228 protein-coding genes, 2 tRNA genes and 1 other RNA gene (1 of these 231 running past the window's edge) are annotated in these 230,686 nt (G+C 45.7%); 111 read left to right on the top strand and 120 right to left on the bottom strand.

Translation table 11 applies throughout. The annotated features are described in order from the left end of the window. The first annotated feature begins 95 nt into the window (after positions 1 to 95). Positions 96 to 404: a DUF3579 domain-containing protein gene (locus ICN41_RS05385; protein WP_216291797.1), complete on the top strand. Its 309-nt coding sequence runs from the start codon at positions 96 to 98 to the stop codon at positions 402 to 404. 79 nt (positions 405 to 483) lie between these two features. On the opposite strand, the gene rpsT is transcribed toward ICN41_RS05385, so the two are convergent. Further along, positions 484 to 750: a 30S ribosomal protein S20 gene (gene rpsT, locus ICN41_RS05390; RefSeq protein WP_071466054.1), complete on the bottom strand. Its 267-nt coding sequence runs from the start codon at positions 748 to 750 to the stop codon at positions 484 to 486. Between the two features lie 152 nt (positions 751 to 902). On the opposite strand from rpsT, the gene murJ reads away from it, so the two are divergent. Beyond that, positions 903 to 2,456, top strand: coding sequence for a murein biosynthesis integral membrane protein MurJ (gene murJ, locus ICN41_RS05395; RefSeq protein WP_216291798.1), 1,554 nt, complete (start codon positions 903 to 905; stop codon positions 2,454 to 2,456). A 5-nt stretch (positions 2,457 to 2,461) separates the two neighbouring features. Next, the gene (locus ICN41_RS05400; protein ID WP_216291799.1) at positions 2,462 to 3,304 is read left to right on the top strand and encodes a SirB1 family protein; all 843 of its coding nucleotides are present in this window, start codon (positions 2,462 to 2,464) and stop codon (positions 3,302 to 3,304) included. 25 nt (positions 3,305 to 3,329) lie between these two features. On the opposite strand, the gene ICN41_RS05405 is transcribed toward ICN41_RS05400, so the two are convergent. Next, a complete protein-coding gene (locus tag ICN41_RS05405; RefSeq protein WP_216292215.1) occupies positions 3,330 to 3,962 on the bottom strand; it encodes a VTT domain-containing protein in 633 nt (210 codons plus the stop codon). A 70-nt stretch (positions 3,963 to 4,032) separates the two neighbouring features. Between ICN41_RS05405 and miaA the strand changes: the two genes are divergently transcribed. Then, on the top strand, positions 4,033 to 5,034 hold the full coding sequence (miaA, locus tag ICN41_RS05410) for a tRNA (adenosine(37)-N6)-dimethylallyltransferase MiaA (RefSeq protein WP_216291800.1): 1,002 nt from the start codon (positions 4,033 to 4,035) through the stop codon (positions 5,032 to 5,034). Positions 5,035 to 5,040: 6 nt separating this feature from the next. On the opposite strand, the gene purM is transcribed toward miaA, so the two are convergent. Next, the gene (gene purM, locus ICN41_RS05415; protein ID WP_216291801.1) at positions 5,041 to 6,093 is read right to left on the bottom strand and encodes a phosphoribosylformylglycinamidine cyclo-ligase; all 1,053 of its coding nucleotides are present in this window, start codon (positions 6,091 to 6,093) and stop codon (positions 5,041 to 5,043) included. A 72-nt stretch (positions 6,094 to 6,165) separates the two neighbouring features. On the opposite strand from purM, the gene ICN41_RS05420 reads away from it, so the two are divergent. From ICN41_RS05420 to panB, 6 genes are read left to right on the top strand one after another with little or no spacing between them, the layout of a single operon-like run. Continuing rightward, complete coding sequence (locus tag ICN41_RS05420; protein WP_216291802.1) at positions 6,166 to 7,155, top strand: AI-2E family transporter; 990 nt, start codon at positions 6,166 to 6,168, stop codon at positions 7,153 to 7,155. Positions 7,156 to 7,167: 12 nt separating this feature from the next. Continuing rightward, positions 7,168 to 7,923: a DnaA regulatory inactivator Hda gene (gene hda, locus ICN41_RS05425; protein WP_216291803.1), complete on the top strand. Its 756-nt coding sequence runs from the start codon at positions 7,168 to 7,170 to the stop codon at positions 7,921 to 7,923. An 18-nt stretch (positions 7,924 to 7,941) separates the two neighbouring features. Next, positions 7,942 to 8,622, top strand: coding sequence for an HAD-IB family hydrolase (locus ICN41_RS05430; protein ID WP_216291804.1), 681 nt, complete (start codon positions 7,942 to 7,944; stop codon positions 8,620 to 8,622). Beyond that, complete coding sequence (pcnB, locus tag ICN41_RS05435; protein WP_216291805.1) at positions 8,619 to 10,025, top strand: polynucleotide adenylyltransferase PcnB; 1,407 nt, start codon at positions 8,619 to 8,621, stop codon at positions 10,023 to 10,025. The genes ICN41_RS05430 and pcnB overlap by 4 nt, the downstream gene beginning before the upstream one ends. A gap of 52 nt (positions 10,026 to 10,077) precedes the next feature. After that, positions 10,078 to 10,605, top strand: a complete 528-nt coding sequence (gene folK, locus ICN41_RS05440; protein ID WP_216291806.1) for a 2-amino-4-hydroxy-6-hydroxymethyldihydropteridine diphosphokinase — start codon at positions 10,078 to 10,080, stop codon at positions 10,603 to 10,605. A 17-nt stretch (positions 10,606 to 10,622) separates the two neighbouring features. Then, positions 10,623 to 11,441, top strand: a complete 819-nt coding sequence (gene panB, locus ICN41_RS05445; protein WP_216291807.1) for a 3-methyl-2-oxobutanoate hydroxymethyltransferase — start codon at positions 10,623 to 10,625, stop codon at positions 11,439 to 11,441. Positions 11,442 to 11,447: 6 nt separating this feature from the next. Here the strand turns inward: panB and dnaJ are convergent, their stop codons facing one another. The 5 genes from dnaJ to hrcA form a co-directional block, all read right to left on the bottom strand. Continuing rightward, positions 11,448 to 12,581: a molecular chaperone DnaJ gene (dnaJ, locus tag ICN41_RS05450; RefSeq protein ID WP_216291808.1), complete on the bottom strand. Its 1,134-nt coding sequence runs from the start codon at positions 12,579 to 12,581 to the stop codon at positions 11,448 to 11,450. A gap of 100 nt (positions 12,582 to 12,681) precedes the next feature. Continuing rightward, positions 12,682 to 14,616: a molecular chaperone DnaK gene (gene dnaK / locus ICN41_RS05455; protein WP_216291809.1), complete on the bottom strand. Its 1,935-nt coding sequence runs from the start codon at positions 14,614 to 14,616 to the stop codon at positions 12,682 to 12,684. 188 nt (positions 14,617 to 14,804) lie between these two features. Further along, positions 14,805 to 15,350 (bottom strand): nucleotide exchange factor GrpE, encoded by a 546-nt coding sequence (gene grpE / locus ICN41_RS05460; protein WP_216291810.1) that lies wholly within the window; start codon positions 15,348 to 15,350, stop codon positions 14,805 to 14,807. A gap of 64 nt (positions 15,351 to 15,414) precedes the next feature. Then, positions 15,415 to 16,515 (bottom strand): ferrochelatase, encoded by a 1,101-nt coding sequence (gene hemH, locus ICN41_RS05465; protein WP_370629109.1) that lies wholly within the window; start codon positions 16,513 to 16,515, stop codon positions 15,415 to 15,417. A gap of 20 nt (positions 16,516 to 16,535) precedes the next feature. Next, a complete protein-coding gene (hrcA, locus tag ICN41_RS05470; protein ID WP_216291812.1) occupies positions 16,536 to 17,546 on the bottom strand; it encodes a heat-inducible transcriptional repressor HrcA in 1,011 nt (336 codons plus the stop codon). A gap of 37 nt (positions 17,547 to 17,583) precedes the next feature. Between hrcA and ICN41_RS05475 the strand changes: the two genes are divergently transcribed. Both ICN41_RS05475 and recN read left to right on the top strand, forming a co-directional pair. Then, positions 17,584 to 18,489 (top strand): NAD kinase, encoded by a 906-nt coding sequence (locus ICN41_RS05475; RefSeq protein ID WP_216291813.1) that lies wholly within the window; start codon positions 17,584 to 17,586, stop codon positions 18,487 to 18,489. A 26-nt stretch (positions 18,490 to 18,515) separates the two neighbouring features. Beyond that, the gene (gene recN, locus ICN41_RS05480; RefSeq protein ID WP_216291814.1) at positions 18,516 to 20,186 is read left to right on the top strand and encodes a DNA repair protein RecN; all 1,671 of its coding nucleotides are present in this window, start codon (positions 18,516 to 18,518) and stop codon (positions 20,184 to 20,186) included. A 14-nt stretch (positions 20,187 to 20,200) separates the two neighbouring features. Here the strand turns inward: recN and glnE are convergent, their stop codons facing one another. Beyond that, positions 20,201 to 23,020, bottom strand: a complete 2,820-nt coding sequence (gene glnE, locus ICN41_RS05485) for a bifunctional [glutamate--ammonia ligase]-adenylyl-L-tyrosine phosphorylase/[glutamate--ammonia-ligase] adenylyltransferase (RefSeq protein WP_216291815.1) — start codon at positions 23,018 to 23,020, stop codon at positions 20,201 to 20,203. A 79-nt stretch (positions 23,021 to 23,099) separates the two neighbouring features. On the opposite strand from glnE, the gene ICN41_RS05490 reads away from it, so the two are divergent. The 4 genes from ICN41_RS05490 to ICN41_RS05505 are packed head-to-tail and all read left to right on the top strand — an operon-like array spanning position 23,100 to position 30,715. Beyond that, positions 23,100 to 27,215 (top strand): YhdP family protein, encoded by a 4,116-nt coding sequence (locus ICN41_RS05490; protein WP_216291816.1) that lies wholly within the window; start codon positions 23,100 to 23,102, stop codon positions 27,213 to 27,215. An 8-nt stretch (positions 27,216 to 27,223) separates the two neighbouring features. Beyond that, complete coding sequence (locus tag ICN41_RS05495) at positions 27,224 to 28,045, top strand: carbon-nitrogen hydrolase family protein (RefSeq protein ID WP_216291817.1); 822 nt, start codon at positions 27,224 to 27,226, stop codon at positions 28,043 to 28,045. Between the two features lie 24 nt (positions 28,046 to 28,069). Further along, complete coding sequence (gene tldD / locus ICN41_RS05500; protein ID WP_255537911.1) at positions 28,070 to 29,560, top strand: metalloprotease TldD; 1,491 nt, start codon at positions 28,070 to 28,072, stop codon at positions 29,558 to 29,560. Between the two features lie 30 nt (positions 29,561 to 29,590). Next, the gene (locus ICN41_RS05505; RefSeq protein WP_216291818.1) at positions 29,591 to 30,715 is read left to right on the top strand and encodes a 3-deoxy-7-phosphoheptulonate synthase; all 1,125 of its coding nucleotides are present in this window, start codon (positions 29,591 to 29,593) and stop codon (positions 30,713 to 30,715) included. A gap of 40 nt (positions 30,716 to 30,755) precedes the next feature. On the opposite strand, the gene ICN41_RS05510 is transcribed toward ICN41_RS05505, so the two are convergent. Beyond that, complete coding sequence (locus ICN41_RS05510; protein ID WP_216291819.1) at positions 30,756 to 31,325, bottom strand: cob(I)yrinic acid a,c-diamide adenosyltransferase; 570 nt, start codon at positions 31,323 to 31,325, stop codon at positions 30,756 to 30,758. Positions 31,326 to 31,366: 41 nt separating this feature from the next. Here ICN41_RS05510 and ICN41_RS05515 point away from each other — a divergent pair, with 41 nt between their 5' ends. The 5 genes from ICN41_RS05515 to proC are packed head-to-tail and all read left to right on the top strand — an operon-like array spanning position 31,367 to position 36,867. Then, complete coding sequence (locus ICN41_RS05515; protein WP_216292217.1) at positions 31,367 to 32,857, top strand: FAD-linked oxidase C-terminal domain-containing protein; 1,491 nt, start codon at positions 31,367 to 31,369, stop codon at positions 32,855 to 32,857. After that, positions 32,857 to 34,008, top strand: a complete 1,152-nt coding sequence (gene glcE, locus ICN41_RS05520; protein WP_255537912.1) for a glycolate oxidase subunit GlcE — start codon at positions 32,857 to 32,859, stop codon at positions 34,006 to 34,008. Before ICN41_RS05515 ends, glcE begins: the two co-directional genes overlap by 1 nt. Before the next feature lie 8 nt (positions 34,009 to 34,016). Beyond that, a complete protein-coding gene (glcF, locus tag ICN41_RS05525; RefSeq protein ID WP_216291820.1) occupies positions 34,017 to 35,291 on the top strand; it encodes a glycolate oxidase subunit GlcF in 1,275 nt (424 codons plus the stop codon). After that, the gene (locus ICN41_RS05530) at positions 35,288 to 36,013 is read left to right on the top strand and encodes a YggS family pyridoxal phosphate-dependent enzyme (RefSeq protein WP_216291821.1); all 726 of its coding nucleotides are present in this window, start codon (positions 35,288 to 35,290) and stop codon (positions 36,011 to 36,013) included. Before glcF ends, ICN41_RS05530 begins: the two co-directional genes overlap by 4 nt. Beyond that, positions 36,010 to 36,867, top strand: a complete 858-nt coding sequence (gene proC, locus ICN41_RS05535) for a pyrroline-5-carboxylate reductase (RefSeq protein ID WP_216291822.1) — start codon at positions 36,010 to 36,012, stop codon at positions 36,865 to 36,867. The genes ICN41_RS05530 and proC overlap by 4 nt, the downstream gene beginning before the upstream one ends. A 17-nt stretch (positions 36,868 to 36,884) precedes the next feature. Here the strand turns inward: proC and ubiA are convergent, their stop codons facing one another. Both ubiA and recG read right to left on the bottom strand, forming a co-directional pair. Then, on the bottom strand, positions 36,885 to 37,748 hold the full coding sequence (ubiA, locus tag ICN41_RS05540) for a 4-hydroxybenzoate octaprenyltransferase (RefSeq protein WP_216291823.1): 864 nt from the start codon (positions 37,746 to 37,748) through the stop codon (positions 36,885 to 36,887). Positions 37,749 to 37,758: 10 nt separating this feature from the next. After that, positions 37,759 to 39,849 (bottom strand): ATP-dependent DNA helicase RecG, encoded by a 2,091-nt coding sequence (gene recG / locus ICN41_RS05545; RefSeq protein ID WP_370629110.1) that lies wholly within the window; start codon positions 39,847 to 39,849, stop codon positions 37,759 to 37,761. Positions 39,850 to 39,858: 9 nt separating this feature from the next. Between recG and queA the strand changes: the two genes are divergently transcribed. From queA to secF, 5 genes are all read left to right on the top strand, one after another. After that, complete coding sequence (gene queA / locus ICN41_RS05550; protein ID WP_216291827.1) at positions 39,859 to 40,905, top strand: tRNA preQ1(34) S-adenosylmethionine ribosyltransferase-isomerase QueA; 1,047 nt, start codon at positions 39,859 to 39,861, stop codon at positions 40,903 to 40,905. Beyond that, entirely contained in the window at positions 40,902 to 42,059 is a 1,158-nt protein-coding gene (gene tgt / locus ICN41_RS05555) for a tRNA guanosine(34) transglycosylase Tgt (protein WP_216291828.1), read from the top strand. The genes queA and tgt overlap by 4 nt, the downstream gene beginning before the upstream one ends. A 132-nt stretch (positions 42,060 to 42,191) precedes the next feature. Continuing rightward, positions 42,192 to 42,518: a preprotein translocase subunit YajC gene (gene yajC / locus ICN41_RS05560; protein WP_216291830.1), complete on the top strand. Its 327-nt coding sequence runs from the start codon at positions 42,192 to 42,194 to the stop codon at positions 42,516 to 42,518. 25 nt (positions 42,519 to 42,543) lie between these two features. Then, the gene (secD, locus tag ICN41_RS05565) at positions 42,544 to 44,403 is read left to right on the top strand and encodes a protein translocase subunit SecD (RefSeq protein WP_216291832.1); all 1,860 of its coding nucleotides are present in this window, start codon (positions 42,544 to 42,546) and stop codon (positions 44,401 to 44,403) included. A 3-nt stretch (positions 44,404 to 44,406) separates the two neighbouring features. After that, positions 44,407 to 45,381, top strand: a complete 975-nt coding sequence (secF, locus tag ICN41_RS05570) for a protein translocase subunit SecF (protein WP_216291833.1) — start codon at positions 44,407 to 44,409, stop codon at positions 45,379 to 45,381. On the opposite strand, the gene ICN41_RS05575 is transcribed toward secF, so the two are convergent. Next, positions 45,378 to 46,739 (bottom strand): 3-deoxy-D-manno-octulosonic acid transferase, encoded by a 1,362-nt coding sequence (locus ICN41_RS05575; protein WP_216291835.1) that lies wholly within the window; start codon positions 46,737 to 46,739, stop codon positions 45,378 to 45,380. The two genes, secF and ICN41_RS05575, sit on opposite strands and share 4 nt — an antisense overlap. After that, on the bottom strand, positions 46,736 to 48,115 hold the full coding sequence (gene purB / locus ICN41_RS05580) for an adenylosuccinate lyase (RefSeq protein WP_370629102.1): 1,380 nt from the start codon (positions 48,113 to 48,115) through the stop codon (positions 46,736 to 46,738). Before purB ends, ICN41_RS05575 begins: the two co-directional genes overlap by 4 nt. An 87-nt stretch (positions 48,116 to 48,202) precedes the next feature. Between purB and ICN41_RS05585 the strand changes: the two genes are divergently transcribed. Then, on the top strand, positions 48,203 to 48,817 hold the full coding sequence (locus tag ICN41_RS05585; RefSeq protein ID WP_216291838.1) for a glutathione S-transferase: 615 nt from the start codon (positions 48,203 to 48,205) through the stop codon (positions 48,815 to 48,817). Positions 48,818 to 48,855: 38 nt separating this feature from the next. Here the strand turns inward: ICN41_RS05585 and mnmA are convergent, their stop codons facing one another. Then, positions 48,856 to 49,971, bottom strand: coding sequence for a tRNA 2-thiouridine(34) synthase MnmA (gene mnmA, locus ICN41_RS05590; RefSeq protein WP_216291840.1), 1,116 nt, complete (start codon positions 49,969 to 49,971; stop codon positions 48,856 to 48,858). 181 nt (positions 49,972 to 50,152) lie between these two features. Between mnmA and ICN41_RS05595 the strand changes: the two genes are divergently transcribed. Genes ICN41_RS05595 through ICN41_RS05605 form a run of 3 tightly spaced genes read left to right on the top strand, consistent with a single transcriptional unit; the run spans position 50,153 to position 53,057 of the window. After that, a complete protein-coding gene (locus ICN41_RS05595) occupies positions 50,153 to 51,283 on the top strand; it encodes a Re/Si-specific NAD(P)(+) transhydrogenase subunit alpha (RefSeq protein WP_216291842.1) in 1,131 nt (376 codons plus the stop codon). 24 nt (positions 51,284 to 51,307) lie between these two features. After that, complete coding sequence (locus ICN41_RS05600) at positions 51,308 to 51,646, top strand: proton-translocating transhydrogenase family protein (RefSeq protein ID WP_216291844.1); 339 nt, start codon at positions 51,308 to 51,310, stop codon at positions 51,644 to 51,646. 43 nt (positions 51,647 to 51,689) lie between these two features. Beyond that, the gene (locus tag ICN41_RS05605) at positions 51,690 to 53,057 is read left to right on the top strand and encodes an NAD(P)(+) transhydrogenase (Re/Si-specific) subunit beta (protein WP_216291845.1); all 1,368 of its coding nucleotides are present in this window, start codon (positions 51,690 to 51,692) and stop codon (positions 53,055 to 53,057) included. 47 nt (positions 53,058 to 53,104) lie between these two features. On the opposite strand, the gene ICN41_RS05610 is transcribed toward ICN41_RS05605, so the two are convergent. Further along, a complete protein-coding gene (locus ICN41_RS05610; RefSeq protein ID WP_216291847.1) occupies positions 53,105 to 55,087 on the bottom strand; it encodes a tetratricopeptide repeat protein in 1,983 nt (660 codons plus the stop codon). Positions 55,088 to 55,140: 53 nt separating this feature from the next. Beyond that, positions 55,141 to 57,021: a tetratricopeptide repeat protein gene (locus tag ICN41_RS05615; RefSeq protein ID WP_216291849.1), complete on the bottom strand. Its 1,881-nt coding sequence runs from the start codon at positions 57,019 to 57,021 to the stop codon at positions 55,141 to 55,143. Between the two features lie 86 nt (positions 57,022 to 57,107). Between ICN41_RS05615 and ICN41_RS05620 the strand changes: the two genes are divergently transcribed. Continuing rightward, positions 57,108 to 58,076 (top strand): tripartite tricarboxylate transporter substrate binding protein, encoded by a 969-nt coding sequence (locus ICN41_RS05620; RefSeq protein ID WP_216291851.1) that lies wholly within the window; start codon positions 57,108 to 57,110, stop codon positions 58,074 to 58,076. A 7-nt stretch (positions 58,077 to 58,083) separates the two neighbouring features. Continuing rightward, positions 58,084 to 59,070 carry a tripartite tricarboxylate transporter substrate binding protein gene (locus ICN41_RS05625; protein ID WP_216291853.1) on the top strand — a complete coding sequence of 329 codons (987 nt, stop codon included), beginning with the start codon at positions 58,084 to 58,086 and terminating at the stop codon, positions 59,068 to 59,070. 11 nt (positions 59,071 to 59,081) lie between these two features. On the opposite strand, the gene ICN41_RS05630 is transcribed toward ICN41_RS05625, so the two are convergent. The 3 genes from ICN41_RS05630 to ICN41_RS05640 form a co-directional block, all read right to left on the bottom strand. Continuing rightward, complete coding sequence (locus ICN41_RS05630) at positions 59,082 to 59,804, bottom strand: hypothetical protein (RefSeq protein WP_216291855.1); 723 nt, start codon at positions 59,802 to 59,804, stop codon at positions 59,082 to 59,084. Between the two features lie 120 nt (positions 59,805 to 59,924). After that, positions 59,925 to 61,577, bottom strand: coding sequence for a chaperonin GroEL (gene groL / locus ICN41_RS05635; RefSeq protein WP_216291856.1), 1,653 nt, complete (start codon positions 61,575 to 61,577; stop codon positions 59,925 to 59,927). Positions 61,578 to 61,605: 28 nt separating this feature from the next. After that, entirely contained in the window at positions 61,606 to 61,896 is a 291-nt protein-coding gene (locus ICN41_RS05640; protein ID WP_087909492.1) for a co-chaperone GroES, read from the bottom strand. A gap of 316 nt (positions 61,897 to 62,212) precedes the next feature. Between ICN41_RS05640 and ICN41_RS05645 the strand changes: the two genes are divergently transcribed. The 4 genes from ICN41_RS05645 to ICN41_RS05660 all read left to right on the top strand — a co-directional run bounded on the left by ICN41_RS05645 (position 62,213) and on the right by ICN41_RS05660 (position 67,693). Beyond that, positions 62,213 to 63,049 carry a diguanylate phosphodiesterase gene (locus tag ICN41_RS05645; RefSeq protein ID WP_216291859.1) on the top strand — a complete coding sequence of 279 codons (837 nt, stop codon included), beginning with the start codon at positions 62,213 to 62,215 and terminating at the stop codon, positions 63,047 to 63,049. Next, positions 63,049 to 63,672, top strand: a complete 624-nt coding sequence (locus ICN41_RS05650) for a response regulator transcription factor (protein WP_216291861.1) — start codon at positions 63,049 to 63,051, stop codon at positions 63,670 to 63,672. Before ICN41_RS05645 ends, ICN41_RS05650 begins: the two co-directional genes overlap by 1 nt. Positions 63,673 to 63,752: 80 nt before the next feature. Continuing rightward, entirely contained in the window at positions 63,753 to 66,107 is a 2,355-nt protein-coding gene (locus ICN41_RS05655; protein ID WP_255537914.1) for an ATP-binding protein, read from the top strand. A gap of 125 nt (positions 66,108 to 66,232) precedes the next feature. Beyond that, the gene (locus ICN41_RS05660) at positions 66,233 to 67,693 is read left to right on the top strand and encodes a D-alanyl-D-alanine carboxypeptidase/D-alanyl-D-alanine-endopeptidase (protein ID WP_255537915.1); all 1,461 of its coding nucleotides are present in this window, start codon (positions 66,233 to 66,235) and stop codon (positions 67,691 to 67,693) included. Here the strand turns inward: ICN41_RS05660 and ICN41_RS05665 are convergent. The 7 genes from ICN41_RS05665 to ICN41_RS05695 form a co-directional block, all read right to left on the bottom strand. Then, positions 67,639 to 68,733: an L-threonylcarbamoyladenylate synthase gene (locus ICN41_RS05665; protein WP_216291866.1), complete on the bottom strand. Its 1,095-nt coding sequence runs from the start codon at positions 68,731 to 68,733 to the stop codon at positions 67,639 to 67,641. The two genes, ICN41_RS05660 and ICN41_RS05665, sit on opposite strands and share 55 nt — an antisense overlap. A 2-nt stretch (positions 68,734 to 68,735) precedes the next feature. After that, a complete protein-coding gene (locus tag ICN41_RS05670) occupies positions 68,736 to 69,920 on the bottom strand; it encodes a 5-(carboxyamino)imidazole ribonucleotide synthase (protein ID WP_216291868.1) in 1,185 nt (394 codons plus the stop codon). Between the two features lie 4 nt (positions 69,921 to 69,924). Beyond that, positions 69,925 to 70,419 carry a 5-(carboxyamino)imidazole ribonucleotide mutase gene (gene purE, locus ICN41_RS05675; RefSeq protein ID WP_216291870.1) on the bottom strand — a complete coding sequence of 165 codons (495 nt, stop codon included), beginning with the start codon at positions 70,417 to 70,419 and terminating at the stop codon, positions 69,925 to 69,927. A 68-nt stretch (positions 70,420 to 70,487) separates the two neighbouring features. Then, entirely contained in the window at positions 70,488 to 71,381 is an 894-nt protein-coding gene (locus ICN41_RS05680; RefSeq protein ID WP_216291871.1) for a phosphoribosylaminoimidazolesuccinocarboxamide synthase, read from the bottom strand. A 7-nt stretch (positions 71,382 to 71,388) separates the two neighbouring features. Continuing rightward, on the bottom strand, positions 71,389 to 72,453 hold the full coding sequence (gene fba / locus ICN41_RS05685; RefSeq protein WP_216291873.1) for a class II fructose-bisphosphate aldolase: 1,065 nt from the start codon (positions 72,451 to 72,453) through the stop codon (positions 71,389 to 71,391). A 67-nt stretch (positions 72,454 to 72,520) separates the two neighbouring features. Further along, positions 72,521 to 73,957, bottom strand: a complete 1,437-nt coding sequence (pyk, locus tag ICN41_RS05690) for a pyruvate kinase (protein ID WP_216291875.1) — start codon at positions 73,955 to 73,957, stop codon at positions 72,521 to 72,523. A gap of 3 nt (positions 73,958 to 73,960) precedes the next feature. Next, positions 73,961 to 75,172 (bottom strand): phosphoglycerate kinase, encoded by a 1,212-nt coding sequence (locus tag ICN41_RS05695; RefSeq protein WP_216291877.1) that lies wholly within the window; start codon positions 75,170 to 75,172, stop codon positions 73,961 to 73,963. Positions 75,173 to 75,393: 221 nt separating this feature from the next. Here ICN41_RS05695 and ICN41_RS05700 point away from each other — a divergent pair, with 221 nt between their 5' ends. The 5 genes from ICN41_RS05700 to ICN41_RS05720 are packed head-to-tail and all read left to right on the top strand — an operon-like array spanning position 75,394 to position 78,746. After that, positions 75,394 to 76,317, top strand: a complete 924-nt coding sequence (locus tag ICN41_RS05700; protein ID WP_216291878.1) for a branched-chain amino acid transaminase — start codon at positions 75,394 to 75,396, stop codon at positions 76,315 to 76,317. Positions 76,318 to 76,335: 18 nt separating this feature from the next. Beyond that, entirely contained in the window at positions 76,336 to 76,524 is a 189-nt protein-coding gene (locus ICN41_RS05705) for a zinc-finger domain-containing protein (protein WP_072582777.1), read from the top strand. Positions 76,525 to 76,576: 52 nt separating this feature from the next. Beyond that, positions 76,577 to 77,626, top strand: a complete 1,050-nt coding sequence (gene waaF, locus ICN41_RS05710; protein ID WP_216291880.1) for a lipopolysaccharide heptosyltransferase II — start codon at positions 76,577 to 76,579, stop codon at positions 77,624 to 77,626. A 20-nt stretch (positions 77,627 to 77,646) separates the two neighbouring features. Next, positions 77,647 to 78,081, top strand: a complete 435-nt coding sequence (locus tag ICN41_RS05715) for a nuclear transport factor 2 family protein (protein ID WP_216291882.1) — start codon at positions 77,647 to 77,649, stop codon at positions 78,079 to 78,081. A gap of 41 nt (positions 78,082 to 78,122) precedes the next feature. Then, a complete protein-coding gene (locus ICN41_RS05720) occupies positions 78,123 to 78,746 on the top strand; it encodes a DUF2946 family protein (RefSeq protein ID WP_216291883.1) in 624 nt (207 codons plus the stop codon). An 18-nt stretch (positions 78,747 to 78,764) separates the two neighbouring features. Here the strand turns inward: ICN41_RS05720 and ICN41_RS05725 are convergent, their stop codons facing one another. Then, on the bottom strand, positions 78,765 to 80,480 hold the full coding sequence (locus tag ICN41_RS05725; RefSeq protein WP_216291885.1) for a M48 family metalloprotease: 1,716 nt from the start codon (positions 80,478 to 80,480) through the stop codon (positions 78,765 to 78,767). A gap of 23 nt (positions 80,481 to 80,503) precedes the next feature. On the opposite strand from ICN41_RS05725, the gene moaC reads away from it, so the two are divergent. Then, positions 80,504 to 80,980, top strand: a complete 477-nt coding sequence (gene moaC / locus ICN41_RS05730) for a cyclic pyranopterin monophosphate synthase MoaC (protein ID WP_216291887.1) — start codon at positions 80,504 to 80,506, stop codon at positions 80,978 to 80,980. 7 nt (positions 80,981 to 80,987) lie between these two features. Here the strand turns inward: moaC and ICN41_RS05735 are convergent, their stop codons facing one another. Beyond that, positions 80,988 to 82,085: an SGNH/GDSL hydrolase family protein gene (locus ICN41_RS05735; protein ID WP_216291889.1), complete on the bottom strand. Its 1,098-nt coding sequence runs from the start codon at positions 82,083 to 82,085 to the stop codon at positions 80,988 to 80,990. Positions 82,086 to 82,194: 109 nt separating this feature from the next. Between ICN41_RS05735 and ICN41_RS05740 the strand changes: the two genes are divergently transcribed. Then, the gene (locus tag ICN41_RS05740; protein WP_216291890.1) at positions 82,195 to 82,878 is read left to right on the top strand and encodes a diphthine--ammonia ligase; all 684 of its coding nucleotides are present in this window, start codon (positions 82,195 to 82,197) and stop codon (positions 82,876 to 82,878) included. Here the strand turns inward: ICN41_RS05740 and ICN41_RS05745 are convergent. Then, the gene (locus ICN41_RS05745; RefSeq protein ID WP_216291892.1) at positions 82,861 to 83,925 is read right to left on the bottom strand and encodes an acyltransferase family protein; all 1,065 of its coding nucleotides are present in this window, start codon (positions 83,923 to 83,925) and stop codon (positions 82,861 to 82,863) included. The genes ICN41_RS05740 and ICN41_RS05745 overlap by 18 nt on opposite strands. A 70-nt stretch (positions 83,926 to 83,995) precedes the next feature. On the opposite strand from ICN41_RS05745, the gene ICN41_RS05750 reads away from it, so the two are divergent. Next, positions 83,996 to 84,898 (top strand): glycosyltransferase family A protein, encoded by a 903-nt coding sequence (locus ICN41_RS05750; protein WP_216291894.1) that lies wholly within the window; start codon positions 83,996 to 83,998, stop codon positions 84,896 to 84,898. 32 nt (positions 84,899 to 84,930) lie between these two features. Here ICN41_RS05750 and ICN41_RS05755 read toward each other — a convergent pair whose 3' ends face one another. From ICN41_RS05755 to ICN41_RS05795, 9 genes are all read right to left on the bottom strand, one after another. After that, on the bottom strand, positions 84,931 to 85,443 hold the full coding sequence (locus ICN41_RS05755) for a pilin (protein WP_216291895.1): 513 nt from the start codon (positions 85,441 to 85,443) through the stop codon (positions 84,931 to 84,933). Between the two features lie 117 nt (positions 85,444 to 85,560). Then, positions 85,561 to 86,259 (bottom strand): TerC family protein, encoded by a 699-nt coding sequence (locus ICN41_RS05760; RefSeq protein ID WP_216291897.1) that lies wholly within the window; start codon positions 86,257 to 86,259, stop codon positions 85,561 to 85,563. Between the two features lie 96 nt (positions 86,260 to 86,355). Next, positions 86,356 to 87,249 carry a succinate--CoA ligase subunit alpha gene (sucD, locus tag ICN41_RS05765; protein ID WP_216291899.1) on the bottom strand — a complete coding sequence of 298 codons (894 nt, stop codon included), beginning with the start codon at positions 87,247 to 87,249 and terminating at the stop codon, positions 86,356 to 86,358. Between the two features lie 15 nt (positions 87,250 to 87,264). Then, on the bottom strand, positions 87,265 to 88,434 hold the full coding sequence (gene sucC / locus ICN41_RS05770; RefSeq protein ID WP_216291901.1) for an ADP-forming succinate--CoA ligase subunit beta: 1,170 nt from the start codon (positions 88,432 to 88,434) through the stop codon (positions 87,265 to 87,267). 187 nt (positions 88,435 to 88,621) lie between these two features. After that, positions 88,622 to 89,173: a RecX family transcriptional regulator gene (locus ICN41_RS05775; RefSeq protein WP_216291904.1), complete on the bottom strand. Its 552-nt coding sequence runs from the start codon at positions 89,171 to 89,173 to the stop codon at positions 88,622 to 88,624. A gap of 4 nt (positions 89,174 to 89,177) precedes the next feature. Beyond that, on the bottom strand, positions 89,178 to 90,269 hold the full coding sequence (recA, locus tag ICN41_RS05780; RefSeq protein WP_216291906.1) for a recombinase RecA: 1,092 nt from the start codon (positions 90,267 to 90,269) through the stop codon (positions 89,178 to 89,180). 119 nt (positions 90,270 to 90,388) lie between these two features. Further along, a complete protein-coding gene (locus ICN41_RS05785; RefSeq protein ID WP_216291908.1) occupies positions 90,389 to 90,922 on the bottom strand; it encodes a DUF2878 domain-containing protein in 534 nt (177 codons plus the stop codon). Positions 90,923 to 90,979: 57 nt separating this feature from the next. After that, positions 90,980 to 91,056, bottom strand: a tRNA-Met gene (locus tag ICN41_RS05790). Between the two features lie 54 nt (positions 91,057 to 91,110). Beyond that, positions 91,111 to 91,518 (bottom strand): hypothetical protein, encoded by a 408-nt coding sequence (locus ICN41_RS05795; RefSeq protein ID WP_216291910.1) that lies wholly within the window; start codon positions 91,516 to 91,518, stop codon positions 91,111 to 91,113. An 81-nt stretch (positions 91,519 to 91,599) separates the two neighbouring features. Here ICN41_RS05795 and ICN41_RS05800 point away from each other — a divergent pair, with 81 nt between their 5' ends. Further along, a complete protein-coding gene (locus ICN41_RS05800) occupies positions 91,600 to 92,379 on the top strand; it encodes a transporter substrate-binding domain-containing protein (RefSeq protein WP_216291911.1) in 780 nt (259 codons plus the stop codon). Between the two features lie 34 nt (positions 92,380 to 92,413). Continuing rightward, the gene (locus ICN41_RS05805; RefSeq protein ID WP_216291913.1) at positions 92,414 to 93,025 is read left to right on the top strand and encodes an MOSC domain-containing protein; all 612 of its coding nucleotides are present in this window, start codon (positions 92,414 to 92,416) and stop codon (positions 93,023 to 93,025) included. Positions 93,026 to 93,078: 53 nt separating this feature from the next. Here ICN41_RS05805 and ICN41_RS05810 read toward each other — a convergent pair whose 3' ends face one another. Further along, entirely contained in the window at positions 93,079 to 94,749 is a 1,671-nt protein-coding gene (locus tag ICN41_RS05810) for an MFS transporter (protein WP_216291915.1), read from the bottom strand. Between the two features lie 362 nt (positions 94,750 to 95,111). Here ICN41_RS05810 and ICN41_RS05815 point away from each other — a divergent pair, with 362 nt between their 5' ends. After that, entirely contained in the window at positions 95,112 to 95,333 is a 222-nt protein-coding gene (locus tag ICN41_RS05815) for a gamma-glutamyltransferase (RefSeq protein ID WP_255537916.1), read from the top strand. Here ICN41_RS05815 and ICN41_RS05820 read toward each other — a convergent pair. Further along, positions 95,320 to 95,949, bottom strand: coding sequence for a trimeric intracellular cation channel family protein (locus ICN41_RS05820; RefSeq protein ID WP_216291917.1), 630 nt, complete (start codon positions 95,947 to 95,949; stop codon positions 95,320 to 95,322). The two genes, ICN41_RS05815 and ICN41_RS05820, sit on opposite strands and share 14 nt — an antisense overlap. Before the next feature lie 90 nt (positions 95,950 to 96,039). Here ICN41_RS05820 and maiA point away from each other — a divergent pair, with 90 nt between their 5' ends. Further along, positions 96,040 to 96,732 (top strand): maleylacetoacetate isomerase, encoded by a 693-nt coding sequence (gene maiA / locus ICN41_RS05825; RefSeq protein WP_216291918.1) that lies wholly within the window; start codon positions 96,040 to 96,042, stop codon positions 96,730 to 96,732. Here maiA and ICN41_RS05830 read toward each other — a convergent pair. Genes ICN41_RS05830 through ICN41_RS05840 form a run of 3 tightly spaced genes read right to left on the bottom strand, consistent with a single transcriptional unit; the run spans position 96,688 to position 99,391 of the window. Next, positions 96,688 to 97,617: an AEC family transporter gene (locus tag ICN41_RS05830; protein WP_216291920.1), complete on the bottom strand. Its 930-nt coding sequence runs from the start codon at positions 97,615 to 97,617 to the stop codon at positions 96,688 to 96,690. The two genes, maiA and ICN41_RS05830, sit on opposite strands and share 45 nt — an antisense overlap. Positions 97,618 to 97,620: 3 nt before the next feature. Beyond that, positions 97,621 to 98,145, bottom strand: a complete 525-nt coding sequence (locus ICN41_RS05835) for a gamma carbonic anhydrase family protein (RefSeq protein ID WP_216291921.1) — start codon at positions 98,143 to 98,145, stop codon at positions 97,621 to 97,623. Between the two features lie 43 nt (positions 98,146 to 98,188). Then, complete coding sequence (locus ICN41_RS05840; RefSeq protein ID WP_216291923.1) at positions 98,189 to 99,391, bottom strand: ammonium transporter; 1,203 nt, start codon at positions 99,389 to 99,391, stop codon at positions 98,189 to 98,191. 137 nt (positions 99,392 to 99,528) lie between these two features. On the opposite strand from ICN41_RS05840, the gene ICN41_RS05845 reads away from it, so the two are divergent. After that, entirely contained in the window at positions 99,529 to 99,897 is a 369-nt protein-coding gene (locus ICN41_RS05845) for a Rap1a/Tai family immunity protein (RefSeq protein WP_216291925.1), read from the top strand. 47 nt (positions 99,898 to 99,944) lie between these two features. Further along, entirely contained in the window at positions 99,945 to 100,232 is a 288-nt protein-coding gene (locus ICN41_RS05850; protein ID WP_216291926.1) for a glycine zipper domain-containing protein, read from the top strand. 43 nt (positions 100,233 to 100,275) lie between these two features. Here ICN41_RS05850 and ICN41_RS05855 read toward each other — a convergent pair whose 3' ends face one another. Then, complete coding sequence (locus ICN41_RS05855) at positions 100,276 to 100,665, bottom strand: OsmC family protein (protein ID WP_216291929.1); 390 nt, start codon at positions 100,663 to 100,665, stop codon at positions 100,276 to 100,278. A gap of 44 nt (positions 100,666 to 100,709) precedes the next feature. Further along, positions 100,710 to 101,129, bottom strand: a complete 420-nt coding sequence (locus tag ICN41_RS05860; protein ID WP_216291931.1) for a rhodanese-like domain-containing protein — start codon at positions 101,127 to 101,129, stop codon at positions 100,710 to 100,712. 58 nt (positions 101,130 to 101,187) lie between these two features. Between ICN41_RS05860 and ICN41_RS05865 the strand changes: the two genes are divergently transcribed. The 9 genes from ICN41_RS05865 to ICN41_RS05905 are packed head-to-tail and all read left to right on the top strand — an operon-like array spanning position 101,188 to position 111,161. Beyond that, the gene (locus tag ICN41_RS05865; protein WP_216291932.1) at positions 101,188 to 102,450 is read left to right on the top strand and encodes a putative Na+/H+ antiporter; all 1,263 of its coding nucleotides are present in this window, start codon (positions 101,188 to 101,190) and stop codon (positions 102,448 to 102,450) included. A gap of 56 nt (positions 102,451 to 102,506) precedes the next feature. Then, positions 102,507 to 103,859, top strand: a complete 1,353-nt coding sequence (gene miaB / locus ICN41_RS05870) for a tRNA (N6-isopentenyl adenosine(37)-C2)-methylthiotransferase MiaB (RefSeq protein ID WP_216291935.1) — start codon at positions 102,507 to 102,509, stop codon at positions 103,857 to 103,859. After that, positions 103,843 to 104,325 (top strand): rRNA maturation RNase YbeY, encoded by a 483-nt coding sequence (gene ybeY, locus ICN41_RS05875; protein WP_216291936.1) that lies wholly within the window; start codon positions 103,843 to 103,845, stop codon positions 104,323 to 104,325. Before miaB ends, ybeY begins: the two co-directional genes overlap by 17 nt. Before the next feature lie 56 nt (positions 104,326 to 104,381). Then, entirely contained in the window at positions 104,382 to 105,221 is an 840-nt protein-coding gene (locus tag ICN41_RS05880) for an HlyC/CorC family transporter (RefSeq protein ID WP_216291938.1), read from the top strand. 8 nt (positions 105,222 to 105,229) lie between these two features. Beyond that, positions 105,230 to 106,756 carry an apolipoprotein N-acyltransferase gene (gene lnt, locus ICN41_RS05885; RefSeq protein ID WP_255537917.1) on the top strand — a complete coding sequence of 509 codons (1,527 nt, stop codon included), beginning with the start codon at positions 105,230 to 105,232 and terminating at the stop codon, positions 106,754 to 106,756. A gap of 60 nt (positions 106,757 to 106,816) precedes the next feature. Then, positions 106,817 to 107,701, top strand: a complete 885-nt coding sequence (glyQ, locus tag ICN41_RS05890; protein WP_216291940.1) for a glycine--tRNA ligase subunit alpha — start codon at positions 106,817 to 106,819, stop codon at positions 107,699 to 107,701. Between the two features lie 13 nt (positions 107,702 to 107,714). Then, the gene (gene glyS, locus ICN41_RS05895; RefSeq protein WP_216291942.1) at positions 107,715 to 109,853 is read left to right on the top strand and encodes a glycine--tRNA ligase subunit beta; all 2,139 of its coding nucleotides are present in this window, start codon (positions 107,715 to 107,717) and stop codon (positions 109,851 to 109,853) included. Continuing rightward, positions 109,850 to 110,422 (top strand): D-glycero-beta-D-manno-heptose 1,7-bisphosphate 7-phosphatase, encoded by a 573-nt coding sequence (gmhB, locus tag ICN41_RS05900; RefSeq protein ID WP_216291943.1) that lies wholly within the window; start codon positions 109,850 to 109,852, stop codon positions 110,420 to 110,422. The genes glyS and gmhB overlap by 4 nt, the downstream gene beginning before the upstream one ends. Positions 110,423 to 110,426: 4 nt before the next feature. Beyond that, the gene (locus ICN41_RS05905; protein ID WP_216291945.1) at positions 110,427 to 111,161 is read left to right on the top strand and encodes a 1-acyl-sn-glycerol-3-phosphate acyltransferase; all 735 of its coding nucleotides are present in this window, start codon (positions 110,427 to 110,429) and stop codon (positions 111,159 to 111,161) included. Between the two features lie 19 nt (positions 111,162 to 111,180). Here the strand turns inward: ICN41_RS05905 and rsmA are convergent, their stop codons facing one another. From rsmA to ICN41_RS05925, 4 genes are read right to left on the bottom strand one after another with little or no spacing between them, the layout of a single operon-like run. After that, a complete protein-coding gene (rsmA, locus tag ICN41_RS05910; RefSeq protein ID WP_216291947.1) occupies positions 111,181 to 111,957 on the bottom strand; it encodes a 16S rRNA (adenine(1518)-N(6)/adenine(1519)-N(6))-dimethyltransferase RsmA in 777 nt (258 codons plus the stop codon). Between the two features lie 2 nt (positions 111,958 to 111,959). Further along, positions 111,960 to 112,964, bottom strand: coding sequence for a 4-hydroxythreonine-4-phosphate dehydrogenase PdxA (gene pdxA, locus ICN41_RS05915; protein WP_216291949.1), 1,005 nt, complete (start codon positions 112,962 to 112,964; stop codon positions 111,960 to 111,962). Then, a complete protein-coding gene (locus ICN41_RS05920) occupies positions 112,942 to 114,417 on the bottom strand; it encodes a peptidylprolyl isomerase (RefSeq protein ID WP_216291951.1) in 1,476 nt (491 codons plus the stop codon). The genes pdxA and ICN41_RS05920 overlap by 23 nt, the downstream gene beginning before the upstream one ends. Then, entirely contained in the window at positions 114,414 to 116,918 is a 2,505-nt protein-coding gene (locus tag ICN41_RS05925; RefSeq protein WP_216291953.1) for an LPS-assembly protein LptD, read from the bottom strand. The genes ICN41_RS05920 and ICN41_RS05925 overlap by 4 nt, the downstream gene beginning before the upstream one ends. A gap of 33 nt (positions 116,919 to 116,951) precedes the next feature. Between ICN41_RS05925 and ICN41_RS05930 the strand changes: the two genes are divergently transcribed. The 10 genes from ICN41_RS05930 to ruvB all read left to right on the top strand — a co-directional run bounded on the left by ICN41_RS05930 (position 116,952) and on the right by ruvB (position 126,549). After that, a complete protein-coding gene (locus ICN41_RS05930) occupies positions 116,952 to 117,956 on the top strand; it encodes an aminoglycoside phosphotransferase family protein (RefSeq protein ID WP_216291954.1) in 1,005 nt (334 codons plus the stop codon). After that, positions 117,949 to 118,671 carry an N-acetylmuramate alpha-1-phosphate uridylyltransferase MurU gene (gene murU / locus ICN41_RS05935; RefSeq protein WP_216291956.1) on the top strand — a complete coding sequence of 241 codons (723 nt, stop codon included), beginning with the start codon at positions 117,949 to 117,951 and terminating at the stop codon, positions 118,669 to 118,671. Before ICN41_RS05930 ends, murU begins: the two co-directional genes overlap by 8 nt. Next, positions 118,664 to 120,019, top strand: a complete 1,356-nt coding sequence (pepP, locus tag ICN41_RS05940) for a Xaa-Pro aminopeptidase (protein ID WP_370629103.1) — start codon at positions 118,664 to 118,666, stop codon at positions 120,017 to 120,019. The genes murU and pepP overlap by 8 nt, the downstream gene beginning before the upstream one ends. 1 nt (position 120,020) lies before the next feature. Next, positions 120,021 to 121,178: an FAD-dependent monooxygenase gene (locus tag ICN41_RS05945; protein WP_216291960.1), complete on the top strand. Its 1,158-nt coding sequence runs from the start codon at positions 120,021 to 120,023 to the stop codon at positions 121,176 to 121,178. Between the two features lie 153 nt (positions 121,179 to 121,331). Further along, positions 121,332 to 122,348 (top strand): tRNA dihydrouridine synthase DusB, encoded by a 1,017-nt coding sequence (gene dusB, locus ICN41_RS05950; protein WP_216291962.1) that lies wholly within the window; start codon positions 121,332 to 121,334, stop codon positions 122,346 to 122,348. Positions 122,349 to 122,424: 76 nt separating this feature from the next. Continuing rightward, on the top strand, positions 122,425 to 122,664 hold the full coding sequence (locus ICN41_RS05955; protein WP_216291964.1) for a helix-turn-helix domain-containing protein: 240 nt from the start codon (positions 122,425 to 122,427) through the stop codon (positions 122,662 to 122,664). 44 nt (positions 122,665 to 122,708) lie between these two features. After that, complete coding sequence (gene purH, locus ICN41_RS05960) at positions 122,709 to 124,289, top strand: bifunctional phosphoribosylaminoimidazolecarboxamide formyltransferase/IMP cyclohydrolase (RefSeq protein WP_216291966.1); 1,581 nt, start codon at positions 122,709 to 122,711, stop codon at positions 124,287 to 124,289. Between the two features lie 20 nt (positions 124,290 to 124,309). Further along, a complete protein-coding gene (ruvC, locus tag ICN41_RS05965) occupies positions 124,310 to 124,828 on the top strand; it encodes a crossover junction endodeoxyribonuclease RuvC (RefSeq protein ID WP_216291967.1) in 519 nt (172 codons plus the stop codon). 41 nt (positions 124,829 to 124,869) lie between these two features. After that, positions 124,870 to 125,451, top strand: a complete 582-nt coding sequence (ruvA, locus tag ICN41_RS05970; RefSeq protein WP_216291969.1) for a Holliday junction branch migration protein RuvA — start codon at positions 124,870 to 124,872, stop codon at positions 125,449 to 125,451. A 27-nt stretch (positions 125,452 to 125,478) separates the two neighbouring features. Beyond that, positions 125,479 to 126,549: a Holliday junction branch migration DNA helicase RuvB gene (gene ruvB / locus ICN41_RS05975; RefSeq protein WP_216291971.1), complete on the top strand. Its 1,071-nt coding sequence runs from the start codon at positions 125,479 to 125,481 to the stop codon at positions 126,547 to 126,549. Positions 126,550 to 126,554: 5 nt separating this feature from the next. On the opposite strand, the gene tyrS is transcribed toward ruvB, so the two are convergent. After that, the gene (gene tyrS / locus ICN41_RS05980) at positions 126,555 to 127,787 is read right to left on the bottom strand and encodes a tyrosine--tRNA ligase (protein ID WP_216291973.1); all 1,233 of its coding nucleotides are present in this window, start codon (positions 127,785 to 127,787) and stop codon (positions 126,555 to 126,557) included. Between the two features lie 86 nt (positions 127,788 to 127,873). Here tyrS and ICN41_RS05985 point away from each other — a divergent pair, with 86 nt between their 5' ends. Next, positions 127,874 to 129,004: an anhydro-N-acetylmuramic acid kinase gene (locus ICN41_RS05985; RefSeq protein ID WP_216291975.1), complete on the top strand. Its 1,131-nt coding sequence runs from the start codon at positions 127,874 to 127,876 to the stop codon at positions 129,002 to 129,004. 20 nt (positions 129,005 to 129,024) lie between these two features. Here ICN41_RS05985 and erpA read toward each other — a convergent pair whose 3' ends face one another. From erpA to rplM, 4 genes are all read right to left on the bottom strand, one after another. Next, the gene (gene erpA / locus ICN41_RS05990; protein WP_068319574.1) at positions 129,025 to 129,399 is read right to left on the bottom strand and encodes an iron-sulfur cluster insertion protein ErpA; all 375 of its coding nucleotides are present in this window, start codon (positions 129,397 to 129,399) and stop codon (positions 129,025 to 129,027) included. Positions 129,400 to 129,478: 79 nt separating this feature from the next. After that, complete coding sequence (gene argC, locus ICN41_RS05995) at positions 129,479 to 130,537, bottom strand: N-acetyl-gamma-glutamyl-phosphate reductase (protein WP_216292221.1); 1,059 nt, start codon at positions 130,535 to 130,537, stop codon at positions 129,479 to 129,481. Positions 130,538 to 130,657: 120 nt separating this feature from the next. After that, the gene (gene rpsI, locus ICN41_RS06000; RefSeq protein WP_071466175.1) at positions 130,658 to 131,059 is read right to left on the bottom strand and encodes a 30S ribosomal protein S9; all 402 of its coding nucleotides are present in this window, start codon (positions 131,057 to 131,059) and stop codon (positions 130,658 to 130,660) included. A 9-nt stretch (positions 131,060 to 131,068) separates the two neighbouring features. Then, the gene (rplM, locus tag ICN41_RS06005; RefSeq protein WP_011903721.1) at positions 131,069 to 131,497 is read right to left on the bottom strand and encodes a 50S ribosomal protein L13; all 429 of its coding nucleotides are present in this window, start codon (positions 131,495 to 131,497) and stop codon (positions 131,069 to 131,071) included. Between the two features lie 408 nt (positions 131,498 to 131,905). Between rplM and ICN41_RS06010 the strand changes: the two genes are divergently transcribed. Further along, positions 131,906 to 132,328 (top strand): OsmC family protein, encoded by a 423-nt coding sequence (locus ICN41_RS06010; protein ID WP_216291977.1) that lies wholly within the window; start codon positions 131,906 to 131,908, stop codon positions 132,326 to 132,328. Here the strand turns inward: ICN41_RS06010 and rnpB are convergent. The 13 genes from rnpB to ICN41_RS06075 form a co-directional block, all read right to left on the bottom strand. After that, positions 132,329 to 132,635: RNase P RNA component class A (gene rnpB / locus ICN41_RS06015), an RNA gene on the bottom strand. 64 nt (positions 132,636 to 132,699) lie between these two features. Then, positions 132,700 to 133,758 carry a dihydroorotase gene (gene pyrC / locus ICN41_RS06020; protein ID WP_216291979.1) on the bottom strand — a complete coding sequence of 353 codons (1,059 nt, stop codon included), beginning with the start codon at positions 133,756 to 133,758 and terminating at the stop codon, positions 132,700 to 132,702. 1 nt (position 133,759) lies between these two features. Beyond that, entirely contained in the window at positions 133,760 to 135,091 is a 1,332-nt protein-coding gene (locus tag ICN41_RS06025) for a glycerate kinase (RefSeq protein ID WP_216291980.1), read from the bottom strand. 9 nt (positions 135,092 to 135,100) lie between these two features. Continuing rightward, on the bottom strand, positions 135,101 to 136,924 hold the full coding sequence (locus ICN41_RS06030; protein ID WP_216291982.1) for an ABC transporter ATP-binding protein/permease: 1,824 nt from the start codon (positions 136,922 to 136,924) through the stop codon (positions 135,101 to 135,103). 31 nt (positions 136,925 to 136,955) lie between these two features. Beyond that, positions 136,956 to 137,399, bottom strand: coding sequence for a dihydroneopterin triphosphate diphosphatase (nudB, locus tag ICN41_RS06035; protein ID WP_216291984.1), 444 nt, complete (start codon positions 137,397 to 137,399; stop codon positions 136,956 to 136,958). A gap of 21 nt (positions 137,400 to 137,420) precedes the next feature. Next, positions 137,421 to 139,220, bottom strand: a complete 1,800-nt coding sequence (gene aspS, locus ICN41_RS06040; RefSeq protein WP_216291986.1) for an aspartate--tRNA ligase — start codon at positions 139,218 to 139,220, stop codon at positions 137,421 to 137,423. 15 nt (positions 139,221 to 139,235) lie between these two features. After that, the gene (locus ICN41_RS06045; protein WP_216291988.1) at positions 139,236 to 139,889 is read right to left on the bottom strand and encodes a DUF502 domain-containing protein; all 654 of its coding nucleotides are present in this window, start codon (positions 139,887 to 139,889) and stop codon (positions 139,236 to 139,238) included. Positions 139,890 to 139,941: 52 nt separating this feature from the next. Then, positions 139,942 to 141,528: a ubiquinone biosynthesis regulatory protein kinase UbiB gene (gene ubiB / locus ICN41_RS06050; RefSeq protein WP_370629104.1), complete on the bottom strand. Its 1,587-nt coding sequence runs from the start codon at positions 141,526 to 141,528 to the stop codon at positions 139,942 to 139,944. A gap of 3 nt (positions 141,529 to 141,531) precedes the next feature. Beyond that, complete coding sequence (locus ICN41_RS06055; protein ID WP_216291990.1) at positions 141,532 to 142,152, bottom strand: SCP2 domain-containing protein; 621 nt, start codon at positions 142,150 to 142,152, stop codon at positions 141,532 to 141,534. A gap of 53 nt (positions 142,153 to 142,205) precedes the next feature. Further along, on the bottom strand, positions 142,206 to 143,120 hold the full coding sequence (locus tag ICN41_RS06060) for a Tim44 domain-containing protein (RefSeq protein WP_216291992.1): 915 nt from the start codon (positions 143,118 to 143,120) through the stop codon (positions 142,206 to 142,208). Between the two features lie 66 nt (positions 143,121 to 143,186). Further along, complete coding sequence (ubiE, locus tag ICN41_RS06065) at positions 143,187 to 143,930, bottom strand: bifunctional demethylmenaquinone methyltransferase/2-methoxy-6-polyprenyl-1,4-benzoquinol methylase UbiE (protein WP_216291993.1); 744 nt, start codon at positions 143,928 to 143,930, stop codon at positions 143,187 to 143,189. Continuing rightward, positions 143,930 to 144,316, bottom strand: coding sequence for a gamma-butyrobetaine hydroxylase-like domain-containing protein (locus tag ICN41_RS06070; protein WP_216291995.1), 387 nt, complete (start codon positions 144,314 to 144,316; stop codon positions 143,930 to 143,932). The genes ubiE and ICN41_RS06070 overlap by 1 nt, the downstream gene beginning before the upstream one ends. Then, positions 144,317 to 148,156: a DUF3683 domain-containing protein gene (locus ICN41_RS06075; RefSeq protein ID WP_216291996.1), complete on the bottom strand. Its 3,840-nt coding sequence runs from the start codon at positions 148,154 to 148,156 to the stop codon at positions 144,317 to 144,319. Positions 148,157 to 148,290: 134 nt separating this feature from the next. On the opposite strand from ICN41_RS06075, the gene ilvA reads away from it, so the two are divergent. The 3 genes from ilvA to queF are packed head-to-tail and all read left to right on the top strand — an operon-like array spanning position 148,291 to position 151,585. Continuing rightward, a complete protein-coding gene (gene ilvA / locus ICN41_RS06080; protein WP_216291998.1) occupies positions 148,291 to 149,811 on the top strand; it encodes a threonine ammonia-lyase, biosynthetic in 1,521 nt (506 codons plus the stop codon). A 14-nt stretch (positions 149,812 to 149,825) separates the two neighbouring features. Continuing rightward, the gene (locus ICN41_RS06085; RefSeq protein WP_216291999.1) at positions 149,826 to 150,737 is read left to right on the top strand and encodes a 5'-nucleotidase; all 912 of its coding nucleotides are present in this window, start codon (positions 149,826 to 149,828) and stop codon (positions 150,735 to 150,737) included. Between the two features lie 20 nt (positions 150,738 to 150,757). Beyond that, on the top strand, positions 150,758 to 151,585 hold the full coding sequence (gene queF / locus ICN41_RS06090; protein ID WP_216292001.1) for an NADPH-dependent 7-cyano-7-deazaguanine reductase QueF: 828 nt from the start codon (positions 150,758 to 150,760) through the stop codon (positions 151,583 to 151,585). 76 nt (positions 151,586 to 151,661) lie between these two features. On the opposite strand, the gene ssb is transcribed toward queF, so the two are convergent. Next, positions 151,662 to 152,117, bottom strand: coding sequence for a single-stranded DNA-binding protein (gene ssb, locus ICN41_RS06095; protein ID WP_216218575.1), 456 nt, complete (start codon positions 152,115 to 152,117; stop codon positions 151,662 to 151,664). Between the two features lie 81 nt (positions 152,118 to 152,198). Then, positions 152,199 to 153,383, bottom strand: coding sequence for an MFS transporter (locus ICN41_RS06100; protein ID WP_216292002.1), 1,185 nt, complete (start codon positions 153,381 to 153,383; stop codon positions 152,199 to 152,201). A 37-nt stretch (positions 153,384 to 153,420) separates the two neighbouring features. Here ICN41_RS06100 and uvrA point away from each other — a divergent pair, with 37 nt between their 5' ends. Then, the gene (uvrA, locus tag ICN41_RS06105; protein WP_216292004.1) at positions 153,421 to 156,309 is read left to right on the top strand and encodes an excinuclease ABC subunit UvrA; all 2,889 of its coding nucleotides are present in this window, start codon (positions 153,421 to 153,423) and stop codon (positions 156,307 to 156,309) included. Between the two features lie 7 nt (positions 156,310 to 156,316). On the opposite strand, the gene ICN41_RS06110 is transcribed toward uvrA, so the two are convergent. After that, positions 156,317 to 158,299, bottom strand: a complete 1,983-nt coding sequence (locus ICN41_RS06110; protein ID WP_216292006.1) for a monovalent cation:proton antiporter family protein — start codon at positions 158,297 to 158,299, stop codon at positions 156,317 to 156,319. 11 nt (positions 158,300 to 158,310) lie between these two features. Here ICN41_RS06110 and ICN41_RS06115 point away from each other — a divergent pair, with 11 nt between their 5' ends. The 9 genes from ICN41_RS06115 to rapZ all read left to right on the top strand — a co-directional run bounded on the left by ICN41_RS06115 (position 158,311) and on the right by rapZ (position 164,752). After that, positions 158,311 to 159,303, top strand: a complete 993-nt coding sequence (locus ICN41_RS06115; RefSeq protein ID WP_216292008.1) for an SIS domain-containing protein — start codon at positions 158,311 to 158,313, stop codon at positions 159,301 to 159,303. Between the two features lie 16 nt (positions 159,304 to 159,319). Beyond that, on the top strand, positions 159,320 to 159,892 hold the full coding sequence (locus tag ICN41_RS06120) for an HAD family hydrolase (RefSeq protein ID WP_216292009.1): 573 nt from the start codon (positions 159,320 to 159,322) through the stop codon (positions 159,890 to 159,892). Between the two features lie 3 nt (positions 159,893 to 159,895). Next, on the top strand, positions 159,896 to 160,537 hold the full coding sequence (gene lptC / locus ICN41_RS06125; protein WP_216292010.1) for an LPS export ABC transporter periplasmic protein LptC: 642 nt from the start codon (positions 159,896 to 159,898) through the stop codon (positions 160,535 to 160,537). Position 160,538: 1 nt separating this feature from the next. Continuing rightward, on the top strand, positions 160,539 to 161,108 hold the full coding sequence (locus tag ICN41_RS06130) for an LptA/OstA family protein (protein WP_216292011.1): 570 nt from the start codon (positions 160,539 to 160,541) through the stop codon (positions 161,106 to 161,108). Beyond that, the gene (gene lptB, locus ICN41_RS06135) at positions 161,105 to 161,872 is read left to right on the top strand and encodes an LPS export ABC transporter ATP-binding protein (protein ID WP_216292012.1); all 768 of its coding nucleotides are present in this window, start codon (positions 161,105 to 161,107) and stop codon (positions 161,870 to 161,872) included. Before ICN41_RS06130 ends, lptB begins: the two co-directional genes overlap by 4 nt. A 184-nt stretch (positions 161,873 to 162,056) precedes the next feature. Next, positions 162,057 to 162,380, top strand: a complete 324-nt coding sequence (gene hpf, locus ICN41_RS06140) for a ribosome hibernation-promoting factor, HPF/YfiA family (protein WP_216292014.1) — start codon at positions 162,057 to 162,059, stop codon at positions 162,378 to 162,380. Positions 162,381 to 162,413: 33 nt separating this feature from the next. Continuing rightward, positions 162,414 to 162,875: a PTS sugar transporter subunit IIA gene (locus ICN41_RS06145; protein ID WP_216292016.1), complete on the top strand. Its 462-nt coding sequence runs from the start codon at positions 162,414 to 162,416 to the stop codon at positions 162,873 to 162,875. Then, complete coding sequence (gene hprK, locus ICN41_RS06150) at positions 162,872 to 163,858, top strand: HPr(Ser) kinase/phosphatase (RefSeq protein ID WP_216292017.1); 987 nt, start codon at positions 162,872 to 162,874, stop codon at positions 163,856 to 163,858. The genes ICN41_RS06145 and hprK overlap by 4 nt, the downstream gene beginning before the upstream one ends. Before the next feature lie 3 nt (positions 163,859 to 163,861). Further along, entirely contained in the window at positions 163,862 to 164,752 is an 891-nt protein-coding gene (gene rapZ / locus ICN41_RS06155) for an RNase adapter RapZ (protein ID WP_216292019.1), read from the top strand. Here the strand turns inward: rapZ and mutY are convergent. Next, positions 164,685 to 165,830 carry an A/G-specific adenine glycosylase gene (gene mutY, locus ICN41_RS06160; protein ID WP_216292021.1) on the bottom strand — a complete coding sequence of 382 codons (1,146 nt, stop codon included), beginning with the start codon at positions 165,828 to 165,830 and terminating at the stop codon, positions 164,685 to 164,687. The genes rapZ and mutY overlap by 68 nt on opposite strands. Then, positions 165,815 to 166,651, bottom strand: a complete 837-nt coding sequence (gene mutM / locus ICN41_RS06165; RefSeq protein ID WP_216292023.1) for a bifunctional DNA-formamidopyrimidine glycosylase/DNA-(apurinic or apyrimidinic site) lyase — start codon at positions 166,649 to 166,651, stop codon at positions 165,815 to 165,817. The genes mutY and mutM overlap by 16 nt, the downstream gene beginning before the upstream one ends. Positions 166,652 to 166,686: 35 nt before the next feature. On the opposite strand from mutM, the gene ICN41_RS06170 reads away from it, so the two are divergent. The 6 genes from ICN41_RS06170 (at position 166,687) to pth (ending at position 171,614) form a co-directional block, all read left to right on the top strand. Beyond that, positions 166,687 to 168,168 (top strand): lipoprotein insertase outer membrane protein LolB, encoded by a 1,482-nt coding sequence (locus ICN41_RS06170; RefSeq protein ID WP_216292025.1) that lies wholly within the window; start codon positions 166,687 to 166,689, stop codon positions 168,166 to 168,168. After that, positions 168,161 to 169,045, top strand: coding sequence for a 4-(cytidine 5'-diphospho)-2-C-methyl-D-erythritol kinase (gene ispE / locus ICN41_RS06175; protein WP_216292026.1), 885 nt, complete (start codon positions 168,161 to 168,163; stop codon positions 169,043 to 169,045). Before ICN41_RS06170 ends, ispE begins: the two co-directional genes overlap by 8 nt. Positions 169,046 to 169,050: 5 nt before the next feature. Then, a tRNA-Gln gene (locus tag ICN41_RS06180) sits at positions 169,051 to 169,127 on the top strand. A 60-nt stretch (positions 169,128 to 169,187) separates the two neighbouring features. After that, positions 169,188 to 170,144, top strand: coding sequence for a ribose-phosphate pyrophosphokinase (locus tag ICN41_RS06185; protein ID WP_216292223.1), 957 nt, complete (start codon positions 169,188 to 169,190; stop codon positions 170,142 to 170,144). Between the two features lie 134 nt (positions 170,145 to 170,278). Continuing rightward, positions 170,279 to 170,926: a 50S ribosomal protein L25/general stress protein Ctc gene (locus ICN41_RS06190; RefSeq protein ID WP_216292028.1), complete on the top strand. Its 648-nt coding sequence runs from the start codon at positions 170,279 to 170,281 to the stop codon at positions 170,924 to 170,926. 97 nt (positions 170,927 to 171,023) lie between these two features. Beyond that, the gene (pth, locus tag ICN41_RS06195) at positions 171,024 to 171,614 is read left to right on the top strand and encodes an aminoacyl-tRNA hydrolase (RefSeq protein WP_216292030.1); all 591 of its coding nucleotides are present in this window, start codon (positions 171,024 to 171,026) and stop codon (positions 171,612 to 171,614) included. Here the strand turns inward: pth and ICN41_RS06200 are convergent. Genes ICN41_RS06200 through ICN41_RS06220 form a run of 5 tightly spaced genes read right to left on the bottom strand, consistent with a single transcriptional unit; the run spans position 171,611 to position 175,771 of the window. Then, a complete protein-coding gene (locus ICN41_RS06200; RefSeq protein WP_216292031.1) occupies positions 171,611 to 171,877 on the bottom strand; it encodes a YfhL family 4Fe-4S dicluster ferredoxin in 267 nt (88 codons plus the stop codon). The two genes, pth and ICN41_RS06200, sit on opposite strands and share 4 nt — an antisense overlap. Positions 171,878 to 171,887: 10 nt before the next feature. Then, positions 171,888 to 172,391 (bottom strand): pantetheine-phosphate adenylyltransferase, encoded by a 504-nt coding sequence (gene coaD, locus ICN41_RS06205; RefSeq protein ID WP_216292034.1) that lies wholly within the window; start codon positions 172,389 to 172,391, stop codon positions 171,888 to 171,890. Positions 172,392 to 172,427: 36 nt separating this feature from the next. Next, the gene (gene rsmD / locus ICN41_RS06210; RefSeq protein WP_216292037.1) at positions 172,428 to 173,051 is read right to left on the bottom strand and encodes a 16S rRNA (guanine(966)-N(2))-methyltransferase RsmD; all 624 of its coding nucleotides are present in this window, start codon (positions 173,049 to 173,051) and stop codon (positions 172,428 to 172,430) included. 6 nt (positions 173,052 to 173,057) lie between these two features. Further along, the gene (locus ICN41_RS06215) at positions 173,058 to 174,404 is read right to left on the bottom strand and encodes a pitrilysin family protein (protein WP_216292039.1); all 1,347 of its coding nucleotides are present in this window, start codon (positions 174,402 to 174,404) and stop codon (positions 173,058 to 173,060) included. After that, positions 174,404 to 175,771, bottom strand: a complete 1,368-nt coding sequence (locus ICN41_RS06220; protein WP_216292041.1) for a pitrilysin family protein — start codon at positions 175,769 to 175,771, stop codon at positions 174,404 to 174,406. Before ICN41_RS06220 ends, ICN41_RS06215 begins: the two co-directional genes overlap by 1 nt. A gap of 63 nt (positions 175,772 to 175,834) precedes the next feature. Between ICN41_RS06220 and ftsY the strand changes: the two genes are divergently transcribed. Both ftsY and rpoH read left to right on the top strand, forming a co-directional pair. Next, entirely contained in the window at positions 175,835 to 176,725 is an 891-nt protein-coding gene (gene ftsY / locus ICN41_RS06225) for a signal recognition particle-docking protein FtsY (RefSeq protein ID WP_216292043.1), read from the top strand. A gap of 91 nt (positions 176,726 to 176,816) precedes the next feature. Beyond that, positions 176,817 to 177,740, top strand: coding sequence for an RNA polymerase sigma factor RpoH (gene rpoH, locus ICN41_RS06230; protein WP_216292045.1), 924 nt, complete (start codon positions 176,817 to 176,819; stop codon positions 177,738 to 177,740). A gap of 13 nt (positions 177,741 to 177,753) precedes the next feature. On the opposite strand, the gene ICN41_RS06235 is transcribed toward rpoH, so the two are convergent. Genes ICN41_RS06235 through ICN41_RS06255 form a run of 5 tightly spaced genes read right to left on the bottom strand, consistent with a single transcriptional unit; the run spans position 177,754 to position 181,806 of the window. Further along, entirely contained in the window at positions 177,754 to 178,344 is a 591-nt protein-coding gene (locus ICN41_RS06235) for an SCO family protein (RefSeq protein ID WP_216292047.1), read from the bottom strand. Position 178,345: 1 nt separating this feature from the next. Beyond that, complete coding sequence (gene cyoE, locus ICN41_RS06240; protein ID WP_216292049.1) at positions 178,346 to 179,239, bottom strand: heme o synthase; 894 nt, start codon at positions 179,237 to 179,239, stop codon at positions 178,346 to 178,348. Beyond that, positions 179,236 to 180,366 (bottom strand): heme A synthase, encoded by a 1,131-nt coding sequence (locus ICN41_RS06245; protein WP_216292051.1) that lies wholly within the window; start codon positions 180,364 to 180,366, stop codon positions 179,236 to 179,238. The genes cyoE and ICN41_RS06245 overlap by 4 nt, the downstream gene beginning before the upstream one ends. Then, complete coding sequence (locus tag ICN41_RS06250; RefSeq protein ID WP_216292054.1) at positions 180,366 to 181,019, bottom strand: hypothetical protein; 654 nt, start codon at positions 181,017 to 181,019, stop codon at positions 180,366 to 180,368. The genes ICN41_RS06245 and ICN41_RS06250 overlap by 1 nt, the downstream gene beginning before the upstream one ends. Next, the gene (locus tag ICN41_RS06255) at positions 181,009 to 181,806 is read right to left on the bottom strand and encodes an SURF1 family protein (protein WP_255537918.1); all 798 of its coding nucleotides are present in this window, start codon (positions 181,804 to 181,806) and stop codon (positions 181,009 to 181,011) included. The genes ICN41_RS06250 and ICN41_RS06255 overlap by 11 nt, the downstream gene beginning before the upstream one ends. 14 nt (positions 181,807 to 181,820) lie before the next feature. On the opposite strand from ICN41_RS06255, the gene ICN41_RS06260 reads away from it, so the two are divergent. Continuing rightward, positions 181,821 to 182,033, top strand: a complete 213-nt coding sequence (locus ICN41_RS06260; RefSeq protein WP_216292056.1) for a twin transmembrane helix small protein — start codon at positions 181,821 to 181,823, stop codon at positions 182,031 to 182,033. Between the two features lie 64 nt (positions 182,034 to 182,097). On the opposite strand, the gene ICN41_RS06265 is transcribed toward ICN41_RS06260, so the two are convergent. The 7 genes from ICN41_RS06265 to ICN41_RS06295 all read right to left on the bottom strand — a co-directional run bounded on the left by ICN41_RS06265 (position 182,098) and on the right by ICN41_RS06295 (position 187,688). Continuing rightward, positions 182,098 to 182,952, bottom strand: a complete 855-nt coding sequence (locus tag ICN41_RS06265; protein WP_216292058.1) for a cytochrome c oxidase subunit 3 — start codon at positions 182,950 to 182,952, stop codon at positions 182,098 to 182,100. Positions 182,953 to 182,981: 29 nt separating this feature from the next. Further along, positions 182,982 to 183,176, bottom strand: a complete 195-nt coding sequence (locus tag ICN41_RS06270) for a DUF2970 domain-containing protein (protein ID WP_216292059.1) — start codon at positions 183,174 to 183,176, stop codon at positions 182,982 to 182,984. Continuing rightward, positions 183,173 to 183,757, bottom strand: a complete 585-nt coding sequence (locus ICN41_RS06275) for a cytochrome c oxidase assembly protein (RefSeq protein ID WP_216292060.1) — start codon at positions 183,755 to 183,757, stop codon at positions 183,173 to 183,175. Before ICN41_RS06275 ends, ICN41_RS06270 begins: the two co-directional genes overlap by 4 nt. 15 nt (positions 183,758 to 183,772) lie before the next feature. Further along, complete coding sequence (locus ICN41_RS11365; RefSeq protein ID WP_216292061.1) at positions 183,773 to 183,904, bottom strand: cytochrome oxidase small assembly protein; 132 nt, start codon at positions 183,902 to 183,904, stop codon at positions 183,773 to 183,775. Beyond that, on the bottom strand, positions 183,888 to 185,507 hold the full coding sequence (gene ctaD, locus ICN41_RS06285; RefSeq protein ID WP_216292062.1) for a cytochrome c oxidase subunit I: 1,620 nt from the start codon (positions 185,505 to 185,507) through the stop codon (positions 183,888 to 183,890). The genes ICN41_RS11365 and ctaD overlap by 17 nt, the downstream gene beginning before the upstream one ends. Positions 185,508 to 185,548: 41 nt before the next feature. After that, positions 185,549 to 186,706, bottom strand: a complete 1,158-nt coding sequence (gene coxB / locus ICN41_RS06290) for a cytochrome c oxidase subunit II (RefSeq protein ID WP_216292063.1) — start codon at positions 186,704 to 186,706, stop codon at positions 185,549 to 185,551. A gap of 181 nt (positions 186,707 to 186,887) precedes the next feature. Next, entirely contained in the window at positions 186,888 to 187,688 is an 801-nt protein-coding gene (locus tag ICN41_RS06295; RefSeq protein WP_255537919.1) for a methyltransferase domain-containing protein, read from the bottom strand. 23 nt (positions 187,689 to 187,711) lie between these two features. Here ICN41_RS06295 and ICN41_RS06300 point away from each other — a divergent pair, with 23 nt between their 5' ends. Next, a complete protein-coding gene (locus ICN41_RS06300) occupies positions 187,712 to 188,455 on the top strand; it encodes a ComF family protein (RefSeq protein WP_216292064.1) in 744 nt (247 codons plus the stop codon). A 20-nt stretch (positions 188,456 to 188,475) separates the two neighbouring features. Beyond that, positions 188,476 to 188,946: a tRNA (uridine(34)/cytosine(34)/5-carboxymethylaminomethyluridine(34)-2'-O)-methyltransferase TrmL gene (trmL, locus tag ICN41_RS06305; protein ID WP_216292065.1), complete on the top strand. Its 471-nt coding sequence runs from the start codon at positions 188,476 to 188,478 to the stop codon at positions 188,944 to 188,946. Between the two features lie 2 nt (positions 188,947 to 188,948). Here the strand turns inward: trmL and ICN41_RS06310 are convergent, their stop codons facing one another. From ICN41_RS06310 to ICN41_RS06325, 4 genes are read right to left on the bottom strand one after another with little or no spacing between them, the layout of a single operon-like run. After that, the gene (locus tag ICN41_RS06310; RefSeq protein ID WP_216292066.1) at positions 188,949 to 189,971 is read right to left on the bottom strand and encodes an NAD(P)H-dependent glycerol-3-phosphate dehydrogenase; all 1,023 of its coding nucleotides are present in this window, start codon (positions 189,969 to 189,971) and stop codon (positions 188,949 to 188,951) included. 22 nt (positions 189,972 to 189,993) lie between these two features. Then, positions 189,994 to 190,497, bottom strand: a complete 504-nt coding sequence (gene secB, locus ICN41_RS06315) for a protein-export chaperone SecB (RefSeq protein WP_216292067.1) — start codon at positions 190,495 to 190,497, stop codon at positions 189,994 to 189,996. Between the two features lie 40 nt (positions 190,498 to 190,537). Beyond that, positions 190,538 to 190,792, bottom strand: coding sequence for a glutaredoxin 3 (gene grxC / locus ICN41_RS06320; RefSeq protein ID WP_216292068.1), 255 nt, complete (start codon positions 190,790 to 190,792; stop codon positions 190,538 to 190,540). An 8-nt stretch (positions 190,793 to 190,800) separates the two neighbouring features. Continuing rightward, positions 190,801 to 191,214, bottom strand: coding sequence for a rhodanese-like domain-containing protein (locus ICN41_RS06325; protein WP_216292069.1), 414 nt, complete (start codon positions 191,212 to 191,214; stop codon positions 190,801 to 190,803). Between the two features lie 22 nt (positions 191,215 to 191,236). Here ICN41_RS06325 and gpmA point away from each other — a divergent pair, with 22 nt between their 5' ends. From gpmA to ICN41_RS06340, 3 genes are read left to right on the top strand one after another with little or no spacing between them, the layout of a single operon-like run. Then, positions 191,237 to 191,926 (top strand): 2,3-diphosphoglycerate-dependent phosphoglycerate mutase, encoded by a 690-nt coding sequence (gene gpmA / locus ICN41_RS06330; protein ID WP_216292070.1) that lies wholly within the window; start codon positions 191,237 to 191,239, stop codon positions 191,924 to 191,926. A 14-nt stretch (positions 191,927 to 191,940) separates the two neighbouring features. Then, positions 191,941 to 193,374, top strand: a complete 1,434-nt coding sequence (locus ICN41_RS06335; protein ID WP_216292071.1) for a S41 family peptidase — start codon at positions 191,941 to 191,943, stop codon at positions 193,372 to 193,374. Positions 193,375 to 193,399: 25 nt separating this feature from the next. Then, on the top strand, positions 193,400 to 194,152 hold the full coding sequence (locus tag ICN41_RS06340) for a HesA/MoeB/ThiF family protein (RefSeq protein WP_216292072.1): 753 nt from the start codon (positions 193,400 to 193,402) through the stop codon (positions 194,150 to 194,152). Positions 194,153 to 194,156: 4 nt separating this feature from the next. On the opposite strand, the gene ptsP is transcribed toward ICN41_RS06340, so the two are convergent. The 8 genes from ptsP to ICN41_RS06380 form a co-directional block, all read right to left on the bottom strand. Further along, positions 194,157 to 195,908 (bottom strand): phosphoenolpyruvate--protein phosphotransferase, encoded by a 1,752-nt coding sequence (gene ptsP / locus ICN41_RS06345; protein WP_216292073.1) that lies wholly within the window; start codon positions 195,906 to 195,908, stop codon positions 194,157 to 194,159. 2 nt (positions 195,909 to 195,910) lie between these two features. Continuing rightward, a complete protein-coding gene (locus tag ICN41_RS06350; RefSeq protein WP_216292074.1) occupies positions 195,911 to 196,180 on the bottom strand; it encodes an HPr family phosphocarrier protein in 270 nt (89 codons plus the stop codon). 20 nt (positions 196,181 to 196,200) lie between these two features. Then, positions 196,201 to 196,617, bottom strand: a complete 417-nt coding sequence (locus tag ICN41_RS06355; protein WP_216292075.1) for a PTS sugar transporter subunit IIA — start codon at positions 196,615 to 196,617, stop codon at positions 196,201 to 196,203. Position 196,618: 1 nt separating this feature from the next. Then, positions 196,619 to 197,560: a glutathione synthase gene (gene gshB, locus ICN41_RS06360; protein WP_216292076.1), complete on the bottom strand. Its 942-nt coding sequence runs from the start codon at positions 197,558 to 197,560 to the stop codon at positions 196,619 to 196,621. Between the two features lie 28 nt (positions 197,561 to 197,588). Continuing rightward, on the bottom strand, positions 197,589 to 198,887 hold the full coding sequence (gshA, locus tag ICN41_RS06365; RefSeq protein WP_216292077.1) for a glutamate--cysteine ligase: 1,299 nt from the start codon (positions 198,885 to 198,887) through the stop codon (positions 197,589 to 197,591). Between the two features lie 104 nt (positions 198,888 to 198,991). Then, on the bottom strand, positions 198,992 to 200,470 hold the full coding sequence (locus ICN41_RS06370) for an ammonium transporter (protein WP_216292078.1): 1,479 nt from the start codon (positions 200,468 to 200,470) through the stop codon (positions 198,992 to 198,994). A 13-nt stretch (positions 200,471 to 200,483) separates the two neighbouring features. Continuing rightward, positions 200,484 to 200,822 (bottom strand): P-II family nitrogen regulator, encoded by a 339-nt coding sequence (locus tag ICN41_RS06375; RefSeq protein ID WP_011903792.1) that lies wholly within the window; start codon positions 200,820 to 200,822, stop codon positions 200,484 to 200,486. Between the two features lie 25 nt (positions 200,823 to 200,847). Further along, positions 200,848 to 201,690 (bottom strand): TorF family putative porin, encoded by an 843-nt coding sequence (locus ICN41_RS06380; protein ID WP_216292079.1) that lies wholly within the window; start codon positions 201,688 to 201,690, stop codon positions 200,848 to 200,850. Positions 201,691 to 201,952: 262 nt separating this feature from the next. Between ICN41_RS06380 and ICN41_RS06385 the strand changes: the two genes are divergently transcribed. Next, complete coding sequence (locus ICN41_RS06385; protein ID WP_216292080.1) at positions 201,953 to 202,210, top strand: accessory factor UbiK family protein; 258 nt, start codon at positions 201,953 to 201,955, stop codon at positions 202,208 to 202,210. A gap of 16 nt (positions 202,211 to 202,226) precedes the next feature. Here the strand turns inward: ICN41_RS06385 and ICN41_RS06390 are convergent, their stop codons facing one another. From ICN41_RS06390 to ICN41_RS06420, 7 genes are read right to left on the bottom strand one after another with little or no spacing between them, the layout of a single operon-like run. Beyond that, positions 202,227 to 202,814: a hypothetical protein gene (locus ICN41_RS06390; RefSeq protein WP_255537920.1), complete on the bottom strand. Its 588-nt coding sequence runs from the start codon at positions 202,812 to 202,814 to the stop codon at positions 202,227 to 202,229. After that, the gene (gene lipA, locus ICN41_RS06395; RefSeq protein ID WP_216292081.1) at positions 202,807 to 203,817 is read right to left on the bottom strand and encodes a lipoyl synthase; all 1,011 of its coding nucleotides are present in this window, start codon (positions 203,815 to 203,817) and stop codon (positions 202,807 to 202,809) included. The genes ICN41_RS06390 and lipA overlap by 8 nt, the downstream gene beginning before the upstream one ends. Beyond that, the gene (lipB, locus tag ICN41_RS06400; protein WP_216292082.1) at positions 203,814 to 204,458 is read right to left on the bottom strand and encodes a lipoyl(octanoyl) transferase LipB; all 645 of its coding nucleotides are present in this window, start codon (positions 204,456 to 204,458) and stop codon (positions 203,814 to 203,816) included. The genes lipA and lipB overlap by 4 nt, the downstream gene beginning before the upstream one ends. 10 nt (positions 204,459 to 204,468) lie before the next feature. After that, positions 204,469 to 204,735, bottom strand: a complete 267-nt coding sequence (locus tag ICN41_RS06405; protein WP_216292084.1) for a YbeD family protein — start codon at positions 204,733 to 204,735, stop codon at positions 204,469 to 204,471. Between the two features lie 20 nt (positions 204,736 to 204,755). Then, complete coding sequence (locus ICN41_RS06410) at positions 204,756 to 205,472, bottom strand: alpha/beta hydrolase (RefSeq protein WP_216292086.1); 717 nt, start codon at positions 205,470 to 205,472, stop codon at positions 204,756 to 204,758. Positions 205,473 to 205,492: 20 nt separating this feature from the next. Next, entirely contained in the window at positions 205,493 to 205,801 is a 309-nt protein-coding gene (locus ICN41_RS06415; protein WP_216292088.1) for a ferredoxin, read from the bottom strand. A gap of 13 nt (positions 205,802 to 205,814) precedes the next feature. Continuing rightward, positions 205,815 to 206,912 (bottom strand): VanZ family protein, encoded by a 1,098-nt coding sequence (locus ICN41_RS06420; RefSeq protein ID WP_216292089.1) that lies wholly within the window; start codon positions 206,910 to 206,912, stop codon positions 205,815 to 205,817. A gap of 37 nt (positions 206,913 to 206,949) precedes the next feature. Between ICN41_RS06420 and ICN41_RS06425 the strand changes: the two genes are divergently transcribed. Then, positions 206,950 to 207,750, top strand: coding sequence for a biotin--[acetyl-CoA-carboxylase] ligase (locus tag ICN41_RS06425; RefSeq protein ID WP_216292091.1), 801 nt, complete (start codon positions 206,950 to 206,952; stop codon positions 207,748 to 207,750). Further along, a complete protein-coding gene (locus ICN41_RS06430; RefSeq protein WP_216292093.1) occupies positions 207,747 to 208,559 on the top strand; it encodes a type III pantothenate kinase in 813 nt (270 codons plus the stop codon). The genes ICN41_RS06425 and ICN41_RS06430 overlap by 4 nt, the downstream gene beginning before the upstream one ends. On the opposite strand, the gene rfaE2 is transcribed toward ICN41_RS06430, so the two are convergent. Beyond that, on the bottom strand, positions 208,556 to 209,044 hold the full coding sequence (gene rfaE2, locus ICN41_RS06435) for a D-glycero-beta-D-manno-heptose 1-phosphate adenylyltransferase (protein WP_216292095.1): 489 nt from the start codon (positions 209,042 to 209,044) through the stop codon (positions 208,556 to 208,558). The genes ICN41_RS06430 and rfaE2 overlap by 4 nt on opposite strands. Before the next feature lie 94 nt (positions 209,045 to 209,138). Here rfaE2 and ICN41_RS06440 point away from each other — a divergent pair, with 94 nt between their 5' ends. The 5 genes from ICN41_RS06440 to ICN41_RS06460 are packed head-to-tail and all read left to right on the top strand — an operon-like array spanning position 209,139 to position 213,938. Next, positions 209,139 to 209,708, top strand: coding sequence for a glutathione peroxidase (locus ICN41_RS06440; RefSeq protein WP_216292097.1), 570 nt, complete (start codon positions 209,139 to 209,141; stop codon positions 209,706 to 209,708). Beyond that, positions 209,705 to 211,093: an FAD-dependent oxidoreductase gene (locus tag ICN41_RS06445; RefSeq protein ID WP_216292099.1), complete on the top strand. Its 1,389-nt coding sequence runs from the start codon at positions 209,705 to 209,707 to the stop codon at positions 211,091 to 211,093. The genes ICN41_RS06440 and ICN41_RS06445 overlap by 4 nt, the downstream gene beginning before the upstream one ends. Continuing rightward, positions 211,094 to 211,879 carry a DUF1365 domain-containing protein gene (locus ICN41_RS06450; RefSeq protein WP_216292101.1) on the top strand — a complete coding sequence of 262 codons (786 nt, stop codon included), beginning with the start codon at positions 211,094 to 211,096 and terminating at the stop codon, positions 211,877 to 211,879. Beyond that, entirely contained in the window at positions 211,876 to 213,165 is a 1,290-nt protein-coding gene (locus ICN41_RS06455; protein ID WP_216292103.1) for a cyclopropane-fatty-acyl-phospholipid synthase family protein, read from the top strand. The genes ICN41_RS06450 and ICN41_RS06455 overlap by 4 nt, the downstream gene beginning before the upstream one ends. Further along, the gene (locus ICN41_RS06460) at positions 213,162 to 213,938 is read left to right on the top strand and encodes an SDR family oxidoreductase (protein WP_216292105.1); all 777 of its coding nucleotides are present in this window, start codon (positions 213,162 to 213,164) and stop codon (positions 213,936 to 213,938) included. Before ICN41_RS06455 ends, ICN41_RS06460 begins: the two co-directional genes overlap by 4 nt. A gap of 19 nt (positions 213,939 to 213,957) precedes the next feature. On the opposite strand, the gene ICN41_RS06465 is transcribed toward ICN41_RS06460, so the two are convergent. The 3 genes from ICN41_RS06465 to argS are packed head-to-tail and all read right to left on the bottom strand — an operon-like array spanning position 213,958 to position 216,973. Next, complete coding sequence (locus ICN41_RS06465) at positions 213,958 to 214,602, bottom strand: thiol:disulfide interchange protein DsbA/DsbL (protein WP_216292107.1); 645 nt, start codon at positions 214,600 to 214,602, stop codon at positions 213,958 to 213,960. After that, a complete protein-coding gene (locus tag ICN41_RS06470) occupies positions 214,599 to 215,207 on the bottom strand; it encodes an SPOR domain-containing protein (RefSeq protein WP_216292109.1) in 609 nt (202 codons plus the stop codon). The genes ICN41_RS06465 and ICN41_RS06470 overlap by 4 nt, the downstream gene beginning before the upstream one ends. A gap of 38 nt (positions 215,208 to 215,245) precedes the next feature. After that, positions 215,246 to 216,973, bottom strand: a complete 1,728-nt coding sequence (argS, locus tag ICN41_RS06475) for an arginine--tRNA ligase (protein WP_216292111.1) — start codon at positions 216,971 to 216,973, stop codon at positions 215,246 to 215,248. 35 nt (positions 216,974 to 217,008) lie between these two features. Here argS and ICN41_RS06480 point away from each other — a divergent pair, with 35 nt between their 5' ends. Next, a complete protein-coding gene (locus ICN41_RS06480; protein ID WP_216292113.1) occupies positions 217,009 to 217,314 on the top strand; it encodes a DUF1840 domain-containing protein in 306 nt (101 codons plus the stop codon). Here ICN41_RS06480 and metH read toward each other — a convergent pair. After that, positions 217,311 to 220,064, bottom strand: a complete 2,754-nt coding sequence (gene metH, locus ICN41_RS06485) for a methionine synthase (protein ID WP_216292115.1) — start codon at positions 220,062 to 220,064, stop codon at positions 217,311 to 217,313. The genes ICN41_RS06480 and metH overlap by 4 nt on opposite strands. Continuing rightward, positions 220,061 to 221,125: a homocysteine S-methyltransferase family protein gene (locus ICN41_RS06490; RefSeq protein ID WP_216292117.1), complete on the bottom strand. Its 1,065-nt coding sequence runs from the start codon at positions 221,123 to 221,125 to the stop codon at positions 220,061 to 220,063. The genes metH and ICN41_RS06490 overlap by 4 nt, the downstream gene beginning before the upstream one ends. A gap of 75 nt (positions 221,126 to 221,200) precedes the next feature. Between ICN41_RS06490 and ICN41_RS06495 the strand changes: the two genes are divergently transcribed. Continuing rightward, positions 221,201 to 221,647 carry a PhaM family polyhydroxyalkanoate granule multifunctional regulatory protein gene (locus tag ICN41_RS06495; RefSeq protein ID WP_216292120.1) on the top strand — a complete coding sequence of 149 codons (447 nt, stop codon included), beginning with the start codon at positions 221,201 to 221,203 and terminating at the stop codon, positions 221,645 to 221,647. On the opposite strand, the gene ICN41_RS06500 is transcribed toward ICN41_RS06495, so the two are convergent. Further along, positions 221,559 to 222,641 carry an MBL fold metallo-hydrolase gene (locus tag ICN41_RS06500; protein WP_216292122.1) on the bottom strand — a complete coding sequence of 361 codons (1,083 nt, stop codon included), beginning with the start codon at positions 222,639 to 222,641 and terminating at the stop codon, positions 221,559 to 221,561. The two genes, ICN41_RS06495 and ICN41_RS06500, sit on opposite strands and share 89 nt — an antisense overlap. A 17-nt stretch (positions 222,642 to 222,658) precedes the next feature. Beyond that, the gene (locus tag ICN41_RS06505) at positions 222,659 to 223,642 is read right to left on the bottom strand and encodes an MDR family oxidoreductase (protein WP_216292124.1); all 984 of its coding nucleotides are present in this window, start codon (positions 223,640 to 223,642) and stop codon (positions 222,659 to 222,661) included. 87 nt (positions 223,643 to 223,729) lie between these two features. On the opposite strand from ICN41_RS06505, the gene ICN41_RS06510 reads away from it, so the two are divergent. The 3 genes from ICN41_RS06510 to ICN41_RS06520 are packed head-to-tail and all read left to right on the top strand — an operon-like array spanning position 223,730 to position 225,217. Beyond that, positions 223,730 to 224,017: a hypothetical protein gene (locus ICN41_RS06510; RefSeq protein ID WP_216292126.1), complete on the top strand. Its 288-nt coding sequence runs from the start codon at positions 223,730 to 223,732 to the stop codon at positions 224,015 to 224,017. Positions 224,018 to 224,024: 7 nt separating this feature from the next. After that, positions 224,025 to 224,525 (top strand): flavin reductase family protein, encoded by a 501-nt coding sequence (locus ICN41_RS06515; protein WP_216292128.1) that lies wholly within the window; start codon positions 224,025 to 224,027, stop codon positions 224,523 to 224,525. A gap of 29 nt (positions 224,526 to 224,554) precedes the next feature. Next, entirely contained in the window at positions 224,555 to 225,217 is a 663-nt protein-coding gene (locus tag ICN41_RS06520) for a glutathione S-transferase family protein (protein WP_216292130.1), read from the top strand. 8 nt (positions 225,218 to 225,225) lie between these two features. On the opposite strand, the gene ICN41_RS06525 is transcribed toward ICN41_RS06520, so the two are convergent. From ICN41_RS06525 to ICN41_RS06535, 3 genes are all read right to left on the bottom strand, one after another. After that, the gene (locus ICN41_RS06525) at positions 225,226 to 228,261 is read right to left on the bottom strand and encodes an efflux RND transporter permease subunit (RefSeq protein ID WP_216292132.1); all 3,036 of its coding nucleotides are present in this window, start codon (positions 228,259 to 228,261) and stop codon (positions 225,226 to 225,228) included. A 7-nt stretch (positions 228,262 to 228,268) separates the two neighbouring features. Then, the gene (locus ICN41_RS06530; protein WP_216292227.1) at positions 228,269 to 229,408 is read right to left on the bottom strand and encodes an efflux RND transporter periplasmic adaptor subunit; all 1,140 of its coding nucleotides are present in this window, start codon (positions 229,406 to 229,408) and stop codon (positions 228,269 to 228,271) included. Positions 229,409 to 229,577: 169 nt separating this feature from the next. Continuing rightward, positions 229,578 to 230,686, bottom strand: the 3' portion of a protein-coding gene (locus tag ICN41_RS06535) for an efflux transporter outer membrane subunit (protein ID WP_216292134.1). Its footprint extends 433 nt past the window's final position; the window shows 1,109 of its 1,542 coding nt (coding positions 434–1,542); its start codon lies beyond the right edge, outside the window — the gene reads right to left on this strand; it ends in the stop codon at positions 229,578 to 229,580.

Below are 230,686 nucleotides of genomic sequence, written 5' to 3' on the forward strand. Positions count from 1 at the left end.
ACGAAAATAGATCCTAAAGTCATCTTACGGCCAACTCTGGCTGTTAAGCTAGAGGGCTTAGTACCCCTTATTTCTACCACGATCTTGACGCCAACTTGAACCACAAAAAGCTTTTCATTCAAGGCATTACAACTTCCGGCAAGCCATTTCGGCCCAGCGATTGGGCGGAGCGTCTTTGCGGGGTGATGGCTACCTTTCGCCCCCCAGGAGATTCTGGAGACCCTCGCTTCACTTATTCGCCCTATGTCAGACCCGTACTGATTGCAAAAGTGAAATGCGTTGTTATTGATACCAGACTAGGTGAGCTTGATCCGAGAGCGCTGGACTTTGTCGTGAACTTTGCCAAAGACAACAGCCTACCGATCGAAGAAGCGTGCGAGTTTGAACCCAAACCCCAAACCTAGCCCTAAAAACAAAAACCCGCTCTGATCAGGAGCGGGCTTAGGTCGAAACTACTTCGACCAGCCTAAAACAATTACAGAATTACGCTGCCATCGCCTTAATAGCGGCGGACAAACGTGACTTCTGACGTGCTGCAGTATTTTTGTGAGCGATCTTTTTATCAGCAATCTTGTCGATTGTTGCCTGAGTTGCTGCGAATACTTTCGCTGCAGATGCTTTATCACCAGTTTCGATTGCTTTACGAACTGCCTTAATGGAAGTACGAAGCTTTGAACGCAAGCTGGAGTTATGCTCGTTCTGTTTTACTGCCTGGCGTGCGCGCTTACGCGCTTGTGCTGTATTGGCCATCTTTAAACCTTGCCTCTATAAATTACAAACTACGATTAGTTGAAAATCTTGTCGGACTTGCTGGATTTGTAAGCCAGCTCACCAAAACCCAAGATTTTACATTAAAGGGGCAAAAAAGCCCAGTTGCTTGATAAATAGGGGAAAATCGGCTCATGAACCTGCTTTCTGCCGCTGCCAAAGTTAGCTCCCTGACGATGCTATCCCGTATTACGGGCCTCCTGAGGGAGACTTTGATCGCCCGTAGCTTTGGCGCATCCGAGTGGACTGATGCCTTTAATGTGGCTTTTAGGCTACCGAACCTTCTGCGCCGTCTATTTGCTGAGGGGGCCTTTTCCCAGGCATTTGTACCCATTTTGGGGGAAATTTCCAGCAAAGGGGACCAAAAACAGGCTCAAATCCTCGTTAATGCGGTCGCCACCCTCTTATTTTGGGCTTTACTGCTGACGGTACTGCTTGGGGTCATTGGTGCCCCAGTGCTCATTCTGGTGATTGCTACAGGATTTAGCGGTGGCCCTGCTTATGAGGCAAGCGTGGTCATGACCCGCATCATGTTCCCTTACATCGGGCTAATTTCCATGGTTTCACTATCGGCGGGGATTTTGAACACCTTTGGCCGCTTTGCCATCCCTGCCTTCACCCCTGTTTTACTCAATCTCGCCTTGATTGGCAGCGCAATCTTTCTGGCACCTCATTTAGATCAACCTATTTATGCCCTGAGTATTGGCGTGTTGTTGGGCGGCGTACTGCAATTAGCGATTCAAATTCCTGCCCTGTCACGTTTAGGACTTTTGCCACGTATCGGTTTATTACCAGGAGCCATTAAATCTGCAGTTCAAAATCCCGATGCCAAGCGTGTTTTAAAACTGATGGGGCCTGCAGTATTTGCGGTATCGGTCGCACAAATTTCTTTAATCATTAACACTAATATCGCTTCTCGCTTGCAAGCCGGCAGTGTTTCTTGGCTTTCTTATGCCGATCGACTAATGGAGTTTCCAACTGCACTTTTGGGTGTTGCTTTAGGTACGGTACTGCTGCCGAGCTTAAGCAAGGCAAACGCCAAAAATGATTTAGTCCATGCGGGTGAACTTCTAATCTGGGGTTTGCAGCTAACCTTTTTATTAGCTGCACCTTGCGCCATTGCACTCTTCATTTTTGGTGAACCGATTGCAGCAGTGCTGTATCACTACGGAAAATTTACCGCTCTCGATGTCTTAATGACGCAACGGGCTTTAGCTGCTTATGGCGTTGGTCTCATTGGCCTCATCTTGGTCAAAATTTTGGCGCCTGGTTTTTATTCTCGCCAGGATATTCGGACACCAGTCAAAATTGGCTTGCTCGTACTAGTAGCCACGCAGTTGGCTAACCTAGCCTTTGTCCCTTGGCTTGGACACGCCGGCTTGGCATTATCGGTAGGCACAGGCGCCTGTCTGAATGCGGCTCTACTATGGGTAGGACTCCATAAACGAGGCGCCCTACCCAGCTCGGCTTGGGTCAAATACCTAGGGCAATTATTGTTAGCGCTAATCCCTTTTTCTGGGGTACTTTTTTATGCTGCTAGCGCACACAATTGGATCGTCCTGCAATCAGATCCCTGGATTCGTATTGGCTTGCTGGCAGGCTGGCTTGCTTTGTCGGCTGTTGTCTACTTTGCCTCCCTGGCTTTAGTCGGAATTCGCTGGCAAAAATTCCTGCGTCATGCAAAATAGGATGTATGCCAACACAACAACTCGACTATTTCACCTCCCTAGTTGCTGAAGACGAACACCTGCCTTTAACTGAGGCAGCGATTGCGGTTGCTCAGCACGCATATCCTGATTTAGATGTTCAAGGAGTTCTCGATCAAATTGATGAGATGGGGAACAAACTCAAGGCCCGCATCACTCCAGACACATCACCGATGCAGCGTTTGCAAATTCTGAAGCATTTCTTTTATACCGAGTTAGGCTTTGGCCCAAACCCGAATGATTTTTACGCACCAGAAAATTCTTATCTGCACTACATCCTTGAGAATCGCAGAGGTATTCCAATTTCACTCGCGATCTTGATGATGGAGCTTGGCAATCAAATTGGATTAAAAATTCGTGGGGTGTCATTTCCAAATCACTTCATGATGCGCATCTCCTTACAACAAGGTGAGGTGATCATGGATCCACTCACTGGTGAATCACTCTCCAAAAATCAATTGCAAGAGATGCTGGACCCCTATTTAGATGCTAAGGGCTATCGGGGCGAGTTGAGCTTACCGCTCAACGTATTCTTGCGTGCTTCAAGCCCAAGAGAAATTCTGTCGCGCTTCTTAAGAAACCTCAAAATGATTTACTCCGAACATGAACGTTGGGAGCGCTTGCTGGGCATTCAGGAGCGCCTAGTGATACTGCTGCCAGATTCGGTTGAAGAGGTTCGCGATCGCGGCCTGATCTTTGCTCAACTGGAATATTTCCGACCAGCTCTTGATGATATGCATCGCTATCTTAGCGCAGCGCCTGAAGCCGAAGATGCGGGTGATATTCGCGAACATATCGCGACACTAGAAAGTCAAACCAAACTGCACTAAGGTTTAGAGCAGTTTGGTGGTTTGCTTATTTTTGCTTGCGCTTAAAAAGCTTATAGAGGGCAGCAAATACTACTGGGATCGCAGCAGCGCCTATGCCTACCAAAACAATCACATTTAAGTTTTGGCGAATGATCGGAATATTGCCGAAGAAGTAGCCAGCAATAACCAAGCCATAGACCCAGAGGGCTGCACCAGTGATATTAAAAAACTGGAAGCGCGAGAAGTTCATTTCTGAAACGCCGGCAACAAATGGAGCAAAGGTTCGGAAGATTGGCAAAAAACGCGCCAAGATAATCGTTTTGCCGCCATGCCTCTCATAGAACGAATGGGTCTTGCGTAGGGCGTTTTGATCAATCCACCGTGACTTACTGTTGAATATTTTTTGACCAATCCAGCGGCCAATGAAATAGTTCAGAGTATTTCCGCCTACCGCAGCAATCATTAAGCCAGTAGTGAGGGTCCAAAAATTGAAATGCTCAGTTGCGCAATAAGCGCCAGCAATAAACAACAGGGAATCGCCTGGTAAAAATGGTGCAACTACCAAGCCAGTTTCAGCGAAGACAATACCAAATAAGAGCCCATAGGCCCAGTCTCCATACTGCTGAATCACCACATCTAAATGGCGATCAATGTGTAATAACAAATCGCCTAATTGCATAATCGTATCAATCAACTTGAACTCCCAAAATTGGTTTGATACGGATATTAACAGGCTCTTATAATAGGGCATGCAAACTGAACCCTACATTCAGCCTATGCAATCTCCAGAGCTGTTTTCAACGATTTGTATTGTTGGACCCACTGGCGCAGGCAAAACGCATCTCGCCATGTCATTGGCTGAATATGCAAAATCCATTGGCCTCACTGTTGAGCTCATTAGTATGGACTCTGCCTTGGTCTATCGCGGTCTTGATATTGGTAGCGCTAAACCCACTAAAGCAGAACAAGCCGCTGTCATCCATCACTTAATAGACATTCTGGATCCCACAGAAGTGTATTCAGCCGCCCGTTTTGCAAAAGATGCAAAACGATTGTGTGAAGAAATACGTATGCGAGGAAATATCCCCATCGTGGTCGGTGGAACCATGTTGTATTGGCGTGCTTGGGCACACGGCCTCTCTTCTTTGCCACCCGCAAACCCAGAGATTCGGGTTCGACTTGAAGAGCGAGCAAAGGAAATAGGATGGCCCGCGATGCACGAACGACTAGCTCAAGTAGATTCAGTGACGGCGAGTCGATTAAAACCAAATGATTCACAACGCGTGCAACGCGCCCTAGAAGTTTATGAAATCACTGGTAAACCTATGTCTAGCTTATTAGCTGAGTCACCCAGTGAAGACGGTCGTGAGGGATCAGCGATACCACCATGGATTCATTTAGTTTCTCTTGAGCCCAGTGATCGCGCTCGACTCCATCTCAATCTAGAAAAACGTTTTGATGTTATGTTATCTGGTGGCTTGATTGAAGAGGTAGAGCTACTCAAAAAAAATATTGGCCTGCATGCCGACCTTCCAGCGATTCGCTCAGTTGGGTATCGACAGGTTTGGGAATATCTTGACGGACAAATAGATCGAGAACAAATGCGCTATAAGGCTTTAGCTGCTACTCGTCAACTAGGGAAACGCCAACTCACTTGGCTCAGGGCAATCGCTGGTAGAAATACCTTTGACCCCTTCAATCCAGATGAATTGAAGGCGGCTTTAGACTATTGCAAACAGAACTTAAAGTAAGCGCACTTAAATAACGATCGTTTGAGGAGCATCTTTAGGACGCTCTACGACTTCGCCAACAGTCCAGGATGTTAAACCCTGGGCAGCCAACGATTTTATCGCCGCATCCGCATTGGCCGGTGACACAATCACAACCATGCCAATACCGCAGTTAAATACACGGACCATTTCAGCATCTGCTACGCCGCCCTTCATTTGCAACCAACGGAAAAGTTCTGGCATTTGCCAGCTATCACGATGCAATACCGCTTGGGTGTTTTCTGGAAGAACGCGTGGTACGTTATCTACCAATCCACCACCCGTAATGTGCGCCATACCTTTGACATCAATCTCAGAGATCAGCTTGAGGAGTGGCTTGACATAAATCTGTGTCGGCGCCATCACCACATCACCTAGTGGGCGACCACCTAAATCGTCGCTTGGTTTTGCGCCTGCACGTTCGATAATTTTTCTAACCAATGAGTAACCATTGGAATGCGCACCACTAGATCCAATTGCCAAAATAGTGTCACCCGGAACAATAGTTGCACCGGTAATAATTTTGGATTTCTCTACTGCGCCAACAGCAAAACCTGCCAAGTCATATTCTCCAGGAGGGTACATCCCAGGCATTTCTGCAGTTTCACCACCGATCAGAGCGCAACCAGATATTTCACAACCTTTAGCAATACCACCAACCACTGTCGCTGCTGTGTCGACAGTGAGTTTGCCGCAAGCAAAATAATCCAAGAAAAAGAGCGGCTCAGCACCTTGAACCAAAATATCATTCACGCTCATTGCGACCAGATCCTGGCCAATCGTGTCATGACGATTCCACTCGAAGGCTAAACGTAATTTAGTGCCCACACCATCGGTACCCGACACCAAAACAGGCTCTTTATAGCGCTTTGGAACCTCAAAAAGAGCCCCAAAACCGCCAATACCAGCTAAAACACCCTCTCGCATGGTCTTCTTGGCCAAGGGCTTAATGCGGTCAACTAGATCATCCCCCGCATCAATATCGACGCCAGCGTCACGGTAGGAAAGGCCTTTTGATGGGGAATTGCTAGAAGATGTCATATCTGAGTCGGAATATTAGTAAAAATTGCTACTGGGTCAGTAGAATCATTGAATTCTAGAGGATTACACGCAATGTCTGAAATTTTTACCCCTTTTTTGGCCGCATTCATTCTGGCTTACGCCCTACGCCCTATATGTCTATGGCTTGAGACACATCGCATCCCGCGAGCCCTGGCGGCCCTTTTTTCGATGCTCTTTGGACTAGCGCTTATTGTTTTCATTCTTGGCCTACTTATAAGCCTACTCAAATATGAAATCCCGCTGATCAAAACTCAGCTTCCAGAATGGATAGCTAACACCCAGTCTTGGCTGAGTCCAAAATTAGATGAATTACGGATCAACATTGATTGGAGCAATCTCAAAACAACGGTCACCAAAAAAGTCACGGAGCATATCAGCGATAACGCAGATGCCTTAGTCAATTCGACAATTGATACGGTATTAGTTTCAGGGGGCTCTGTCATTTCTGCATTTGTAAATAGCGTACTCATCATTTTTGTCATGTTTTATTTACTGATTGATTGGGAACAATTTTTTACGCTCATCAAAAAGGCGGTGCCGCAACGCGCGCAGGAAACTGTGCATCATCTAGCAATGCATACCGATGGCCTGCTCTCTCAATATCTACGAGGCATGTTGATCGTGATTTCGATCATGTCTATTTTTTATAGCGTTGGCCTGAGTTTTGTTGGCATTAAAGGTGCAGTAGCACTGGGTGTATTTACTGCCCTCATGATTGCCATTCCTTATATTGGAATTGCATTAGGACTAACTCTTGCTACGTTATCTGCATTACTTCAGTTCGGCCCAGGCCCTGAAATCATTGGGGTTCTGGCCATATTTGGCGCTGGTCAATTTTTAGAGGGCTTTTTCTTAACACCTCGGTTAGTGGGCGAACGTATTGGCCTGCATCCCGTTGGCGTCTTATTTGCCTTATTGTTTTTTGGAAAATTATTTGGCTTCTTTGGCGTATTACTAGCACTCCCCATCAGTGCCGTCACGATGGTCTTGATTCAGTATGCATGGTCTCGATATACCCAAAGCTCTTGGTATCAAAAGTAGATTTGCGTTTGAATGAATAGAACTTCGCTGCCAAAACAATTTGCTTTAGACCTAAGTCATACACCCAAAGCAAGCCTAGAAAATTACTTGCCAGGTAAAGACCTGGCCTTAATTTCAACTCTCAGAGTATTGAGCCATGATTGGAATTCACAGGTTGAGAGTGCTAGCAACAATCCTTTAAACCAGCGCTGGATTTATTGGTGGGGGCCCGAAGGCTCTGGTCGCACTCACTTGTTAGAAGCGATGATCAATTCGGCGGCAGATGCGGGTTTAGCCCATTTCTTTTTAACACCCAATGAGCCAAGTGCATGGGTCCGCCTTGAAGAAAAAATGAGCTCGCTTGCACAAAGCGATACGCCCGCAGTCATTGCAGTAGATGACGTTGATCGCCTTGATGAACGCTTAGTAGGCGCTTTATTTCGAATTCTGAATGGGGTCCAAGCCAGTAAGGCGATTTACATTTTGATGGCGGGCAAAGCTGCCCCCGCTACTCTTGAGCTCAGAGAAGACCTACGAACCCGCTTGGGCTGGGGTTTGGTGTTTCAGACTGAACTTTTGGATGATGATGCGAAAATACAAGCCTTAGAGCAAGCTGCGCAAGCGCGTGGCCTAGTTTTATCGCCGGACGTGTTGCCATGGCTGCTGAGCCGTTTTTATCGCGACATGCCTAATTTAATGGCTCTGATTGATGCGCTGGATGCTTATTCATTAGAAACAAAACGTGCAGTAACCTTACCCCTTGTGCGTGAGCTCTTGCAGCCAAAATAATTTACTCAATATCAACTCGTGACCCAATTAGCCCTCTTCGATCTAGATCACACTCTTTTGCCCTGCGATAGCGATTACGAATGGGGACAATTTCTGGCCCGCATTGGCGTTGTTGATAGCGAGTATTACGCCAAACAAAATGAACGTTTCTATCAAGATTACAAAGATGGCAAACTCGATATTCACGAATTTTTGCGCTTTGCTTTAAAGCCTTTGTCTGAACATTCACGTGAGCAATTAAAAGAGTGGCACGATGCTTTTATGAAAGAAGTAATCACCGGACAATTACGTCAGCAAGCAATTGATCTAGTGAAACGCCATCAAGATGCTGGAGATTTATGCTGCGTAATCACCGCTACTAATAGCTTCGTGACACGCCCTATTGTGGAGAGCTTTGGGATTGAGCATCTGATTGCTACCGAACCTGCCAAAAGCTCTGATCACCCTATGGCCCCCTTCACAGGCAATGTACAAGGCATACCCAATTTCCGTGAAGGTAAGATCCAGAATCTACATGACTGGCTCTCCAGAAGAAATCTGTCACTAGACACTTTGCCTCGGAGCTATTTTTACTCCGACTCTATGAATGACTTACCCTTACTAGAAAAAGTGAGTCATCCTGTCGCCACTAATCCCGATGATCGTCTGCGTAATGAAGCCCAGAAACGTAACTGGCCTATTCTTGAGTTATTCGCATGATCACTAAGTTCATTAAACGGATCTTGCGTCGTGACCCCATGGTCAAGCACACGCAAGCAAATAATACGGGCGCTCCAAAACGGATCCCAAAAAAAACCCATCGCATTGATCCCCATTTGCTTTCTAAAAATGCAGTCAAGGTAACGGACACCTTGCAACAAGCAGGTTACGAGGCGTTTATTGTGGGTGGCGCAGTGCGTGATTTAGTGCTGGGTATTGGCCCCAAAGACTTCGATGTGGCAACCAATGCCACCCCAGATCAAGTACAGAAATTATTCCGCAAGGCCCGCTTGATTGGTCGTCGCTTCCAAATCGTACATGTCACTTTTTTTGGTAAAGGTCACCCTGAAATTATTGAGGTTTCAACCTTTAGGGCCTTACTAGATAACGCTGGTGACCACGTTGCAGAAAGTGGACGTATTTTGCGCGACAACGTTTGGGGCTCACAAGGTGAAGATGCAGCACGGCGTGATTTCAGCATCAATGCAATGTATTACGACCCTTCCTCTGAAACCGTACTCGACTATCACGGCGGTATGGCAGATATTCAGAAGAAAACCTTACGCATGATTGGTGATCCCGCTAAACGCTATCGCGAAGATCCCATCCGAATGCTTAGAGCGATTCGTTTTGCAGCTAAAACAGAATTTACTTTGGAGGCTGCGACACGTGCTCCCATCGCTAAATTAGGCACCTTATTAAAAGATGTTCCTTCGGCTCGCTTGTTTGATGAAATCCTGAAGCTACTGATGTCCGGCTACTCCTGGGCAGCAATCCAAGGTTTACGTGATGCCGGTTTGCATCATGGACTCTTGCCTTTGTTAGATCACATTTTGGATACGAGCGAAGACTCTAAAGAAGCCAATCAATTTGTTAAGCTTGCATTAGCTAACACTGACCAGCGTATTCAAGCAGGAAAAAGTGTTTCTGCAGGATTTTTATTTGCGACGCTACTTTGGCCTGACCTACTTAAAAACTGGAATGCCAATTTAGCTAAGGGCATGGCTAACATTCCCGCTTTGCAGGATGCCATGGACGATACGATTGCGACTCAAAGCAGTGGCATGACAATTCAACGTCGCTTTGAGAGTGATATGCGAGAAATCTGGTCCATGCAACCCCGGTTTGAAAAACGGGTTGGACGCTACCCCTTCCGCTTAATTGAATCACCCCGTTTTAGAGCAGGTTATGACTTTCTTCTGCTGCGCTGTGCAACCGGTGAAAAAGAGGCCTCCCTTGGCCAATGGTGGACAGACTTTATTGCTGCCGACCCTAGCGGGCAAGACGCATTAATGGCTAGCGCCAAGAATGAGACGGGCAATAGCGCATCCCCAGCCAAAAGACGCCGTCGCAGAAAACCTAAATCTGCCACCCCCACTTCCGTCGAAAGCGATCCGAGCTAAGCAAATTTTTAGAAACTTCTGTAAAGTAAGTTCATCTTAGGTTGGGAATCGTATGGCACGGGCATATATTGGATTTGGCGGCAACATTGGCGACACGCGTCAGCTCATCACTGATGCGATTATTTGCTTAGCCCAACGCTGCGAATTACAGATCATTGCCAAGAGCTGCTTCTACCAAAGCGCACCTGTAGATGCGCTTGGCGGTGACTATATCAATGCGGTCATTGAAATTGATACTCAACTTTCGCCCTATGGACTTTTGTACGTCTGCCAAGCAGTAGAACAAGAATTTGGACGCGAGCGTCCTTATGCTAATGCGCCAAGAACACTTGATCTCGACATTCTGTCCTTTGAGGGGGTTACCCAAAACGAGACAGAGCTGATGCTCCCGCATCCCAGGATTACCGAGCGTTCTTTTGTTCTTCTACCCTTGCTTGAAATTGCCCCCGACTTCTTTCTGCCTAATTTAGGCGAACTGAAGGCTTATTTACCTAAAGTCGCCCATCAGCGCATTGAAAAACTCCCCTGCCGCAACTGCAATTGCGGGGAAAAAGACGTTTATAGCCAATCGGCGCATTAATTCATTAAACTCTCGCCATGGGTTATTTACAGGGCGAAAAGCCAATTTCGATTACTAAGCTCCTCGCGATGCACGCTGAGGGTGAAAAAATTTCTATGCTCACCGCATATGACTCAACTATGTCTGCCTTGCTGAATCGCTGCGGTGTCGAAGTCATTCTGATCGGCGACTCTTTAGGCAATGTCATTCAAGGACAAACCAGCACAACTCCTGTCACGATTGAGCAGATGGCGTATCACACCACCTGCGTAGCACGTGCCAACTCACATGCTTTTTTGATTGGGGATTTGCCTTTTGCTAGCTACGGCGATCCTGTGCAAGCTCTAGAGTCTGCTGCAGAGCTCATGCGTGCTGGTGCAGATATGGTGAAACTTGAAGGTGGCGGCCCTTGGCAAGTAGAAATTATTCAATACTTAGTTGAACGTAGTGTTCCAGTTTGCGCGCACCTTGGCTTACTTCCACAATCAGTTCATCTTTTGGGCGGCTATAAAGTACAAGGTAAGTCAAAGGACTCGGCAAGCATCATGCTTGAGCAAGCACTTGCTTGCCAAGATGCTGGAGCTCAAATGGTTGTTCTCGAGGCAATTCCTTCAACGCTAGGCGAAAGAATTACTGCTGAGCTGCATATCCCCACAATTGGTATTGGCGCTGGATCAGCTTGCTCTGGTCAAGTGCTGGTTTTACAAGATATGTTAGGTATTAGCCCTGGTAAACCGCCCAAGTTCGTGAAGAACTTCATGGAAGGTCGCCACTCTATCGAGGCCGCTATCAAAGCCTACGTGAGAGAGGTTAAGGCCGGGAAATTTCCCGGACCTGAATACGGCTTTGCTGGCTAAGAATCCTTAACTAAAAAAGCTTTTCACCCCATCAAACCAGCCCTTTTGTTGAGGGCTGTGCTTATCGCCTCCAGACTTGAGACTGTCATCAAATTTTTGCAGCAATTTTCTTTGCTCGTCAGTCAATTTAATTGGTGTCTCGACTACTACGTGAACAAAAAGATCGCCCACCAAGGAAGAACGTAAACCTTTAATTCCTTTATTGCGTAAGCGGAATGTTTTTCCAGTCTGAGTACCCTCTGGAATCGGAAACTCCACACGACCTGATAGCGTTGGCACTTCAATCTCGCCACCAATCGTAGCGGTAGCAAACGAGATTGGCATTTGCACATGAAGATCACTACCGTCACGCTCAAATACTGAATGGGGCCTTACTCGTACCTCTACATATAAATCACCTGATGGACCGCCATTAATTCCGGGCTCACCATTGCCAACTGAACGGACGCGCATGCCATCATCGATACCTGCTGGTATTTTGATCTCAAGTGTTTTTTGTTCTTTATGCTTACCGCTACCATGACAAGTTTTGCACGGCTTCGGAATGTACTCACCCGTGCCGCGGCACTTAGGGCAAGTTTGCTGCATTGAGAAGAAACCCTGTTGGACACGCACCTGACCATGACCATCGCAGGTAGAGCATTTCTCTGCCTTGGTGCCGGGCTCAGCGCCAGTACCGTGACAAGGCTTACAGTTACTCCAGCTAGGCACGCGAATCTGAGTGGTATACCCCTCAGCGGCTTGCTCTAAGGTGATATCCATGTTGTAACGAAGATCGGCGCCTTTATAAACCTGTGGTCCAGAGTGACGGCCGCCACCTTGACCAAAAATATCGCCGAAGATATCGCCAAAGGCATCGGCAAATCCACCGCCACCAAAGCCACCACCGCCAAATCCGCCCATTGAAGGATCCACTCCCGCATGACCATATTGATCATAAGCAGCGCGCCTATTGGGATCGGTCAGTGTTTCGTAGGCCTCTTTCACCTCTTTAAATTGGGCTTCAGCCGTTTTGCTATCGGGGTTGCGATCAGGGTGATACTTCATCGCCATTTTACGATAAGCCTTTTTTAGGTCCTCATCGCTGGCACCTTTTGCCACACCAAGCACTTCGTAATAATCGCGTTTACTTTTAGGCACAGCCAATTCCTCTCAACTACCTGAATGACACAAGTCGGCACACGGCCGACTTGTTATTTAAGTACATCAAAACTACGTTAATAAATGTCTGATTTAAGAATTACTTCTTGTCGTTAACCTCTTTAAAATCAGCATCGACAACATCAGCATCGGGAGCAGCACCTGGTGCAGCACCTGGAGCCGCACCTGGGGCAGCACCACCAGCCTTGGCCTGTTCAGCAGCCATGACTTTTTCGCCTAGCTTCTGACTTGCTTTACCCAAAGCCTCAGTCTTCGCTTCAATGATCGCCTTATCGCTACCTTTGATGGCTTCGTCCAACTCTTTGAGAGCAGCTTCGATTGCTTCTTTCTCAGCAGCCTCTAAGCTAGCGCCATGCTCTTCCAAGGCTTTCTTGGTTGAGTGCGCCAAAGCATCAGCAGTATTGCGAGCAGTTACCAACTCTAAAGCTTTTTTATCTTCAGCAGCATTGGCTTCTGCATCTTTGACCATGCGCTGAATTTCTTCTTCAGTTAAACCAGAGTTTGCCTTGATGGTGATCTTGTTCTCTTTACCAGTAGTTTTGTCTTTTGCGGTGACATGCAAAATACCATTGGCATCAATATCAAAAGTCACTTCAATTTGTGGCATACCGCGTTGTGCTGGCGCAATACCTTCGAGGTTAAATTCACCTAGCAACTTATTAGCTGCTGCCATCTCACGCTCACCTTGGAAGCACTTGATGGTCACTGCAGGCTGGTTATCTTCAGCGGTTGAGTAAACCTGTGAATGCTTAGTCGGAATCGTGGTGTTCTTAGGAATCATCTTGGTCATCACGCCACCCAGAGTTTCAATACCCAATGACAATGGAGTTACATCCAAGAGCAATACGTCTTTGCGATCGCCAGACAATACGGAACCTTGAATCGCAGCGCCAACGGCAACTGCCTCATCTGGGTTTACGTCTTTACGTGGCTCTTTACCAAAGATTTCTTTTACTTTGTCCTGAACAGCGGGCATACGGGTTTGACCACCAACCAAAATCACGTCATCGATGTCAGCTACGTTCACACCAGCATCTTTAATCGCTGTTAAGCAAGGACCAGCTGTACGGTTGATCAATTCTTCAACCAAAGATTCCAACTTAGCACGGGTCAACTTCAAGTTCAAATGCTTAGGACCGCTAGCATCAGCCGTCACATACGGCAAGTTAATTTCGGTTTGTTGTGCTGAAGACAATTCGATCTTCGCCTTTTCAGCTGCATCCTTTAAGCGCTGCAATGCCAATACGTCTTTGCTCAAATCAACGCCTTGCTCTTTCTTGAACTCAGCAATGATCCAATCAATGATGCGTTGGTCAAAGTCTTCACCACCCAAGAAGGTGTCGCCGTTGGTTGAGAGCACTTCAAACTGCTTCTCACCATCCACGTTAGCAATCTCGATGATAGAAACGTCGAATGTACCGCCGCCCAGGTCATAAACCGCAATTTTGCGATCCACTTTATCTTGCTTGTCCAAACCAAAAGCCAATGCAGCAGCTGTAGGCTCATTGATGATGCGCTTTACATCCAAACCAGCGATACGGCCAGCATCTTTAGTTGCTTGACGTTGGCTGTCATTGAAATAAGCGGGTACAGTAATTACAGCCTCGGTTACTTCTTCACCAAGGTAATCTTCTGCTGTCTTTTTCATCTTACGCAAGATCTCAGCGGACACTTGTTGTGGCGCCATTTTCTTGTCGCGTGCCTCAACCCAAGCATCACCGTTGTCTGCTTGAATAATGGCGTATGGCATTAAGCCAATATCTTTTTGCACTTCAGGATCAGTAAATTTGCGACCCATCAAACGCTTCACTGCGTAGATTGTATTTTTCGGGTTTGTTACTGACTGACGTTTTGCTGGCGCACCAACCAAAACCTCACCATCTTCAACATAAGCGATGATGGATGGTGTTGTACGAGCGCCTTCTGCGTTCTCGACAACTTTAGGTGCATTGTTTTCAACGACTGAAACACACGAATTAGTGGTTCCCAAGTCGATTCCGATAATCTTTCCCATAATGGCTCCAAAAAATGAAATTACTGCGTTGTTTTATATAAATTCGAACTACTGCTCTGAATAAATCGATACCCTGTAAATGGGGTTCAAAAAAGAGATTTCAAGGGCTGAAATAGTAAAAAAGGCAGAAATCTGCCCTTTTTATGCATTTTTGGGTCTTTTCTGGGGATTTACCCCCCTAAAAAGCCTTATTTCGGGGCGCTTACGGTCACCAAAGCGGGTCTAAGGACCCTATCGGCCACGGTATAACCTCGCTGAAGTACAGAAACTACAGTATTCGGATCCTGCTCTGATGGCACTGAGGCAATGGCTTGATGGTGATGAGGATCGAATTTATCCCCTACTGCAGGATTAATTTCGGTCATACGGCCTTTTTCAAAGGCAGATAAAAGCTGCTTGAGGGTGATTTCTAAACCCTCTTTAAACGCCTTTGCATCTCCAGCATCAGTACTCAAGGCTGCATATAGGCTGTCGGTGACAGGTACTAGATGCTCAGCAAAACTTTCAATTGCAAACTTGTGTGCCTTAGCAATGTCTTCAACAGCACGTCGGCGAATATTTTCACCTTCCGCCTTAGCGCGCAAGAAGTTATCTTGCATGTCGGTCAGCTTTTGATTGAGTTCAGCAATCTCCTGCTCTGGCGTCAAAGGTACAGCGGCTTCTGCAGCAGCCTCTGCCGCATCAGGAGTGGTATTTTCTGGCTCAGAATTGGGGTTTTGATTTTCTTGTGTCATGGATGCTATTTCGCTTTAATGAAGAATGGCTATTAAATGCAATATGGGGTTAAAAGATTGGAATTCAAGTCTTGGCTCGTTCTGCTAATTCTGCTCTCTCATTGCGCAAGGCAAGCTCAGCTTCAGACTCAGTGCCTAGCGACCAACCTAATAAATGCTGGTGGGCAATATCACTCAGAGCCTCAATCCATTTGGGGTTGCTATTCAGACAGGGAATATAGCGATAATCCTTGCCGCCATGCTCCAAGAAGATTTCTCTAGCTTCCATGGCAATTTCTTCGAGAGTCTCTAGACAATCCGCTGGAAATCCGGGGCAAAAAATATCAATCCGCTGACATCCTTCTTTTGCCAACTTTTCAATTGTTGGGGCGGTATAAGGCTTGAGCCATTCCGCCTTACCAAAGCGTGATTGAAAAGTCACAATGTATTCACCCTTTTCCAATCCCAATGCTTCACCAAGTAAGCGCCCTGTTTTTAAACATTCGCAGTGATAGGGGTCGCCCTTCATCAAATTACGCTTAGGCAAACCATGAAAGGACATGACAAAGCGATCGCCGGCCGCAAAATTGGGACGCCCATCTTTATCCCAAGCACTCAATACTTGATCACGCAATGCATGGATATAGGCAGCATTATCGTGATAGTGCTTCACTAAACGTAACTCCGGTTGATCGCGCCAAGTGCTTAGCACTCGAAAGACTTGATCAAAACTTGAGGCTGTCGTAGTAGCGGAATACTGGGGATACAAAGGCAAGAGTAATAAACGCTCCATACCTTGAGCCTTAAGGCTATCCAAGGCTTCTTGAGTTGAGGGTTGGCCATAGCGCATAGCCAAATCGACTAAGACAGTATGACCTTGGTGGGCAAACTTTTCACCTAATTCTTTCGCTTGCAAACGTGAGTAATGCATTAATGGTGAACCTAGTTTTGGTAACCAAATCGATGCATATTTTTTAGCAGATGCACTACTGCGAATCGGCAAAATAATGCCATTCAGGATGAACCACCAAATGAAGCGAGGAATTTCTACCACTCTAGGGTCGGATAGAAATTCTTTCAGATAAGCTCTCACCGCTTTTGGGGTTGGCGCAGATGGCGTTCCCAAATTCAGTAACAACACTGCCGTCTTGGAAGCTCTTAAGTGAGGATTTTGATTCAAAGTAATTTCTCTATTAATAATATTTTTTAAGAGCTCAGAGCACCTGATAATAATTTAGACGTAATATCGACAATCGGAATGACTCGATCGTAAGCCATACGCGTAGGGCCAATCACTCCTAAAGTACCTACAATCTGACCATCCACACTATAAGGTGCGCTGATGACAGCTAAGTCCTCATATGGCAAGAGATCGCTCTCACCACCAATGAAAATTTGAATGCCATCGGCATGACTAGAGACATCTAATAATTGCATTAAGACTGACTTTTGCTCCAACATATCAAACATCTTACGCAACTTATCAAGATTCGAGCTGAGGTCGCCCACATTAAGAAGACGGCGCTCACCCGATAAGACAACTTCACCCTGGCTCAAGTCATAATCTGCTACTCCAGTATGCAAGGCCAATGCCATCAGACCAGAAATGTCAGTGCGTAGATTATCTAAGTCTGCTTTGAGATGGGCTCTCACTTGCTCAAAACTTTTTCCAGCAAACTGAGCATTGATGTAATTACCTGCCTCAATTAATTGGCTTGGTGTGTAATCTTGCGTTGTTGGCAAGATGCGGTTTTGTACATCACCCTCAGGAGTGACCATGATCAATAAAATCTTGCCCTCACCTAAGCGTAGAAATTCAATATGCTTAAAAACCTGAGCGCGCTTAGGAGTCATGACCACACCAGCAAAATGGGTGAGATTCGACAATATTTGAGCGGCAGAATTTAATACCCTTTGCGGTGAATCCGGCAAAAGTCCTTTTTCCATCTCTCGGGCAGCCATTTCCTCCAAAGGACGAATGGTCACCATCGTGTCCACAAATAGACGATAACCCCTGGGGGTAGGAATACGTCCAGCAGAGGTGTGAGGGCTGGTTACCAAGCCCATCTCCTCCAGATCCGCCATCACATTGCGAATGGTGGCGGCCGAAAGATCTAATCCTGAGTATCTCGAGAGCGTGCGCGAGCCAATAGGCTGACCCTCCTCGATATAACGCTCGATGAGGGTTTTGAGTAAAGCGCGGGAACGTTCATCCATGGTGGAAGGGATTTTATGCCTATGGTTTAATCGTCATATGTTAAGCCCATCCCCAAATTCCACCAACAAGCCATTTAAGCGGATTGCCCTTGTTGGCAAATTCCAGGCTGACGGAGTGGAGGAACGCCTACGGGATCTAGCCAAACTGGTGTCTGGCCTAGGGTGTGAAGTCTTTTTGGAGGCGGCAACCGCCCAACATCTGGGCGTTAGCGACTTTCCTACCAAAACGGCCGATGATTTTGCTGGGGCCATTGATTTAGTGGTGGTTTTAGGAGGTGACGGCACCATGCTCGGCATTGGTCGCCAATTAGCAGGCAAAAATGTTCCCTTGGTGGGCATCAACATGGGTCGCCTCGGATATATGACGGATATTCCGATTCAATCCGTACAAACTATTCTTCCGAAAATTATTGCCGGGGAATATGAAGCAGATACACGCACACTATTAGATGCAGTGGTTTTGCGTCAGGGCAAAGAGATTGCCCGCGCACTTGCCCTCAATGATGTGGTTGTGAATCGCTCAGGTATTTCTGGAATGGTAGAGCTCGCTGTCAACGTCAATGGTTCATTTATGTATAACCAGCGTTCAGATGGATTGATTGTGTCAACCCCAACTGGCTCAACTGCATACGCTCTATCTGCTGGTGGCCCCATTCTTCATCCACGGGTTGCCGGCATCTTGCTCGCACCAATTGCACCGCATTCACTCTCGAACCGACCTATTGTTTTGCCAGAAGATAGCGTGACTGTCATTGAGGTAGTAGATGGTCGAGAAGTGATTGTCAATTTTGATATGCAATCACAAACCGATTTACAAAGTGGCGACAAGGTTGAAGTGCGCCAATCCAATAAAACTATTACCCTCTTGCATCCTCGCAGTCACAGTGATTACAAAACCTTACGCGAGAAGCTTCACTGGAATGAGTACCCATCGACATTCTGATGTCGATTTCTTTGCTACGCTAATACATGCTTCAAACCATCTCACTTCGTGACTTTGTCATTGTTGATCAGCTTGAGCTTGATTTCGCTAGTGGCTTTACCGTCCTGACTGGCGAGACAGGGGCAGGTAAATCCATTTTGCTAGATGCGCTTAGCCTGGTATTAGGTGAGCGGGCGGATAGCAGTCAAATTCGGGAAGGTGCTACTCGCGCAGAGATATCAGCCCTTTTCAGAATTGACCCCGAACAAGTCCAACACTTTAAACAGTGGCTTGATGAACAAGGCTTCCCATTAGAAGATGATGGTCAAAGTCTTCTTCTCAAAAGAACAGTGGAGAGCAACGGCCGTAGCCGCGCTTTCATTAACGGCAGTGTCGCTACCGTAACGCAACTGCGTGAAGCCGGTGATCAGCTAGTAGATATACATGGTCAACACGCTCATCAACTATTACTCAAAGGTGGCGCCCAACGCGAATTACTTGATCGTCATGCAGGATTACTGCCTCTAGCATCTGATGTTGCTCAGACTTTCAAAACTTTATCCGACTCTCGCCGCAAATTAGAGCAGGCAGAAAATGCAGGGCAAGATATTGAGCGTGAGCGTGAGCGCCTAGAGTGGCAATTAGAAGAACTCACTGAACTTTCTCCCATCGAAGGAGAATGGAGCAACATTCAAAGCGAACATGCCCGATTGGCCAATGGCGCCAAAATTATTGGAGGCTGTCAGGAAGTCGTCGAATCATTAAGTGATGCAGAAAACTCGGTAGATTCCATTTTGTCTAAAGCCTGCGGCAATATCAGCGCATTGGCTGAACATGATCCAGCGCTGAGCACCATCAGCGAAGCTTTGGATTCGGCACAAATTCAATTAGATGAAGCGATTCATGGACTGAATCGTTATTTACAAAAACTAGATCTGGATCCTGCAAGACTAGAGCAAGTCGAAGAGCGGATGCAAGCGCTCTATGGCGCCGCACGTAAATACCGCACTGAAGTAGACGAGTTACCAAAGTTATTACTGGAAACCGGTGAGCGCTTAGAAGCATTAACAGCCTCGCAGAATATTGAAGCACTACGCGAGAGAGTGAAGAGCGAAGAAGCCTCTTATCTCAAGCTTGCTAAGCAACTGTCCCAAAAACGGAGTAAAGCCGCTACTGAGTTAAGTAAGCTGGTTACCGATGCCATGCAAGATCTCTCTATGGCTGGTGGTCAATTAGAAATTGCTTTAAGCCCTCTCGGTGAAGGCGGGTCTAGCGGCCTTGAGCAAATTGAATTTTTAGTTGCAGGCCACGCCGGCAGCACCCCACGCTCGTTAGCCAAAGTTGCCTCTGGTGGCGAATTGGCTCGCATCAGCTTAGCCATTAGCGTGATTACGAGCAAAGCTTCATTTACACCTACACTCATTTTTGATGAGGTCGATGCTGGTATTGGCGGAGCAGTTGCAGAAACCGTTGGCAAACTTTTGCATCAACTAGGCCAGTCACATCAAATTTTATGTGTGACCCACTTGCCTCAAGTAGCCGCCCAAGGGAATCACCATCTCAAGGTCAGCAAATCTCAAAGTGCTGATAAAACCGTGTCTCAAGTACTTCCACTGGGTAGATCAGAACGCGTCGAAGAAGTTGCGCGGATGCTTGGCGGAGCAACGATCACCGACACCACTCGCAGACATGCGCGAGAGTTGCTAGGGCAAAACTAAATTTGCTGCAAACCTTATTCAGGGTTGGATGGCGCCAGGAATATTTTCAGCCAGAGCGCTAAGACAGCATCACGGGCTACCATCATTTCAGGATGCTCACCAATAGCAATACGGGTTTTTTCAGCGCCATCTAGACGCAGTCGATGTTGCAGTGCTCTCAACAGTCGATAGGCATCCCCAACGAGTTGCGCCTCGCTAGATTGAATCAAACCCAACTCTCCAGCAATTCGGAGCAAAGCAATATTGCCTAGGTTGCCGATGAATTGAGGATGCTGATGGGAATAGGCTAGTACCAAAAATTGGACTATAAATTCAATATCTACCATGCCACCAGCATCGTGTTTTAAATCAAACTCTCCGCTAGCATTGGGATGGCCTGCATGAACCTTGCGACGCATTTCTAGAATCTCATTACGCAAATAATCGATCTGACGCCGCTGACTTAAGACCTCAGCACGAACACCATCAAAAATGAGACCTACTTCGATATTTCCAGCTGAATAGCGGGCTCTTGTGAGGGCCTGATGCTCCCATACCCAAGCTGCGTTATCCCCTTCGCGCAGCTGATACCTTCTAAATGCCTCGCTATTGGTCACTAAGAAACCAGCAGAACCATTGGGGCGCAAGCGCGTATCAATCTCAAACAAGCTACCTGTAGAAGTAAAGGCAGTAAGCCAATTGATCATGCGTTTAGCTAAGAGTCCATACACCTCACCAGCAGCTTGGTCGGCATCATCAGCTTGATACAAAAATACCAAATCCAAATCCGATGCATAACCCAATTCCTTACCGCCGAGCTTGCCATACGAAATAATGGCAAAGGGTGGAACTACTTCTTTAGATAAATTGAATTTTTCAGCAACGCCAGGCCAAACTCGCTCAAACGTAGTTTGCAAAATCAGATCGGCCAACGCAGAAAGATGATCACTCACTTTTTCCACTGAAAGTGCTTGCTGAACACCAATACCCAAATCAGCTAATAAGGTAATAAAGGTTTCAGTGTGATGTGTTACCCGCAAAATATCCATGGCCTGCTCTGAACCATCCCCATCAGCCATGACATCATCTAGCTGCATATCCAGATTGGTCTTGACCTCTCGCCAGTAGGCTGCTGGATTTTCAATTAAAAATTCTTCAGATCTAGAGTTGAGCAGATGATCCAATAGATGCGGATGTTGCGTGAGGTATTGAGCACCCCACTGAGAAGATTTCAACAAAGCCAACACATTAGATAGAGCTTTAGGGTACTCAGACAAAATAGAGAGGTAAGCACTACGACGCGCAATCGCTTCTAGCAAGTCAAAGAATCGCAATAAAGTCAGGTCGGCATGGACGCGTGAAGACTCATTCCCTTCGATATTCTGAGCAGCCTGACGCATTAAATTATTAAAAATTAGTCGGCTCTTTTCAGGTAACTGTCTTTGTTTTAGGCTCTCTGACCATATGCGCCACCTAGCTAAGGTATTCGGGAAAAGCTGTTCACTCGGCTCCCATTCCAGCGCCATCGGGGCAAGATCTAAGCGCGTACTGTCGTCCAGGGAGAATGCTTTTTCAAAAAGTCTTGCAACATTATTTTGATGGCGGTCTAACTCCGCCATGAACGAGTCAAGATCAGGATCGTTTCCTGGCTCTGCCATAGACAAGGCGATACGCGCTCTAGTGATGTCATCATCAGACAGGTAATGGGTTTGCTGATCATCCCAAACCTGAAGTCGATGCTCTAAACGCCTCAGAAAAATATAGGCAGAGTGCAAGTCCTCAACCTCATTCGCCGGAAGAATGCCGCGCTGCCGAATTAAATCCAGCACCTCTAAAGTAGGTCTAATTCTAAAACGAGGATCAGTACCGCCGCGCATGAGCTGAAACATCTGCGCAAGGAATTCGATTTCACGAATGCCCCCGCGCCCTAATTTGATATCTCGAGATTTACCATGGCGACTCGATGAGCGCTTTTCTGCCTCTAACTGAATCTGCGCATGAAGATCCCTGATCGAAGCAATCACTCCGTAGTCTAGGTGACGGCGATAGACAAAGGGACGAATGAGTTGCTCCAACTCCTTTTCACAATGGGCATGAGCCTCGGTGCCTGGTAGTGGAGCAATAAGCCTACCTTTAATCCAAGCGTAACGCTCCCATTCCCGGCCTTGAACGAGAAGGTATTCTTCCAACATATCCAGGCTACAGACCAGCGGACCAGAATCTCCGTTTGGACGCAAACGCATGTCGACCCTAAAAACAAAACCATTTTCATCATGTTCGGACAGCAAGGTAATTAAGCGCTTACCCATCCGCGTAAACCACTCATGATTGGATAAACTTTTTTCTGCGCCTACTGTCTCACCTTCATGCTCGTACAAAAAGATCAAATCAATGTCGGACGAAAGATTGAGCTCCAATCCACCTAACTTACCCATGCCAATAACCATTAAAGGCATTTCAGAATCGGTCACTTGGCTCCATGGCAATCCAAACCGATGCTGTAGATCTTCACGAATAAAGGCAATGGCTTCTGCAACAGCTAATTGAGCAAAAAAGCTCAAGCTATGGGTTACCTCTTGCAGGCTTGCCATTCCATTGAGATCTCTAAAGGCTACCGACAACATTAATCGCTGGCGGGCCAACCGTAGATCTGCCATAAATTGTGCATCATCGGCTCCGCCAGCATTCTGGAGCACCCGAGAGGCTAGGAGCAAGTCCTTGATCTCTTGAGGCTCAATCTTTTTCTGGCCGTAAGTGCGTAACCACTCGACCCACTCAGGCCGCGCACTAAGCCAGCGGCGTGCATAAGTAGAGTGCTGCTCTAGAAAAGCAATTTGCCTAGAAAAGTCATCCATTCCACCATCTTAATCCGTGACTGGAACTTGATAGGCAGAAGCTTGGCGGTCATCCTTGGGCTGACGGATAATAGAGCCCATGCTGGAAAAAAACATTCCATCTCGCCTCCGGGAGATATTTGCTAAACGCCCACCAGTTTCGGGTAAAGATTGGCGTAAACGCGCCTTAATTTTGCTGGGCTTAGTAGCCGCTTTATTTGTGATTGGGCACCTAGCAGTTCGTTTTGTACTTTGGCCTCAAATTGAAAAATCCAAAGCTTCTATTGAAAGACTCATCAGCGCTCGAATTGGGGCTGATGTCACGATGGATAAGCTTGATGTTGCCTGGACCGGTATTCGACCTAGTTTTGAAATTGAGGGCCTTCGCTTTAATGGGCCTGACCAGACTAAACCCCTACTTTTTATTGAGGAAATTAAGGGCGAGCTGAGCTGGAATTCTTTTTACCACTTTGCACCTTATTTTCATGAGTTGAATTTTAGAAGTGCGCAAATTTATGTTCGACGAGACAGCAAAGGACTTCTCACGGTTGCCGGGCTTCCAGTTCACAGCAAAACAGATGATTACTCAGCTGAAAATTGGCTCTTCGCGCAAAATGATATTCAAGTGAATGATCTCCAGCTCATTTGGGATGATCAAAAAAGTCAAAAAAAATTAAGTACGATCGATATTCAAAATCTGAATTTGTCTAATGGCATTCGTAGACATCGAGGCTCCCTAGTAGCTACAACACCCTGGACTACCGGACTCGTTGAACTTAAAGTCAATTTTGCAAACCGGCTCACTGGGCAAGCGGGTAATTGGCGCAACTGGATTGGCAGCATCGAGTGGAACCTAAATGATTTCAATCTCACTCAAATTGCCAAAGAATTCAAATTACGTCCCAATACCTTAGAGGGCTTAATCAGCTCAAAAGGGAAAATCAATATTGATAACGGCCAGCCAGATGGCAGCGTTGTCTATCTTGAAGCCGACAATTTGGTAGTGCAGTTATCTAAAGATGAGGATGCCATTGCGCTTGGAAGAGTAGAAACCAATCTGATCCAAGAAAATATTGATGGCATGATTTCGATTACCACCAAAACCTTTGCGTGGCGAGATACTGGCAGTAAGAAAACCGCGCCCTTGGAAAACTTAAGTCCAATGACATTTCGCTGGCGCCCACCAGGTGCTGATGGTGAAATTAAAGAATTTGGATTTTCCTCACCGAAAATATTGGTTGAAGACGTTGCCTTATTTGCACTCAACCTCCCACTCTCTAAAAAGGTTCATCGCTGGATTAAAGACTCCCGTGCTGATGGCGAATTACAAAACCTCGATATCAATTGGTCAGAGAGTAAATCTGCGCTTTCTTCATTCAATATTCCAGGCAACTGGTTTAAATCCAATAAATTAGATTTCACTATCAGTGCCAAACTGATTAATCTCAGCTTTGCAAGTGTGAGTAAATCGATACCGTCCGTCACCAATCTCTCTGGCTTTGTTTCAAGCAATCAAAATCAAGGAAGCTTTACCGTGAACTCTAGCAAGCTAGAGTTAGAGGTCAACAAGCTATTGGTAGACCCTAAAATTAAATTGGATCTTGCTAAGGGACAAATTACTTGGGCCAAAACGAAGGGAAATTGGGTGCTTAATGCCAAAGATCTTGCCCTAAGCAACCCTGAGATCACGACAACTTTAGATCTTAGCTATGTCATTGGAGCAACTGGTCAACCGGATCTCATGAGCTTAGACATGGATTTTCCAACGGCTAAACTCGCAACTGCTTATCGCTATCTCCCAGTCGATATGGATAAAGATACACACCACTATCTAAGCAAGGCATTTAGTGCTGGCAGTATTCAGAAGGGTAAATTACATATCAAGGGAGACCCAGCCAAGATCCCTTTCCCCAAAACGACGGATGGTGAATTTTCCTTAAATCTACCGGTGACTGGCGTTACTTACAGTCCGGTACCAACGCTTTCTCCCAATCAAGGCGTTTGGACTGCGTTCACCAATGTCGATGGCGTCATTGCTATGCAAAATTCTCTATTCACCGTAGATATCAGTCAGGGCAATTTCAAGCAAGTAGCGCTAAGTCAATTTCATGGCGAGATTCCAAACGTGAGTGCTAAACAATCAGAACTCTCAGTCAATGGAAAAGCGCAGGGCGAAGTAGCTCAAATGCTCGAATATGTATTTGCATCGCCTGTAGGAAAAAATCAAGCTGCACTTGAAAAGAATTTACGCGCTACCGGCAATACCAGCCTTGATCTAGGTTTGAAAATTCCGCTCTCAGGCAATGCAGATACTAAAGTGGATATCAAACTCGATTTACCTGGCAATAAACTGCAATGGGCAGATCTGCCGCCCCTTGAAAATCTAAAAGGCAAGGTTCGTTTTACCGAGAGCAATCCTGAATTTGATAATGTGAGCGCAAACTTTTTAGGTGGCAACTTAAAGATTGCTACTGCTCCATCTTCAGCAGGCAATCAAAATTACACCGTGGCTGGCGATATTTCAGCAAACTTTATTAAGAACTATTTTGTAAATACCTTAAAGAATGATTCCCTGGCAGCCTTAGAGGCGATCAGTGGTACCGCCAAATATGACGGCTTAATGAGTTTTAGTAAGTCCGGTAGCGAAACCAATCTTAAGTTTGACTTGCGTGATTTCGCGAGCACTGCACCAGCTCCAGCGCAAAAAATTAAAGGCATGCCACTCTTGGGGCAAATTACTATTAAAACCCTTCCCAAACCTAAGGGTGGTAACGCCAGCGTGAGTTGGTCTGGCAAGTTTGGTGATCTCTATGCGTCTCAAGGTGAGCTCAATAGTGAAGGAGAAATGCGCTATGGACTTGGAGTAGGAGCACCCGCCACACTTCCGCAACAAGGCTTTAGTTTGAATCTTGTAAGTAATGAGCTGAACGTAGATTCCTGGATTGATTTCTTGGGACATCCTGACAAAAAACAAACTACAACGAAAGATGAGGGCAGTACTACTAATGCTCAAGTCACAGTGCAGGCAAAAAAATTCATTCTGATGGATCGCGAGTGGCAGGATATGAATATCACTGCCAACCAAAAGAGCGGCATCCTGCAGATGCGAATGAGCTCTCCACAAGTGAACGGGCAGATCCAGTACTCAGGCGCCAGCCAAATAAACCCCAATGGAAGCCTCACCGGCACATTCAGTCGTTTACGGGCGCCTGATCTCCCCCCTGAAATAGCTCAGGCCAGTAGCAGTAGCTCTTCAAATAAAAAGATTATTGGCCCAGACTCCATCCCGAGCCTTAACATTTCTATAGATGATTTTGTGTGGTCCAAAGCGCAACTTGGTCAGGTCAAAATTAAAGCAACTTCAAGTAATAATGTATTGAAGATTGATTCGCTTCAAACTGATAACCCACAAGGTGCATCAACACTCACGGGGCAGTGGGTAGGAGCCAATGCAAATCAAGCTGAGCACACACAACTCAAACTCGATATGGATGTCAAAAATGTCGGTCAAATCATTGCTCATTGGAGTACGCACAAATCAATTGAGGGCGGTCAAGGCAAATTTAATGCTGACATTGAATGGGATGGCTCTCCTTTTGATCCTCAATACAACTCTCTTAAAGGTAAGACAGACTTTAATTTGACCAAAGGGCGACTGCTAGAGGTGGATACTAGTGGTGCTCAGATTTTGGATGTCTTGAGTTTACAAAGCTTATTTAAATTTGCCACCTTAGATCTACAGGGTAGCGTAGGGAATATTGTGATGAAAGGAACTCCCTTTAACTCCATTATTGGGGCATTTGATATTCAAAATGGTATTGCAAAAACTTCGCGATTCTCCATGGAGCTTGATCAAGCTCGTGTAGCCATGAATGGCCAAATTAATATTCCAAAACAAACGCAGGATTTACGCATCACCATCTTCCCTACAATCGACGCCACAGCAGGCTCATTGGCTGCTTTTGCAATTAATCCTATTGTTGGCTTGAGTGCTTTGGTGGGGCAATATTTAATTACCAGCCAGATTAACCGTAATCTCCAGTCCGACTATTTAGTTCAAGGCACTTGGGCAGACCCTCATGTGATTCCTTTGGATCAACAAGGTCAGCCGATCGACTCAAAAACGATGGATACCATTCGTAGCAAGGATCTTTTGAAAGAACAAAGCAAACCAGCCCCTCATAATCCATCTAACACGCCCGCCCCACCAATGTGAGTCAGAATATGAACCCAACAGAACTCAAGATCGCTTCCATTCAAATGGTTTCTACGCCAGTGGTTCAGGAGAATCTGACGACTGCTAGCAGACTAATCAAGGCTGCCGCTAGTGATGGCGCTCAACTCATTGTCTTGCCTGAATACTTTTGCCTAATGGGTTTAAAAGACACTGATAAAGTCAGCGCTCGCGAGCCCTATGGAAAAGGTCCAATCCAAGAACAGCTCGCTTCTTTTGCAAAAGAAAATGGGGTGTATTTAGTTGCTGGAACAATTCCTCTTGAGGTCAGCAATCCAGAGAAGGTTTTGAATACCACTTTAGTCTATAACCCCCTCGGTGAAGGTATTGGGCGTTACGACAAAATTCATTTATTTGGCTTTCAAACTAAAACTGAGCGCTACCAAGAATCAGAAACCATTGAAGCGGGTGATGAGCCAAGCTTATTAAAAATAATGATTGGTGGTCAAGAGTGGATTTTGGGCTTAAGTATTTGTTATGACTTACGCTTTCCAGAGCTGTATAGAGCTCTGGGCCAGGTAGATTGCCACATTATTCCTGCTGCCTTTACCTACACGACCGGCAAAGATCACTGGGAAATCTTATTGCGCGCACGTGCCATTGAAAATCAATGCTATGTAATAGCCTCAGCGCAAGGAGGCATCCACCTCAATCAACGGCGAACATGGGGCCACAGCATGTTTATTGACCCCTGGGGTGACGTTCTGGTAGACCTCCCAGAAGGAGAGGGCTTTATTTCCGGGGTATTGTGCAAAGATAAATTAAACAAGGTACGCTCTGAGTTACCTGCACTTGCCCATCGCAGGCTTTAAACCATCGAAAGATTGCCAGAATCAATGAATGCACCAGAAGCACTGTTTCCCAGTAATTGGACTAAAGCTAAAAAACAAGCAGATCTACTGAAAGTCGCAAAATCGATTTTGCTTGAACCCACTGGCCTCACCGAGCAAGATCTCCATCGCACTTTTGGCGACATGTTCACACATCGGCTTGATGATGCTGATCTTTACTTCCAGCACACTCGTAGTGAAAGCTGGAGCCTCGAAGAAGGGATTGTCAAATCCGGAAGCTTCAATATTGATCAAGGTGTTGGAGTCCGCGCCATCTATGGCGATAAAACAGCGTTCGCCTATTCTGATGAAATTAATTTAGAAGCACTCAATAAGGCAGCCAAAGCAACACGAGTAATCGGCCCACAAGGCGGCAAACAAGCTGTTGCTAGCAAGCTCTTCAATCCCATCTCTAACAAACTCTATTCCGATATCAACCCGCTTGACTCCTTGCAGCCCAAAGAGAAAATTGCTTTGCTTGAAAGTATTGAACGACGTGCTAAGGCGCGTGATCCTCGCATTATTCAAGTGATGGCTAGCCTGGCTGGCGAATTTGATGTTGTGCTCGTGGTGCGCGCCGATGGCTTATTGGCCGCGGATATACGTCCACTAGTCCGTGTTTCCGTCCACGTGATTGCGGAACAAAATGGTCGCCGCGAATCTGGCTCATCAGGAGGTGGTGCCCGTCATGACTACCAATATTTCGATGCGACATTGATCAATCGATATGTTGACGAAGCCGTTGATGGGGCTTTAGTAAACCTGGAGTCACGACCCGCTCCTGCAGGACCAATGACGGTGGTAATGGGCCCCGGTTGGCCAGGTGTTTTGTTACACGAAGCAGTCGGCCATGGACTTGAGGGTGACTTCAATCGCAAAGGATCATCCGCTTTTGCTGGTCGCATTGGTCAGCGCGTGGCAGCGAAGGGCGTGACTGTAGTTGATGATGGCACGCTATCAGGTCGCAGGGGATCACTCAATATTGATGATGAAGGTACGCCAACCCAATGCACCACCTTAATTGAAGATGGTATTTTGAAGGGCTATATTCAAGATAGTCTGAATGCACGCCTCATGAAAATGCCACTCACTGGCAATGGACGTCGCGAGAGTTTTGCTTCACTACCAATGCCGCGCATGACCAATACTTACATGCTTGCAGGTAAAGATGATCCACAAGAAATTGTGGCGAGTATTAAACGCGGCCTTTACGCAGTCAATTTTGGTGGCGGGCAGGTAGATATTACCAGCGGAAAATTTGTATTTTCAGCTTCTGAAGCCTATTGGGTAGAGAACGGAAAAATTCAATATCCCGTCAAAGGAGCCACCATTATTGGCAGCGGTCCAGAGTCTCTGAAACAGGTCTCCATGATCGGTAACGACCTCAAATTAGATAGCGGCGTTGGGGTTTGTGGCAAGGAAGGTCAAAGCGTTCCGGTGGGGGTTGGGCAGCCTACTCTGAGGATTGACAGCCTTACAGTGGGCGGAACTGCCTGAGATTACCCAATTACGGCTTAAAATAGCAATATGAGCCAACAAAATACTAATCCCGCTAATTGGTACTCCGCCGTTGATAAAACGTCGGACACCGACGATCAACGTATTCACAATATTTCTGTTCTGCCTCCGCCAGAACATCTGGTTCGCTTCTTTCCTATTTCAGGAACTCCAACAGAAGTGCTGATCAGCAAAACTCGCAAAAGGATTCGTGACATTATTCACGGGAAAGATGACCGCTTATTGGTCATTATTGGCCCCTGCTCGATTCATGATCCAAGAGCAGCGTTGGAATACTGTCAGCGCCTCTTGGCAGAGCGCAAACGCTTTGCTGGTGAGTTAGAAATTGTGATGCGCGTATATTTTGAAAAGCCACGCACTACAGTAGGTTGGAAAGGTTTAATTAACGATCCGTACCTAGATGAAAGCTATCGCATCGAAGAGGGTCTGCGTCTTGCGCGTCAAGTCTTGATGGAAATTAACCGACTTGGAATGCCGGCTGGCAGCGAATTCTTGGATGTAATTTCTCCACAGTACATTGCCGATCTGATTTCTTGGGGTGCTATTGGTGCTCGTACAACTGAGAGTCAAGTTCATCGCGAACTCGCCTCAGGTTTATCAGCACCTATTGGATTTAAGAATGGAACCGATGGCAATATCAAGATTGCAACGGATGCAATTCAAGCGGCTGCTCGCCCACATCATTTCCTCTCAGTTCATAAGAATGGTCAAGTGTCCGTTGTAGAAACTAAAGGCAATAAAGATTGCCATGTGATTTTGCGTGGCGGTAAAGAGCCTAACTATGAAGCACAGTTTGTCCAGGCTGCTTGTGCAGAACTAGAGGCTGCCAAGCTCTCAGCGGGCCTCATGGTGGACTTATCTCATGCAAACTCAAGCAAAAAACATGAGCGTCAAATCGTGGTTGCCGACAATATTGCCGAGCAAATTGAAACCGGATCAAATCAAATTTTTGGTGTGATGGTGGAAAGTCATCTCAATGATGGCGCTCAAAAATTCACGCCTGGTAAGGATGATCCAGCCAAGCTTGAATACGGTAAGAGCATTACCGATGCCTGCATTAACTGGGATGACTCAGTGAAAGTGCTTGAACGTCTCGCTATTGCTGTGAAGAAACGCAGAAGCAAGAAAAAGTAAACTTAATCAGGTAACCCTGATGAAACGAGAAGAGGCTAAATTATTTAGTCTCTTTTTTTTCGTGCTTCCACAACACGTCGCTACCGCCAGCAGCACGATTCAGAATACGAGCGAGCACAAAGAGTAAATCGGAAAGACGATTAACGTACTGACGGGGAGAGTCATACAAAGGCTCAGCCCATCCCAAGCGCACAATGGAACGCTCAGCTCGTCTGCAAACAGTTCGGCAAACATGGGCTTGAGCTGCTGCACGAGTGCCACCTGGCAATATAAATTCTGTCAGTGGGGGCAACTGTTTGTTGTACTTTTCTAGCCAGACATCCAACTGTGCGACATGCTCTGGTTTCAGCAGCTTGTAATTAGGAATACAAAGCTCACCGCCTAAATCAAATAAATCATGCTGTACCTGCAGAAACAGCTCTTTAATCTCTGGTGCAATGCCTTCTGGGATCACTTCGGTCATCAAGACGCCAATTTCGGAATTCAACTCATCCACGTCACCCATGGCGCAAATCCGCAAATGGTCCTTCTCTACGCGACTTCCGTCACCCAGACCAGTCATGCCCGCATCACCAGTTCTGGTGGCTATTTTCGATAGTCGATTTCCCATGAGCTTAATTATAGGTAAATGGCTAAAATGTTTGGATGAATATGGTGACCCCGCCCCCCGATATAGCCGCTATTAGCGCACTCCAGTCAAAACTCGTCTCGGCCCTGCGCCCTATCCTCCCAGAGCATGCCCTACTGTGGGAGCCTGAGGACACCATTCCCTATGAATGTGATGGATTGGCAGCCTATCGCCGCATGCCTCTAGCTGTTGCTCTGCCTGAGACAGAAGAGCAAGTTGCACAGATTTTGAAAATTTGCTTTGAAATGCAAATTCCGGTGGTGCCACGCGGATCTGGAACAGGGCTCTCTGGTGGCGCTATGCCAATTTCTCAGGGCTTAGTACTCTCCTTAGCGAAGCTGAAGAAAATTCTCAGCATTGATCCATTTACTCGGACAGCAGTTGTGCAACCAGGGGTACGTAATCTTGCAATCTCAGAAGCAGTAGCGCATCTCGGTCTGTATTACGCTCCAGACCCTTCTTCACAAATTGCCTGCTCTATTGGCGGCAATGTAAATGAAAACTCTGGTGGCGTTCACTGCCTCAAATATGGTCTGACCTTACACAATGTTCTGCGCGTGCGCGGCGTTTTGATGAGCGGCGAGATTATTGAATTCGGTAGCATGGCTCCAGATTCTCCAGGATTGGATTTACTTGCCATCATGATGGGTAGTGAAGGCATGTTGGCAGTAGTTACTGAGGTCACTGTGAAATTAGTTGCTAAGCCAAAATTAGCTCGCGTGATCATGGCCAGTTTCGATGACATTGAAAAGGGTGGCAATGCTGTTGCTGCCATCATCGCCGCCGGAATTATTCCTGCTGGATTAGAGATGATGGATAAGGCCACTACCCGCGCAGTAGAAGAGTTTGTCCATGCTGGGTATGACTTAGAAGCCGAAGCTATTTTGCTATGCGAATCTGATGGCACTCCAGAAGAAGTGGCCGAAGAGATTGCACGCATGACTAAGGTACTAGAAGAGTCCGGTGCTAGTGGCATTCAAATTTCCAAAGATGAATCTGAACGCCTGAAATTTTGGAGCGGTCGCAAAAACGCCTTCCCCGCTGCTGGACGTCTAGCGGCTGATTACTACTGCATGGATGGCACCATTCCACGCAGACATATCGCTACCTTGCTCAAGCGCATTCAAGTTATGGAAAAGAAGTATGGCTTAGGCTGCCTCAATGTGTTCCATGCTGGTGATGGCAATATGCATCCCCTGATTTTATTTAACGGCGCCGATCAAGATGAATGGCATCGTGCAGAAGAATTTGGTACTGAAATCTTGGAGGCTTGTGTTGAGCTTGGTGGCACGATCACTGGTGAGCATGGCGTCGGCATTGAAAAAATTAATTCAATGTGCATACAGTTCGGCGAAAACGAACGAGAAGCTTTCTGGGGTGTGAAGAGTGCTTTTGATCCAGAAAAATTACTCAATCCGGATAAAGCCATTCCCACCTTAAATCGTTGCGCGGAATATGGTCGTATGCGCATCAGTGGCGGCAAGCTCCCACATCCTGAATTGGAGCGCTTCTAATGTCGAACTCCAATATGAGTCCTGCTATTCAGGACTTTCAGGCGCAGATTCTGAACGCCGCCAATCATAAGACCGCCCTTTCCATTGAAGGTGGTACCAGTAAGTCTTGGTATGGCAATCCCAATAACTATGCCAAGTTAAATACCCGTACTTATTCAGGCATTCTGGAATATCAACCAGAGGAATTGGTAATCACAGCCTGTGCAGGCACACCCTTAAAAGAAATTGAAGCGGCTCTTGAAGAAAAGAATCAAGTGCTCGCGTTTGAGCCACCTCACTTTGGTGAACAGACTACTTTTGGTGGCGCTATTGCAGCAGGACTTGCTGGACCTGGTCGAATCAGTGTAGGTAATTTTCGAGATTTTGTATTAGGCGCCCGCGTAATGGATGGAAAAGGTCAAGACCTCTCCTTTGGCGGAAAAGTAATGAAGAACGTAGCGGGCTATGATGTCTCTCGCTTGATTCCAGGATCCATGGGTACTCTTGCCCTACTCCTAGAGGCGTCCGTCAAAGTATTACCAAAGCCAGCAGCGACAGCCACATTACGCTGCGAGATTTCTCAAGCTCAAGCACTTAAAGTGCTAAATGAATGGGCAGGTCAACCATTACCTCTGTCAGCAAGCTGCTGGATTGGTAACGCATCCGGTGGCGATGGTGTACTAATGATTCGCCTAGCTGGCGCTGCTGCTGCTGTCAAAGCAGCGATTCCCTTAATGAGCTCTTTAGTTCTGGCAAGCGAGGTGGACCCACAAACTGCTAACGCTTTCTGGAGAGATCTACGCGAGCAACAATTGCCGGCCTTTAATCAACTTGGTGCTGATCAAACGCTTTATCGCCTGGCACTCCCTGCTGCATGCGGGCCATTGAGTATTCCAAATGCAGCCAATGAAGTTGTGTTGGAATGGCATGGACAACAGCGTTGGATTAAAGCGCCTGGTGATGAAGCTACTTTTGCCAGCATCAAACAGTTGGCCAACGCTCATGGTGGTCACGCAAGCCGCTTTAAGCAGGGCGCTGGGGTTGATCCTGCTCTACAACGCTTTACCTTACTTAGCGAACAAGCGCACTCTAAGGCACTTGAAGTTGTCCAGACCCGTCTGAGAGCGGCCTTTGATCCTGCTGGCGTATTTGCCACTTCACGCCTTCCTTAAGCACATCCATGCAAACACAACTCGCCCCACAATTTATTAATACGCCTGAAGGTGTTGAGGCAGCGCGCATTCTTGGTAAATGTGTTCACTGCGGTTTTTGCACTGCGACCTGCCCTACTTATCAACTACTAGGCGATGAGTTAGACGGACCTCGTGGTCGTATTTACCTCATTAAACAAATGGCAGAAGGTCAAAAGCCAACTGAAAAAACCCGCTTGCATTTAGACCGCTGCCTCACTTGTCGAAATTGTGAAAGCACTTGTCCAAGCGGTGTGCAATATGGGAAATTGATTGATATTGGTCGTCAATGGGCAGAAGAAAATACGCCTGAGCGCCCCCTAGGACAAAGACTTACGCGCTGGGCGCTTAAGGAGGGCCTGACTAAACCAGCCTTGTTTAATTCTGCAATGGCTTTAGGTCGTTTAGTTCGCCCATTAATGCCAAGTGGTATTCAACGCAAAATTCCAAAACATAAAAATAAAGCGCATGCGCCATCCACCAACCCGCATGCAAGACCTAGTAATGCCCATGCACGCAAGATGTTGATATTAGAAGGCTGCGTTCAGCCAGGCATGTTGCCTAATATCAATTCAGCAACTGCGCGTGTTTTGGATGCACTAAAGGTTCAACTTGTATCCGCACCGAATGCAACATGCTGTGGCGCTTTGCGCTTTCATCTAAATCATCAAGCGGGCGGCTTGGATAATGCCAAACAAAATATTGATGCTTGGTGGCCTCTTGTAGAGCAAGGGGTAGAAGCCATTGTGATGACCGCCTCAGGTTGCGGTGTCATGGTCAAAGATTACGGCCACCTGCTCGCAGGTGATCCACAATACGCAAGTAAAGCCAAAAAAATTTCTGAGTTAACTAAAGATATTGCGGAGATATTGCCTGACTTGCAAACTGAATTGCTAGAGCTCATTGGCAGCGATCCAAAGCCAGGCGTGGTGTATCACCCACCTTGCACTTTGCAACATGGTCAACAAATTCGTGGCAAGGTAGAGGGCTTACTCACCAGCATTGGCATTGGCGTTCGCCTCTGTACAGACAGTCACCTTTGCTGTGGATCGGCAGGCACCTACTCTGTTACTCAACCAGAACTCTCTGAGCAGTTGCGTAAAAATAAATTAGCGCATCTTCATACTGCCTGCGAAGAATTTGATGCCGATGTGATTGTTTCCGGAAATATTGGTTGCATTACCCACTTACAGAGTGATGACAAGCCCGTCATGCACTGGATTGAAATCGTAGATCAGCTCATTAGTCAGCCAAAAGCGAGATGAACTCTATTGCTGCCAAGCTAATGCAGGTGCGAGAGCGCATTGAGCTTGCTGCCATTGCTGCTAAGCGAGCCCCTGAAGATGTTGCCCTGCTCGCGGTGAGCAAAACTTTTCCAGCAAGCGCTGTCGAAGATGCAATGCATGCTGGTCAGTCTGCTTTTGGCGAGAATTACGTTCAGGAAGCCGTTGAAAAAATCCAAATACTTGCAAAATTTCGCTCACAGCTCGAGTGGCACTTCATAGGCCCACTTCAAAGCAATAAAACAAGAGAAGTAGCAGAGCATCTTGATTGGGTTCACAGCGTAGATCGTCTAAAGATCGCCGAACGCTTATCAGTTCAACGTGGGGAGTTTCCTAACCTAAGAGCTCTCCAACTTTGTGTACAAGTGAATGTAAGCGAAGAAGATAGTAAGAGTGGCGTGCCTTTAATTGAGGCTGAAGCCTTGTGTACTGCAATCTCTACATTACCAAATGTAGTACTTCGGGGTTTGATGGCCATCCCCGCGCCCAATGATGATCCAGCCTTACAAGGTAAAGCCTTTGCTGCAGTACGTGAGTGCTTTGCTAATATTCTTGCAGCACATGCTAACGAGCCTGGATATCAATTTTTTGACACCCTTTCTATGGGAATGTCTGATGACTTAGAAGCCGCCATTCTGGAAGGCAGCACAATGGTACGAGTAGGAAGTGCTATTTTTGGGAAGCGGGATAAAATCCGGCTATGAGTTCAAAGATCAACCCTAATACCCACATTACTTTTGTTGGCGGCGGCAATATGGGCCGCGCCTTAATCAGTGGTCTGATTGCTAACGGCTTTAAAGCAGATCAAATTTCAGTTATAGAAGCAAACGCGACTACTGCACAACAACTGCAAGATGACCTTAAGGTGCAAATCATTCCTGCTTTAGAAAATATTACTTTTGATTTTGCAAAAAATAATGTCTTGGTCATGGCGATCAAGCCTCAAGATTTCAATATCGCAGCTAAGGAATTAGCTCCTAAGCTAAAACATGCTTCCGCTTCAGGGTCATTAGTGCTCAGTATTGCCGCAGGTATTCGCTTAGCAGATATGAGTCGCTGGCTCGATCACACACGCTGCGTACGTGCTATGCCAAATACCCCAGCCTTGATTGGCAAAGGAATTACTGGGTTATTTGCAAACCTGAATATCACCCAAGATGACCGCGCCTTAGCCGAAACGATTTGTAATGCCGTTGGACAAGCAGTTTGGGTATCAGAAGAAAAATTAATGGATGCTGTCACAGCAGTTTCTGGCAGTGGGCCCGCCTATGTATTTGCTTTTCTGGAAGCAATGCAATCTGCTGGTGAAAAATTAGGCTTAGATGCTCAAGCCGCCAGAAAACTTGCCTACGCTACGCTTGAGGGCGCTACACAACTTGCTCAAAACTCCAATGAGTCAGCAAGCGTATTGCGCGAGAGAGTCACCTCTAAAGGTGGCACTACGGCAGCTGCCTTGGAAGTCTTAAATCAAGATGGCTGGCATGCCATCCTAGAAAAAGCCATTGCCGCAGCCGATCAGCGCGGCAAAGTGATGGGTGATGAACTAGGTAAGAGCTAAGCGCAACTCAGCTCAATCTAGTTCAGACTCAAACCAAGCACAATTCCTAGAAATAAAAATCCGCCTAACCAATTGTTGTGGCGAAACGCTAAGAAGCAATCTTCTCTTTTACGGGTAGAAACTAATTTCATGTGATAGATGGCGCAAGCTAGAGCGGCAAACCAACCAATTAAAAAGTAATTACTGAGGTTTGCTATGTTTGCAACCCAGAATTGGCTGATAAATAGCACTCCATAACTTAGTCCAATTGCAATCACATCGTAGCGACCAAAGGTGATTGCTGAAGTACGCAAACCTAGACGAATGTCATCATCTCGATCGACCATCGCATAGGCAGTGTCGTAAGCGATAGCCCAAAAAATATTGCCAACGAATAAAACCCATGCTTCAAAAGGAATGAAATCTAAGATTGCTGCGTAAGCCATCGGAATACCAAATCCGAAGGCAATTCCTAAAACTGCCTGGGGCATAGCAAAAAATCGCTTGGTAAAGGGGTAGATAAATGCCACCAGCAAAGCCAGAACCGATAATTGTTTTGTAAAGGCATTTAGAGGTTGAATCAATAAGAAGGCCAATAACGCTAGGACCGCTGCAACACCTACCGCCTCCTTGCCCGAGATCTTGCCACTCGTGACTGGACGACCTTGAGTTCTTAATACATGTCGATCAAAGTCGCGATCTGCGTAATCATTGATGGCACAGCCTGCGCTGCGCATCAAAAAGGTACCCACAATAAAAATCAGTAGGATCGAAAAATCAGGAACGCCACTACTAGCTAACCAGAGCGCCCATAAGGTCGGCCATAAAAGCAACAGCGTACCAATCGGTTTGTCCAACCGGATCAGATATGCATAGGAAGTGAGACGATCCATTAAAGCCATGTGCTTATTATCATGCCTTTAAAAACTCTGCCCGAGCTCCAAGCCAGCGCTCCAAATGACGCTCCACGATATCAGCATGGTTGGCTAAGAGGCGATCAGCAGCCTGCTGCGCCAATTCAATTAACCAAGCGTCTCTTTGTAAATCGACAAAACGCAACATCGCATCGCCGGATTGCTTGGCGCCTAATAATTCTCCTGGGCCACGGAGTGATAAGTCTCGCTCTGCAATCACAAAGCCATCTGAAACTTCCCGCAAAGTTTGTAAACGCTCCTTAGCTGCCATGGATAGCGGCTCCGCATACATCAAGATACAAACTGAATCGGCTGAGCCTCGGCCTACACGCCCACGTAATTGATGAATCTGGGCATAACCAAAACGCTCTGCGTGCTCAATTACCATCAGCGCAGCATTGGGGACATCTACACCTACTTCGATCACTGTTGTGGCAACTAGTAGCTGAATCTCATTTGCCTTAAAGGCGGCCATCACGGCTGCTTTTTCATCTGCCTTTAATCGACCATGCACTAAGCCCACCTTAAAGTCTGGGAGTGCTTGCGTGAGCTGTTCAAAGCTTTCTATCGCCGTTTGTAATTGGAGCACCTCAGATTCTTCAATCAATGGGCATACCCAATACGCTTGCAAGCCCTTTTCTAACCAGCTATGCAGTCCGCTAATGACTTCATCACGGCGACTCGCCTTCACCACTTTGGTTGCAATGGGTTTACGACCAGGCGGCAATTCATCAATGACCGACACATCCAAGTCAGCGTAATACGTCATCGCCAATGTACGAGGGATAGGCGTTGCTGACATCATCAATTGATGGCAATAAAACAATTCGGAGCCAACACGTTGCTGTATTTCTAAGCGCTGTCTTACTCCAAAGCGATGCTGCTCATCGATGACCGCTAAACCTAACTTAGCAAAGCGAACGTTTTCCTGAATCAAAGCATGCGTGCCAATAATCAACTGCGCTTGCCCACTCTCAATCATTTCTTGAGCAAGTCTTTTTTCTTTAGCCTTAAGGCTGCCCGATAGCCAGGCAATCTTGACTCCAAGTGGCTCAAACCATTCTTTCATCTTGAGGTAATGTTGCTCAGCCAAAATTTCAGTAGGAGCCATGACCGCCGCCTGATAGCCGTGATCCATCACACGGGCTGCCGCTAAAGCAGCGACTACTGTCTTGCCGCTACCCACGTCACCCTGCAAAAGACGATTCATCGGGAAAGAGGTGGATAGGTCATTGCCAATTTCAGCCCAAACACGCTCTTGTGCTTTGGTCAGCGCAAAAGGCAAGATCTCCAGCAATCCCGCTTCAATGCTCGAACTCTTTTTTTCTAATGGAGTAAAGCTAGGGGCATGACGCTCTCGGCGTATGGCATGCGCTCTTTTCAAAGAAATTTGTTGGGCTAGCAATTCTTCAAACTGCACTCGCCTCCAAGCGGGATGGGTTCGCTCTAAAAGTGCTTGTGTATTTGCATCTGCTGGCGGCTGATGAAGATATGTAATGGCTGCCTGTAAGTTTGGCCAATCGTGACTTGGTAAGAGCTGAGCCATTAATTGCTTTGGCAAGAATTCAGCCAAACTCTCTTGCAGACTAGGATCACGAAGTGCCTGTGTCACTGCCTTACGGATAATGGTTTGTGAAATTCCAGCACTCGCTGGATAGACAGGTGTCAAACTGCTTGGCAATGGCGCATCAGGAGATACGGCTCGCACGGTGGGGTGCACCATCTCAGAGCCCTGAAACCCATCACGAATGTCTCCGCGAACTCGAATATGGGTTCCCACTGCCATTTGCTTTTGCTGGCTGGGATAAAAATTCAGGAAACGTAACTGAAGGGTTTCCGTTTCATCCTCAATCGTGACTAGCATCTGTCTTCTTGGCCTAAAGAGGACTTGATTCCGAATAACAATGCCCTGAGTTTGAACGGCATTGAAACGGCCATGATGGATAGCCTCTTCAATACTCAGCAACTCTGTTTCATCTTCATAGCGAGATGGCAGATGCAAAGCAAGGGCCATGGGGCTGTTTAAACCCATTTTTTGGAGTGAAGTTGGCGCTTGTTTAGTAGTCATCGTTAAAATCTCATACCTGATGGTAATGCTATGCAACTTTCCGACTTCAATTACGAACTTCCTCCCGATCTAATCGCCCAACATCCCTTAGCGAATAGAACCGATAGCCGCCTCCTTGAGATCAGGCCAGAGGTGGGCAAACACGCCCAATTAGTTGATCGCCAGTTTAGAGAAATCCTTGACCTTGTTAGACCTGGGGACTTATTAGTATTCAACGATACCAAAGTGATTCCAGCTCGTCTGCATGGCAAAAAGGATACGGGGGGAGTTGTTGAGCTCCTCATTGAACGCATTAGCGGAGAACAACAAGCCTGGGTTCAAATTAGGGCATCTAAAGTACCTAAGACTGGCTCATTCGTGCAGATTCATAACGCTGCTGGAGAAACCTTCTCCGTTGAAATGATTGGCCATGACGGACGCTTTTATGAGGTTCGCTTTCCTGAAAATGTATTTTCATTACTCGAGCGCTTTGGCGAGCTTCCATTACCACCTTATATTGAACATCAACCAGATGGCGAGGATGCTCAACGCTACCAAACTGTCATAGCCAAAAATCCAGGTGCGGTAGCAGCACCTACTGCTGGATTACATTTTGATCAAGCGATCTTAGAAAAATTCAATACCCAAGGAGTGCAACAAGCTACTGTCACCTTACATGTCGGTGCAGGTACCTTTACTCCAGTGCGCGAAGAAGATCTCTCTAAACACAAGATGCATTACGAATGGTTTTCCATTCCCGAGGCAACCCTAAAGGCAATTGAGGCAACGAAACTGGCTGGCGGACGCCTAATAGCGGTAGGCACAACCAGTCTGAGGGCCCTGGAGAGTCAAGCGATTAGCGGCCAAAGTACTGGCGAAACCAATCTCTTCATTACACCCGGCTTTCAATTTAAAACAGTGGATTGTTTGTTAACCAACTTTCATCTGCCAAAATCAACCCTATTAATGCTAGTGAGCGCTTTTGCAGGAGTAGAGAATATTCGTGCTGCTTATCAACATGCAATTGATCAACGATATCGTTTCTTTAGCTATGGAGATGCGATGTTTCTTTGCCGACTCGAGAATACAAAGTTATGACCAAACCTGTGCACTTTAATATCCTGGCGCGCGACTCACAAAGTCCTGCACGCTTAGGTCAGCTTGATCTTCCTCACGGTAGCGTCCAAACGCCAATCTTCATGCCAGTAGGTACCTATGGCACTGTAAAAGCGATGACTCCACGAGATCTGGAAGAAGCAAAAGCGCAAATTATTTTGGGTAATACTTTTCATCTTTGGCTAAGACCAGGTTTGGATGTCATCAAAAAACATGGTGGTCTTCATCGCTTTATGGCTTGGGATAAACCAATCCTCACGGATTCAGGTGGATTTCAAGTATTTAGCTTAGGGGCGCTGCGAAAAATTTCTGAGGAGGGAGTGACGTTCGCATCTCCCATTAATGGCGACAAACTGTTTATGTCTCCAGAAGTTTCCATGGAAATTCAAGCCGTTCTCAATAGCGATATCGCAATGCAATTTGATGAGTGCACACCCTATGAGATTAAGGGTCAAGCCACTACAGAGAAAACGGCACGTGCTTCTTTAGAAATGTCACTGCGCTGGGGTGATCGTTCCCTCAAACGTTTTCGGGAGCTAAACACAGGTAATGGTCTATTTGGCATCGTCCAAGGGGGGATGTTTGAGAATCTCCGAGAATTTTCTTTAGATGCAGTCAGCCAACAGGGTTTTGACGGCATTGCCATCGGCGGTCTCTCTGTAGGCGAGCCAAAACCTGAATTTGAGCGAATTTTGAATTTCACGGCACCCAAGCTCCCGGAACACATGCCCCATTACCTCATGGGCGTAGGTACGCCAGAAGATCTGATTTTGGGCGTTAGTCTAGGAATAGATATGTTTGATTGCGTGATGCCTACCCGAAATGCCCGCAATGGCTGGCTATTTACCCGTTTTGGGGACTTAAAACTACGCAATTCAGGCTACAAGGACGATGATCGACCCGTTGATCCGACCTGTAGCTGCTATACCTGCCAAAACTTCACTAGATCCTACTTAAACCACCTCCAAAAGGCCAATGAGATCTTGGGCTCGCAACTCAATACTATTCATAACCTCTCTTACTACTTACAGCTCATGACTGAAGTGAGGGAGTCCCTGGCCAAGGATCGTTTTAGCGCTTACCGCGAGGAATTCCATTCCAATCGCCAGCGTGGCGTTGAGCCCGGACAGGACTAATAGCCCTACAAAGGACTAAGCCTAGCCAAATCACCTCCAAAGCCCCACACAGTTTAGAATTGCGGGTTTACGGCTTTGCTTTAAAGCCTAAAACTAATGCAGTTTCCAAATAGTCTTTAACGGAGGTTTTATATGTGGATTAGTAACGCTTTTGCCCAGGCTCCTGCCGCGGGCGCAGATTCCGGTGGCTTGATGAGCTTCCTCCCCCTCATTTTGATGTTTGCAGTTTTGTACTTCATCATGATTCGCCCACAAATGAAGCGTCAAAAAGAAACCAAAGCCATGCTTGAAGCATTGGGAGTTGGCGATGAAGTAGTCACCGTAGGCGGCATCATGGGCAAAGTAACCGCCCTTAAAGATCAAGTTGTCACTGTTGAAATTGCCTCAGGTACAGAAGTACAAATGCAAAAGGGTGCCATTACAACGGTCTTGCCAAAAGGCACTTTGAAGTCTGCTTAATTAGTTTGTTGAAAAATTTCTCAATATGAATCGCTACCCTCTCTGGAAATATTTAGTCATTGCCGTTGCCTTAATCATCGGTGGACTGTATTCAATACCCAATTTCTACGGAGAGGCGCCTGCGGTTCAGGTCTCGTCCGCTAAACCAACCATCAAGGTTGATTTAGCGACGCAATCTCGTGTTGAGAAAATTCTGGCGGATGCAAATATCGCAAACACCGGAATCTTTTTTGAGGCTGCCGCCAATGTAGGCTCAATTAAGATTCGCTTTAATAACACTGATATTCAATTGCGCGCTCGTGATCTATTACAGCAAAAGCTCAATCTTGATCCAAACGAACCCAATTACACCGTTGCATTAAATCTACTCTCCAATACTCCAGACTGGTTAAGTGCAATTAACGCCCTACCAATGCCTTTAGGTCTTGACCTGCGTGGTGGCGTGTACTTCCTCTTGCAAGTGGATATGAAGGGCGCAGTACAAAAGAAGGTGACTTCTTTGGCAACCGATATCCGCTCTCAATTGCGCGATAAGAACATTCGGCATCAAGGTATTGAGCGCGGCACGGACTCCATCACGATTACTTTCGGAAGCACAGCCGAAGCAGATGCTGCCCGTACCGTCTTAATGACTAGCCAACCTGACTTAATCTGGCAGGTTAAACCAACTGGTCTTTCACCAAAACTCGTTGGCGAATTTAAACCAACCGCCTTAAAAGAAGTTCAAGATAACGCTGTTAAGCAAAACATCGTCACCCTCAATAAACGCGTAAATGAGTTAGCAGTTAAAGAACCAGTAATTCAACAACAGGGTGCAGAACGTATCGTGGTGCAGTTGCCAGGCGTACAAGACACAGCCCGCGCCAAGGACATCATTGGCCGTACCGCTACCTTGGAGTCACGTTTAGCTGATCCTGTTATTTCCACGATCGCCATTGGCGAAACACCGCCTCCTGGAATGGATGTGTTTCGCTTTGGTGAATCGCGTCAAGGCGTATTTAAGAAATCCGTTATTTTTAGCGGAGATCGTATTACCGATGCAAGCGCAGGCTTCGATCAAAACCAAAGACCAGCGGTCAATATTTCATTAGATGCGGCTGGTGGCCGTGTGATGCAAGAAATTACCCGTGAAAATATTGGTAAACCGATGGGCATGATCTTGTTTGAAAAAGGTAAAGGTGAGGTTCTCACAATTGCCACTATTCAAAGTGAGTTTGGGTCTAAGTTTCAGATCACTGGTCAGCCTACTACTGCAAGCGCCAATGACTTAGCGCTCTTGCTGCGCGCGGGATCACTTGCTGCTCCTATGGAAATTATTGAGGAGCGCACCATCGGACCAAGTCTTGGTGCAGAAAATATTGAAAAAGGCTTTAAATCCTTGTTGATTGGATTTACTGCCATTGCAATCTTCATGATGGGGTATTACCTGCTCTTTGGTTTTTTCTCAGTCATTGCTTTGGCGGTGAACCTCGTTTTACTCATCTCAATTTTATCGATGCTACAGGCCACATTAACCCTGCCCGGTATTGCTGCTATGGCATTGGCACTCGGTATGGCAATTGACTCCAACGTGTTAATTAATGAACGTATTCGTGAAGAGTTACGTAATGGTGCCGCGCCCCAGACTGCCATTGCAGTCGGCTTTGACAAGGCATGGGCAACGATTCTGGATTCGAACGTCACAACCTTGATTGCCGGCTTAGCCTTGCTTGCATTTGGCTCGGGCCCAATTAAAGGCTTTGCAGTAGTACATTGTCTGGGCATCTTGACTTCAATGTTCTCAGCGGTCTTCTTCTCTCGTGGGCTTGTCAACCTTTGGTATGGCAGACACAAGAAGATTCAGAAGCTTGCTATTGGCCAAGTTTGGCGCCCACAGGAGAAATAAGTCATGGAATTTTTTCGCATCAAAAAAGATATTCCGTTTATGCGCCATGCTTTGGTGCTCAATGCGATTTCTCTCATTACCTTCTTAGCGGCAGTATTTTTCCTCTGGCAAAACGGACTGCACCTCTCGATTGAATTCACTGGCGGCACCGTGATGGAAGTTACCTACCCACAAACTGCGCCTCTGGACTCCATTCGATCCAAGGTTGAAAAGTTAGGCTATGCAGATACGCAGATCCAAAACTTTGGTAGCTCGCGGGATGTCATGATTCGCCTGCCCTTACAAAAGGACGCTGAAGGGAAATTAATTTCTTCTGCTGACCAAAGTAGTGCAGTGATGCAAGCGCTTGATCCGGCTGCCACTGGTGTCAAATTACAGCGCGTCGAATTTGTAGGTCCGCAAGTTGGTCAAGAATTGGCCATTGATGGTTTGATGGCGCTGCTCTTTGTGATCATCGGCATTGTGGTGTATCTCTCGTTCCGGTTTGAGTGGAAGTTTGCTCTCGCCGGCATCATTGCGAACTTGCATGACATCGTCATCATTCTTGGATTCTTTGCCTTCTTCCAGTGGGAGTTTTCACTCTCAGTGCTAGCTGCGGTATTAGCGGTTTTGGGTTACTCCGTAAACGAGTCTGTGGTGATCTTTGACCGTATTCGTGAAAATTTCCGCAAATACCGCAAGATGAATACCCGCGAGATTATTGACAACGCAATTACCAGCACCATCAGCCGTACCGTGATTACCCACGGTAGTACCGAGATGATGGTTCTAGCGATGTTGATCTTCGGTGGACCTACCCTGTTCTACTTTGCCTTGGCTCTCACCATTGGTATTTTGTTTGGTATTTACTCTTCAGTCTTCGTTGCAGCAGCCTTAGCAATGTGGCTTGGCGTTACTCGTGAAGATCTTGTCAAAGGCGATAAGAAGCCCGATGACAATGCCAGAAACGATGACCCGAACTTTGGTGCTCGAGTCTAAGTAAGAGAAAAATGCTGTTGATCTAGGGCGGCAAGAATTCGTTTTGTCGCGCCTTGGTGCTCTATTGAGTAAGCCTTAGCAGCTGTTGCCATTTGCGCCAACTCCGCTGGATTGAGTAATAAAGACTTCAAGGCCTCCATCAATGCGATGGGCTCGCCAAGCAGCAAATCCCCTTTAATCTGTTTGGCGGCACCTGAGGCCAAAGCATCGATGGATGCTTGCTGAAAGTTATAGGTATGTTCGCCCAGTAACACTGGGCAACCTGCAGCGCAAGCTTCAATCAGATTTTGACCTCCAAAGCGCAGAAGGCTGCCACCCATCACTACGAGATCAGATGCGCTGTAATACATTGGCATCTCACCCATGGAATCGCCCAAGACTACATCTAGGTCTAAGCTGTCTTTAGGGATGCCTTGCCATTCACTCCGTCTTCGAAAATTCAAACCCACCGCATGAACCTGATCAGCCACTTCTGAGAAGCGCTCAGGATGACGTGGCACTAAACACAATAATGGCTGCACTGTAAAAGCATGATTAAGCAGCAAATCTTTCCACGCTTTCAGAATAATGGCCTCTTCACCATCTCGCGTACTAGCCGCACATACCATCAAGCGTTTACTGGCATGGATATGCTCTTTCCAAGCATTTCCTTGCTGCACTAAAGCAGGATCTAGTGGTACATCAAATTTCAGATTACCGACTACTTCAATATTTTGAACGCCAAGACTACGATAGCGCTCAGCATCAAATTCTGTTTGAGCCAAGATCCCGGCAAAAGCCTGAAATAATGCCCGACCTGCTTTACCAAATTGATTGACCCGGCGTGCACTTCTTTCGGATAAACGGGCATTCACCAAAAATAAGGGAAGCCCTTTATCAGCACAACGAAAAACTACAGTAGGCCAAGCCTCAGTCTCCATAAATAAACCGAGTTTTGGTTTGAAGGTATTCAGGAAATGCTCAACTGACCAACATAAGTCATAGGGTAAATAGACCTGACGAATTTGACCCGCAGCAATCTCTTTACCAAACAGCTGTTTTCCAGTACGGCGCCCATTGAGCGTCATGTGCGTGAGAAGAATCGACTCTCCTTTTGCAAGATAGGCTTCAATGAGAGGTTGGGCGGCGCGAGTCTCGCCAACCGATACCGCATGAATCCAGACCACGCCCTGCTTTACTGGCTTGCTATAAGCAAAACCAAGACGCTCAGGAATGTGATGCAAGTAAGCAAAAGCATGGCGGGATCGCCAGGCAAGACGGATAAAAGCTAATGGCAATAAAAGATGCCATAGCAATTGATAAACAGCAAACCAGAAACGAGGACGAGCCCCGTACTCTGAAGTAGTGCTTAGACTCACTTTTTCAGTCGTTCGGTCAGCTCGACCGCCTTACCTAAATAAGATGAAGGAGTCATCTCAAGCAAACGCGCCTTTGCATCATCAGGAATCTTCAATCCACGGATAAAGTTCTGTAGATCTAGCTGATTAATGCCTTTGCCACGAGTCAACTCTTTTAACTGCTCGTATGGATTCTCAATGCCAAAACGGCGCATCACGGTTTGCACTGGCTCTGCCAATACTTCCCAGCAAGCATCTAAGTCAGCAGCAATCGCCGCATGATTGACTTCCAATTTACCCAGCCCACGTAGAGCGCTGTCATAGGCCAAGACGCTATGACCAAACGCAGGTCCTAAATTACGCAGTACTGTTGAATCAGTCAGGTCACGCTGCCAACGAGAGATTGGTAATTTTTCTGCGAGGTGACGCAATAAGGCATTAGCAACACCTAAGTTGCCTTCGGAATTTTCAAAATCAATTGGATTGACCTTATGCGGCATTGTGGAAGAGCCGATCTCACCAGCCTTCGTGCGCTGCTTAAAGTAACCTACAGAGATATATGCCCAGAAGTCACGATCCATATCCAAGAGGATCGTATTAGCACGCGCAATCGCATCAAACAATTGCGCCATTCCATCATGGGGCTCAATCTGAATGGTGTAGGGATTAAAAGTTAAACCGAGGCGCTTCTCGACAACATTCTTAGAAAAATTTTCCCAGTCAAAATCAGGGTATGCAGAAAGGTGGGCATTGTAGTTACCCACTGCGCCATTCATCTTGCCAAGCAAAGGCACTGCAGCAATCGCTTCAATTGCGCGCTCTAAACGTTTCGCAATATTGGCAATCTCTTTACCCAATGTGCTTGGGGATGCTGGCTGGCCATGGGTGCGCGAGAGCAAGGGAACCTTAGCATTCTCAATAGCCAAATCAGTGAGTACTGTTAGAACCTGATTTAACTGCGGAAGTAATACTTCATCGCGCGCGCCTCGTAACATCAAGCCATGCGAAGTGTTATTAATATCTTCAGAAGTACAAGCAAAGTGAATAAATTCACTCGCCTTCAATAAGTCCGGACGATCAGAAACTTTTTCTTTTAGAAAATACTCCACTGCCTTCACGTCATGATTAGTTACGGCCTCGATATCTTTAATGCGTTGAGCATCCGCATCAGAGAAATTTTCAGGCAAAGACAATAAGAAGGCTTCGTCAGCTGCATTGATTTTGGGTACATCTGGCAAACCTGCTGAGGCTAGGGCCAAGAGCCAATGAATTTCCACAAACACACGTTGACGCATAAAGGCAGCCTCAGATAACCAAGGCCGAAGGGCATCTAATTTTCCGGCGTAGCGGCCATCTAATGGGGAAAGGGCATTAAGGATTGAAAGCGGCTGACTCACGGAAATTGCCTTTGCACTGAATATGTCAATAAAACCTGATTTTAATGCGTTCTGCCTAGCTTTCCCAGGATGGCTATACTGTGCCCTATGAAACTGATCGGATCCCTTACCAGCCCCTACGTACGTAAAGTACGCATTGTTTTCTCGGAAAAAAAGGTTGATGTTGACCATGTCACGGAAAACGTCTGGTCCCCAGACACCATCATTGGTCAAACCAACCCCTTAGGCAAAGTCCCCTGCCTCGTTTTAGACGATGGTGGGGTGATTTACGACTCTAGAGTGATCGCTGAGTACGCTGATGGCTTAAGCCCCGTTAGCAAGCTGATTCCAGCCGATACACGCGATCGTGCCACCGTGAAGACTTGGGAAGCACTAGCCGACGGCATCATGGATGCAGGCATTTTGGCTCGATTAGAGCTCACCTTACGTCCTGCAGAACAACAAAGTCCGGCTTGGGTTGATCGTCAAATGGGCAAGATTCAAGCTGCCCTGCGCCAAATGTCAGAACAACTTGGTGAAAATGCATGGTGTCACAGTAATCAAATGACATTGGCAGATATTGCTTTTGGTTGCGCAGTAGGCTATTTGCTTTTCCGTTTTCCAGAAGTGCAATGGCAAACGCAATATCCTAATTTAGATCGTCTCTATCAAAAATTAATGCAGAGAGCATCTTTTATTGATACAGCACCGCCTGCAGCTTAATCTGCTGACAAGATATCTCAAGTCATGACTGGGCAAATTTAGGCGGAAATAATTCCGCCGCCCAGGCAAATATCACCGTCATATAAAACGGCTGACTGCCCAGGAGTGACAGCCCATTGCGCATCTGGAAAGCGCAACTCAAAAGTCAGTGGACCTTCTTTGCCTGGAACAATTTCACAAGCGGAATCAGTTTGACGATAACGTGTCTTCGCAGAGTAATTGCCTGCTGTAGGCGCACTACCAGCAACCCAACTGGCATCCATTGCTTCAAGCTGATTAGCCAATAACCACGGGTGTTCATGGCCTTGAGCAACATACAAAGTATTGTTGGCAACATCTTTACGCGCTACGTACCAAGCGTCCCCATTACCATCTTGACTGCCGCCCAAACCAATTCCTTTGCGCTGACCTAGAGTGAAGAAAGCTAAGCCCATATGCTCACCCACGATCTTGCCCTCGGGCGTTTTAATGGGTCCTGGCGTAGTGGGTAGATAGCGATTTAAAAATTCACGGAAAGGGCGCTCTCCAATAAAACAAATTCCGGTGCTATCTTTTTTGCGCGCATTGGGTAAACCAATTTTCTCTGCAATTTGACGCACTTCTGTTTTTGGAATTTCTCCAAGCGGAAATAACACATTGGCTAATTGCGCTTGTGTAAGGCGATGTAAAAAATAGCTTTGATCTTTACTCGCATCTACTGCTTTGAGTAATTGCACTTTGCCGGCTTCATGCCGCACTCTGGCGTAATGGCCAGTAGCAATAGCATCAGCGCCCAAACTCATCGCATGATCTAGAAAGGCTTTAAATTTAATTTCAGCATTACAAAGCACATCAGGGTTAGGTGTTCTCCCTGCAGCGTATTCACGTAAAAAGTCAGCAAAGACCCTTTCGCGGTACTCGGCAGCAAAATTGACTGCCTCAACGTCAATTCCAATTAAATCGGCTACTGAGACTACATCCAGCCAATCCTGACGGGCTGAGCAGTATTCATCGTTATCGTCATCTTCCCAATTCTTCATAAAAAGGCCGACGACCTCATAGCCCTGCTCTTTGAGCATCCAGGCTGCAACAGACGAATCAACCCCTCCAGACATGCCAATAACGACTTTATTGGGTCTCTGAGGCGGAATTGAGGAGGAATTGGGTGAAATCATCAAAAAAATGCGAAAATACTTTATAGATTGGTAGCCCCCATTGTAGAAGTCTCAACCCGATTTCGCAGCATTATAGGTAAAAAACCAAACCGGCAAACCTAGGGGCTAAGTAAGTAGGTAAAGCCTACCCTGTTTATCTATAAAATAGACTTTTTAAAAATTTTGCTTTTGGAGACATGCCATGCGCATAGGAGTGCCACTGGAAACAAGGCCTGGGGAAACTCGAGTAGCCGCCACACCAGAAACCGTTAAAAAACTGATTAGTCAGGGTCATAGCGTCCTCATTCAAAAGGGTGCTGGTGTTCAAGCTAGTCAACCAGATTCGGCATATGAAGCAGTAGGCGCAACCATTGGTTCCGCCGCTGATGCGTTTGGCGCAGAACTCGTTCTGAAAGTGCGCGCGCCTGAGGCTGCAGAACTCAAACAAATTAAAGCTGGAAGCGTGCTCATGGGCATGCTCGATCCATTTGACAATGACAACATTGCTGCAATGGCTGCGCAAGGTGTTACAGCATTTTCACTAGAGGCTGCTCCTCGTACAACACGTGCTCAAAGCATGGACGTCCTGTCTTCTCAAGCCAATATTGCTGGATACAAAGCAGTGATGGTTGCTGCAAATGAATACCAACGCTTTATGCCAATGTTGATGACTGCTGCTGGTACTGTCAAAGCGGCACGCGTTTTAATTTTGGGCGCAGGTGTTGCTGGCTTACAAGCAATTGCTACTGCTAAGCGTCTTGGTGCGGTGATTGAAGCATCGGATGTACGTCCTGCTGCAAAAGAACAAATTGAATCATTGGGTGCAAAGTTTGTTGATGTCCCTTATGAAACAGATGAAGAGCGTGAAATTGCTCAAGGTGTTGGTGGCTATGCCCGTCCGATGCCTGAGGCTTGGATGAAACGTCAAGCTGCCCTCGTTGCTGAGCGCGCTCAGCAAGCCGACATCGTCATTACTACTGCATTAATTCCTGGTCGTAAGCCACCAGTCTTATTGCATAGCGATACCGTTGCCAATATGAAGCCTGGTTCTGTGGTGATCGATTTGGCTGCTGGTAAGGGTGACAATGGATCTGGTAACTGTCCACTCACGCAAGCAGACAAAATTGTGGATGCTAATGGCGTCAAGATTGTTGGTTACACCAACTTGCCTAGCATGGTTGCTGCAGATTCATCTGCTCTCTATGCTCGCAACTTGATCGACTTCCTCAAATTAATTGTCGACAAAGAAGCGAAGTTAGTGATCCCAAGTGATGACGACATCGTTACCGCCTGCTTAATGTGTCGTGATGGTCAAGCCATCCGCAAAAACTAATAGTAAAAATACTAAGGAAATATCATGGATCTCGCTGCCTTTCAAAGCATCCTCACAGTCCAAAACATCACTGTTTTCGTGCTGGCCATTTTTGTTGGTTACCACGTAGTTTGGAACGTCACCCCAGCACTTCACACTCCTTTAATGGCTGTTACTAACGCCATCTCAGGAATTATTATTGTTGGCGCCTTGTTACAAACAGAGGTAATCGGTGGAGATGAAATCACGCTCACCAGCATTATTGGTGCAGTCGCCGTGTTTCTCGCTTCTATCAATATTTTTGGTGGCTTTATGGTCACCCGTCGCATGCTAGAAATGTTCAAGAAAAAAGCTCCAAAGGCTGATACAGCCGGAACTAAATAACACTAGAACAAGACCTGTATAGAGACTAATAGAGACCAAAATAATGTCAAACATCACCGCAATTTCTTACCTTATCTCCTCAGTGCTATTTATCTTGGCACTGCGCGGCCTATCTTCGCCGACCACTTCACGCCAAGGCAACACCTTTGGCATGATCGGTATGCTCTTAGCCGTTATTACTACTTTCTTCATCCCTGATTTCAAGCCCGTCATTTCTCTGATTGGCGTTGCAATTGTGGGTGGTGCCATCATCGGTACGATCGCTGCTAAACGTGTGCAGATGACGAAGATGCCAGAGCTTGTCGCTTTGATGCACTCCTTTGTGGGTTTATCTGCTGTCTTGATCGCTATTGCAGCGGTTATTAACCCAGCACAAGACCATACTGGCGCACAAAAGATTGAACTCTTTATTGGCGCCTTCATTGGTGCTATTACCTTTACAGCATCTGTGATTGCCTTTGGCAAATTGTCTGGCAAAGTGAGTGGTAAGCCAGTTACTTTTGCTGGCCAACATTTACTCAATTTGGTTCTTGCTATTGCCATGGTAGGTGCTGGTATTGCCTATTACCTAGGTGATAGTCATGCTGCCTTCTTGGCAATGTGTGCAGTTGCATTGGTATTGGGTGTGACCTTGATCATTCCAATCGGTGGCGCTGATATGCCAGTGGTTGTATCGATGCTAAACAGCTACTCTGGTTGGGCAGCTGCAGGTATTGGCTTTACTCTAAATAATCCCGTGTTGATTATTGCTGGTGCTTGCGTTGGCTCATCAGGCGCAATTCTGTCCTACATTATGTGTAAGGCAATGAACCGCTCTATCCTCGCCGTATTGCTTGGTGGCTTTGGAGCTGAAGCTGCTGCCGGTGGTGGCGATGATGGCGGTCCTAAGAACTACAAGACTGGCTCACCAGAAGATGCTGCTTTCTTAATGGAGAATGCTGACACAGTCATCATCGTTCCTGGTTACGGTCTAGCAGTTGCTCGTGCACAGCACGCCCTAAAAGAATTGACCGAGAAACTCACTCACCATGGTGTGACCGTAAAGTATGCGATTCATCCAGTAGCTGGTCGTATGCCTGGTCATATGAACGTTCTTTTAGCCGAAGCTGAAGTTCCATACGATCAAGTGTTTGAGATGGAAGACATCAACAGTGATTTTGGTCAAGCCGACGTAGTATTAGTACTTGGTGCAAATGACGTTGTGAACCCTGCAGCTCGTACTCCTGGCAGCCCAATCTTCGGTATGCCGATCTTGGAGGCCTTTAAAGCTAAAACCATCATCGTGAACAAGCGTTCAATGGCTGCTGGTTATGCTGGTCTTGATAACGAACTCTTCTACATGGATAAAACCATGATGGTCTTCGGTGATGCAAAGAAAGTCGTTGAAGATATGGTTAAGTCAGTTTCGTAAAACCAAACTGCTTCATCAAAATCCCGCCCAGTACAGGCGGGATTTTTTTATTCCAGGGTTATGGATACCGGCGCTAAATCCGCCTGATACCGTTCATACATCTGCACATACGCTCGCTCTAGATCTTTTGTAAATTGAGGGGTATCAAATAGTGGTGTATTGAGTTTGTTCTTGGCTAGCTTATCTTTTATCGCAGCGAGTTTTTCTGGATGCTTAGCCAAGTCAATCGCTAGGGCCTCATAAGCTTCTGGAGTGGTCGTAATCAGCTCAGGTAAGCCAATGGCATGCAGCAAACTGGCTGCCACTCTGCTAGCGAAAGATTGCCCCATCCGAGTGAGGACCGGTAGTCCAGTCCATAAGGCATCACTGCTGGTGGTATGGGCGTTGTAAGGAAATGTATCGAGAAATAAGTCTGCCTGACGATGACGCGCTAAGTGGTCGGCTAGCGGCATTTTCTCGGCAAAGATGAGTCTGCTTGCATCAACCCCATGATTTAGGGCTTCTCTTTTGAGATTCTCGACTGCCCAAGGGTTATCTTGGAATAGCCATAAAACACTTCCCTCAACTGCTTTTAATATTCGCATCCAAGCAGCAAATGTTGCAGGCAGTATTTTGAAATTATTATTAAAGCAACAAAATACAAATCCACTTTCAGGAAGGCCGAGCTCCTGTCTTGTGATTTGTCTATCCGAGATCAAACGCTTTCGATCATTCACCTGATAGCTATTCGGCAGTTGGACGACCTTCTCGGTATAGCCTGATTGCGTATCCAGAGGAATTAAGGTTTTGTCAGCAATGATGTAATCGATGTAATCAGCACCCATAGTTCCTGGATAGCCTAAATAGTTCACCTGAATTGGGGCAGCTCTATAGGCAAAAATACCGGTTCTTAGGTCTTGCGTGAACCCCTTCAAATCAACAGCAATGTCGATGTTGAGATCCCTGCTTAACTGGGCGACTTCCATATCGGATTGATTACCAACCTCAATAAACTGGTCAAACGACTTTTCTAGCCGCTGGCGCATCTCATCATTTGTGATGGGGCCAAATGAAAAACCAATTAATTCAAATCGACTTTTATCATGCAGCTCAAAAAGTTCAGCCATCAAATATCCGGTTGCATGATTATGAAAATCTGCTGAATAGTAAGCAACTCGGATTTTTTGATTCTCCGAACGCTTTGTGATGGGCCCTAAGCTAGGATTAGCAGGATATGTCGATTGCAGAAAAATCTCGGAAGACTTTTTATGCAAAATTGGATTGTCAGTTAAAGAAAGCAAGGGCAATGGGGTAATTACTTCTTTGTTTGCTAAAACGTGCTGGCTAATATTTTCCAAATAGTCATCAAATCCAGACCAATCACACACCCTCATCTTTGTATACAGTAAATCACCAAAAATCCAAGAGATGTCAGACTTTAGACTGAGTGCTTTATCGAGATGCCCAATCGACTCGTTATAACGCTTCAGCTCATTTAATGTATTGGCTTTATTAGACCAAGCCTCAGCATAATAAGGATTTAGGCTAAGCGCTTTATCGTGACAATCAATTGCCTCGTCATAACGCTTGAGTTCATACAAAACATTGCCCTTATTAGACCAAGCCTCAGCATAATTAGGATTCAGGCTAAGCGCTTTATCGTGACAAGTAATCGCCTCGTCATAACGCTTGAGTTCATATAGAGCATTACCTTTATTGGACCAAGCCTCCTCATGCTTTGGGTCTAATCTCAGTGACTTGTCATAAGCTTCAAGGGCCTTGCTGTAATCTTTCAATTGAAGATACACATTGCCAAGATTACTTAAAGTGATCGGATTCTTTGGCAGGGCTTTTAGAGAATCATTAAAGTATTTCAGAGCATCTGAATATTGCAGCCGTTGAGCGCATATAACACCAAGAAGTCTAAGAACATGAGGGTTGTTCGCTTGGAATGCTTTTGCCTGCTTTAAGTACAGCTCTGCTAAGTCAAGATTTGAGCTTCTTAGGGCCTCAAGTGACTTATTTAAAAGAAAACCGATTTGTGGATTCATGCTTGAATATTAACCCAGTGGGCATTGAGAAAAATATGCATCGTTTCGTATTTTTAATGAAGGACGATATTCTCTGGCAATAAATCCGCCTGGTACCGCTCATACATCTGAACGTATGCTCGCTCAAGATCCTTTGTAAATTGCGGTGTATCAAATAATGGCGTCGTTAGCCTATTACTCAATAGTTTTTGCTTGAGGCTTAGGAGTTTTTCTGGATTGCTAGCCAACTCTATCGCCAAAGTTTCATAAGCTTGCGCAGTAGTGGTAATAAGTTCAGGCAATCCAATCGCATTCAGCAAACTAGCCGCCACTCGACTTGCAAAAGAATTGCCCATCAAAGTCAGCACTGGCAAACCAGCCCAAAGTGCATCACTAGCAGTAGTGTGGGCATTACAAGGGAAGGCATCAAGAAATAAATCAGCCAATTGATGACGAGCTAAATGCTCAGCAAGCGGCATTCCTTTTGCAAAAACTAATTTGCTTGGGTTAACGCCATGCTTCTCTGCTTCTTGTCGCAAGTGATTGGCTGCAGCAGGATTGTCCTCATATAGCCACAGCACACTACCTTCTACTGCTCTTAAGATCCTCATCCAACCCTCAAAAGTAGCCGGCAATATTTTGAAGTTGTTATTAAAGGAGCAAAAAATAAAACCTTGCTCTGGTAAACCGATCTCCGCTTTCGTAAAGACTCTATCTGAGATCACTCTCTTGCGATCATTGGCTTGATAACTATTTGGTAAATAGGCGATTTTCTCTGAATAAGCCTGTTGTAACTCCTGGGGAATCAAGGTTTTATCAGCAATCAGATAGTCTATGTAATCCGCGTTCATCGTGCCTGGATAGCCTAAATAACTTACCTGAATCGGTGCTGCACGATAAGCAAATATTCCGGTTCGGCAATTCTGTGTAAAACCTTTTAAGTCAACAGCAATATCGATCTTGAGCTTGCGACTCAGTTGCGCAATCTCCATGTCCGACATCGCACTGGCATCAATAAATTGATCAAAGGATTTTTCTAGGCGGGCTCGCATCTCATCGCTTTGGCTTGAGCCAAATGAAATTCCAATCAACTCAAATTGATTTTTGTCCTGTAGCTCAATGAGTTCTGCCAAGAGATACCCCGTCGCATGATTATGAAAATCAGCGGAGAAGTATCCAATCTGAATCTTCTCGCCTTTGTAATATTTTGGAATGATTCCTAAGGCGGGATTGGCAGGATATTGGTAGTGCGCAAAGATGGCTGAGGCCTGGCGATGAAACATCGGATCATCAGTCATCGCTAGAAGCGGGAAAGGATTGCAAACCTTCTCGCCAGCAGCAATCTTTGCTAGCAAAACTTGAAGATTGCTCTCCAGGTTTTCCCATGAAGAAACTTTTAACTTCAAATGCATCCAGACGCCAGGAGCCCAATCAATGGCTGGGTTGATGGATAAGGCTTTTTCATAACAAGTAAGAGCCTCCTCATAGCGCTTGAGCTCATTTAATGCATTGCCTTTATTACATAGTGCTTCTGCATAGTTGGGCTCGATGGCTAAGGCTTTGTCATAGAACTCAACGGACTCCTCAAAACGCTTGAGCTCAAAAAAGACAATTCCAGCATTGGACCAAGTCTCTGCGTCTTGGGGATCTAAGCTAGCCGCTTGCTCGAACGCCCCCAAAGCCTGATCAAATTGCCTCAGCCTTGCATAGACATTTCCCAGATTGCTGTAGGCCACTGCAATTTCAGGGGCTACTTGGATAGCGGCCGAGAAAAGCTCAACGGCCTTTGCATAATCGGCTCTTTGGGCTGCCACTACACCCAAAAGCCTTAAGGTATGCGGGTTATTTGGCTCTAGACTCAAAGCCTGCTTTAAATAGAGCTCCGCCATCTCTAAACTAGAGTTTCTGAGGGCATCAAGCGCTTGATTTAGAAGGGAAGCTATTTCCGGATTCATGGTTCAATGTTACTTTATCAATAATTAAAATAAGCAAAATTCATCATTTGCTCCATAAGACAATTACTCATGCAAAGGTCACTTCTATGAAAAAACTCATTCTTACCGCTTCTGCAATTACCAGCCTAGCACTCTCACAAATTTCACTTGCTGCGTATCCTGAAAAATCCATTCGCTTGGTAGTCCCATTTGCGACCGGCGGCACCTCTGAAATCATTGCTAGATCAGTAGCTAATAGTCTTTCTACTAGCCTTGGACAATCAGTCTTTGTGGATAACAAACCTGGTGGCGCTGGAAACATTGCTATGGAAGAAGTAAAACGTGCCAATCCAGATGGCTACACACTGATACTGGGTCACGTTGGCACTTTGGCAGTAAACCCTGCTTTGTTTGGCAACAAACTTCCCTATGATCCAAACAAAGATTTTGTACCGATCACTCTGGTTGCTAAGGTACCAAACGTGATTGCTGTGAGCAGTAAGAGTCCTAATAAGACCCTGGCAGATTTTGTAGCAGATGCCAAAAAGAATCCGGGGAAAATTAATTATGGTTCTGCAGGCAATGGTAGTGCAGGTCACCTAGCGATGGAGTACTTTTCATCTGTAGCAGGAATTGATTTAGTACACGTACCCTACAAAGGATCTGGCCCAATGTTGACTGACCTCATTAGCGGCCAAATACAAGCAACCTTCAATGGACTACCTTCACTAATGGGTCAAATTAATGGTGGCACATTACGCCCCTTAGCAGTCGGATCAGCCGAAAGATCTAAAGCCCTTCCAAATGTTCCCACGATTGCTGAGTCAGGTTACAAAGGTTTTGAAACCTCACAATGGTACGGAATCATGGCGCCAGCAGGAACGCCAAAACCGATTATTGATAAGTTACAAAAAGACATCGCAAAAGCACTGAAGAACAAGGAAGACTCTAAGCGCATGCTAGATGATGGCGCAGTATTGATTGGAGATTCTCCTGAGCAATTTGCTGCCTTCATTAAAGTAGAGCAAGGACGCTGGGGTAAGGTAGTCGAGAAAGCCGGCATTCAAGTAGATTAATACCATCATGATCAAATCCAATCTCACTTCGTCAGTCTTACGAATCAGTTTTTTGCTGGCAGCAAGCTTTAGTCTCACCATTGCTAATGCTCAAAATACCTATCCTAATCGCAGCATCCAAACAATCATGCCGCTACAAGCTGGAAGTGGGGTTGATCTACTTTTTCGACCCATTGCACAAAAAATGGGTGAGAACTTAGGGCAAGCCATCACGATTGAGAATATTCCTGGGGGCGCTGGCCTAATCGGCACTACAAAAGTAGCGCAGAGCCCAGCCGAAGGTTACGTACTGGGCGCATTTAATGACAGCATTTTGACGATGCTGCCAAACCTTTATAAAAAGATCGATTACGATCCGGTCCAAAGTTTTGTTCCTATTTCTGAACTGGCTGCAATCACTTTTGTCTTGGTCGCTAATCCATCATTCCCCGGAAATACAGCAGCTGACCTGGTACGCATTGCCAAAGAAAATCCCGGAAAGATTGACTATGCTTCTGGTGGCAATGGCTCACCCCAACACATTGGTATGGAAATCTTTCGCCAATCCACTGGTGCACCAATAGTTCATATTCCTTATCGTGGAGCAGCGGCAGCAGCAACCGATGTCATGGCAGGACAAGTGCCCGTCATGCTGAGTGCTTTGTCAGTAGTGCTTCCCCATATTCGTGCTGGCAAACTGAAGGTACTAGGCATTGCTAGTAAGACACGCTCGCCGCTTCTGCCAAATGCCCCTACCATTAATGAAAGTGTTAAGGGTTATGAGTTCTCTACCTGGGGTGCACTGCTTGCGCCTAAGGGCACTCCACCTGCAGTGATCGACAAGCTTAATGAATCCTTAGCAACTGCATTAAAAGATCCCAAGCTTCGAGAGCAACTCATCTCGCAAGGTTTTGAGTTGGCCCCATTGGGACCAGATCACTTAAAGACTATGATTGCTCAGGGTTTAGTGCGAATGAAAAAAGTGATCAAAGATGGTGGCATTCAGCCTGATTGAGTTGCCTCGTATTACCGTCTTTGATAGCTGTTCGATAAATTGTCTTGCAACACATAGGCAATACCATTGGCAACCAATGAAAGCTCTTGATCCAGCACTCTAGACTTATACGTCCAACCAGTAGGCAACTTTAATTGTTTGGCGAGATCTGGCAAATCACTCATAAGCAGATTGGGATTAACGATTTGTGAATAGGACTGCATGACATAAACATCGCCAGCTGGTGATGTGAGTTCATATACAGGAGTGCCTGCTTTATAGTTAAAGGCCGTGGTACGAACAATCTCGTTGGGCGAGAATTGCTTACTACCCATTAGTTGCTTCATTAAACCGAGCTCAATCGTTGCACGCAAGTTCATCTCAATACCCGCAAAAGATTCTTTAGTCTGGTTCACGGTAGTGCCTGCTGCCTGAATTTCATCCATCGTCCAATAGCGTGGGCCATTGAGCACTACAAAAGATGCGCCGTAGGCTTTTTCTACAGCCTCTTTAGTAAGAGTCTTCCACTGATCCTCTGGACAAAGATTTAGCCCTTGAGTATTAAAGACCTTTACCTCTAACTTCAAGAAATTTCGCTTGCCATAAAGCACTTCGCAATAACGTTGGTTACGCAAGTTGGAGACGCTTTTCTCATACTTGGACTTTGGCTCTGAAGTTTGACTCATCACAGGCATGCTGCAGAGTAATAGAAAAGCCAAAGCAAAAGAGAAGAAGGTAGATTTCTGGAAAGTCATAAGTACGCCTATTTGAGGAGATGCAGTATTTAGCTTACTTTAACAAATAAAAAAACGCCCGGTCTTGTGAACCAGGCGTTTTTAGTTTCTACAGCAAGATCGCTGTGGAAGGTAGAGCTATTACATCATGCCGCCCATACCACCCATACCGCCCATGCCGCCCATATCAGGCATACCGCCACCAGCAGATTCATCTTTTGGTGCTTCGCAGATAGCGCAGTCAGTGGTCAACAATAAGGCTGCAACAGAAGCTGCGTTAACCAATGCAGTTTTAGTTACCTTAGTTGGATCGATCACACCTTGAGCTACGAGGTCGCCGTATTCGCCAGTTGCAGCGTTGTAACCGTTATTGCCTTTGCTAGCCAATACCGCATTAACTACTACGCTTGCTTCATCGCCAGCGTTAGAAACGATGATGCGAAGTGGCTCTTCCATAGCGCGCAATACGATGCTGATACCAGCGTCTTGATCAGCGTTATCGCCTTTCAGACCTTTGATACCTTGCATAGCACGTAACAAAGCTACGCCGCCGCCAGGAACAATACCCTCTTCAACTGCAGCGCGAGTTGCGTGCAATGCGTCATCAACGCGAGCTTTCTTTTCTTTCATTTCAACTTCAGTAGCAGCACCAACACGAATCACTGCAACACCGCCTGCCAACTTGGCCACACGCTCTTGCAATTTCTCTTTATCGTAGTCGCTAGTGGCTTCTTCGATCTGAACACGAATGTTCTTCACGCGCGCTTCGATTGCTTTAGCATCGCCAGCACCGTCAATGATGATGGTGTTTTCTTTGCCTACTTCGATACGCTTCGCTTGACCTAAATGCTCAAGAGTGGTTTTCTCGAGTGTGAGACCGATTTCTTCAGCAATCACAGTGCCACCAGTCAAAATGGCGATGTCTTCTAACATAGCCTTACGACGATCGCCAAAGCCTGGAGCCTTAACAGCACAAGTCTTGATGATGCCGCGAATGTTATTCACAACTAAAGTTGCCAAGGCTTCGCCTTCAACATCTTCAGCAATGATGAGCAATGGACGACCAGACTTCGCTACTTGCTCGAGTACTGGGAGCAAATCACGGATGTTGGCAATCTTCTTGTCAAACAAAAGAACGTAAGGAGATTCCAATATCGCTACTTGTTTTTCAGGTTGGTTGATGAAATAAGGAGAGAGGTAACCACGATCAAACTGCATACCTTCAACTACTTCGAGCTCATCTTCTAAAGACTTGCCATCTTCAACAGTGATCACACCTTCTTTACCTACTTTTTCCATTGCTTCAGCAATACGCTGACCAATGCTGTAGTCGCTGTTTGCAGAGATTGAACCTACTTGAGCGATTTCTTTAGTAGTAGTGCAAGGCTTGCTGATTTTCTTGAGCTCTTCAAGCGCAGCTGTTACCGCTTTGTCGATACCGCGCTTCAAGTCCATTGGGTTATGGCCTGAAACAACATATTTCATGCCTTCACGTACGATGGATTGAGCCAATACAGTAGCGGTAGTTGTACCGTCACCAGCAATGTCTGCAGTTTTAGAAGCAACTTCCTTCACCATCTGCGCACCCATGTTCTGGAGCTTGTCTTTGAGTTCGATTTCTTTTGCTACGGATACACCGTCTTTAGTTACGGTTGGGCCGCCAAATGAACGCTCCATCACCACGTTACGGCCTTTAGGTCCTAGTGTAGTTTTTACTGCGTTCGCGAGAATATTGACGCCTTCTACCATCTTGGTACGGGCGCTATCTCCAAATACGACGTCTTTTGCTGCCATGATTGAATTCCTTTCTTAAATACTGAAATTACTTCTGTACAACAGCCATGATGTCTTCTTCGCGCATTACGAGAAGCTCGTCGCCGTCGACCTTAACTGTTTGACCTGCATATTTGCCAAATAACACGCGATCGCCTACTTTGACGTCAGGTGCATTCAACTTACCGCTGTCATCACGCTTGCCTGGACCTACTGCCAATACTTCACCTTGGTCAGGCTTTTCAGCGGCAGCGTCCGGAATGATGATTCCAGAGGCAGTTTTTGATTCTTGATCTAAACGTTTAATGATTACGCGATCATGTAAAGGACGCAGATTCATTCCTTCTCCTATGTTAGTAAGTGTTAACTAATTAAAAAAACCAATATAAATCAATGCTTTATAATCTCTTCACACGGAAGCTAAGGGAAAATAGTCATAAAACCATCTTTTAGCACTCGCGTGTAGGGAGTGCTGATTATATAGGTCTATTTCTGGCGATTTCAAGAGCAGATCACCATAAATAATTTATGGATTTAGGCCCTCTTTATACTGAACACAGGCTGGTAGGACGATTCCTACAGATAAATCAGCCTTAAGCCCTTACCGCTCCAATCCGTCCTGCCTAGACTGGACAGTCACAGATTGGAGAATGCTGATGAGCCCGAAATCCCGGCTGTACACGCTTGTAAAGGCATGGAAGAACAAACCCTTCCAAGAAGTACGAGACGCCTGTGGCGAAACCTGGCTTGGCTTAGACAGCCAAGCCCTCGAAGAACATCAATCCTGGTCCAAACGACAAGCGATTGGCCATGAACCCATTTTTAACTGCAAGGGCACAAAACTGACCGGATCTTTATTTAGACCATTAATGAGCGCAACCGATACGCAATTACTCCGCCTTTTTATGGAAGGCTTGGATAGCGTGACTTATTGGTATCGCGGTGGCCGCATGATTCCAGGGATACTGCCATTCCCAGCCCATGCCTTAGCTTCGAGTGAATACATCGATGCGCTCTCAGATCTCATTCTCAATTCTCGCTTACCGGTTGGCCTGGTAACACTGGGCATTCAATCCCTACCCGAACCCCATTTAGAGAGCGCATGCAAAGAAGGTCTGTTGCGACTTCGCCGTTTAGGAGTGTTAATACACTTGCTGCAGTTTTCAGGGAGCGCAAGTCAGTTGCAATGGTTAGAAGAATTACAACTAGAGGGCGTACATATTGATATGGCGCACTTTCGACAATCTCCATTACCGCAAACACTCTTATCTCAATTGCGCCAATCCAAATCTGCTAGAACGCAAATCTATGCCAGCAACTTAACTTTAGTAAAAGATTTAAGTAGCGCCTCTGTCATGCAAGTAGATCACTGTTACGGCGGCTTAATGATGCCAGCGCTTAGCCGCCATCAAATGCTCCAGATCAACAATAGCCAAATTGCTAAAGCCATTTTTTCGCTTCATCCTCATCCACAACCAAACGGAGACAAGTAATGAGAAAACGCGTGATGTTGGTAGACGACCATCCGGCAATGCTGATGGCGCTTAAAAGTATGTTGCAAGATCAGCTGCTCTTTGAGATTGCGGGGCAATCTCAGAATGGCGAAGAGTGTCTCAGGTCCATCAAAGAAGTTAATCCCAATATGATGATTCTGGATCTTGATATGCCCAAGACCGATGGATTTGATGTTATCCGTCGTATTGGATTGATGTATCCCGACATTCGGATTCTGGTGCTCTCTAGTCTTGATGAAGCGGTCTACGGTGGCCGCGTGAGATCCCTGGGCGCCCATGGCTTTGTCAATAAAACAGCGGGTGCCGATGTCATCCTGGCAGCATGCGTCGCCATCTCTCAGGGATATAACTTTTTTACCCATGGAAAAAATGGCAATAGTTCATTGAGTGATAACGATAAGCTGGGACTCATCTCTGATCGTGAGCTGCAGGTCATGAAATATCTTGGCAAAGGCAATACTAATCAACAGATATCAGACATGCTCCATATCAGCAATAAAACTGTAGCTACTTATAAAACGCGTGTCTTTGATAAGTTAGGCATTAACAATATTGCTGACCTGATTTTATTTTGCCGCATGAATAACATCATCGAAAGCTAAAGTCTGTGATGCATCGGTACACCATTCAATTCAGCTTGTTCATATGCTTACTTATAGCGGGGAGTGTTCAAGCAGAGTCTATGAGCCTATCTGAACAAAGGTGGATCGATGCCCATCCGATTGTGCGTTTTAGCATTCATGAAAAATATGCGCCTTACCTTCATCAAGGTAAAGATCAAAATGACATGGGTATTTTTAGGGCGCTACTATCGCTCCTTGAAAAGAGAACGCAGCAGGTATTTGTTCCAGCCTGGAGAAAGACAGATCAAGAGGGACTACAGCAATTAGCTAATGGCGAAGTAGATTTCATCATTGACCCGCCAGCAGATGAAGCATTTTTACGATTTGGCTCGCTTTCAGAGGCAATCTTCTGGGGGCATGACGCCGTACTGACAAAAACCTCAGAGTCTGAGCAATTACTACATCCATCCAAAGTCGCTTATTTTGAACGTGGCTTTGAAAATCCCCCAAGTCAAAATCAACAGAGTGCTCTGACATCCAGTCATACAGACAAATTATTAGCTGACCTATTAAATAACAACATACAGGGGCTTGTTATGCCCATCAGGCTTGCACATCATCTGATTGCTCAGATGGGTGATGGCAAGATTCAAGTAGATGGCCTCTATAACAGAGACCCCTTTCCTTATCGCTGGTTGATTGGACATCAAGATGCACCACTTCATGATGTACTAGGTGGTTTTTTAAACTCTTTAGACCCGATCGAATCACGGCAGTTGTTCTCACTAGACTCGAGCTCACTGGAGCCTCAAGTCTCTCCCATGAGGACTTCACTTCCATGGAGCATCAGCTTGGCACTACTAATTGCTGGGGCTATATTGATGTGGCACTTTCATCGCAAGCAGTCGATTCAAGAACAAGAAACTGCCATGCTGATCTCATCCAAAGAAAATGCGGAGAAAGCCAATGCAGCCAAGTCTGCTTTTCTGGCTACGATGAGCCATGAAATTCGGACACCCATGAATGCCATTCTCGGGGTTCAAGAGTTACTCCTGACCAGTCAACAATTTCCTTCAAGTGAAAAGCCCTTATTACGCAGCGCGCATGCCTCTGCAGAATCGCTCCTGGGCATTCTGAATCAAGTCTTAGATCTTTCAAAAATTGAGGCAGGCAAACTCACACTGCATCTAGAACCATATAACCTCAATACCTTGATTGATGAGATTGATTCAGCATTCTCTACAGTAGCAATCAAACATCATCTACAACTACACACCATCAAAGACCCAAAGATTGCAGAGGTCTTGATGATGGATGCATTGAGGCTACGTCAAATATTGCAAAACCTCATTAGTAATGCGATTAAATTTACCGAAAAAGGGGAGATTTACTTTTCTATCACCATCCTGGCCGACGATCACGCTGGTCAGTTGATTGAATTTAGAGTGATTGATACCGGGATTGGCATGGGCGCAGAAGAAATTGAGCTCGCCCTGCAAGCCTTTGAGCAAGTACCCAATAAGGGTGACAGTAATCTCCATGAGCAGCAGCGGGGAACGGGCCTTGGGCTAACGATCACCAATCATCTGGTCAACTCCATGAACAGCCAGCTTTTCTTTGAGAGTGCGCCTGGCTTTGGAAGTAATGTGCATTTCTCAGTTGCCTTTCCACGCACGACTATTGCAGCTAACCGCAGCAACTTTAGCTCAGAGCAATTGCCAGTCTCCAGAAAAATGCTTACTAAAAATTCTGCAGAACAAACTATTCATGCTCTCGTTGTAGAAGATCACCCTGCTAGCCGACAGATCATCTCCTTACAATTACAAGCCCTGGGCATTGAAGTCTCTGTTTGTGAGTGCGCGCATGCTGCGCTTGAGCTGATTGCTCAAAAACATTTTGACTTAGTGCTAACTGATCAATCTATTCCAGGGATGCAGGGCTCTGAGCTTGCTAAATATCTGCGCTCTTGCGGTCATCGAGATCTCATCATTATTGGAGTGACCGCCGATATTTATGCGCTGGATTCACGCCATCAATTTTTAGCAGCTGGGATGAATGGCGTTCTGATCAAACCGCTTAGTCTAATGACCTTAGAAAATGAACTGTCGCGCTATTTCAAATCAGTTACCGCACCGCTTTCCGAATCTTTGGAAGAGTATTCCTTTGAGGCTTTTGCCAATCTCTTACGAAATGATCCCAAGCAGATCTTGATCCTCTTAGAGGAAATTGAGCGCGTCCATGATGAAGTACTGAGTAAGCTAGTTACCGGCACTCCTAGTGAAGTTGAATTTAAAAGTATGGTGCATCTCATTAAAGGGGGCGCCCAATTACTTCAGGCCAAGACCTTTATTGAAAAATGCCAAGCATTAGAAAAAGATGGCCCTCTCACCCCCAGAATCCAGGCCTTCAGGCAATTGCTTGAAGAGCAAAACGGCATACTACACACCTATCAATCTCGCTATCGCCACTTTTGATAAGTAGCCACTGATATTCCCTAAGGTTTATCCTATTGGGAATGCGAACTGACTATCGTCGATCTCTCAAATGGCTGATGGCTCTATCTTGGATAGGTGCATGCTTGACCGTCAATGCGGCGAGCATGAATACCATTCCCCAAGCAGTAGCTAGCAGTCTCGAACGCAATCAAATTCCAAAAGATGCGCTGAGTATTTCAGTGTTGGAGATTGAGCCACAGAAAACAGGCAAGCAGACCTCTAAAACACTGCTGAACTGGCGCGCCCAAGAGCTCATGAATCCAGCTTCTGCAATGAAGCTACTCACCACGCTCAGCGGCTTAGATATTTTGGGACCCCAATACCGTTGGCGCACCAATATCTACACCGACGGTATGGTTCGACAAGGCACCCTGAAAGGTAATCTCTATCTGCAAGGCACAGGGGATCCCAAATTGATTCCTGAAGAGCTCGCCAAGCTTATGAAAGCTTTACAGGCTTTAGGTATTCAAAAGATCGACGGCAATCTATTTTTTGATCGAAGCGCTTATGCGCCCAACGTGATGGAACACAACACCATTGATGGTGAATCCCTACGAGCCTATAACGTACCGCCAGACCCTTTGCTTTACGCCTTTAGAACGCTCTCTTTTCAGATTGGAAAGTCACGTACTGCGGATTTCATTGATATTCGTTATACCCCGGCGATGTCACAACTACAAATTGATAATCAAATGCAATTGGTTGATGGCTCATGCGACAACTGGAAAAGCAATATCCGTTTTAATTTAGATCCTGAGGGTGTTGGCATCAATAGCAGAGGTAGCAAAACTGACCCACTCCTCACCGCACAATTTTCAGGAGCGTTTCCAAGTGGATGTAAAGGGGTTAACTACAACGTGGTTGCCTTAGATGCGAACACTTTTTTAACCCAAGGATTTGCTGCCGCCTGGGAACTGGCTGGGGGTAGTTGGGTTCAGCCACCTACCGGAAAGAGTGCAACAGTTCCATTGGCAGCCAGACTCCTACTTCAATTTGAAGGTATTAATTTGGCTGATGATGTGCAAGACATCAATAAGTACTCCAACAATGTCATGGCGCGCCAACTCCTACTCACCCTGGCTTTAGAGAAGATGGGAAAGCCAGCTACTACTGCTAATGGCGACATGGTGATTCAAAGTTGGTTAAAGCAGCAAGGCTTAGATTTTCCAGGTTTAGTGATTGAAAATGGATCAGGACTCTCACGCAATGAAGCAATCTCTGCAGAGCAAATGAATCAACTGTTAGTGGCAGCTCGTAATTTGCCAGCATCAGAAGTTTTTTATAACAGCTTGCCACTTGCTGGAACAGATGGCACCATGAAAAATCGCTTGATGATTCAATTACGTAAATTTTTACATCTGAAGAAAAAACCAGAAGTCAGAATTAAGACTGGGTCACTGGCTGATGTTCGTGCGATTTCGGGTTATGTTCTAAGTAAATCCGGAAAGCTCTATGCAGTGTCTTCCTTTATCAACCATCCTAATGCCTGGAGAGGCTTAGAAGCCCATGATCAACTGCTGGCGTGGCTACTGGAAGATGGTCCCGAACCAAAGCAGGCGCGCTGAAGTCGATCTCTCACGCCATCCCATTCCTCGCCAGCTGGAGGTTCTGGGAACAAAATCAAATCCCAAGCTTGCTGATCTAAATCTCGTAAAGAACGATAGAGTCGACTCGCAAAAGCAGCGCTATCACTAGAGACAATCACCTCTTCAACATCAATTGAAGGGTGATCCTCTAAGACAAGCGAAGATTCTGAATCCCAAACAGCCACCGCAACTCTAGATTTAATATCAGGAAACTCACTGAGGGCATCAAGCACACGACCAGGCGCATAGAGACGCAAAGGTGTTGTTGGGGCGTAATGTGCCCGTAAACTACCCGAGACTCTTGGAAGCGCTGCTTCTTCCTCAGTCTTTTTTATTTCTCCAGGCTGATAAACCTGAATCCCGGTTTTTGCCAGAATCTCGCTTGGTGTGATGGCGCCTGGCCTGAGCAATACAGGCTTATCACCCGACGATAGATCAATGATGGTGGACTCAATACCCACTTCACAATCCCCACCATCTAAGACCATTAGATCTAACATGCCCTCAAATTCATTACGAACATCAGAGGCACTAGTAGGAGATACCTTGCCAAAGCGATTGGCGGAAGGACCTACTATGCCGCCCTTAAATTTACGCAACAAATCTTGTGTCATGGGATGCGCAGGTGCGCGGATGGCAACCGTGTCTTGACCACCAGTCGCCTCGCTTGGAACACTCTTATCTTTGTTAAATACCAAAGTAAGAGGACCAGGCCAGAATGCAGCTATCAGCTTTAAGGCGCTCTCAGAAATATCTCTTGCCCAGGGGGCTAATACTGAGACCCAATCAATTTGGTCTTGATCAAATTTATCAGGTGCAGCCACATGCACAATTAAGGGATGTGTTGAAGGACGGCCTTTGCTAGCAAATACTTTTTTAATGGCTTCGGGATTCTTAGCGTCTGCCCCTAAGCCATAGACAGTCTCTGTTGGAAAGGCGACTAAACCACCATCACGCAAGGTTTGTACTGCCTCATTGATCACTGCAGAGGATTGCAGTGGCGTACTTTCAGTGGACATTTCTAAGGCTCGATACCTAATTCAGTAGCAACTGCTGCGCAAGTTTGACGGGCTTCATTTAAGGCCTCGCCTAAACAATTAATATGACCCATCTTCCTACCCATGCGCGGAGCAGACTTGCCGTAGAGGTGTAACTTGGCATCTGGATGCGCCAAGACCTTATTCCAGGCTGGCTCTTTAGCTTGATCCTCATTACCTTCAAACCAAAGATCACCTAATAAATTGAGCATCGATACTGGTGCTAGTTGGCGGGTATCGCCCAATGGGAGGCGTGCCATACTTCTCACTTGTTGCTCAAACTGACTGCTGACACAAGCATCCATGGTGTAGTGCCCAGAGTTATGAGGGCGCGGCGCAATTTCATTTGCAATGATGTCGCCATTTTTGAGTACGAAGAACTCCACACAGAGCACACCAACATAATCAATTTTTCGGATTAGTGCTTTAGCTGCGTCCACAATCTTTTTTTCTTGCGCTGGCTTTAATGAAGGTGCTGGCACTGTAGAGGTATGCAAGATACCATCCCGATGAATATTTTGGGAAGCTGGATAAGCCACCACTGCATCATCGTAGCCTCGTACGACTAAGGCAGAAACCTCGAAATCCAATTCCATCCGCTTTTCCAATACGCAGGGAACTTTGCCCAATTCAGCCCAGGCTGCCGGTAATTCAGCAGCGGTATACACAGTGATTTGACCTTTGCCGTCATAACCCATGCGCGCTGTCTTCATAATTCCTGGAAATAAATCTGCGCTGACATGCGCAATATCAGCATCATGCTCAATCACGGCATAGGGCGCTGGACCAATATTGGTTTCTGCTTTCCAAGTAGCCAAGAATTTTTTCTCAGCGACGCGATTTTGCGCCAAAGATACACAACTACTACGTGGCGCTACAAATACACCCAGAGACTCGAGCTCATCTAAAGCTTGTGCTGGCACATTTTCAAACTCGGTGCTCACTGAAGCACAAAGCGATGCCATTTCTTTAAGAGCAGCTGAATCGGTGTAATCCGCTTGTATGAATTTCTCTGCAATAGCACCGGCTGGACTATCCGACCCTGGGTCTAGGACGCAGACCTTGTAACCCATCGCTTGTGCAGCTTGGGTAAACATGCGCCCTAATTGTCCACCACCTAAAATTCCTAAATACGAACCCGGCAAAATGGGTTCTAAACGATCTGCCATGTAATTAATATCCTGGCAAATTCATTGAGCGTGCAGTATCAGACTGCTTCACGCGAAACTCTTCTAAGCGCTTGGCTAATTCAGCATCATGTAGCGCTAAGCCAGCAATCACATGCAATGCGGCATTGGCTGCGCCAGCTTCACCAATTGCAAATGTCGCTACTGGAATACCTTTAGGCATTTGCACTATGGAATATAAGGAATCTTCACCGCGTAAATATTTACTAGCTACTGGTACGCCATAGACCGGAACAATTGTTTTAGAAGCGAGCATGCCAGGTAAATGGGCTGCACCACCTGCACCTGCAATGATGGCTTGTAATCCATTGGCTTGCGCCTTTTCTGCATACTGGAACATATCGTCAGGCATGCGGTGTGCTGAAAGAACTTGAGCCTCATGAGCAATACCAAATTGCTCGAGCATTTGGGCGGCGTGTTGCATCGTGTCCCAATCTGAATTGGAACCCATCACTATTCCGACTATTGGCTTCTTACTCATCACTTCTCCAAATGCCCTATGGGCTGATATCCCTTACAGACTCTATTATCCCTGAGTCAGGCGGCGGGTTACTGGGTGAGTCTTGTTAAGGCTTCACGGTACTTTTGAGCGGTTTTTTCAATCACCTCTGCTGGTAATTGGGGTGCTGGGGCTGTTTTAGGCCATAACTTCCCATTTACCATCGCTGTTTCTAACCAATCTCGGACAAATTGCTTGTCATAAGAAGGAGGATTAGATCCCACGTAATAGGTTTCTGCAGGCCAAAAGCGTGAAGAGTCTGCTGTCAGAATTTCATCCATGAGCACTAACTGACCTGCATCATCAAGACCAAACTCAAACTTCGTGTCAGCAATAATGATTCCACGAGTGGCGGCATATTCAGAAGCTTCTTTATACAAACGAATGCTCACTTCACGAATTTGATTGGCTAATTTTTCGCCGATCAACTCCACTACTTTGGCAAAGGTAATGTTTTCATCATGCTCACCAGCCTCTGCTTTTGCAGCAGGCGTAAAAATCGGCTCAGGTAATTTTTGTGCATTCTCTAAACCCTCAGGGAGAGGAATGCCACAAACCTTACCGGTTTCTTTGTAATCTTTCCAACCGCTGCCAGCTAAGTAACCACGCACAACCGCCTCAACCATGATGGGCTTTAGGCGTTTAGCGACTACCGCACGACCTTTGACTTGATCAACTTCATCCGCAGCAACGACGGTAGCTGGATCGATCCCAGTTAAGTGATTTGGAATTACTGAAGCCAATTGATCAAACCAGAAGTTCGCCATTTGATTGAGTACAACACCCTTCTCAGGAATGGGTTCACCCATCACCACATCAAATGCCGATAAGCGATCGGTAGTAATCATTAAGAGCTTGTCATCACCCAGTGCATAGACATCACGCACCTTGCCTTTGGATAACAAAGGAAGTGACTTAATCGAGGTGGCGTACAAAGCGGGCATGTTTAACTCACTTCACGATCTGAGCTAATTTGCCGCTCTTATAGAGCTCGGCCATTTTTTCCAATGGAATAGGCTTGATCTTAGAAGCTTGACCAGCTGACCCAAAAGCTTCAAAACGGGCTATACAAACTTTCTTGGCTGCTTCACGCGCTGGCTTAAGGTAATCACGCGGATCAAACTTACTTGGATTCTCAATGAAATAGCGACGAATAGCGCCAGTCATTGCCAAACGAATATCGGTATCGATGTTGATCTTACGAACACCGTTTTTGATGCCTTCTTGAATCTCTTCAACAGGAACGCCATAGGTTTCCTTCATATCGCCACCGAATTGACGAATCTCAGCGAGCAATTCTTGGGGAACGCTAGAGGAACCATGCATCACTAAATGGGTATTTGGAATACGTGCATGAATTTCTTTAATGCGATCGATTGCCAAAATATCACCTGTAGGCTTTTTACTAAACTTATAAGCTCCGTGGCTGGTACCGATCGCAATCGCCAAAGCATCGCACTGAGTTGCTCTCACAAAGTCTGCAGCCTGTTCAACGTCGGTCAACAACTGTTCACGAGTCATCGTGCCATCGGCACCGTGACCATCTTCCTTGTCGCCCTTCATAGTTTCTAAAGAACCGAGAACTCCTAACTCTGCTTCAACCGTAACGCCAATAGAGTGTGAAAACTTCACTACTTCTTTAGAGACATCAACGTTGTATTCATAGCTAGCAACGGTTTTACCGTCGCCCTCGAGTGAGCCATCCATCATCACACTGGTGAAGCCGCTCTTGATCGCAGCCATACAGACTGCAGGGCTTTGGCCATGGTCTTGGTGCATCACCACTGGAATATGAGGATAGGCTTCAACCGCAGCAGAAATTAAATGGCGTAAAAAAGCTTCACCTGCATATTTACGCGCACCAGCAGAGGCTTGCATGATCACTGGAGAATCTGCTTCATTCGCAGCTTCCATGATGGCAGTGACCTGCTCTAAGTTATTAACGTTAAAAGCAGGTAGGCCATAACCGTTTTCAGCAGCATGATCCAAGAGTTGTCGCAAAGATACTAAAGCCATGATGTTCTCTTAATAAATAAGTTAATTAAATAAATCGGTTTGTTGTCTGTTTAATATTTGATCTTTATTACTTCACATGCACAATTTTGAGGGTATTGGTTCCGCCAGGCTCGCCCATCGGCTCACCTGAAGTCAGCACGACGGTATCGCCTTTTTTCACTGCGCCCATTTTCTTTAAGCATGCTTCCACTTCTTGCAAAGCAGTATCGCGGTCCTTGGTGTAGTCCAAACCAATCGGAGTCACATTGCGATAGGTGCTTAAAGCGCGCTGTGTCGCAATCTTAGATGTCAGAGCAAAGATGGGTACGTGGATATTGTGGCGACTCATCCAAATAGCCGTAGAACCAGAGTCAGTCAAGGCTGCAATCGCATTGGCATTCAAATGATGGGCTGTAAATAAAGCGCCTAAGGCAATCGTTTGATCAATCCGCGTAAAGGTTTGGTCTAAGAAATCAGTATCTAATTTCACCCGATCTGATTTTTCTGCTTCAACACAAATTTCTGCCATTGCTTTAATGGTCTGCACTGGATACATACCTGCAGCAGATTCAGCGGAGAGCATTACAGCGTCAGTGCCATCCAAAACCGCATTGGCTACGTCGCTGACTTCAGCTCGAGTAGGCACTGGGGCATTAATCATTGACTCCATCATTTGCGTCGCAGTAATCGTAAATTTATCGGCTTCTAGTGCCCACTTAATCATGCGTTTTTGTAAAGCAGGAACTGCTGGGTTGCCGACTTCAATCGCTAAGTCGCCACGCGCCACCATAATGCCGTCACTCTCGGCGATGATGCTTTTAAGTGCCTCCGGTTGAATCGCTTCTGCGCGCTCTACTTTAGCGATCGTTTTAACTCTTCCAAGACCATACTTTGCACTAGCAGCATCAGCTAGCTTACGTGCATAAGCCATATCAGCGCCGTCTTTAGGAAAGCTAATCGCCAAGAAATCAACACCCATAGCAATCGCTGCATCTAAATCGGTAATGTCTTTTTCGGTCAGCGCTGGCGCCGTCAAGCCTCCACCAGCACGATTAATACCTTTGTTATTCGACAGTGGTCCGCCCTGTTCGACGCTGGTATAGATTTCACCACCCTTAACACTCTCAACGCGCAACACCACTAAACCGTCATTCAATAAAAGACGATCGCCAGATTTCACATCATCGGGCAATTCTTTGTAATCAAGACCAACACGCTCTTGACTACCTAGTTCGCAATTCACATCCAAAATAAATTGCTCGCCTTCTTTGAGCATAATTTTGCTGTCGGCAAATTTACCAACCCGAATTTTGGGGCCCTGCAGGTCGGCCATGATGCCAACCTCTTTACCCAATTCAGCAGAAATACTGCGCACTAAATCGTGTCGTGCTTTATGGTCAGCGATCGTGCCGTGAGAAAAGTTCATGCGCACTACATCAACACCTGCACGAATCATGTCACGAAGAACTTCTGGCTTTTCTGATGCAGGCCCTAGGGTGGCAATAATTTTGGTTGCTCGAAGCATTATTTAGTCTTTCGCTCTTTCAGCTAGTACTGCAAAGGCTGGCAAGGTTTTACCTTCTAGGAATTCTAAGAAAGCGCCGCCGCCAGTTGAGATGTAATCCACTTGATTTTCAATGCCGTATTTAGCAATTGCCGCTAAGGTATCGCCGCCACCAGCAATCGAGAATGCAGGTGAATGGGCGATCGCAGCAGCCAACATTTTGGTACCGCCGCCAAATTGGTCGATTTCAAAAACGCCTAAGGGACCGTTCCAAACAATCGTGCCTGCATGGGCAAGCATGATGGAAAGGCGTGCTGCTGTTTTAGGTCCAATATCCAAAATCATGTCATCTTCTGCGACTTGATCAGAAGCTACACGATTAGCGCGAGCTAGTGGAGATAACTCGTTGGCAACAACAACATCTTCCGGAATAGGAACATGCGCACCGCGCTTTTCCATGATCTCCATAATTTCTTTTGCTTCATTCACTAAATCTGGTTCAGCTAAGGATTTACCAATCGGCAATCCCTTGGCGAGCATGAAGGTATTCGCAATACCACCGCCAACAATTAGCTCATCCACTTTGTCAGCTAAGGCTTTCAAAATGGTCAGCTTAGAGGATACTTTTGAGCCAGCCACAATCGCTACTAGCGGGCGCTTCGGACTTGCCAAGGCTCTGCTCAGGGCATCTAACTCTGCTGCCATCAATGGACCAGCACAAGCAATAGGAGCAAATTTTGCAACGCCGTGTGTGGTTGCTTCTGCACGGTGCGCGGTACCAAAAGCATCATTGACATAAACATCACAGAGAGCAGCAATCTTTTTGGCTAACTCATCGTTATTTTTTTTCTCACCGACATTTAAGCGGCAATTTTCTAGAAGCACTATTTCACCAGGCTTCACTTCAAATCCACCTTCCACCCAATTACTAATGAGAGGTACTTTGCGATTAAGCAAAGAAGCAATGCGATCAGCTACCGGAGCCAAACTATCTTCTGGCTTAAATTCCCCTTCCGTTGGGCGACCCAAATGGGAGGTCATCATGACTGCCGCACCGGCATCCAAACACATTTGGACTGCTGGCATCGAGGCCCGTATGCGGGTGTCCTCAGTAATATTCCCTGCATCATCTTGGGGAACATTGAGGTCAGCGCGGATCAGGACCCGTTTTCCCTTTAAAAGGCCTGATTGGGCCAATTCACTTAAACGTTTAACTTTAAATAATGATTCCGGCATGTTTTTTGTCAAAAATAAGGTAATAAAGGGGTTTAGGATCGATTCTTATGAGTACTCCATTCTAAATGTTTCGGGACAGCCACCCCAAAGGATCCCCACGAAGAATTAGCCTGCCTGCTCTACAATAGTGGCTTGGACGCATTCTGAGCTAGAGGCCTAAAACCGGCTGGCCGGGCGCCCCAGATATACCCTATTCAATAGATACTAAAAAGGTAGAGAAAATGTCGATGTCCGACCGCGATGGTTTTATTTGGTCCGATGGGAAGCTAGTTCCTTGGCGCGAGGCCAATATTCATGTGCTGACCCATAGCCTGCACTACGGAATGGGCGTTTTTGAGGGTATCCGCGCCTACAAGACCCCTCAGGGAACAGCCATTTTCCGCCTCCCAGAGCACGTCAAGCGCCTATTTAACGGCACCAAGATCTTCCAAATGAATATGCCCTATAGCCCAGAGGTGATCACCAAAGCCATTATTGATGTGGTGAACAGCAATGAGCTCGAAGCTTGCTATATCCGCCCAATTATCTTTATTGGCTCTGAAAAGCTCGGCATCTCACCAAAGGGCAACACCATCCATACGGCAGTAGCTGCTTGGCAATGGGGTGCTTATCTAGGAGAAGACGGCATCAACAAGGGCATTCGCGTCAAGACTTCCTCATTTACACGTCATTTTGTGAACTCCTCATTGGTTCGCGCTAAGGCATCTGGCTACTACATCAATTCCATTCTGGCTAATCAAGAAGTGACAGCGAACGGTTACGACGAAGCGCTCTTACTCGATACCGAAGGTTATGTTTCTGAAGGTTCTGGCGAGAACATCTTCATGGTGAGCGATGGCATTGTGTACACACCAGACTTAGCTTCCTGCTTGGATGGCATTACGCGTGACTCCATTATTGAGATCGTGAAAGACCTCGGCCTTGAGTTGCGCGAGAAGCGTATTACTCGTGATGAGATCTATTCTGCTGATGAAGCTTTCTTTACTGGCACTGCTGCCGAAGTAACTCCAATTCGTGAACTTGATGATCGCGCCATTGGTGACGGTAAGCGTGGTCCAATCACCGAGAAAATTCAGAAGACTTATTTTGATGCGGTATATGGTAGAAACGATAAGTACAAATCGTGGCTTACCTACGTCAAGTAATAAATCAGGAATCAGAACATGACTCAAGCTCAAGTAGTGATGGTGGATGGCAAAGACTTGCCATTACACTGCCCCACCAATAAGACTCCAGCATGGAATTCTCATCCGCGCGTGTTTCTGGATATCACTGAAACCGGTGAAGCGAAGTGTCCTTATTGCGGGACTGAGTACAAGCTGATTCCTGGCACTGAGCCGCACGGACACTAAACCAGATCAGCGCTCCAGATCAAAAATGGAGTGCTGAATCGGGATACAACCCATGCCAGGTATTCTGATCATCGCCCCAAACTGGATTGGGGATGCTGTCATGACGCAGCCTTTACTGGCCAGCATCAAAACACTATATCCAGACTCTACCATTGATGTTCTTGCTAGCACTTGGGTTGCCCCCATCTATCGCGCCTGTTCCGAAGTCAATGAAGTGATTGATGCCAAGTTTGAGCACAAACAGCTGCAGTGGGGTTTACGTAAGCAACTAGCAAAACACATCGCAGCAAAACAATATCAAGCCTGCTTTGTTCTTCCTAATAGCTTCAAGTCGGCACTCATACCTTGGCTCGCTAATATTCCACTCCGAATTGGCTATCGCGGAGAAATGCGCTTTGGCTTGATTAATGTCTCCTTGGATAACCCAAGTAAATTGGATCGGCCACCGATGGTGGAGCACTATCTTGCATTAAGCAATCTTTTGAATGATGCAGAGCAAAGCATTCATCAGGCGATCACTCCGCATCTCAATGTTTCGCAGAGCGCAAGACAATCAGTTGGGACAAAACTCAAAACTACCAATATCAATTTATCAGAGCCAAACGTCGCTATTTATATCATGTGCCCTGGCGCTGAATACGGAGTCACTAAGCGTTGGCCTAAAGAGCACTTTGCTGCTCTCGCTAAGGAATTGATTTCTAGCGATCCAAGCTGTCAGATCATTCTTCTAGGTGGCCAAGGAGATCAATCGCTTGGGCAAGAGATCACTTCTCAAACAGAGCATGCCTCCAATATTCATAATTGGTGTGGAAGCACCTCTTTAGATGAGGCGATTGCCCTGATTGGGATGAGTAAGGCAGTGATTAGCAATGATTCTGGCTTGATGCACGTTGCAGCCGCTCTCAAAGTCCCGCAAGTTGCTATCTTTGGCTCAAGTGATCCATCCCATACGCCGCCACTGTCAGATAAGGCAAAAGTCATTTGGCTTAATCTGCCTTGCAGCCCATGTCATAAAAGAGAATGTCCTCTTGGTCACTTAAAGTGCTTAAAAGACATCCTGCCGCAACAAGTTTTGGCTACACTCCATAGATTGCAGTCGTAATCTCAACCCAAATCCTATCCATGACAAAACTGGCCAGACTTTTTCATAATGCAGATGATGTAGTCGACGCTTGGCGTGATGCCTTAAAACATCGCGACGTGCAAGGCGCCCTCGATATTTGGCTGGATGATGATTCGATTACTTGCGTTCTTCCTGAAGGGCATCGTCTAAGTGGTCATGCAGAGATCCGTCAGGGCCTAGAAAGACTACTCTCGAAACAACCTTTATTTTTAGAACCGATTGCTTGTATTAGTCACACCATTTTGGGTGCTGCTATTTATGACACGACGGAAGCAGTACATCTAAGAGCAGACCAAGTTGAAGCAGAGTTTTTTCTGAACATTACCTTGGTCTTATTACAAGACAGCCAAGGTTGGCGCATCGCACATCTACATGCAAGCCGCTCAACCGAAGATACTTTTGATGCGCCCTCTACCCCGCACGGCTTGCATTAATAAGTCACTCTTCAATACTTCACCCTCCAAAATTTCTTACTATGGATGATCAAGTCATTCGGTCACTAACGAAGTGGCCCAATGTGCCTGCCTGCTATGGCTGGCTGGCTTTAGATCGCCGTGGTCAATGGCGTATGCGTGATGAATTTGTTCAGCAAAATAACTTGCCTGGCACAGTCATTGTGCATCAAGCTTTAAATGAATTCATCTCCAGAAACTATGCCTGCGATACAGAAGGTAGATACTTTTTTCAGAATGGTCCACAGCGGGTTTTTATCACTCTGGATGCTGCGCCTTGGATAGTCAGAATGATTCCGGGCGATCAGGAAACAAAGCTATTGACTCAGTGTCAAAGCCCAATCGAACCTAGCGCGGCATTAAGTGATGAGAATGGCAATATTTATATTGTTGGCAAGATTTCTCAAGTGGTTTATGAGAATGTAAATCAAGCGACACAAACAACATTTAACACTCAAGAAAAAGAAAGTGTTGCGCTCTTACACGATCATGATCTGGAAATATTTTCAGAGCTAGCGACCCTCAAGGAGGAAGCCTGTAGTTTTGGAGGTTCTTGGAATTGGCATGGCAAGCAACTGCCTTTAGATCCTATTCATTCTTCAGAATTAGCGAGTCGCTTTCATTACGTAGCAAAGCCTAGTGCTTAGTCAAAGATTGATCTAATCCTAACCAGGCTTATTTTTATTCTGCTCTTTTAGCTCTTCTTGATATTGCCTTTGCATTTCTCTTAGGCGTGCATCAATACTCGAGCCTTGATAATAATCAGCGCCACCAGTAGAGCGTGCAATTCTCAACTGTTCGATGGCCGACGGCCAAGCACCCTCCAGGGCATACTTTTCACCTAGGGCGTAGTGCCTTAAAGGAACATTTTTAGCTTGATCGTAAGCACTAGACAGCAGCGACCACCAAATGACTTCATTGGGTTGCGCTCTTGTTCTGGCCTTCAACCAATTAATAGCCTCATTGGTTTTTCCTAGCTTCAAATCCGCATTAATCATAGCTACACCAGCAGCATAGGATTGAGGATAGGCCAGCAAGGTAGCTTGGGCAATTTGTAAGGCTTCTTGGCCCTTGCCTTTGGCTAAGGCCAGCTCTGAGGCAGTGATATCCAATGACAAGCTTTGTCTTTGAATAGGAGAACCCGGTGCACTGGCTGACTGCGCCAAATTACGCGCTTGCTGGAGGTAGGTTTCTGCTTGATCTATTTTTCCTTGGCGCTGAGCGATGAGCGCCAGACCATAAGTACCTTCCATTTGCTTACCAATTGGCGCTTGCTTACTCAAACCCTCAAAAGTATTGCGTAGATCATAGAGACCACTGGATGAGGTCGTTTGCTCCATACGCGCTCTGGCTTTAATAAAGTAAAACTCAACTGCGCTAGGTACATTGCGCGCTGGCACCATGCGAACCCGATCTTGCATTTCTGCAATACGATCCGTAGTCAATGGGTGAGTACGCACATAGCCAGGAACACCCTTGTCCATAATCCCTGTAATTTTTTGCAAACGCTGGAAAAAACTCGGGGCACCGTTGACGTCATAACCACTGGCCTCCAGTATCTGAAAGCCAATACGATCTGCTTCGCGCTCAGCATCTCTTGAGTAAGACAAATAATTACTAACTGCTGCCGCCTGACCACCCTGCATCAGGCCTGCGCCAGCGGAGGGATTGCGAGACATAGCGAGCGCTCCCAGCACCATGCCGGCGATGGCAATCATCGTGTTGGTGGCTTGCTTATCCATCTGACGTGCCAAGTGTCTTTGCAAGACATGGCCCGTTTCATGACCCATCACTGAAGCGACCTCTGATTCTGACTCGGCACTCACAATCAAGCCCGTATGAAAACCAATAAATCCACCAGGCAATGCAAACGCATTGATCGTGCTATCTTTAACTGCAAAGACTTCGAAGTTATAGGCGCCACTGCCTTGCTCATTTGCACCACCAAGTTGCAATTTCTTTGCAGCCTGCAATAAACGACGCTCCATTTGATTGAGGTAGTCGTAGAGTGGCCAGTCATTGGAATATTCCACATCCGGACGAATCTGACGCATGATCATCTCGCCATACTTGCGCTCATCAATCCGACTTAAAACATCACCGCCTGGATCGCCCATATCGGGCAATACCAAGGTTGGCTGCATTTGAGGGGCATTACGGTTTGGAGCATTTGCAGGACGAGCATCGGGAGATTGCATCGCCCGACCAATGTTTGTGAGGGCAGCAGAATCGCCCTGCACAGATACATCACCTGGAGGGACAAAAGTTGGGGGAGCAGCAAAAGCTGGAGCAACACTAGAACAAGATAGTGCCAACACCAACTGGATAGCTAGTAAACGACGAAAAAAGGAGATTTTGCCAACTGGCTTTATTACCTGCATCCCTATATGGTAAAACTTATCCCATGAACAAACTAACTCATTTTGATGCCAGCGGCCAGGCTCACATGGTCAATGTGGGCGATAAGCCCAATACCCATAGAGTGGCAGTGGCTACAGGCAAGATCACCATGCTTCCCCAAACCTTTGAAATGGTGGAGGCCGGGAACCATAAAAAGGGTGATGTCCTAGGAATAGCCAGAATTGCAGGTATTCAGGCATCTAAAAGAACGTCTGATCTGATCCCCCTTTGCCACCCCTTAGCCCTCACCCATGTCAGCCTAGATTTTGATCTCAATAAAGCAAACAGCAGTATCACCTGCCAAGTCAAAGCAGAAACCACAGGCTCAACCGGCGTTGAAATGGAAGCCCTCACCGCAGTCCAAGTTGCCCTACTCACAATCTATGACATGTGCAAAGCAGTAGACCGTGGCATGGTGATGGGTGATATCAAGCTCTTAGAAAAGAGTGGTGGTAAGAGTGGAGAATGGAAGTCAACTTAGCCCTCCCCTACTCTAATTCTTTAATTGTTTTGTCCACGCATTTTGCTATTTTTTTATACCCCATTGAATTCGGATGGGGATCATTAATAAAGTAGTCCGCAGATTTAAGCCCGCAAATATTAAATCCATCTATCAGCTTTGCACCTGAACTATTAATTTTTTCTCTAGCCAATTGACCCAAATGATTTGGAGTGTTGCTATTTTCAAGTTCCTCTTTTTGGGGAATGTGTATAAAAATAATATTTTTCCCATATTTCTTACTTAAATATTCAATTGCAGCGGAATTGGAGTTTCTAAATCTAATTTTGTACTCCTTTTTTATATACCCCCATATGAAATGAATATTGGGAAAGTGCCGTCTAAAAAAACGATGCTCTCTTATGGCTTGCTTATTAGCATACTCAGCATCACGAAAATTTTTTAGTTTGCCAACAAAAGTCTTTTCATCAGAAGCAGTGGGTCTTGGAAAGTAACCCTCGTCACCTTTGCATTTTTCTATATCTCCAAGGCAATTTAATACTCGCTCTGGGAAATTCCATATCACCCTCTGATAATCATCGGATATGAAGGACACAATAACTTTATTGATACGAATTTCTGATGCTTCCAAATGATCATGAAGTAATCTCCACTGAGCAAAACCGGTACCAAGAAGACCGCCATTAATAAGCTGCATCCTCTTGTTGCCATTACCCTCCTCAAGGGAATAAAACCAAGGTGTCGCACCTTGCCCCTCTGTAAATGAATCTCCCAGCACTAAAATACTAGGATAGTCTTTAACAGCATCTAGCCTTTGAACTAGTCCAAAATTATTGGTCTTAAATTCATAATCATATTCTTTAACTAATTGATCGCCATTTTCATAATAGGCAGCTGGACGGATATTTGAATTAGGCTGATAGGAAAATATTTTTTCTTGATTTCGAAATGCAGGAGCACCATCCGCTGTACTGAAGAGCATATACCTACGACTCCGCCCATGGTCATTTGAAAGTTCTTTCCCGATAAAAAATCCGGCCAATACTTCGAAAAGTACCAAACCAATCACTACCGATACAATTGCTATTAAGATATTTTTTATTATCGAGTTTTGAAAAGTAGGCATTTTTGTCTCAAAATTTTTTATAAAAATATCAGAAAAATATTTAACTTTTAAGGCAATGTTAAAAAATAGGTACAACCTAATTCAACCCTAGATAACAATGACATAAGGCATGACTTTAAACAAAATCAATTCTGGAGCCTCCTGGAGTGGCGGCAAAGACTCTTGTCTTGCATTATGGCGCTCTCAAAAAGCAGGATTTACTGTTACCCACCTTCTTACAGCTCTAGATGAAACTAGTCTTAAAACACGCTCGCATGGGGTGACTCGCGATTTAATTTTGGCTCAGGGCAGGTCTCTAGGCATGGTCAATGAATTTATCTCTGCCTCATGGCAAGACTATGAAACTCAATTCATTGAAAAACTAAAATTTCTAGCGTCACAAGGTATTTCTCAGATGATCTTTGGTGACATTGATCTTCTTGCTCATCGCAAATGGGAAGAAATGGTCTGCGCTCGAGCAGGTATTACCGCCAATCTCCCGCTTTGGAATGAGAACCGCCTTGATATAGTTCACCAATTTCTAGATGTAGGATTTAAAGCCAAAGTTGTTTGTGTAGATGGGCGTTATTTAAATGATTCTTATGTGGGGCGCGAGTTTAACAATGAATTTATTTCATCATTGCCCATGGGTGTAGATGCTTGTGGTGAGAATGGTGAGTTCCACACTTTTGTATACGATGGACCAAACTTTAAACATCCTGTAGCCTGGAAAAGTCTTGGCAAAAAATCTTACGTATCTCCAAAAGAATATGGAAGTCAAACTTTTTATTTTGATTTACTTGATGCGGGCTAATTTATGGCTATAGCTTTCGCCCAAAAAGATAGTTCTTACTACTGGAATCTTATTTAGAACATAACTGATAGCAATGCTAGCAAATAGTGGCGCTATAACCTTAGGTGAATACGCTAAGAAAAAATAGTGAAGCGCATAAATTCCAAGAGAAAGTTGCCCGCTTAGTATCAAAAAATGCTTTATGGGACCAAGTTCGCTAGATGAAATCAACTTTGCCATACCCAGCATCATAAAAGCCCCTGATATAGCAACAAGGCTGGCATACATATAAAGGGCAGCTTGAGGAAGAACTATTACTCCAGCATATTGAAACTCTGCAGTCCTTAGCCAAAAAGGCGAAAGAAGCAAAAAGATTGCGCTAGCAAGGACTGAATACCAGTTTGAATAATTTCCACGAGTGTATCTATAAAAGCCCATTCCCAGCACGTAGTAAATAAAGTAGGGCTTTAATAAAGCCAAACCCCCGCCATATGGCGTGCGATCTTTGATCATCCACCAAATAAAGATCATCAAAGCAAATTGAATCATTTCACCAGAAATAATCTTTTCTGAGCTTCTTCTAAAAATCTTAAAAATTTTTACTATCTTTAATAGAATCCCAAAAAAGATTTGGAAGAGGCTTGTCAGCACAATGCAATAGAAAATTGCAAGCAAAAACCAAAGAGCGGTATCAGGTCTTCTAAAGGCGAGAACCAAGGCATTTATCACACTTTCAGCTTGGTTATATATCAGTTGATTTAATACACACCAAGCAATAAAAGGAAGGATAAGACGAATAAGCGCCTTCTTGACCCGTGCATAAGCATCTTTAAAAGTGTGCTCCAATCCAGCATTCACTAACATAGGATCAAAAGCAATAGCTGCAACTGCTCCTGACAGAAAGATAAATAAAGGCATGTGAAAGGAGTAGATCATCTTAAATCCCAAGAGATCATCAAAATTTGCAGAACTTCCCTGAATCACATGCCCAAGCACTACCAAGATAATTGCCATACCCTTAGCAATATCTAAAAATACATCTCGATTTGGAGCGCCAAAATAGGTCATTATCTATATATTCTGAGTATTCAATTATTTTATTATCTTGATTAATTACCCTGGTGATGCAACTTTATAAATGCGTAAACCCATAACTCAAGCCGAAATTCTGATTGCCGGCCCTGCCCGCAACAATGCAGATACGCTAGTTGCTGAAGTGGGCACCCTGCTTAGTAGTGTGGCAAGTTTTAAAAAGTCATATTGCCTTGTGGTTGAAAGTGATTCTACAGATAGCACTCTGGATTATCTAGAAAGGCTACAAAAAGCTATTCCCTCATTTGATTACATCTCCTTGGGCCATCTTGCTAAGAAAATGCCGAGGCGCACCGAGCGTCTAGCCTTTGCCAGAAATCGCATACTTGACGAGCTTCGCAACAATCCAAAGTATGCTGCAGTAGATTATGTTGTCATGGCTGATTTAGATGGAATTAACCGCAGTATTACTCGAGAAAAGTTTGAAGCTTGCTGGGAATTAAGCAACCCCTGGGATGTGGTCACCGCAATTCAATCTGAGCGTTACTATGACATTTGGGCCTTAAGACATCCCGACTGGAATCCTATTGATTGCTTTACGCAGAGATCACGCTTGGAATCGGTCATCGGTAAAGAAGCAGCCAATAACCTAGCTGTCAAAGCGAAACAAGTCGTTCTTCCATCCGCAGGAATGATTGAAGTAGATTCTGCTTTTGGCGGTCTAGGTATTTACAAACGAGATGCCCTGTTGGCTGGGCGCTATATCGGTCTAGATGACTCAGGCAATGAGGCTTGTGAACATATTAGCCTTCACGCTGATCTAAGAAATGAAGGCTATCGCATTTTTATTAATTGCGCCTTAGTCAATAGCGCACATCATATTGACCCACCACCACCGCCCCCAAAGGGCAGAACGATGGCAGGGATCAAGTTCTTACAAAAAATAGGTATTACTGTTTTTGGAGAAGAACGCTTTCATAAATATTTAGATCTTCTAAAAAAATCTTAGTCCTTCTTAGTCCTTATCAATTAGAACAATACTTACTTACCAATACGGCACTCGGAAGGTAGCAGCTGAGGTATCAAATTGGTTTCTGTAGATCGGCAAGACCAGCCACCAGACCAAGTAGAGCCCTCGGATTTGGATAGATCTATTGGCTTAGGGACATTTGTATCAGGCTCATTAGTTGGCACTAAATGCAGTGTATTTTTGCCTTCAGGCGCCACGCTATTCTGAAAATCAATCGCAATCGCTCCTGATGGTGTGATCTCAATTAACTTCACGCTGCGCGTTGGCGTGAAGGTGAAAGATCCATGGGTAGCTTCGTCCATTGCAACCGTTCCTCGACTGGCAAATGCCTCGGTTACAGATAGTTTTGCACTAGAAGCCAGATTCATACCCTCAACGATTCTGCTGCGGGCAATGTAGTCTTGATACTGAGGTACCGCAATCGCCACCAAGATACCGATGATGGCGACCACCACCATCACTTCAATCAAGGTAAAACCTGCTTGATCCGAACTCTCTTTTTGTTTCTGTAATTTTCTAATCATGAAATAAAAATCCCCTAGTTGATAAGGCTTCATGATCCATTATGAGGCCCCTCTTCTAGGGGAAAGTTTTAGTCAGAAATTTCGGATTTACATCCTCAACTTCTGTACAGATATTACTTATGCTTTTTTATGGCTATGTTTTACAACTTCTCCAATAAGCATCACAGCTATCGCACCAACTGCACCTGCAATCATGCTGTATGCCTCTACTCCGGCACCGAAGAACTTAATCACACCTGGATCAGACAACATCATGCCTCCCGCAATCCAGCCTAATAAGCCAGCACCAGCGGTAACAATAATTGGGAAGCGATCGATGAGATACAGAACAATTCGGCTACCGCCAATGATGAGCGGTACAGAAACTAACAAGCCAAAGACGATATATCCTAATTGATGAGCTTGGTCATCAACTTGACCAGCTGCACCTGCAATAGCCAGAACGTTATCCAAGCTCATGACGATATCGGCAATGATGATTGTTTTGATTGCCGCAAACAATTTATCAGGCGCTTGCATATCATGGCCTTCATCGCCACCTGAATCGACCATCAACTTGTAGCCGATCCACAACAGCAAAATGCCGCCAACAAATTTCAGGAACGGGATCTGCAGCAGTGTGACTGCGAATGCAACCAAAATAATACGTAGAACAATCGCACCGGCGGTACCCCACAAAATACCCTTACGGCGTTGATTGGGGTGCAAATTACGGCAGGCTAAGGCAATCACAACAGCGTTGTCACCGCCTAATAGAATATCTATCAGGATGATCTGTGCAAGGACAGACCAATCCAATATTGTCAAAAACTCCATGTCATCCTCTTATATTTTTATGTTTTAACTTCTTTTAACTTACTCACAACTACAAAAAAGACGCCAAATAATGGCATCTTTTTTGTTATGGCTCAATTACAACATAGCCTTTAATAAAGCTGCCATTTCAGAAGGATTCTTTGTTACCTTAAAGCCACACTCTTCCATTACGGCAAGCTTGGCATCAGCAGTATCAGCACCACCAGAAATCAATGCGCCAGCATGGCCCATACGCTTTCCAGGAGGCGCTGTTACACCAGCAATAAAGCCGACCACTGGCTTCTTCATATTGTCTTTGCACCAACGAGCTGCTTCAGCTTCGTCCGGTCCACCGATTTCGCCGATCATGATGACGGCATCAGTTTCTGGATCTTCGTTAAACATCTTCATGATGTCGATATGCTTCAAACCATTGATTGGGTCACCACCAATACCAACCGCTGTAGATTGACCTAAACCGATTGAAGTTAATTGGCCTACCGCTTCATAAGTCAAGGTACCAGAACGGCTTACAACACCGATACGGCCCTTCTTGTGAATATGACCAGGCATGATGCCGATCTTGATTTCGTCAGGAGTGATGATTCCTGGGCAGTTAGGGCCAAGCAATAAAGTCTTCTTGCCGCCAGCCGCTTCTTTAGCCTTCATTTTGTTGCGCACTTCAAGCATGTCGCGCACTGGAATGCCTTCAGTAATACAGATCACGAAATCGAGGTCGGCTTCAACCGCTTCCCAAATTGCTGCAGCTGCGCCAGGAGGTGGAACATAAATAACAGAAGTGGTTGCGCCAGTTTGCTGAGCAGCCTCTTTAACAGTTCCGAAAATAGGAATATTAAAAATAGACTCGCCTGCTTTTTTAGGATTTACGCCGGCAACGAAACAATTCTTACCGTTTGCGTATTCCTGACATTTTTCTGTATGGAACTGACCCGTCTTACCAGTAATACCTTGAGTAATGACTTTGGTGTTTTTATTGATCAAAATAGACATATTGAAATTCCTGGATTATTTGTTTTTGGCAACAGCAGCAACTACCTTGGTAGCAGCTTCAGCCATTGAATCAGCGCTAATAATTGGCAAACCGGAGTCAGCAAGGATCTTCTTACCCAACTCTTCGTTAGTGCCCTTCATACGCACAACCAAAGGAACGGTCAAATTCACTGCCTTACATGCAGTAACTACACCGTCAGCGATCACGTCGCAACGCATAATACCGCCGAAGATGTTGACCAAAATGGCTTCCACACTCTTATTCTTGAGCATGATCTTGAAGGCTTCAGTTACTTTTTCTGCTGTAGCACCACCACCTACGTCTAAGAAGTTTGCTGGCTCACCGCCGAACAACTTGATCGTATCCATGGTCGCCATCGCCAAACCTGCGCCGTTTACCAAGCAACCGATATTTCCATCTAAAGAGATGTAAGCAAGGTCAAACTTAGAGGCTTCAATTTCAGCAGCATCTTCTTCATCGATATCGCGATAAGCAACGATTTCTGGATGACGGAAAAGTGCATTTGGATCAAAGTTAAATTTAGCGTCAAGAGCCTTGATCTTGCCATTGCCCTCAAGGATCAATGGGTTGATCTCTACTAAGGATGCATCGGTATCCCAGTAGGTTTTATAGAGGTTTTTAAATACATCACGAGCCATTGGAATAGAAGCATCAGGAACGCCAATACCTTTAGCAACAACATCGCAGTCAGCATCTGTCATACCAACTAATGGATCAACAAACACTTTAATAATTTTTTCTGGATGAGATTCAGCAACTTCCTCAATATCCATACCACCTTCGCTTGAAGCCATGATCACATTTTTTTGTGTTGCACGGTCAGTCACGATACTGAAGTAGTACTCTTTTTTGATATCTGCGCCATCTTCAATTAAGAGGCGATTTACTTTTTGACCATCTGGTCCAGTTTGATGTGTCTTGAGTTGCATACCCAAGATTTCAGAAGCGTATTTCTTCACTTCATCCATGCTTCTAGCTAATTTGACGCCACCACCTTTACCGCGTCCACCTGCATGAATCTGTGCCTTAACAACCCATATTGGGCCACCCAATTTTTCAGCAGCTTTAATAGCCTCATCAACACTAAATGCAGGAATGCCGTTTGGAACTGGCACATTAAATTGGCGAAGAAGTTCTTTGCCCTGGTACTCGTGAATTTTCATAATTACTCCGAAACGGTATCTTTATTTGCAAGCGATGAGGATTAGTAAAACCGATGTCACCTGAATCTCCCACCTACCCTGAAATAGCTAAATTAGCCATATTTGAATAAATGTGAGCGGCTTGACCGACTCCATAAGTCTATCATGCTGCAACGCGGCAAACCCGTTTTTTCGATCCGTAATTGCCCTAGTCTTGCCTCTGGCCACCGATCACCTTAGATACCACCTCAGAACTAAAACCCTTGGAAGCTAAGAATCGATATTGACGGGCACGCTCCTTTTGCTCCTGGGCAGCTACCCCAAACTTTCTGGACCAAAGCTCAAAAGCTCGCTGATATTCGGTCTCTTTGAGGGTTTTGAGGAGCTGAGCGGATTTATTGGAATCAACCCCCGCCCTTTCCAGCTCATCTTGAATTTTGCGGGTTCCATAACGCTCACTTCGTCGACGCACCAAGGCCTCAGCAAAGCGCTCATCTGAAAGCCAGCCTCGCGCCTCAAAATCATCCAAAATCACCTCAATATCCAAGGCGCTCGCTTTAGGGGCTACATCCAAGTCAGAACCCAAATCATTCTCTTGATCGTTCTTTAGTAGCTTGGCCCATCTTGCTTCAGACTCAAGCAGTTTTGCAGCCAAGCCTTTGCGGCTGTATTCCCTTAGCGATAAAAGGCGCAAAGCCCGAGCTTTGAGACTCGGGCTTTGTTTAGCGCCTTTTCTTGCTTTGCTACTTAGCTCTGACATCGAACTATTCGACTTCCTCTTCTTCGCTCAGTACATCGGTAACTACGGCTGAGCCCGCTTTGACACCTAACTTCTCACGTATTTTTGCCTCGATATCTTTAGCGATTGCTGGATTCTCTTTCAAGAACTCGCGCACATTGTCTTTGCCTTGACCAATGCGATCGCCGTTATAGCTATACCAAGAGCCTGACTTTTCAACGAGATCGGCTTCTACGCCCATATCGATAATTTCACCTTCGCGAGAGATTCCGGCGCCGTACATGATGTCGAAAATCGCTTCGCGGAATGGAGGAGAAACTTTGTTCTTTACAACCTTCACACGGGTTTCATTACCAACTACTTCATCACCCTTCTTGATGCTGCCAATGCGGCGAATATCTAAGCGCATAGAAGCATAGAACTTCAGAGCATTACCGCCAGTAGTGGTTTCTGGAGAACCAAACATCACACCAATCTTCATACGAATTTGGTTAATGAAGATGACTGTTGTATTAGTACGCTTGATAGCGCCTGTGAGCTTGCGCAATGCTTGACTCATCAAACGGGCTTGCAAGCCAGGTAATGAATCGCCCATGTCGCCTTCAATCTCGGCCTTTGGAACTAAGGCAGCAACAGAGTCAATCACGATCAGGTCAATAGAACCTGAACGTACTAAAGCATCAGCAATTTCTAATGCTTGCTCACCAGTATCTGGTTGAGAGATCAATAGATTATTCACATCAACACCAAGGCGTGACGCGTACTGCACATCCAAAGCATGCTCCGCGTCAATAAACGCACAAGTGCCACCCAACTTTTGCATCTCTGCAATCGCATGCAAAGTGAGTGTTGTTTTACCTGAGGACTCTGGTCCGTAAATCTCGATCACGCGACCACGCGCTAAGCCACCGACTCCAAGCGCAATATCTAAACCGAGTGAACCGCTTGATACCACTTGAATATCTTGACTAATTTCAGCATCGCCCAATCTCATGATTGAGCCTTTACCAAATTGTTTCTCAATCTGGGCCAAGGCTGCTGTGAGTGCTTTTTGTTTGTCTCCGCTCATTCCCTCAAATTCTGAGGAGGCTGATTTTCTTTTATCATCCAAGGCCATTTTTTAATTCCTTTTCGCTATGTATTGGGCTTTTTCCCGAAGTTTTATTGACTATCCGACAACTTAGAAGTTACTGTATATAAAAACAGTACTTATTGCAAGAGGCTTTTTCAAGGAATTTACAGATTTTTTGCTAGGGTACCCTCGATTGGGGTCCGATCCCAGTACAAAAAGAGGGGGATAGCGACGGCCCAGACCAGGCTAATCAATGCTAAACCCAGTATTTGCCCATCGGGACCCCAGCTTGCAGCCCCCAATCGCACCCCGGCCTCATAAGACAAAGGGCCGCTAATTGCTCCCAAAATCGCCCCTAAAACTGGTTTACCACGTAACCAGGATAAAGAGCCATTGAGTGTGCTCGCCACCAACAGCCAAAGCGCCCACATCCAGATAGGGGACAAAAGAGGGGAAGGCCAAGCATCATGGAAGTCCAGAAGACCTAGATACATGATGAGGGTATCGGTTACAACGCCATAAATCAGGACCTTCAGCAACAAGCTGAACTCCTGCTTAGGGCTCTGCGCTCGCCAGATGTGCCAAGTGATATAGCTTAGCGAACCTAGCACCGCCCAGAAGACCTGCTGGTGAGCCGCCCCCAGGACACAAGCAAACCAACCTGCTTGGAAAAGGAGGAAATTCCATAATTTAGACATGTATCAATTCTATCTGCCAAAGAAAAAGGCCACTACCGAAGTAATGGCCTTTCAATTTGGTGGCGAATCAGGGATTTGAACCCCGGACCTGCGGATTATGATTCCGTCGCTCTAACCAGCTGAGCTAATTCGCCGAACTCGCTATTATAAATGATAGGAGTCCGCCTGTCTAAATAGAGTGTCTAGACCTATTTAATCTGAAACACGCTTATCCCCTGATCCCGGCCATAGCGAAGCTCAATCTCAATTTTCTTGGCTAAAAATAGCTTTTTGAGCACCTCATCCTTATTTTCAAAGGTAATAGCCGTTTGTGCTGGGTAATGCGAGAAGGGATCACTCATGACCTCAAGAGGGACGCCATCAATTTTAATTTGTCGAATGGTGCGTTTATGTAAACGGTCTTGTTGAATAAAAATGAGCCGCTTCACATATTTATCGAGGACTAACTTATGCCCCTCTCCATTGATTTTGAAATAGTAGACTAAGTCTTGATTGCCGCTGCCGGTGACATCACGCTCTTCATCCCACTTAGCAAATGCACTCTGCCCACTCAGCCCTAAAAAAAGTCCCAGCATCACTGCTATATAAAAACGCATATATCACCCTCTTCGATTTATGATGTGATCTTAGCAGTCAGAACCTGTCAAACCTAATATCACTGATACAGCGGAAACAATATGAACAAACTCTCACGACTATTTCCCAAAACAATATTCCTGAGCGCTTGCGTTTTGCTGACACTATTCACTGTTGGCTGCTCTAAATCTGATAACAAATCATCAAAGGTTTTGCAGGTTGCGATATCGCCTTCTATTCCACCATTTACCTATGAAGAGAATGGTCAGGTAGTGGGTGTTGATATCGAAATCTTTAAAGGCTTTTGCGAATCCCGCGGTTATACCTACAACTTAAAGGCATATGACTTTCAGGGTATGCTTGGTGCTGTTGCCAGCGGTCAAGCCGATGTTGCCTTCTCTGGTATCTCGATTACACCGAAACGCCAAGAGGTAATGGAATTCTCCAACCCCTACGTACAAAACGGCTGGGACTTGGTTAGTCTCAGAAAGCGCAATATTCGTATTACCGACTTATCGCAAATTAAAAATTACTCCATCGGCTTTCCAACCGGCGCCGTCTTTATGGGTTACATCGAGAAAGAATGGGCGCCCAAAGGGATTTACCCAATGAATAAAGTCAAACTTTACCCATCAATGGCTGAAGCTTTAACTGATTTGAATAATGGCAATCTCGATTTGGCATTCGTAGATAGCTCTATGCTGCTCACCTATGTCAATAAGATGAAGTTACCTTTAACAAGCAGCTTTGAGATTCCTTATGCCGACCAGTTAGGCTTTGCTTTTGTTAAAGGTTCGCCGATTCGTGAAGACTTTAATAAATATCTCGCTGAATTAGGCACAGAAAAAATCCAAGCAATGGAAGTGAAGTGGAGCAAGTGATTCTGCTAGTTTGGTTATAGCCTCTCATAGCATCATGCGGCTTTTATCTATTTCTAGTGGCAAGGTAGCGCCCTTATTTGGCAACCATCATCCTGACTACAAATCGGTTGCCTCGGCAATTGTGAAAACAAGAGTCAGCGATTTAGACAATCCAAACTTAATCGAAATCACCAAGCTTGGGGTTAAGGGTGATGAACAAGCGGATCTCAGTGTGCATGGGGGACTTGAGAAAGCCATCTATGTTTACCCTGCCGAGCATTACCCTTTTTGGAATACCTTACTTACCCGTGAAACCAAAAAGACAGTTGATCTTCAGCCTGGAGCAATGGGAGAAAACTTCACGATAGAAGGCCTGCTCGAAACGGAAGTATTTATTGGGGATCAACTACACATCGGGGATTTGAAATTTGCCGTAGTCAAACTCCGTGAGCCATGCTTTAAATTCAATGCCAAAATGGGATACAAAGGTGCAGCCAAGGCAATGTTGCAATCAGGCTTTTGTGGCTGGTATCTCAGAGTAATTCAAACTGGTTTCATCGCTGCGGGCGCAACCATCGCCGTAGTACCTGGTGCAAGACAAACATCTATCGCCGAACAAAACCAAAACCTGATGGGCCGTCGTAACCAACAAGATTTATGGGAATAAAAAAACCCGACCATTTCTGATCGGGTTTTTCATTTGATACCAACTAAAGAGACTTAGTCTTTTGCGTAGATATCTACGTCTTTAGTTTCACGTACAAACAGTACACCGATTACCAATGTCATCGCAGCGATGATGATTGGGTACCAGAGACCGTAGTAAATGTTACCGTTTTGCGCTACCAAGGCGAAGGAGATCGTTGGCAAGAGGCCACCGAACCAACCGTTACCAATGTGGTATGGCAAGGACATAGAGGTGTAACGAATGCGGGTTGGGAACATCTCAACCAACATCGCTGCAATTGGGCCATAAACCATGGTTACCAAGATCACCAAAATTACCAAGATACCAAGAACTGCAGGATAGTTGATTGCAGCAGGATCAGCCTTTGCAGGATAGCCAGCGGCATTCAATGCATCACGAATGGCTTTCTTAAACTCAGCATCTTTTGCTTTCAAATCAGCTGGAGCCATACCCTTAGCAGAGTAGCCTTGAATCTCTGTGTCGCCGATCTTCACAACTGCAGTTCCACCAGCTGGGCCAGGGATAGTTGTGTAGCTTGCAGAGTTAGAGGCCATCACCTGCTTTGCAATATCGCAAGAGCTAGTGAACTTTGCAGTACCGGTTGGGTTGAACTGGAAAGTACATTCATTCACATCAGCAGTAATACTTGCTGGTGAAGTTGCCATTGCTTTTTCCAATGCAGGGTTTGCAAAGTGAGTTAAGCCATTAAACAAGGAAACTGGTGTGTTCGGGATGTACAGGATGATGGCTAACAACAAGCCACCCATGATGATCACCTTACGGCCAATCTTGTCTGACAAACTACCGAATACCACGAAGAATGGTGTGCCAATTACCAATGAAGCGGCAATCAACAAGTTCGCAGCTTTAGGATCTACTTTCAACACTTGTGTGAGGTAGAACAATGCATAGAACTGACCTGTATACCAAACCACCGCTTGACCTGCAACCAGACCAAACAATGCCAAGATCACAATCTTCAAGTTTTTCCATTGACCGAAAGATTCTGTCAAAGGTGCTTTAGATAACTTGCCTTCATCTTTCATCTTCTTGAAAGCTGGTGACTCATTCATGGACAAACGAATCCATACAGAGATCGCCAACAATGCGATAGAAGCGATGAAAGGAATACGCCAGCCCCAAACATCAAAGTCTGGACCAGTGAATTCACGTGTGAACAAAATCACGAGCAAGGACAAGAACAAACCAAGAGTCGCTGTTGTCTGAATCCATGATGTGTATGCACCACGCTTACCATGAGGAGCATGCTCAGCAACGTAAGTTGCTGCGCCACCGTACTCACCACCCAATGCCAAACCTTGAAGCATACGCAATGCGATCAAGATTACAGGAGCGGCAACGCCGATCGTTGCATAGTTAGGCAAAATACCAACGATGAAGGTTGCACCACCCATCAATAAGATGGTGACCAGGAACGTATATTTACGACCGATCAAATCACCTAAGCGACCGAACACCAATGCGCCGAATGGACGTACGATGAAACCGGCAGCAAACGCTAGCAAAGCGAAAATGAAGGCAGAGCCAGCATCTAAGCCTGAGAAGAACTGCTTGGCGATAACGGCAGCCAAAGAACCGTAAAGATAAAAGTCATACCACTCAAAAACCGTACCTAATGAGGAAGCAAAAATAACTTTGCGCTCTTCAGCGGTCATTGGGGCTGCTTTAGTTGATGTTGACATCAGTAGCTCCTAACTATTTTTATTAAATAAAAAACAACGGGTCGATTATGCTTTGAAAAAAACCAAAGAAATCCATTACTTAGGGTAATTCCCCATCAAAATGACTCGGGGTTTTCCCGAGAAATGTGGATTTGATGCAACGCTCTGAAACCCTTCTATCAAAAGGGTTTGCACCAGGGTTTGCACCGATATGAAGCAATCAGCCCAAATAGGGTGCGCCCCTCCTTAAATCCGCCGATTCCGTTCGCTTTAATGGTCCCTGTAGTCAATTACAGAAGGCATCAACAAAATGCCGCCCAATAAAGGTAAACAAGGAGCGATTCAAATGAAAAGACGTGACTTTTTAGGTAAGACCACGCTGGTTGCTTGGACGTACCTGGGGTCAAACGAGCGATAGCTTAAAACTAGAATCTCGCTTTAGTCCATGGGTGGCAAAAGAGTTGCATGCAATGGGACATGAGATCGAAATGCTAGATGCGTTTGATGAAACCGTTGGTCATGCTGGCTGCATCATTCGCGATCCGTCTGGCACCCTACGTGGCGGCTGGGATCCCCGCAGCGACGGCGCAGTTAGCGCGTTTTAGTAATAAACATTTTGGGTACGCGTAGGTCCCAATGAATGGCAGCTGCGCGTAATCCAAAAATGCTCAACATACAGATGACAGAACCTTCAACGGTATATTGCGGGCAGTAATTGAGAATCAAAACATAAGCAATACACCCGAAGCTCACGGGAATGGCATACAACTCATCTGACATTAATAGTGTTTTACGGCCAGCCAATACGTCACGCAATAAGCCACCGCCAATCGCAGTCACCACGCCCATAATCACTGGAGCCACTGGCTGTCCAAAATCCATATTCCAGGCCTTATCCGTACCACCGATGGCAAAGAGGGCGGCACCAAAGCCATCGAGATACAACATTGATCGATAAATTTGCGGCTGAGTAAAAAAAGATTCTGCGAAGAAGGTGAGCACACTGGCACCCAAAGCAAGCCACACATAAACTTGGTTCTCAGACCAAAAGATGGGTGTTTCTAAAATGATGTCGCGAATAGTTCCGCCACCAATCGCAGTAATCAGTCCAAGAACGAGAACGCCAAATAGATCTACCCCTCGATTCGAAATGGCCAATACCCCAGTAATAGCAAAGGCCATCGTGGCAATGATGCTTATCCAAAAATTGATCTGTTCCATAGCAATGAGTCTAAAGCACTTTATTGGGTGTTAGCCTAAATCGGATGGCCTCAATATACTGATGATCATGCGCTCCATGAAAGCCTCTTTATGAAACCGAAGATCTATAGCTATTGGCGAAGCTCTGCCGCCTTTCGTGTACGAATTGCCTTGAACCTGAAGGGCATGGACTACGAAATTATTCCCGTGCACTTACTCAAGAACGGCGGCGAACAATTAACTGATTCCTATGGGCAGAAAAACCCCAATCACTTAGTGCCCCTCTTGGAAGATGGTGACATCCAGATTCATCAATCTCTAGCCATCATTGAATATCTTGAAGATATTCAGGCACAGCCAGCACTATTGCCAAAGTCTGCACTTGATCGGGCCTGGGTTCGATCCATAGCATTGGATATTGCGTGTGATATCCACCCAATGAATAATGTTCGTGTACTGCGCTACCTCAAAAAACTGGATATCAATAATGAGTCTAGAGACATTTGGTATCAACACTGGATACAGCTTGGCCTAGTCAGCGTTGAAAAGCAGCTCGGCCATGACCAGAGGGTCGGACGTTATGCTTACGGAGATGAACCCAGCTTAATTGACATTTGCTTAGTACCGCAGTTATTTAATGCGCTTAGCTCGAAGATGGACATTAGCCCTTACCCAACTCTTGTCAGAATCTTCAATGAATGTATGAAGCTTCCTGCATTTAAAGATGCCTCTTGGGAGCAGCAGATAGATTCAGAGGGATCAAACCCTGCTATTCCACCACAGGAAAAGGGAGAGGGTAACTAAGGACCCTACCGTGGTCAGCAAGACTACTCTGGAGATCACGCTGCCATCGGCCTTGTAATATTGCGCCAACATAAATGGTCCTGTACCTGTAGGTAAAGCACTCAGAATCACAATGGCATTGACCCATAACACTGGAAGTTCTAGCACTGGGCCTGCAATCACCCACGCAATCACTGGCTGAATAATTAATTTAGCAAAAGTAATACTCCATGTTTGACTAGGAGCAGCTTCACTTTTTTGCATCAAAAATAAACCGATAGATACTAGCGCGCAAGGTGTCGCTGCAGCCGCTAAAAAAGAAATGACTTGCGCAATCGGATCATATAAAACCAAATCGCTTGCAGACCAAAACAAACCCGCTACAGGAGCAATCAACAATGGATTGCTACAAAGAGATTTAGTGGCGCTCCAAAAAATTTCATGGGGCTTTTTATGAGAGAGGATGCCGATCTCAATCAAAACCGTTGCCAAGGCAAACATCACAAAAACAATAAATGTAGAAATAATTGCAGGGGCTAGGCCATCTTGACCAAGTGCTAAAGCACACAAGGGAATACCCATGTAACCCGTATTAGAGTACGAAGCACTTAAGCCATTAAAACTCGCCGCCGCCAAATCTTGACCGCGAAAGCGACTGATGATGAGCACCAGCAGAAAAACTGCTAAACAGCTGAGAAAAAAAGCGCCAATAAAGCCAGGTTGCCAAAGGGTTTGCCATCCACTATTCGCAGCGAAATTAAAGAGCTGTGCTGGTAAGGCCAGCCAAACTACAAAGCGATTTAATTCTGTAGAGGCACTTGTGCCCAATTTGCCTGTACGACCACAAACATATCCAATCAATATGAGCGCAAATACTGGTAGGACTACATTAAATACGTAGAGCAAAGTCTATGAAATCTTTTTGAGTGTCTTGAGATAACGCTGTGCATTTTTCACATAGCGGCCAGCGATATCTTCGATGCCCGCCGTTTGCTCGGGGCTTAAGGTTTTGACTGCTTTAGCTGGTGACCCCAAAATCATGGAGCCATCTGGAAATTCTTTACCTTCTGTCACGAGTGCGCCTGCGCCGACAAGGCAATGTTTACCAATCTTGGCGCCATTCAGAATCACTGCGCCAATACCAATCAAACTACCATCGCCAACTTGACAGCCGTGCAGCATCACTTGATGACCTACGGTAACGTTTTTACCAATAATGAGTGGGTAGCCAGGATCAGTGTGAAGAACAGAAGCGTCCTGCACATTACTGCCCTCGCCAATTTGAATGAGATCGTTATCGCCTCGGACAACTACTTTAGGCCAGACGCTGGCATTTTGATGAAGCTCTACTTTGCCGATGACCTCGGCACTCTCCGCAACCCATGCACCCTCAGATAACTGAGGGGCTATCCCGTCTAGTTCATATATAGCCATGACTCATTATAGGGATGAATCATGGCTTACTTCTACTCAAAAATTACCAGCTTGTTTCACGATCTGGTGAAGAAGAAATGCGATGGACGCTTAAGTCGGCGCCTTCATATTCCTCTTCTTGTGACATCCGAATACCCATGATTGCCTTGAGTCCACCATAGACCACAAAGCCCCCAATTAGGGCGATACCAACACCCAAGGCACTACCAATCAGCTGCCCAGTAAAGGTAATGCCACCAAGACCACCAAGCGCTTTAGTACCAAAAATACCAGCTGCTAAGCCACCCCACAAACCACATAAACCATGCAAGGGCCAAACGCCCAATACATCATCGAGCTTCCAGCGGTTTTGCACCAAAGTGAACATGTAGACAAATAATGCGCCAGCAACTAGACCAACAAATAGCGCGCCAACGGGATGCATTAAATCTGAGCCAGCACAAACAGCTACCAATCCAGCAAGTGGGCCGTTGTAAGTAAAGCCTGGATCATTACGACCAACTACCCATGCAGCCAATGTGCCACCAACCATTGCCATCAAAGAATTGATTGCAACTAAGCCACTGATCTTATCAATCGTTTGTGCGCTCATCACATTAAAACCAAACCAACCTACCGCAAGAATCCATGCACCTAAAGCTAAGAATGGAATGCTAGATGGTGGATGTGCGGAAATTTGACCTTCTTTGGTATAGCGACCACGACGCGCACCCAATAGAATCACTGCAGGCAAGGCAATCCAACCACCAACTGCATGAACCACAATAGATCCAGCAAAGTCATGGAACTCTTCACCAGTCAAGCCTTTAATCCAAGCCTGAATACCATAATGTTGATTCCAGGCGATGCCTTCAAAGAAGGGATAGACAAAGCCCACCAAGATAAATGTCGCAATCAGTTGGGGATTGAATTTAGCGCGCTCTGCTATTCCACCAGAAATAATCGCTGGTATTGCTGCAGCAAATGTAAGCAAGAAGAAAAATTTCACTAACTCATAGCCATTTTTCTCTGCCAATAATTCAGCGCCTGAGAAAAAGTTCACGCCGTAGGCAATGCTGTAGCCAATGAAAAAATAGGCAATGGTTGAGACTGCAAAGTCGACCAAGATTTTTACCAAGGCATTGACCTGGTTTTTCTTACGTACAGTACCCAGTTCTAAGAATGCAAAACCAGCATGCATGGCCAAAACCATGATGGCACCAAGCAAGATAAATAAAACATCACTTCCTGATTTCAAGATTTCCATGAAATTCCCCCTCTTTTTTTATGCGTCATTATGGGGAATATAAAAACCCATACAGGTGCAAATTGCACTAATCTAGTGCATGATTTAGGGCTATATGATGGTTTATGATTCTTTTATATACACCCTAAGGAAAACCGATGAAAAAAACCCTAGTTGTTTTAGCCGCTCTTGGCGCAATTTCTGGCACTGTTCAAGCGCAAGCACAAGAACAGATCAAAGTTCTCAGTACTCAAGAATTAGTGACCACTTGCAAGCTTCCAGCTAGCCCTGAATCTCGTAGCTTTTGTGTTGGCTACACCAGCGGAATCTATGAAACGTATTTAGCAACACGTCATCCACAACGTGCAAGACCGTTTATCTGTGTAAACCAACCTGCCCCTAAGCGTGATGATGTCATTGCTGATTTTGTGAAGTGGGCTGGTGAAAATCCACAAACTGCTGATAAACCTGCCGCAGGAACTGTGCTTGGTTATTTAGCAATGCGCTTTCCTTGCGCCAAAAAATAATCTAAGCACACCAGCTTATTCAAAATACATTCAAAGGATTGGTTAATATGAAAAAAATAATCGCAATTACTGCAGCAACATTAGCTATTGCAGGCTGCTCTAATATGAGCAACACAGAACAACGCACCGTTTCCGGTGGTGCGATTGGTGCAACAGCTGGTGCAATCGGCACAGCTATTTTCCACGGCAACCCAATTTGGGGTGCAGTAGGTGGCGCAGCAGTTGGTGCGGCATCTGGCTACATCTATGATGCGTACAAAAAAGAACAGGCTTCTGAGTACAACGCTGGCTATGACGCTGGTAAGAATAAAAAGCCTGCAAACGCACCTAACTAAAAGACTCCAGGCCCCAAAGGCCTAGCATTCAACCCAGCTTGGATTAATTTACAAGCTGGGTTTTTATTTGGATCTCGCCAGCCAATGCTTTGTGTATAGGGCATCTCTGTGCAATCTCTAAAAGACGCTCTCGCTGCTGATCATCAAGATCACCAATCAATTCAATATGACGTGTAAAAATTTCGACGTCGTTATGACGTTCGATATCGACTGTCACGATAGCGTTTTTCAAGTTAATCGATTTGTGCTGTGAATACATCTTCAAGGTCATGCTGGTGCAAGCTGCTAAAGCCGCACCTAAAAATTCATGGGGTGAAGGTCCCGTTCCTGAGCCCCCTCTAGAAATTTCAACATCAGATACATATTGCAAATCACCCGTACTGAGTTTTTGCTGAAGAGGACCTTCTCCGAACTGCGACACGACTTTTCTCATAATGGCCTTTAACGATTGTTTAGTAAATTCATTCTAGATTCAGATTAAGACTGGGGCTTAGTACTTTTCTCTGAAGACTTTTCTTGAATTGGTAATTCTGCCTTTTTCCAAGCGCTAAAACCGCCCTCTAAATGACACACACCCGCTAGCCCCATATTCTGAAGGGCATGAGTGGCTAGGGCTGAACGCCAGGCGGAGGCGCAATATAAAACATAGCGTTTTCCATCTGTAAAAATTGGCTTGTAATAGGGGCTATCCGGATCAACCCAAAATTCGAGCATTCCCCGAGGCGCATGAAAGGCATTGGGGATCATCCCCTCTCGCTCTAACTCGCGCACATCCCGAATATCAATGAACACGGTATTAGGGTCCGCTAATAATTTCTCCGCTTGCGCAAGCGGCACTGTCTCAATTTCTGCCATCGCACGGGCAATCAGCTCCTGATATCCAATCTTTAATTTCACCAAAATCTCCTTAAGTAGCAATCTCTTAATGTATTTGAGCACCTGCTAAGATTCAGCTATGAACTTTACCCCGACTGAACTTGGTGCAAGCATTATTTTTGCGATTGCAGTTTTGCATACTTTTTGCACGAGTTACTTTGAAAAGCTTGCAAGTAAATCCGCCAGACATTCGGGTTTATTACACCTGCTAGGCGAGGTTGAAATCGTTTTTGGCTTCTGGGCAGCCATTCTCATTATTTTTATGAGCTTCAGCGATAGCTTAAATGCCGCTAAAGCGTTCCTGAATCAACGCAATTTTAATGAGCCCTTATTTGTATTTGCCATCATGATCGTGGCAGGCAGCAAACCTATTCTGTACTTTGCAACACAAATACTGCATTACCTTGGTACTGCGCTGGAAGTACTATTGCGTATTCGAAGTGCGCCTGCTCTGTATTTCTTAACACTCGCCGTAACTCCTTTACTTGGCTCAGTGATCACAGAACCAGCAGCGATGACTTTGGCTGCATTTTTATTGCGCGATCTAGTTTATAAAAACAATCCATCTACTAAATTAATGTTCGGCACAATTGGCGTACTCTTTGTCAATATCTCTATTGGTGGAACACTCACCAATTTTGCTGCACCTCCAGTGCTCATGGTTGCTACTACCTGGAACTGGAGCTCGGCATTTATGTTAGCCAACTTTGGTATTGAGTCCTGCATTGCGATTTTCATCAATGCATTAGGTGTTACCTTGCTGTTTCATCGCGAGCTTGTTGATCCACAAGCTAGCAGCAAGCCCGCCAAAATTCCATTGGCTGTGATCTTGATGCATCTACTCTTCTTGCTGGGTGTTGTCGTATTTGCACATGATCCCATCATATTCATTTGGCTACTCCTGTTCTTTATTGGCTACGTTACCGCTTACCCGAAACATCAAAGTCCATTGATTTTGAAAGAGGCACTCTTAGTAGGATTCTTCTTGGGCGGTTTAGTAGTCTTGGGTGCATTACAAGGTTGGTGGCTACAACCTATTCTAGAAATGATGAGTCCAACCGCTGTCTTTTATGGCAGCCTAGCGCTTACCGCGATTACAGATAATGCTGCCTTAACGTATCTCGGCTCATTAGTCGCCGGTACCTCTCCAGAATTCAAGCTTGCCTTGGTGGGTGGTGCCGTAGCTGGTGGCGGCCTAACCGTGATTGCCAATGCCCCTAACCCTGCCGGAATCGCTATTTTGCGCACTTACTTCCCCAATGGAGCTGTCTCAACGCTATATCTCTTGATTGCTGCCATACCGCCCACCTTGGTGGCAGTAGCAGCTTACCGACTCATGTAAGTCCATATCCCGTAAAATCTAAGCTTCGCCCCCAGCTATAAACCTGAGAACGGCATATGAAAAAGCTTTATATCAAGACCTTTGGTTGTCAAATGAACGAGTACGACTCGGGCAAAATGGCCGACCTTTTACATGCCGATGAAGGCATGGTGATGACCGATACACCCGAAGATGCAGATGTGGTTCTTCTGAACACCTGCTCGATTCGAGAAAAAGCCGAAGATAAAGTCTTTTCTGATCTTGGACGCTTACGTGAACTCAAGAAATCAAAACCTGATTTATTGATTGGTGTCGGTGGCTGTGTCGCCAGCCAAGAAGGTCAACAAATTGTGAGTCGCGCACCTTATGTGGATGTGGTGTTTGGTCCACAGACATTGCATCGTCTCTCTGACTTAATTGCGAAACGCCGTAAAACTGGCATCTCTCAAGTCGATACCTCTTTTCCAGAAATCGAAAAGTTTGACCACCTTCCAGCATCACGTCAAACACGTGGCTCAGCCTATGTTTCCATCATGGAAGGCTGCTCTAAGTATTGCAGCTACTGCGTTGTTCCATATACCCGTGGCGAGGAAGTGTCACGTCCATTTGAAGACGTCTTAACTGAAGTAGCTGGCCTCGCAAGTCAAGGCGTTAAAGAGATTGTCCTGCTAGGGCAAAACGTGAATGCCTATTTAGGCAAGATGGGTGACTCAGAGGAAATCGCTGACTTTGCCTTGCTGATTGAATACATCGCAGAAATTCCGGGAGTTGAGCGTATCCGCTTTACCACCAGCCATCCAAAAGAATTTACGCAACGTTTAATCGATGTCTACGCCAAAGTACCTAAGCTAGTGAGTCATTTGCACCTACCGGTTCAGCATGGCTCAGATGCCATGCTCTCGGCTATGAAACGCGGATACACGGCTCTAGAGTACAAGAGCATCATTCGCAAAATGCGTGCTGTGCGCCCAGATTTCACACTATCAAGCGACTTCATTGTGGGCTTTCCAGGTGAGACTGAGGCTGACTTTGAAAAACTGCTCAAGATGGTTCGCGATTTGGAGTTTGATAATAGCTTCTGCTTTATTTTCAGCCCACGCCCTGGCACGCCTGCGGCCAATCTCAACGATGACACGCCTTATGAAGTCAAGCTCAAACGTTTACAAACTTTATTAGCGCTGATTGAAGGCCAAGCCAATCACATTAGCCAAAAAATGCTGGGGAATATCGAAAAGGTTCTTGTAGAGGGTTATGCAAAAGACGGCATTAATCTCCAAGGCCGCTGTGCAAATAATCGCGTGATTCATTTCACTGCAGCCGAGCAGGATGTAGAGGATTTAATTGGCAGCATGGTGGACATTGAAGTGACCGAGGCTCTCAATTACACCCTCAGAGGTGAACTCATTAAAGTCCATGCCGCTTCCATCTAAATCCAAACTTCTCATTGAGCTGCAATACGCTAGTCCAGCAATTGAAACAGCTCTAGCTGCACAAGCCTCAGCGAATCTCATCAAGAAATGGGTCAAGGCGGCTAGCCCTCAAAACGGTCAACTGACACTGCGGTTTGTGAATACGGCCGAGGGGAAAAAATTGAACTTTGCTTTTCGGAAAAAGGATAAAGCAACTAATGTGCTGACCTTCCCTTACGAATTTGGCAAATCACATGTGCATGCCGATATTATTTTTTGCCTTCCAGTACTCCAAAAAGAAGCCAAAGAGCAGGGCAAAACCCTGAGAGCCCATCTAGCCCATCTCATTGTGCATGGCTGCCTGCACGCCCAAGCCTATGATCACGAAAGCAAGAAGGATGCACAAAAGATGGAAGTACTCGAAGTGCAAATTCTGAAAAGATTGGGTTTTCCTAATCCCTATTTAGATAGCCAAGCAGATCACTAAACAACATTTACACGTTCAATTGAAAAATTGACATATTTCTACGCTATTCTTTCCATATGCCCGACCCCAATAAATCCCTATTAAATCGCCTTGCCGATTTTTTAACGCCACAACCAACCAGTCCAACTGAGCGTCGCCAAGAACTGATTGAGACCTTGAGAGAGGCGCAGTCTGAGGGCTTGATTGATGCAGATGCCCTCTCCATGATCGAAGGTGTATTTCAAGTAGGGCAACTTTGTGCACGCGACATCCTTGTACCTCGCGCCCAAATTGATTGGATTGACATCAATCGCAGTCTCGCGGAAATTATTCAAAGCGTCATTGAGGCGGCACACTCACGCTTCCCCGTTTATGAAGGTAGCAAAGACAATGTCATCGGCATTCTTTTAGCGAAAGACCTTTTACGCCATGCCACTGAAAAAGATTTTCAAGTACGAGATTGGTTAAGGCCTGCTGTTTTCATTCCAGAATCTAAACGTCTCAGTGTTTTACTGCGAGACTTTAAGGACAATCGCAATCATCTCGCCATTGTGGTTGATGAATACAGTGGCGTAGCTGGCATCATTACCATTGAAGATGTTCTAGAGCAGATCGTGGGCGATATTGAAGACGAGCACGATATTGATGAAGAGGCAGATAACCTCATCGCTCTCGATAACGGCGATATTCGGGTCAAGGGTATTACAGAGCTTGATCAATTCAATGAGGCGCTAGGCACGCAATTTGCCGAAGAGGATATTGAAACGGTTGCCGGCCTAGTAATTCAACATTTAGGTAGAGTTCCCAAAGTGAGTGAATTGATCAAAATCGACGGGATTGAGTTTGAAATATTGCGTGCAGATCCACGTCAAATTCATATTCTGCTTGCACGTCAAATTCCCAAAAAAGCTGATTGAGATTTATCTTGAATGATCAGATGGTTCGAGGTCGTCGGCAAAGTATTCACTTTTTAGCACTATTCATATTAGGCGCGATTCTGGCTGGCGTTGCTGAATTACCCTATGGTGGCTGGATTCAAATTCCAATCCTCAGTGCAATTTGGTGGTGGCTCAATCGTGAAAATCAGAATTCAGTAAAACATCTATTTGCTTCTGGCCTGATCTTTGGTTTGGGCTACTTCGTTATTGGCTTGTGGTGGATCTATATCAGTTTGCATGATGTGGGCGGTATGAATGCAGCACTCTCATGTATGGCAGTGTTCTTGTTGTCCGCCTATATGGCTTTGTACTTTGGACTTGCCACCTTACCACTTACACTCTTTCATAAGACACGCTATGTAGGCTTTTTCTTAGCATCTAGTTGGGTAGTTATGGAATATTTACGGGGCTACATCTTTACAGGATTTCCCTGGATGGGTTTGGCTGAAAGTCAAGTGAATGGCCCTTTTGCAGTTATTGCTCCTTACTTTGGCGGTCTTGCTTGCACCTTTTTGCTGGTCTTTATTTCTTGGCAGATATTGCAACTCAAGAAAGATACTTTAGCTAGCACTAGCTCGCTGATCCTAGTAATTGCATTGACTGTACTTTCAAGTTTATGGAGCTTTACTAAGCCTATTGGCGACCCTATCAGAGTGGAATTAATTCAGGGCAATTTCGCCCAAAGCATGATCTTCAAACCAGAAGGTATTCTCAAGCAAATTGAGTTTTACTTTGCTGCCATGTCTAAATCAAAAGCTGAGTTGATCATTGCCCCAGAAACTGCTTTTCCCTGGCCAGAAAGTAATTTGCCTAGTGGAACCCTAGAAACTCTTCAAAATCATGTAGATCAGCAAGGAAATAATTTATTGTTTGGAGTGATTGGTAGACATGTGAACCCAAAAATGGGTAGAGAGTTTTCTAATCGCGCCTTAGGTCTTTCACCCTCAAATCCACCTTATCTCTATGATAAAAATCACCTAGTGCCATTTGGGGAATTTATACCTCCAGGATTTCGCTGGTTTGTAAATGCCTTTAGTGTTCCCCTAAGTGATTTTGCTAGAGGAGGGGAAGATCAAGAAAATTTCTTGATACAAAGACCGAATCAAGAACCCATCTTTGCTGCAATCACTATCTGCTACGAAGATGTCTTTGGTGGAGAATTGGCTAGCCGTATTCGCAACAGCAGCACCCCGACTAATATATTAATTAATCTGACCAACTTAGCTTGGTTTGGTGAATCACAGGCTTCATCACAACAATTACGCTTATCTCAGCTTCGCTCCCTAGAGACAGGGCTTCCTGCGCTGAGGGCAACTAATACTGGCATTACCTCTGTTTTAGACTCCAATGGAAAAGTATTAACATCGCTCCCTGAATTTACTCAGGCCAGTCTCATTACCCAAGTACAGGCCTATACAGGCAAAACACCATATGTGCGCTGGGGAGATTTACCGATTTTGAGCCTTTCCTGCATCCTACTGATCTGGGGCCTCATTCGCTATCGTCGTTTTTAGTCAGTTTTAGCGCCTGAGCTCCTCTAGCCATGTAAAATCAATGGCTTAGCCAGGTTAATCATGCTTACTTTTCAGCAAATCATTCTCAAACTCCAAGATTATTGGGACCAACAAGGTTGTGCCCTATTGCAGCCTATTGACCTTGAGGTCGGCGCAGGCACATCCCATACCGCTACCTTCTTAAGGGCTATTGGTCCCGAGCCATGGAAAGCAGCTTACGTTCAGCCATCCCGCAGACCTAAAGATGGTCGCTATGGTGAAAACCCAAATCGCTTGCAACACTACTATCAATATCAAGTTGTTTTAAAACCAGCTCCAGAAAATATTCTCGAGCTCTATCTTGGATCGCTTGCTGCTCTAGGTCTTGATCTCAAAGAAAACGATGTGCGCTTTGTAGAAGACGATTGGGAAAACCCAACCTTAGGTGCATGGGGATTGGGTTGGGAAGTTTGGCTCAACGGAATGGAAGTAACCCAATTTACCTACTTCCAGCAGGTGGGCGGCCTTGATTGCAAGCCGGTACTCGGAGAAATTACTTACGGTATCGAACGACTGGCAATGTATATTCAAAATTGCTCCAACGTATATGACCTCGTATGGGCAGATGGCATCTCTTATGGTGATGTGTATCACCAAAATGAAGTGGAGCAGTCTTGCTATAACTTTGAACACTCAAACACTGATCTGCTCTTTGCTAATTTTGCAAACTATGAAAGCGAAGCGAAGCGACTCATGGAAGTACCGCTAGCATTGCCTGCATACGAAATGGTTCTCAAAGCAGCTCACACATTTAATCTCTTAGATGCCCGTGGCGCTATCTCTGTAACTGAACGTGCTGCTTATATTGGTCGCATCCGCAATCTTTCTCGCGCCGTTGCTCAAGCGTATTTTGAATCCCGAGAAAAACTTGGATTTCCAATGTGCCAACGCTCAGTCAAGGCATAAGCAAGAGCTATCTATGAGTACATCCCATTCACTTTCACAATCAGCCAATCTGTTGATTGAAGTATTTACAGAAGAATTACCTCCAAAATCCCTTCGCCGTCTTGGCGATGCCTTTAGCGAGGGCATCTTTACTGCACTGAAGGCTGCTGGACTAACCAGCGCCTCTTCTCAAGTTACTGGCTTTGCAACCCCCCGTCGTCTGGCAGTGTTGATTACGGATGTGTTGGCGCAAGCGCCTGACTATCCAGTCCGTGAAAAATTATTACCGACGAGTATTGCATTTGATGCCGAAGGCAAAGCTACAGCGCCATTACTGAAAAAATTGGGCGCTCTCGGCTATGCGGATATTGATTTATCCAGCCTAGAAAAAGCCGGTGAGGGTAAAAACGAAGCGCTGTATCTCAATGTAGTCGCTAAAGGGGCTGCGTTAGAACAGACTGCACAAACCGCTCTAGAGCAAACCTTAAATAAATTACCGATTGCCAAAATGATGCACTACCAAGTGCAGCAAAAGAATAGCAGCTTGGCTGATGTGCAATTTGCTCGACCAGCCCATCGCATTATTGCCCTACACGGCAGCAACACTCTCAATCTGAGTAGCTTAGGTATTGATGCAAGTAATCAAACAGAGGGCCATCGTTTTTTAGCGCCTGGCGTATTAAGCATTGCTAATGCAGATCAATATGAGGCTGACCTAGAAGCTAAAGCCAAAGTCATTCCAAGTTTTAATAAGCGTCGCGCCCAAATTGAAGCGGCATTATTAAAGTCTGCTGGGGATGATTTGGTATTGATGCCAGACAGCCTTCTAGATGAGGTCACCGCATTAGTTGAGTGGCCTGCAATTTATACCTGTCACTTTGATCAAGAGTTCTTAGAAGTTCCGCAAGAATGTTTGATTTTGACCATGCAAACAAATCAAAAATACTTTGCACTAACTGATAAGCAAGGCAAATTACGTAATCGTTTCTTGATTGTTTCTAATATTGAAACTTCAAAACCTGATGCCATTATCTCTGGTAATGAACGCGTCGTTCGTCCACGCCTCTCCGATGCCCGCTTTTTCTTCACTCAAGATCAAAAGCGTCCTTTAGCATCTCGTGTAGCGGATCTAGGTAAGGTGGTTTATCACAACCAATTAGGCAATCAACTCGATCGCACCAAGCGAGTTCAAGGCATTGCTACTGGAATCGCAAAGCATCTAGGTGCAGATGAGAAGCTTGCCCATCGCGCAGCAGAAATAGCCAAGACAGACTTACTCACCGATATGGTGGGTGAGTTCCCTGAGCTCCAAGGCATTATGGGCAACTACTATGCCAAGCATGATGGTGAACACGCTGAAGTAGCTGCTGCTTGTAGCGAACACTATATGCCGCGCTTTGCTGGGGACACTTTGCCACTCAGCAAAACCGGCACTATTTTGGCCATTGCTGACAAGCTAGAAACCTTAGTCGGAATTTGGGGAGTAGGTCTGGCTCCAACTGGAGACAAAGATCCCTATGCGCTGCGCCGTCATGCCTTAGGTATTTGCCGCCTGCTCTTGGAAAAGAATCTTTCCTTGAATCTGCCAGAGTTAATTGAACTTGCCCGTGCACAGTTCCCACAAAAAGAAGTTCAAGAAAAAGCGCAGGTCGCTGATATTTACGCCTTTATCATTGATCGCTTACGTGCCTATTTGCGCGACCAATCTGTTGCTGGAACGCCTTTTACCAGCGCTGAAATTGATGCAGTACTCAGCCAATCTCCCGCACAGATTAATGATTTGATTACACGCTTAAGCGCTCTTCGTGAATTTAACGCTTTGCCTCAAGCTGCTCAGCTTGCGGCAGCCAATAAGCGCATTAGTAATATCTTGAAAAAGACGACTACTGCTATTCCTGCGGCTTGCTCTATTAAGTTATTACAGATACCGGCGGAGTCTACTCTTTACCAGGCTCTAGAAGCAGCGACTCCAGCCCTTGATGCAGCATACGAAAAACGTCAATTTGTAGAACTCCTCAAAGCATTGGTCGCTTTAAGTGAGCCGATTGACCAGTTCTTTGCAGATGTGATGGTCATGGATCCAAATCCTGAGTTACGTGACAATCGTCTTGCACTCTTGCAACAACTTCACCAGAAAATGAATCTCGTTGCCGATCTCGGCAAATTAGCATGAGCTTGAGCTCTTCTAAACTTATCATCCTGGATCGCGATGGCGTGATCAATGAAGATCGTGATGATTATGTGAAGTCTGTTGATGAATGGATTCCCCTTCCTGGCAGCCTAGAGGCGATAGCACTCCTCAATCAAGCTGGTTACCAAATTGCCATCGCAACGAATCAATCTGGTTTATCGAGAGGCTATTTCACGATCAATGATTTGCATGCAATGCATAGCAAGATGGATAAGCTACTCAAACCTTTGGGTGGTCACATCGATAGCATTTTCTTTTGCCCTCATATGGACTCTCATGGCTGCGACTGTCGCAAACCCCTCCCTGGTTTAATGAAAGAAATCGCACTCCGATATAAAAAATCAGATAGCAATACCCCCCTGATGGGTGTACCGATTGTGGGTGACTCCTTGCGCGATCTCCAGGCCGGTATCGCCTTAGGTGCATTACCCCACCTAGTGCTGACCGGCAAGGGTCAAAAGACTTTAGATAAGGGCGCTCTGCCCGAGGGCACACAAATACATGCTGATCTGCTGGCTTTCGCCCATGCAATGTTAGAAGATAAGGCCTAAAGAAATGACATTGATACGCTCCACTCTCTTTGCTGTATTTCTGCTTATCTTCACACCGATCTGGTCGGTACTGTGCTTACTGACCTTCCCATTTCTGAGTCCAGAAAATCGCTATAGCTTCATTGGCATCTGGAACAAGGTCGTTATTTTTGTTCTTCAGCACTTATGCGGAATTCATTATGAAATTCGTGGTATGGAGCACATGAAAGCGGTGTTGAGCGAGCCGGTGGTCATTCTCAGTAAGCACCAGTCTGCTTACGAAACGATTGCTTATATTGCCTTGCTGCCAAAACAACTCTGTTTTGTATTCAAACGCGAGTTACTCTGGATTCCATTTTTTGGTTGGGCTTTAGCCTTATTGAAAATGATTCATATCAATCGCGCTAGCAAGCAAACCGCTGCTATTTCAGTAGCCAGTCAAGGCCGCAAGCGCTTGGGCGAAGGTAAGTGGATCATGCTCTTCCCTGAAGGAACCAGAACACCAATAGGCTCGAATAAGCCATACCGTAAAGGAGGTGCTCGACTTGCCAGTGCTACCGGCGCCCTGGTGATTCCGATTGCTCACAACGCAGGACGCTTCTGGCCTAAGAATAGCTTTCTGAAAAAGCCTGGAACAGTCATTTTCTCGATTGGGCCTGCAATACGTTCCGACGGAAAGTCTGCCGAGCAATTACAGCAAGAAGTTGAGGGTTGGATTGAAACCGAAATGCGGGTGATTGACCCTAGTGCTTACACATAAGAGTTAAGACTCTACTGCATTAGGCAGCGAGAATTTTTGCCCACTCAATATAACGTTCCACCGATATATCTTGGGCTCTTGCCTTAAGCTCCAACTCACTTAATTTCAATCGATCAGCAAAGGCCTGTAGGTTAGTGCGCAACATTTTTCTTCTTTGCGAGAAAGCTGCGGCAACTACTTTCTCCAGGGCGCTCCACTGCACATTACTCAGATCAAAATCCTGCCGAGGAATCATGCGGACAACTGCAGAGTTGACTTTAGGCTGTGGGTCAAAGGCTTCAGGAGGAACCTCTAAGACCTGATCCATGTCATAACGTGCCTGCAGCATCACAGAGAGCCTACTGAAATCGGAGCTACCTGCTGGCGCCACCATACGCTCCACCACTTCAGCTTGCAGCATAAATACCTGTTCATCAATAGCATGGGCTGCACCCACTAGATGAAAGAGTAAAGGTGATGAGATGTTGTAAGGCAAATTACCAACCACTTTGCAAAGACCCGATTTACCTGATCGATTTTGAGCCCAGGATAAGAAATCAAACTGTAAAGCATCGCCCTCGATTACTGTGAGCCCTTTTAAATCTTGCTCATTCCAGTAAGCTACCAAGTCACGATCAATCTCCAATAAATCCAATTGATCTACATTGCTCAATAAAGGCCTTGTCAGAGCGCCGAGGCCCGGTCCGATTTCAATGACATGCATATCAGGGCTTGGATTAATCAAAGCCACTATAGAGTGGATGATGCCGCCATCCTGTAAAAAGTTTTGGCCAAAACGTTTACGTGCGCGATGCATGCTTAGGAGTGACTATTCTGTTTCACGGCTAACTGGTATGCCAAGCGTAAAGCTTCGAGCATGCTGCCAGAATCAGCAGTGCCCGTTCCAGCAATACTTAATGCTGTACCGTGATCTACGGAAGTACGAATCACTGGCAAGCCTAGCGTGACATTGACCCCACCCCCAAATGAAACAAATTTAAATGGTGCAAGTCCTTGATCGTGATACATCGCAATAAAGGCATCTACTTGCTCTAAAGCCGCCACATCAAACATGGTGTCGCCAGGATAAGGTCCAGTGACATCAATTCCTAAACTTTGAGCTGCTTTAATGGCCGGTGAAATGATTTCAATTTCTTCTTGACCTAAATACCCAGACTCACCCGCATGTGGATTCAGGCCAGCCATACGCAAGACTGGCTTTGTAATTCCGAAACGCGTTTGTAAATCTTTGGCAACAATCTGAATGGTGCCTAGAATCAGATCTTGGCTTAAAGCAGCTGAAACCGTTTGCAAGGGGATGTGTGTGGTGACTAAGGCAACGCGTAGATCTCTAGCCTGCTGCATTCCCATGAAGCCTTTAGCTAAGGGTGCGCACAACATCATCACTACGTGTGAAACCCCACAGCGCTGCGCAAGGTATTCGGTATGGCCGGTAAAAGGTAGGCCCGCATCATTGATGACACTTTTTTGCACTGGAGCTGTAACCATCGCATCAAAGCGCTTTTCCATACAAGCATCAAGTGCGAGATCTAATAAGCTCAATACATACCCAGCATTTTCAGAATTGAGTACGCCCGCTTTGACTGGTTGCCTTAAGGGAACTGATTCCAGTTTTAAGCGAGCCAATACACTTGGATTTACCCCCTGAGGAATGGGGAATAAACTTTCATCCCCAAGCAAGGTGATACTGGCATTTTCCTGCTCAGCCAAAAAGGCCAATGCGGCGCTTAAGGAGACTTCAGGCCCAATACCAGCTGGCTCACCAGTAGTAATGAGGAGGTTAACGGGGGCTAGTTGCGACATCTTCTGCGTTAAGCACCTTCACAGTCGCGCTATCACGTAATTCACGGATCCAATCTAGATAGGCTTGCTCGTACTTGCGTTCACGAATCGCTGCTCGTGCAAATTGACGCTGCTTCTCAATCGTCAACTGACCTTCACGACGATCCATGACTTGAATTAAGTGCCAACCGAATTCGGATTGAACGGGATTACTCACCTCTCCAATTTGCAAGCGGTTCATCGCCTGCTCAAAAGCTGGCACCAAATCTCCCGGACTCATCCAACCAAGATCACCGCCATTAGGAGCAGAGCCATCTTCTGAATATTTTTTTGCTAACTCTCCAAAATCAGCCGTCTTAGCACGAACCTGATCGCGATAGCCTTGTAAACGTCTCTCAGCATCTTGATCAGTAAAATCTGCACGAGTACGAAGCAGAATATGACGCGATAAAGTTTGTGTAATCGGAATGGCTTGGGGTGGAGTCTGGGAAACCTCTGGGGGCGCCTCTTGTTGCGGCGCTCCTCCAGCTACCAATGTCCTGCGATCCAATACCTTAAGAACGTGGAAACCTGCTGGACTTTTAACAACTGCTTTAGCAGTCTGTCCACCACCCACATTACGCACAGCATCATAAAAAATTTGCGGCAATCGATCTGGTGTGCGATATCCAAGCTCTTGAAATTTAATCTTTGGATTTTCTTTTGCAGCCATCGCACCAAGTTGCATAAAGTCAACATCGCCTCGAGCTGCAAGCAATAAAGCATCAGCCTTTTTCTTGGCTTCAGCTTGCACGCTTACGCCTGCGCCAGCATCTACGGGAATAAAGATCTGGGCAATATCAATTTCTTCAGGGCCAGCACTTGTTCCGGGAGTTGATCGTGGTGGCTGCCCCCCTTTAACAGCAATAGCACGAGCGCGTTCTGAAATAAAGTTATCAACCTCAGCATCAGAAATCTTAATCCTGGCATCCACCTCACGCTCACGAAAACGGGTCAAAACGACATCCTCACGCAAGCTCTCTTTATAGCGCTCATATGAAATGCCGGAAGCAATTACTTTCGCCCTGAAATCAGCCAGGTTAACTTTATTTTTTTCAGCGATATCTCCAATAATTTTGTCTAATTCCTTATTGGTCACCCTAATGCCCTCTTGCTCTGCATTTTGCATCTGAATCTTTTCAACAATCAGGCGTTCTAAAACAGCCTTTCTAAATTCAGCACCATCACCGACTTTTGCACCCTGCTTTTGTAATGCAACAATGCGATCATCAATTTCCTTACGGGTGATATATCCAGTATTGACTATGGCTGCTACACCGTCAATATTGCGCACCTTGTTATCCGCTATTGTTGGTGCAGCACTAGGGGCGGCGACTGACTTTCGATTAGCGTCCTGTGCGTAAGATGAAGCCATCCATACCGAGCAGAGCAGCACTAAAACACTAGCAATAGAATGTTTCTTACAAAAGATCATTGGTAATTCTCATAGGTTGAGGCAGGCAAAGGCTTAGGCGTTGGCAAATAACCAGGAACGTTTAATTTCATCAAATCCACAGGGTTATCTCCCGCAACACCAAGACCTCGGAATTCAATCTGAAACAAGATTTGGGTTGTTGTGTTGTTATTTAATAAGAGTTGAGAATAAGCACTGCGGAAAACAATACAGTCACGCACATACTCAACTGCTACTAGGGTGTTTAAAGTCTTGGTTGTAAGCGAATCATACCCCCAACGACCGACCAAAGAAACCTCTCTTGTTACCGGCCATTGCCCAGAAAGATTATATTGATCTGTAGTGGTTCCTGATGGTGTTCCAATTGGATTGAATGGGGTAGCTTGAATAGGTGGCTGCCACACGTTGCGATAACCGAAATTTAGACTGCGTCCAGGGGTTGGACGCCAACTACCGCCAACTGTTGTTTGTACAAAGCGATTGAGCTGGGTGTTGTATTGTCCAAATACATCAGCATTGAAATTACCCATCAATCGCACCGATGCAGCAGCCAAGGTATCGGAGTATGCGGTTGGACTGGCAATGTTTCCAGTTAAGCCAACTTGTTGTGCAGTGAACTGCTGCTGCTGCGCCAAGGTAATCACAGCACGCTCGGCACCGGTATTGAATTCCGTTATGCGACTGGTTAAGCCCACCGTGAGTTTATTGCTATCGGCGACACGGTCATTACCAATAAAAGGGTTTTCAGTAAATATCTGGCTAATACCAAAACCAGAGTCTGCGGTATCAAACAGAGGCGTATTAGCCTGATTGACATAGGGCGTATACACATACAAGGCGCGCGGCTCAAGACTGAGCAACATGTTTTGTCCAAAAAAACTACCCATCTCCAAAGCATCTCTCTCAAATGCCAAACCAGTATCCAAACTCGCGGTTGGAATTAAGAAGCCTTGCGCTGGCAAATAGCCGGGTTGATAGGCAGTTGCACTATAGGTATTGGACTGAAAGCTTAATTTAGGTCGGATATAGTAGCCAGGCGTGATCGTTGGATATTCCAAAGCACCCTTAACCACTGTTCGATCTGCTTGACTAAAAATACCAGGCGCCGTATTTGGGATGCTGCTTGCAATGTTGTAAGAAAACCGGGAGAAATCGGTTAACAACATTGTTTGAGGACCAGTAGGTAAAGTGATATATCGGCCATCAGTACCTGAAGACGGTGGTACTAAGTTGCTGCGATAGACGGCGGTAACCTGAGGCAAGATGTTATAGGGGGCAACAACCGTGCTTGGTAAATTGGGCTGCAGAGTTTGAAATGTCATTGCCTTTGCAGCAACTGTCCAGTTACTTAATCGGGACGGTAGCTGCGATACCGCGCCCACCTCTTGGCGGAACTGACTTGTAACCGCGCCCGCCACCGTTTGAGAGAAATTGGTTGGATATAAGTTATCGGAGACCTTAGCTGCATTGATATAGGCATTTACTGAGCCTGGTCCACCCATAGGGGAACCTATCAAAGTTTGACGTTGTTGCCAGTCATAACGCCAACGACTAATTCCGCCCGCCTTTTGATCACTTGGCAAATAATCACCCATTACGTTGCCGGAATAAGTCGTGTCAATAAAACGATATCCAACACCTAACTGCACACCACGCTGACTCATATAACGCGGCAAGAGCGTTAAATCACGATTGGGTGCGATATTGACGTAATAAGGTTGGGTGATATCAAAACCATTATTTGAGTTATATCCAGCGATAGGAGGAAGAATTCCTGAGCGCCTTTCTTTTCCCATGGGCAAACTGAAGTAAGGAACGTAAGCGATGGGGACATCAAAAAGATGCATCACCCCATCTTTCCCTGTCATCTCTTTTTGCTCAGTATCAATTTCAATTTTGTTAGCGGTGAAATACCAATCTAAATTTTCAGGAGTACAAGTGGTGTAAGTAGCTTTATCAAAAACAAATAAGTCACCAGTTTCGATGGTAAGTTTTTTGGCTTTGCCACTTGCACGACTATCGCCAATTACATAAACCGGTGTTTCCATTTCTCCGGTACGTGCATCAACTGTTAATTGCGCATTTGGACCTTTGAAACTCGCGTTACCTTTAATCAGTTCTGCATTACCATTTAATTTAGCTACGTCAGTGTCTGGGTTATAGATAATTTCATTCCCTTTGGCTACCGTACCATTTCGTCGAATTTGAGCGCGATCTTTTAAGCGCATTTCTCGATCCACAACACCGTCAATAGAGTCACTATTAGTAAAAGTTAGCGCCTTGCTATCTTCGATAGGCTGACCCATTCTGAGTTGATCATCTAACTTAAGCACTGTCACGTTTCCGCGATCAGGAAGAATTGGGGGAGCCTCAGCTGGCCTTGACATTGCTGGCAAAGGAGGGGGTGTTTGTGCCCTCGTCAACAATGTAAATTGGAGTAACACCAACCCCATCATTGTGCGCAGGGTTACAGATATAAAAAGAGGGGCGCAAAGACCAGCGCAACGGCGATAATGACTCATAGTTCCAGACCCGTCTTATTATACGAATCGACCATGACTGACGCACGCCTAAACACACTCATTCAATGGCTAAAAGGCCTTGAGCCTAGCTGGCAATTGGATCTTGACACCCTAGCCCCCGCTTCTGCTGATGCAAGCTTTCGCCGGTATTTCCGAATTGAGAGCAAAAACCCTAAATTTGCCACGCTTATTGTGATGGATGCCCCTCCCCAACATGAGCCATTAGATGCCTTTTTGAAGGTCGATTTATTGCTCTCTGATGCAGGTCTAAACGTACCAAAAATTCTTGAAAAAAATATTGTCGAGGGCTTTCTTTTGCTAAACGATTTAGGTACCACAACCTATTTAGATGAGCTCAATGAAGCAACAGCCGACCATCTCTATAAAGATGCGACACGTGCTTTAGTGCAAATGCAGTTAGCAAGCAAACCCGATGTATTGCCAAATTATGATGAAGCTTTATTGCAGCGTGAATTAGATTTATTCCCAGAGTGGTATCTCAAAAAACACTTAGGAATTGAGCTCAATGAAATGCAGCAGGCCCAACTTAAAAAGTCTTTTGAAGTCATTATTGAAAATAATTTAGCTCAAGCTAAAGTCTATGTTCACCGTGACTATCACTCACGCAATTTAATGGTGACCCAGGAAAATAATCCCGGGGTAATTGATTTTCAGGATGCTGTTTATGGACCGATTACATACGATGCATCTTCTTTATGGCGTGATGCGTATATTGCTTGGCCAGAAGAAAAAGTGCTTGATTGGGTGATTCAATTTTGGGAAGAAGGTCGAAGAGCTGGATTACCAATGCCAAATGATTTTGGACAGTTCTATCGCGATTTTGAGTGGATGGGTTTGCAGCGTCATCTTAAAGTTCTTGGAATCTTTGCAAGACTCTTTCATCGCGATGGCAAAGATGGTTACCTCAAAGATATTCCCTTAGTACTGAAATATGCCATTGCAACTGCTAATCGTTATATCGAATTGAAACCCTTGGCGCGCATTCTGGAAGCAACGCGTCCAAACCAAAATGACTGAACGCGCTCTACCTATTTTTCCTTGCTTTTTGTTAGCTGCTGGACGCGGTGAGCGGATGCGCCCACTAACCGATGACTTACCAAAACCACTGCTAACCATTCAGAACAAATCCTTATTGGCCTGGCATTTAGATGCGCTTGCAAAGGCTGGTATTCCCAATGTGGTGATTAACCATGCTTGGCTAGGATCAAAAATTGAGTCAGCCTTAGGAAATGGCCAGCAATTTGGACTCCATATTCAATACTCTCCAGAAGAAACTGCACTAGAAACTGCAGGGGGAATTTATAAGGCCCTACCCCTTCTGGCGCCTAATGACTATTTTTTGGTGATTAATGGGGATGTTTTTTCACCCAATTTACCGATTACGGCACTTTTACAAAGAGCATCGCAAATGAGTGGGGATCCTAAAAAGCCCTTAGCCCATCTCCTAATGGTGCCCAACCCCATTCAACACCCCAGTGGCGACTTTTACTTAAAAGACACCTTAGTGTCAGATCAAGAGAATCTTGGGGCTGAAAAACTGACTTTCTCAGGGATAGGGATCTATCACAAAGACTTATTTAAAGACTTAGAAATGGATATACCCGCCAAATTAGCCCCACTTTTGAGACAGGCAATGGGAGAAAATAGGGTGAGCGGTGAAAAATATCTAGGTCCGTGGCACGATGTAGGTACACCACAGCGCTTGCAAGAACTCAATGCAGTCTATGAATAAAACCAATATCTATCAACAACGCAGAAATACTTTAGCAAAGCAAATGCTATCCAAAACTGGGGGCGGGATTGCAGTTATCTCTACCGCACCAGAAGTCGCTCGTAATCGTGATAGCGAATTTCCATATCGGCACGATAGTGATTTTTACTATTTGAGTGGTTTTGACGAACCCGGTGCAACACTGGTCTTGAAAGTGTCTAGCAAGGGCCAACTTGAGTCCCACTTATTTTGTAGACCTAAAGATGCAGAGCGCGAAATCTGGGATGGCATTCGTTTGGGGCCAGAAGCTGCACCAGAAGTGTTAGGTGTCGAATTTGCTCACAGCAACCAAAGCCTTGACCAAAAACTAAGTGAACTATTAGCAGATCAAGAAGCCATTTATATCCGCCTAGCAGAAAGCGCAGAGGCTGATCGCCGCCTACGTCACTGGATGAAACAAGTGCGTGGTCAATCTCGCTCAGGGATTAATCCGCCATCTGAGTTTCATGATGTTGAATGCTTAATTCATGAAATGCGTCTCTTTAAAGATGCTCATGAAATTGACACGATGCGTAAGGCTGCTTCAATCTCGGCTCGAGCTCATGTGCGTGCGATGCAGGTTTGCAAACCCGGCATGCGTGAGTACCAACTAGAAGCAGAGTTGCTCCACGAGTTTCGTAATAGTGGCGCTCAAAGCGTAGCCTATAACAGCATTGTTGCTGGAGGTGCTAACTCTTGCATCCTGCACTACCGAGCTGGCTCAACTGAATTGCGCAGCGGTGATCTCTGCCTCATTGATGCAGGCTGTGAACTCGATGGTTATGCATCTGACATCACTCGCACTTTTCCGGTCAATGGCAAATTCTCCGGCCCTCAACGTGCGCTTTATGACATTACATTGGCTGCCCAAGAGGCTGCCATCGCCATGACTAAGCCAGGCAATACTTTTATGCAGCCCCATGAGGCAGCACTTCAGGTATTAACGCAAGGCTTGTTAGATGAAAAATTGCTTAAGCTTGCAGACTATGGCAGCCTTGAGAACGCGATTGAAACTGGCGCCTATCGTCGCTTCTATATGCATCGCACCTCTCACTGGCTTGGCATGGATGTTCATGACGTTGGCTCTTATCGCGAGTCAATTGAAGGTATTGCTCAGGATGAAAAACCGTGGCGCATCCTCAAAAGTGGCATGGCTCTCACGATTGAGCCCGGCTTATATATCAGGCCAGCTGATGATGTAGATGAGGCTTTTTGGAATATCGGCATTCGCATCGAAGATGATGCTGTTGTCAATGATTCTGGATGTGAATTGATTTCTCGTGGAGTGCCAGTGAAGGCCGATGAAATCGAAGCATTGATGAAATCCTAAGATGGGTAAAACGCATAGCGACATTTTGATTCATGGGGGTGGACCTGTTGCCCTTGCCTGTGCCGCCTGGTGTTTGCAAAAATTTCCTGAAGCCAAAATCACTTTGCTGGATCGCAATCCAATAAATGATGCCGATCTTGCTGCGGCTGATAGTCGAGGTATTGCCCTCTCTCATGGCAGCAAAATCTTACTCGATACGATTCATGCGTGGCCAACAGAATGCGCAGATATTCATCGCGTTCATGTTTCTCAAGCCGGTCGCTTTGGTCGAGCGCTGATGACGCGCGAAGAACTTCATCAAGATGCCTTGGGCCATATCGTTCGCTATCGTGATATTCATTTGGCTTTACGCAAAGCACTGAGAGCAATTCAAGTGAATAGCCCCAACTTTCTCTGGGAGCATATTCAAAACTCCAATGATCATGTAGACCATAGCGCTCAATGCATTGTGCATGCGGAGGGCGGATTATTTAAGACCCAAGATTGGGTTGAATCCGGTCGCGACTATGGTCAGTCTGCTTTAGTCGGCCTAGTAGAGGTCGAGAATGCTCAGCCTCATCAAGCTTGGGAACGCTTTACAGCCGAAGGTCCTTTGGCTGTTTTACCAAGTCATTATGGTCCTCATATTTTGAATCTCGTATGGTGTGGCTCTCCAGAATCTTCAGCTCATCGCTTGCAATTAAGTGATGCTGAATTTTTAGCTAGCCTCCAAAATGAATTTGGATCTCGGATTGGACGCTTTTTGAAAATTCAGGATCGACGTCTCTATGAGCTCGGCCTCAACTATCGCAAACAAATCACTCGAGACAATGAAGTTTGGATTGGCAATGCAGCGCAAACTTTGCATCCGGTTGCAGGACAAGGTTTGAACTTGGGCTTGAGAGATGCCTTCTTGTTGTCTGAAAAATTAGTAGGGCTTTTTGCTAACGCTGCACAAGAGCCAAGCCCGGCTCAAATCCAAGAGACCTTGGAAAGTTATGCCCAAAGCAGAAAAGTAGATCGCACCACAACGATCGGCCTAACCGATTTCATGGCTAGGATATTTACCTCGAATTTAGCCCCAGTTGTTCTGGCTCGTGGATTGGCTTTATCGGCCCTACAGTGGCTTCCTCCAGTGAAAACAGCCTTAGCTCGCCAGATGATGTTTGGCAGGCGCTAAGGCGCTTAAAACGATTCCAAAAGAAGTTTGGAGTCCATTTGACTTGAGTCATGCAATCTGCCTATTTTTTAGGCAGATTAAGCCTTGATTGTGCTAAAGTGTCAGGCTTTCCACGCAAAAACAAAGTTGCTCTCAAGCCCACACCCCCCTTAAATGCAGATTGGCTCACATCTCCTAGCAAATCGACTCTTTGTGGCCCCTATGGCTGGGGTAACAGATCGTCCTTTTAGGCAATTGTGCAAACAATTGGGTGCTGGTTACGCTGTCTCTGAGATGGTGGCTTCTAATGCTTTACTTTGGAAGAGTGTCAAAACGCAGCGTCGCGCCAATCATGTGGGCGAATTCAAACCTATCGCAGTACAAATTGCGGGAGCAGATCCTGCCATGATGGCAGCTGCCGCCAAACTCAATGTTGATCATGGCGCACAAATCATCGACATCAACATGGGTTGCCCCGCTAAGAAAGTGTGCAATGTGGCAGCGGGCTCTGCTCTATTGCGTGATGAACCCCTGGTACAAAAAATTCTTGAAGCGGTTGTGCAAGCCGTTGGTGTTGGTCCAGATGCGGTACCGGTGACATTAAAAATTCGTACCGGCTGGGATCGTGAGCATAAAAACGCCATCGACATTGCTAAGCTCGCAGAAAAAGTGGGTATCTCTATGCTAACTGTGCATGGTCGCACCAAGGCCGATCTTTATCATGGTGAAGCAGAGTATGAAACGATCACGGCAGTCAAAAATAGTGTGTCGATTCCGATCGTAGCCAATGGCGATATCACCACACCAGAGAAAGCGGAATTCGTATTAAAGACTACTAGTGCCGATGCCATCATGATTGGGCGCGCCGCCCAAGGGCGTCCCTGGATCTTCCGAGAAATTCATCACTATCTTGAAACCGGTGGAAAGTTACCTACCCCAGAGATCAATGAGATACAAGGCATCATGAATACCCACCTGTTAGACCATTATGAGTTCTATGGTGAACACATCGGTCTTCGTACTGCGCGTAAACATATTGGCTGGTATTGCAAAGGCCTGAGAGATTCACATGCATTTCGTCAGCGCATGAATACTGCAGATGATTGCAAAACGCAATTGCAAATGGTGAATGATTATTTCGATGAAATGAAAGCCCACTCTGATCGTTTACTTTTTTTAGAAGCAGCTTAGCTAGTACCTCAGTTATTAATTCAGTTATTACCTTAGTTATCACCTTAGTTATTTATTTTTTGTATTGATAGACTTTATGAACAATAAGCACCCTATTACCGCATGTATCGAGACCCAATTACAGGGCTATCTTGATGACCTCAAAGGCACCCCTCCTACTGATATTTATCAAATGGTCTTAGCCGTAGTTGAAAAGCCAATGCTGGAACTAGTGATGCAGCATGCCAAGCAAAATCAATCCTTGGCAGCGCAATATCTGGGTATCAATCGCAATACCTTGCACAAGAAGCTGGTTGAACATCAGATCTTGAAGTAATTTCAGAATTCATCCTCATACCTATTTTTTACTTATACCCCTCAATGATCCGAACAGCCCTTCTCTCCGTTTCCGATAAAAATGGCATCGTGCCTTTTGCAAAAGCCCTCCATGAGCAAGGCATCAAGCTCATCTCCACGGGCGGTACAGCAAAACTCTTGGCTGAGAATCAATTGCCGGTGGTTGAGGTTTCTTCCTTAACCAAATTTCCTGAGATGCTCGATGGTCGGGTAAAAACTTTACATCCGATGGTTCATGGAGGCTTACTGGCTCGCAGAGATTTTCCTGAACATATGACTGCCTTAAAAGAGCATGGTATCGACACTATCGATATGTTGGTGATCAACCTCTATCCATTTAATGAAACCGTCGCCAAGGAAAGCTGCTCATTTGAAGATGCTGTAGAAAATATTGATATTGGTGGTCCAGCAATGCTACGTGCTGCAGCTAAAAACCATCAGGATGTTACGGTGTTGATTTCGCCAGAAGATTACGCACCTGTCTTGGCTGAAATGAAAGCCAATCACAATACTGTTTCTTACAAAACGAATTTGGCTTTAGCGAAGAAAGTATTCGCACACACAGCCCAGTACGACGGTGCTATTGCTAATTACCTTTCAGCATTAGGCGATGAGCTCGATCACAAGGCGCGCTCCGCTTATCCAGAGACCCTCCATTTCGCTTTTGAAAAAGTGCAAGAAATGCGCTATGGCGAGAACCCTCATCAATCCGCTGCATTCTATAAAGATATTGCACCGGTTGATGGTGCACTGGCTAACTACAAACAGCTCCAAGGCAAAGAGCTCTCTTATAACAATATTGCTGATGCTGACTCTGCTTGGGAATGCGTAAAGAGTTTTTCGAATAACGCTGGTGGCGCCGCTGCATGCGTCATCATTAAACATGCCAATCCATGTGGTGTAGCAGTGGGCGCAAGCGCCATAGAGGCTTATCAGAAAGCCTTTAAAACGGATCCGAGCTCTGCCTTTGGCGGCATTATTGCTCTCAACGTACCTTGCGATGGCGTGGCAGCAGAAGCCATCTCTAAACAATTTGTTGAGGTATTGATTGCACCTAGCTTTAGTCCGGAAGCTAAAGCCCTCTTTGCTGCAAAACAAAATGTACGTCTCTTAGAAATTCCATTAGGCAATGCCTTTAATACATTTGACTTCAAGCGAGTTGGTGGAGGCTTATTGGTGCAATCGCCCGACGCCAAAAATGTTTTGGAAAATGAAATGCGTGTTGTGAGTAAGCGTCTGCCAACCCCAAGCGAAATGAATGACATGATGTTTGCTTGGCGCGTAGCAAAATTTGTTAAATCTAATGCGATTGTCTACTGCGCTAATGGTATGACACTGGGCATTGGTGCAGGCCAGATGAGTCGTGTCGACTCTGCCAGAATGGCCAGCATTAAGGCTGAGAATGCCGGCTTAAGTCTGAAAGGTTCTGCAGTAGCTAGTGATGCATTCTTCCCCTTCCGCGATGGCTTAGATGTCGTTGTGAATGGCGGAGCAAGTTGTGCCATTCAACCCGGTGGCAGCATGCGGGATGATGAAATCATTGCGGCAGCTGACGAACATGGCATTGCCATGATCTTTACTGGCACTCGCCATTTCCGTCATTAAGCAAGTCAGAAAATAAACTGATGCGCTGGATAGGAATCGATCCCGGTCTACGTACTTCAGGCTTTGGCATCATCGATGTTGAAGGCCAGAAGCTGACCTATGTTGCCTCCGGCACGATAGAAAGTGGTGATCCTGCTACAGGACTCCCAGAACGTCTGGGTGCCCTGTACGCTGGCGTCAAAGAAGTACTTGAAACCTATCGCCCCGAGTCTGCTGCAATTGAGGAAGTCTTTCTCAACGTCAATCCTCGATCTACTCTGATGCTCGGTCAAGCCAGAGGAGCTGTCATTGCTGCACTGGTTTCTGAAAAATTACCGGTGGCTGAATACAGCGCCTTACGAGTAAAACAGGCAATCGTTGGTACTGGGCGCGCTGCAAAACCACAAGTTCAAGAAATGGTGAAGCGTCTACTGAGACTCAATCGCGCTCCAGGCACCGATGCCTCTGACGCACTAGGTGTAGCAATTTGTGCGGCTCATCATGCTCAAATTCCGAAGGCTATCTCTGCTGCTCTTGCACCCAAGAAACGCGGCAAATAAATATCACCAACTCACCACTTCAAACAGGTTAAGATCTTCCTATGATCGGTCGTATACAAGGCACTCTCGTTTCAGTACATCCCCCGCGGCTTTTAGTTGATTGCCAAGGTGTCGGCTATGAAATTGATGTTCCTATGAGCACCTTGTATCAACTCCCAGAGGTCAACCAAAAAATTACCTTGCTTACCCATTTCCAGGTGCGTGAAGATGCCCAGCAACTCTTTGGGTTCGCCACTGAAACTGAACGTGAGGCATTTAGGGCTTTAATCAAAATTAGTGGTGTTGGCTCACGCACTGCCTTAGCAGTTCTGTCAGGCATGAGTGTGAATGAATTAGCGCAGGCGATCGCCCTACAAGAAGCAGGTCGCCTCACTCAAGTCCCAGGAATCGGTAAGAAGACGGCTGAACGTCTGTGCTTAGAGCTCAAGGGCAAGCTCGCTCCAGATCTAGGTATCGGCACTGGTAAACCACCAGTCATTGAAGCAAGCAGTGAAGTTTTGCAAGCACTGCTGGCTCTAGGCTATTCCGAAAAAGAAGCCTTGCTGGCACTCAAACAGATTCCTACAGATACCAAGGTATCTGATGGTATTCGGATGGGCTTAAAGTATCTATCTAAAGCCTAATTAAGCAAACAGCACTAAACTGGCAGCATGGCAATTCACACAGACGATCTCAGCGCTATTCCCGAAGATTTACCTGAAGGTAATGACCGTATTGTGAGCGGTGCTGTCGGCAATGCTGAAGCAGTATTTGAGCGCGCACTTCGTCCAAAACAATTAGATGAGTACGTTGGACAAACTAAAGCCCGTGCTCAATTAGAGATTTTCATTAGTGCCACGCGTGCGCGCCAAGAGGCACTTGATCACGTACTCCTATTTGGCCCTCCTGGTCTTGGGAAAACGACACTAGCGCACATCATCGCTCGTGAGCTTGGCGTCAATTTGCGTCAGACTAGCGGCCCCGTCCTAGATAGACCAGGAGACTTAGCGGCCTTACTGACCAACCTAGAGACCAATGATGTCCTCTTCATTGATGAAATTCATCGCCTGTCTCCAGTCGTAGAAGAAATTCTATATCCAGCTTTAGAAGACTACAGTCTAGATATCATGATTGGTGAAGGGCCTGCAGCGCGCAGCGTCAAGATTGATCTGAAACCTTTTACGCTCATTGGAGCTACTACTCGTGCGGGTATGCTCACCAACCCATTGCGTGATCGCTTTGGGATTGTGGCTAGACTCGAGTTTTACACCACCGAAGAACTCACCAAAATTATTGAGAGATCTGCCAATCTTCTGAAGGCCGATATCGATCCTGAAGGTTCAGTAGAAATTGCAAAACGGGCACGGGGTACTCCTCGTATTGCTAACCGCTTATTGCGCCGAGTGCGTGATTACGCGGAAGTAAAGGGAACAGGTACGATCACCAAAGCGATGGCAGATGCTGCCCTCAAAATGCTCGATGTAGATCCTAGTGGTTTTGATGTGATGGATCGCAAGCTCTTAGAGGCTATCTTGCATAAGTTTGATGGTGGCCCAGTGGGCATTGATAACTTGGCTGCTGCGATTGGCGAAGAACGTGACACCATTGAAGATGTTTTAGAGCCTTATTTGATTCAACAAGGCTATCTACAGAGAACCTCTCGTGGAAGAGTGGCAACACGTCAAGCTTACGAACACTTTGGCTTAACGCCACCAAGCAATAACACTAGCTTAGATCTATAGCAGGATTAACTCAGCGTCACTTTCGCAAAACGGCGCTTGCCTACTTGAACTAAATAAGTTCCCGCCTCTATCTTGAGTTGCTTATCGCTGACAGTAGCGCCATCAATCTTGACACCGTTCTGCTCGATATTGCGATTGGCTTCAGAGGTCGATGGGGCTAAGTTGGCAGCTTTTAAGAAATTGGCAATACCCATGGGCGCCCCAGTCAAGCTGACTTCTGGAACATCATCTGGTACACCGCCCTTAGCGCGATGATTAAAGTCATCTAGCGCTTTTTCTGCCGCGGCTTGTGAATGAAAGCGCGCAACAATTTCTTGAGCAAGTAATACTTTGCAATCGCGTGGGTTTCTGCCACCAGCGACTTCTTGCTTCATCAAATCAATTTCAGCCATTGGGTGGAACGAAAGCAAGGTGAAATAGTCCCACATCAAATCATCTGAGATGCTCATGAGTTTGCCAAACATATCACTAGCTGGCTCACTGATGCCGATGTAATTTCCTTTGGACTTACTCATTTTCTCAACGCCATCAAGGCCAACCAATAATGGCATGGTCAAAATACATTGAGGCTCCTGGCCATATTCACGCTGGAGTTCGCGCCCGACCAAGAGATTAAATTTTTGATCAGTACCGCCAAGCTCTAAATCACTCTTAAGTGCCACAGAGTCATAGCCTTGCATGAGGGGGTATAGAAATTCATGAATAGAGATCGGAACGCCATTGCGATAGCGCTTAGTAAAGTCATCGCGCTCAAGCATCCGCGCAACCGTGTGTTTAGCAGCCAATTGAATCATGCCGCGTGCACCTAAGGGATCGCACCACTCACTGTTGTAACGTACCTCTGTTTTAGAAGGGTCCAAGACCATGCTGGCTTGGCGATAGTATGTTTCTGCATTGACGGCGATTTCCTCGGCAGTCAATGGTGGGCGAGTAGCATTGCGACCAGATGGATCACCAATCATGCTCGTGAAATCACCAATCAAGAAAATCACCGTATGACCCAAGTCTTGCAATTGACGCAATTTATTTAAAACGACGGTATGACCTAGATGAATATCTGGAGCAGTAGGATCTAAACCCAGTTTGATACGCAAAGGTGCTTTAGTAGCCTGGCTACGCGCCAATTTCTGAACCCAATCTGCCTCAACCAATAGCTCATCACAGCCACGCTTGGTGACTTCAAGTGCCGCAAATACTTCTGGGGTCAATGGATATTTTTGTTCTGGTTTTGCAGTCATGCTGATTCGGATACTGATACAGTGATTTAGTATTTAAATTGCTAAAGCATAATTGTCGCATTCCTGAGACTATTACCCAGAACCCCATGAACCAGCCCCATTCTTTCTATATCGGCCTGATGTCCGGCACTAGCCTGGATGGGATTGATGCTGTTCTGGCCAAGATTGGGCCAAATGGTGAGGCGAGCGCGCAAATGGCCGTCAGTACGCCCTTCTCCCCCGGCCTTCTTCAGGCGCTAGTTGAGCTACAAAGCCCAGGACCAAACGAATTACACCGTGAAAAGCAAGCCTCCAATGCCCTAGCCTTGGCTTATGCGGAAGCCGTAATGCTGTTATTGAATCAGGCGAAATTAAAGCCAGCAGATATTAGTGCTATTGGCGCACATGGCCAAACCATTCGCCACCAACCTGAGCTTGGTGAAAATTTAGCCTATACCCACCAAACATTAAATGCTGCTTTGTTAGCAGAAAAAACAGGGATTGATGTCATTGCTGATTTTAGAAGTCGTGATGTTGCAGCAGGAGGTCATGGCGCTCCATTGGTACCCGCATTTCATGCGCAGCAATTTACCTCTACAGAAAATATTGCAATAGTGAATATCGGTGGCATTGCCAATCTCACCCTCTTGCCAAAACAGGGTGACGTTACTGGCTTTGATTGTGGTCCCGGGAATATGCTGATGGATGCATGGATTTTTGAGCAACAAGGAAATCGCTACGATAAAGATGGTGCCTGGGCTCTAGAAGGTAAAGTCAACGATGCGCTTCTATCTAAGCTACTGAATGATCCATTCTTTTCGCAGCCCCCACCCAAAAGCACCGGACGCGATAACTTTCATCTGAGTTGGCTCTTAGAAAAGCTAGGCGATGAAAATGATTTAGCAGAAGATGTTCAGGCTACCTTATTGCATCTCACCGTACATTCGATTCTTGAAGCCTTAGCACGCTATGCGCCACAAACCCAGAAGCTGATTGTGTGTGGGGGTGGTGCAAAGAATAAAGCTTTAATGAATCTACTAGAAATGAAGAAGACCAACTTCTTCAAACACGCGCTCCAAATTGCTACTAGTGACTCAGTAGGAATTGATCCTCAATTGGTAGAAGGTTTGGCTTTTGCTTGGCTTGCTTGGGCCCACAAAGAAAAACGGCCAGCAAATTTGCCAGCCGTTACAGGAGCGAAGGGCCCTAGAATTCTGGGCGCTTACTATCCAGCTTAAATACGATGCTTTGTTTTTCTTTAAGCAGAGAAAGAAGAACCACAACCACAAGTAGTTTGTGCATTCGGATTCTTAATCACAAACTGTGAACCGTTGATGTCTTCTTTGTAGTCAATTTCAGCACCAACTAAATATTGGAAGCTCATTGAGTCTACTAAAAGCGTTACGCCATTTTTTTCAAACAAAGTGTCATCTTCATTCACAGCATCATCAAAGGTGAAGCCGTATTGAAAACCAGAGCATCCACCACCTTGAACGAATACGCGGAGCTTTAACTCTGGATTGCCTTCTTCAGCAATCAAGTCAGCCACTTTGGCAGCAGCGCTATCCGTGAACACCAAAGGGGTTGGTGGCTCGGCTAAGTCTTGTGCAGGTTGCGTAGCTAATTCGGTCATGATGTACTCCTCATTCAAAATACGATGGTTTATTTTAGGCTTTTAATGTCCGGCTTGCTGAAGGGTCATTTAAGCTGAATTAAGGGGATACCGCAATTTGGGTTAAACCCGTTGTTTCAGGCAAGCCAAACATCAAATTCATGCATTGAACCCCCTGGCCCGATGCCCCTTTAACCAAGTTATCTTCAACCACCAAAATAACTAAGGTATCACCACCGCCAGGGCGATGGATGGCTATTCTGATGCCATTACTTCCCCGAACAGAACGGGTCTCAGGATGGCTGCCAGCAGGCATTACATCCACAAAGGGCTCATCCTTATAAAAGCTTTCATAGAGCTTCTGGTAATCCACTTCCTTACCAGCATCTGTCAGACGCACATATAAGGTGGAATGAATGCCTCTGACCATAGGCGTGAGATGGGGAACAAAGGTCAGACCAATCTCATCATGGCCTGCAATTGCCTTTAAACCCTGAACAATTTCTGGAAGATGACGATGGCCTTTGACGCTATAGGCTTTGAAATTATCACTAGCTTCAGATAACAAAGTACCAATCTCTGCTTTACGTCCAGCACCAGAAGTTCCGGACTTTGAATCCGAAATAATATGATTGCCATCAATGAGCTGCTTGCCACCAGTCGACTTTGGCGAAAGCAATGGAGCTAGCCCTAACTGAACTGACGTTGGATAGCAGCCAGCTAAGCCCACGATACGGGCTTTTTTAATCGCATCGCGATTGATCTCTGCTAAACCATAAACCGCTTCTGCCAAAATTTCAGGGCAGCTATGCTCCATGCCATACCACTTGGCAAATTCTTTGACATCTTTCAAACGAAAATCTGCAGCTAAATCCAAAATCTTGACATTGTTCGCTAACAATTCTTTTGCTTGAGCCATAGCAACACCATGAGGAGTTGCAAAGAACACCACATCACATTGATTTAAGTTGGACTCATCGGGTGTCGTGAATTTCAGATCAACACGGCCACGCAAAGATGGAAACATCTCAGCCACTGGCATGCCAGCTTCCGTCCGAGAAGTAATAGCAACAATTTGTACCTCAGGATGCTGCGCTAATAAACGCAACAATTCCACTCCGGTATAACCAGTACCACCAACGATGCCAACCTTAATCATGTCATTCTCCAAATTACTGACCATGAGAAGTTTTCTTGCAAACTTCTGAATACCTCAATTGTAGAAACAAAAAGGGCCGCTTGCGCGACCCTTTCGATAAAACTTAAGCGACTGAAAGAATTAGCGCTTGCTGAACTGCTTACGACGACGCGCGCCGTGCAGACCAACCTTTTTACGCTCAACTTCACGAGCATCGCGAGTTACCAAGCCTGCTTTAGACAGGGTTGGCTTCAAAGCGTTGTCGTAGTCGATCAATGCACGAGTAACACCGTGACGAACTGCACCAGCTTGGCCAGTTTCACCGCCACCAGAAACGTTTACTTTGATATCAAAGGTCGTTAAGTGGGCTGTGAGAGCCAAAGGCTGACGAGCGATCATGCGGGATGTTTCACGAGCAAAATAAGCATCGATAGGCTTACCGTTAACGATAATTTCGCCTTTGCCAGATTTAATGAATACACGCGCCACAGAACTCTTGCGACGACCAGTACCGTAATTCCAATTTCCGTAATTAATAGCCATTTGGTTTCCTTAAATCTCTAACGCTTTTGGCTGTTGAGCCGCATGCGGATGATTGGCGTCGCCATAGACTTTCAATTTCTTGATCATGGCATAGCCTAGTGGGCCTTTTGGCAACATACCCTTCACAGCCTTCTCCAAGGCACGACCTGGGAAACGGTCTTGCATCTTGTCGAAGTTGGTCGAGCTAATACCACCTGGGTATCCGCTGTGACGGTAATAAATTTTGTTCAAGCCTTTTGTGCCTGTAACACGCAGCTTAGAAGAATTGATAACGACAATAAAGTCGCCAGTATCAACGTGTGGGGTGTATTCAGGCTTGTGCTTGCCGCGTAGACGGAGTGCCACTTCACTGGCGACACGACCGAGGACTTTGTCCGTAGCGTCAATCACGAACCATTCATGCACTACCTCATGGGATTTTGCAGAAAAAGTTTTCATGATTTCTCAAATTGTTATAGTCAAAAAAATTACTCCAATCAAACTACGTCCACTTTGGCCCTGCTTATGTTTGCAAGCTCGCAGATTCTGCAATTTCACTGGTAAAACAATTACCGCTGACTGGTTCGGTAATTCAGTAAAGCCTTGAATTGTAACCTAAAAAAAACCCAGGAACGAGTCCTGGGTTGGAATCCACCTATGTTTGGGTGGAGGAGACACTGGGAGGTAAGTCGCAGTCTTCTATAAGACTGACTACCAATATGGTTATTCTACACAAAAAAAGTGGTGCAGTGCAAGAATCTTGACCAAAATCAAGATTTTTATGATGCTATGCAATAAATTTCATATCAGCACAGTATCTAAACTATTGATATCATTGATTATTTTTTAAATTGAGGAATTATTGATATGGAATGCCGAGTAACTTGGTTGGGTAATGGCGGAATGGCTTTTTCAGCTGAAACTGGGAGCGGGCATACCGTCAGAATGGATGGACCACCTGATGCAGGCGGTCAAAATAGCGCCCCAAGGCCTATGGAGCTGATTTTGGCTGGAACCGGCGGATGCTCTGCCTTTGATGTGGTTTTAATCCTACAGCGCGCCAAACAAGCTGTCAGCGGCTGCGATGTCAAATTGGTCGCGGAAAGGGCTGAAGTAGAGCCTAAAGTCTTCACCAAGATCAATTTACATTTCACAGTTACCGGCAAAGACCTAGAACGATCCAAAGTGGAGCGCGCCGTCAAGCTTTCGCACGATAAGTACTGTTCAGCAACCACGATGCTCGCCAAGACGGCTGAAATCACCTACAGCATCGATATCGTTTCGGAATAAGTGCAGAGTCAATCGATAAGCCGGATTCTGTCGCCTAGATTTGCATCTAGGGGCAATCATTCCTCTAGGCCGTCAGTTACCTGACGGCTCAAGCTCCCTACCCGCAGACTCAGCGGGACGCCTCATCGCCTGCTTACTTGGGATTGCTCCGAGTGGAGGTTACCGCGTTTCACCGTAACTAAATACGCTCGTCTCTGTGGCCCTATTCCTCACGTCGCCGTGGATGGCCGTTAGCCATCACCCTTCCCTATGGAGTCCGGACTTTCCTCCCCCTCAATAAAGAGGCGGCGATTGCCCAATTGACTCTGCGCCTGCAGTCTAACGCAGTCAGGAAATTTTGGTTTGAAAAATACTAGGGGAGTGAGAAGAAGTTAAACCAAAGACCAGGCGATAGATTCGCCAGCACGTAGCGGAACAATCGTGGCATCGCCCAATGGAAGCTCATCTGGAATCTGCTGAGCTTGCTTGGCTAAAGTGATTTTTTTGGTGTTGCGCGGTAATGAATAAAAATCAGGGCCAAAGAAACTCGCAAAACCTTCTAATTGATCGAGCTTCCCTACACTCTCAAATGCTTCAGCATATAAACCTAGTGCATTGAAAGCGCTATAGCAACCAGCACAACCACACGCAGCTTCCTTGGCGCCTTTTGCATGCGGAGCACTATCGGTTCCCAAAAAGAATCGGGGGTTGCCACTGGTAGCAACATCGATTAATGCAAGTCGGTGCTCTTCACGCTTTAGTACCGGCAGACAATAATTGTGTGGACGAATACCGCCAGCAAAAATAGCATTGCGATTCATGAGTAAATGCTGAGGAGTAATCGTTGCTGCTATCGTATTTTTTCCACCAGTTACTGCATCACGCACATAGTGAGCCGCTTGTTTGGTGGTAATGTGCTCAAACACGATTTTGAGATCAGGAAATTTTTTTCGTAGAGGCTCTAGTATGGTGTCGATGAAAACTGCTTCACGATCAAAGATATCAACCTCAGAGCCCGTTACTTCACCATGCACTAAAAGTGGCATGCCAATAGCTTGCATAGCCTCTAATGCCGCGTCACAATGCTTCAGATCACTGACTCCAGCATCACTATTGGTTGTAGCACCTGCTGGATACAACTTAAAGCCAATAATACCTTCTGCCTTTGCTTTGCGTACTTCATCTGCTGAAGTATTGTCAGTCAGGTACAAAGTCATCAATGGGGTAAAGCCAGTCAAGCCCAATAATTTGAGATTTGCCTGAATACGTCCTTGATAAGCCTTAGCCAAATCCACTGTAGTAACAGGTGGCTTTAAATTAGGCATGATGATGGCACGAGCAAATTGACGCGCAGTATCTGCCAAGACATCTTTCATCACCTCGCCATCACGAATATGCAAATGCCAATCGTCTGGCTGAATGAGTTGGATTTGAGTAGGGCTATTAGACATATTATTTATTGAGCAAGATGATGCGGAAATCATTCACATTCGTTAGTGTAGGACCAGTTTCCACTAAAGCACCTAAATCTGCAAAGAAGCTGTAACAATCATGCGCTTTTAAGAAGGGTTCGGGTGTAATCCCCTTGATTTGACTTTGATGGCGAACTTCCTCATTGAACCAAGCGCCAGCATTCTTCTCGCTGCCATCTATGCCATCGGTATCAGCAGCCAGCCCTGCTAAATGTGGCAAATCTTTCGTATGAGCAAAAAGAGACAATAAATACTCACTACAGCGACCACCACGACCCTTGACACCAGCAGGAATCGAAACCGTGCACTCTCCCCCGGAGATCAGAGCCAAGGGTTTATCAAGCCCCTTATTAAAGTACTCACGAATGATGTTTGCCTGACTAGCCCCCACCTCTTGAGCTTCTCCAGTAATTGTGTCACCCAAAATAATCGGCTCATAACCATGAGAGCGAACAAAATCTGCTGCAGCCTCTAAGCTCTTATATGCAGTAGCAATGACATGATTAGCTACTTGCGCATCGACTAGATCAATATCTTTTAATGTTTCTGGTTTTTCACCAGCCAAACCTTTTTTGAGATGAGCCAATACGGATACAGGAATAGAGGATGCATCTAAATTATATTTTTGCAAAATATTGAGTGCATCTAAATAGCTTGAGTAGTCAGCAGCGCAAGGGCCACTCGCAATATCGGCAGGAGAGTCTCCAGTCACATCTGAAATCAGCAAAGCCTCAACTCGAGCGCCGCGTGCAATCGCAACTCTAGCCAAGTTACCACCTAAGATTGCCGATAAATGCTTGCGCACGACATTCATTTCTTCGATTGGGGCACCGCTGCGTAAAAGCGCTTCAGTAGTGATACGCATATCCTCAATACTGATTCCTTCTTGCGGGAGAGTGAACAAACTAGAGCCCCCACCAGATACCAAGGCAATCAAGACATCACCCGCTTGCAATTGATTTGCTATGGTCAAGACTGCTTTAGCACCATCCATACCTGCTTGATCAGGCACAGGGTGACCGGCTTCAATGATATTGATATGGGATGTTGGGGAGCTATGTCCGTAGCGAGTAAGCACTACACCTTCGATTACAACATCTGGCCAATGTGTTTTTGCATACGCCTCTAATGCGCTTGCCATGGAGGCGCTGGCCTTACCCGCCCCAACTACCCAGCATTTCCCTTTTGGCGCTTTCCCGGCTGGAAATATTTTTGCTAGGTATTGCGGAACAATGACTTGCGGATCTGCCACAGACACCGCTACTGCAAAAGCATTTTTCAGAATTGATTCAGTAGTCAAGGACAAGCTCATTACCCCATTCTAATCAAGAGCGGCGCGCTCTTGCATTTGCCACATCTCAAAATAGCGGCCGTTAGCTGCTAATAAATCTTGATGGGTTCCGCGCTCCACAATTTGTCCATGCTCCATGACCAAGATTTGATCAGCATGAACAATGGTAGAGAGACGGTGGGCAATGATCAGCGTCGTGCGATTCTTGGCCAAACTCAAAAGTTCTTCTTGAAAGGCGCGTTCTGTTTTGGAATCTAAGGCTGAAGTAGCCTCATCAAAAATGAGCATTGCAGGTTTCTTCAGCAAAGTCCTAGCGATGGCAACCCGTTGTTTCTCACCGCCGGAGAGCTTTAATCCTCGCTCACCGACTTGGGTTTCATAGCCCTCAGGCAAACGCTTGATAAAGCCATCGATCTGAGCCGCTCTCGCAGCCTCGTGCACCTCTTCAATAGAGGCAGATGGATTGCCGTAAGCAATGTTATATCCAATGGTGTCATTAAAGAGCACCGTATCCTGTGGCACGATACCGATCGCTTTGCGCAGACTAGCTTGAGTCACATCTTCAATGTTTTGACTATCAATCAAAATGGAACCTGACTGCACATCATAAAAACGAAAGAGCAATCTAGCCAAGGTACTTTTCCCGGCACCACTTTGACCTACAACCGCAGTGATAGTTCCTGCAGGAATATTAAAGCTCACATCTCTCAAAATTTCTCGCTTGCTCTCATAGTGAAACGAGACATGCTCAAATCGAATATCTGGACCCAAACCGCGATTATGGATTTGCAATACTTTGGCATCTGGTGAGTCAGCAATTTCTTTATCAGTATTTAATAAAGAAAACATGCGATCCATATCCGTTAAAGCCTGCTTAATTTCACGATAGATAACGCCCAAGAAATTCAGTGGAATGTAGAGTTGAATCATTAAGGTATTGACTAATACGAGATCACCTAAGGTCATTGAGCCATTAACGACCCCCAGTGTGGCACGCCATAAAATCAACACCAAGCCAACAGCAATAATGATTTGTTGACCTAAATTGAGAACCGCTAAGGTCTTTTGTGATTTCACTGCTGCTGTCTGATAGCGCAGCAAGTTTTCATCGTAACGGCTAGCCTCAAAGGCTTCATTACCAAAATACTTTACCGTCTCAAAATTTAATAAGGAGTCAATAGCCTTTTGATTGGCCTTCGAGTCCATATCATTCATCGTGCGACGGTAATGAGTCCGCCACTCCGTCACCACAATCGTGAAAATAATATAAAGAACTAGAGCTGTAAATGTAATGGCTGCAAACCAAATATCGTATGCATAGGCAAAATATCCCAGTACCAAACAGAACTCGATTAAGGTTGGCAGAATGCTGTAAAGAGAATATGAAATAAGCGATTGAATACCACGCGTACCACGTTCAATATCGCGACTGACTCCGCCAGTTTGACGTGCCAAGTGAAAGCTGAGAGCTAAAGAATGTAAGTGCTCAAAAACCTGTAGGGCAACTTTACGAACTGCATTTTGAGTAACCCGTGCAAATAGAGCCTCACGTAACTCTGTAAATAAAGAGGCAGAAATTCTTAATAAGCCATAACCAACAATGATGCCTACCGGCACAACCAGTAAGGCTTGGGGAGAGCTCGCCTTGATATCCAAGGAGTCAATTAAATCCTTCATCAGAATAGGAATCCCCAGATTGGCAAACTTGGCTGCAATCAAGCAAGTCAAAGCCAAAACTACTCTAAAGCGATACTCTAAAAGATAGGGCAAGAGGTCACGTATGACACGCCAATCGCCTCTTTGGGGTGTTTTTGAATCTGAAGTACTGTGATGGTGGCCCGATGAATGTCTCATCGTTCTATCTTATTCCTAAAATACGCAGCACTCATTGTGCTGAAAATAATTTCAGAATCGCTTCACCATTGCTAGGGGAAAAACATTGCTTGGCTGCCTCCTGATACGGCAACCATTGATAGGCCACATGCTCTCTGGGAGCGAGCAGAATTTGAACATCATCCGGAACTTCCAGCGAGAACCAATGCTCAATATTGCGCGTCACGCCTGGTGCGTAACGAAAGCGCCAGGTAGGATAGATTTCATATTCAATTTGGTGATGCATATTGCTTAATGCACCCGGTGGTAGTTGATCTACTGCAATGCCTGTTTCTTCAAAGACCTCTCGGGCAGCAGCCAGGGCAAGATCTTCATCGGGTGCATCTAGGCTACCAGTCACCGACTGCCAAAAACCTTCGCGATCTGCGCGCTCAATTAATAAAACATCCCTATTCGATTTATAGATAACAACTAAAACCGAAATAGGGATTTTCAAGATAGGTACTACTGAGTTTACTTAGGCGGCTGGTGCAGCTTGGCGCAAACGGATGTGTAACTCGCGTAGCTGACGCTCATCTACTGGGCTAGGCGCTTGAGTTAGCAAGCACTGTGCACGTTGGGTCTTAGGGAAGGCGATGACATCACGAATCGATTCAGCACCAGTCATCATGGTGACAATACGGTCTAAGCCGAATGCAATACCGCCATGTGGAGGAGCGCCATATTGCAAAGCATCCAACAAGAAACCAAACTTGGCTTGCGCTTCTTCAGCACCAATTTTTAGAGCCCGGAACACCTGACTCTGAACAGCTTCTTGGTGAATACGAACAGAACCACCACCAATTTCGCTGCCATTGAGCACCATGTCATAGGCTTTAGCCAAACATTTACCAGGATCGGACTCTAGGTACTTCATATGCTCATCTTTAGGGCTGGTGAACGGATGATGGCAAGCAACCCAACGGGCTTCACCTTCATCGTAATCAAACATTGGGAAATCAACCACCCATAGCGGCTTCCAAGCTTCGGTAAAGAGGCCGTGGGCTTTACCCCAAGCAGAATGACCAATACGTAAGCGCAAGTTACCAATAGCATCATTCACTACTTTTTCTTTATCAGCGCCAAAGAAAATGATGTCGCCATCTTTTGCACCAGTGCGCTTCAGGATGCCTTCAATAGCAGCATCATGTAAATTCTTCACGATCGGCGATTGCAAGCCATTACGGCCTTCTGCAACCGAGTTCACCTTGATCCAGGCTAAACCTTTGGCGCCGTAAATGCTGACGAATTGGGTGTAGTCATCGATTTCGCTACGACTGATTTCTGCACCACCGGGAACGCATAAACCAACCACACGACCACCATCTTGGTTTGCAGCGCCAGAGAACACTTTGAAATCAACGTCTTTCATGAGATCGGTTAATTCAGTGAACTCAAAATTCACACGTAAATCAGGCTTATCGGACCCAAAACGCGCCATGCCTTCTGAATAAGGCATTGTTGGGAATGGGTTAGGCAACTCCACATTCATCGTCTTCTTGAAAATATGACGGATCATGTTTTCGAAAAGATCACGAATTTCTATTTCACTTAAGAAGGCAGTTTCACAGTCAATCTGAGTAAATTCAGGCTGGCGATCTGCACGCAAATCTTCATCGCGGAAACATTTCGTAATTTGATAGTAACGATCAAAACCAGCCACCATCAACAACTGTTTAAAAAGTTGCGGAGATTGCGGCAAGGCAAAGAATTGACCGTCATGTACTCGTGAAGGAACGAGATAGTCACGCGCACCCTCTGGAGTACTCTTGGTCAACATTGGTGTTTCGATATCGATAAAACCCGCATCGTCTAAATAACGACGGCACTCCATCGCCACGTTGTAACGCAAACGCAAATTCTTTTGCATTTGTGGACGACGTAAATCCAATACGCGGTGAGTTAAACGGGTAGTCTCAGATAAATTTTCATCATCCAATTGAAATGGGGGCGTGATAGAGGCATTGAGAATGACTAAGCTATGACAAAGAATTTCTACCTTACCGCTAACCAAATCGTTGTTCTCGGTACCAGCAGGACGTGCCCGTACTAAGCCTTTAATCTGAATACAAAACTCATTACGCACTTGCTCAGCAAGCGCAAACATTTCTGGGCGATCAGGATCGCAGACTACCTGAACAAAACCTTCACGGTCACGCAAGTCAATAAAGATAACGCCACCATGGTCACGGCGACGATTCACCCATCCAGAGAGAGTAACTTCTTGACCAATCAGTGAATCGGTTACCTGTCCACAGGTATGACTTCGCATCGACATAAAATTTCCTATAAATCAAGAATGGTGTGGAGACCCAATTGCAGGTGTTCCACTAGAACTATTAGGCGGTACAGACCCCATCGAAACGATATGTTTCAATGCTTCTTCAACGCTCATCTCTAATTCAATAGTTTGTGCACGTGGCACGATCATGAAAAAACCAGAGGTAGGATTTGGAGTGGTTGGCAAAAATACGTTGACGTAATCTTCGCCCAACTTCGCAGTCACTTCTTTGGCAGGCATACCGGTCTGAAAGGCGATAACCCAAGAGTCTGCATGTGGATAACGAATCAATAAAGCCTTACTAAACGCCTGACCGCTGCCAGAAAATAAAGTGGATGAAACTTGCTGAACGCTAGAGTAAATAGAGCGAACAATCGGAATGCGATTAACCAGCTTATCCCATACCTTAAGCCACCATTGACCTGCAAAGCTAATAGCGACTACACCCGTCACCATAATGACAGCAATCACAATCAATATTCCAACACCGGGAATATCGCGAAAGTGCTGCATATCAGAGGCAGCGCTATTCGGAAGCACAACAATCATTGCGTGCATCACTGAACCAAAAACGCCGTCGAGTAAGCCTAAGCCCCAGGAAATCACCCAAATGGTGATAGCCAATGGTGCCCAAACCAAGATGCCAGCAATAAAGTATTTTTTCATGTATCCGCCTAACCCGCTATTTTAGCGGTTTAGGCGCCTCAGTAGCGAGAGCTTAATAAATACCGAGGCGAATGATCAAAATTCCCACCAAAAAGCCCCCCGCAAAGAGCAAAGCCCCTACCAATAGGCGATGAGTGCGCCTTTCTTGGACCAAAAGGGCCTTCAGGACCTCCAATTCACCGCCATTGTCCTTTTGCTGAATTCTTGCCTTCGCAAGACTATCAGCCAGTAAACGCGGTAGGGTAGGCAAGATTTTGGCCCACATTGGTGCTTCAGCCTTTAAACCATCAATCAAGCCGCGGAATCCGAGCTGCTTATCGACCCACTTCTCCAAGATCGGCTTAGCAGTCTTCCAAAGATCCAAATCAGGATCAAGTTCGCGGGCGAGACCTTCAACATTTAAGAGGGTTTTTTGTAGCAAAGTCAGTTGAGGCTGAATTTCGACCTTAAAACGGCGCGAGGTCTGGAATAGGCGCATCAACACAATACCCAGGGAAATTTCTTTCAGTGGACGATCAAAATAGGGTTCACAAACAGCCCTAACAGCCCCCTCTAATTCTTCTACACGTGTTTCAGCTGGAACCCATCCAGACTCTATGTGCAACTCAGCTACACGACGGTAGTCGCGATTAAAGAAAGCCAAGAAATTCAGAGCTAAATAATTTTTATCTGATTCGCTGAGGGCACCAACAATTCCAAAATCAAGCGAAATGAAGCGACCAAAAGTATCAGGCTCCAAGCTAATCATGATATTGCCTGGGTGCATGTCTGCGTGGAAAAAGCCGTATTCAAATACTTGTGTAAAAAATATTTCAACGCCGTCAGCTGCTAGTTTTTTAAAGTCCACACCTGCCGCACGTAACTCTGCAGTGCGGCCAATAGAGATGCCATACATTCTCTGCATCACGATGACGTTGGTATGACATAAATCCCAATACATTTCTGGAATCATGAGCTTGGTAGAGTCAATAAAGTAACGACGCAATTGACTTGCATTCGCTGCTTCACGCATCAGATCCAATTCATCGTGTAAATAAGTATCGAATTCTGAAACGTTCTCGCGTGGCTTTAATCGACGTCCATCCTCGGAGCTCTTTTCGATAATTTTGGCTAAGTCATACATCAAAGCCAAATCTCCATCGATCACCGGCAGAATGCCTGGACGCAATACCTTAATGGCTACAGCCTGACCTTCCCATTCGGGATGTTTTTCAGTAGCTCGCAAAACTCCAAAATGCACTTGTGCAACAGACGCGCTAGCCACTGGTGTGGCGTCAAAGCTAACAAAGACCTGCTCAATCGATTCCCCAAGAGCTTCCTCGATTAAGCGACGGGACTCTTCATTTGAAAATGGTGGAACTTGGTCCTGCAGCTTTGCTAACTCATTGGCAATATCTTCTGGCAATAAATCACGACGGGTAGAAAGTACTTGACCAAACTTCACAAAAATGGGGCCCAGCGCTTCCAGAGTTAAGCGAATACGCTCCCCTCTTGGCAAATGTTTGCCGGGTGAAATCCAACACAGAATACTTAACAAGCTACGGCGAATGCCTGGCTTTAATAAATCACGTAACAGCGGCAATAAGCCAAAGCGCCATGCGGTAAAGAAGATATAGCAAAGACGAGCAATTCGACGCACGATTTATTTAGCCTTTTGCTCTAAGAGTTGAATTCTTTTTTCCATCCGATCTACCGCATCCCGCAAATCATTTAACTCGGATTTACGAATTACCATGTCGCGTTGGTGAAGCAGCACTTTCTTTTCTTCACTGAGATACTCAACAACATTATCAAGTAAATCACTAGCTGCTGAATGCGTAGCAGAGACAAACTTCTTACCTTGCTTTACAGCGAAATGGGCTGGAGCATCACCGACGATGCGCGCTAAATCCTCCTCATATTCCCAGCGCAATTGTCCAGCTAGACGACCTATTAATTGCGCTAAGTCTGCATCACCAGTAATTTTGACTGCTTTAAATGCTTGCTCACGCAAACTTCCAGAGCTGCCCGCTAAATCATTCAAAGCTTTACTAGAGAGCTCTAGAGTCAATGACGGTGAATCAGAATCCTTGAGAACGTGCAACAAACCTGCAGGGGTAATCTCACAACACAGGTCACCAAGAGGAAGCTGAAGCAGAATCGATTTACCAGCATGCTTAGACAGCTGCCCCATTGCCCAAGGCTCACTACCCAGTACGTGATTAATCCCCCGGCACATAGCACCAGCAGCAATCGTATGGGTAGATGAAAAAGTTGTGTTCATGAGTGTAAAAAACCCGCACTAGTGCGGGTTTTCCAATGGAAACTGCCTCAAGCTTAAACCAACTGGGAGATACCCGCCAGTACCCAGCCTCCAGGGCCTTCTACTGGCTTGCTGAGATTCCAGATTTCAGAGAACTCAGTTGCAGCTGCTCCAGGCTGCTCACGAATCATGCCGCCGAACTGAATGCTGCAGTAATAGTGCGCATCATTTGTCTCAATGCCTAAGAGGCTTGCCTGAATGCTGATAACGTCTGTCTGATTAGAGCCATCAGTGCGACCAGCCAAATCCTGCTGAATCGTGGCAAACATTTCCGGGGTCGTGAATTCGCGCAAAGCAGCTAAATCACCCTGATCCCATGCTTTTTGCAAGCCAACAAAATATTGCTTCGCATTTTCCAAAAAGGTTTGCTCATCAAAACCCGGTGGGAGAGTCGACTGAAAGCGATCAGGCTCAGGGCTTATAGCGCCAAAGGCACTAGCAGCAGGATTAAATGCTGGCTCCTGGCGCGGTGCCTGCTCTTGCGCGGTACGTTGCATACCAGTCATCGGAATATTGGCGTTACGACCAGCTCCTGACATTGCAGGAAGCAATCTTCTGATAACAAACATAATTGCAAAGCCTACGAGCAGAGCAATCAATAAGCCTGTCACAAATGAAGAGGCTGCTTCACCCAAACCAAAATGTGAGAGCAAATAACCAATTCCAAGTCCTGCCGCTAAACCACCCAAGATTCCACCCATGCCACCAAAGCGACTAGGTGCAGCTGCCGGTGTTGGGGCTGCAGCGGGTGCCGCTGGCTGAGCTTGTTGAGCAGGTTTTTGCGCTGGCGTAGCTTGCTTCTGAATCGGAGCGCTTGGCGCCTTGCCAATACTTTTACCGCCGCCCAAGCGAGCTGCCTCTACATGACCTACTGAAGCAAAAACTAAGCTCACGCTCAATAAAACAGCTTTAAAAAAATGTTTGTTCATATTCATTTACCCCCTAGTAACTTCTTTAACTCTTGAGTTTTTAAAACTTTAAAAACTAGATAACTATCAGTATTTAATACCAATATGCAAAGCAACAATACCCCCAGTCATTCTATGGGTTTCTACCTCATCAAAACCTACCCCCAGCATGATCTCTTTCAAGGCCTGCGCATCAGGGTGCATTCGGATGGATTCCGCTAAATAACGATAACTTTCAGAATCTTGGGCAATTTTCTCACCCAACCAGGGAAGCACCTTAAATGAATAAGCATCATAAGCCGACTGCAAAAAGGCATCCGGCTTCGAGAACTCCAATACAAGAACCCGGCCGCCAGGTTTGATCACCCGCAACATCTCCCCCAAAGCCACTTCCTTATGGGTCATATTACGAAGACCAAATGCCACTGTCACCACATCAAAATGATTGGCGGGGAAAGGAATTTGTTCTGCGTCGAATTGAACACAAGGCAAGGCCATACCGCGATCCAGCAGGCGATCACGACCTACCCCCAGCATGGATGCATTAATGTCGCTCAACCACACCTGAGCATCTGCATTACTACCCCATTGGGCCGCCTTAGCAAAAGCTGCTGCCAAATCGCCTGTACCGCCAGCAATGTCTAAGACCTTTTGTCCAGGACGTACTTGCGCACGAGCAATAGTGATTTTTTTCCAAACACGATGTAGGCCAAATGACATGAAGTCATTCATCACGTCATATTTACTCGCAACCGAATGAAAGACCTCGGCAACCTTGTCGGCTTTTTCAGCCTCATCAACACTTTGATAACCGAAGTGGGTTTTACTCATTAATGACTTCCACAAGAATGGCCTGCGCTGGTCATGGGCGCATCTCGATCCAAACCAGCCGCAGCTAATTTATCCAAATGCTCTTTCCATAACTGATCTTGGTTTTCACACAAGAAACGCAAAAAATCCCAAGAATATAGACCTGAATCATGCCCGTCAGAAAAACTGGGCTTTAAGGCGTAATGGCCAACAGGCTCCAGGTTTGCAATGAGTACCTCACGCTTACCAGTCTGAAGGGTTTCCTGGCCAGGCCCATGGCCCTGCACTTCTGCAGAGGGGGATAAAACACGCAGTAACTCAAAAGGAAGGCGGTAGGTATTGCCATCCTCGTAGGAGAGCTCCAATACTTTGGACTGCTGATGAACTACCACGTTATTAGGAATCATTTAAACCAATACCCTTTCGATACCACCTTGGTTTGCTTTTTCCACATAATCTTGCATCCAGTTTTGACCCAGTAATTTCTGAGCCATTTCAACCACGATGTAATCTGCAGTGGTGTCACTATCGGCATCAAAGCGAGTCAATCCTTGCAAACAAGAAGGGCAACTTGTTAATACCTTCACATCGCCCGTAAAGTCATCCTTGCGCAAATCAGTTGCAGCTTTTTCCATTTCAATTTGCTTACGAAAGCGCACTTGAGTAGAAATATCTGGACGGGTTACAGCCAAAGTACCTGACTCACCACAGCAGCGATCATTTTTCTTAATCGCTTTGCCATCTGCCATACCAATGAGTTCATTGACAGTCTTCATTGGATCTTGCAACTTCATCGGTGAATGACAAGGATCGTGATACATGTATTTCACGCCACTCACATCAGAGAGCTTGACACCCTTTTCCAAGAGATATTCGTGAATATCAATGATTCGGCAACCTGGGAAGATCTGTTCAAACTGATAGCCAGCGAGTTGGTCATAACAAGTTCCACAAGAAACAACCACAGTCTTGATATCCAAGTAGTTCAAGGTATTGGCTACGCGATGGAATAAGACCCGATTATCCGTAATCATTTTCTCGGCTTTATCAAAGTCACCGTTACCACGCTGAGGGTAACCACAACATAAATAGCCAGGCGGCAATACTGTCTGAACCCCAACGTTCCACAACATGGCCTGAGTTGCTAAACCTACTTGGGAAAACAGACGCTCAGATCCACAACCAGGGAAATAAAAGACTGCCTCAGTATCTGCAGAAGTCGTCTTGGGATCACGAATAATGGGAACATAGTTCGCATCTTCAATATCGAGTAAAGCCCGTGCAGTTTTCTTAGGAAGATTGCCAGGCATTTTCTTATTTACGAAGAAGATGACTTGCTCTTTAATATTTGGCTTCCCAACTGTTGCGGGTGGGTGCGCAGTCTGCTGTTTTGCAAATTTACGCAGAACATCATTGCCTAAACGCTGCAACTTATAACCCCATCCAATCATTGTCTTGCGAGCAAGATGAATAGATTCAGGACTTGTGGCATTCAGGAAGAACATGGATGCTGCTGTTCCGGGATTGAAACGCTGCTGGCCCATCTTGCGCAAGAGGTTACGCATATTCATCGTCACATCACCAAAGTCAATTTTGACTGGGCAAGGCGTTAAGCATTTATGACAAACCGTGCAATGCGCAGCTACATCATCAAACATTTCCCAATGACGAATTGAAACGCCACGTCGTGTTTGTTCTTCGTATAAGAAGGCCTCAATCAACAATGAAGTCGCCAAAATTTTGTCGCGCGGGCTATAAAGTAAATTAGCTCGGGGTACATGGGTAGAGCAAACTGGCTTGCATTTTCCGCAACGTAAGCAATCTTTCACGCTATCGGCAATAGCGCCAATATCACTTTGCTGCATGATGATAGATTCATGACCCATCAAGCCAAAGCTAGGTGTATATGCCATGCTGAGATCAGCATGTGGCATTAATTTACCCTTGTTAAAACGACCTTCTGGATCTACCCGATTCTTATAGCTACGGAAATCTTTCAATTCATCTTCAGTGAGATATTCCAGCTTGGTAATACCGATGCCGTGCTCACCAGAAATCACACCATCCAAAGAGCGTGCAAGCTTCATGATGCGATCAACAGAATGATGTGCGTCTTGCAACATCTCATAGTCATCTGAGTTCACGGGAATATTGGTGTGTACATTTCCATCACCAGCATGCATATGGAGTGCAACAAAAACGCGCTTACGCAATATCTTTTTATGAATCGCCTCAAGCTCATTGAGAATAGGCTCAAATGCTAATCCGCCAAAAATAATCCGTAGCTCAGCACGAATTTCCTCTTTCCACGAGGCACGTAAAGAGTGATTTTGTAACTGCGGGAAATAGACATCCATCTGAGTAAGCCACTCAGCCCAACGCTGACGAACATTCTCAATTAACTCAAGAGCCTGCTGAACTCGGTCGCCTAAGATCTCAGCCGTCGGAATCTCATAGTCTTCATCGCCCTTACCAAGCGGTAATGCACTCTTACCCAAGAATGCCTCTAGGCCATCAAGTACTTGAAGCTTATTTTTAAGTGATAGCTCAATATTGATGCGATCAATGCCATCGGTGTATTCACCCATGCGCGGCAAAGGAATCACCACATCTTCATTAATCTTAAAAGCATTGGTATGGCGGGCAATGGCGGCAGTACGCGCACGATCCAACCAGAATTTCTTCCGAGCGTCAGCACTTACAGCAACAAAGCCCTCTCCAACACGCAAGTTAGCCATGCGTACAACTTCACTCGTTGCTGCTGCGACAGCCTCTTCATCATCGCCTGCAATATCACCAATCAATACCATCTTAGGCAAACTATTTCGCTTGGATTTGGTGGAATAACCCACCGCCCTGAGATAGCGATCATCTAAATGCTCGAGGCCAGCCAAAATAGGGCCGCCCTGTTTGCTCAAGCCATCGAGGTAAGCCTTGATTTCTACAATGCTCGGAATAGCGTCGCGCGCTTGACCAAAAAATTCCAAACAAACGGTGCGCATAAATTTAGGCATGCGATGCAAGATCCAGGTTGCACTGGTAATCAGACCATCACAACCTTCTTTTTGCACGCCAGGTAAACCTGATAAAAATTTATCAGTAACGTCTTTGCCTAAACCTTCTTTACGAAAACGCTTACCTTCTACTTCAAGTAATTCTGTTTTCAAAATACGTTGACCAGGTTCACTCAATCCATCAGACCAAGTTAACTGAAAGCGAACCACATCTACTTCATGAATTTTCCCGAGGTTGTGATCCAGACGCTCAATATCTAACCAATTTCCTTCGGGATCTACCATACGCCAGCTAGCCAAATTATCTAAAGCGGTACCCCACAAAACTGCTTTCTTGCCGCCCGCATTCATGGCGATATTTCCGCCGATACAGCTAGCATCTGCCGATGTAGGATCAACCGCAAACACAAGCCCAGCATGCTCTGCAGCATCTGCGACGCGGCGGGTAACTACCCCAGCACCAGTAAAGATGGTTGGCACTTCGTGTGCTACGCCAGGCAAATGCATAGTCTTTACGCCACCGATGTTCTCTAACTTTTCGGTGTTAATTACTGCTGACATGGCATAGAGAGGAATTGCGCCGCCGGTATAACCAGTGCCACCTCCACGAGGAATAATAGTGAGACCTAACTCTACGCAAGCTTTTACCAAGCCTGGAATCTCGGATTCATAATCCGGCTTCAAAACGACCAGCGGAAATTCAACGCGCCAGTCAGTAGCATCAGTCACATGAGCAGCACGTGAGACACCATCAAAACAAATATTGTCTTTGGCAGTGTGGCGGCCTAAATCTTTCAAAGCCCGCTTGCGAATTTTTTCGACTTCCTTAAAACCATTTTCAAAGTTTTCGATAGCGCGGTAAGCAGCAGCTAAGAGAATCTCAACCTGATCAGCCGACTCACCCGCATTACGCTTTTTGACCTCGCCCAAACGATGCCATAAAGCATCAATCAGTTGTTGGCGACGCTTGGCGTTATCCAATAAATCGTCTTGGAGAAATGGATTGCGCTGGACGACCCAAATATCACCCAAGATTTCAAACAACATTCGGGCAGATCGGCCAGTACGGCGGACACCGCGCAGATTATTCAATACGCGCCATGACTCCTCACCTAATAGGCGAATCACAATTTCTTTGTCAGAAAAGGAGGTGTAGTTGTAAGGAATCTCACGCAAACGGGGGAAGCCCGCTTCAGCGTCCAACAACTGGTTCAAAGCCAATGGTGCATTCATAGCGACATATTTGATAAATAAGCATTTTAATAGAGCAAAGCTGATAGTGGCAGGAAACACAGAAAGTTGTTGGCTAAAGACATAAACCCTTGCAAAACTAAGGGCTTAGAGCTCATCCGTGGTACGCTCATCGGATGGCAACGAACTATCTAAAGAAAATTTTATCGGCTCGCGTCTATGACGTGGCTAGAGAAACTGAGCTCCAACTAGCCCCCGAACTCAGTAAGCGCTTAGGTAATCAGGTTTTGCTGAAAAGAGAGGATAACCAGCCGGTTTTTTCCTTCAAACTGCGTGGCGCCTATAACAAAATGGCCCATTTAAGTCCTGAGGCTCTGAAACGCGGGGTAATCGCAGCTTCAGCAGGCAATCATGCCCAAGGGGTAGCCCTTTCTGCCTCCAAAATGAAATGCAAGGCCGTCATAGTGATGCCGGTAACGACTCCAAGCGTCAAAATCGATGCTGTCAAAGCCCGTGGGGGCTCTTGGGTAGAGGTGATCCTGCATGGAGAGTCTTATAGTGATGCCTTTAAGCATGCTGAGCTTTTAGAGAAAAAACGTGGACTGACCTTTGTGCATCCCTTTGATGATCCTGATGTCATTGCAGGTCAAGGAACAATCGCTCAAGAAATTTTTCAGCAATACCAAGAACCTATTGAAGCCGTCTTTGTTGCCATTGGCGGTGGCGGTCTCATTGCTGGTATTGGCGAATATGTCAAAGCAGTTAGTCCTAAGACAAAAGTGATCGGTGTGCAGGCCTCAGATTCTGATGCCATGAAACGCTCACTCAAAGCAAACAAGCGCATTGAAATGAAAGATGTGGGTTTGTTCTCTGACGGTACTGCAGTCAAATTAGTTGGTAAAGAAACTTTCCGCATCTGCAAAAAAGTAGTGGATGACATCATCACTGTGGATACCGATGAAATCTGCGCTGCAATCAACGACGTCTTTACAGATACACGGAGCATTCTTGAGCCTGCAGGCGCCCTAGCTATTGCTGGCATGAAGAAGTATGTAGAGAAACATCGCACTAAGAAGAAGACATTAGTTGCTGTTGCTTGCGGCGCCAACATGAACTTTAGTCGCCTGCGTTTTGTGGCAGAACGTGCTGATGTTGGTGAATTCCGTGAAGCCGTATTTGCTGTCACGATTCCTGAAGAGCGAGGATCTTTTAAACGCTTTTGCGAGCTACTAGGTAAGCGTAATGTCACGGAGTTTAACTATCGCATTGGCGATCAAAGTGAAGCCCATATCTTTGTTGGTATCAGTACTCAAAAGGCTGGTGATAGCGAAGCAATTGCGAAGCATTTTCGTAAAGCAAAGTTTGCAACTATCGACCTCACTCATGATGAGCTAGCTAAGTCCCATCTACGCCATATGGTTGGTGGTCACTCTGCACTTGCTAAAGATGAATTACTTTACCGCTTTGAGTTTCCGGAACGTCCTGGTGCTTTGATGAAGTTTTTAACAAGCATGGCGCCTAACTGGAATATCAGTTTGTTCCATTACCGCAATCACGGCGCTGACTATGGACGCATTTTGATTGGTATTCAGGTACCCAAGAACGAACAGCAAAAATTCCAGAAATTCTTGGCGACCCTAGGATATCCTCATTGGGATGAAACCCATAATCCGGCGTATCGATTATTTCTAAAATGAGATGAATTCGTAAGATGTCATACACACTGACCGGAAAACTTGTTGTAGCGATTTCATCGCGGGCACTCTTTGATTTTGAAGAGGAGAATCGCATCTTTGAATCTGCTGATGACAGCGCCTACATGAAGCTACAGTTAGAGCGTCTAGGTGAGGCAGCCCAGACAGGTGTGGCCTTCCCCCTAGTCAAGAAGCTCCTTGCTTTTAATGAAGAAGGTGAACAGCGTGTTGAGGTGGTGATTCTTTCGCGCAATGACCCAGTCAGCGGCTTACGTGTGTTCCGCTCCGCCGAACACCATGGCTTGCATCTTGAGCGTGGCGTATTTACACGTGGCCGACCTCCTTATCACTACCTGCGTTCATTGCATGCCAACCTCTTTTTGTCTGCTAATGAAGATGATGTGAGAGCAACCATTGATGCAGGCTTTCCAGCTGCACGGGTTTATCCAGAGTCAAGCAAAACAGCTGAGTCACATCCTAAAGAAATCCGCATTGCATTTGACGGAGACGCCGTTCTGTTTTCTGATGAAGCTGAACAGGTATTCCAGAAAAAGGGATTAGAGGCTTTTGTTGACCACGAAAGTAAAAAAGTCGATATCCCTTTGCCTCCAGGACCCTTCAAGCCTTTGCTAGAAGCACTACATAGACTTCAGCGCTCTACCAGTGAAAACGGCATGCGTATTCGAACCGCCTTAGTCACAGCTCGCTCAGCACCCGCGCATGAACGTGCCATTCGGACCCTTATGGCATGGGGCGTGGATGTTGATGAAGCCATGTTCTTGGGTGGCCTATCCAAGAGTGAATTCTTACGCGAATTCGAGCCGGACTTTTTCTTTGATGATCAAACAGGCCATTGCCAATCTGCTGCTAGCGTCGCCCCAACAGGACACGTTGTCTCTGGCGTTTCTAACAAACCCAAAAATAAGTAGCATTCACTTTTTTTTATTCCATGGCTACATTACCACTCGGTCAGTCCACGCAATATCCAGATCAATATGATCCAGGCTTGCTCTTTCAGATTCCGCGTACAGAAAACCGCCTGAAATTAGGCATCAAAGAAAATCAAGCCTTGCCATTTGTCGGTGTTGATATCTGGAATGCATTTGAGTTGAGTTGGTTAAACCCTAAAGGTAAACCTCAAATCGCTTTAGCTGAATTTCAGATTCCGGCAGATTCACCGCACATGATTGAATCAAAATCTTTCAAGCTCTACCTCAACAGCCTCAACAATGCGTACTTTGCTGATGAAAATGAACTACGTGAACGACTGATCGCTGATTTATCTGCAGCAGCCGGCAGCAAGATCACTGCGCGTATCCAAGCAAACGAGACGATTGCCAAAAAGGGTATGCAAGAAATGGGTGGGGTTTTATTGGATCGTCTAGATATTGAGATTGATCCGCGTATTCCAGCCGATCCCTCTTTACTGGGTGTTAATGAAGACTTTGGCCCCATTGAGCAATGTCTTGTTTCTCATTTACTCAAATCCAATTGCCCCGTCACAGGCCAACCTGATTGGGCTAGCGTACAAATTCGCTACCAAGGTCGTCCGATTTTGGAAGAAGGATTACTGCGCTATCTGATTGGCTTTAGGCAATTAGGTGAGTTTCACGAGCATTGTGTTGAAACGATTTTTAGCGACATCAAACGTGAATGCAAGCCTGACAAGCTATCAGTCTATGCACGCTACACCAGACGCGGAGGACTTGATATCAACCCTTTCCGCACAGATCACAATGCTCCTTGGCCTGACAATACTCGTCACGCCCGTCAGTAATGATTTAAAAGATTGCGGCAATAAAAAACCCCTTGTAGGAATTCCTAGAAGGGGTTTTTTATTAATGCAGTGTTACTTAAAACGGAATGTCGTCATCCATGGCACCGAGTGAAGCAGCGTTTGAAGCTGCTGGTGCTGATTGCTCAGAAGGCTTAGAACGACTGTAACTTTCGCCACCATCACCACCGCCACCTACAGGCTTACCACCAAGCATTTGCATGGTTTCTGCCACGATTTCGGTTGAATACTTTTCTTGGCCACTAGCATCAGTCCATTTACGCGTACGCAAACGACCTTCAACATATACCTGTGAACCTTTTTTAAGATATTGACCAGCGATTTCTGCAAGCTTTCCAAAGAAGGCAACACGATGCCATTCTGTGGTTTCTTTCATTTCACCAGTTTGCTTGTCTTTGTAACGATCAGATGTTGCTACTGAAATATTTGTAACGGCGTCGCCGCTTGGCATGTAACGTGTTTCTGGATCGCGTCCTACGTTACCTACGATGATGACTTTATTTACCGAAGCCATGTTGTCTCCCGAAGAAAAATACTACTGTTATTACTACTCAAAAATGAACTACTTACTTTAATTAAATCAATCCAGCTACGGCTATGTCTTTAGGGCTACATCCTTTGATTCTGTTGCTCTGCTTGGCATTTCACCCATCGACCAAGCAATTATAAGCCAGCCAACTAACATGGCCGCACCCGCTACAAAGACTGATAAATCACCATGGCTATCCATTAAATAACCCCCTAGTAATGCACCTGAAAAGAGGCCGATGGATTGTGTAGTGTTGTAAACACCCAAAGCGGTTCCCTTTGATTCTTTTGCATAACGAGTCACTAGTGATGGTTGTAGAGCCTCTAGTAGATTAAAGCCCACAAAGTAAACCAATAATGCGATAGCGATAAGAGTTACGGATGAAGCTTGCGTAAAGATAATCTCTGCGGCCAAGAGAAAAATAATGGCAATCAATAGCACTTGTCGTATGCGCTGTTTTTTCTCGCCGTAAATTAAAAGAGGGACCATAAATACAAAAGAAAGTAAAACAACTGAGAGATAAATTTGCCAATGCGCAGAGAGTGGAAAGCCTGCTTGCTCTAATAAACGGGGCACCACTAAAAACATGGCTACTTGGGTGGCGTTTAATACAAATACACCAACGTTTAAGCGCATGAGCTCTGGTCGAAGAAACACGACTTTTAGCGTCTCTTGTTTCACTTTTACTTCAGGCATATTGCTTGGCAATACAAAATATGCCACCAACATCGCTATTACTCCCAAGAATGCCAGGACCACAAACATGCCACTTAAGCTAATCATGCGATAAAGGGGGGAGGCAACCACGAGGGAAATGGCAAATGAAAGAGAAATGCTGGCACCCACTAAGGCCATTGCTTTGCTGCGCACCTGCTCACGAGTCAGATCAGCAACCCATGCAGAAACAGCAGCAGAAATTGCTCCAGCACCCATGACACCCCTACCAATGGCAATCCACAGCAAATCATCCTTAGTTGCACAAATCAAGGCGCCCGCGACAAATAGGGACAGCCCCCATAGAACCACCTTTTTACGGCCGATTTGATCAGAAAGCCTGCCCAAGGGAATGTGAAAGCAAGCCTGGACAATATTGAACATCCCCAATGCAAGCCCTATTAGAAAGGCTTGATCGCCACCGGGTAGGTCTTTGGCGTGAATACTAAAAACGGGCAAAAGCAAAAAAAGGCCCAACATACGGAGGCCAAAGATGCCTGCTAAGGCCAGAGTGGAGCGAAGTTCAGAAGAATTCATGGGAAAGAGCTATATTAACAAGTTACGCTAAAAAATCATGAATAACGAAATTAAGATCCGCGGTGCCCGCACCCACAACCTCAAAAACATCAATCTAGATATCCCTAGAGAGAAATTGGTCGTTCTCACTGGCTTATCTGGATCTGGCAAAAGCTCTCTTGCTTTTGATACCTTATATGCCGAAGGTCAGCGACGCTATGTTGAATCACTGTCTGCTTATGCACGTCAGTTTTTGCAACTCATGGAAAAGCCAGACGTCGACACGATCGAAGGTTTATCGCCAGCAATTTCGATTGAACAAAAAGCAACCAGTCATAACCCTCGTTCAACTGTAGGTACGGTTACCGAGATTCATGATTACCTCCGACTGTTGTTTGCACGCGCGGGTACCCCTCACTGCCCAGATCACGACCTGCCATTAGAAGCGCAAAGTGTTTCACAAATGGTGGATACCGTACTGTCAATGCCCGAAGATACTAAGCTCATGATTCTGGCGCCAGTCATCAGCGAGCGTAAAGGCGAATTCGTAGATCTCTTCCAAGACCTGCAGGCACAAGGCTTTGTGCGCTTTAGAGTTCGCTCTGGTGGCGGCACCACTAATACTGCTAAAGCAGAAATCTTTGAAGTTGACCAACTGCCAACGCTTAAGAAAAACGATAAGCACTCTATTGAAGTCGTAGTAGATCGCATTAAAGTTCGTCCAGATATTCAACAACGTCTTGCTGAGTCTTTTGAAACAGCTCTGCGTTTAGCAGATGGTAAAGCAATGATTGTGGACATGGATACTGGCAAAGAGATGATTTTCTCAAGCAAGTTTGCTTGTCCAGTCTGCTCATACTCATTACAAGAACTAGAGCCTCGTCTCTTCTCTTTTAATAATCCCATGGGCGCTTGCCCTTCTTGCGATGGCCTAGGTCATCAGTCTTTCTTTGACCCCAAACGCATCGTGGCTCATCCTGATTTATCGCTAGCGTCTGGTGCCATCAAAGGTTGGGATCGTCGCAATCAGTTCTATTTCAAGCTATTACAGACTCTTGCTAAGCATGGTGGCTTTGATGTTGAAAAGCCGTTTGAGACCTTATCCAAAAAACAGCAAGACTTGATCTTATTAGGTTCGGGCGATATCACCATCCCATTTGAATACATTAATGAGCGCGGTAAAAACAGTATTCGGGAACACGCTTTTGAAGGAATAGTTGCGAACTTTGAAAGACGTTACCGCGAAACAGACTCGATGACAGTTCGCGAGGAACTCTCGCGCTATCAGAATGTTCAAACTTGCCCAGCATGTAATGGCAGTCGTTTACGTAAAGAGGCGCGCTTTGTCAAAGTGGGTGAGAAAAAACAATCTCGCGCCATTTATGAAATCAGTGCTTTACCTCTGAAGGAAGCGAAAGAATATTTTGAAGCCCTTGAACTCAAAGGCGCAAAAAGAGAGATCGCTGACAAAATCGTAAAAGAAATCAGCGCACGTCTTCGCTTTTTGAATGACGTTGGTCTTGACTACCTCTCACTTGAGCGTAGCGCCGATACCCTGTCTGGAGGGGAAGCGCAGCGTATTCGCCTTGCATCCCAGATTGGCTCTGGCCTCACGGGCGTGATGTATGTTCTAGATGAACCCTCTATTGGCTTGCATCAACGGGATAATGATCGCCTTATTGGGACTCTCAAACATTTGCGTGACCTTGGTAATAGCGTTCTAGTTGTAGAGCACGATGAAGACATGATTCGTGCCTCTGACTGGGTTATTGATATCGGCCCTGGTGCTGGCATTCACGGTGGTGAAGTGGTGGCACAAGGTACTCCTGACGAAGTCGAGGCCAATCCCAACTCGCTCACTGGAGCTTATCTAGCAGGACGCGAAGCGATTGCGGTTCCTGAAAAACGGATTCCGGTAAATGATCGCTTTTTAGAAATCATTGGTGCACGCGGCAATAACCTGCAATCAGTTCATGCCAAGATTCCAGTTGGATTATTAACTTGCGTTACGGGTGTTTCAGGCTCTGGTAAATCCACTTTGATTAATGACACTCTGCACCATGCAGTAGCGCAACACTTATATGGCTCAAACGCTGAGCCAGCAGCGCATGACACCATGAAAGGCCTTGAGTACTTTGACAAAGTAATTAGTGTTGATCAATCACCGATTGGTAGAACTCCTCGCTCAAATCCAGCAACCTACACCGGGCTGTTTACGCCAATTAGAGAGCTCTTTGCAGGCGTACCTGCTTCACGTGAGCGCGGCTATGAAGCTGGTCGCTTCTCCTTTAACGTGAAAGGGGGTCGCTGCGACTCCTGTGAAGGTGATGGCGTTCTTAAAGTGGAGATGCATTTCTTACCAGACGTCTATGTGCCTTGTGATGTTTGTCATGGCAAGCGTTATAACCGCGAAACTTTAGATATTCGCTACAAAGGTAAAAACATTCATGAAGTGCTATCGATGACCATCGAACAAGCGCATGAATTCTTCGAGGCAGTCCCTGTTGTCAAACGCAAACTCAAAACATTGCTAGACGTAGGCTTGGGTTATGTAAAGCTTGGACAAAGTGCCACAACCCTCTCTGGTGGTGAAGCACAGCGGGTCAAACTCTCACTTGAACTATCTAAACGCGATACCGGCAGAACACTCTATATCCTCGACGAGCCAACAACCGGTTTGCACTTCCATGATATTCAGCTCTTGCTCACTGTGATTCAGACTTTGAAGAAACAAGGTAATACCATCGTCATCATTGAGCACAACTTAGATGTGATCAAAACAGCGGATTGGATTATTGACCTCGGACCCAAAGGCGGCGCTGGCGGTGGCCAGATTATCGCCACAGGAACTCCAGAAGAGGTTGCTAAGAATGAGGCGAGCTTTACTGGCCACTACTTGGCGCCACTATTGACTCGTAAGGCTGTGCCTGCCAAGAAAAAGAAATAAACCGATCTCAGAGTAATTTAGCTTCTGCTAAATCGGTCGCCTCTGAATTGCCTGAGATCACTAAAATATCATTGGCCTCTAATTGCAAATCGGGTGATAGGGGGAGTTTCACATAATCAGCGTTGCTACCCTTGCGTCTCACAGCCTGAACGCTGACGCCCTCATTCTCTAGATGGAGCTCGCCCAAGGTTTTACCAACTGCCTGGGATTTTGGTAACAAAGTAATCGAGTGTAATCTCCAGGATTCATTAGAACCAAAATCATCATCAGCTGACCCGCGGAAGTAGCCCCTCAACAAGCTATAGCGCTCTTCTCTTGCAGTAGTAATTCTTCTAACCACCTTACGCATGGGTACACCCATAATTAATAGAACATGGGAGGCAATCATCAAACTACCTTCAATGAGCTCAGGCACTACTTCAGTTGCGCCAGCTGCCTGTAGCTTGGCAATATCTGCATCATCTCGTGTACGTACCAGTACTGTCATGCCGGGACGTAAATGCTCTACCTGTCTTAGAACGCGCAAACTGGCGGCAGTATCAGCGTAGGTAATCACGACAGCCTTGGCTCTATTAAGGCCTGCTGCATTTAAATAATTTTCACGACTAGCATCACCGTAAACTACATTGTCACCGGCAGCTGCAGCCTCTTTCACCCGATCTGGATCTAAGTCCAAAGCAATATAAGGAATCTTTTCTTGATCCAGCATGCGTGCCAAACTTTGGCCAGATCTTCCAAAGCCGCAAATAATGACATGGTTCTCATTACGAACGCTTTTAGCAGCAACACGCGTTAATGCTAGTGATTGCAATAGCCACTCATTACTAGAAAAACGCATCGCTATACGATCGCTATATTCAATTAAGAATGGCGCACAGAACATCGAGAGCAACATCGCCGCCAATACCGCTTGACTTAATACCGGATCAATTAAGTCCAAGCCGTCAATTTGATTGAGCAATACAAATCCGAATTCACCGGCTTGTGCCAAACATAAGCCGGTGCGAATCGACACGCCAAGGCTTGAACCAAAGGCGCGAGACAGAATGGCGATCAAACCAAACTTAAATAACAAGGGGCCAATCAGCAGCAGCAAAACCAAGACCCACTGCTCACGAATGACATTGAAATCCAACAACATGCCAATCGTAATAAAGAAGAGTCCGAGCAGAACGTCACGGAATGGTTTGACGTCCTCCTCAACTTGATGACGATAGGGCGTTTCCGAAATCAACATGCCTGCAAGGAATGCGCCGAGCGCGAGTGACAAACCAAAATGCTCTGTTAAACCGGCCATACCCAACACAATGAGCAAGAGATTCAGCATGAATAATTCTTGTGAGCGTAGCTTGGCTACTAACTTAAACCAGCGACTCATCAATGTTTGGCCGATGAAGAAAATCAGCACCAGAGCAATCATGATTTTGATTGAGGCCGTTGTTAGCGCAACAAATAGGTCGGCAGAATTTTTTCCCAAGGAAGGCAATAAGATCAATAAGAAGACCACTGCCAAATCTTGGAACAGCAAAATACCGACCACATTACGTCCATGCTCTGCTTCTAACTCAGAGCGATCAGAAATCAGTTTGGTCACAATTGCAGTGGAGGACATCGCTAAGGCACCACCTAAAGCAATAGCTGCATGCCAAGAAATGGGATAAATCCAGTTCATGAGAAGGCTGGCCGGAACGGCCAACAACATCGTCAAGACCACCTGACTTCCGCCAAGACCAAAAACGATCCCGCGCATTGCCCTTAGCTTATGAAGGTTAAATTCCAGGCCAATGGAGAACATCAAGAAAACCACCCCAAATTCCGCTAAATACTTGACGGTGGCCGAATCATTTGCCAAACCTAGGGCGTGGGGTCCAATCAAGACGCCAATGGCCAAATAGCCCAAAATAGGGGGTAAGCCAAAATAGCGGAAAATAACCACTCCGGCCACACCAGAGGCCAAGAGAATGAGAGTTAACTGAAGGACTGACGGCATATACTTACTCGATGATAGCTAAGACTCGTGAACGAACCCTAAAGCTTGCGCGTGACACCCTCACTATTGAGGCTGCAGCACTGCAAACCATGCGTGATCGCCTTGAAGGCGCCGGTGCAGATGCCCTCGTTTTGGCTGTGGATCTCTTACATGGCTGTAAAGGCCGCATTGTGGTTTCTGGAATAGGCAAATCGGGCCATATTGCCCGCAAGATTGCAGCTACCTTTGCCTCGACCGGATCCCCTGCTTTTTTTGTACACCCCGCTGAAGCCAGCCATGGTGATTTAGGCATGGTGACTCGTGATGATGTTTTTGTAGCACTCTCCAATTCGGGAGAGACGGAAGAACTGCTCACGATTGTTCCCATCGTCAAGCGTACGGGTGCCAAATTAATTGCCCTAACAGGCGCGCCAAACTCCTCACTCGCTAAATTGGCAGATGCCCATCTTGATACCAGTGTAGAAAAAGAAGCCTGCCCTTTAAATCTAGCACCAACCACCAGCACTACTGCCACCTTGGCTATGGGTGATGCACTTGCAGTTGCCTTACTAGATGCCAGAGGATTTGAAGCAGCAGATTTCATTCGCTCACATCCAGGTGGCCGCTTGGGTCGCAAACAGTTAATGCATGTGAGTGAAGTCATGCGCTCTTTTGATGACACACCAAAAATTTCTATCAAGGCCTCACTACAAGATGCTTTACTAGAGATGACTGCTAAACGCATGGGCATGGTCATCACCTTAGATGAAGCAAACAAAGTCAATGGGATCTTTACTGATGGTGACTTGCGTCGTTTATTAGAAAAAACAAGCAATCTTGATGGCGTCACCATTAAAGATGCCACCACTTCTACACCGCGCACCATTCCGCCTGAGCTCATTGCCGAAGAGGCGATTGAGATGATGGAGAAGCATCGTATTAACCAACTAGTAGTGACTGATGCTTCAGGAAGCCTCTTAGGAGCACTGAATCTGCATGACTTGTTTGCAGCCAAAGTTATTTAATACCCTGGTTTAAATCATGCCTAACGCTTTTGGTACCCACATCACCAACCCTGAAACCCAATATCCACAAGCCTGGGAGCGTGCGGGGAATGTCAAGCTATTGGTACTCGATGTCGATGGCGTTCTCACCAACGGTCAAGTTTGGATTGGCAGCGATGGCAAGGAAGCTTTAAAAGCGTTTGATATTCAGGATGGTTTAGGCATCAAATTATTAGAGCAATCTGGTATTCCTACTGCCATCATCACAGGCCGAAATTCTAAAATGGTTTTAGCGCGCTGCGAAGAGTTAGGAATTAAACACGTTCACATGGGCGTTGAAAATAAAGCGCTCGCATTAGATGAGGTTCTAAAGGCGCTGGGGTTAGGTGCAAGCGATTGCGCCGTGATGGGTGATGATTGGCCTGATCTTGCCATGATGAAGAATGCTGGATTTCGAGTTTGTCCAGCCCAAGGGCATGAAGCAGTGAAAGCATTTGCTCACTATGTGACTACTCATTCAGGCGGAAACAGTGCTGTACGCGAAGTATGTGATCTCATTCTTAAGGCACAAAACCGCTATGAAGACCTTCTTAATAAGGCTCGTCAGTAAGCAATGGCTTTGAATTCTCAAAAAATCAAAGTAGGTATCTTACGCACCTTGCTCGGCCTAACGCCGCTGCTATTGATGGGCTTATTAACGCTCACCACTTTTTACTTAGTGGAAAAAAACACGCCACAAGAAAAGTCGACTACTGAGCGAGTCCGTCTACACGAGCCCGACTACACCATTGAAGTGGGTACTTTGACCGCCTTAAATGAATTAGGCACTACTAAATATCGAGTGATGGGCAAAAAACTCATCCACTACGATGATGATGCATCGATTGATATTTTGACGCCGCGGATGCGACTATTCCAAACGGATAAGGCGCCAGTTACTGTCAAAGCGGATACTGGTCATTTAGATGGCGATCTCACCATCATGGATTTATATGACAATGCTGAAATCTTTCGTCCTGCTCAACCGGCAACCGAAACCCAAGCAGCAAGCTTGAGAATGCTGGCCTCCTCTAGCTATTTCAAAGTATTCATTAATGATGACATTATTGAAACGAACAAGCCCGTTACGCTCGAGCAAGGCATGTCGATCATGAACTCTAACGACGGAGGCACTTTCAATAACGTTGATCAAAGTATGAGACTGTCTGGTCGAGTAAAGGGTCGCATTGAACGTGCGCCTAAGGAAGCTCAATAAGATGCTGAGCCAAAAAGTATTCTTGCGTGGTGCTCTGGCTTTGTCAGCGTTACTAGGTTTCAGCAACCTTCATGTTGCTCACGCAGAAAAAGCGGATCAAGATAAACCCATCATCCTTGAAGCTGAAAAAGTTTTTGGTAATGACACTACACAAATATATGACCTCAATGGTGACATACTCCTGGTAAAGGGAAGCATTGTTGTCACAGGGGAAGATGGGCAGATTCGAATTGATCCAGAGGGTTATGAATTTATTGATATCAAAGGGACGCCTGAAGTTGTTGCTACCTTTAGACAGCGTCGCGAAGGGCTTGCTAATGAATTTATGCAAGGTCGAGGCGTATATACAACCTATGATGCAAAAACTGAAATACTCACACTCACCGGTGATGCCAGCCTGAAGCGCCTACTCAATATGCAAATGTTGGATCAGCTCAAGGGTTGGAAAATTGAATACGATGATATAAAGCAGTACTATCGAGTTATACCCCCCAAAGATGCCAAGCCGGATGATCTGCCAGTGGCAAGAGCAATCCTTTCACCAAGACGAAAAGCCACATTAGAGAAATGACAGCGGATTTAGCTCAAACCGATAATCTCCCAACCCTTTCTGCACACCATCTGCAGAAACGTTATGGCTCTAGAACAGTGGTTCGAGACGTATCCGTACAAGTAAGATGCGGTGAGGTCGTTGGCCTTCTAGGGCCCAATGGAGCCGGTAAGACAACTTCGTTTTATATGATTGTGGGCTTAGTGCCTTTAGATGGTGGCAATATTGTTTTGGATGGGGCTGACATCACTCAACTCCCAATTCATGAGCGTGCCCGCATGGGTCTCTCCTACCTACCCCAAGAAGCTTCTGTATTCCGTAAGCTGAACGTGGCAGAAAATATTCAGGCTGTACTAGAGCTCCAGGTACAAGGTGGAAAACGACTAAGCAAAGCTGACATTGCTAAACGCCTCGATGAACTCCTTGGTGAACTGCAAATTAGTCACCTGCGTGATAACCCCGCCCTCTCTCTTTCTGGTGGTGAGCGCCGCCGCGTGGAGATCGCCCGAGCATTGGCATCATCGCCAAAATTCATATTGCTGGATGAACCCTTTGCAGGTGTTGACCCTATTGCCGTAGGGGAAATTCAGCGGATTGTGCGCTTTTTGCGTGACCGTCAAATCGGCGTATTGATTACCGACCATAATGTTCGCGAAACTCTAGGTATTTGTGATCACGCCTACATCATCAGCGAAGGCAGCGTATTAGCTGAAGGCAAGCCGGATCAAATTATTCAAAACGACGCCGTTCGTAGAGTTTATTTAGGCGAAAACTTCCGGATGTAAGCTGGTTGGGCCTCTTGGCCTCCAATCCGATAAAAAAGTGCTTTCCCCTCTTGGTTTTCAGCAGATTCGCTGATACGCTGGAGGTTCATGAATTTCCCTTTCCAAGCGATATCTCCAAAATTTCAGGGGCTTGCTGCGCACCCCAGGCATGAGCATGCGCACGCACTAATCAAAGGAGTTGCTAATGAATTTGAAAATTAATAGCCGTCATGTAGAAGTTACCCCCGCCATGCGCACGCACCTTGAGGCAGGCTTAGCTAAAATTCGTAAGCACTTTGACCACGTGATTGATGCCTCAGCCTTTCTGATAGTTGATAACGCAAAAGAAAAGGATTTACGTCAGAGCGCTGAGATCACACTCCATCTAAAAGGTAAGGAACTATTCGCTGAAGCACATAACGAGGATCTGTACCATGCGATGGACTCCGTTGTTGACAAACTCGAGCGTCAAGTCGTCAAGCATAAGGAAAAGATCCAAAATCACCATCACGAAAAGCATTTTGAGTAAGTAGCTTCGTCAGGACACCTATAATCATTTGACATGAATGCCCTGACCAATCTTTTTACCCTCGACTGCATTGCATTAGATAGCCCTGCCAATAACAGAGCTGATGCATTTGCAGCCGCAGGGGAGTTATTTTCTAAGCATGCTGGTATTGATTCCAGTGCGGTTGTCGACTTTCTCAACGCACGTGAAAATTTAGGATCTACCGCTCTAGGTGCTGGTGTTGCGATTCCCCACGGACGCGTTAAAGGTCTTAAGCAGCCCATCGCCGCTTTCATGAAGCTCAAAAATCCGATTGACTTTGTAGCCCCTGATGGCGAGCCAGTATCCATTTTGATTTTTTTACTTGTGCCCGAAAAAGCAACTCAACAACATCTCGAGATTTTGTCATCGATCGCACAGCTTTTGTCAGATGCAGATGCTCGTCAATTTTTATCTTCCTCAAACGAACCCCAAAAGGTATGTGAGTTTCTCCAACAATGGGGCTTACCACAATGACACAGCCCTTAATCTTAGATGGAGTAACCGCCCAGCAGATTTTTGATGACAATGTTTCTGATCTAAGGCTATCTTGGATCGCCGGCTTAGAGGGTGCTGATCGCGCTTTTCCATCTGAAGCACTGAAGGCTGCCGCGGCCAGCTCAGATTTAGTGGGTCACTTAAACCTCATTCATCCTAGCCGTATTCAGATCTTTGGTGAGCAAGAGATTAATTACCATGCAGCGCTTGAGCAAAAACAAAAACAAGAACAAATCTCAGACTTAATTTCAAAGATGCCTCCCTGCGTGATTGTTGCCGATGGCAAATCAGTAGATCCTGATTTACAACTTTTTTGCCAGCGCACCTCTACACCGCTATTTACTACGAATATTTCTGCAGCTGAAGTCATTGATCATCTACGCATTTACTTAACCAAAATTGGCGCGCCTCAAATTACGATGCATGGTGTGTTCATGGATATTTTGGGTTTAGGAGTTTTGATTACTGGTGAGTCTGGCCTAGGTAAAAGTGAGCTAGGTCTTGAGTTGATTTCTCGTGGCCATGGTTTGGTAGCGGATGATGCTGTAGATTTTGCTAGATTGGGACCAGACTATATCGAGGGTCGATGCCCAGTCATTCTGCGTAACTTGCTTGAAGTTCGTGGACTAGGCTTGTTAGACATTCGCACTATTTTTGGCGAAACAGCAGTACGCCGAAAACTGAAGCTACGCCTGATTGTTCAACTTGTGCGTAGAACTGATGGTGAATTTGAAAGATTGCCCTTAGAAGCTCAGCATATTGATGTATTGGGGGTACCGATTCGTACAGTCAAGATTCAGGTAGCTGCTGGTCGCAACTTAGCCGTACTAGTTGAGGCGGCAGTACGTAATACGATTTTGCAATTGCGCGGAATTGATACCTTAAAAGAATTTATTGAGCGCCAGCGCTTACAAATGAATGCTGAGGCAGACTCAAACAAGTCGCAAGGGCGATTACTTTAAATCATGCAAATTAATCTGATTACCGGAATCTCAGGCTCGGGTAAATCAGTTGCCCTGAGGGCATTTGAAGATGCTGGATACGACTGTGTAGATAACCTGCCAGTTTCTTTATTAGAAAGTCTGGTCAGCACCCTCGAGCAAGAAAAATGTGAACGTATTGCAGTTGCGATCGATGCCCGTCGCGGTCAGTCCATCGAAAATCTTCCTCTTATCTTAGAAAATCTGCGACGCAACCATCAAGTGCGTATCGTATTTTTAAATGCCAACACCAATACTTTAGTGCAGCGCTTTTCTGAGACAAGAAGACGTCACCCCCTATCTTCCAATGCAAAACAATCACAATCAGCAACGCTGATTGAGGCAATCGATAAAGAGCGCAAACTGCTCGAGCCCTTGCGTACACAGGCTCATAGTATTGATACCAGCAATATTCCAGCACATGCCTTGCGCTCCTGGATTCAAGACCTTCTCAAAGATAAGCCCCTAGGCCTCACCGTCGTTTTTGAATCCTTTGGCTTTAAAAAAGGGGTTCCGAGTGAAGCAGATCTCGTTTTCGATGTGCGCTGCTTACCCAATCCGCACTATGACAAAATCCTGCGCCCGCTAACGGGTAATGACAAGCCGGTAAAAGAATTCTTGGAAAAAATTCCAGAAGTCATGAGCATGGAAAGTGATATCACGCAATTTATTGATAAGTGGTTGCCGCACTATATTGCGGATGGCCGTAGCTACTTAACTATTGCGATTGGCTGTACTGGTGGTCAACACCGCTCGGTTTATCTAGTCAATCGAATTAGCGAACACTTTAGAGCGCAAAAAGATCTTGCTAATTTGCAGCTGAATTTTTTAGATCGCCACCGCGAATTAGACTCAATTTCTGCAAAAGCACTTTAATTGGTTGCGGTAAGCCGTAATGCCCAAGATGATTTAGGGCAACCCATTTGAGATTAGGGTCGGAGGGCTCAAATGGCGTCCTTAAATCTGCCCCCCATATATGCATCCATAAGCGACGATGAGTAAATATATGCTTAATCGACTCACTCTGCTTGAGGTTTTTGCAAGCCTTCAATAGGCTACTTGTCTGCTCCTGAGGAAGGACCATCTCAAGCAGCTGCTTAGCAGAAAGCCCAGGTGCTGACTTATTTCTCCAAGATGATTCTGGAAGCGACCAAAGGCCGCCCCAAATTGCCTTGCTTGGACGCTTTTGTAACAGCACAGAATTTCCACTTCTCAGCAACAACATATCGCAATCAAACTCTGGTGATTTTGCTTTGATATTTTTTTGTGGAAATAATAAAACTTGATCGCTTAAGTTGGCTTGGCACTCATTTAAAAAAGGGCACTTCTGCTCACCGCTTAAGCACACTGGCTTTCGTGCGGTACACCAGGTTGCCCCAAAATCCATCAAGGCCTGAGTGTATACGGGCATATCCTCAGGCTTACTTGGCAATAAGGTATTTGCCAAAGCCCACAGTCGATCATTCACTGCTTTTTCCTGAAGAGATCCCTCTTCTGCAAACAAGCGTGCCAAAATCCGCTTCACATTGGCATCTAGGATTGGTGCTTGCTCATGAAATGCAAATGCAGCAATAGCGCCTGCTGTGGAACGACCAATACCTTTAAGCTGCTCAAGTAGTACAGGATCACTAGGAAATTTTCCGGAGAACACATTGACTACCTGTTGTGCACAAGCATGTAAATTTCTGGCACGTGAGTAATAGCCAAGCCCTGCCCATTCTGCTAATACCTCATCCAGATTTGCGGCTGCTAATTTTCGAACCGTCGGAAATCGCTTCATAAAACGAGGGTAGCGCTCTAAGACTGTTGCTACTTGGGTTTGCTGCAACATAATCTCTGAAACCCAGACAGCGTATGGGTCGCGCTGATTTTGCCAAGGCAGGCCAGAACGCCCGCTACGCTGATGCCAAGCAATTAGTTTTTTAGAAAACTGATCTATTAACGTTTTTGACATTGAGGGCAGAAATAAGTGGAGCGCTGCCCCTGCACGATTTGTTTAATGGACGTCTTGCAAACTTTGCAAGGCTGATCCTTGCGGTCATAGACTTTTGTTTGCACCATGAAATGACCAGGATCACCTTCACTGTTGACGAAATCTTTCAAACTACTACCACCAGCAGCAATCGCTTTTTTTAAAATCAAACGTACTGCATTCGCTAAGCGCATACATTCCGGACGGGTTAATTTTCCAGCTGCTTTAGCAGGATGAATCTTTGCTTCAAATAAACTTTCTGAACAATAGATATTGCCCACACCAACGACCGCCTGGCCTGCGAGCAAAAATTGCTTGACTGCAATACTCCGTCCACGTGAGCATTCATACAAAATGTGACCACCCAAATCCCCAGCAAATTCTGGAGAGAATGGCTCGGTCCCTAATTTTTTTAATAAGGCAAATTCACCAATGGGTCCTTTAGTATTGGGATGCCATAAGACTGCGCCGAATTTTCTGGGGTCGTGTAATCGCAAGCTTAATTTGCCAAACTCCAGAGTCACTCGGTCATGGGTCTTTAGGGGGTCTGAGGCTGGCAACACCCTAAGGGTTCCCGTCATTCCTAAATGCAAGAGTAAAAATCCCGTATCGAGCTCCATTAGCAAATACTTACCCCGGCGCTCAATCGAGTGCACCTGCTGGTCTTGCAAAATGGTGGGTAGCGTCCGTGGAACAGGCCAACGTAAGCGCCCGTCTATGATCTTGACGGCACTAATCTTGCGCCCTATTAAATGAGGGGCAATTCCTAATCGGGTAACTTCTACTTCTGGAAGCTCTGGCATAAATGGATTGTAGATTCGCAGATTAGAATGTGCTTATGAGCAAATTCAGACTTAAGCCACTTTTGCAGAGTTTATTGATTGCCGCCTTAACAAGCGGAGTTGTCCTCCCATCTCAAGCTCAAAATAGCGGCCTAGAGTCTGGGGAGGCTGTTTTTGAGGTCCTCGCCTCAGAGATTGCCCTGCAGCGCGGAGAAGCAGGTCTAGCCTTTAATACCTATCTTGAAATGGCTCGGCAATACCAGGACCCACGATTGGCCCAAAGAGCTATGGAAATCGCCATTAATGCGGGCTCTCCTGCTTTAGCACTGCAGGCAGCCCAATCTTGGGCCAGTTTGGCCCCTGCTTCAGATGCTAAGCCTAAAGAAGTCTTAGTCACCCTGTTGATCTTAAGTGACCGCTGGTCGAATGCCATTGAACCTGCGATCAACCTGTTAAAGCAACAATCTCTTGCACAACAAGAAAACACACTAAAGCAGTTGCAGGGCTTGCTTGCAAGAGCCAAGGATGAATCGGAAGCCTTAAATGCTTTTTATGCAATTGCTTCTAGCGTTAAGACTCTGCCCAACGATGCGCCCTTGCTTTATACCTACGCCTTGTCCGCAGAAAAGGTAGGGCGCTTAGATGTGATGGAAAAAACATTGCGTGAGATTTTGCGCAAGAATCCAAACGATGTGAATGCATTGAATGCTTTAGGTTACTCATTAGCTGATCGCAATCTCAAATTAACAGAAGCTTTTACGCTGATTAGTAAAGCACATCAGCTTTCACCACAAGATAGCTTCATCTTAGATAGCCTAGGTTGGGTCAACTTTCGATTGGGTAAAAACACGCTCGCATTAGAACAACTACAACAAGCATTTAATACCAAACCAGAAGCCGATATTGCAGCGCATTTAGGAGAAGTGTTGTGGGTCCTGAATCGACCAGAGCAAGCAGAAGAGATTTGGCGTCAAGGTCAAAAGCTTGATGCTAATAATCCCACGCTTAAAGAAACTTTAAAACGCTTAAAGCCTAATTGGTCCGTTGCAGAGCGTGTCTCTAAAGGTTCTTGGGACGGTCGTTTTGCGGTGAAAGTGACCGGTCTTACTAATACCCAAAACCAAGGCGGCTCAGGCGGCTTTACCCTGACCCAAGATGAGCTTAAAGACATCTTAGAGATCCGCAATCCAATGGGCGGATCGATTGCCAAAATTACGATTACGCCTGGTGAGGCAAGTCTTGAGCGTGATGGTCAAGTCACCACTGCAATCGATGCCGATTCTTTAGTTCAAAATACTTTGGGACTGCCCTTACCTGCACGTGGTTTATCAGATTGGTTGCGAGGACAAATTCGTCCTGGCAGCAATGCAAGTGTAGAAAGAAATAGTAAAGGTCAGGTCAGTAAAATTGATCAAGATGGATGGAATTTAATCTATAGCTGGAATGATGCAAATCGCCTAGAAAAATTAACGATGACTCGTAGTTCAAATGTGGGGTCGATTGATATTCGCTTGGTATTTGATCGCCCAAATGATTAAGCCTCACACCGAGATCTTGGAGCTTCACTCTCCAGCAAAACTCAATTTATTTCTTCATATCATTGGTCGTCGATCTGACGGATACCATTTATTGCAATCTGTTTTTCAACTCATCGATTGGTGTGATGTACTCACACTTAAACTCATTCCAGAAAATGAAATTCGACGAATCAATCCTATTTCTGGCGTAGCACCTGAAGATGACTTAGTCGTTCGTGCAGCGAAATTATTGAAAGATTTTTCTGGTTGTCCGGGTGGCGTAGAAATTGATCTCAAAAAAGAAATTCCAATGGGTGCAGGTTTAGGCGGAGGGTCCTCCGATGCGGCAAGTACTTTGATTGGATTAAATGCCCTATGGAATCTCAATTTAGATAAACAAACATTAAGTACGCTGGGTTTAAAACTGGGGGCAGATGTGCCCTTCTTTATTTTTGGGAAAAATGCTTTTGTTGAGGGCATAGGAGAGAAAATTGAAGAAATTTCTCTGCCAACTCAGGATTTTTTGGTTATTTTTCCTAATCGAGGCATCGCTACCGCAAGCATTTTTCAAGACCCTCAATTGACCCGAGATCACGCTCCGATTACAATAGATGGCTTTCTTGCATCGCCACAGTTAGCACAAACGAATGATTGTCAGGCAGTAGCGGCGCGGATATGCCCAGAAGTGAAGCAAGCTTTAGATTGGATTAGCCAGGCAGTACCAGGCTCAGCGCCTAGAATGTCAGGCTCTGGAAGTAGCGTTTTTGCCGTCTTAGAGCCTAAGATCGACCACGCAAATCTTCATAATCTTTTGCAGAAGCTTCCTGAAGGGTGGGTAGGTAGGATTGTTAGGGGGTTAAATAAAAATCCCGCTTACAATTTGATTTCTTCAGAATGACCTGTAGGGGAATCGCCAAGCTGGTTAAGGCACTGGATTTTGATTCCAGCATGCGAAGGTTCGAATCCTTCTTCCCCTGCCAAATACTGTAGAAACGACACAGAAACCACTTAACCTCTACCCAAAGCCTATGTCCGCCCCCATGAACGCCGATTTATTGACTTTATTTACAGGCAACGCAAATCCCGTTTTGGCGCACGCTGTTGCCAAAGAGCTCAATCTCCAAATGGGCAAAGCCTTTGTAGGCCGGTTCTCCGATGGTGAGATTCAGGTGGAAATTCAAGAAAATGTACGCGGTAAAAATGTTGTTGTAATCCAATCAACCTGTGCTCCAACAAACGATAGTTTGATGGAGCTTATGATCATGATCGATGCTCTCAAGCGAGCATCTGCAAGCCGCATAACCGCAGTGATCCCTTACTTCGGTTACGCCAGACAGGATCGTCGCCCGCGCTCTGCCCGCGTTGCGATCTCTGCTCGTATCGTGGCAAACATGCTTCAGTCAGTAGCCGGCATCGAGCGTGTGCTGACCATGGATCTCCATGCTGACCAAATTCAAGGCTTCTTTGATATCCCTGTAGACAACATTTATGCATCGCCAGTGTTGCTGGCTGACCTAGAGGCACAGAAGACCAAAAAAGACCTCATCATTGTTTCCCCAGACATTGGGGGTGTAGTGCGTGCCCGCGCTATGGCTAAGCAATTGGGTACCGATTTAGCCATTATTGATAAACGTCGCCCCAAAGCAAACGTTTCTGAAGTAATGCACCTGATTGGCGAAGTAGAAGGCCGTCATTGCGTCATCATGGATGACATCATTGATACCGGCGGAACCCTCTGTAAGGCCGCTGAAGCGCTTAAAGAGCGTGGCGCCAAGGGTGTTACCGCTTACTGTACTCATGCGGTCCTGTCAGGCGGTGCTGTGGCTCGTATTGCCTCCTCTGAATTAGATGAGCTTGTAGTGACCGATACCATCCCATTGACCCCAGAAGCCATGAAAGTGGCCAAAATTCGTCAGTTGAGCGTGGCACCGATCCTGGCTGAAACCCTTTCCCGCATTAGTAAGGGCGATTCAGTCATGTCCATGTTTGCCGAATAAGCCAAAAAAGCTGTATTTACTTGCTTTTTGGTAGTTTTGAGCCATTTGTAGGCAAAAATACCCATTCCCACGATATAATTGAAGGCTTTTCTGTTTGGTCGCGAACGGAAATTAACCTTAAAAGGGAATTTGATATGAAAGTTGTAGCCTTTGAAAGAAGCGTACAGGGAACGGGTGCGAGCCGCCGTCTGCGCAATTCCGGTAAAACTCCGGGAATCGTTTACGGTAGTAAAGATCCAGCCTTGGTCATTGAGTTAGACCATAACGCGTTGTTCCATGCTCTCCGCAAGGAAGCATTCCACTCCTCCATTTTGGATTTGGAAATTGGTGGCAAAACACAAAAAGTGTTGCTGCGTGATTACCAGATGCATCCATTCAGGCCATTGGTTTTGCACATTGACTTCCAGCGCGTATCTGCGACTGAGAAAGTTCACATGCGCGTTCCATTGCACTTCACTAACGCCGAAACTTCAGCAGCTGTGAAATTGCAAGGCGCTGTTATTAGCCACATCCTCAACGATCTGGAAGTATCTTGCTTACCAGCAGACTTACCAGAGTTCCTTGAAGTGGACTTAGGCAAAATTGAAGTGGGTCATTCTATTCACGCTAAAGACGTTGCATTACCTAAAGGTGTTTCTTTGGTATTGCACGTTGAGCAAGAAAACCCAGTACTTGCAAATGCACGTATTCCTGCTGTTAAAGCCGCTGAAACTGAAGAGGCTGCTCCAGCCGCTGCAGCTCCAGCTGCCGCTCCTGCAGCGGATGCAAAAGATAAGGCTTAATGATTTAAAGTCGCATTCTTTGCAACCGAAGGCCCGCGAAAGCGGGCTTTCTTTTTTGTACTTTGTAGAAAAGCGTTTATATCTTTAAACTCCCACCATGACTAAATTAATTGTTGGCCTAGGCAATCCAGGCGAAGAACACGAAGTAGATCGGCACAATGCCGGCTTCTGGTTTGTTGATGCCCTAGCAAAACAATTGAATACGCGTTTTGAAACTGAAAAACGCTTTCATGGAAAAGTTGCTAAAGCGAAATGGGAAGGAGAGGATCTTTATCTTCTCAAGCCAAGCACTTATATGAATTTAAGTGGACAAGCTGTTGGAGCCTTGTGTCGCTTTCATAAAATCACCCCTCCTGACATTTTGGTAGTACAAGATGAGTTAGATTTAAAGCCGGGCACAGCACGTATTAAATTAGGTGGCGGAACAGGCGGACACAACGGCCTCAAAGACCTTCAAGCCCATCTTGGCACAGCCGATTACTGGCGCTTACGCATAGGTATCGGCCATCCGCGAGACTTGGCTGGGGATGGACGCCCTATGGATGTCGCTGATTATGTTTTACGAAGACCCCAGCTGGCCGAACAAAAATTGATTGATGCCAGCATTGAAAATGGCTTGCATATTTTGCCGCTCTTCTTAAAGGGTGATACTGCAGCAGCCATGCTCGAGCTGCATTCCAAGACTTAAGCTGATTCTGCTTTTTTCTTAGCCATCAATAAGTTGTACTTCACCATCAGTTGATCCTGGCTTTCTTTGTGAGCGGGATCAAATGGAATACAGTCAACTGGGCACACTTGACGACACTGAGGTGCGTCGTAATGTCCAACACACTCAGTGCACTTATCGGCATGAATTTCATAAATCTCTAAGCCCATATAAATCGCATCATTTGGGCATTCGGGCTCGCACACATCACAGTTGATGCATTCGTCCGTGATCATTAAAGCCATGGCTGACCTATTAACCTGACTTTTTATTTAATTCATTTGCAGCCGTTTTTTGAACCAACCATTTTTCGACGGATGGGAAAACAAACTTGCTGACATCGCCGCCCATAGAGGCAATTTCACGCACAAAAGTGCCTGAAATAAATTGATACTGATCGGATGGGGTCAAGAATAAAGTTTCTACATCAGGCAAAAGATAACGGTTCATTCCAGCCATCTGAAACTCATATTCAAAATCGGATACCGCCCGCAAACCACGCACAATCACACGCGCATGATGCTCACGAGCAAAATCTTTTAACAAACCATTAAAGCCAACTACTTTTACATTGGAATAATGGCTAAGCACTTCCTTAGCGATATCGATACGTTCATCTAATGTAAAGGTAGGATGTTTGCTACGACTTGAGGCGACGCCCACAATAAGTTCATCAAAAATGCTAGATGCACGACGCACCAAATCCTCGTGACCACGAGTAAAGGGGTCAAATGTTCCTGGGTATACAGCGACAGTCATAAATCTCCTAAGGCTTTATCAGCTACAGGCAAGAGTTTAGCCTCTTCTACCCCGAAATAGACAGGCTTTTACGGCCCCTGCCTCTAAGTATTTTCCACAATGCCACTCTGGTATCAGGGCTTCTACTTCCTCACGGGTACGGCTGGCGGGAAACTCGACATAAATACCCCCACCAGTAGAGTCATCACACACTCTAGCAGCCTCAATCACTGCACGATCGAGTAATGCTGAATCTTGAAAAGGAGGGTCTATAAAAATCAAATGACAGGAATGATCCGCCTGTTTTTTTAAGAACTCTAAACTGTCTGCATGCAAAATGTCGACCGCGCCCGTCACTGGGGAAGATTGCAACAATGTGAAGTTCGCTTGCAAATTGACGTGGGCTTTTTTATCTTTCTCTAAAAGCACCACCAACTCAGCGTTGCGGGAGGCAGCCTCAAAGCCCAATGCACCAGTACCTGCAAATAAATCCAAACAACGTAATCCACTTAAATCTTGTCCAAGCCAATTAAAGAGGGTTTCTCGAATACGGTCAGTAGTAGGGCGTAAGCCTGGTAAATCTAAAACCGAGAGCAAGCGACTACGCCATATACCCCCAATGATTCTGACTTTCTTAGGCGGCTCAAGTTTTGAACCTTTTTTAATCACCGCTTTGTTCATGCGCTATTAGCGGGCAGTTTTGCTTTGCGCACCCAAGACCACAATCTTCATACGGTCCATCGCAAGATGTTTTTGAAATGCAGCAGTCACCTGCTCTAAGGTCACCGCTTCAACTTGCTTCGTCCATATCTCCATCGTATCGAGAGGTAAATCATTCCAGGCAATCGACGACACGTTATCCAGTAACTTGCGATTGTTATCAATGCGCAAAGGGTAACCATTAACCAAGTTGGACTTGGCAGCTACCAGCTCTGAACTTGTGGGACCATCGGCAATAAATTTACCAATCGTACTACTCAACACTTCCAGCGCCAGTGCAGCTTGGTCATTCTTTGTTTGTAGGCCAGACTGGAAAATTCCAGTTTCTTTACCAGGTGCAAAGTAGCTAAACACACTGTAAGCAAGCCCCCGCTTTTCTCTGACCTCGGATACCAGTCGAGACACAAAGCCACCGCCGCCCAATATGTAATTACCCACCAGTAAAGGAAAGTAGTCAGGATTATTGCGGGCAATTGCTGTCATACCCATGGCGATATGAGCCTGTTGAGAACCAAACGGAATTTGTATTTCTCGTGCAACCAAACTCTCTACAGGAGAGCGCTCAAGCATTGGTATCGGCGCAATTGCTACGCCAGACTGCGGAATCTTTTTCAATAAGATTTGCGCAATCTCATCAGCTTGGGCGCTATCAACATCACCCACAATACTAATAATGATGCGATCACCGCGATAAAACGTTTTATGAAATTGCATTAAGTCAGATACGCTCACTGAGCCTACTGATTTCACGGTTGGCGAGTTACCCAAGGGGTAGCTGCCATAAACTGATTTTTTAAAACGTCGCTCTAATACAAATTCAGGCTTTGTTTCTGCTTCAAGCAAATTGGTAATGGAACGTTGCTTCTCACGCTCCAAAATTTTGGCGTCGTACAAAGGTGAACTGAGCATGGTCGCCGCTAATTGCACTGCTCTATCTCGTAGATCTTTGCGACTCAAACTCCGAATCCGCATAGTGGTACGTTCCCCGCCTACTGACACCCCAATATTGGCACCTAAATCCGCTATTTCATCGGCAATTTGAGCTTCGGTCCAAACCCCCTTATCACCACGAGCGCCATAGCTCATAAGGCCTGCCGTCATGTCTGCTAGGCCACTTTTATCTGCGGGATCATAACGGTCACCCGCATCAATGCTGATCTCAATATCTACCATAGGCAAAGCCTTGGTTTGCACCAGAAATACTTTGGCCCCTTTGACAGAATTGAGTTTTTCGATGGGCAATATGGCATAGGCACTCTGCATTAGCCCAACACTCAAAATACTGATCCACAATCCCCGGTTTAAAGCGCGCATCATTTGCCCTCCTTGTTTACAGGAGATTTTCTGGCTTGAGGATCCAATACAGCAATGGTTAAACCATCATCGACTAAATACTTTTTAGCAACTTCTTGCACCTGTTTGGGTGTAATGGTTTGCATTTTCTCCAGCATGGAATCAATATCTTTCCAAGAGAAGCCGGCCATCTCATTACTACCAATTTCCATTGCCTGGCCAAAAATAGAATCCCGTTTATAAATCTGATTAGACAAAATGCGCACCTTGATGCGCTTGAGCTCTGACTCCAAAATCCCATTCTGCTTAATCTCTTCAAGGGCTTTGCGAATGCTCGCTTGTGCTTGCGCTACCGTCTTTCCCTTGGCCATCGTGGCGCTAATTAAAAATAATTCGGGTCCACGAGAAATCATGTCGTACCCAGCATTCACATCATTGACGACTTTCTCTTGCTTCACCAAAACCCGATTGAGACGGGCATTGTCATAGCCATCAAGGACTGCTGTTAGAAGCTCTAATGCATAAGGCTCAGGGTCATCTAGCTTACCTGGCTCAAGTCTAGGGACCTTCCAGGCCATAGCCAGTTGAGCACTGTCTGCAGGAGCCTTTACTTCAACTTGTTTAATCCCTTTTTGTGGCGGCTCAATTTGTGGCTTACGTACCGGTAATTCATGAGGTGCAACAACACCGTAGTACTTTTGTACTAGCTTGAGCATGTTCTGCGGATCTACATCACCGCTAATGACAACGGTAGCATTATTGGGCGCATACCAATTGCGATACCAATCACGTGCGTCGGCTGCTTTCATATTCACTAAATCATTCATCCATCCAATCACCGGATGGCGATAAGGTGAACTCATGTAAGCAGTGGCCATCAAGGATTCATACAAGAGGCTACTTGGATTATCTTCTGTACGTAGTCGACGTTCTTCCATCACAACCTGAATCTCTTTATCAAACTCAGCGTCATCAAAATTGAGATTTGACATACGATCTGCTTCAAGCTTAATGACTTCTTCTAATTTTGATTTCTCTACCTGCTGAAAGTACGCGGTGTAATCGCGTGAAGTAAAAGCATTCTCACGACCACCTACTGCTGCAACTAAACGAGAAAACTCTCCTGACTTTACTTTTTTAGTCCCCTTAAACATCATGTGCTCAAGCACATGGGCTACCCCGGTTTTGCCATTGATTTCATCCATTGAGCCGGCACGGTACCAAACCATATGGGCTACTGTCGGCGCACGATGATCCTCCCTGACAATCAATTTCAGACCATTGCTTAAATTGAACTCATGGGTTTGAGGCGTATTACTTGTAGCAGCCCATGACAGGGGGGTAGCTATAAGAAAGAATAAGAAAAATCGAAGTAAATTTGATCGCATCTGCTAAATCACCATGTCCCAAGAATTAAATTGATAAGATGCAAGGATTAAATTGTATCGATTATGTTCGGATTAAGTAAAACCCTCGGATCTCTTTTCAAATCAAGCAAAACGGATGAAGCTTGGTTTGATACCTTAGAAGAATCACTGATTCAAGGTGATGTGGGCCTTCCTACGACCGAACAACTCATCGGCAAGTTACGCAAGGCAGCTAAATCAGAAAAGGCTTCCAGCCCTGAGGAGCTTCAGGCGCTCCTCATTCAAGAGGTTGACTCCTTACTAAAGCCCCTAGAGCCTTCTCCTAACCCTCTATTCATTACTGATAAAGCGGCTATTCCCGAGGTCTGGTTGGTGGTTGGCGTCAATGGTGCGGGTAAAACCACCACGATTGGCAAACTCTGTCGTCTCTTTCAGGCGCAAAATAAATCTGTTCTTTTGGCTGCTGGAGATACCTTCAGAGCTGCTGCACGCAATCAACTTCAAGAATGGGGTGGACGCAATCAAGTAGACGTGATTACCCAAGAAGGTGGGGATGCTGCTGCAGTAGCCCACGATGCCATTCATTCAGCGATTTCACGCAAAAGCGATATTTTGATTATTGATACAGCGGGTCGTCTTGCAACCCAAGACCATCTGATGGAAGAGCTCAAGAAAGTAAAACGGGTCATTGGTAAAGCCCTTCCAGGCGCCCCACACCATACTTTGCTAGTCCTTGATGGCAATACAGGTCAAAATGGATTGAGCCAGGTAAGGGCCTTTCATGCGGCATTGGGGCTGACAGGAATCATTGTCACCAAGCTTGATGGCACCGCAAAAGGCGGGGTTATTTGCGCCCTAGCCCATACCCTACAAGAGGGACCTAAACCGGCAATCTTGGCTCTAGGTAAAGGTGAGGGAATTGATGATTTAGCCGCCTTCACAGCAGGGCAATATGCCTCAGAATTATTCAATTAAATCAGACACTTAAAGACTTTTAAAAGGATTAGCACTCTATTGACAAGAGTGCTAAAATAGACTTCTATTAACACCTCATATTGATAAAAAAATGGTTCAAAAGAAATCTGACAAACCGAATATGCAAAGACTGCCAGTACCGCAGACTGCGGCGGCGTCTGCATTTCCGATGCTGCCATCCCTTGGGGTTGGCACTCTTGATTCCTACATTGCTTACGTCAATCGCGTACCGATGCTCAGCGCTGCGGAAGAGTTACATCTTGCGCAAGAATTTCGTCGCACTGAAAATGTAGATGCCGCTAAAACATTGGTACTCTCCCATTTGCGCTTAGTGGTTTCTGTTGCTCGTCAATATCTTGGTTATGGCATTCCTCATGCCGACTTAATTCAAGAAGGCAATATTGGTTTAATGAAAGCCGTTAAGCGCTACGACCCGAACAACGGTGCTCGTCTAGTGTCTTATGCAATTCATTGGATCAAGGCAGAGATACATGAGTACATCTTAAAAAATTGGCGCCTCGTTAAGGTGGCAACAACTAAAGCACAACGTAAATTATTTTTTAATCTTCGGAGTAATAAGCCCACCTTGAGCGCTCTCAGCCCAGCTGAAGTAGATGCTCTGGCTAAAGCGCTTGATGTCAAAGGTTCCGATGTAAAAGAAATGGAAATGCGTCTTGCTGGTGGCGATGTTGCACTTGAAGGCGACGATAACGACGAAGATTCTGCTTATGCACCGATTGCATGGCTTGCTGACAATAATCAAGAGCCAACAGAGATGATGGCTCACGCCGAATCAGATGCTCTGCAGGGACCCAAGTTAGATCAAGCCTTAATGGCTTTAGATGAGCGCAGTCGTAATATTGTGCAGTCACGTTGGTTAGCAATGGATGCTGATGGTAACGGCACAAAAACTTTGCATGATCTTGCCAATGAGTACGGCATATCTGCAGAGCGTGTCCGTCAAATAGAAACTGCCGCTCTTAAAAAGATGCGCGGCATGTTGCAAGCTGCCTAAGCTAATTCTTTAATTACTTTAAGAGTTCTTTCAAGTCATGTGCCAAGGTCTCAGGACCTTGTGCATGCTTGATATACAAACGCAGACGACCATCGGGATCAAATGCATAGCTTCCCGCCGTATGATCCATGGTGTATGAGCCTGGACTACTACCAGGCACCTTGCGGTAATAAATCTTGAAGTCCTTAGTGACTTTTTCTAAAGCGGCTTCATCTGCCGGTCTTAAGCCTATGAAGCGCTTATCAAATGCAGGTACATATTGCTTCAAGATGGCTGCAGTATCTCTCTCTGGATCAACCGTCACAAACAATACTTGAACCCGATCTGCCTGAGGCCCCATTAGATTCATGACTTGCTGCATTTCAGTTAAGGTAGTTGGGCAAACATCGGGACATTGTGTGTAGCCAAAGAACATCACAACTACTTTGCCCTTGAAGTCTGCTAGCGTCCTGACTTTTCCATCCGTATCAAGCAAACTAAAGTCTTTTCCAAAAGCAGTACCGCCAGTAATGTCGATATTTTTAAATTCTGGCTTAGGACTACAAGCAGCCAAGACCAAAAGCAAAAGGGGAATCAAAAGGGCGCGCAAGAAAGTGGTCTTCATCTTAGAGGAAATAGTGGTCAACCAACAATGCTACAAAAAGCAGAGATAGATAGGTAATAGAAAAACGGAATGTTTTCTTAGCCAATGCATCGCTATACGAAACAAATAATGCAATGGCATAAGCCAAGAATATGAGCCCCAAAATAAGGGCAGAAACTAGGTAGAGCATGCCACTCATACCGTAGACATAAGGCAGTAAGGTAGCAGCAATCAAGATGAGGGTGTAGAGCAATATATTCAGAAGTGTGAAACGCTCACCGTGCGTGACAGGGAGCATCGGCAATCCAGACTGGACATAGTCATCACGACGATATAAAGCCAGCGCCCAAAAATGAGGTGGTGTCCAAACAAAAATAATGAGTACTAGCAACCATGCTTCGGCAGAAAGCGTATTGGTCACTGCAGCCCAGCCTAATGCAGGCGGCATTGCACCAGAAAGACCACCAATCACAATGTTTTGTGGTGTAGCCGGCTTTAATAGCCAGGTATAAATCACCGCATAACCAACAAAGGTGGCAAGCGTTAACCACATGGTCAATGGATTACAAAAGTTCCACAAAATAATCATTCCTAGTGAACCGAGAATGATTGAAAAAACAATGATGTGGAAAGGAGTAACTTCACCGGTAGCAGATGGCCTCCAAGAAGTACGCTTCATCTTGGCATCTACAGCCTGCTCTATTAAGCAGTTCACAGCAAAAGCAGCGCTTGCCAGCAACCAAATCCCCACAATGCCACCAATGAGAATAGGGTAAGGAACCATGCCTGGCGTGGCCAAGAACATACCTATCACCGCACAGAATACGGCGAGCTGAGTGACCCTAGGCTTAGTCAGGACCCAGTACTGGCGCCAACGTGGCATCGCTGCTGGCTTAAAGGCTTGAGGGCTACTCATAATGACTTTGCGTTCTTCAATTGAATAGGTGACTTCCACGAAGCCCAATAGCCCATCCTGACTAAACAGAAAACTAAGGCTGCGGAGCCAGCAGTATGCATTAAAGCAGCAATTAAAGGCCACTGAAAGACGACATTAGAAATGCCGGTGAGCACTTGCAATAAAAGTAGCGAGAGCAGCAAGACAGCAAAACGCTTGAGCATGGGCGTTGCAGGTGTGGATAGTTGATAAGCCTTTAAACCCAAAGCACCAAGACACAGCAGAACCAATACAGCAAATAGGCGATGAGCCCAATGAATCGTTTGCAGGGCAACAGGGGATATAAATTCACCTTGAGCATTCAGGCCCAGTTGGCGCCACAAAGAAAAGCCTTCGGACCAATTCGTCTCTGGCCAAGCCGATCCTAGACAAGTCGGGAAGTCTGGGCATGCCAACACGGCATAGTTTGTACTTACCCATGCACCCAAAAATACTTGCATCAATAAAAAGAGAAAGGAAACTACCAGCCAAGAAGCTGGTAAAGGACGAATGCGTAAGGTGCGAACTGAAGCTGACATCTGCTCCCATGTTTGTTGAGCATAAGCAGTCAAACAAGCGAGCAAAATCAAAGCCAGCATCAAATGGATTGTGACAATAATGGGTTGCAATTTTAGGGTCACGGTCCATGCCCCAAACGCACCCTGAATACAAACCAGCAAAAGCAATCCCAAGCTAGCAATGAAAGGTGTTTTGCCCAGCATCTTTACTTTGCTATAGGCCATTCCGACTTGAATCAAAATCAAAGCGCCTACTGTCATTGCTAAGTAGCGATGAATCATCTCAATCCAAGCCTTCATGACTGTCACAGGCCCAGTAGGCATAGCGCTTTCAGCTTGTTGAATCTCGCTAAGAGCGCGGAATGGATTAGAAGTGCCGTAGCATCCAGGCCAATCGGGACAACCCAAACCAGAATCCGTTAAGCGTGTAAATGCTCCAAACACAATCAAATCGAATGTCATGAAGACTAAAACCCAATTGAGTTTTTGAAAAATACTATAGGAAGACCTAGTCCAGAGATAGAACAAAGGAATACCTGCAAATACCACTGCAATAGCTCCCAGCTCTAAAAGTAATACGAGATTGGGCATTACAAATTTTCACCCTTGTGATTGAGCTTCAAGAGTTTTTCTAAATCTTTTTTCATGCCAGCAAATTCTTTCGGTGAATTTGTTACCTTGAAATACATCATCTTTGCTGGACTTGGATCTATTAACTGAATCTGTTGACCAGCCCCTTCTTTATTGAGCCATCCCTCAAAGTCTGCTTTTAATTGAGGGTCGGTAGGCATTGCAACTACCTTCAGGCCTGCAGTCTGCTCGTCGTAAACCTTTGTAACCTCTGGATCTACAGACTTGCCATCGGTATTGACCCACAGTAACTGAACGCGTTTACTTTCTCTTCCCATCGCAACTCTTGTCTGACGCATGAGAAATAATGCCTCAATACATTTTTCATCTTTGATCTGGCACTCACCAGCAGGACGAGCAATTAACAATGTCCACTTTCCCTGAATCGGAGTATTCAACCAAGCGGGATTAAATGCTTGTGCTGGATAGACCAAAGTTCCGAAATTGGTTTTTCCACCCTCTAGCTTAAATACGTAATAAGCTAAATAAGAAGCAATGACTGGTGAAGCGCAAGCCAGTAATAGCAATAGCATTTGGATGCGCCCTTTGCGGGTACGCGCATTAATGGCTGCATCAGTCTGTGACGCTGGAATTAATAACTCTTTATCGCTCACCTGAATCCTCTTTTACAACGCCTTCGCGCCCATATTGACGTAAGCCACTAATTAACCAAAATAAGAAACCAGCAGCCGCCAATGCAAACCACTGGAATGCATAAGCATAATGGCGATCCACTCCTGTCGTCAGAGGCGCCCATTCCCTGAGGAGACCATCTTTTATCCCGGCTTCCTCTAGACGCAAAATAAAAGGGGGTTGAGTCCAGCCGTATATCTTTGCCTGAGCATTCAAATCAAAGTTCTGCTCAATACGTGGGGCATTTGTAGCAGAAGAAGTCTTCTCAGATCCCAACTCATACACCTTGCCTGGATGAGCAAAAACAATACCTTCGATATTCACTACTCCTGTAGGGGTATCGATAGGTGGCAAGGTTTCCCTATTCTCTGGGTTGCGAGGCGCCCATCCTCGATTAACCCAGAGAACCTCATCACCACCATCTAATCTCATGGGCATCATCAAATAGAAACCGGCTTGGGCAGGATTCCCTACCCCACCAACTGGCATCGGCCTTGGGCGATTGTCTAGCCAGATAGCAGCCTCAGGAATATAACGACCACGAGCAATCATCCGACGTTCCGCAGCCTCCGATAAGGTCCAAGCACGGTCGTTGGCATTCAGAATTGGCATCTGTTGACGTGCTTGTAAATTAGCCGCCAAAGTTATTTTGGTAGTGGCCCTACTCAATTGCCAATAGCCTGCCCCACAACCTATCGCTATGACCGCCAGGGCTGATACAGTAGCGACTATGCGCTTACTTACGAGGGCATTGAAAAGCTTATTCAAAATGAGGGTGTGAGATGAAGTGGATTATTCCGATTGTCCTACTAATGATTGTTTTTAGCTTAGGATCAGCGCTGTATTACATGATGAAAGACAGGGGCAATAGCTCCAGAATGGTTCGCTCTCTCATGCTGCGTATCGGCTTATCGATCGCTCTTTTCCTAGGAATCCTGCTTGCCCATTACCTTGGCTTTATCGAAGCTACTGGCATTAAAGTGGGCACAAACTAAAGCGTCATAAAAGTTAGGGCTATAAAAAACTAATCGGGGCTTAAGGCCCCGATTTTTATTCTGCTTACATCCAATATACAGCGATGTAGAGACCAAGCCACACCACGTCAACGAAGTGCCAATACCAAGCCGCACCTTCAAAAGCAAAGTGATGCTTAGCAGTAAAGTCGCCACGAATCATCCGGCGCAACACAATCGCCAACATCGTTCCGCCTAGGAATACGTGGAAGCCATGGAAGCCTGTCAGCATAAAGAAGGTAGAACCATAGATACCTGAGGTTAACTTCAGGTTCAACTCATGATATGCATGGTAGTACTCATAAACCTGGAAGCCCAAGAAAATTACCCCTAGACCAACCGTAGCAGCCAAGCCATAAATGGCTTTCTTCATGTGGTTTTCCACTAAAGCATGGTGGGCAATCGTAATAGTCACGCCAGAACTCAAGAGCAACAAGGTATTGATTGTTGGAATGGGCCAAGGACCCATAGTGGTGAATTTTTCAACCAAACCTGCAGGCCCATCATTAGGCCAAACAGCGGTGAAGTTAGGCCAAAGCAATTTACTTTCTACATCACCCATCCAAGGCATCGCAATATTGCGCGCATAGAACAATGCGGCAAAGAATGCACCAAAGAACATGATTTCAGAGAAGATAAACCAAGCCATGGACCAGCGATAAGAAATATCCACGTTGACGCCGTTCTTGCCAGCGTTAGACTCTGCAATTGTGTCTCCAAACCAGTGGTATAGAACATAGATAACCCATGCCACACCTGCGATGGTTAGTGGACCACCCCAAGAAGCGTGATTAACCCAGCCAGAGATACCAAAGCCAAAGGCAACTAATCCAAGCGCTGCCATGGCTGGATGTCTGGATAGTCCAGGGACGTAATAGTATGGGGTTGAATTGGATGACATCTTATTCTCTCTATTCAATCAAAAAATAATCAATGGGACACAACTGCTTTCACTATCAAAAGCAGGACGGCCATAAAAATCAAGGCCCCAACCACACCCGCAATGATAATGTGTACAAAACTCAATGAAGCTACATCTTCTTGCAAACCAGACTGCTTACGCACCCCCAGAAAACCCCACATCACGGCTTTCATAGACTGCAGAAAACTACTTTTCTTTTTCATGAAGCCAACCTTGGTTTAGGTGCAGGAGGTGTACCGCCTAAGCCCAACTCAAAGAAGGTGTATGACAAAGTGATTGTTTTCACATCATCAGGCAAGCCTGCATCAATCACAAATATCACTGGCATCTTCTTGGTCTCATTGGCAGCCAAGGTTTGCTCTTGAAAACAAAAACATTCTAATTTAGTGAAAAACTCAGTTGCGCTTTTGGGTGCATAGCTTGGAATAGCCTGTGCACGTACGGGACGAGTTAGGTTATTAGTGACCTCATAAACAATTTCAGTCATTTCACCAGGATGCACTTCTAAAAAATTCTTTACTGGCTTAAAGCTAAATGGGCCTCGACTATTTGAATCAAACTCAATCGTGACTGTGCGCGAATAGTTCACTTGCGTGTTGCCTACTTTATTGGGGCTAATCGCTCGAATACCGTAATCATTTTTACTAGTAACTACGTTGATACCAGTTACTTCACACAAAGCCTTATACATTGGCACCAAAGCATAACCAAAGCCAAACATCATGACTGAAGCAATAAGCAACTTCAATAAGATTTGGCGGTTTGCAGAATAAGTAACGGTCATATTGGCAAGCTAGGATTAACCTAACGCACTCCACTTCATCACAATGCCGATAAAAAAGACTGCGGCAATGCTCAAAAGAATTAGCCCCAAGCGGCGATTACTCGCAGCTTGGGCTTGTTTAGAAAGCGTATTAGACTCCGGCTTCACGCATTTGCTCTGCGCTAGGCGGAGTTTCAAAAGTATGGTGAGGTGCTGGTGAAGGTACTGTCCACTCTAGGCCCTTAGCCCCATCCCATGGCTTCATCGGCGCTTTTTCACCTTGGCCACGATACGCTGGCATCACAACGAAGAGTAAGAAATATACCTGTGACAGACCAAAGCCCAATGCGCCAATAGAAGCAATAGAGTTGAAATCTGCGAACTGAGTTGGATAGTCTGCATAACGACGTGGCATACCAGCTAAGCCCAAGAAGTGCATTGGGAAGAAAGTAATGTTAAAGAAAATCATGGAAGTCCAAAAATGGATCTTGCCGCGAGTTTCGCTAGCCATGTATCCAGTCCACTTAGGGCACCAGTAGTAGAAGCCTGCAAACATGGCAAACAATGAACCTGCCACCAACACATAGTGGAAGTGAGCCACAACGTAGTAAGTATCTTGTAAGCCAATATCAATTGGCGCCATTGCTAAGATCAAGCCAGTAAATCCACCCATCGTGAATACGAAGATGAAACCAATCGCCCACAACATGGGAGTTTCAAAGGTCATAGATCCTTTCCACATAGTGGCAACCCAGTTAAAAATCTTTACACCAGTTGGCACAGCAATCAACATCGTTGCATACATGAAGAACAGTTGGCCTGTTACTGGCATACCTGTTGCAAACATATGGTGAGCCCAAACGATGAATGACAAGATCGCAATAGACGATGTTGCATAAACCATGGAGCTGTAACCAAACAATGTTTTTCTAGAGAAAGCTGGCACGATTTCACTCACGATTCCGAATGCTGGAAGAATCATGATGTAAACCTCTGGGTGACCAAAGAACCAGAAAATATGCTGGAACATAATTGGGTCGCCGCCACCAACAGCAGAGAAGAATGAAGTACCGAAATGACGATCAGTCAGAACCATCGTGATTGCACCAGCCAATACAGGCATCACAGCAATCAACAAATAAGCAGTAATCAACCAAGTCCAGCAGAACATTGGCATCTTCATCAAAGTCATACCCGGTGCGCGCATATTCAAAATGGTCACGATGATATTGATCGATCCCATGATGGAAGAAGCGCCTAACAAATGGAGGGCAAAAATCGCCATATCCATACCAGGGCCCATTTGTGAAGTTAATGGAGCATAAATAGTCCAACCACCTGCTGGAGCGCCACCAGGAACGAGGAATGAGCTCAACAACAAGGTTGCTGCAACTGGAAGAATCCAGAAGCTGAAGTTGTTCATACGAGCAAATGCCATATCAGATGCGCCAATTTGCAAAGGCACCATCCAGTTAGCAAAACCAACGAAGGCCGGCATGATCGCACCAAACACCATCACCAAACCGTGCATGGTGGTTAATTGGTTAAAGAATTCTGGACGCAAGAATTGCAAACCAGGCTGGAACAATTCCAAACGAATTCCCAAAGCCATCACACCGCCAGCTAATAAGCTAACAAACGAGAAGATCAAATACATTGTGCCGATGTCTTTGTGGTTGGTTGCAAACAACCAACGACGCCAACCGTGTGGCGTGTGATCATCGTGTGCGTGATCGTGTGCGTGATCGTGGGTAGTGGAGACTGTGCTCATGGATTACTCCGGTTTCGTTTTATCTGTTATTAATAAATGGATTATTTGCCACCACGTGCGGTAATAATTTCTTGGGTCTGAATCACTTCACCCGTTTTATTACCCCATGCGTTACGCGTATAAGTCATTACTGCAGCAATATCACCATCAGGAATTACGCCAGCCCACTTCGGCATTGCGCCCTTACCGTTGATCAAAATGTTGTATTGCGCATCTTTAGGTCCTAAAACCATTTTGCTGCCATCCAATGCGGGGAATGCGCCAGCACCCTTACCATTTGGCTGGTGACAAGCGGCGCAATTAGCTGCGTACACTTTTGCTCCGCGCTCTTTTTGCTCATCTAAGGTGTAAACCTTACTAGGATCATCACCAGCAGCACCCATTTCTTTTTTCTTCTGCTCTACCCACTTGGTGTAATCCTCTTGTGAAACTACTCTCACAACGATAGGCATAAAGGCATGCTCAGCACCACACAACTCAGAGCATTGACCGCGGAATGTACCAATGTTTTCAGCCTTGAACCAAGTGTCGCGAACGAAACCTGGGATTGCGTCTTGCTTAACGCCAAACGCTGGAATAGTCCATGCATGAATGACGTCATTAGCAGTAGTAATTAAACGAATTTTTTTGCCCACTGGAACAACCATTTCGTTATCCACTTCCATCAAATAAGTATTTGATTTAGGTGCTAAATTATTGATTGCTTCGCGTGATGTGGACAGGGTGGATAAAAAGCTGATGCCTTCGCCCTCACCTTTAATGTAGTCATATCCCCATTTCCACTGATACCCAGTAGTCTTAATAGTGATATCTGAATTTGTCGTATCTTTCATTGCAACAACAGTTTTAGTTGCGGGCAATGCCATACCGATAACGATCAACAATGGAATCACAGTCCAAATAATTTCGACTGTAGTGCTCTCGTGAAAAGATGCAGATTTGTGACCCAGAGATTTGCGGTGTTTCAAAATGGAGTAGAACATCACCCCGAATACACCAATAAAAATTAATGCGCAAATCACCAACATCATCCAGTGAAGCCAATGGATTTCTTGCATGATTTTGGTTGCAGGCGCAGCAAAATTGAGCTGATTAACAGCTGGGCCGCCTGGCATGTTTTCAGCTGCGTTTGCTAAAGCAGTGCTAAACGCTGCTACCAAATAGAGCGATGCCCTAGTGACTTTTCCAAATAAATTCATCTTATTCTCTGTTTATTGTCGCGAGCACAGCAGCAAAAAACGCCACCTAAATGCTCAAAATGCGGTCTAAAGCCAACACATCCAGGGCTGATTATAGGGTTAATTGGGCTCAAGAACAAACCGGGCTAACCCGGCCTCATCCAATCTTGACAATGCTTAAAATGATAGTAAGCACTTACACTTAAGCAGAATCTGACCTAGTCTTGCGCCCAATTTGATTTATATCAACATAGGCAACGTTATCCTGGGCCTTGGCTAGGTGTTTTCCGATTGCCCATGCATGCCCGTAAACCACTTCGAGAGTCAATTTTTGAGGCAAATAGCCCTTTTCTAATGCTTGGGATGGCTTCGCCTGGATTAATTTCAAGGCATGCGCATCAGCAAGCAATAGATCATCGGATTCGTAATCGAGATGGAGGTATTCCATATCCATTACGGGATCAGAAAAACGCTCGCCCAATAATGCATCCCCCATATCGTGCATATCCCATGGACTAACTAGATTCTTTAGTTTCAAAGGCCCCACCTCTAGAGCGCGCAATTCCTTCCCGGTATCAGGGCCAAGATAACTAAAAGTCAGCAAACCGCCTTCTTTTAAAACACGCCAACATTCTTGTAAAAAATGAGGGGGATCAGTCAAATCCTGCAGTAACAAATCACAAAAAATTAAATCCACCGAGTTATCGGGAATGGCCAACTTTCCAGTTTGAAGATAGTCTTTGAAGGGGCTTCTATGCGCGCCCTTGAATAGGTGCTGCCAAAGTTGAAACAGTTTTACGCGCATTGAACTAATGCCAGAGATGTCTTCTCCATAAAGACCATCCACTCGAGCACCTGGAAAGCGTTTTTTTAAGAGTGAAAAATACTTTCCGGGAAATTCAGGAATGAGTAGTACAGCCTTTACATCCAACTTCACAATGTCTAATTTTTGCAGCATACGATCTGCAATTTCATCCTGTAGCCATGTGATTGATTGGGTCATTCGCTCAGTATACTCAGCGCCCCATGCAATTTCTACAAAATCTCTTTCACTCTTTTTGCTCGAATGCGTTACCGACTTCATGCATTGTGTGTGAGCATTTTCAGCGCTCTACGGTTTGCGAAAGTTGCAAACAAGCCTTAATGAACAACGCTTTATGTCATTACGAATGTTGCTATCAGTGCGGCATTCCCTTAACTGCCTCTGAGCTTATAAATCAGCGCTGCAATACCTGCACATTCAGAGCGCCTCATTTTGATCAAACCACTTGCCTAGATCGTTATGAGGGTGGTTTGCAAAATGCCTTGCATCAACTCAAATATCAAAAACGGATTGCCTATGCCCAAGGACTAGCCGACATCTGGAACACAGTGATGTCAGATCAACTCCATGAAATAAATGCAGATTATTTATTGCCCGTTCCACTCAGTATGGAAAAGTTAAGCGCACGCGGATTTAATCAAAGCTGGGAAGTAGCTAAGCGCATTCGGTGCATAGCTACTATTCAAAAATTACCGCATATCTTAAGACGTCAACACCAAAGTGCGCAACAAGCCGGAAGTTCTTTTCAATCAAGGCACTCGATGATTCAGGAGGCTTTTTACATAGAAAAAAGCGCACTGCCTTTCTTGCACAATAAATCCGTCATCATTTTTGATGATGTCATGACCACCGGAGCTACCTTAGATGAAATTGCACGCGTTCTGAAGGACAATGGAGTTTTAAAAGTAACAAATTGGGTACTGCTTAGAACAAGCAAATCATCCTAAAAATAAGGCAAAAGCACGAGATGTTTAACATCGTTTTATTTGAACCTGAAATACCACCCAACACGGGCAATATCATCCGTCTGTGCGCAAATACAGGTGCCAAGTTACATTTGATTGAACCTCTAGGCTTTCCAATGGAGGATGCCAAATTGCGTAGAGCGGGTTTGGATTATCACGAGTTCGCTAAAGTAAAAGTGCATTCAAATTGGGTGCAATTTTTAAAAGATGAAAAACCAGATCCACAACATCTATTTGCTTTAACCACCAAAGGGAGTGCCAAGTTTCATGAAGGCCAATATGAGCCCAATGATTACTTTATTTTTGGCTCGGAAACTAAGGGTATTACCGATGAAGTGAGAAACTCGATCCCGGTAGTCAATCAAATGCGTCTGGCGATGCAAGATAACAGCCGAAGCTTGAATTTATCGAATACCGTAGCGATTGTGGTTTACGAAGCTTGGCGCCAGAATGGCTTAGCTGGGGGCCAATAAATCTAGACTTCGATTTTTGGATCGCGTCCCATTAATTTTTTCACAGCATCTTGTGCTGCCAACTTTCCAGATAAGACTTGACCCATCATTTCAGTGATAGGCATTTCAACCTGTAAGCGTTTTGCTAAATCGCCGATAGCAGCTGCACAAAGAACACCTTCCGCTACATGACCTAGGCCATTAAGGATGTCATTCAAAGGCTTACCTGCGGCAAGCTCAAGACCAACTCTACGGTTACGTGAAAGATCACCTGTTGCAGTCAAGATTAAATCGCCCACTCCAGTTAAGCCCATGCAGGTTTCTGATCGGCCACCCGCAGCTTTAACTAAACGCATCATCTCTGCAAGCCCACGAGTCAGCACAGCTGCTCTAGCATTCAAACCTAAATTTAAGCCGTCTCCGATACCAGCCGCAATTGCCAACACATTTTTTACTGCACCACCTAACTCAACACCAATCAAATCATCACTTGAGTAAATGCGCATATTGCCATGATGAAAAGCCGCCTGAACTATTGCACAGAGCTCTTTTGAATCGCTCGCTACAGTTAAGGCACATGGCATCCCTGCGGCAACTTCTCGCGCAAAACTTGGCCCAGATAAGGCGCCGAAAGAATGCTGAAGACCATGACTATGTAACTGGTTCTCTCGCTCGACCACTTGGTGTGGCAATAAAGCCGTTGCAGGCTCCAAGCCTTTACAAAGCCAAATAATATTTAAAGGATGTTCTGCAATTTTTAATGCATGTGCAATTGTTTCGGAGAGGCCTGACATCGGTGTAGCCACTACCAATAAATCACCCGTTCTTAGTCGCTGAATTGCTTTTGAAAAGTCACTCTCTAACTTCAAGCTCTGCGGTAATTGAATACCTGGCAAGTAAGAACGGTTCTCTCCGCTCTCTTGCATCTGCTCTAACTGAGATGCACTTCGTGACCATAAGCAGACATCCCCAGCTTGAAGATAGCGGGCTGCTTGAGCAGCCATCGCAGTTCCCCAGGCTCCGGCACCGAGCAGCGTCACTTTCATGATCTGTGGGCCTGTCTTAGCCTTAGTTGGAGAGAGTTCCCTTGCTTTCCTCGGCGGCTGCTTGTTGAGCTTGCATCAAACGATGCTCATACATACCGTGGAAATTAATCTCATTCAAATGGATAGGCTGGAAGCCGGCGCGACTAATTATGTCGGCGATATTGGAACGGAGATAAGGGTACAAAATAGTTGGGCAAGCAATACCTAACATCGGATCAATTTGCTCTGCTGGAATGTTACTGAATTCAAAAATACCGGCCTGCTTCGCTTCTATCAAGAACAAGACCTTGGTATCCACTTTTGCGGTGATCGTAGAGCTAAGTGCAACTTCAAAGATGCCATCTGTTAAAGGCGCAACAGCAATATCAACTTCTACCTGTATTTGCGGCTCAGATGCAATCATCAAAATTTGCGGCGCATTAGGCTGCTCCAAGGAAAGATCTTTTAGATAGATCCTCTGGATTCGAAAGCCCGGCTCATTCGAGTTATCCATTCCCTCTTGAGGTGCAGAAGATTGTTCAGTCATCGCAAACTTTCTTTTCTTTATGTGTTTATTAATTAATGCATTAAACCAATAGAGGATCTAACTTACCAGCACGATCCAATGCGACCAAGTCATCGTATCCACCAACATGGGTCTCACCAATGTAAATTTGTGGAACAGTACGACGCCCAGTGCGGGTCATCATCGCTTCACGCTGAGCGGGATCGCGATCAATCAAAATCTTTTCTATATTGGCTACGCCTTTTTTGTGTAATAGCTTTTCAGCCATCACGCAATATGGACAAACCTGCGTGCTATACATCGTTACCTGAGGCATTTCTTCTCCTACTTAACCAATGGAAGAGCAGCTGCTTTCCAGGCCTGTACTCCACCATCAAGAGCAGCAACTTCTGCAAAACCCAGTTTTTTGACTTCAGCTATCACTTTACGGGATTGGGTACCAGTGTCGCAAACCAAGATGAGGGGATTGTTTCGATCCAACTTGAGCTTTTCAATGGCTGCAGTAAGCCCAGCAGCATCAATATGTTTTGCACCCGGCAAATGCCCAGACTTATAGGCCTCAGCCTCACGAAGATCCAAAACAGCCGCCTTACGTCGATTAATCAAAATCGTGGCCTCCGTAGGCGACAAGCCTTTTCCGCCAATAAGCGTAGATAATGTGGGGAGGAAGAGCGCGGTGCCCGAAACGGCTAAAAGGGCAATAAGCGCTAAATTATCAATTTGCGTGAGAAAGTTCATCACCGGATTATAGAATGGCTCTATGAAACAACTTGTCCTTATTCGTCATGGCGAATCCGCCTGGAACCTTGAAAACCGCTTCACTGGCTGGGCGGATGTTGACTTAACCCCAAAGGGCACTGAACAGGCTCTTGCTGCGGGAGAAAACCTCCGTAAGGCAGGTTATGAGTTCGACATAGCCTATACCTCTGTTTTAAGGCGGGCTATTCGCACACTTTGGCATGTTCAAGACACGATGGATCTCATGTGGATTCCGGTTGTACATAGCTGGAGACTGAATGAGCGCCACTACGGTGCACTCACTGGCCTCAATAAAGCAGAAACAGCTGCGAAGTATGGTGATGCACAAGTCCATATTTGGCGTCGTTCATATGATGTTCGACCTCCACTGCTAGAGCAGGATGATGAGCGCAACCCTCAAAAGGACCCACGCTATTCCAAGCTTACTGCTGGTGATATCCCTCTGGGTGAGTGTCTGCAAGATAACGTGCAGCGCGTTCTGCCACTCTGGAATGAATCAATCGCGCCCGCCCTGAAAGCAAATAAGCGTGTACTCTTAGTAGCGCACGGTAATAGCATTCGCTCTTTGATTAAGTATTTAGATCAGATGTCTGATGAAGCCATCATGGAAGTGAATGTTCCAAACGGTGTACCGCTGGTTTATGAGTTAGATGACAACCTTAAGCCGATTCAACATTTTTATTTGGACTAGGGCAACAAGAATTTATGCGTCAATTTCTAAAAAACTTTGCTCTGATTACAGTCGGCTTAATCGCTGGGGTTGCAGCTACCATTCAATTCTCGGCTAGCGCTCAACAAGGCAACACTCTGCCATTGGATGAGCTACGAACCCTCTCAAATGTCTTTGCTCAAATCAAACGTGAGTATGTAGAGCCAATCGAAGATAAACAATTGCTCACCGATGCTGTTAAGGGAATGGTCAGCAGCCTTGACCCTCATTCCTCTTTCCTGGATAAAAAAGATTTCTCGGAAATGCAAGAGCAAACTGCTGGAAAATTTGCGGGCCTTGGTATTGAGATTACCTCTGAAGATGGCGTTGTTAAGGTACTCAACCCAATTGAAGATAGTCCTGCTGCACGCGCTGGCTTACAAGCAGGAGACCTCATTACCCGCCTGGATGACAAGCCGGTTCGCGGAATGTCTCTCGATAAAGCAGTACGAACGATGCGCGGCACGCCAGGCACTAAAATAACCTTAACCGTATTTCGCAAAAGTGAAGAGCGTAGCTTCCCAGTCACCATCACTCGCGCAGAAATCAAAGTTCAATCCGTTAAAACTAAAATCTTAGATAACGATATCGCTTGGGTTCGGATAACCAGCTTTCAAGAGCGGACCGTTCCTGATCTAGCAAAAAAATTAACCGATATTGCAAACCAAGACCCCAAACTGAAGGGCATCATTTTGGATCTGCGCAACAACGGTGGCGGCCTACTTCAAGGTGCGGTTGGTGTAGCAGCAGCCTTCTTGCCGGCAGATGTCGTCATCGTCAGCACTAAAGGCCAAGCTCAAGATTCCAAGCAAGTATTTAATGCATCGCCATCAATGTATCGACTCAGTGAACCCGGTGACCCCTTAGCTGGTGTCCCCGCTATGTTTAAAAAGTTACCGATGGTTGTTTTAGTCAATGCCTACTCAGCCTCTGCATCTGAAATTGTTGCGGGCGCATTACAGGACTACAAGCGGGCTACGATTATTGGCAAAACTACTTTTGGCAAGGGCTCAGTACAAACAGTTCGCCCACTGACGAATGATTCAGCCCTAAAGATCACTACAGCCTACTACTACACACCTAGTGGTAAATCGATCCAGGCATATGGTGTCAAACCAGACATTCCAGTCGATCAAAATAAAGATGGCGATCCAGATGATGTATTAATTACTCGAGAGATTGATAGTGAGAAGCATCTTCGCAACAAACAATCTGCTGAAGATAAATTAATCAAGGATCGTGAGCAACGTCGCCTAGAGGAACTACAGCGCATTGAAGAAAAAAATGCGAAGAAAACGCCTGAAGAAAAAGAGAAAGAAAAAAATAAGAAGCCGCCAGAACTTGGTAGTGCCGATGACTTTATGCTTTCTCAAGCGCTTGCATTTATTAATGGTCAGCCGGTGAAGCGCTCTTCATCCAAGCTCGAGTAATACTTCTTAGCGCTCGGGCTTGCAAATGAATGATGAGCAGTTACTTCGCTACTCTAGACACTTACTCCTTGAAGAGATTGATGTTGAAGGGCAAGAGAAGTTACTGCGCTCGCATGTCTTAGTTATTGGAGTAGGCGGTCTCGGAAGCGCTGCCGCACCTTATCTTGCTGCCGCTGGGGTTGGGCACATTACCCTCATGGATCATGATCAAGTAGAGCTCACGAACTTACAGCGTCAAATTGCGCACACAGAAAATAGTATTGGTAAAAATAAAGCCGACTCTGGTGCAGCATTTTTGCAGGGCTTAAATTCTGGCATTCGGGTCGAAGCCATTCAAGCTAAAGCTACAGGATCATTGCTTGATGATGTCTTGCCGAGTGTAGATGTGGTGTTGGACTGTACAGACAACTTTTCGACTCGTCATTTGATTAATGCGAGCTGCGTTAAACATGCAACCCCATTGGTCTCAGGTTCCGCATTACGCTTTGATGGACAAATTAGCGTCTTTGATCCGCGAAATCCCACATCACCCTGCTATGCCTGCATCTTCTCTCCAGAAGAATCTTTTGAAGAAGTAAGTTGCGCCAGTATGGGCATCTTTTCTCCGCTGGTTGGGATTATTGGAACGATGCAGGCAGCTCAAGCCCTGCAAGTCTTAATTGGTTTTGGAGAAACGCTTGTTGGGCGTATGTTGCTTTGGAATGGGCGCAATACCCAAATCGATGAAATCCGCATCTCCCGTAATCCGGATTGCCCGGTCTGCAGTAAAGCGCACTAAGACCTTAAGAGAGTAGGCGCTCTAGCGCTTTGGCTTGATCCTCAGGCTCATAAGCCTTCAGGACCCTAGAGATTCGAGCCTTTAATAAACCCACATTGGCTTTCAATATCTCTCGTTTCACCAGCAAAAGCTGACTAAAGTGCATTGAGAAATCCGTCAGACCTAAAGCCAATAAAAGTTTTGTTAGCGCAGGATCGCCTGCCATCTCACCGCATACGGCAATAGGCACATTGGCGCGTTTGGCCTGACTAATAATGCTATCGAGCAATAACAAAATTGCAGGATGCAAAGGGTCATATAAGTGCGCCACTGCGTGATCTGCGCGATCAATCGCTAAGGTGTACTGAATCAAATCATTGGTACCAATCGAGAGAAAATCAAAGCGATTAATAAATAATGGCAAGACGAGAGCCGCCGCAGGAATTTCAATCATGGCCCCAACTTGAATGTTGGGATTAAAGGCTTGACCACGCTGATGAAGTTGCTGCTTAGCCTTTTCAATCAAACGAAACGTTTCATCAATTTCTTTAGCATGTGCCAACATCGGAATCATGATGCGAGCTTGTCCATAGGCAGAAGCTCGCAAAATTGCACGCAGCTGCGTGAGAAAAATTTCTGGCTCAGTTAAAGACCAACGAATCGCACGCAACCCTAATGGCGAAGTCCCCGTTTGAGATACATCAGAGCCACCACCCAGGGCCTTATCTGCACCAACGTCAATCGTCCTAATATTAATAGGCAAGCCATGCATCAAATCAACTACTCGACGATATTCTTCGTATTGCTGATCCTCATTTGGCATCGCTTGATTGCGATCCATAAACAAGAACTCAGACCGGAACAAACCGACGCCAACAGCGCCAAGTGCTACAGCCTGATTGGCATCTTCTGGCAATTCAATATTGGCAAATAATTCAATGTCCACACCATCGGCTGTGGTTGTTCTAGAGTGCTTTAATTGCTGAAGCTTGCGCGCCTCTTTAGTAGCTTGGACTTGTAACTTTCGGTACTCGGCTAGTAACTGCTCGTCCGGAGCAACAACAACGACACCCCGCTCACCATCCAACACCAACCAATCGCCATGACGAATCATTTCGCTAGCGTGACGCACACCCACCACAGCTGGAATCTCCATACTGCGGGCCACAATTGCCGTATGGGATGTCTTACCCCCAAGATCGGTTACAAAACCGGTGAAGGCATGTTCTTTAAAACGCAACATATCGTGTGGTGCAATATCGTGCGCCACGATGATCGACTCCACACCAACGTCACTAGGGGATAAGAGTGCCGAATTCTCTAAGCTATCTTTTTTCTGAGAATTCAACGCTTTGATGACTCGCTCAGCTACCTGACGAATATCATTGGCGCGCTCTTTTAAATAGGGATCTTCAATTTCAGCGAACTGTTCAAGCAGGTCATTTAATTCTGTAGTTAAAGCCCAAGCTGCATTTAATCTCTGAGTACGAATCAGATGCATGGGTTTTTCAGCTAAAGCGGGGTCAGCCAAAATCATGCCATGCACATCCAAAAACGCTGCCATCTCTTGAGGAGCATCTTTAGGTAAACCCAATCGCAATTGCTCTAGTTCCTGACGAACCTGATCAAAGGCATCCAATAATTTTTGCGCTTCGGCTTCTTCTTTTCCGGGCTCTACTAGATAGTGACTAACTTCTAAGGCTGCACGCGAAATCAGTACCGCCTTGCCAATGGCAATGCCTTTTGATACTGGAATCCCATGCAAAGAAAAAGTCATCTTTACTCGCCCTCACCAAAGCGATCGTTAATTAAGACCGTTATTGCCGCCATCGCTTCATCCGCTTGATCGCCAACCGTCTCTAATGTGACTTTGCTGCCAATACCTGCAGCCAACATCATCACACCCATGATGCTCTTAGCGTTGATTTGACGACCATTACGTGACAACAGTATTTCACAAGGGTATTGAGCGGCGAGCTGAGATAGCTTTGCCGAGGCTCGAGCATGCAAACCTAATTTATTAATAATTTCTATTTCAGCTACTGGCATATCTGCTTATTTCTTTGATCTTATTCATTCACTTTAGTTCCAAGTCGCAAAATTCCATTCTGACCCCCTTGAAGGGCCTTAGCAGCAAGCTCCTCCAGGCCCTCACCGCGATGGGTAATACAGCGCATCAACATGGGTAAATTGAGACCCGTTAATACAATGACGTTACCCAGTTCTGTGCTGTACCCTGGCGCATCTAATTTAGAAGCTACATTTGCAGGGGTCGCGCCCATCACATCTGTTAGAACCAAAATCCCGTTACCACTATTTACTTTTCTAGCAGCTTCAAAGACGCGATCAAAGCTGACCTTGATATCCTCATATGGCGTAATATCCACTGCCTGCACGCGCTCAGGTATAACGCCAAACGCATGCTCAGCAAATCCCAACATAGCACTTGCAACAGGGGTATGAGCAACGATTACGATTCCAGCCATCTTATGACAATGCCTTCTCAAGCTGATTTAGCCAAAATTGGGGTACATCAAACCCAGTTTGCTCGGTAATTTCAACAAAACAAGTGGGGCTTGTTACGTTGATTTCAGTAACGAAGCCACCAATTAAATCCAAGCCGACCAAGAATAAGCCACGGGCATTCAATACTGGTGCTAGGCGCTCGGCAATACCTCTTTCTTGATCACTCAAGGGCATTGCTACCCCTTTGCCACCAGCAGCCAAATTACCCCGAATCTCGCTTCCCTGTGGAATGCGAGCTAAAGCAAACGACACATATTCCCCGCCAATCAGCAGAACCCGCTTATCACCCTGTGTGATCTCAGGCAAAAACCGCTGTGCCATCAGTGTTCGTGCGCCGTTTTCACCTAAGGTTTCTACAATGCTTGCCAGATTAAGGCCATCAGACCCCACCCTAAAGACACCCATACCACCCATGCCATCCAAGGGCTTAATCACAATATCCTGATGCTTCTGATGAAAATCTTCTACCGCACTTAATTCACGCGTAATTAATGTTGGCGGAATGAGCTCAGGAAATTCAGTAATGGAAATTTTTTCGGAGTGATCACGAACGGCGGATGGATTATTAAATACTTTTGCGCCTTGGCGCTGAGCCGCAGATAAGAGCCAAGTACTATTTAGATATTCAATATCAAATGGAGGATCGGTGCGCATCATGACTGCAGCAAAAGAATTTAATGCGCGACTTTCGAGCTCAGCCAATTCGTACCAAGAAGTTGAGCTAGGCTTAATGCTCAAAGACTGACAATCAGCTACAACTAGATTATCTTTCCATAAGAGATTGCGACTCTGACAAAACCACAAGCGATGTCCTGCCGCCTGAGCCACTCGCATCATCGCTAAAGTCGAGTCCTTATGAATCTTAAATGATTCCAAGGGATCAGCAATGAATAAAAAATCCATAAAAACCTATGAAAAGATTTGCTCTAAATTAGGCAGGTTCAGCATCAGGATCAGTACGCTCAAGCTCTAAGGAAGCAGCCAATAAAGCCAAGCGTGCAACGACGCCATACAAATAAAAACGATTTGGGGCAGCGCTTCCTGGTTTGGCACTTAGATCAGGCATGGAGTTTTGCTCAAAAGCTAAGGGCACAAAATGCATTCCTGGGGCATTGAGATTTTCATCGGGGCCACGATCTGTATGCACACGATAAAAACCACCGATAACGTAGCGATCGATCATGTAGACCACTGGCTCAGCTACTGCCTCATTCACTTTCTCAAAGGTATAAACGCCCTCTTGAATGAGAACGTCACTGACTTCTAAGCCTTCCTTTACCACGCTCATCTTATTGCGGTCTTTGCGGTTCAAGTCCTTTAGCTGCGAAGGATCATTGACTACCATGATGCCCATTCCATAAGTACCAGCATCGGCTTTAACTACGACATACGGCTTATCTTTGATGCCATATTCACGATATTTCTTCGCAGTCTTCTTGAGAATTTGTTCAACAGCAGTCTGAAGTTCGTCTTCACCTTTGCGCTCATGAAAATTGATATCAGAACAACTTGTGAAATAAGGATTAATCATCCACGGATCTATATCAACTACCTTAGCAAATTTCTTGGCAACTTCTTCATAAGAAGCAAAGTGATTGGACTTGCGGCGCATATGCCAGCCTGCATGCAGCCCAGGTAATAAATATTGCTCATGAATATTTTCTAAAATGGGTGGTATGCCAGCAGAGAGATCATTGTTCAGCAAGATTGAGCATGGATCAAAATCTTTTAAACCTAAACGTTGCTTTTTCAAACCTAAGCGAGACAAGGGCTCCATCAATAAACGGTTGCTATCCGGCAATTCAATCCAAGTGGGCTTCTTAATTTCTTCAGAAAAAGTACCAAGGCGCACATTCAAACCCGCCTGACGCAAAATGGATGACAAGCGAGCAATATTTTGTAGGTAGAAAGTATTGCGTGTATGGCGCTCTGGAATCAGCAGTAAATTTTTTGCTTCTGGACAAATCTTCTCAATTGCCGCCATGGCCGCCTGAACAGCTAAAGGCAACATTTGGGGAGATAGGTTATTAAAACCACCAGGAAATAGATTGGTATCTACCGGGGCTAACTTAAACCCAGAATTTCGGAGATCCACTGAGCAGTAAAAGGGTGGGGTGTGCTCTTGCCACTCCAGCCGAAACCAGCGTTCAATGGTGGGGGTTGCTTCTAGTACCTTGGACTCTAATTCGAGCAAGGGACCACTTAGGGCGGTGATGAGATGTGGGACCATTCCACCATTGTAAGATTATTAAAAGAAAGACGCGGGATCCGAGGATCCCGCGCCAGAAACCAGGCAGCTCGCAAAAGCCGCCTGGTGAGGGGTAAAACTAGGAATTAAGACTCATAAGCGGACTCACCGTGTGAGCTGATATCCAAGCCTTCGCGCTCTTCATCTTCCTTAACACGCAAACCAATCACCATATCGATTAATTTGAAGGCAATGAAGGAAACCACGCCAGACCAGATCAAGGTAGTAATAACGCCTTGAGCCTGAATCCATAACTGACCGCCCATAGAGTACTCAGGATTGACTGCATTGCTTACGTAATCCCAGATACCTGTGCCGCCCAAAGCTGGATCAGCAAAAATACCCGTTAATAACGCGCCCAAGATACCGCCTACGCCGTGAACTCCAAATACGTCCAAGCTATCGTCTGAACCCAAAATCTTCTTCAGGCCAGAAACACCCCACAAGCAAACTACGCCAGCCGCAGCACCAATTACTAGCGCACCCATTGGACCAACGAAACCTGCTGCAGGAGTAATTGCAACTAGACCAGCTACGCAACCAGATGCCGCGCCCAACATAGATGGCTTACCTTTAGTAATCCACTCAGCAAATGACCATCCCAAAACAGCAGCTGCGGTTGCAAGGAAGGTATTTACGAATGCGAGGGCAGCACTGCCGTTTGCTTCGAGAGCAGAGCCTGCATTGAAACCAAACCAACCAAACCACAACAAAGATGCGCCGATCATGACGAATACCAGGTTGTGCGGTTTCATTGCTTCTTTGCCGTAGCCAATACGCTTTCCAACAACATAAGAGCCTACTAATCCAGCGATCGCAGCATTGATGTGAACAACGGTACCGCCAGCAAAGTCGAGAACACCTTTTTGCCACAACCAACCAGCACGAGCAGTAATTGCTTCGAGTGATGCAGCATCTTTGATGTCATCAGGACCAGGCCAGAACCAAACCATGTGTGCAATTGGCAAGTAACTAAATGTGAACCACAAAATAACGAACAACAAGATTGCGGAAAATTTAGCGCGCTCAGCAAATGAACCCACGATTAAACAGCAAGTAATAGTGGCAAATGCAGCTTGGAATGCCATGAATACATATTCAGGAACCACAACACCTTTACTAAAGGTTGCCGCTACAGAATCAGGCGTAATACCAGCCAAGAACAAACGATCAAGTCCACCAACGAATGCCCCACCTTCTGTGAATGCAAAGCTATAGCCGTATAAGGACCAAAGCACTGTCACCAAAGAAAAGACGACCATACATTGCACGAGTACTGACAAGATGTTTTTGCTACGTGTTAAGCCACCATAGAACAAAGCCAAACCTGGCAATGTCATCAAAATGACCAAAGCTGTACATATCAACAACCAAGCCGTATCAGCTTTATTTGGTACAGCAGCCGGGGCTGCAGGAGCTGCTGTAGCCGCAGCGGCAGCTGCAGGAGCAGCAACAGCTGGCTTGGCTTCATCAGCAAATGCAGGTGAAGTCACCATGATGCCAGTTGAGCCAATGGCCAAAGCCATTGCACCGCCAGCTAGGAGTTTTTTCATCCAAGTTAACATTTTGAACCTCTCTTTAAAGTGCTGACGCACCGGTCTCGCCGGTACGAATACGAATGACGTGCTCAACTGGTGAGACAAAAATCTTGCCATCACCAATCTTGCCTGTACGTGCAGATTTTTCAATTGCTTCAATCGCACGCTCCAAGATGCCATCTTCAACAGCAGCTTCAATTTTTACTTTTGGCAAAAAATCGACAACATACTCGGCACCACGATACAACTCGGTATGCCCTTTTTGACGACCAAAACCTTTAACCTCAGTGACGGTAATGCCCGAAACTCCCACTTCCGAGAGAGCTTCGCGCACTTCGTCAAGCTTGAATGGCTTGATGATTGCGGTAATTAATTTCATACGTTTCTCCGTTCAGAGGTGAAGATTAGAAAGTTTTTGTTAGCGAAATTAAGCCTGTTGCACCACCCAAGTTTTTGCCTGATGGACTGACATATGCATAGCTGCTACCAACTGTTTTTGCATTGGTATCAACATATGAAACTGCAGCTGATAAACCGCCGCCAAAGTCTTTAGTAACGCCAAGTTTCCAATCGGTATAGCTATAAAGGCTTGAGTTTGAAGTGGAAGAACCATTAGGAGTCCCAGCAATGTACTGATATCCAACGTGTGCATTCAAGGTCAAGCCCCAGAAACCTGTGTCGTAGTTCAATGTCAGGTCTGGATAGTAAGAACCGCTAGAGTTCGCAAACCCGAAAGTATTTGTTGCTGAATAGGAGAACTTACCAAAGCCTGTAACAGGACCAAAAGTAAAGTTTTGGGCTACATAAATTTCAGTTGTATTTGGGTTGGTTGCACTGCTTGGCAAACCACTAGTTGGGAAGTAGTACTGTAATACTCCGAGGTCAGAGGCAAAACCTGCGCCAATCAGCTCTTTCTTGATACCAGCATAGAAGTCCATCTCGATAGGAGCTGAAACGTTATTGGCACCACCTTGACTTGCAGCATCAGAGATCCAGCTGATGTTGCTGTTCCAGTTACCGATATAGAAACCACTCTCGTGAGCGTAATCAAAACCGCCTTGAATTGCTGGCTTAAAGTTTGTTTGTGAGATACCACGATAGCGGTAATCATTCACTACGGTAACGTTTGCAGTAATGGGGCTAACTTCAGGGGCCTCTGGAGCAGCAGGTGCTGTCTGAGCAAAAGCAGCTGTAGCGAATATGCTAGATGCTGCGAGAGCAATTGCTGATTTGTGTAATGTTTTCATTTGTAACTCCTTGCTGTTTGAAATAAAAAAATGGATAAATGCTGATTGCATGGTGTGATCATGAAGGTCGGGCCGGATTTCAATTCAGGCCAATTCCCCTAATTAATGCCAATGCACTTATATGGTGCATATTATTGCCCCACATGGGTGATTTGGGGGTCTTTTTCCGGGTTTTAGCCCTCTTTCTGCATTGAATGCCTGCTCAACATAAAATGTAAGCTGTATCTTTTATGCAACTTTATCCAGGACTGCGAAACCTTAAATGCAAAAACCAGGCGAAATCCTCGAGCAAATTCAACGTATCGCAAACGATATGCAAAACAAAGTTGGGGATGCCATTCGAAACTCCCCAGCACAAGAAATCGAAAAAAATGTGCGGGCCATGATGAATCAAGGATTTCAAAAAATGGACCTGGTAACACGTGAAGAGTTTGAATTGCAGTCGAAGGTACTAGCAAAAACCAGAGAAAAATTAGAAACACTCGAAGCAAAAGTAGCTGCCCTAGAAAAAGCGCAGTAGCTTTTTCGCTTTAGCTTTACTCTGGATAAAACTCCGTAAAGAAATTTGCATATTCTTCTTTAGATAAAAAAGATTTTGCGTCGCCTGGTATTGCCTTAGCATGCAATACCGATATTTGATAGATCCAAATACTTCCATCTGCAGCAACCCGCGTTATCCAGCGCACTCTCATCCACTGCTCAGCAGTTCCATTAGATTTGAATTGAATTAGATATTCTTTACTAGCCTGCTTTTGCCGTGCTGCAGTTTGATACAAAACGTCTTCTGCAATCACCTGTCCACCAGAATCTTTTGCCCTTGACAATAAATTACCCTGCAGAAGATCTAATATTTTTGGAAGAAAAGCAGATTGACCGATAGGTATTTGCGTGGCGCTAATCGAATAAATATCATCTTCGATTTTCAGGGCCTCAAGAGTTTGCAGTAATTCTTGATTTTGATAAGTAATTTTTCTCTGAATTTTCTCAGGCTTACCTGGAAAAAGAGCGGTGTATCGCTGTTGGGGTGATTGCACTACACGCCAATCAAACCGAGGACTGCAAGCTGCTAAAAAAACCATGGCCACAATCAAAATGCAGCCACCTTTGCAAAACTTTTTAAACAAGCCCCGCCCCATGAGCCTGCTGATCAGCGTGATAGCTAGAACGAACCATTGCACCTACAGCGGCATGAGAGAAGCCCATTGCATAAGCCTCTTCCTCAAAATGCTTGAAAACATCGGGGTGTACATAGCGCTGTACCGGCAAATGGTGACCTGATGGCGCAAGATACTGACCAATCGTAAGCATATCAATATTGTGTTCACGCATATCACGCATGACCTCTAATATTTCTTCATCGGTTTCACCAAGCCCGACCATTAATCCACTCTTAGTTGGGATGTGCGGAAAGCGCTCTTTGAAATCTTTTAATAATTTCAGCGAGTGTTCGTAATCAGCGCCAGGACGTGCTTGTTTGTATAAACGTGGAACCGTTTCAAGATTGTGATTCATGACATCCGGCAGGCCCTGAGGCGCATGTTGAGCAAAGATATCTAAAGCTTTATCTAAGCGTCCACGAAAATCCGGGACTAGGACCTCAATACGGGTATCTGGAGAAGATGCGCGCGATTGAGAGATGCAATCAACATAATGCATTGCTCCGCCATCGCGTAAGTCGTCACGATCAACGCTGGTTATCACAACATAATTTAATTTCAACGCTGCAATAGTGCGGGCCAAGTTAGCTGGCTCTTTTGTATCCAAAGGATCGGGCCTACCATGGCCCACATCACAAAATGGACAACGGCGCGTGCATTTATCACCCATGATCATGAAGGTAGCCGTGCCCTTGCCAAAACATTCGCCAATATTGGGACAGCTTGCTTCTTCACATACTGTTACTAGATCGTTCTCACGCAAAATCTTTTTGATTTCTGCAAAGCGAGAATTGCCTGAGGCAGCTTTGACACGAATCCAATCGGGTTTCTTGAGCACCTGCTCTAGTGGAACAATCTTAATTGGGATGCGCGCTGTTTTTTCGCTCGACTTTTGCTTACGAGTTGCATCGTAATTAAGGTCTTGGCGAGCCTCGCTAGGGTTTTCTGTGTTGGTCTTATTTATGCTCATCTTGACATCAGTTGCTTTTGTAAATGCTCCAAAAGCTTTTGGCTAATCGTGTCTATATTGTCCTTGATCCCAAGGGTTTGCATATCAACTGTCCTTAAACCCTCATAACCACAGGGGTGGATTCGACCAAATGCCTCCAAATCGGTTGCCACATTCAACGCTAAGCCATGATACGAGCAGCTTTTAGAGACTTTCAAGCCTAGGGCGGCAACTTTTGCGCCATGCCACTCCTTGGGCACGCCTACCTGATTGGCAATATATATTCCGGGGGCACCTTTGAGTCTTTGCGCTTCTATACCGAAGTCTGCCAAAGTATCAATGACTGCTTGCTCAATACGAGACACCAGCTCTTTGACAAAAATTCCTAAGCGTTTGAGATCTAGCAAGAGATACACCACGATTTGACCAGGCCCGTGATACGTTATTTCGCCGCCACGATCAACTTGCACTAATGGAATTTGCTGAGAAGGTGCGTGCAAATTGCTGGCATCTCCAGCAAGCCCCAAAGTAAATACAGGGGGATGTTGCAGTATCCAAATTTCATCTGGCGTACTTGCATCTCGCTCTTTGGTAAAAGTACGCATCGCTTCGTAGGTTGAGGCGTAATCCGCCAAACCAAGATGCTTAACAAGAAAAGGCATTTACTTTGGGCTAGAGAACAATGCTAACCAAAGGATGGGTTGAAAGCGTTCTGTATAACTCGTCTAACTGCTCACGACTCGTGGCAGTAATAGGCAAAGTAATTCCTAAATAATTGCCATCTTTTGATGGTCGTTGCTCAACTTTTGTTTCATCAAATGTAGGATCAAACTGTTTTGCAATATGAATGATTGCAGGCAAATATTCAGGATTTGCTTTGCCCATGACCTTAATCGGAAATAAGGAAGGGTATTCAATAAGCGATTTTTCTTCAGCCATAGTTTTTTGAAAAGACCTTGTTAAGAATTACGATGATCTGGCATACCTAACCATCCGCCAGTGATGATATTGCGAATGCAATGCAATCTGCGATGGAAAAAATGATCAGCTCCAGGCACTACCTGCACTGTAAGCTCTTGCGGGCGCGCCCAATCTAATACATCAATCAGTGGAATTGTCTCATCGACTTCACCATGAATCAGAATGGTATCAACGGGTACATTAGCTAAGTCCCATTTTCCAGCAGCGCTTCCTACCATCACCAATCGCTCAGCAGGGCGTCCTAGCTCTGCTAATTTTTGCACTAAATGACTGCCTACAAAACTACCGAACGAGAATCCCGAAACCACTAAAGGCAAAGTATTCGCATTGGCCGTCCATACTTGGTGGTCGGTAGTCTCAAACTCAGTCCAGCTTGAAGGGGTTCGCATCCAATCCGTTACGTGCAGCAAATCATCTAGCTCACCTACACCATGATCATGCACGCCTGCAGTGCCGCCAACGCCCCGAAAGTTTGGTCGAACGCTAACGTAGCCCAGCTGATTAAAAGCACGCGCCATCGTCTGAGCAACCTTGTTGTCCATGGTGCCGCCCATTAATGGATGGGGGTGAGCCACTAATGCTAGGCCACGAACTGCAAATGTTGGATCACTTTTTAATTCATCGGGAAGGTCAATGGACATCTCTATCAGGCCAACGATTCCTTCAATATGAATTACTTTTGTACGACTGTTCATAGAAAAACTTTCAACAATAACTAAGCTAATTGCAAGCGCTCAACAGGAAGGCCTTTTATCAAATGTGACTGAATAATTTCTTCAACATCCTCAGTATCTACAAAGGTATACCAAATACCCTCTGGATAAATCACCATCACAGGTCCATCTGCACATCGATCTAAACATCCAGCCTTATTGACCCGAATTTTTCCTGGACCAGAAAGGCCAAGTTCTTTGACTCTCTTCTTGGCGTAATCAAACAAAGCAAATGCATTATGTCGATCACAACAATCTTCGCCATTACTGCGTTGGTTTAAACAAAAAAATAGGTGGTGAGAAAAGCTCATAGAAAAATTATATTCATCCGTTTTTAGTTTTAAATTCAAATGCGCTGCGTATCATCCAAATCAAAGCTAATGGCAACCATACTACTGAAACCCACTGCATCAACTCATTAAAGTGCAATAAGCGCCCTTGATACCAATGTCGCAAAGTAAGAATGAAGTATGGATTATCAGGCAAGACATTGATTGCGATCGTCGCACAAATTAAGCAAAACAAAGCCAAAAAAAACTTTGTTCTCTGAGTAAGGCGTAATGCCCATCTCAATATGAGACTGGCTATCGCCATGCCCCAGATAGCACCAGCGGTTAGCCAGAGAAAGCCAAAATCGAGCCCAAATTGGAGTGCTGTAAATACCGTTTTAATAATCACGGTAAAGCAAAGTAAGCCATTGAGAATGCGCCATTGAGGCGCCTTAGCCCTCATACCAAGTGAAAGCAATAGCGCAACACCCAGCCAGCAAAGTGCTGTCAATACAGTTTCTTGCGCTACATGGTTAATGACCAAAGTGCCCCAATCTACTGAGCCAAAGATGGCATGCCCCCAAACTCCCGTACCAAGCCAAAAACTTTGTGGATAAATTTGCGACCAGGGGAATAACAAAAATAAAGCACATGCAGCCCAATTCAAACCAAACCACTGGTCAAAGCGACGCCGGATAGCGCTCCCAGAAAGCCATTGCGGACCCAAAGGAATTGCCAAAAGACCGCCTAATAAACCACCAAAGGCATTGGCCCACCAGTCCATTTGACTCGGAATTCTGGTGGGTAACCACGATTGCAATGTTTCCACACTAAAAGCCAAAAGCCCACTGAGAGCTAGCGCAATTCCTAAGGCCACAAAATTACGCCACCGCGGATAAGCAGCAAACACAATCAGAAATCCAAAGGGGATATAAGCCAGAATATTGACCAAGACATCAAAAGGGGTAATAAATCGAGGGGTAGGAGCATCCAACCATGCGCTAGGGAAAATCCCATTATGGAAGTCGAAATCAAAAGGATTAAGGCTGACATAGACAATCAGCAAGGCATAGCTGATACCCATAGCTCTGGCCAAAGGCATGGCCTGTAGAGGCCAAACCAATTTGCGAGGGCGCTGTTCTTCATGATGCATTCCACAATTCTAGGTCAGACCTTTCTACAATGATGAAATGACTGCCAATTGCATCCTCGAACGCGTTGCCGAAACCAAGTCGACCAATGATGATCTACTAGCTCGCTGGCGGGCTGGTGAGCTGCTTGATCCCGTGGCCCGAATTACCCATCACCAAACAGCTGGAAAGGGGCGTGCTGGGCGTACCTGGCTCTCCAAGCCAGAGGATTCAATGAGTTTTTCTCTAGCCTTCCCATTTCATCGCAGTCCAGCAGAATTAAGCGGCCTCAGCCTTCTAGTAGGCCTAGCCGTCATTTCTGGAATTGCCCATGCATGTCAATTGGATGAGGCAAGCCTCTATTCGCTTGGCTTACGTCTCAAATGGCCCAATGACTTACTCCTCAATAACGCCAAAGTAGGCGGCATCCTGATCGAAGGGGGTCAGGCCAAAATAGGCGACCCCACATGGATGGTTATTGGTATTGGACTCAATCTACACAATGCCCAATTATTTGAAAACGAGTTGGGTGACCAAGCCAAGCAAAAAGTGGGTTCACTTGATCAACTCATTTCTTCAGCTTCATCACTGCCTGATACAGAATTTATTTGGCTCAAGCTGATTGAGTCATTAGAGCGCGTCCTAAGTGACTTTGATCAACACGGATTTGCAAGCTATCAAAGCCAATGGGAAAGATGGGATGCCTATCGCGATCAAACTGTTAGAGTTTCTAGTGCGCATCAAGATCCTATAGACGGCATTGCGGATGGTATTGATAGCAGTGGCGCACTACTTATAAAACAACAACATCAAACACTTACTATTCACGCGGGTGATGTTTCTTTGAGAGCACAGTCATGAGTCTGTATCTACTTTTTGATGTGGGTAACACTCGCTTAAAGTGGGCAGCAGTGGAGTCTTCAAAGCATCCTTCTGATCGTCAAAAAAAGTTGTGGGCTTACTCTGGGTCTATTAGTAGTAATGCATTGCAATCGCCAGAAGCAAAAGCGGAATTGGCTGACTACATTGCTAAAACCTTACCCAAGCCTGATGCGATTGCATTTTGCTGTGTAGCAGGCCCAGAAGCCATCGCCAATCTGCAATCTCTTTTTCCACAGTGGAGTGAAATTGAATGGAGACAACTCAGTGGCGAGAGTTCGTATGTCGGCATGCGCACCTTATATCAAGAGCCCGCCAAGCTGGGCGCAGATCGTTGGGCAGCCGTCATTGGTGCGCGCGCTTTATCAAAGACCAACACACTCATCATCAATGCGGGTACCGCTACTACGATAGATCTTCTGGGCTCTAATGGCGTGCACTATGGCGGATGGATTCTTCCAGGCCTGAGCCTGATGCAAACAAGCTTGCAAAGTCAAACCGCTCAATTGCCATTAGCTGAACGTCATGAGGGTTCGTTTGGTTTTGGTGTTAACACAAATGATGCAATTATTAGTGGATGTGATGCTGCGCAAATTGGCGCTATCGTACAAGCAATTCAGCTCTCTAAAAAGTTGAACTGCCCTGTTGAAAAAATTTGGCTTGATGGTGGCAATGCCAAAGTCTTAGCGCAAATCATTGCTCAATCTCAAACTGAGCTTGCTCTGGGTGCTGAAGTAACTGAGGGGCTGGTGCTACGAGGAACCTGGGCCTGGCTACTAGATTCTTTTTAAGAACGAATTTTGCCTAGCAGAGTAGTGGTAGAGCGTTCATATAAAAATGGAATTGCAATAGCTTTCCCGCCCCAGCTTTTCACTACCCGAGTCTCTTCCAGAGTATCAATTTCATAATCTCCACCCTTTACATAAATATCAGGTCGAATTCGTTCAATTAATTTGACTGGGGTTTGCTCAGTAAATAGGATGGCCATATCGACGCTCTCTAAGGCTGCCAATAAAGCTTGGCGATCCGCTTCAGAATTAATGGGCCTGTCGTCCCCTTTGCCCAGCATTTTTACTGACGCATCAGAGTTCACGCCCACGACAAGACTTGCGCCTAAAGTGCGTGCTTGCGCCAAATAGCTCGCATGACCACGATGCAGAATATCGAACACCCCATTTGTAAATACGAGGGGGCGCGGCAAATTAGCTAAGCGTGCCTCTAGCTGCTCAGGAGGGCAAACCTTAGACTCAAAAGTAGGGGGCAACAAAGTCGTCATGTCACAATATTAATGGCATTGCCTAAGCGCCTGTGATATTAACCAGAATGTCTTAGACTTGGCACTGGTAAATCCCTACTAAATAAGGCGCAAGATGAACCGTTTGGTGTTTTCATGGCTTTTGAGCCTCTTTGCTTTTGTGATGAGTGCACAAGCTGTAAACGCAGCTCCTAGTTGCAGCCCCTTGCTATCCCACACTTTCCCGCGTTTACAAGATGAAGCGCCTCAAAATCTATGCCAATACCAAGGAAAGGTGATTTTAGCTGTCAATACAGCGAGCTACTGTGGATTTACAAGCCAATATGATGGTCTTGAGAAGCTGTATGCCAAATACAAAGATCAAGGACTAGTGGTTTTGGGCTTCCCATCAAATGACTTTGGGCAACAAGAGCCGGGCAGTAATAAGGAAATCGCAGACTTTTGTAAAAATACTTATGACGTCAAGTTCCCCATGTTTGCCAAGACTGTTGTTTCTGGTGGAAATGCAAATCCACTCTTTAAGATGTTGATCGCTAAAACAGGCACAAGTCCAAAGTGGAACTTTTACAAATACCTTATTGATCGCAACGGCAACGTAGTGGAATCCTATGGCAGCATGACAAAACCAAATAGCAGCAGCATTACTAAAGAGATTGAAAAGCTTCTGAAGGAGAAGGCGCAGTGAGCAAAAAAAGAATTGCCATCATTGGCGCCGGTATATCAGGCTTAGGTTGCGCCTATGCCCTGAGACAACATCCAGATTTAGAAATCACCTTATTTGAAGGTGGGGACCATATTGGCGGCCACAGCAATACAGTGAACTTCAGTCAACGTATCGGCAACCAAGAGATCACCCATGGGGTGGATACTGGTTTTTTAGTTTTCAACCGCAAAACCTATCCTCGCTTAGTAAGACTATTCGAAGAAATTCAAGCTCCCATTGCACTTTCTGAAATGTCATTTTCAGTTTCAATCGATGCCTCAGGAAAATCGAATAGGCCAAATACGATTGAATGGGCAGGCAACGACCTCAACTCTTTTTTTGGACAAAGATCTAATTTGCTTTCACTCTCTTTTTGGAGAATGGCCTATGACATCTTGCGCTTTAATCGCTTAGCCACTCAGCTAGCCAAAAAACAAATTGATGCTGGCCATAAATACGCAGAGCCTGATGAAACGATTGCCGATTTTTTAAAACGTCATCGCTTTAGTCAAAGTTTTAAAGAAAATTATTTTTTGCCGATGATCGGCGCCATCTGGTCTTGCTCTGTAGATCAAATGCTAGAGTTCCCAATTCAAACGATGGTACGCTTTTGCCATAATCACGGCCTGCTTCAAATCCAAAATCGCCCGCAATGGCTCACCGTTTCAGGGGGTTCTCGTGAATACGTCAAACGCATTGTTTCTATACTAGAAAAACATCGCGTTACTATTTCACGCGAAGCTGTCATTCGAGTAAATGCAAGCCAAGATGGGACAGAACAAGCAGAAGTGATTACGCAAACTGGTTCAGTTTGGTTTGACGAAGTTGTTATGGCCTGTCATAGCGATCAATCCCTAGATTTAGTTCATGGCATTTCACAAGACGCTCGTAATATTCTTGCCGCTATCCCCTATCAAAAGAACCGTGCAATTTTGCATACTGATACTCGTTTCTTGCCTTCGGCTAAGCGTTGTTGGGCTGCATGGAATTACACCGCCAAATCGGGTGCTATGCCGTCATCTCAGCAACATGTGAGTGTGAACTATTTAATTAACCGCCTTCAACCACTGCCAGTAGAATTTAAAGACTTGCCAATAATTGTGAGCTTAAATCCCCTCACTGACCCTGATCCCAAATTAATTCATCAAGAAATTCATTACGCACATCCTGTATTTGATATGAGTGCAATTCAGGCGCAAAAAGAATTGCCCCTAATTCAAGGGAATTCTTCTATTTGGTATTGCGGTGCATGGACAGGATTTGGCTTTCATGAGGATGGCTTACGCTCAGGAGAATTAGTGGCCGAAGCTTTGCTGGAGAGCATGCGTTCTCCAGTTAAAAATAGCCCCAAGCTAGATGCGCAATAAATGAATCAGCCAAAGATTAACTTTGGAGCTGTAAAGCACAGTCGTCTACGACCAGCGAAAAATGCCTTCGGTTACGGCGTCTTTACGGTGGCAATTCCGATGCGCTCTAGAAAAGCGAATCCAGGACTACTCAGTAAGTTAGGTCTTAAGGACAACCGCTTTGGCCTCATCTCTTTTTTTGATAAGGATCATGGTCAAGGCGAAGTTGATAGTCTGGCCTGGGTTGAAAACCTCTTGGCAGAAAACCAAGTGCCGCACCTTGATGGTGAAATTTGGCTACAAACCTTTCCAAGGGTTCTAGGCTATGTATTTAATCCTGTGAGCTTTTGGATTTGTACTCGCACCAATGGTCAAGTACAAGCGGTATTAGCAGAGGTCAACAATACTTTTGGTGAACGTCATTGCTACCTACTTTACAAAGACTCTGGCGAGGTTTTACGCTCGGGAGAGACCCACGTAAGTAAGAAAGTATTTCATGTCTCGCCCTTTTGCGAGGTTAAAGGGGAATACCACTTTCGCTTCCTTTTCCCCCAAGAAAGTGTATCTGGGCGTCACTCTGTATACCGCATTGAACTTCACGAAGATGGGCAACCATTAATTAATACCAGCATTAGCGGGCAAAGCAGGCCTCTGAGTCAGTCCACCGTCTATCTAGCCTGTTTACGTTACCCCCTAATGAGCTTAGGTGTGATTTTCCGAATTCACTGGCAGGCATTGAAATTATGGATAAAAGGTGTACCCTTTCACTCAAAACCTAAACCACCAGAATTTGAAGTCAGCAGATGAATCGCCCAGGACAATCATTACTCTCCCGCCTTAATTTTTCCCGGCCACTCCAGCGGGCGACCCCGCAATATCGTTTTAGCACTGAAGCCCTGCTAAAGCTGCTGACTCAGCTCCGCAGCGGGCATCTCAAAGTGACTCTGCCAAATGGCGAACGAAAAGAATTTGGTCATTCTGCTGATGGCTTGCATGCTGAAATTCACATTTTAGATTGGTCTGTATTTAAACAAGTGATGTCTCATGGGGATATCGGCTTTGCAGAAGGCTATATCCGTGGCCAATGGAATACACCAGACCTCAAATCACTTTTAGAAATAGCAATACGCAATAGAACTATTTTAGAAAAAGCTATCTATGGTAATCGGTACGCCTCGATTTATTATCGTCTAAAGCATTGGCTTCGAGATAACAGTAAATCTGGTAGTCGTAAAAATATTCATGCGCACTACGATCTTGGTAATGCCTTTTACACCTTGTGGCTCGACCCCACCATGAGTTATTCGAGTGCCTGGTTTTCTGAGGGTGATAAACAGTCTCTTGCTGATGCACAACGCGCAAAAATAAATCGCATTCTTGCTGCGATTGACAGTAAAGCAGGTGACCATATCTTGGAAATTGGCTGTGGCTGGGGTGGCGTGATGGAAGAGGCACAACGCAAGCAGATTGCCATTACAGGTCTTACCCTATCTACTGAACAGAAAGCATTTGCAGATACACGGCTCCAGTCCATGCAAGCAAATCATTCTGACGCACCAGCATTTGAAGTACGCCTGCAAGACTACCGCGACTGCCAAGAACAGTACGACGGCATTGTCTCGGTTGAAATGTTTGAAGCTGTTGGTGAAAAGCATTGGCCAGAATATTTTCAAACCATTGCTCAGCGTCTGAAAGCTGGGCGCAAAGCTTGCATTCAAACGATTGTGATTGCAGAAGAACTGTTTGAGCGCTATCGCACAAACACTGACTTTATCCAGCAATACGTCTTTCCAGGAGGCATGCTTCCTTCGCGCACCAGCTTTAGAGATAGCGCAGCTCAGGCAGGATTAAAAGTAGAAACTGAATTTGCGTTCGGTAGCGACTATGCCAAAACTCTCTGTATTTGGCGGGATAATTTCAACGAAAGACTTCAAGAAGTACGTCAATTAGGATTTGATGAAGCCTTTATTCGGCTATGGAATTTCTATCTGATGTACTGTTCAGCAGGCTTCTCTGAGCGCAACATTGATGTGGTGCAATTTACCCTAAGCCATGCGAATTCATCACCCTCTCCAGATTCATTGCGCGTATGAAACAGTTAGGCATAAAAAACTTTTCAGGAAAACGCATTTGGATTATTGGCGCATCGAGCGGCATTGGTGCAGCTTGTGCCAAGGCCTTTATTGAAAAAGGTGCAAAGGTAGCGCTTTCTAGTCGCCGAGTTGAACCACTTCAGCAATTAGCAGCAACTGCTGCAGCTAACCAATCCTTAGTTATTCCAGTCGATGTCACTAAAGACAATCAGATCAACGATGCCTATCAGCAGATTTTGCAAGCCTGGGGTGGAATTGATTTATTGCTTTTTGTCTCAGGTATTTACACACCCTTACGTGCAAGTAATTTTGACTTCAAAACTGCTGAGCAAACTATTGATGCCAACCTATTAGGGCCCATGAGGGCGGTTGCTACTGTCCTACCTGAAATGCTTAAAGCGCACTCTGGACATATTGCCATTGTGGGTAGTGTTGCCGGCTATAGCGGCTTACCAAAGGCCTTGGCATATGGGCCCAGCAAGGCGGCCATTATTAATTTCTGCGAAACACTTTACTATGACCTACTGCCCGAAGGTATTAGCGTTCATATGATTTCTCCAGGCTTTGTTGCAACTGAAGCCACGGCGCAAAATGATTTTGAAATGCCTGCCTTGATCACGGCCGATCAAGCTGCAAGCGAGATATTGTCGGGCATCGAACAGGGTGAATTTGATATTCATTTCCCTAAACGGTTTTCAGGATTCTTAAAGTTTCTCCGAATCCTGCCGTATCCACTCTATTTTTGGATAGTTCGTCGCTTCGTCAAGATTTAAATGGGTTTGAAAAACCGATTTACTTGTACTTATCTTTACGAATTTTTTCTTCAAGGAAATCCATCACCGCAATCGCCTTGGCTTTAGTGCCAGCGATGGAAGGTGATGTGACATACTTACCCTGCATCACGATAGTAGGCACACCATCAATTCGATAAGCTTCAGCGAGCTGTCTAGAGGCGCGTGCTTTTGAGATCACAGCAAATGAACGATAGGTAGCCAAAAAAGTATTGCGGTCGATGCCTTGAGTTGCTACCCAATCAGCCATCTCTGTCTCTGTTAATAGGCGCTTATTTTCTTTGTGCATGGCATACATCACTTTTTCATTCAAAGCATCTCCTTTGCCAAGAGATTCCAGCGTATAAAAAAGTTGGCTATGCGGCATAAAGTCATCCCGAAAGGCAACCGGTACCCTTTTAAATACAACATCCTTAGGCTGACGCTTTACCCAGCTACTTAACTCTGGCTCAAAGTCATAGCAATGGGGGCACCCATACCAAAAGAACTCAATCACCTCAACTTTGCCTTTGGTCTCTACAGGCTGTGGGATGGGCAGAATTCGATAGTCAAAACCTTCTTCAATCTTTTGGCTTTGCGCTATTGCAACCCCACTCAAACAAATGAAGGCAAGAAAGGTAAAGAGTCGTTTGCTAAATGAAATCATGATTTGCTTGTTTTAATAAGGGTTGGTTTGATGCCCATGCCGTTTAACTTATCACGCACAGGATTGCTTTCCTCAGAACTACTATAGGGCCCAACGCGAACGCGCCACAAAGTATTGCCTTCACTAGTCACTTCACTCAACTGAGCCTGAATACCCTGAATTGCTAAAGTCGCCTTCTGTGCATCTGCATCAGCGCGCTTCGCAAAAGCACCTACTTGCAAGTAATACTGTGCATCCGTTTTTGCTGACGAAGATCCAGAGCTTTCAGAAGACTTCTTGCTATTGAGCAAATCACTGATAGGGTCGCTAGCACTGGCCGCAGGAGACTTACCTTGTAAGGGCTTGTTTAAATCCACAGGCTCTGCTGGAGCTGCAGTTTCACCCCCAGCCGGAGGCGGAGCAGGCTTAATAATATTGAGCGGCAAATTAGGTGCGCGCACTCCCGGTCTTTCTTGGGGAGTATTTTTTGAGAGGTAAAAAGCAATTGCAAAGGCAATGCCTAGCCCTGCACCCAGACCTAAAATAAAGCCCAAGATAGTACCGCCATATTGACCATTGCTACTACTGTGATGGATGAAGCCAGTTTGTTGATTCGGTTTTTTCATTATTTCCTCATCTTACAGTTTCACTTCATGTGTCTTCATTACATCTTGGCTGGTGCAGACACGCCTAATACTTTTAAACCATTTTGCAGTACTTGGCGAGTGGCAGATAAAAGCGCTAATCGAGCCAATTTCAAATTCTGATCATCAACCAAGACTCGGTCGGCGTTATAGAAGGTGTGAAAATCACCCGCCAAGTCTCGCAGATAAAAAGCAAGGGCATGTGGTGCTAGGTCTGCAGCAGCGTCACTGAGTACTTCCGGATACTCCGCAAGGCGTCTTAATAAATGGTCAGAAGCCTTACTCTGTAATAGTGATAAGTCAGCCCTAGCTAAATCGGTTGCCTTGCCATCCCATTGCTGCAAGATTGAGCTAATACGTGCATGGGCGTACTGAACATAGAACACTGGGTTCTCATCATTTTGCTGAAGCGCTAAATCAATATCAAATACGAACTCAGTATCCGCCTTACGCGAGATCAAAAAGAATCGCACAGCATCACGACCCCGCTGTAAGGCCAGATCTCTTTCTTGTGGGGTCATTTCCGGAGTAACGCCACCTGACCACTCGACCAAGTCACGCACAGTGACATAAGAGCCTGCGCGCTTTGAAATTTTGACTTCTTCACCATGACGCATCACCGTAACCATCTTATGCAAAACATAATCAGGATAAGTCTTTGGAATATTCCAACTGCGTTTTTGCGCTACACCCTGTAAGCCTGAGCGTACTCGGGCGATGGTGCCGTGGTGATCACTACCCTGAACGTTAATGACTTTTTCAAATCCACGCTTCCATTTACTTGCGTGATAGGCCACATCAGGAACAAAGTAAGTGAAGCTGCCATCAGACTTGCGCATCACACGATCTTTGTCATCACCATCAGAAGTGGTCTTTAACCATAAGGCACCTTCACCTTCGTAGGTTTTTCCGATACTCTGCAAATCTTCCACAATTTGAGCAACGCTACCGTCGGTATATAAGGATGACTCAAGGTAGTAGCAATCAAATTGCACGCCAAAAGTTTTTAAATCAATATCCTGTTCATTACGCAAATAAGCCACTGCAAATTGACGAATTGCTTCAAGATCATCTTTGAATTCTGGTGAAGCTTTAAAGGCAGCGGCAATCTCCGCAATATATTCACCGTTATAAGCTTGTTCTGGCCATGCCCCATCACCAGGCTTGAGCCCATTTAAACGAGCTTGCACTGATAAAGCAAGATTGGCTATCTGTACTCCGGCATCGTTGTAATAAAACTCCCGATGCACCTTAATGCCTTGGGTTGCCAATAAATTAGCTAAGGCATCTCCTAAAGCAGCCTGTCTACCATGACCAACATGCAAAGGCCCCGTTGGGTTTGCAGAAACAAATTCAATCATGGCGCTTGCAACTGGGCCACTACCCTGAGCCATCTCACCAAATCGAGGGCCGGAGGACAGGATTTCATTCACTACAAGGGTTTTGGCGGTATTGCTCAGACGAAAATTAATAAAGCCCGGGCCAGCAATTTCACATGAGGAAATCAATTGGTCAAAGCCGTCCTGTTTCTGAAGGCGGTCTACCAAAGTCTGTGCCAACTCCCTAGGATTGAGCTTCCAGGCCTTAGCAAGCTGAAGGGCAACATTACATGCCACATCCCCATGGTCTGCAGCCTTAGGGCGCTCTAAGCGTACCGGGGGAACCCCTTCTAAGCCTCGCTCTTGAGCTAAGCCCTGCAAAGCAGCGCCGAGCATCTCAATTAGTCGATTTTTATTGGTCAACAACATAGAACAGTGAGTTTATCAGGTGGTAAGCTATCGAAATGATCTATCAATTTCGCTCCAAAGCAGGACCGGACGTCATCATGCTAGCTGATCTCAGCCAGCGAATTTTTGATATTTTGGGTCGCCCATTGGAACCCAGAGGCATTTTGACAGTTGAACAACTTCCTAGCCTTATTACCACCCTAGAAACAGCAATCCTTAAAGACTTAGAGGAACGCTCAGAAGCGGAAGATGCAGGTGAAAAACCAAAGTTAGCAGATCGCCTTGGTCAACGCGCCTACCCCTTTTTGGAACTCCTGAAGCAAGGTAAGGCGAAGGGTGAGCCAGTAATGTGGGGCGTTTAGTCTAGAGAACTAGATAACTGGCGACGGACATCATCAACTGATTCACCGCGTCGCAATGCTAAGTCTTCAACCTGATCAGCAGACAATTTGCCTACATTAAAGTAGCGCGCATCAGGATGTGCCAAATAAAATCCACTGACACTAGAAGCTGGGTTCATGGCCATGGACTCTGTCAAAGTCATTCCAATATCCTCTGAGCCCAAGACACGTAATAAATCTTTTTTCACTTCATGTGCAGGGCAAGCAGGATATCCCGGTGCCGGGCGAATACCTCGATACTCTTCATTGATCATTTGATCATTGGTCAAAATCTCATCGGTAGCATAGCCCCATAAGTCGGTCCGCACACGATGATGCATGAGCTCTGCAAATGCCTCAGCTAAGCGATCAGCTAAGGCCTTCAACATGATTGCGCTGTAATCATCATGCTTTGCCTGAAACTCTGCCACTTTTTTCTCAACGCCATGACCAGTAGTTACGGCAAAGCAACCTAAGTAATCTAGGACATTGGTATCTTTTGGCGCAACATAATCCGCCAAACAACGATTGGGCCTACGCACGCCATCCACCACTGGGCGCTCTGCCTGCTGACGCAAGTTATGCCAAACAAACAATGGATGCTCGCGCGCCTCATCGCTATACAAAACAATATCGTCGCCAACCGCATTGGCTGGATAAAAAGCCACAACGGCATCTGCTTGTAACCATTGGCCTTTAATTAATTTATCGAGCAAGACTTTGGCATCTTCAAATACCTTACGCGCCTCAACACCCACCACTTCGTCATCCAGAATGGCAGGAAATTTTCCTGCTAAATCCCAGGTCTGGAAGAATGGGGTCCAATCAATGTACTTAGCAATATCACTCAGAGCAAAGTTCTTAAATACCCGACGACCAATGAATTTAGGCTTTTCAGGAACATAAGCCGCCCAATCAATCAGCTCACGATTTTTACGTGCTGCCTCTAATGAAATCGTTGGTGCAGCTTTCTTGTTGGCATGTTGTTCACGAATCCGGACATAGTCGTCACGCAAGTCCTGAATAAATTTCTTAGCGCTTTCGTCAGAAAGCAAACTGGAGGCCACTGAAACCGAGCGTGATGCATCTGGAACATAAACGACAGGACCGTCATAGTGTGGAGCAATTTTTACCGCAGTATGAACGCGCGAGGTAGTAGCGCCGCCAATCATTAATGGTATTTGACGTTCGCGGAAATAATCATCACGTTGCATCTCTTGCGCAACGTAAGTCATCTCTTCCAAGGAAGGCGTGATCAAGCCCGAAAGCCCGACAATATCTGCCTTCTCTTCCTTAGCGCGCTTCAAAATTTCTGCACAAGGAACCATCACTCCCATATTCGCAACTTCAAAGTTATTACATTGCAAGACCACCGTCACAATATTCTTACCAATATCGTGAACGTCACCTTTAACGGTTGCCATCACAATCTTGCCTTTGGCTTTGGCCTCTCCGCCCCCGGCAATATGCAGACGCTTTTCTTCCTCGATATAAGGAATCAAGATGGCGACGGCTTGCTTCATGACTCGAGCGCTCTTGACTACTTGTGGCAAGAACATCTTGCCCTCACCAAATAAATCGCCAACGACATTCATGCCATCCATGAGTGGGCCTTCAATAACCTCAATCGGACGGCCACCAGCACCCATAATTTGCGCGCGGAGTTCTTCAGTGTCTTCTTCGATGAAGGTAGTAATGCCATGAACTAGCGCATGCGTTAAGCGCTCGCGAACCAGCTCTTCACGCCAAGCTAAGTTTTCCACTTGTTTAGCTCCGCCACCCTTAAATTGGTCAGCAATATCTAACAAGCGCTCCGTTGGTGTTTTTCCGTCCTTCTCTTTAAAGCGGTTGAGAACAACATCCTCGACACGCTCACGTAACTCTGGATCTAAATCAGCATATACGCCCAATTGGCCAGCATTCACAATACCCATATCCATGCCAGCTTTGATGGCGTGATAGAGAAACACAGTGTGAATAGCTTCACGAACACGATCATTGCCGCGGAAAGAGAAGCTCACATTAGAAACGCCACCACTCACTTTGGCGCCCGGAAGATTTTCTTTAATCCAGCGGGTGGCATTAATAAAATCTACTGCGTAGTTATCGTGCTCTTCAATACCAGTGGCAATTGCAAAGATATTGGGATCAAAAATAATGTCTTCGGCAGGAAAGCCAATTTCATTTACCAAAATGTCGTAGCAACGCTCACAGATTTCTGTTTTACGCTTAAAAGTATCGGCCTGACCGACTTCATCAAACGCCATTACTACAGAGGCAGCACCATAGCGACGAATTAAACGCGCCTGATTTCTGAAAGGCTCTTCACCTTCCTTCAAAGAAATCGAATTCACAATTGGCTTACCCTGAATACACTTTAGTCCCGCTTCAATCACGCTCCACTTAGAGGAGTCGATCATGATCGGTACCCGCGCAATATCAGGCTCTGACGCAATCAGATTTAAGAAGCGAGTCATCGCCGCTTCAGAATCCAACATTGCCTCATCCATATTGATGTCAATTACCTGAGCACCATTTTCAACTTGTTGTCGCGCAACTGCGAGCGCTTCATCAAATTGATTATTCAGAATCATGCGTGAGAATGCTTTTGAGCCAGTGACGTTAGTACGTTCACCAATATTGACAAAGCCTACCGCTGGAGTGACATTAAAAGACTCCAGCCCTGAGAGCTTCATCGCCGGTATAGGCTGTTGATTCTCTTTTTTGCTCATACTGCCGCTTCTGCATTCTCGCGATAAAAAGCGCGAGGTTTACGCTTGGATACAGCGTTTGCAATCGCCCGAATATGGTCGGGCGTAGTGCCGCAGCAACCGCCAACCAAATTAACCAAACCATCTTTAGCAAATCCATCTACTAGGCTTGAAGTAATCTCCGGAGTTTCATCAAAGCCTGTATCACTCATCGGGTTAGGCAGGCCAGCATTGGGATAACAAGAAACTGCTGCATCACAAATACGAGCAAGCTCCGCAATATAGGGGCGCATTAATGCAGCACCTAAAGCACAATTTAATCCAAAGGTCAGCGGCTTAATATGACGTAAGCTATTCCAAAAAGCTTCAACCGTTTGACCCGATAGAATGCGGCCAGATGCGTCAGTTACCGTACCAGAAATCATCACCGGTAAACGCTCGCCCGTCTCTTCAAAAAATTCATCTAAAGCAAATAAAGCGGCTTTTGCATTGAGCGTATCGAAGATGGTTTCTACTAAAAATAAATCTACGCCACCTGCGAATAAGCCTTCGATCTGCTCACGATAAGAAGCGCGTAGCGCATCAAATGTCACATTGCGCGCCCCAGGATCATTCACATCGGGTGAGATGCTAGCCGTTTTAGGTGTTGGTCCAATAGCGCCAGCAGCAAATCGTGGCTTCTCAGGGGTGCTGTACTTTTCACAGGCAGCTTTGGCTAGTCTGGCAGATACTTCATTCATTTCACGAGCCAAGCCAGGCATTTTGTAGTCCTCTTGAGCAACTGAAGTCGCACCAAAAGTATTTGTTTCAATAATGTCTGCGCCCGCATCTAAATATTGCTCATGAATCTTGCTAATAATTTCTGGCTGGGTCAGCACCAATAATTCGTTGTTGCCCTTGAGATCGCCTGGGTGATCCACAAAACGGGTATTGCCTGGTAATCCGCGGTAATCATCTTCAGATAACTTGTACTGCTGAATCATGGTTCCCATTGCACCATCTAAAATCAGGATGCGCTGCTTCAGTAGCTCAGGAAGTACCTGACCACGGGTATAGGGCTGGGATAAACCATTAAATTGCATTGCTTAACCGGGAATATTCTCTAGAATCCCTTATTCTATTGGAAAAGCCACTTTTTATTTAACCTGGAGCCTTCTATGTTCGGAACTATTCCTGAATTTAATCAAAGCCTTGATATGTTCAAAACCATGTGGGGCCAGAGTGCAACGGCTCAAGCAGGGCAATTTCCCTTCACTACAGACGCCTCTAAGGCCGCAGGAGGCTTTGCATCAGCATTTCCGGGTCTGGATGTGGAAGAGCTAGAAAAACGCATTAAAGATCTAAAGAGCGTTGAAAACTGGCTCAATCTCAATCTCAACATCCTCAAATCCACTATTCAAGGCCTTGAAGTTCAGCATGCCACCATGATGGCCTTGAAGTCTTTTGGGGATGCAGTGTCAGCTGCAGGGGCTGCAGCAAGTAGCGGTACTGAAAAGTCAGAAACTAAAGCGAGTGCTAAACCACGGAAAACCGCAACACGCCGTCGTCGCAAAGCTGGCGATGCAACTTACCTCGACGAAGTAGGTAATTCAGATGAGCAATAGCCTCACCCATTGCAAAAGTGAGTTGATGAATATCTAATTCACGCTTAAATAAAACCGGCACAATCTCTCGAGCAGTTGCCGGTTTTTTACATGCGCCAAGTGTTTCTGCCAAGCGTTCATCGTGATGTGTTTTTAGTTGACCAATCCGCGGCTTCATTCCTGTAAATGGTTTTCCATGGGATGGCAAGACTAAGGTGTCATCGGGTAAGAGTAAATAGCGCTCAATTGACTCAAGGTAAAGACCCAATGGATCGGCATCTGGATCTGCGTCATACACACTGACATTGGTAGAGATGCGGGGCAACAGCATGTCTCCTGAGATTAATACTCCAAGATCTTTGCAAAAGAGTGATGCATGTTCAGGCGCATGTCCATAGCCCATCATTACTTGCCACTCGTGACCACCAATCAAAATATTTTCACCATTCAGAATGCGACGATATTGTCTTGGCACTCCAGGAACCATATTGCTGTAATAGTTTGAGCGACCCCGAATTTTTTCTAAATCCTCTGGAGTGGTCAAACCGTGCTTCTGAAAGTGATCAGCGGAGCCTCCACCACCAGCCCTTGCACCTACGGCAGCGCCACCCTCTTTATGGCTTAACCATTGGGCAGTTAAATAGTCCGTCATGGAAATCCATAAGGGAACATCCCACTTTTCACATAACCATTGCGAGAGGCCAACATGATCTGGATGCATATGTGTCACGATGACTCGCAACACCGGCAAACCCTCTAGCTGAGTTGCAAAAATCGTTTCCCATGAAGTCTTCGTCTCATCATTGGCGATGCCGCAATCAACAATGGTCCAGCCCGCTTTGCCATCAATTTCATCGCGCAACAACCACAAATTAATGTGGTCTAGAGCAAATGGTAACTTCATTCTCAGCCAACGCACGCCAGGCGCTACCTCAATGCTAGCCCCCAACTCTGGCAGCTGATCGCCTAATGGGTAATTGAGGGCACTTTCGGAACTTAGTGGGGGTTTGTTCATGGATCTCTACTAAAATATTATTGGTTTACATTGACGACGACGCGTCCGCGCAGATTGCCGGCCATTAATTTCTCTGCATAGCTCACTGCATCTGCCAAATTAATTTCATGCGAAATCTCATCCAGTGTTTTTAAATCTACTAACTTGCTGAGCTGCTCGTAAGCTGCAATTCTTTTTGCACGTGGCACGGTAACGCTATTAATGCCATACAAGGTTACGCCGCGCAAAATAAATGGAGCGACTGTAGACGGAAAGTCCATACCCTGCGCAAGTCCACAGGCAGCGACTGCGCCATCACTCTTCGTTTGGGCACAAGCATTGGCCAATGTGTGACTTCCCACACTATCGACCACTGCGGCCCACCGCTCTTTAGCCAAAGGCTTGCCTGGGGCAGATAAAGCAGCACGATCCATTACTTCAGCAGCGCCAAGCTGCTTTAAATAACTTGCTTCAGACAATCGCCCGGTACTGGCAACTACGGTAAACCCAAGCTTACTTAGAAGTGCAATTGCAAAGCTACCTACACCGCCCGCGGCTCCGGTAACCAAAACCTCGCCATCGCTAGGCTTAAGGCCATGTGATTGCAAAGCCATCACGCAGAGCATGGCGGTATAGCCAGCAGTACCAATTGCCAAGGCTTGTTTAGCGGTAAAGCCTTTCGGTAATGGAATGAGCCAATCGGCTTTCACTCGTGCCATTTGGCTTAAACCGCCCCAATGAGTCTCACCAACACCCCAACCATTGAGCAAGACCATATCTCCCGCCTTAAAGTCGGGGCTACTGCTTTCTACTACCTCTCCAGCAAAGTCAATACCAGGGACCATCGGAAAGCTACGAACTACTGGACCTTTGCCAGTAATAGCCAAGCCATCCTTGTAATTGAGGGTGGAGTACAGCACTTTCACCTTCACCTCACCCTCGGGCAAGTTAGCTTCATCTACCTGGGTCAGCTCAGCACGATAGCCCTGATCATCTTTATTTACCAAAATAGCCTTAAACATATATCTTCCTTTTAGAGCAGCGCATTTCCCCGCAACAAATTCGTAATAGGTTTATCCTAACGAGCATTGATGATTATGGAGGTTTCCATGAAAAAAATTCTACTATTAACTGCGATATCTGGTTTCCTGCTGGCTGGCTGCTCATCCACCAAGATCAATATGTCTATGGGTAATATGCGCCTGATTCATTCTAGCGCCCAAGCTCAAGAAGTGATGGACTTTGCCACCAATACCTGCAGGAATGATTTCTACCAAGGCGCGAGCTTTCTCTCAAAAGCAGGTAGGGAGTACCGCTTTAAATGCGTCAAAGCCGAAGAGAATGAAGTCTTAATTCCCATCCCTGGAACAACAATTCCTCCAGTAGCCAAGTCATAAGTCATTAATGGCCCCTTTTACTTCCCAGGAGTTACGTAAAGGCTTTGCTTCATTTGCGACAGGGGTCACTGTGATTACTTGCCTAGATGAAGATCGCAATCATCATGGCATCACTATCAGCTCTTTTAATACAGTCTCCTTAGAGCCCCCACTCATTCTTTGGAGCTTAAAGCAGTATTCCCGTCTAATGCCCTGGGTGGAAGTTGGGAAAAAACATTTGATTCACGTACTTGAACGTAATCAAGAAGATTTGGCAATGCATTTTGCGACAGTCAAACAAGATCAATTTGTGAATGTAGGACATCAAGTCGCGGATAGCGGACTTTGCCAAATTGATGATTGCGTCGCATATTACGAATGTGAAACGATTTCTGTTCACACAGGCGGAGATCACAACATCATTGTTGCTAAAGTGATCAACTTAAAAAATCATCCAGAAAAAGAGCCTCTCATTTTTGCGCGTAGTAAGTTTGTTGGGCTCGATTTCGCTGAACTCAAAACCAGTTAATTCAAGTAAATCAATCGGAAGGAATGGCCATGATGCGCTTATGGGGTCGCAAAAGTTCGATCAATGTACAAAAAGTATTGTGGTGTCTTGCTGAGCTAGGACTCAAAGAGGGCCAGGACTATGAGCGAATTGATGCAGGCCTGCAGTTCGGTATCAATCGTAGCCCTGAGTTTCTTAAGCTCAATCCAAACGGCCTCGTACCTACTTTAGAAGATGGTGACTTAGCGCTTTGGGAATCCAATACCATCATGCGCTACCTTGTTCGTCAGTACGATAAGCAGGGCCGGTTTCCAAAAGATATTGCCAGTCAATATGGATCTGAGAAATGGCTTGATTGGCAGGTAGGCACTCTATGGCCAACACTGCGTACGCCATTTTTAGGCTTAACTCGCGTACCTGAAAACGAACGCAATTACGATGCCATCAAAAAAGGTTATCAAGATGCCAATAACTTGCTGGAACTCCTAGATACCACTTTAGCAAATCAAGATTATTGCTCTGGCAAGCAATTCCATATTGGTGATATTGCGCTTGGACTTTGCGTTGGACGTTGGATTTTGCTAAACGATACTTTTCCAGAAAAAACGGGTGGACGCCCGAATCTCAAGCATGTTGATGCCTGGTTAAAACGATTATCAGCAGAAACTGTATTTGATGACATTGCTGAAAAACAGCTCAATATCATCAAATAAAAAACGGCTTACTGTTGCTTAAATTTCTTTTGATGGTGATCAGCACCTAGTAGTAGATACATTGCTGGCACTACAAACAAGGTAAAGAGAGTGCCAATAGATAGGCCTGTGAAGATGACGATACCCATCGACTGACGGCCTGCAGCACCTGCTCCAGAGGCAATCACTAAGGGCACGACTCCAAGCACCATCGCAGCTGTAGTCATCAAAATAGGTCTTAGTCGCACGCTACTTGCTTCAACAATAGCGTCTAACTTCGTGCGGCCTGCCTCTTGTAATTCATTAGCAAACTCCACAATCAAGATTCCATGTTTACTAATTAAGCCCATCAAGGTCACTAAGCCCACTTGGGTATACACATTTAAGGTTGTGAAACCCAGATTAATAAAGATAAGCGCGCCAAACAAAGCGAGCGGTACTGAAACCAAGATCACAATGGGATCTCTGAAGCTTTCGAACTGCGCAGCAAGCACTAAGAACACAATCAAAATTGCAAAGAACATAGTTACCAGGAACCCACCTGACTCAGCCATAAACTGACGTGAAGGGCCAGCGTAATCCATGCTGTATCCGTTAGGTGCAACCTCCTTTAAGGTTTGACGCATGTATTCGAGCAGATCTGCTTGTGAAATAAAAGGGGTGCTCACACCAGAAATAGTAGCTGAATTTAACTGCTGAAAGTGATTAATAGATTGAGGCACTACTCTTTGTTTAATGCTCGCAATCGTGCGCGCCTGAATCATTGCACCACTAGGGGTACGAATGTAGTAATCCAATATTTGATCTGGGTTTAATCGATCTACCTGCTTCACTTGAGGAATCACTCGATAAGAGCGCCCTGAAACCGAGAAGTAATTGACATAACCACCACCCAAAGCAGCTGATAAGGCTGAGCCAACCTGTTGCTGCGTCATTCCTAAGGCAGCTACCTTTTCGCGATCAATCACCAACACATCTTGCGGTTTATCAATTTTTAAATCTGAGTCCACAAAGAAAAAGTTTCCGCTGCGACGCGCTTTGTCTAAAACTGCTTGAGAGACTTCATTTAATTGATCGTATGGTTCGGTGGTGGTAATCACAACCTGGACAGGCAAACCTTGTGCCCCAGGCAACGCAGGGAATTGGAAGGCGGCAACACGAGCACCAGCAATCGTATTCCACTTCTGCTGCATATCTTCTTGGAACTTAGTCGCGTTGCGGCTACGTTGATTCCAATCCTTAAGCAGAACGCCTCCAAAGCTACTAGTGGGACTAGTGATTTGGAACATTTGTTCGTACTCTGGCTCTGCGCTCGATATCTGATAAATCTGGTCTGCATAAGTTTGCATTTGATTTACCGTACTATTAGGCGGTCCTGAAGCCTGCATCAAGACAATGCCCTGATCTTCAGTCGGCGCTAACTCTGCACGCGCAGTGGCATATAAATAGGCAACACCTCCGAGCAAAATCGCACCCATCACAATAATGACTTGCCATGTGCTCAATAAATCGCGCAAGGTACTCTGATAACTATGGTGAACCTTGTCAAAAATGCGATCAATCTTTTGAACAAATGGAGAAGCTTCTTGTTCTTCAGTAAAGATGCGAGAACACATCATGGGCGACAACGTTAACGCAATCAAACCCGAAACCGCCACGGCACTTGCCAAAGTAAAGGCAAATTCGGTAAACAGGGCGCCCGTTAAACCACCCTGGAAGCCAATTGGGATGTACACCGCAATCAACACAATGGTCATCGCCAAAATAGGGCCACCCAGTTCACGAGCAGCAATCAAAGAGGCTTCAAGAGGAGACTTGCCCTCTTTCATATGGCGATCAACGTTCTCCACCACGATGATGGCGTCATCGACCACAAGACCAATCGCCAGAACTAAGGCCAATAGGGTTAGCAAATTAATGGAGTAACCCAATACTTGCATTAAGAAGAAAGTACCAATTAATGACAGTGGCATCGCAATGACTGGCACTGCTACTGCGCGATAACTACCCAAGAAGAGATAGATCACAACCGTCACAATAATCAAGGCTTCTAATAAAGTCGTGACAACTTCGTCAATGGAGCTAGTGATAAACATGGTGGAGTCATACACAATCTTGCCAGTCATGCCAATCGGGAGCTGCTTCTGAATATCAGGAACTACATCTCTTACGCGTTGAGCAACATCCAATAAATTGGCTTGTGGTGCGACCTTAATCGCAATGAACACAGACTTTTTACCGCTAAAGGCTACGTTAGTGTTGTAGTCCTCTGAGCCCAAGGTGACGGTAGCAACCTGCTCTAAATAGACCTGGTTCACACCATCTTTTTTGACAACCAATTTACGGAACTCTTCAAGGGTATGTAAATCGGTACCGGCCACTAAGTCGACCGCAACCATATCCCCTTTAGTGCTACCAACTGCAGACAAATAGTTGTTAGCAGACATAGCGCTATAAACATCGTCTGCACCCACACCCAGGCCAGCCATCTTTTCACGATCCAGCCAGGCACGTAAGGCAAACTTTCTACCGCCAGTAATTTCAGCATTCTGCACACCATCAACCGAGTCTAACTTTGGCTTAACTACGCGCAGTAAATAATCTGTAATCGCATTATTGGGAATCTCATCGCTGTAAAAGCCCATATACATCGCAGCAGTAGATTGACCGATCTGCACCGTCAATACTGGCTGCTGAGCCTGAGGAGGCAGTTGGTTTTTAACAGCCCCGATCTGCGTTTGAATCTGCGTCAAAGCGGCATTGGAGTCATAGTTCAACTTCAATGTTGCGGTGATGGTAGAAAGACCACTCACGCTAGCTGACGATAAATAATCTATCCCTTGCGCCTGAGCAATAGAAGCCTCTAGGGGCTGGGTAATGAACCCTGCGATAGTTTCTGGGTCAGCACCATAGTAAGCAGTTGTGATGGTGACAATCGCATTTTGGGTTTGTGGGTACTGATTGACGGGCAAACTACCCACAGCCTTCAAACCAAACACTAAGACGAGTGCACTCACTACCAGCGAGAGCACTGGCCTACGAATGAATATGTCGGTCCAATTCATCTGCTACTTATTCCTGTGGCTTCGGATTAGGTGAATTAGCAGGCTCAACCTTGTTGTTAATAATCAATGGCGTGCCGTTCTTCAACTTTAGCTGACCACTAGTTACAACGGTTGCGCCCTCTTCCACGCCCTTCAAGATTGCCACCTGATCACCACGTGTGGCACCAGTAGTGACAAATACTTGCTGTGCCTCAAGAGTCTCTTTTCCTTGCTTATCCTTTTTACCCGTTGGCTTCGCTATAAAGACTGTCGAACCATATGGGTTATAAGTCACAGCAGTTTGCGGCAAAGTCAGCAACTTCACTTGATCACCCAACTTAATGTTGACGTTAGCAAACATACCAGGAAGAATTTTCTTATCTGGATTTGCTAATTGGGCTTCCACTTGAATATTGCGAGTATTGGTATCTACCTTGGGACTGACGGCGGTAATCTTGCCAGTAAAGCTAGCATCCTTAAATGCATCAGTAGTGACCTCCACTACTTGACCTACCTGAATCTGCTCTGCATTATTTTGCGGCAAATTAAAATCTACAAAAATAGGATCAAGGGTCTGTAATGTCAGCAGCTTATCGCCTGAATTTACGTACTGTCCTGGATTAATAGACACAATACCAACGCGCCCAGAGAAAGGTGCCTTCAGGTTTTTCTTGGCTACTAATGCAGTTTGCTGCTCCACCTGTGCCTGTTTTGATTTTGCATCTGCAGCACTGGTATCAAATACGTTTTTGCTAATAGCTTGAATTGCCAATTGCTGTCTATCCCGCTCATTAATCACCTTGGCCAGATCCGCTAATGCCTTTAATGAATTCAGCTGAGCAACATCTGATGTGTCATTTAACTTAATGAGTAAGTCACCCTCTTTGACATCTTGCCCAGACTTAATGGGCACAGATGCTACCAGGCCTGCTAATTCGGTACTGAGCTCAACTCCTCTAAATGCACGTACATTACCTACGCTAGTTAATTTTGGCTGCCATTCAGAAGTAGCAATAACCATGGTAGAAACAGTTGCAGGCGGAAGACCCATGCCAGAAATGAAATGCTTAATCATGAATGTCTTCAGTTGATTAAACCCAAAGATCAGGCCCAAGAGCAGAAACACGCCGCATAACATGATGATCATTCGACGGGGCAAAGGCTCCATCGACATGAGCTTTTGATAGGCTTTAGTGTTACGCCACTTTTGACCCATGCGAGCCCAAAAGGCTTTTACTTTACCCCAGAGAGCAATTGCTTTATCGCGCAACTTCCAATCCTCGGCCTTCAGCTTTAGCCAGTTCCATATGGCCAATACTATAGAGATGAGCTTAGTTTTAATTTTTTCCAGAAGTTTCATTTTGATCTTTGTTCGCTATGTCTTTTGGTTGAAAGGCAGGGCCGCTACGATTCCACCAGCCGCCGCCCAATGCTGCAAATAGTGCTGCCGTATCAGAGAAACGGGTTGCTTGTGCTGAGACCGATTTCACTTTAGCCAATTGGTATTGATTTTGGTAATAGAGTACCGCCAAATAACTTGTGGTACCCAGTTTGTATTGTTGCTGTACCAGATCTAAAGTTTCATAGGCATAACGCTCTGCATCTGATGCTGCTTTTAATGCCTGCGAACCTGTCTCAAGCGCACGCAGCGCGTCAGCAACTTCTTGGAAGGCCTTCAACACAGTAGCCTGATACTGATATACCGCTTGTTCGTAATTTGCCATTGCCCCACGGCGCTGTGCAAGCAATTGACCGCCCTGAAATAAAGGCTGAAAGATCCCGCCTGCGATTGACCATAAAGTTGCATTAGGGCCGAATAAGGCGCTACTGGTTAACGCTGCGGAACCGATAGCGCCAGTGATATTAAATTGAGGCAATAGATTGGCGGTTGCAACACCTACTAAAGCGTTCGTAGACTTTAATTGAGCCTCGGCCGCACGAACATCAGGACGTTGACGCACAAGGCTGGATGGCACAGAGAGAGGTAATTTTTGCGGCAACTGCAAAGTGCTTAAATCGAACTTCGTAATGTTGGCATTGCTTGGTAATTCACCAGTTAACACAGCCAATTGATTTCTAGCAAAAGATAGATTTCTTTCGTAGTTAAACAAATCGACTTGTGAAGTCGAAACCAAGGTTCGCTGTGAAGTAACGTCTACTTTAGACACAGTACCAATCGTCAATTGCTGCTCGGTTAACTCAGCTAAGTTTGTCTGTGCCCTCAAAATTTCTTCTGTAGCTTGCATCTGGGCTCGCAAGGCAGCCTCACGAACTGCCCCCGTCACAACATTTGCCGTCAACGAAAGATAAGCACCCTCTAGTTGAAACTGTGCAATCTCGGCTTGTGCTCTAGCGCTTTCTACTGCGCGACGCGCACCGCCAAAGACATCTAGCTTATAAGTTACGTTTACAGAGGTGTTATACAAGTTATAGGTGTCAGAGCCAT

It is taken from the genome of Polynucleobacter sp. 15G-AUS-farblos (assembly GCF_018882445.1).
In the GTDB taxonomy this organism is placed as follows: domain Bacteria; phylum Pseudomonadota; class Gammaproteobacteria; order Burkholderiales; family Burkholderiaceae; genus Polynucleobacter.

Coding starts and splice junctions, on each gene's coding strand:
- ICN41_RS06295 (WP_255537919.1), bottom strand. CDS start 187,688: ATGACCCAATCAATCACATGGCTACAGGATGAAATTGCAGATCGTATG.
- ICN41_RS05510 (WP_216291819.1), bottom strand. CDS start 31,325: ATGGGAAATCGACTATCGAAAATAGCCACCAGAACTGGTGATGCGGGC.
- ICN41_RS06525 (WP_216292132.1), bottom strand. CDS start 228,261: ATGAATTGGACCGACATATTCATTCGTAGGCCAGTGCTCTCGCTGGTA.
- ICN41_RS05615 (WP_216291849.1), bottom strand. CDS start 57,021: ATGAATCCGGAAATAGCTTCCCTTCTAAATCAAGCGCTTGATGCCCTC.
- ICN41_RS06025 (WP_216291980.1), bottom strand. CDS start 135,091: ATGAGCTTGTCCTTGACTACTGAATCAATTCTGAAAAATGCTTTTGCA.
- queA (WP_216291827.1), top strand. CDS start 39,859: ATGCAACTTTCCGACTTCAATTACGAACTTCCTCCCGATCTAATCGCC.
- secD (WP_216291832.1), top strand. CDS start 42,544: ATGAATCGCTACCCTCTCTGGAAATATTTAGTCATTGCCGTTGCCTTA.
- ICN41_RS05775 (WP_216291904.1), bottom strand. CDS start 89,173: ATGTCAGAGCTAAGTAGCAAAGCAAGAAAAGGCGCTAAACAAAGCCCG.
- ICN41_RS06265 (WP_216292058.1), bottom strand. CDS start 182,952: ATGTCATCCAATTCAACCCCATACTATTACGTCCCTGGACTATCCAGA.
- ICN41_RS06130 (WP_216292011.1), top strand. CDS start 160,539: ATGCTGAGCCAAAAAGTATTCTTGCGTGGTGCTCTGGCTTTGTCAGCG.
- gshB (WP_216292076.1), bottom strand. CDS start 197,560: ATGGATTTTTTATTCATTGCTGATCCCTTGGAATCATTTAAGATTCAT.
- ICN41_RS06510 (WP_216292126.1), top strand. CDS start 223,730: ATGAAAAAAATTCTACTATTAACTGCGATATCTGGTTTCCTGCTGGCT.
- lipA (WP_216292081.1), bottom strand. CDS start 203,817: ATGAGCATAAATAAGACCAACACAGAAAACCCTAGCGAGGCTCGCCAA.
- ICN41_RS05930 (WP_216291954.1), top strand. CDS start 116,952: ATGACTGACGCACGCCTAAACACACTCATTCAATGGCTAAAAGGCCTT.
- ICN41_RS06480 (WP_216292113.1), top strand. CDS start 217,009: ATGATCTATCAATTTCGCTCCAAAGCAGGACCGGACGTCATCATGCTA.
- ICN41_RS05665 (WP_216291866.1), bottom strand. CDS start 68,733: ATGTCCACTGAAAGTACGCCACTGCAATCCTCTGCAGTGATCAATGAG.
- ICN41_RS06450 (WP_216292101.1), top strand. CDS start 211,094: ATGAATCAGCCAAAGATTAACTTTGGAGCTGTAAAGCACAGTCGTCTA.
- ICN41_RS05515 (WP_216292217.1), top strand. CDS start 31,367: ATGGTGACCCCGCCCCCCGATATAGCCGCTATTAGCGCACTCCAGTCA.
- erpA (WP_068319574.1), bottom strand. CDS start 129,399: ATGACCGAATTAGCTACGCAACCTGCACAAGACTTAGCCGAGCCACCA.
- ICN41_RS06505 (WP_216292124.1), bottom strand. CDS start 223,642: ATGTTTAAGGCTATTTTGGTAAATAAAGATGATCAGGGCTATCGTGCT.
- tgt (WP_216291828.1), top strand. CDS start 40,902: ATGACCAAACCTGTGCACTTTAATATCCTGGCGCGCGACTCACAAAGT.
- ICN41_RS05840 (WP_216291923.1), bottom strand. CDS start 99,391: ATGGAAATCTTGAAATCAGGAAGTGATGTTTTATTTATCTTGCTTGGT.
- ubiE (WP_216291993.1), bottom strand. CDS start 143,930: ATGAGTAAAACCCACTTCGGTTATCAAAGTGTTGATGAGGCTGAAAAA.
- rsmA (WP_216291947.1), bottom strand. CDS start 111,957: ATGCATCGCGCACGTAAACGTTTTGGCCAAAACTTTTTACAGGATGGC.
- ICN41_RS05985 (WP_216291975.1), top strand. CDS start 127,874: ATGAACCAGCCCCATTCTTTCTATATCGGCCTGATGTCCGGCACTAGC.
- miaB (WP_216291935.1), top strand. CDS start 102,507: ATGAAAAAGCTTTATATCAAGACCTTTGGTTGTCAAATGAACGAGTAC.
- ICN41_RS06350 (WP_216292074.1), bottom strand. CDS start 196,180: ATGCCAGTAGCTGAAATAGAAATTATTAATAAATTAGGTTTGCATGCT.
- ICN41_RS05855 (WP_216291929.1), bottom strand. CDS start 100,665: ATGAGAAAAGTCGTGTCGCAGTTCGGAGAAGGTCCTCTTCAGCAAAAA.
- ICN41_RS05695 (WP_216291877.1), bottom strand. CDS start 75,172: ATGCCGGAATCATTATTTAAAGTTAAACGTTTAAGTGAATTGGCCCAA.
- purH (WP_216291966.1), top strand. CDS start 122,709: ATGATCCGAACAGCCCTTCTCTCCGTTTCCGATAAAAATGGCATCGTG.
- moaC (WP_216291887.1), top strand. CDS start 80,504: ATGAACAAACTAACTCATTTTGATGCCAGCGGCCAGGCTCACATGGTC.
- ICN41_RS05660 (WP_255537915.1), top strand. CDS start 66,233: ATGAATACCATTCCCCAAGCAGTAGCTAGCAGTCTCGAACGCAATCAA.
- ICN41_RS05805 (WP_216291913.1), top strand. CDS start 92,414: ATGCGGCTTTTATCTATTTCTAGTGGCAAGGTAGCGCCCTTATTTGGC.
- ICN41_RS05600 (WP_216291844.1), top strand. CDS start 51,308: ATGGATCTCGCTGCCTTTCAAAGCATCCTCACAGTCCAAAACATCACT.
- murJ (WP_216291798.1), top strand. CDS start 903: ATGAACCTGCTTTCTGCCGCTGCCAAAGTTAGCTCCCTGACGATGCTA.
- ICN41_RS05820 (WP_216291917.1), bottom strand. CDS start 95,949: ATGGAACAGATCAATTTTTGGATAAGCATCATTGCCACGATGGCCTTT.
- ICN41_RS06185 (WP_216292223.1), top strand. CDS start 169,188: ATGAACGCCGATTTATTGACTTTATTTACAGGCAACGCAAATCCCGTT.
- ICN41_RS05400 (WP_216291799.1), top strand. CDS start 2,462: ATGCCAACACAACAACTCGACTATTTCACCTCCCTAGTTGCTGAAGAC.
- ICN41_RS06490 (WP_216292117.1), bottom strand. CDS start 221,125: ATGCAATTTAATGGTTTATCCCAGCCCTATACCCGTGGTCAGGTACTT.
- ICN41_RS06370 (WP_216292078.1), bottom strand. CDS start 200,470: ATGTTAACTTGGATGAAAAAACTCCTAGCTGGCGGTGCAATGGCTTTG.
- pepP (WP_370629103.1), top strand. CDS start 118,664: ATGAATAAAACCAATATCTATCAACAACGCAGAAATACTTTAGCAAAG.
- miaA (WP_216291800.1), top strand. CDS start 4,033: ATGCAAACTGAACCCTACATTCAGCCTATGCAATCTCCAGAGCTGTTT.
- ICN41_RS05505 (WP_216291818.1), top strand. CDS start 29,591: ATGAGCCAACAAAATACTAATCCCGCTAATTGGTACTCCGCCGTTGAT.
- ICN41_RS05725 (WP_216291885.1), bottom strand. CDS start 80,480: ATGCAGGTAATAAAGCCAGTTGGCAAAATCTCCTTTTTTCGTCGTTTA.
- ICN41_RS05420 (WP_216291802.1), top strand. CDS start 6,166: ATGTCTGAAATTTTTACCCCTTTTTTGGCCGCATTCATTCTGGCTTAC.
- ruvB (WP_216291971.1), top strand. CDS start 125,479: ATGGCAATTCACACAGACGATCTCAGCGCTATTCCCGAAGATTTACCT.
- rapZ (WP_216292019.1), top strand. CDS start 163,862: ATGCAAATTAATCTGATTACCGGAATCTCAGGCTCGGGTAAATCAGTT.
- ICN41_RS05715 (WP_216291882.1), top strand. CDS start 77,647: ATGACAAAACTGGCCAGACTTTTTCATAATGCAGATGATGTAGTCGAC.
- ICN41_RS05630 (WP_216291855.1), bottom strand. CDS start 59,804: ATGACTTTCCAGAAATCTACCTTCTTCTCTTTTGCTTTGGCTTTTCTA.
- ICN41_RS05625 (WP_216291853.1), top strand. CDS start 58,084: ATGATCAAATCCAATCTCACTTCGTCAGTCTTACGAATCAGTTTTTTG.
- ICN41_RS05735 (WP_216291889.1), bottom strand. CDS start 82,085: ATGCCTACTTTTCAAAACTCGATAATAAAAAATATCTTAATAGCAATT.
- ispE (WP_216292026.1), top strand. CDS start 168,161: ATGATTAAGCCTCACACCGAGATCTTGGAGCTTCACTCTCCAGCAAAA.
- ICN41_RS05785 (WP_216291908.1), bottom strand. CDS start 90,922: ATGTCTAAATTATGGAATTTCCTCCTTTTCCAAGCAGGTTGGTTTGCT.
- ICN41_RS06085 (WP_216291999.1), top strand. CDS start 149,826: ATGTCATACACACTGACCGGAAAACTTGTTGTAGCGATTTCATCGCGG.
- ICN41_RS05745 (WP_216291892.1), bottom strand. CDS start 83,925: ATGACCTATTTTGGCGCTCCAAATCGAGATGTATTTTTAGATATTGCT.
- ICN41_RS06465 (WP_216292107.1), bottom strand. CDS start 214,602: ATGATTTCATTTAGCAAACGACTCTTTACCTTTCTTGCCTTCATTTGT.
- ICN41_RS05705 (WP_072582777.1), top strand. CDS start 76,336: ATGACTCAAGCTCAAGTAGTGATGGTGGATGGCAAAGACTTGCCATTA.
- ICN41_RS05720 (WP_216291883.1), top strand. CDS start 78,123: ATGGATGATCAAGTCATTCGGTCACTAACGAAGTGGCCCAATGTGCCT.
- ICN41_RS06460 (WP_216292105.1), top strand. CDS start 213,162: ATGAAACAGTTAGGCATAAAAAACTTTTCAGGAAAACGCATTTGGATT.
- ICN41_RS06270 (WP_216292059.1), bottom strand. CDS start 183,176: ATGAAAAAGAAAAGTAGTTTTCTGCAGTCTATGAAAGCCGTGATGTGG.
- hprK (WP_216292017.1), top strand. CDS start 162,872: ATGACACAGCCCTTAATCTTAGATGGAGTAACCGCCCAGCAGATTTTT.
- ICN41_RS06430 (WP_216292093.1), top strand. CDS start 207,747: ATGAGTCTGTATCTACTTTTTGATGTGGGTAACACTCGCTTAAAGTGG.
- ICN41_RS06120 (WP_216292009.1), top strand. CDS start 159,320: ATGCCTAACGCTTTTGGTACCCACATCACCAACCCTGAAACCCAATAT.
- ICN41_RS05810 (WP_216291915.1), bottom strand. CDS start 94,749: ATGTCAACATCAACTAAAGCAGCCCCAATGACCGCTGAAGAGCGCAAA.
- ICN41_RS05475 (WP_216291813.1), top strand. CDS start 17,584: ATGTTAAGCCCATCCCCAAATTCCACCAACAAGCCATTTAAGCGGATT.
- ICN41_RS06415 (WP_216292088.1), bottom strand. CDS start 205,801: ATGAGCTTTTCTCACCACCTATTTTTTTGTTTAAACCAACGCAGTAAT.
- rpoH (WP_216292045.1), top strand. CDS start 176,817: ATGGTTCAAAAGAAATCTGACAAACCGAATATGCAAAGACTGCCAGTA.
- ICN41_RS06075 (WP_216291996.1), bottom strand. CDS start 148,156: ATGAATGCACCATTGGCTTTGAACCAGTTGTTGGACGCTGAAGCGGGC.
- ICN41_RS06190 (WP_216292028.1), top strand. CDS start 170,279: ATGAAAGTTGTAGCCTTTGAAAGAAGCGTACAGGGAACGGGTGCGAGC.
- grpE (WP_216291810.1), bottom strand. CDS start 15,350: ATGACACAAGAAAATCAAAACCCCAATTCTGAGCCAGAAAATACCACT.
- ICN41_RS05655 (WP_255537914.1), top strand. CDS start 63,753: ATGAGCCTATCTGAACAAAGGTGGATCGATGCCCATCCGATTGTGCGT.
- tyrS (WP_216291973.1), bottom strand. CDS start 127,787: ATGACTGCAAAACCAGAACAAAAATATCCATTGACCCCAGAAGTATTT.
- ICN41_RS06010 (WP_216291977.1), top strand. CDS start 131,906: ATGGAATGCCGAGTAACTTGGTTGGGTAATGGCGGAATGGCTTTTTCA.
- ICN41_RS05640 (WP_087909492.1), bottom strand. CDS start 61,896: ATGAATCTGCGTCCTTTACATGATCGCGTAATCATTAAACGTTTAGAT.
- panB (WP_216291807.1), top strand. CDS start 10,623: ATGGGTTATTTACAGGGCGAAAAGCCAATTTCGATTACTAAGCTCCTC.
- ptsP (WP_216292073.1), bottom strand. CDS start 195,908: ATGACTTTTTCTTTGCATGGGATTCCAGTATCAAAAGGCATTGCCATT.
- ICN41_RS06275 (WP_216292060.1), bottom strand. CDS start 183,757: ATGACCGTTACTTATTCTGCAAACCGCCAAATCTTATTGAAGTTGCTT.
- waaF (WP_216291880.1), top strand. CDS start 76,577: ATGCCAGGTATTCTGATCATCGCCCCAAACTGGATTGGGGATGCTGTC.
- rpsI (WP_071466175.1), bottom strand. CDS start 131,059: ATGGCTATTAATTACGGAAATTGGAATTACGGTACTGGTCGTCGCAAG.
- ICN41_RS05405 (WP_216292215.1), bottom strand. CDS start 3,962: ATGCAATTAGGCGATTTGTTATTACACATTGATCGCCATTTAGATGTG.
- ilvA (WP_216291998.1), top strand. CDS start 148,291: ATGGCAACGAACTATCTAAAGAAAATTTTATCGGCTCGCGTCTATGAC.
- ubiA (WP_216291823.1), bottom strand. CDS start 37,748: ATGGCTTTAATGGATCGTCTCACTTCCTATGCATATCTGATCCGGTTG.
- ICN41_RS06380 (WP_216292079.1), bottom strand. CDS start 201,690: ATGAAAACATTACACAAATCAGCAATTGCTCTCGCAGCATCTAGCATA.
- ICN41_RS05835 (WP_216291921.1), bottom strand. CDS start 98,145: ATGGCTATATATGAACTAGACGGGATAGCCCCTCAGTTATCTGAGGGT.
- coaD (WP_216292034.1), bottom strand. CDS start 172,391: ATGACTGTCGCTGTATACCCAGGAACATTTGACCCCTTTACTCGTGGT.
- ICN41_RS06530 (WP_216292227.1), bottom strand. CDS start 229,408: ATGGAGCCTTTGCCCCGTCGAATGATCATCATGTTATGCGGCGTGTTT.
- hrcA (WP_216291812.1), bottom strand. CDS start 17,546: ATGGATGAACGTTCCCGCGCTTTACTCAAAACCCTCATCGAGCGTTAT.
- ICN41_RS06245 (WP_216292051.1), bottom strand. CDS start 180,366: ATGCCCAATCTCGTATTACTTTTAGAGCTGGGAGCTATTGCAGTGGTA.
- proC (WP_216291822.1), top strand. CDS start 36,010: ATGAGTTCAAAGATCAACCCTAATACCCACATTACTTTTGTTGGCGGC.
- ICN41_RS05795 (WP_216291910.1), bottom strand. CDS start 91,518: ATGCGTTTTTATATAGCAGTGATGCTGGGACTTTTTTTAGGGCTGAGT.
- recN (WP_216291814.1), top strand. CDS start 18,516: ATGCTTCAAACCATCTCACTTCGTGACTTTGTCATTGTTGATCAGCTT.
- hpf (WP_216292014.1), top strand. CDS start 162,057: ATGAATTTGAAAATTAATAGCCGTCATGTAGAAGTTACCCCCGCCATG.
- trmL (WP_216292065.1), top strand. CDS start 188,476: ATGTTTAACATCGTTTTATTTGAACCTGAAATACCACCCAACACGGGC.
- ICN41_RS05755 (WP_216291895.1), bottom strand. CDS start 85,443: ATGATTAGAAAATTACAGAAACAAAAAGAGAGTTCGGATCAAGCAGGT.
- glnE (WP_216291815.1), bottom strand. CDS start 23,020: ATGGATGACTTTTCTAGGCAAATTGCTTTTCTAGAGCAGCACTCTACT.
- ICN41_RS05530 (WP_216291821.1), top strand. CDS start 35,288: ATGAACTCTATTGCTGCCAAGCTAATGCAGGTGCGAGAGCGCATTGAG.
- ICN41_RS06300 (WP_216292064.1), top strand. CDS start 187,712: ATGCAATTTCTACAAAATCTCTTTCACTCTTTTTGCTCGAATGCGTTA.
- gshA (WP_216292077.1), bottom strand. CDS start 198,887: ATGGTCCCACATCTCATCACCGCCCTAAGTGGTCCCTTGCTCGAATTA.
- ICN41_RS06455 (WP_216292103.1), top strand. CDS start 211,876: ATGAATCGCCCAGGACAATCATTACTCTCCCGCCTTAATTTTTCCCGG.
- ICN41_RS06520 (WP_216292130.1), top strand. CDS start 224,555: ATGATGCGCTTATGGGGTCGCAAAAGTTCGATCAATGTACAAAAAGTA.
- ICN41_RS05700 (WP_216291878.1), top strand. CDS start 75,394: ATGTCGATGTCCGACCGCGATGGTTTTATTTGGTCCGATGGGAAGCTA.
- ICN41_RS05865 (WP_216291932.1), top strand. CDS start 101,188: ATGAACTTTACCCCGACTGAACTTGGTGCAAGCATTATTTTTGCGATT.
- argC (WP_216292221.1), bottom strand. CDS start 130,537: ATGATTAAGGTTGGCATCGTTGGTGGTACTGGTTATACCGGAGTGGAA.
- sucC (WP_216291901.1), bottom strand. CDS start 88,434: ATGAAAATTCACGAGTACCAGGGCAAAGAACTTCTTCGCCAATTTAAT.
- queF (WP_216292001.1), top strand. CDS start 150,758: ATGGCTACATTACCACTCGGTCAGTCCACGCAATATCCAGATCAATAT.
- uvrA (WP_216292004.1), top strand. CDS start 153,421: ATGAATAACGAAATTAAGATCCGCGGTGCCCGCACCCACAACCTCAAA.
- ICN41_RS05620 (WP_216291851.1), top strand. CDS start 57,108: ATGAAAAAACTCATTCTTACCGCTTCTGCAATTACCAGCCTAGCACTC.
- ICN41_RS06310 (WP_216292066.1), bottom strand. CDS start 189,971: ATGAAAGTGACGCTGCTCGGTGCCGGAGCCTGGGGAACTGCGATGGCT.
- ICN41_RS05760 (WP_216291897.1), bottom strand. CDS start 86,259: ATGGAGTTTTTGACAATATTGGATTGGTCTGTCCTTGCACAGATCATC.
- pyk (WP_216291875.1), bottom strand. CDS start 73,957: ATGCTTCGAGCAACCAAAATTATTGCCACCCTAGGGCCTGCATCAGAA.
- ICN41_RS05605 (WP_216291845.1), top strand. CDS start 51,690: ATGTCAAACATCACCGCAATTTCTTACCTTATCTCCTCAGTGCTATTT.
- pth (WP_216292030.1), top strand. CDS start 171,024: ATGACTAAATTAATTGTTGGCCTAGGCAATCCAGGCGAAGAACACGAA.
- ICN41_RS05750 (WP_216291894.1), top strand. CDS start 83,996: ATGCGTAAACCCATAACTCAAGCCGAAATTCTGATTGCCGGCCCTGCC.
- ybeY (WP_216291936.1), top strand. CDS start 103,843: ATGCCGCTTCCATCTAAATCCAAACTTCTCATTGAGCTGCAATACGCT.
- ICN41_RS06410 (WP_216292086.1), bottom strand. CDS start 205,472: ATGAACAGTCGTACAAAAGTAATTCATATTGAAGGAATCGTTGGCCTG.
- ICN41_RS06055 (WP_216291990.1), bottom strand. CDS start 142,152: ATGAACACAACTTTTTCATCTACCCATACGATTGCTGCTGGTGCTATG.
- hda (WP_216291803.1), top strand. CDS start 7,168: ATGAATAGAACTTCGCTGCCAAAACAATTTGCTTTAGACCTAAGTCAT.
- ICN41_RS06440 (WP_216292097.1), top strand. CDS start 209,139: ATGAACCGTTTGGTGTTTTCATGGCTTTTGAGCCTCTTTGCTTTTGTG.
- yajC (WP_216291830.1), top strand. CDS start 42,192: ATGTGGATTAGTAACGCTTTTGCCCAGGCTCCTGCCGCGGGCGCAGAT.
- ICN41_RS06340 (WP_216292072.1), top strand. CDS start 193,400: ATGAATGATGAGCAGTTACTTCGCTACTCTAGACACTTACTCCTTGAA.
- ICN41_RS05490 (WP_216291816.1), top strand. CDS start 23,100: ATGCTGGAAAAAAACATTCCATCTCGCCTCCGGGAGATATTTGCTAAA.
- ICN41_RS06500 (WP_216292122.1), bottom strand. CDS start 222,641: ATGAACAAACCCCCACTAAGTTCCGAAAGTGCCCTCAATTACCCATTA.
- ICN41_RS05920 (WP_216291951.1), bottom strand. CDS start 114,417: ATGATCTTTTGTAAGAAACATTCTATTGCTAGTGTTTTAGTGCTGCTC.
- purE (WP_216291870.1), bottom strand. CDS start 70,419: ATGAGTAAGAAGCCAATAGTCGGAATAGTGATGGGTTCCAATTCAGAT.
- ICN41_RS06200 (WP_216292031.1), bottom strand. CDS start 171,877: ATGGCTTTAATGATCACGGACGAATGCATCAACTGTGATGTGTGCGAG.
- ICN41_RS05495 (WP_216291817.1), top strand. CDS start 27,224: ATGAACCCAACAGAACTCAAGATCGCTTCCATTCAAATGGTTTCTACG.
- ICN41_RS06070 (WP_216291995.1), bottom strand. CDS start 144,316: ATGATTCCTAATAACGTGGTAGTTCATCAGCAGTCCAAAGTATTGGAG.
- secF (WP_216291833.1), top strand. CDS start 44,407: ATGGAATTTTTTCGCATCAAAAAAGATATTCCGTTTATGCGCCATGCT.
- ICN41_RS05905 (WP_216291945.1), top strand. CDS start 110,427: ATGACATTGATACGCTCCACTCTCTTTGCTGTATTTCTGCTTATCTTC.
- rfaE2 (WP_216292095.1), bottom strand. CDS start 209,044: ATGACGACTTTGTTGCCCCCTACTTTTGAGTCTAAGGTTTGCCCTCCT.
- fba (WP_216291873.1), bottom strand. CDS start 72,453: ATGGCTTTAGTATCTTTGCGACAACTCTTGGATCATGCTGCTGAAAAC.
- ICN41_RS06170 (WP_216292025.1), top strand. CDS start 166,687: ATGAGCAAATTCAGACTTAAGCCACTTTTGCAGAGTTTATTGATTGCC.
- sucD (WP_216291899.1), bottom strand. CDS start 87,249: ATGTCTATTTTGATCAATAAAAACACCAAAGTCATTACTCAAGGTATT.
- ICN41_RS06145 (WP_216292016.1), top strand. CDS start 162,414: ATGAATGCCCTGACCAATCTTTTTACCCTCGACTGCATTGCATTAGAT.
- ICN41_RS05945 (WP_216291960.1), top strand. CDS start 120,021: ATGGGTAAAACGCATAGCGACATTTTGATTCATGGGGGTGGACCTGTT.
- ICN41_RS05645 (WP_216291859.1), top strand. CDS start 62,213: ATGAGCCCGAAATCCCGGCTGTACACGCTTGTAAAGGCATGGAAGAAC.
- glyS (WP_216291942.1), top strand. CDS start 107,715: ATGAGTACATCCCATTCACTTTCACAATCAGCCAATCTGTTGATTGAA.
- ruvA (WP_216291969.1), top strand. CDS start 124,870: ATGATCGGTCGTATACAAGGCACTCTCGTTTCAGTACATCCCCCGCGG.
- lipB (WP_216292082.1), bottom strand. CDS start 204,458: ATGCCTTTTCTTGTTAAGCATCTTGGTTTGGCGGATTACGCCTCAACC.
- ICN41_RS06030 (WP_216291982.1), bottom strand. CDS start 136,924: ATGAGACATTCATCGGGCCACCATCACAGTACTTCAGATTCAAAAACA.
- ICN41_RS06335 (WP_216292071.1), top strand. CDS start 191,941: ATGCGTCAATTTCTAAAAAACTTTGCTCTGATTACAGTCGGCTTAATC.
- mutM (WP_216292023.1), bottom strand. CDS start 166,651: ATGCCAGAGCTTCCAGAAGTAGAAGTTACCCGATTAGGAATTGCCCCT.
- ICN41_RS06425 (WP_216292091.1), top strand. CDS start 206,950: ATGACTGCCAATTGCATCCTCGAACGCGTTGCCGAAACCAAGTCGACC.
- ICN41_RS06495 (WP_216292120.1), top strand. CDS start 221,201: ATGTTCGGAACTATTCCTGAATTTAATCAAAGCCTTGATATGTTCAAA.
- ICN41_RS05740 (WP_216291890.1), top strand. CDS start 82,195: ATGACTTTAAACAAAATCAATTCTGGAGCCTCCTGGAGTGGCGGCAAA.
- gpmA (WP_216292070.1), top strand. CDS start 191,237: ATGAAACAACTTGTCCTTATTCGTCATGGCGAATCCGCCTGGAACCTT.
- cyoE (WP_216292049.1), bottom strand. CDS start 179,239: ATGAGTAGCCCTCAAGCCTTTAAGCCAGCAGCGATGCCACGTTGGCGC.
- ctaD (WP_216292062.1), bottom strand. CDS start 185,507: ATGAGCACAGTCTCCACTACCCACGATCACGCACACGATCACGCACAC.
- coxB (WP_216292063.1), bottom strand. CDS start 186,706: ATGAATTTATTTGGAAAAGTCACTAGGGCATCGCTCTATTTGGTAGCA.
- ICN41_RS06325 (WP_216292069.1), bottom strand. CDS start 191,214: ATGAACTTTCTCACGCAAATTGATAATTTAGCGCTTATTGCCCTTTTA.
- metH (WP_216292115.1), bottom strand. CDS start 220,064: ATGAGCAAAAAAGAGAATCAACAGCCTATACCGGCGATGAAGCTCTCA.
- folK (WP_216291806.1), top strand. CDS start 10,078: ATGGCACGGGCATATATTGGATTTGGCGGCAACATTGGCGACACGCGT.
- murU (WP_216291956.1), top strand. CDS start 117,949: ATGACTGAACGCGCTCTACCTATTTTTCCTTGCTTTTTGTTAGCTGCT.
- glcF (WP_216291820.1), top strand. CDS start 34,017: ATGCAAACACAACTCGCCCCACAATTTATTAATACGCCTGAAGGTGTT.
- ICN41_RS06235 (WP_216292047.1), bottom strand. CDS start 178,344: ATGAAGACCACTTTCTTGCGCGCCCTTTTGATTCCCCTTTTGCTTTTG.
- pdxA (WP_216291949.1), bottom strand. CDS start 112,964: ATGTCGCAACTAGCCCCCGTTAACCTCCTCATTACTACTGGTGAGCCA.
- pyrC (WP_216291979.1), bottom strand. CDS start 133,758: ATGTCTAATAGCCCTACTCAAATCCAACTCATTCAGCCAGACGATTGG.
- ICN41_RS06045 (WP_216291988.1), bottom strand. CDS start 139,889: ATGAAAAAATACTTTATTGCTGGCATCTTGGTTTGGGCACCATTGGCT.
- rplM (WP_011903721.1), bottom strand. CDS start 131,497: ATGAAAACTTTTTCTGCAAAATCCCATGAGGTAGTGCATGAATGGTTC.
- mnmA (WP_216291840.1), bottom strand. CDS start 49,971: ATGATTTCACCCAATTCCTCCTCAATTCCGCCTCAGAGACCCAATAAA.
- ICN41_RS05610 (WP_216291847.1), bottom strand. CDS start 55,087: ATGAATCCACAAATCGGTTTTCTTTTAAATAAGTCACTTGAGGCCCTA.
- gmhB (WP_216291943.1), top strand. CDS start 109,850: ATGAGCTTGAGCTCTTCTAAACTTATCATCCTGGATCGCGATGGCGTG.
- ftsY (WP_216292043.1), top strand. CDS start 175,835: ATGTTCGGATTAAGTAAAACCCTCGGATCTCTTTTCAAATCAAGCAAA.
- ICN41_RS05800 (WP_216291911.1), top strand. CDS start 91,600: ATGAACAAACTCTCACGACTATTTCCCAAAACAATATTCCTGAGCGCT.
- ICN41_RS05925 (WP_216291953.1), bottom strand. CDS start 116,918: ATGAGTCATTATCGCCGTTGCGCTGGTCTTTGCGCCCCTCTTTTTATA.
- ICN41_RS05595 (WP_216291842.1), top strand. CDS start 50,153: ATGCGCATAGGAGTGCCACTGGAAACAAGGCCTGGGGAAACTCGAGTA.
- ICN41_RS06115 (WP_216292008.1), top strand. CDS start 158,311: ATGATAGCTAAGACTCGTGAACGAACCCTAAAGCTTGCGCGTGACACC.
- glcE (WP_255537912.1), top strand. CDS start 32,857: ATGTCGAACTCCAATATGAGTCCTGCTATTCAGGACTTTCAGGCGCAG.
- ICN41_RS05585 (WP_216291838.1), top strand. CDS start 48,203: ATGAAACTGATCGGATCCCTTACCAGCCCCTACGTACGTAAAGTACGC.
- dusB (WP_216291962.1), top strand. CDS start 121,332: ATGCAGATTGGCTCACATCTCCTAGCAAATCGACTCTTTGTGGCCCCT.
- dnaK (WP_216291809.1), bottom strand. CDS start 14,616: ATGGGAAAGATTATCGGAATCGACTTGGGAACCACTAATTCGTGTGTT.
- pcnB (WP_216291805.1), top strand. CDS start 8,619: ATGATCACTAAGTTCATTAAACGGATCTTGCGTCGTGACCCCATGGTC.
- ICN41_RS06110 (WP_216292006.1), bottom strand. CDS start 158,299: ATGCCGTCAGTCCTTCAGTTAACTCTCATTCTCTTGGCCTCTGGTGTG.
- ICN41_RS06100 (WP_216292002.1), bottom strand. CDS start 153,383: ATGAATTCTTCTGAACTTCGCTCCACTCTGGCCTTAGCAGGCATCTTT.
- rpsT (WP_071466054.1), bottom strand. CDS start 750: ATGGCCAATACAGCACAAGCGCGTAAGCGCGCACGCCAGGCAGTAAAA.
- ICN41_RS05955 (WP_216291964.1), top strand. CDS start 122,425: ATGAACAATAAGCACCCTATTACCGCATGTATCGAGACCCAATTACAG.
- ICN41_RS05850 (WP_216291926.1), top strand. CDS start 99,945: ATGAAAAAAATAATCGCAATTACTGCAGCAACATTAGCTATTGCAGGC.
- tldD (WP_255537911.1), top strand. CDS start 28,070: ATGAATGCACCAGAAGCACTGTTTCCCAGTAATTGGACTAAAGCTAAA.
- ICN41_RS05880 (WP_216291938.1), top strand. CDS start 104,382: ATGCCCGACCCCAATAAATCCCTATTAAATCGCCTTGCCGATTTTTTA.
- grxC (WP_216292068.1), bottom strand. CDS start 190,792: ATGCCTCAGGTAACGATGTATAGCACGCAGGTTTGTCCATATTGCGTG.
- recA (WP_216291906.1), bottom strand. CDS start 90,269: ATGGCCTTGGATGATAAAAGAAAATCAGCCTCCTCAGAATTTGAGGGA.
- ICN41_RS06405 (WP_216292084.1), bottom strand. CDS start 204,735: ATGGCTGAAGAAAAATCGCTTATTGAATACCCTTCCTTATTTCCGATT.
- maiA (WP_216291918.1), top strand. CDS start 96,040: ATGAAACCGAAGATCTATAGCTATTGGCGAAGCTCTGCCGCCTTTCGT.
- purM (WP_216291801.1), bottom strand. CDS start 6,093: ATGACATCTTCTAGCAATTCCCCATCAAAAGGCCTTTCCTACCGTGAC.
- ICN41_RS06355 (WP_216292075.1), bottom strand. CDS start 196,617: ATGGCTGGAATCGTAATCGTTGCTCATACCCCTGTTGCAAGTGCTATG.
- ICN41_RS06375 (WP_011903792.1), bottom strand. CDS start 200,822: ATGAAATTAATTACCGCAATCATCAAGCCATTCAAGCTTGACGAAGTG.
- glyQ (WP_216291940.1), top strand. CDS start 106,817: ATGCTTACTTTTCAGCAAATCATTCTCAAACTCCAAGATTATTGGGAC.
- ICN41_RS06470 (WP_216292109.1), bottom strand. CDS start 215,207: ATGAAAAAACCGAATCAACAAACTGGCTTCATCCATCACAGTAGTAGC.
- lptB (WP_216292012.1), top strand. CDS start 161,105: ATGACAGCGGATTTAGCTCAAACCGATAATCTCCCAACCCTTTCTGCA.
- aspS (WP_216291986.1), bottom strand. CDS start 139,220: ATGTCGATGCGAAGTCATACCTGTGGACAGGTAACCGATTCACTGATT.
- mutY (WP_216292021.1), bottom strand. CDS start 165,830: ATGTCAAAAACGTTAATAGATCAGTTTTCTAAAAAACTAATTGCTTGG.
- ICN41_RS06215 (WP_216292039.1), bottom strand. CDS start 174,404: ATGCGCGCTTTAAACCGGGGATTGTGGATCAGTATTTTGAGTGTTGGG.
- ICN41_RS05650 (WP_216291861.1), top strand. CDS start 63,049: ATGAGAAAACGCGTGATGTTGGTAGACGACCATCCGGCAATGCTGATG.
- ICN41_RS06515 (WP_216292128.1), top strand. CDS start 224,025: ATGGCCCCTTTTACTTCCCAGGAGTTACGTAAAGGCTTTGCTTCATTT.
- ICN41_RS06420 (WP_216292089.1), bottom strand. CDS start 206,912: ATGCATCATGAAGAACAGCGCCCTCGCAAATTGGTTTGGCCTCTACAG.
- lptC (WP_216292010.1), top strand. CDS start 159,896: ATGGCTTTGAATTCTCAAAAAATCAAAGTAGGTATCTTACGCACCTTG.
- secB (WP_216292067.1), bottom strand. CDS start 190,497: ATGACTGAACAATCTTCTGCACCTCAAGAGGGAATGGATAACTCGAAT.
- ssb (WP_216218575.1), bottom strand. CDS start 152,117: ATGGCTTCGGTAAATAAAGTCATCATCGTAGGTAACGTAGGACGCGAT.
- ICN41_RS06260 (WP_216292056.1), top strand. CDS start 181,821: ATGAAGTGGATTATTCCGATTGTCCTACTAATGATTGTTTTTAGCTTA.
- ruvC (WP_216291967.1), top strand. CDS start 124,310: ATGCGCTGGATAGGAATCGATCCCGGTCTACGTACTTCAGGCTTTGGC.
- ICN41_RS06060 (WP_216291992.1), bottom strand. CDS start 143,120: ATGAACAAACATTTTTTTAAAGCTGTTTTATTGAGCGTGAGCTTAGTT.
- ICN41_RS05680 (WP_216291871.1), bottom strand. CDS start 71,381: ATGCCCGCTTTGTACGCCACCTCGATTAAGTCACTTCCTTTGTTATCC.
- rsmD (WP_216292037.1), bottom strand. CDS start 173,051: ATGAACAAAGCGGTGATTAAAAAAGGTTCAAAACTTGAGCCGCCTAAG.
- groL (WP_216291856.1), bottom strand. CDS start 61,577: ATGGCAGCAAAAGACGTCGTATTTGGAGATAGCGCCCGTACCAAGATG.
- argS (WP_216292111.1), bottom strand. CDS start 216,973: ATGTTGTTGACCAATAAAAATCGACTAATTGAGATGCTCGGCGCTGCT.
- ICN41_RS06220 (WP_216292041.1), bottom strand. CDS start 175,771: ATGCGATCAAATTTACTTCGATTTTTCTTATTCTTTCTTATAGCTACC.
- ICN41_RS06385 (WP_216292080.1), top strand. CDS start 201,953: ATGCAAAAACCAGGCGAAATCCTCGAGCAAATTCAACGTATCGCAAAC.
- ICN41_RS05845 (WP_216291925.1), top strand. CDS start 99,529: ATGAAAAAAACCCTAGTTGTTTTAGCCGCTCTTGGCGCAATTTCTGGC.
- ICN41_RS05670 (WP_216291868.1), bottom strand. CDS start 69,920: ATGGCAGATCGTTTAGAACCCATTTTGCCGGGTTCGTATTTAGGAATT.